General features: G+C 67.8%; 193 protein-coding genes, 4 tRNA genes and 2 pseudogenes (2 of these 199 only partly in view). 71 read left to right on the top strand and 128 right to left on the bottom strand.

What is annotated here, in order from left to right; genetic code table 11:
• The 21 genes from rpoC to trpE all read right to left on the bottom strand — a co-directional run.
• On the bottom strand, positions 1 to 2,611 hold the 5' portion of the coding sequence (rpoC, locus tag ACWV14_RS03725; RefSeq protein WP_422088471.1) for a DNA-directed RNA polymerase subunit beta'. It extends 1,625 nt beyond the left edge of the window; only the first 2,611 of its 4,236 coding nucleotides appear in the window; its start codon is at positions 2,609 to 2,611; its stop codon lies off the left edge, out of view.
• A gap of 21 nt (positions 2,612 to 2,632) precedes the next feature.
• A complete protein-coding gene (gene rpoB, locus ACWV14_RS03720) occupies positions 2,633 to 6,757 on the bottom strand; it encodes a DNA-directed RNA polymerase subunit beta (protein WP_081269560.1) in 4,125 nt (1,374 codons plus the stop codon).
• Positions 6,758 to 7,095: 338 nt separating this feature from the next.
• Positions 7,096 to 7,470, bottom strand: coding sequence for a 50S ribosomal protein L7/L12 (gene rplL / locus ACWV14_RS03715; protein ID WP_093057181.1), 375 nt, complete (start codon positions 7,468 to 7,470; stop codon positions 7,096 to 7,098).
• Positions 7,471 to 7,512: 42 nt separating this feature from the next.
• Positions 7,513 to 8,046 (bottom strand): 50S ribosomal protein L10, encoded by a 534-nt coding sequence (gene rplJ, locus ACWV14_RS03710; RefSeq protein ID WP_081269558.1) that lies wholly within the window; start codon positions 8,044 to 8,046, stop codon positions 7,513 to 7,515.
• 245 nt (positions 8,047 to 8,291) lie between these two features.
• Positions 8,292 to 8,990 (bottom strand): 50S ribosomal protein L1, encoded by a 699-nt coding sequence (gene rplA, locus ACWV14_RS03705; protein ID WP_081269557.1) that lies wholly within the window; start codon positions 8,988 to 8,990, stop codon positions 8,292 to 8,294.
• A complete protein-coding gene (gene rplK / locus ACWV14_RS03700; RefSeq protein ID WP_019658337.1) occupies positions 8,991 to 9,422 on the bottom strand; it encodes a 50S ribosomal protein L11 in 432 nt (143 codons plus the stop codon).
• A 143-nt stretch (positions 9,423 to 9,565) separates the two neighbouring features.
• Positions 9,566 to 10,177, bottom strand: a complete 612-nt coding sequence (nusG, locus tag ACWV14_RS03695) for a transcription termination/antitermination protein NusG (protein ID WP_081269556.1) — start codon at positions 10,175 to 10,177, stop codon at positions 9,566 to 9,568.
• The gene (gene secE, locus ACWV14_RS03690) at positions 10,178 to 10,561 is read right to left on the bottom strand and encodes a preprotein translocase subunit SecE (RefSeq protein ID WP_081269555.1); all 384 of its coding nucleotides are present in this window, start codon (positions 10,559 to 10,561) and stop codon (positions 10,178 to 10,180) included.
• Between the two features lie 101 nt (positions 10,562 to 10,662).
• Positions 10,663 to 10,738, bottom strand: a tRNA-Trp gene (locus ACWV14_RS03685).
• 21 nt (positions 10,739 to 10,759) lie between these two features.
• Positions 10,760 to 11,953: an elongation factor Tu gene (tuf, locus tag ACWV14_RS03680; protein WP_093060175.1), complete on the bottom strand. Its 1,194-nt coding sequence runs from the start codon at positions 11,951 to 11,953 to the stop codon at positions 10,760 to 10,762.
• Between the two features lie 73 nt (positions 11,954 to 12,026).
• Positions 12,027 to 12,101 (bottom strand) — tRNA-Thr (locus tag ACWV14_RS03675).
• 51 nt (positions 12,102 to 12,152) lie between these two features.
• Positions 12,153 to 12,226, bottom strand: a tRNA-Gly gene (locus ACWV14_RS03670).
• Between the two features lie 65 nt (positions 12,227 to 12,291).
• A tRNA-Tyr gene (locus ACWV14_RS03665) sits at positions 12,292 to 12,377 on the bottom strand.
• Between the two features lie 109 nt (positions 12,378 to 12,486).
• On the bottom strand, positions 12,487 to 13,194 hold the full coding sequence (locus tag ACWV14_RS03660) for a uracil-DNA glycosylase (protein ID WP_454902649.1): 708 nt from the start codon (positions 13,192 to 13,194) through the stop codon (positions 12,487 to 12,489).
• Positions 13,191 to 13,991 (bottom strand): indole-3-glycerol phosphate synthase TrpC, encoded by an 801-nt coding sequence (trpC, locus tag ACWV14_RS03655; RefSeq protein ID WP_454902648.1) that lies wholly within the window; start codon positions 13,989 to 13,991, stop codon positions 13,191 to 13,193. Before trpC ends, ACWV14_RS03660 begins: the two co-directional genes overlap by 4 nt.
• Before the next feature lie 31 nt (positions 13,992 to 14,022).
• Entirely contained in the window at positions 14,023 to 15,045 is a 1,023-nt protein-coding gene (gene trpD, locus ACWV14_RS03650; protein ID WP_422088475.1) for an anthranilate phosphoribosyltransferase, read from the bottom strand.
• A 21-nt stretch (positions 15,046 to 15,066) separates the two neighbouring features.
• A complete protein-coding gene (locus ACWV14_RS03645; protein WP_454902647.1) occupies positions 15,067 to 15,726 on the bottom strand; it encodes a LysE family translocator in 660 nt (219 codons plus the stop codon).
• A 16-nt stretch (positions 15,727 to 15,742) separates the two neighbouring features.
• Complete coding sequence (gene ltaE / locus ACWV14_RS03640; protein WP_454902646.1) at positions 15,743 to 16,801, bottom strand: low-specificity L-threonine aldolase; 1,059 nt, start codon at positions 16,799 to 16,801, stop codon at positions 15,743 to 15,745.
• A gap of 121 nt (positions 16,802 to 16,922) precedes the next feature.
• Entirely contained in the window at positions 16,923 to 17,507 is a 585-nt protein-coding gene (locus tag ACWV14_RS03635) for an aminodeoxychorismate/anthranilate synthase component II (RefSeq protein WP_454902645.1), read from the bottom strand.
• A complete protein-coding gene (locus tag ACWV14_RS03630; RefSeq protein WP_454902644.1) occupies positions 17,504 to 17,896 on the bottom strand; it encodes a GxxExxY protein in 393 nt (130 codons plus the stop codon). Before ACWV14_RS03630 ends, ACWV14_RS03635 begins: the two co-directional genes overlap by 4 nt.
• Positions 17,896 to 19,398, bottom strand: coding sequence for an anthranilate synthase component I (trpE, locus tag ACWV14_RS03625; RefSeq protein WP_454902643.1), 1,503 nt, complete (start codon positions 19,396 to 19,398; stop codon positions 17,896 to 17,898). The genes ACWV14_RS03630 and trpE overlap by 1 nt, the downstream gene beginning before the upstream one ends.
• Before the next feature lie 350 nt (positions 19,399 to 19,748).
• Here trpE and ACWV14_RS03620 point away from each other — a divergent pair, with 350 nt between their 5' ends.
• Positions 19,749 to 20,351 carry a chalcone isomerase family protein gene (locus tag ACWV14_RS03620; RefSeq protein ID WP_454902642.1) on the top strand — a complete coding sequence of 201 codons (603 nt, stop codon included), beginning with the start codon at positions 19,749 to 19,751 and terminating at the stop codon, positions 20,349 to 20,351.
• Here ACWV14_RS03620 and ACWV14_RS03615 read toward each other — a convergent pair whose 3' ends face one another.
• Positions 20,352 to 21,053: a phosphoglycolate phosphatase gene (locus ACWV14_RS03615; protein ID WP_454902641.1), complete on the bottom strand. Its 702-nt coding sequence runs from the start codon at positions 21,051 to 21,053 to the stop codon at positions 20,352 to 20,354.
• A 310-nt stretch (positions 21,054 to 21,363) separates the two neighbouring features.
• Positions 21,364 to 21,789, bottom strand: a complete 426-nt coding sequence (locus tag ACWV14_RS03610; protein WP_454902640.1) for a hypothetical protein — start codon at positions 21,787 to 21,789, stop codon at positions 21,364 to 21,366.
• Positions 21,790 to 21,887: 98 nt separating this feature from the next.
• Between ACWV14_RS03610 and ACWV14_RS03605 the strand changes: the two genes are divergently transcribed.
• Both ACWV14_RS03605 and ACWV14_RS03600 read left to right on the top strand, forming a co-directional pair.
• Positions 21,888 to 22,823, top strand: coding sequence for a bestrophin family protein (locus ACWV14_RS03605; protein WP_454902639.1), 936 nt, complete (start codon positions 21,888 to 21,890; stop codon positions 22,821 to 22,823).
• A gap of 133 nt (positions 22,824 to 22,956) precedes the next feature.
• Positions 22,957 to 23,514, top strand: coding sequence for an Rrf2 family transcriptional regulator (locus ACWV14_RS03600; RefSeq protein ID WP_454902638.1), 558 nt, complete (start codon positions 22,957 to 22,959; stop codon positions 23,512 to 23,514).
• Positions 23,515 to 23,542: 28 nt separating this feature from the next.
• Here the strand turns inward: ACWV14_RS03600 and ACWV14_RS03595 are convergent, their stop codons facing one another.
• Positions 23,543 to 24,934 (bottom strand): aminotransferase-like domain-containing protein, encoded by a 1,392-nt coding sequence (locus ACWV14_RS03595; RefSeq protein ID WP_454902637.1) that lies wholly within the window; start codon positions 24,932 to 24,934, stop codon positions 23,543 to 23,545.
• A gap of 354 nt (positions 24,935 to 25,288) precedes the next feature.
• Between ACWV14_RS03595 and ACWV14_RS03590 the strand changes: the two genes are divergently transcribed.
• The 7 genes from ACWV14_RS03590 to ACWV14_RS03560 are packed head-to-tail and all read left to right on the top strand — an operon-like array spanning position 25,289 to position 31,066.
• Positions 25,289 to 25,771 carry an MSMEG_0572/Sll0783 family nitrogen starvation response protein gene (locus ACWV14_RS03590; protein ID WP_081268458.1) on the top strand — a complete coding sequence of 161 codons (483 nt, stop codon included), beginning with the start codon at positions 25,289 to 25,291 and terminating at the stop codon, positions 25,769 to 25,771.
• Positions 25,772 to 25,785: 14 nt separating this feature from the next.
• A complete protein-coding gene (locus ACWV14_RS03585) occupies positions 25,786 to 26,841 on the top strand; it encodes a Nit6803 family nitrilase (protein WP_454902636.1) in 1,056 nt (351 codons plus the stop codon).
• The gene (locus ACWV14_RS03580) at positions 26,804 to 27,886 is read left to right on the top strand and encodes an MSMEG_0568 family radical SAM protein (protein WP_454906000.1); all 1,083 of its coding nucleotides are present in this window, start codon (positions 26,804 to 26,806) and stop codon (positions 27,884 to 27,886) included. The genes ACWV14_RS03585 and ACWV14_RS03580 overlap by 38 nt, the downstream gene beginning before the upstream one ends.
• Before the next feature lie 2 nt (positions 27,887 to 27,888).
• Positions 27,889 to 28,449 carry an MSMEG_0567/Sll0786 family nitrogen starvation N-acetyltransferase gene (locus ACWV14_RS03575; protein WP_454902635.1) on the top strand — a complete coding sequence of 187 codons (561 nt, stop codon included), beginning with the start codon at positions 27,889 to 27,891 and terminating at the stop codon, positions 28,447 to 28,449.
• Entirely contained in the window at positions 28,446 to 29,456 is a 1,011-nt protein-coding gene (locus tag ACWV14_RS03570) for a sll0787 family AIR synthase-like protein (RefSeq protein ID WP_422088489.1), read from the top strand. Before ACWV14_RS03575 ends, ACWV14_RS03570 begins: the two co-directional genes overlap by 4 nt.
• Complete coding sequence (locus ACWV14_RS03565; protein WP_454902634.1) at positions 29,447 to 29,731, top strand: MSMEG_0570 family nitrogen starvation response protein; 285 nt, start codon at positions 29,447 to 29,449, stop codon at positions 29,729 to 29,731. Before ACWV14_RS03570 ends, ACWV14_RS03565 begins: the two co-directional genes overlap by 10 nt.
• A 33-nt stretch (positions 29,732 to 29,764) precedes the next feature.
• Complete coding sequence (locus ACWV14_RS03560; protein ID WP_454902633.1) at positions 29,765 to 31,066, top strand: MSMEG_0569 family flavin-dependent oxidoreductase; 1,302 nt, start codon at positions 29,765 to 29,767, stop codon at positions 31,064 to 31,066.
• Here ACWV14_RS03560 and ACWV14_RS03555 read toward each other — a convergent pair.
• Entirely contained in the window at positions 31,063 to 31,746 is a 684-nt protein-coding gene (locus ACWV14_RS03555) for a LuxR C-terminal-related transcriptional regulator (RefSeq protein WP_454902632.1), read from the bottom strand. The genes ACWV14_RS03560 and ACWV14_RS03555 overlap by 4 nt on opposite strands.
• A 241-nt stretch (positions 31,747 to 31,987) precedes the next feature.
• Here ACWV14_RS03555 and ACWV14_RS03550 point away from each other — a divergent pair, with 241 nt between their 5' ends.
• Complete coding sequence (locus ACWV14_RS03550) at positions 31,988 to 33,331, top strand: DotU family type IV/VI secretion system protein (RefSeq protein WP_454902631.1); 1,344 nt, start codon at positions 31,988 to 31,990, stop codon at positions 33,329 to 33,331.
• Positions 33,328 to 34,455 (top strand): type VI secretion system protein, encoded by a 1,128-nt coding sequence (locus ACWV14_RS03545; RefSeq protein ID WP_454902630.1) that lies wholly within the window; start codon positions 33,328 to 33,330, stop codon positions 34,453 to 34,455. The genes ACWV14_RS03550 and ACWV14_RS03545 overlap by 4 nt, the downstream gene beginning before the upstream one ends.
• A 21-nt stretch (positions 34,456 to 34,476) precedes the next feature.
• Here ACWV14_RS03545 and tssJ read toward each other — a convergent pair whose 3' ends face one another.
• Positions 34,477 to 34,989, bottom strand: coding sequence for a type VI secretion system lipoprotein TssJ (tssJ, locus tag ACWV14_RS03540; protein WP_454902629.1), 513 nt, complete (start codon positions 34,987 to 34,989; stop codon positions 34,477 to 34,479).
• Between the two features lie 71 nt (positions 34,990 to 35,060).
• Here tssJ and tssA point away from each other — a divergent pair, with 71 nt between their 5' ends.
• The 5 genes and pseudogenes from tssA (at position 35,061) to ACWV14_RS03515 (ending at position 39,464) form a co-directional block, all read left to right on the top strand.
• Complete coding sequence (tssA, locus tag ACWV14_RS03535; RefSeq protein WP_454902628.1) at positions 35,061 to 36,101, top strand: type VI secretion system protein TssA; 1,041 nt, start codon at positions 35,061 to 35,063, stop codon at positions 36,099 to 36,101.
• A 58-nt stretch (positions 36,102 to 36,159) separates the two neighbouring features.
• Complete coding sequence (gene tssB, locus ACWV14_RS03530) at positions 36,160 to 36,675, top strand: type VI secretion system contractile sheath small subunit (protein WP_081268468.1); 516 nt, start codon at positions 36,160 to 36,162, stop codon at positions 36,673 to 36,675.
• 38 nt (positions 36,676 to 36,713) lie between these two features.
• Positions 36,714 to 38,207: pseudogene (gene tssC, locus ACWV14_RS03525) on the top strand (type VI secretion system contractile sheath large subunit).
• A gap of 155 nt (positions 38,208 to 38,362) precedes the next feature.
• Entirely contained in the window at positions 38,363 to 38,842 is a 480-nt protein-coding gene (locus tag ACWV14_RS03520) for an Hcp family type VI secretion system effector (protein WP_081268470.1), read from the top strand.
• A gap of 82 nt (positions 38,843 to 38,924) precedes the next feature.
• Positions 38,925 to 39,464 carry a peptidoglycan-binding domain-containing protein gene (locus tag ACWV14_RS03515; protein WP_454902627.1) on the top strand — a complete coding sequence of 180 codons (540 nt, stop codon included), beginning with the start codon at positions 38,925 to 38,927 and terminating at the stop codon, positions 39,462 to 39,464.
• Positions 39,465 to 39,558: 94 nt separating this feature from the next.
• Here the strand turns inward: ACWV14_RS03515 and ACWV14_RS03510 are convergent, their stop codons facing one another.
• The 32 genes from ACWV14_RS03510 to phnD all read right to left on the bottom strand — a co-directional run bounded on the left by ACWV14_RS03510 (position 39,559) and on the right by phnD (position 84,011).
• Entirely contained in the window at positions 39,559 to 40,353 is a 795-nt protein-coding gene (locus ACWV14_RS03510; RefSeq protein ID WP_454902626.1) for a PP2C family protein-serine/threonine phosphatase, read from the bottom strand.
• Positions 40,354 to 40,408: 55 nt separating this feature from the next.
• Positions 40,409 to 42,037: a type VI secretion system-associated FHA domain protein TagH gene (gene tagH / locus ACWV14_RS03505; RefSeq protein WP_454902625.1), complete on the bottom strand. Its 1,629-nt coding sequence runs from the start codon at positions 42,035 to 42,037 to the stop codon at positions 40,409 to 40,411.
• A gap of 88 nt (positions 42,038 to 42,125) precedes the next feature.
• On the bottom strand, positions 42,126 to 43,385 hold the full coding sequence (locus ACWV14_RS03500; RefSeq protein ID WP_454902624.1) for a TIGR02270 family protein: 1,260 nt from the start codon (positions 43,383 to 43,385) through the stop codon (positions 42,126 to 42,128).
• Between the two features lie 10 nt (positions 43,386 to 43,395).
• A complete protein-coding gene (locus tag ACWV14_RS03495) occupies positions 43,396 to 43,935 on the bottom strand; it encodes a hypothetical protein (RefSeq protein WP_455342633.1) in 540 nt (179 codons plus the stop codon).
• Positions 43,936 to 44,076: 141 nt separating this feature from the next.
• Positions 44,077 to 44,991, bottom strand: coding sequence for a type VI immunity family protein (locus tag ACWV14_RS03490; protein ID WP_454902622.1), 915 nt, complete (start codon positions 44,989 to 44,991; stop codon positions 44,077 to 44,079).
• 11 nt (positions 44,992 to 45,002) lie between these two features.
• A complete protein-coding gene (locus ACWV14_RS03485; RefSeq protein WP_454902621.1) occupies positions 45,003 to 45,914 on the bottom strand; it encodes a DUF4150 domain-containing protein in 912 nt (303 codons plus the stop codon).
• 3 nt (positions 45,915 to 45,917) lie between these two features.
• Entirely contained in the window at positions 45,918 to 46,985 is a 1,068-nt protein-coding gene (locus tag ACWV14_RS03480; RefSeq protein ID WP_454902620.1) for a hypothetical protein, read from the bottom strand.
• Positions 46,986 to 46,987: 2 nt separating this feature from the next.
• A complete protein-coding gene (locus tag ACWV14_RS03475) occupies positions 46,988 to 48,040 on the bottom strand; it encodes a DUF2169 family type VI secretion system accessory protein (RefSeq protein WP_454902619.1) in 1,053 nt (350 codons plus the stop codon).
• Between the two features lie 17 nt (positions 48,041 to 48,057).
• Positions 48,058 to 48,534 carry a DUF6484 domain-containing protein gene (locus ACWV14_RS03470; RefSeq protein ID WP_454902618.1) on the bottom strand — a complete coding sequence of 159 codons (477 nt, stop codon included), beginning with the start codon at positions 48,532 to 48,534 and terminating at the stop codon, positions 48,058 to 48,060.
• Between the two features lie 3 nt (positions 48,535 to 48,537).
• The gene (locus ACWV14_RS03465; RefSeq protein WP_454902617.1) at positions 48,538 to 50,883 is read right to left on the bottom strand and encodes a type VI secretion system Vgr family protein; all 2,346 of its coding nucleotides are present in this window, start codon (positions 50,881 to 50,883) and stop codon (positions 48,538 to 48,540) included.
• A gap of 70 nt (positions 50,884 to 50,953) precedes the next feature.
• Entirely contained in the window at positions 50,954 to 51,349 is a 396-nt protein-coding gene (locus ACWV14_RS03460; protein WP_081268481.1) for a DUF4150 domain-containing protein, read from the bottom strand.
• Between the two features lie 20 nt (positions 51,350 to 51,369).
• Positions 51,370 to 51,984 (bottom strand): DUF3540 domain-containing protein, encoded by a 615-nt coding sequence (locus ACWV14_RS03455; protein ID WP_454902616.1) that lies wholly within the window; start codon positions 51,982 to 51,984, stop codon positions 51,370 to 51,372.
• Positions 51,985 to 52,018: 34 nt separating this feature from the next.
• Positions 52,019 to 53,071 (bottom strand): pentapeptide repeat-containing protein, encoded by a 1,053-nt coding sequence (locus tag ACWV14_RS03450; protein ID WP_454902615.1) that lies wholly within the window; start codon positions 53,069 to 53,071, stop codon positions 52,019 to 52,021.
• Entirely contained in the window at positions 53,068 to 55,665 is a 2,598-nt protein-coding gene (locus ACWV14_RS03445; protein ID WP_454902614.1) for a DUF2169 family type VI secretion system accessory protein, read from the bottom strand. Before ACWV14_RS03445 ends, ACWV14_RS03450 begins: the two co-directional genes overlap by 4 nt.
• Positions 55,666 to 55,677: 12 nt before the next feature.
• Positions 55,678 to 58,485, bottom strand: a complete 2,808-nt coding sequence (locus ACWV14_RS03440; protein ID WP_454902613.1) for a type VI secretion system Vgr family protein — start codon at positions 58,483 to 58,485, stop codon at positions 55,678 to 55,680.
• Positions 58,486 to 58,809: 324 nt separating this feature from the next.
• Positions 58,810 to 61,539, bottom strand: coding sequence for a type VI secretion system ATPase TssH (tssH, locus tag ACWV14_RS03435; RefSeq protein WP_454902612.1), 2,730 nt, complete (start codon positions 61,537 to 61,539; stop codon positions 58,810 to 58,812).
• A gap of 39 nt (positions 61,540 to 61,578) precedes the next feature.
• A complete protein-coding gene (gene tssG / locus ACWV14_RS03430; protein ID WP_454902611.1) occupies positions 61,579 to 62,607 on the bottom strand; it encodes a type VI secretion system baseplate subunit TssG in 1,029 nt (342 codons plus the stop codon).
• Positions 62,604 to 64,496, bottom strand: coding sequence for a type VI secretion system baseplate subunit TssF (gene tssF / locus ACWV14_RS03425; protein WP_454902610.1), 1,893 nt, complete (start codon positions 64,494 to 64,496; stop codon positions 62,604 to 62,606). The genes tssG and tssF overlap by 4 nt, the downstream gene beginning before the upstream one ends.
• Before the next feature lie 7 nt (positions 64,497 to 64,503).
• Positions 64,504 to 65,019 (bottom strand): type VI secretion system baseplate subunit TssE, encoded by a 516-nt coding sequence (gene tssE, locus ACWV14_RS03420; RefSeq protein ID WP_409194760.1) that lies wholly within the window; start codon positions 65,017 to 65,019, stop codon positions 64,504 to 64,506.
• Complete coding sequence (locus ACWV14_RS03415; protein WP_454902609.1) at positions 65,012 to 65,833, bottom strand: type VI secretion system accessory protein TagJ; 822 nt, start codon at positions 65,831 to 65,833, stop codon at positions 65,012 to 65,014. The genes tssE and ACWV14_RS03415 overlap by 8 nt, the downstream gene beginning before the upstream one ends.
• 28 nt (positions 65,834 to 65,861) lie before the next feature.
• Positions 65,862 to 66,419: a type VI secretion system tube protein Hcp gene (locus tag ACWV14_RS03410; protein WP_454902608.1), complete on the bottom strand. Its 558-nt coding sequence runs from the start codon at positions 66,417 to 66,419 to the stop codon at positions 65,862 to 65,864.
• A gap of 36 nt (positions 66,420 to 66,455) precedes the next feature.
• Positions 66,456 to 68,462 (bottom strand): caspase family protein, encoded by a 2,007-nt coding sequence (locus ACWV14_RS03405; protein WP_454902607.1) that lies wholly within the window; start codon positions 68,460 to 68,462, stop codon positions 66,456 to 66,458.
• Positions 68,463 to 68,620: 158 nt separating this feature from the next.
• Entirely contained in the window at positions 68,621 to 69,763 is a 1,143-nt protein-coding gene (locus ACWV14_RS03400; protein WP_454902606.1) for a hypothetical protein, read from the bottom strand.
• 27 nt (positions 69,764 to 69,790) lie between these two features.
• Positions 69,791 to 70,459 (bottom strand): hypothetical protein, encoded by a 669-nt coding sequence (locus tag ACWV14_RS03395; protein WP_454902605.1) that lies wholly within the window; start codon positions 70,457 to 70,459, stop codon positions 69,791 to 69,793.
• A 186-nt stretch (positions 70,460 to 70,645) separates the two neighbouring features.
• Positions 70,646 to 72,238 (bottom strand): murein transglycosylase A, encoded by a 1,593-nt coding sequence (mltA, locus tag ACWV14_RS03390; RefSeq protein ID WP_454902604.1) that lies wholly within the window; start codon positions 72,236 to 72,238, stop codon positions 70,646 to 70,648.
• Positions 72,239 to 72,298: 60 nt separating this feature from the next.
• Positions 72,299 to 74,209, bottom strand: coding sequence for a protein kinase domain-containing protein (locus ACWV14_RS03385; protein ID WP_454902603.1), 1,911 nt, complete (start codon positions 74,207 to 74,209; stop codon positions 72,299 to 72,301).
• A gap of 600 nt (positions 74,210 to 74,809) precedes the next feature.
• On the bottom strand, positions 74,810 to 75,448 hold the full coding sequence (tagF, locus tag ACWV14_RS03380; RefSeq protein WP_454902602.1) for a type VI secretion system-associated protein TagF: 639 nt from the start codon (positions 75,446 to 75,448) through the stop codon (positions 74,810 to 74,812).
• Positions 75,445 to 79,047, bottom strand: a complete 3,603-nt coding sequence (gene tssM / locus ACWV14_RS03375; RefSeq protein WP_454902601.1) for a type VI secretion system membrane subunit TssM — start codon at positions 79,045 to 79,047, stop codon at positions 75,445 to 75,447. Before tssM ends, tagF begins: the two co-directional genes overlap by 4 nt.
• A complete protein-coding gene (locus ACWV14_RS03370) occupies positions 79,044 to 80,393 on the bottom strand; it encodes a DotU family type VI secretion system protein (RefSeq protein ID WP_454902600.1) in 1,350 nt (449 codons plus the stop codon). Before ACWV14_RS03370 ends, tssM begins: the two co-directional genes overlap by 4 nt.
• A 46-nt stretch (positions 80,394 to 80,439) precedes the next feature.
• Positions 80,440 to 81,771: a type VI secretion system baseplate subunit TssK gene (tssK, locus tag ACWV14_RS03365; RefSeq protein WP_454902599.1), complete on the bottom strand. Its 1,332-nt coding sequence runs from the start codon at positions 81,769 to 81,771 to the stop codon at positions 80,440 to 80,442.
• 138 nt (positions 81,772 to 81,909) lie between these two features.
• Positions 81,910 to 82,974, bottom strand: a complete 1,065-nt coding sequence (locus ACWV14_RS03360) for a phosphate/phosphite/phosphonate ABC transporter substrate-binding protein (RefSeq protein ID WP_454902598.1) — start codon at positions 82,972 to 82,974, stop codon at positions 81,910 to 81,912.
• A complete protein-coding gene (gene phnD, locus ACWV14_RS03355; protein ID WP_454902597.1) occupies positions 82,974 to 84,011 on the bottom strand; it encodes a phosphate/phosphite/phosphonate ABC transporter substrate-binding protein in 1,038 nt (345 codons plus the stop codon). Before phnD ends, ACWV14_RS03360 begins: the two co-directional genes overlap by 1 nt.
• A gap of 162 nt (positions 84,012 to 84,173) precedes the next feature.
• Here phnD and ACWV14_RS03350 point away from each other — a divergent pair, with 162 nt between their 5' ends.
• The 3 genes from ACWV14_RS03350 to ACWV14_RS03340 all read left to right on the top strand — a co-directional run bounded on the left by ACWV14_RS03350 (position 84,174) and on the right by ACWV14_RS03340 (position 89,347).
• On the top strand, positions 84,174 to 86,066 hold the full coding sequence (locus tag ACWV14_RS03350; RefSeq protein WP_454902596.1) for an ATP-binding protein: 1,893 nt from the start codon (positions 84,174 to 84,176) through the stop codon (positions 86,064 to 86,066).
• Between the two features lie 180 nt (positions 86,067 to 86,246).
• Positions 86,247 to 87,350 (top strand): ABC transporter substrate binding protein, encoded by a 1,104-nt coding sequence (locus ACWV14_RS03345; RefSeq protein ID WP_454902595.1) that lies wholly within the window; start codon positions 86,247 to 86,249, stop codon positions 87,348 to 87,350.
• Positions 87,347 to 89,347 carry a hybrid sensor histidine kinase/response regulator gene (locus ACWV14_RS03340; protein WP_454902594.1) on the top strand — a complete coding sequence of 667 codons (2,001 nt, stop codon included), beginning with the start codon at positions 87,347 to 87,349 and terminating at the stop codon, positions 89,345 to 89,347. Before ACWV14_RS03345 ends, ACWV14_RS03340 begins: the two co-directional genes overlap by 4 nt.
• A 33-nt stretch (positions 89,348 to 89,380) precedes the next feature.
• Here the strand turns inward: ACWV14_RS03340 and ACWV14_RS03335 are convergent, their stop codons facing one another.
• From ACWV14_RS03335 to ACWV14_RS03315, 5 genes are all read right to left on the bottom strand, one after another.
• Positions 89,381 to 94,798 carry a two-partner secretion domain-containing protein gene (locus ACWV14_RS03335; RefSeq protein ID WP_454902593.1) on the bottom strand — a complete coding sequence of 1,806 codons (5,418 nt, stop codon included), beginning with the start codon at positions 94,796 to 94,798 and terminating at the stop codon, positions 89,381 to 89,383.
• A 2-nt stretch (positions 94,799 to 94,800) separates the two neighbouring features.
• On the bottom strand, positions 94,801 to 96,510 hold the full coding sequence (locus ACWV14_RS03330) for a ShlB/FhaC/HecB family hemolysin secretion/activation protein (protein ID WP_454902592.1): 1,710 nt from the start codon (positions 96,508 to 96,510) through the stop codon (positions 94,801 to 94,803).
• 323 nt (positions 96,511 to 96,833) lie between these two features.
• Positions 96,834 to 98,993, bottom strand: a complete 2,160-nt coding sequence (locus tag ACWV14_RS03325; protein ID WP_454902591.1) for a CHAT domain-containing protein — start codon at positions 98,991 to 98,993, stop codon at positions 96,834 to 96,836.
• Positions 98,994 to 99,146: 153 nt separating this feature from the next.
• Positions 99,147 to 101,342: a catalase HPII gene (gene katE, locus ACWV14_RS03320; protein ID WP_454902590.1), complete on the bottom strand. Its 2,196-nt coding sequence runs from the start codon at positions 101,340 to 101,342 to the stop codon at positions 99,147 to 99,149.
• 35 nt (positions 101,343 to 101,377) lie between these two features.
• A complete protein-coding gene (locus tag ACWV14_RS03315; protein WP_172839840.1) occupies positions 101,378 to 101,527 on the bottom strand; it encodes a hypothetical protein in 150 nt (49 codons plus the stop codon).
• Positions 101,528 to 101,808: 281 nt separating this feature from the next.
• Between ACWV14_RS03315 and ACWV14_RS03310 the strand changes: the two genes are divergently transcribed.
• Positions 101,809 to 102,624, top strand: coding sequence for a transglutaminase-like domain-containing protein (locus ACWV14_RS03310; RefSeq protein WP_422088538.1), 816 nt, complete (start codon positions 101,809 to 101,811; stop codon positions 102,622 to 102,624).
• Positions 102,625 to 102,649: 25 nt separating this feature from the next.
• On the opposite strand, the gene ligD is transcribed toward ACWV14_RS03310, so the two are convergent.
• The 3 genes from ligD to ACWV14_RS03295 form a co-directional block, all read right to left on the bottom strand.
• Positions 102,650 to 105,166 (bottom strand): DNA ligase D, encoded by a 2,517-nt coding sequence (gene ligD / locus ACWV14_RS03305; protein ID WP_454902589.1) that lies wholly within the window; start codon positions 105,164 to 105,166, stop codon positions 102,650 to 102,652.
• 19 nt (positions 105,167 to 105,185) lie between these two features.
• Positions 105,186 to 106,157: a non-homologous end joining protein Ku gene (gene ku, locus ACWV14_RS03300; protein WP_454902588.1), complete on the bottom strand. Its 972-nt coding sequence runs from the start codon at positions 106,155 to 106,157 to the stop codon at positions 105,186 to 105,188.
• A 75-nt stretch (positions 106,158 to 106,232) separates the two neighbouring features.
• Positions 106,233 to 107,234, bottom strand: coding sequence for a succinylglutamate desuccinylase/aspartoacylase family protein (locus ACWV14_RS03295; RefSeq protein WP_454902587.1), 1,002 nt, complete (start codon positions 107,232 to 107,234; stop codon positions 106,233 to 106,235).
• Between the two features lie 161 nt (positions 107,235 to 107,395).
• On the opposite strand from ACWV14_RS03295, the gene ACWV14_RS03290 reads away from it, so the two are divergent.
• Positions 107,396 to 107,656: a hypothetical protein gene (locus ACWV14_RS03290; RefSeq protein ID WP_454902586.1), complete on the top strand. Its 261-nt coding sequence runs from the start codon at positions 107,396 to 107,398 to the stop codon at positions 107,654 to 107,656.
• On the opposite strand, the gene rpe is transcribed toward ACWV14_RS03290, so the two are convergent.
• Entirely contained in the window at positions 107,646 to 108,341 is a 696-nt protein-coding gene (gene rpe / locus ACWV14_RS03285; protein ID WP_422088543.1) for a ribulose-phosphate 3-epimerase, read from the bottom strand. The two genes, ACWV14_RS03290 and rpe, sit on opposite strands and share 11 nt — an antisense overlap.
• A gap of 60 nt (positions 108,342 to 108,401) precedes the next feature.
• Between rpe and apaG the strand changes: the two genes are divergently transcribed.
• The 4 genes from apaG to ACWV14_RS03265 all read left to right on the top strand — a co-directional run bounded on the left by apaG (position 108,402) and on the right by ACWV14_RS03265 (position 113,295).
• Positions 108,402 to 108,797, top strand: a complete 396-nt coding sequence (apaG, locus tag ACWV14_RS03280) for a Co2+/Mg2+ efflux protein ApaG (RefSeq protein WP_081267842.1) — start codon at positions 108,402 to 108,404, stop codon at positions 108,795 to 108,797.
• Between the two features lie 45 nt (positions 108,798 to 108,842).
• Positions 108,843 to 110,816, top strand: a complete 1,974-nt coding sequence (locus ACWV14_RS03275) for a site-specific recombinase (protein WP_454902585.1) — start codon at positions 108,843 to 108,845, stop codon at positions 110,814 to 110,816.
• On the top strand, positions 110,813 to 112,084 hold the full coding sequence (locus ACWV14_RS03270) for a cation:proton antiporter (RefSeq protein ID WP_454902584.1): 1,272 nt from the start codon (positions 110,813 to 110,815) through the stop codon (positions 112,082 to 112,084). Before ACWV14_RS03275 ends, ACWV14_RS03270 begins: the two co-directional genes overlap by 4 nt.
• 86 nt (positions 112,085 to 112,170) lie before the next feature.
• A complete protein-coding gene (locus tag ACWV14_RS03265) occupies positions 112,171 to 113,295 on the top strand; it encodes a YbdK family carboxylate-amine ligase (RefSeq protein ID WP_454905998.1) in 1,125 nt (374 codons plus the stop codon).
• A gap of 27 nt (positions 113,296 to 113,322) precedes the next feature.
• Here the strand turns inward: ACWV14_RS03265 and ACWV14_RS03260 are convergent, their stop codons facing one another.
• Together ACWV14_RS03260 and ACWV14_RS03255 are read right to left on the bottom strand one after the other, a co-directional pair.
• Complete coding sequence (locus ACWV14_RS03260; protein WP_454902583.1) at positions 113,323 to 113,850, bottom strand: hypothetical protein; 528 nt, start codon at positions 113,848 to 113,850, stop codon at positions 113,323 to 113,325.
• Between the two features lie 35 nt (positions 113,851 to 113,885).
• Entirely contained in the window at positions 113,886 to 115,190 is a 1,305-nt protein-coding gene (locus tag ACWV14_RS03255) for an aspartyl protease family protein (RefSeq protein ID WP_454902582.1), read from the bottom strand.
• A gap of 181 nt (positions 115,191 to 115,371) precedes the next feature.
• Between ACWV14_RS03255 and thiL the strand changes: the two genes are divergently transcribed.
• Positions 115,372 to 116,328, top strand: coding sequence for a thiamine-phosphate kinase (thiL, locus tag ACWV14_RS03250; protein ID WP_454905996.1), 957 nt, complete (start codon positions 115,372 to 115,374; stop codon positions 116,326 to 116,328).
• Between the two features lie 19 nt (positions 116,329 to 116,347).
• Here thiL and ACWV14_RS03245 read toward each other — a convergent pair whose 3' ends face one another.
• Positions 116,348 to 117,244: a LysR family transcriptional regulator gene (locus ACWV14_RS03245; protein ID WP_454902581.1), complete on the bottom strand. Its 897-nt coding sequence runs from the start codon at positions 117,242 to 117,244 to the stop codon at positions 116,348 to 116,350.
• A 97-nt stretch (positions 117,245 to 117,341) separates the two neighbouring features.
• Here ACWV14_RS03245 and ACWV14_RS03240 point away from each other — a divergent pair, with 97 nt between their 5' ends.
• Together ACWV14_RS03240 and ACWV14_RS03235 are read left to right on the top strand one after the other, a co-directional pair.
• Positions 117,342 to 118,361: a Bug family tripartite tricarboxylate transporter substrate binding protein gene (locus ACWV14_RS03240; RefSeq protein WP_454902580.1), complete on the top strand. Its 1,020-nt coding sequence runs from the start codon at positions 117,342 to 117,344 to the stop codon at positions 118,359 to 118,361.
• 24 nt (positions 118,362 to 118,385) lie between these two features.
• Positions 118,386 to 120,098, top strand: coding sequence for an FAD-dependent oxidoreductase (locus ACWV14_RS03235; protein WP_454902579.1), 1,713 nt, complete (start codon positions 118,386 to 118,388; stop codon positions 120,096 to 120,098).
• Positions 120,099 to 120,108: 10 nt separating this feature from the next.
• Here the strand turns inward: ACWV14_RS03235 and ACWV14_RS03230 are convergent, their stop codons facing one another.
• Complete coding sequence (locus tag ACWV14_RS03230) at positions 120,109 to 121,560, bottom strand: MFS transporter (RefSeq protein ID WP_454902578.1); 1,452 nt, start codon at positions 121,558 to 121,560, stop codon at positions 120,109 to 120,111.
• Positions 121,505 to 121,762, bottom strand: coding sequence for a hypothetical protein (locus tag ACWV14_RS03225; protein WP_454902577.1), 258 nt, complete (start codon positions 121,760 to 121,762; stop codon positions 121,505 to 121,507). Before ACWV14_RS03225 ends, ACWV14_RS03230 begins: the two co-directional genes overlap by 56 nt.
• On the opposite strand from ACWV14_RS03225, the gene ACWV14_RS03220 reads away from it, so the two are divergent.
• The 4 genes from ACWV14_RS03220 to ACWV14_RS03205 are packed head-to-tail and all read left to right on the top strand — an operon-like array spanning position 121,761 to position 123,688.
• Entirely contained in the window at positions 121,761 to 122,288 is a 528-nt protein-coding gene (locus ACWV14_RS03220; protein WP_422088552.1) for a phosphatidylglycerophosphatase A family protein, read from the top strand. The two genes, ACWV14_RS03225 and ACWV14_RS03220, sit on opposite strands and share 2 nt — an antisense overlap.
• 14 nt (positions 122,289 to 122,302) lie before the next feature.
• Positions 122,303 to 122,848, top strand: coding sequence for a CinA family protein (locus tag ACWV14_RS03215; RefSeq protein ID WP_454902576.1), 546 nt, complete (start codon positions 122,303 to 122,305; stop codon positions 122,846 to 122,848).
• Between the two features lie 28 nt (positions 122,849 to 122,876).
• Positions 122,877 to 123,371, top strand: a complete 495-nt coding sequence (locus ACWV14_RS03210; RefSeq protein ID WP_454902575.1) for a nuclear transport factor 2 family protein — start codon at positions 122,877 to 122,879, stop codon at positions 123,369 to 123,371.
• Positions 123,368 to 123,688 (top strand): GNAT family N-acetyltransferase, encoded by a 321-nt coding sequence (locus ACWV14_RS03205; RefSeq protein ID WP_454902574.1) that lies wholly within the window; start codon positions 123,368 to 123,370, stop codon positions 123,686 to 123,688. Before ACWV14_RS03210 ends, ACWV14_RS03205 begins: the two co-directional genes overlap by 4 nt.
• Before the next feature lie 103 nt (positions 123,689 to 123,791).
• On the opposite strand, the gene ACWV14_RS03200 is transcribed toward ACWV14_RS03205, so the two are convergent.
• Together ACWV14_RS03200 and ACWV14_RS03195 are read right to left on the bottom strand one after the other, a co-directional pair.
• Positions 123,792 to 124,973, bottom strand: coding sequence for an MFS transporter (locus ACWV14_RS03200; RefSeq protein ID WP_454905995.1), 1,182 nt, complete (start codon positions 124,971 to 124,973; stop codon positions 123,792 to 123,794).
• A 167-nt stretch (positions 124,974 to 125,140) separates the two neighbouring features.
• A complete protein-coding gene (locus ACWV14_RS03195) occupies positions 125,141 to 125,923 on the bottom strand; it encodes a UPF0149 family protein (protein WP_454902573.1) in 783 nt (260 codons plus the stop codon).
• A gap of 55 nt (positions 125,924 to 125,978) precedes the next feature.
• Here ACWV14_RS03195 and ACWV14_RS03190 point away from each other — a divergent pair, with 55 nt between their 5' ends.
• Both ACWV14_RS03190 and ACWV14_RS03185 read left to right on the top strand, forming a co-directional pair.
• Entirely contained in the window at positions 125,979 to 127,676 is a 1,698-nt protein-coding gene (locus tag ACWV14_RS03190; RefSeq protein WP_454902572.1) for an FMN-binding glutamate synthase family protein, read from the top strand.
• The gene (locus ACWV14_RS03185; RefSeq protein WP_454902571.1) at positions 127,673 to 128,590 is read left to right on the top strand and encodes a hypothetical protein; all 918 of its coding nucleotides are present in this window, start codon (positions 127,673 to 127,675) and stop codon (positions 128,588 to 128,590) included. Before ACWV14_RS03190 ends, ACWV14_RS03185 begins: the two co-directional genes overlap by 4 nt.
• A gap of 16 nt (positions 128,591 to 128,606) precedes the next feature.
• Here ACWV14_RS03185 and ACWV14_RS03180 read toward each other — a convergent pair whose 3' ends face one another.
• From ACWV14_RS03180 to ACWV14_RS03170, 3 genes are all read right to left on the bottom strand, one after another.
• Complete coding sequence (locus ACWV14_RS03180; protein ID WP_454902570.1) at positions 128,607 to 128,858, bottom strand: hypothetical protein; 252 nt, start codon at positions 128,856 to 128,858, stop codon at positions 128,607 to 128,609.
• Complete coding sequence (locus ACWV14_RS03175; protein ID WP_454905993.1) at positions 128,855 to 129,337, bottom strand: type VI secretion system amidase effector protein Tae4; 483 nt, start codon at positions 129,335 to 129,337, stop codon at positions 128,855 to 128,857. The genes ACWV14_RS03180 and ACWV14_RS03175 overlap by 4 nt, the downstream gene beginning before the upstream one ends.
• A gap of 112 nt (positions 129,338 to 129,449) precedes the next feature.
• The gene (locus ACWV14_RS03170; RefSeq protein ID WP_454902569.1) at positions 129,450 to 129,878 is read right to left on the bottom strand and encodes a PIN domain-containing protein; all 429 of its coding nucleotides are present in this window, start codon (positions 129,876 to 129,878) and stop codon (positions 129,450 to 129,452) included.
• A 118-nt stretch (positions 129,879 to 129,996) separates the two neighbouring features.
• Between ACWV14_RS03170 and ACWV14_RS03165 the strand changes: the two genes are divergently transcribed.
• Positions 129,997 to 130,461 (top strand): surface-adhesin E family protein, encoded by a 465-nt coding sequence (locus tag ACWV14_RS03165; RefSeq protein ID WP_454902568.1) that lies wholly within the window; start codon positions 129,997 to 129,999, stop codon positions 130,459 to 130,461.
• Here the strand turns inward: ACWV14_RS03165 and ACWV14_RS03160 are convergent.
• Complete coding sequence (locus ACWV14_RS03160; protein WP_454902567.1) at positions 130,447 to 131,676, bottom strand: THUMP domain-containing class I SAM-dependent RNA methyltransferase; 1,230 nt, start codon at positions 131,674 to 131,676, stop codon at positions 130,447 to 130,449. The genes ACWV14_RS03165 and ACWV14_RS03160 overlap by 15 nt on opposite strands.
• Before the next feature lie 82 nt (positions 131,677 to 131,758).
• Between ACWV14_RS03160 and ACWV14_RS03155 the strand changes: the two genes are divergently transcribed.
• The 4 genes from ACWV14_RS03155 to ACWV14_RS03140 all read left to right on the top strand — a co-directional run bounded on the left by ACWV14_RS03155 (position 131,759) and on the right by ACWV14_RS03140 (position 135,531).
• Entirely contained in the window at positions 131,759 to 133,558 is a 1,800-nt protein-coding gene (locus ACWV14_RS03155; protein WP_454902566.1) for an ATP-binding response regulator, read from the top strand.
• A 100-nt stretch (positions 133,559 to 133,658) separates the two neighbouring features.
• Complete coding sequence (locus tag ACWV14_RS03150; RefSeq protein ID WP_454902565.1) at positions 133,659 to 134,249, top strand: cytochrome b; 591 nt, start codon at positions 133,659 to 133,661, stop codon at positions 134,247 to 134,249.
• Entirely contained in the window at positions 134,249 to 134,830 is a 582-nt protein-coding gene (locus ACWV14_RS03145) for a YceI family protein (RefSeq protein WP_454902564.1), read from the top strand. The genes ACWV14_RS03150 and ACWV14_RS03145 overlap by 1 nt, the downstream gene beginning before the upstream one ends.
• A gap of 44 nt (positions 134,831 to 134,874) precedes the next feature.
• Positions 134,875 to 135,531 carry a YceI family protein gene (locus ACWV14_RS03140; protein WP_454902563.1) on the top strand — a complete coding sequence of 219 codons (657 nt, stop codon included), beginning with the start codon at positions 134,875 to 134,877 and terminating at the stop codon, positions 135,529 to 135,531.
• Between the two features lie 39 nt (positions 135,532 to 135,570).
• Here ACWV14_RS03140 and ACWV14_RS03135 read toward each other — a convergent pair whose 3' ends face one another.
• Positions 135,571 to 135,828 carry a hypothetical protein gene (locus tag ACWV14_RS03135; RefSeq protein ID WP_454902562.1) on the bottom strand — a complete coding sequence of 86 codons (258 nt, stop codon included), beginning with the start codon at positions 135,826 to 135,828 and terminating at the stop codon, positions 135,571 to 135,573.
• Positions 135,829 to 135,973: 145 nt separating this feature from the next.
• On the opposite strand from ACWV14_RS03135, the gene ACWV14_RS03130 reads away from it, so the two are divergent.
• Positions 135,974 to 136,618 carry a LysE family translocator gene (locus ACWV14_RS03130; protein ID WP_454902561.1) on the top strand — a complete coding sequence of 215 codons (645 nt, stop codon included), beginning with the start codon at positions 135,974 to 135,976 and terminating at the stop codon, positions 136,616 to 136,618.
• A gap of 16 nt (positions 136,619 to 136,634) precedes the next feature.
• Here ACWV14_RS03130 and ACWV14_RS03125 read toward each other — a convergent pair whose 3' ends face one another.
• From ACWV14_RS03125 to argS, 7 genes are all read right to left on the bottom strand, one after another.
• Positions 136,635 to 138,197 carry a phospholipase D family protein gene (locus tag ACWV14_RS03125; protein WP_454902560.1) on the bottom strand — a complete coding sequence of 521 codons (1,563 nt, stop codon included), beginning with the start codon at positions 138,195 to 138,197 and terminating at the stop codon, positions 136,635 to 136,637.
• Positions 138,198 to 138,333: 136 nt separating this feature from the next.
• Positions 138,334 to 139,947 (bottom strand): RNA polymerase factor sigma-54, encoded by a 1,614-nt coding sequence (locus ACWV14_RS03120; RefSeq protein WP_454902559.1) that lies wholly within the window; start codon positions 139,945 to 139,947, stop codon positions 138,334 to 138,336.
• A 103-nt stretch (positions 139,948 to 140,050) separates the two neighbouring features.
• On the bottom strand, positions 140,051 to 140,845 hold the full coding sequence (gene lptB, locus ACWV14_RS03115) for an LPS export ABC transporter ATP-binding protein (RefSeq protein WP_454902558.1): 795 nt from the start codon (positions 140,843 to 140,845) through the stop codon (positions 140,051 to 140,053).
• Positions 140,842 to 141,552: a lipopolysaccharide transport periplasmic protein LptA gene (gene lptA / locus ACWV14_RS03110; protein WP_106935949.1), complete on the bottom strand. Its 711-nt coding sequence runs from the start codon at positions 141,550 to 141,552 to the stop codon at positions 140,842 to 140,844. The genes lptB and lptA overlap by 4 nt, the downstream gene beginning before the upstream one ends.
• 125 nt (positions 141,553 to 141,677) lie before the next feature.
• The gene (locus ACWV14_RS03105) at positions 141,678 to 142,325 is read right to left on the bottom strand and encodes a thiol:disulfide interchange protein DsbA/DsbL (RefSeq protein ID WP_422088572.1); all 648 of its coding nucleotides are present in this window, start codon (positions 142,323 to 142,325) and stop codon (positions 141,678 to 141,680) included.
• A 149-nt stretch (positions 142,326 to 142,474) separates the two neighbouring features.
• Positions 142,475 to 143,236: an SPOR domain-containing protein gene (locus ACWV14_RS03100; RefSeq protein WP_454902557.1), complete on the bottom strand. Its 762-nt coding sequence runs from the start codon at positions 143,234 to 143,236 to the stop codon at positions 142,475 to 142,477.
• Positions 143,237 to 143,247: 11 nt separating this feature from the next.
• Positions 143,248 to 144,933 (bottom strand): arginine--tRNA ligase, encoded by a 1,686-nt coding sequence (argS, locus tag ACWV14_RS03095; protein WP_454902556.1) that lies wholly within the window; start codon positions 144,931 to 144,933, stop codon positions 143,248 to 143,250.
• Positions 144,934 to 145,063: 130 nt separating this feature from the next.
• Here argS and ACWV14_RS03090 point away from each other — a divergent pair, with 130 nt between their 5' ends.
• The gene (locus ACWV14_RS03090) at positions 145,064 to 145,396 is read left to right on the top strand and encodes a hypothetical protein (RefSeq protein WP_454902555.1); all 333 of its coding nucleotides are present in this window, start codon (positions 145,064 to 145,066) and stop codon (positions 145,394 to 145,396) included.
• A gap of 53 nt (positions 145,397 to 145,449) precedes the next feature.
• On the opposite strand, the gene ACWV14_RS03085 is transcribed toward ACWV14_RS03090, so the two are convergent.
• The 5 genes from ACWV14_RS03085 to ACWV14_RS03065 all read right to left on the bottom strand — a co-directional run bounded on the left by ACWV14_RS03085 (position 145,450) and on the right by ACWV14_RS03065 (position 150,039).
• Positions 145,450 to 145,902, bottom strand: coding sequence for a DUF2214 family protein (locus ACWV14_RS03085; RefSeq protein ID WP_454902554.1), 453 nt, complete (start codon positions 145,900 to 145,902; stop codon positions 145,450 to 145,452).
• 61 nt (positions 145,903 to 145,963) lie between these two features.
• A complete protein-coding gene (locus ACWV14_RS03080) occupies positions 145,964 to 146,890 on the bottom strand; it encodes a LysR family transcriptional regulator (RefSeq protein ID WP_454902553.1) in 927 nt (308 codons plus the stop codon).
• Positions 146,891 to 146,932: 42 nt separating this feature from the next.
• Complete coding sequence (locus ACWV14_RS03075; RefSeq protein ID WP_454902552.1) at positions 146,933 to 147,913, bottom strand: Bug family tripartite tricarboxylate transporter substrate binding protein; 981 nt, start codon at positions 147,911 to 147,913, stop codon at positions 146,933 to 146,935.
• A gap of 4 nt (positions 147,914 to 147,917) precedes the next feature.
• Positions 147,918 to 149,108, bottom strand: coding sequence for a CaiB/BaiF CoA transferase family protein (locus ACWV14_RS03070; RefSeq protein ID WP_454902551.1), 1,191 nt, complete (start codon positions 149,106 to 149,108; stop codon positions 147,918 to 147,920).
• Positions 149,101 to 150,039: a hydroxymethylglutaryl-CoA lyase gene (locus tag ACWV14_RS03065; RefSeq protein WP_454902550.1), complete on the bottom strand. Its 939-nt coding sequence runs from the start codon at positions 150,037 to 150,039 to the stop codon at positions 149,101 to 149,103. Before ACWV14_RS03065 ends, ACWV14_RS03070 begins: the two co-directional genes overlap by 8 nt.
• A 126-nt stretch (positions 150,040 to 150,165) precedes the next feature.
• Between ACWV14_RS03065 and ACWV14_RS03060 the strand changes: the two genes are divergently transcribed.
• The gene (locus tag ACWV14_RS03060) at positions 150,166 to 150,906 is read left to right on the top strand and encodes an IclR family transcriptional regulator (protein WP_422088581.1); all 741 of its coding nucleotides are present in this window, start codon (positions 150,166 to 150,168) and stop codon (positions 150,904 to 150,906) included.
• A 45-nt stretch (positions 150,907 to 150,951) separates the two neighbouring features.
• Here ACWV14_RS03060 and ACWV14_RS03055 read toward each other — a convergent pair whose 3' ends face one another.
• Both ACWV14_RS03055 and hisC read right to left on the bottom strand, forming a co-directional pair.
• Positions 150,952 to 151,923 (bottom strand): Bug family tripartite tricarboxylate transporter substrate binding protein, encoded by a 972-nt coding sequence (locus ACWV14_RS03055; protein WP_454902549.1) that lies wholly within the window; start codon positions 151,921 to 151,923, stop codon positions 150,952 to 150,954.
• A 55-nt stretch (positions 151,924 to 151,978) separates the two neighbouring features.
• Complete coding sequence (gene hisC / locus ACWV14_RS03050; protein WP_454902548.1) at positions 151,979 to 152,956, bottom strand: histidinol-phosphate transaminase; 978 nt, start codon at positions 152,954 to 152,956, stop codon at positions 151,979 to 151,981.
• Between the two features lie 205 nt (positions 152,957 to 153,161).
• Here hisC and ACWV14_RS03045 point away from each other — a divergent pair, with 205 nt between their 5' ends.
• Complete coding sequence (locus ACWV14_RS03045) at positions 153,162 to 155,336, top strand: malate synthase G (protein WP_454902547.1); 2,175 nt, start codon at positions 153,162 to 153,164, stop codon at positions 155,334 to 155,336.
• Between the two features lie 36 nt (positions 155,337 to 155,372).
• Here the strand turns inward: ACWV14_RS03045 and ACWV14_RS03040 are convergent.
• Positions 155,373 to 156,571, bottom strand: a protein-coding gene (locus ACWV14_RS03040; protein WP_454902123.1) for an IS3 family transposase whose coding sequence is annotated in 2 segments (ribosomal slippage) — positions 155,373 to 156,304 and positions 156,304 to 156,571 — 1,200 coding nt in all. Because the reading frame shifts where the segments join, the coding sequence is not laid out codon by codon here.
• 226 nt (positions 156,572 to 156,797) lie between these two features.
• Between ACWV14_RS03040 and ACWV14_RS03035 the strand changes: the two genes are divergently transcribed.
• A complete protein-coding gene (locus tag ACWV14_RS03035; RefSeq protein ID WP_454902546.1) occupies positions 156,798 to 158,105 on the top strand; it encodes an MFS transporter in 1,308 nt (435 codons plus the stop codon).
• Here the strand turns inward: ACWV14_RS03035 and ACWV14_RS03030 are convergent.
• Both ACWV14_RS03030 and ACWV14_RS03025 read right to left on the bottom strand, forming a co-directional pair.
• The gene (locus tag ACWV14_RS03030) at positions 158,084 to 158,305 is read right to left on the bottom strand and encodes a hypothetical protein (RefSeq protein WP_454902545.1); all 222 of its coding nucleotides are present in this window, start codon (positions 158,303 to 158,305) and stop codon (positions 158,084 to 158,086) included. The genes ACWV14_RS03035 and ACWV14_RS03030 overlap by 22 nt on opposite strands.
• Positions 158,306 to 158,474: 169 nt before the next feature.
• Positions 158,475 to 158,732, bottom strand: a complete 258-nt coding sequence (locus ACWV14_RS03025) for a hypothetical protein (protein WP_454902544.1) — start codon at positions 158,730 to 158,732, stop codon at positions 158,475 to 158,477.
• Here ACWV14_RS03025 and ACWV14_RS03020 point away from each other — a divergent pair.
• Positions 158,719 to 159,297 carry a fasciclin domain-containing protein gene (locus tag ACWV14_RS03020; protein WP_422088587.1) on the top strand — a complete coding sequence of 193 codons (579 nt, stop codon included), beginning with the start codon at positions 158,719 to 158,721 and terminating at the stop codon, positions 159,295 to 159,297. The two genes, ACWV14_RS03025 and ACWV14_RS03020, sit on opposite strands and share 14 nt — an antisense overlap.
• Before the next feature lie 7 nt (positions 159,298 to 159,304).
• On the opposite strand, the gene ACWV14_RS03015 is transcribed toward ACWV14_RS03020, so the two are convergent.
• The gene (locus tag ACWV14_RS03015) at positions 159,305 to 160,231 is read right to left on the bottom strand and encodes a LysR substrate-binding domain-containing protein (RefSeq protein WP_454902543.1); all 927 of its coding nucleotides are present in this window, start codon (positions 160,229 to 160,231) and stop codon (positions 159,305 to 159,307) included.
• A gap of 82 nt (positions 160,232 to 160,313) precedes the next feature.
• Here ACWV14_RS03015 and ACWV14_RS03010 point away from each other — a divergent pair, with 82 nt between their 5' ends.
• The 5 genes from ACWV14_RS03010 to ACWV14_RS02990 all read left to right on the top strand — a co-directional run bounded on the left by ACWV14_RS03010 (position 160,314) and on the right by ACWV14_RS02990 (position 164,314).
• Complete coding sequence (locus ACWV14_RS03010; RefSeq protein ID WP_454902542.1) at positions 160,314 to 160,646, top strand: DUF2917 domain-containing protein; 333 nt, start codon at positions 160,314 to 160,316, stop codon at positions 160,644 to 160,646.
• Positions 160,647 to 160,782: 136 nt separating this feature from the next.
• Positions 160,783 to 161,961: an acetyl-CoA C-acetyltransferase gene (locus ACWV14_RS03005; protein ID WP_454902540.1), complete on the top strand. Its 1,179-nt coding sequence runs from the start codon at positions 160,783 to 160,785 to the stop codon at positions 161,959 to 161,961.
• A gap of 5 nt (positions 161,962 to 161,966) precedes the next feature.
• Positions 161,967 to 162,770, top strand: a complete 804-nt coding sequence (locus ACWV14_RS03000) for an enoyl-CoA hydratase-related protein (protein WP_454902538.1) — start codon at positions 161,967 to 161,969, stop codon at positions 162,768 to 162,770.
• Between the two features lie 57 nt (positions 162,771 to 162,827).
• On the top strand, positions 162,828 to 164,084 hold the full coding sequence (locus ACWV14_RS02995; protein WP_454902536.1) for a 6-phosphofructokinase: 1,257 nt from the start codon (positions 162,828 to 162,830) through the stop codon (positions 164,082 to 164,084).
• Positions 164,084 to 164,314 (top strand): cysteine-rich CWC family protein, encoded by a 231-nt coding sequence (locus ACWV14_RS02990; RefSeq protein WP_454902534.1) that lies wholly within the window; start codon positions 164,084 to 164,086, stop codon positions 164,312 to 164,314. The genes ACWV14_RS02995 and ACWV14_RS02990 overlap by 1 nt, the downstream gene beginning before the upstream one ends.
• Here the strand turns inward: ACWV14_RS02990 and ACWV14_RS02985 are convergent.
• Positions 164,305 to 165,642, bottom strand: a complete 1,338-nt coding sequence (locus ACWV14_RS02985; RefSeq protein WP_454902532.1) for a zinc-binding metallopeptidase family protein — start codon at positions 165,640 to 165,642, stop codon at positions 164,305 to 164,307. The genes ACWV14_RS02990 and ACWV14_RS02985 overlap by 10 nt on opposite strands.
• A gap of 145 nt (positions 165,643 to 165,787) precedes the next feature.
• On the opposite strand from ACWV14_RS02985, the gene ACWV14_RS02980 reads away from it, so the two are divergent.
• The 4 genes and pseudogenes from ACWV14_RS02980 (at position 165,788) to ACWV14_RS02965 (ending at position 171,651) form a co-directional block, all read left to right on the top strand.
• Entirely contained in the window at positions 165,788 to 167,290 is a 1,503-nt protein-coding gene (locus ACWV14_RS02980) for an MFS transporter (protein ID WP_454902530.1), read from the top strand.
• A 77-nt stretch (positions 167,291 to 167,367) separates the two neighbouring features.
• Positions 167,368 to 168,513: an ABC transporter substrate-binding protein gene (locus ACWV14_RS02975; protein WP_454902528.1), complete on the top strand. Its 1,146-nt coding sequence runs from the start codon at positions 167,368 to 167,370 to the stop codon at positions 168,511 to 168,513.
• A gap of 39 nt (positions 168,514 to 168,552) precedes the next feature.
• On the top strand, positions 168,553 to 169,320 hold the full coding sequence (locus ACWV14_RS02970; protein ID WP_422088596.1) for a class II glutamine amidotransferase: 768 nt from the start codon (positions 168,553 to 168,555) through the stop codon (positions 169,318 to 169,320).
• A 115-nt stretch (positions 169,321 to 169,435) separates the two neighbouring features.
• A pseudogene (locus tag ACWV14_RS02965) lies at positions 169,436 to 171,651 on the top strand (TonB-dependent receptor).
• A gap of 9 nt (positions 171,652 to 171,660) precedes the next feature.
• Here the strand turns inward: ACWV14_RS02965 and gshB are convergent.
• On the bottom strand, positions 171,661 to 172,620 hold the full coding sequence (gene gshB / locus ACWV14_RS02960; protein WP_081270082.1) for a glutathione synthase: 960 nt from the start codon (positions 172,618 to 172,620) through the stop codon (positions 171,661 to 171,663).
• 280 nt (positions 172,621 to 172,900) lie between these two features.
• Between gshB and ACWV14_RS02955 the strand changes: the two genes are divergently transcribed.
• On the top strand, positions 172,901 to 173,332 hold the full coding sequence (locus ACWV14_RS02955) for a nuclear transport factor 2 family protein (RefSeq protein WP_454902525.1): 432 nt from the start codon (positions 172,901 to 172,903) through the stop codon (positions 173,330 to 173,332).
• A 13-nt stretch (positions 173,333 to 173,345) separates the two neighbouring features.
• Positions 173,346 to 174,269 carry a polysaccharide deacetylase family protein gene (locus ACWV14_RS02950; protein WP_454902523.1) on the top strand — a complete coding sequence of 308 codons (924 nt, stop codon included), beginning with the start codon at positions 173,346 to 173,348 and terminating at the stop codon, positions 174,267 to 174,269.
• A 17-nt stretch (positions 174,270 to 174,286) separates the two neighbouring features.
• Here the strand turns inward: ACWV14_RS02950 and ACWV14_RS02945 are convergent, their stop codons facing one another.
• The 6 genes from ACWV14_RS02945 to leuS all read right to left on the bottom strand — a co-directional run bounded on the left by ACWV14_RS02945 (position 174,287) and on the right by leuS (position 183,381).
• A complete protein-coding gene (locus tag ACWV14_RS02945; RefSeq protein ID WP_422088601.1) occupies positions 174,287 to 176,155 on the bottom strand; it encodes a potassium transporter Kup in 1,869 nt (622 codons plus the stop codon).
• Between the two features lie 165 nt (positions 176,156 to 176,320).
• Positions 176,321 to 177,649 (bottom strand): glutamate--cysteine ligase, encoded by a 1,329-nt coding sequence (gene gshA, locus ACWV14_RS02940; protein ID WP_106935969.1) that lies wholly within the window; start codon positions 177,647 to 177,649, stop codon positions 176,321 to 176,323.
• A gap of 123 nt (positions 177,650 to 177,772) precedes the next feature.
• Positions 177,773 to 179,065, bottom strand: coding sequence for a glutamate-5-semialdehyde dehydrogenase (locus tag ACWV14_RS02935; protein WP_454902520.1), 1,293 nt, complete (start codon positions 179,063 to 179,065; stop codon positions 177,773 to 177,775).
• Positions 179,066 to 179,136: 71 nt separating this feature from the next.
• Entirely contained in the window at positions 179,137 to 180,210 is a 1,074-nt protein-coding gene (holA, locus tag ACWV14_RS02930; protein WP_454902518.1) for a DNA polymerase III subunit delta, read from the bottom strand.
• Positions 180,211 to 180,217: 7 nt separating this feature from the next.
• Positions 180,218 to 180,739: an LPS-assembly lipoprotein LptE gene (locus ACWV14_RS02925; RefSeq protein WP_454902516.1), complete on the bottom strand. Its 522-nt coding sequence runs from the start codon at positions 180,737 to 180,739 to the stop codon at positions 180,218 to 180,220.
• Positions 180,740 to 180,750: 11 nt separating this feature from the next.
• The gene (gene leuS, locus ACWV14_RS02920) at positions 180,751 to 183,381 is read right to left on the bottom strand and encodes a leucine--tRNA ligase (protein ID WP_454902514.1); all 2,631 of its coding nucleotides are present in this window, start codon (positions 183,379 to 183,381) and stop codon (positions 180,751 to 180,753) included.
• A gap of 203 nt (positions 183,382 to 183,584) precedes the next feature.
• Between leuS and ACWV14_RS02915 the strand changes: the two genes are divergently transcribed.
• From ACWV14_RS02915 to ACWV14_RS02880, 8 genes are all read left to right on the top strand, one after another.
• Positions 183,585 to 184,550 carry a Bug family tripartite tricarboxylate transporter substrate binding protein gene (locus ACWV14_RS02915; RefSeq protein WP_454902512.1) on the top strand — a complete coding sequence of 322 codons (966 nt, stop codon included), beginning with the start codon at positions 183,585 to 183,587 and terminating at the stop codon, positions 184,548 to 184,550.
• Between the two features lies 1 nt (position 184,551).
• Positions 184,552 to 185,613 carry an NAD/NADP octopine/nopaline dehydrogenase family protein gene (locus ACWV14_RS02910; RefSeq protein ID WP_454902510.1) on the top strand — a complete coding sequence of 354 codons (1,062 nt, stop codon included), beginning with the start codon at positions 184,552 to 184,554 and terminating at the stop codon, positions 185,611 to 185,613.
• A 97-nt stretch (positions 185,614 to 185,710) separates the two neighbouring features.
• Complete coding sequence (locus tag ACWV14_RS02905; protein ID WP_454902508.1) at positions 185,711 to 187,402, top strand: alpha-glucosidase; 1,692 nt, start codon at positions 185,711 to 185,713, stop codon at positions 187,400 to 187,402.
• 5 nt (positions 187,403 to 187,407) lie between these two features.
• Positions 187,408 to 189,582 (top strand): 1,4-alpha-glucan branching protein GlgB, encoded by a 2,175-nt coding sequence (gene glgB, locus ACWV14_RS02900; protein WP_454902506.1) that lies wholly within the window; start codon positions 187,408 to 187,410, stop codon positions 189,580 to 189,582.
• A gap of 598 nt (positions 189,583 to 190,180) precedes the next feature.
• Positions 190,181 to 192,292 carry a glycogen debranching protein GlgX gene (gene glgX / locus ACWV14_RS02895; RefSeq protein ID WP_454902504.1) on the top strand — a complete coding sequence of 704 codons (2,112 nt, stop codon included), beginning with the start codon at positions 190,181 to 190,183 and terminating at the stop codon, positions 192,290 to 192,292.
• A gap of 87 nt (positions 192,293 to 192,379) precedes the next feature.
• Positions 192,380 to 193,696 carry a glucose-1-phosphate adenylyltransferase gene (gene glgC / locus ACWV14_RS02890; RefSeq protein ID WP_454902502.1) on the top strand — a complete coding sequence of 439 codons (1,317 nt, stop codon included), beginning with the start codon at positions 192,380 to 192,382 and terminating at the stop codon, positions 193,694 to 193,696.
• 22 nt (positions 193,697 to 193,718) lie between these two features.
• Complete coding sequence (gene glgA, locus ACWV14_RS02885) at positions 193,719 to 195,197, top strand: glycogen synthase GlgA (protein ID WP_454902500.1); 1,479 nt, start codon at positions 193,719 to 193,721, stop codon at positions 195,195 to 195,197.
• A 342-nt stretch (positions 195,198 to 195,539) separates the two neighbouring features.
• A complete protein-coding gene (locus ACWV14_RS02880; RefSeq protein ID WP_454902498.1) occupies positions 195,540 to 198,023 on the top strand; it encodes a glycogen/starch/alpha-glucan phosphorylase in 2,484 nt (827 codons plus the stop codon).
• A gap of 48 nt (positions 198,024 to 198,071) precedes the next feature.
• On the opposite strand, the gene ACWV14_RS02875 is transcribed toward ACWV14_RS02880, so the two are convergent.
• The 4 genes from ACWV14_RS02875 to ACWV14_RS02860 all read right to left on the bottom strand — a co-directional run bounded on the left by ACWV14_RS02875 (position 198,072) and on the right by ACWV14_RS02860 (position 200,818).
• Positions 198,072 to 198,542 (bottom strand): ExbD/TolR family protein, encoded by a 471-nt coding sequence (locus tag ACWV14_RS02875; protein WP_454902496.1) that lies wholly within the window; start codon positions 198,540 to 198,542, stop codon positions 198,072 to 198,074.
• Between the two features lie 31 nt (positions 198,543 to 198,573).
• On the bottom strand, positions 198,574 to 199,269 hold the full coding sequence (locus ACWV14_RS02870) for a MotA/TolQ/ExbB proton channel family protein (protein WP_454902494.1): 696 nt from the start codon (positions 199,267 to 199,269) through the stop codon (positions 198,574 to 198,576).
• An 18-nt stretch (positions 199,270 to 199,287) separates the two neighbouring features.
• Entirely contained in the window at positions 199,288 to 200,133 is an 846-nt protein-coding gene (gene dapB / locus ACWV14_RS02865) for a 4-hydroxy-tetrahydrodipicolinate reductase (protein WP_454902492.1), read from the bottom strand.
• A gap of 118 nt (positions 200,134 to 200,251) precedes the next feature.
• Entirely contained in the window at positions 200,252 to 200,818 is a 567-nt protein-coding gene (locus tag ACWV14_RS02860; RefSeq protein WP_422088618.1) for an outer membrane protein assembly factor BamE, read from the bottom strand.
• 89 nt (positions 200,819 to 200,907) lie between these two features.
• Here ACWV14_RS02860 and fur point away from each other — a divergent pair, with 89 nt between their 5' ends.
• Entirely contained in the window at positions 200,908 to 201,327 is a 420-nt protein-coding gene (fur, locus tag ACWV14_RS02855; protein WP_019655576.1) for a ferric iron uptake transcriptional regulator, read from the top strand.
• Between the two features lie 61 nt (positions 201,328 to 201,388).
• Here fur and hprK read toward each other — a convergent pair whose 3' ends face one another.
• The 4 genes from hprK to ACWV14_RS02835 all read right to left on the bottom strand — a co-directional run bounded on the left by hprK (position 201,389) and on the right by ACWV14_RS02835 (position 205,882).
• A complete protein-coding gene (gene hprK, locus ACWV14_RS02850) occupies positions 201,389 to 202,348 on the bottom strand; it encodes an HPr(Ser) kinase/phosphatase (RefSeq protein ID WP_237678285.1) in 960 nt (319 codons plus the stop codon).
• 95 nt (positions 202,349 to 202,443) lie between these two features.
• The gene (locus ACWV14_RS02845) at positions 202,444 to 202,911 is read right to left on the bottom strand and encodes a PTS sugar transporter subunit IIA (protein ID WP_081270769.1); all 468 of its coding nucleotides are present in this window, start codon (positions 202,909 to 202,911) and stop codon (positions 202,444 to 202,446) included.
• Positions 202,912 to 203,100: 189 nt separating this feature from the next.
• A complete protein-coding gene (gene hpf, locus ACWV14_RS02840) occupies positions 203,101 to 203,430 on the bottom strand; it encodes a ribosome hibernation-promoting factor, HPF/YfiA family (RefSeq protein ID WP_081270768.1) in 330 nt (109 codons plus the stop codon).
• 331 nt (positions 203,431 to 203,761) lie between these two features.
• Positions 203,762 to 205,882 (bottom strand): ATP-dependent helicase, encoded by a 2,121-nt coding sequence (locus ACWV14_RS02835; protein WP_454902488.1) that lies wholly within the window; start codon positions 205,880 to 205,882, stop codon positions 203,762 to 203,764.
• A 225-nt stretch (positions 205,883 to 206,107) separates the two neighbouring features.
• On the opposite strand from ACWV14_RS02835, the gene corA reads away from it, so the two are divergent.
• A complete protein-coding gene (gene corA, locus ACWV14_RS02830) occupies positions 206,108 to 207,094 on the top strand; it encodes a magnesium/cobalt transporter CorA (protein ID WP_081270766.1) in 987 nt (328 codons plus the stop codon).
• Here the strand turns inward: corA and ACWV14_RS02825 are convergent.
• The 10 genes from ACWV14_RS02825 to ACWV14_RS02780 form a co-directional block, all read right to left on the bottom strand.
• Complete coding sequence (locus tag ACWV14_RS02825) at positions 207,087 to 207,833, bottom strand: 5'-methylthioadenosine/adenosylhomocysteine nucleosidase (protein ID WP_454905992.1); 747 nt, start codon at positions 207,831 to 207,833, stop codon at positions 207,087 to 207,089. The two genes, corA and ACWV14_RS02825, sit on opposite strands and share 8 nt — an antisense overlap.
• 150 nt (positions 207,834 to 207,983) lie before the next feature.
• Positions 207,984 to 209,615 carry an ABC transporter substrate-binding protein gene (locus tag ACWV14_RS02820; protein ID WP_081270764.1) on the bottom strand — a complete coding sequence of 544 codons (1,632 nt, stop codon included), beginning with the start codon at positions 209,613 to 209,615 and terminating at the stop codon, positions 207,984 to 207,986.
• Positions 209,616 to 209,651: 36 nt separating this feature from the next.
• Positions 209,652 to 210,698, bottom strand: coding sequence for a dipeptide ABC transporter ATP-binding protein (locus ACWV14_RS02815; RefSeq protein ID WP_454902486.1), 1,047 nt, complete (start codon positions 210,696 to 210,698; stop codon positions 209,652 to 209,654).
• The gene (locus ACWV14_RS02810; RefSeq protein WP_454902484.1) at positions 210,695 to 211,723 is read right to left on the bottom strand and encodes an ABC transporter ATP-binding protein; all 1,029 of its coding nucleotides are present in this window, start codon (positions 211,721 to 211,723) and stop codon (positions 210,695 to 210,697) included. The genes ACWV14_RS02815 and ACWV14_RS02810 overlap by 4 nt, the downstream gene beginning before the upstream one ends.
• A gap of 134 nt (positions 211,724 to 211,857) precedes the next feature.
• Positions 211,858 to 212,763, bottom strand: coding sequence for an ABC transporter permease subunit (locus ACWV14_RS02805; protein ID WP_454902482.1), 906 nt, complete (start codon positions 212,761 to 212,763; stop codon positions 211,858 to 211,860).
• Between the two features lie 4 nt (positions 212,764 to 212,767).
• Complete coding sequence (locus ACWV14_RS02800; RefSeq protein WP_285411529.1) at positions 212,768 to 213,772, bottom strand: ABC transporter permease subunit; 1,005 nt, start codon at positions 213,770 to 213,772, stop codon at positions 212,768 to 212,770.
• Between the two features lie 51 nt (positions 213,773 to 213,823).
• Positions 213,824 to 215,503 (bottom strand): long-chain-fatty-acid--CoA ligase, encoded by a 1,680-nt coding sequence (locus ACWV14_RS02795; RefSeq protein WP_454902479.1) that lies wholly within the window; start codon positions 215,501 to 215,503, stop codon positions 213,824 to 213,826.
• Between the two features lie 99 nt (positions 215,504 to 215,602).
• Positions 215,603 to 217,102 (bottom strand): NAD(P)(+) transhydrogenase (Re/Si-specific) subunit beta, encoded by a 1,500-nt coding sequence (locus ACWV14_RS02790; RefSeq protein ID WP_422088626.1) that lies wholly within the window; start codon positions 217,100 to 217,102, stop codon positions 215,603 to 215,605.
• Positions 217,099 to 217,431, bottom strand: coding sequence for an NAD(P) transhydrogenase subunit alpha (locus ACWV14_RS02785; RefSeq protein WP_454902478.1), 333 nt, complete (start codon positions 217,429 to 217,431; stop codon positions 217,099 to 217,101). The genes ACWV14_RS02790 and ACWV14_RS02785 overlap by 4 nt, the downstream gene beginning before the upstream one ends.
• Positions 217,432 to 217,458: 27 nt before the next feature.
• On the bottom strand, positions 217,459 to 218,589 hold the full coding sequence (locus ACWV14_RS02780; protein WP_454902476.1) for a Re/Si-specific NAD(P)(+) transhydrogenase subunit alpha: 1,131 nt from the start codon (positions 218,587 to 218,589) through the stop codon (positions 217,459 to 217,461).
• Between the two features lie 442 nt (positions 218,590 to 219,031).
• Between ACWV14_RS02780 and ACWV14_RS02775 the strand changes: the two genes are divergently transcribed.
• The 3 genes from ACWV14_RS02775 (at position 219,032) to ACWV14_RS02765 (ending at position 220,769) form a co-directional block, all read left to right on the top strand.
• Positions 219,032 to 219,748, top strand: a complete 717-nt coding sequence (locus tag ACWV14_RS02775) for a response regulator transcription factor (RefSeq protein ID WP_422088628.1) — start codon at positions 219,032 to 219,034, stop codon at positions 219,746 to 219,748.
• A gap of 72 nt (positions 219,749 to 219,820) precedes the next feature.
• The gene (locus ACWV14_RS02770; RefSeq protein ID WP_454902474.1) at positions 219,821 to 220,255 is read left to right on the top strand and encodes a DUF4019 domain-containing protein; all 435 of its coding nucleotides are present in this window, start codon (positions 219,821 to 219,823) and stop codon (positions 220,253 to 220,255) included.
• A 22-nt stretch (positions 220,256 to 220,277) separates the two neighbouring features.
• On the top strand, positions 220,278 to 220,769 hold the full coding sequence (locus tag ACWV14_RS02765; protein ID WP_454902472.1) for an NUDIX hydrolase: 492 nt from the start codon (positions 220,278 to 220,280) through the stop codon (positions 220,767 to 220,769).
• Position 220,770: 1 nt separating this feature from the next.
• Here the strand turns inward: ACWV14_RS02765 and mnmA are convergent, their stop codons facing one another.
• Entirely contained in the window at positions 220,771 to 221,880 is a 1,110-nt protein-coding gene (gene mnmA, locus ACWV14_RS02760; RefSeq protein WP_454902470.1) for a tRNA 2-thiouridine(34) synthase MnmA, read from the bottom strand.
• A gap of 146 nt (positions 221,881 to 222,026) precedes the next feature.
• Here mnmA and ACWV14_RS02755 point away from each other — a divergent pair, with 146 nt between their 5' ends.
• Positions 222,027 to 223,754 carry a long-chain-fatty-acid--CoA ligase gene (locus ACWV14_RS02755; RefSeq protein ID WP_454902468.1) on the top strand — a complete coding sequence of 576 codons (1,728 nt, stop codon included), beginning with the start codon at positions 222,027 to 222,029 and terminating at the stop codon, positions 223,752 to 223,754.
• Between the two features lie 3 nt (positions 223,755 to 223,757).
• Here ACWV14_RS02755 and ACWV14_RS02750 read toward each other — a convergent pair whose 3' ends face one another.
• The 4 genes in view from ACWV14_RS02750 to ACWV14_RS02735 are tightly spaced (at most 48 nt apart) and all read right to left on the bottom strand, a layout consistent with a single transcriptional unit that may run on beyond the window.
• Positions 223,758 to 224,744, bottom strand: a complete 987-nt coding sequence (locus tag ACWV14_RS02750) for an LLM class flavin-dependent oxidoreductase (protein ID WP_454902466.1) — start codon at positions 224,742 to 224,744, stop codon at positions 223,758 to 223,760.
• A 44-nt stretch (positions 224,745 to 224,788) separates the two neighbouring features.
• Positions 224,789 to 226,465: an FxLYD domain-containing protein gene (locus ACWV14_RS02745; RefSeq protein WP_454902464.1), complete on the bottom strand. Its 1,677-nt coding sequence runs from the start codon at positions 226,463 to 226,465 to the stop codon at positions 224,789 to 224,791.
• Between the two features lie 48 nt (positions 226,466 to 226,513).
• Positions 226,514 to 227,113: a hypothetical protein gene (locus tag ACWV14_RS02740; protein WP_454902462.1), complete on the bottom strand. Its 600-nt coding sequence runs from the start codon at positions 227,111 to 227,113 to the stop codon at positions 226,514 to 226,516.
• A gap of 16 nt (positions 227,114 to 227,129) precedes the next feature.
• A protein-coding gene (locus tag ACWV14_RS02735) for a VanW family protein (RefSeq protein ID WP_454902460.1) crosses the window boundary here: on the bottom strand, positions 227,130 to 228,161 show its 3' portion. 771 nt of this gene lie beyond the right edge of the window; the window shows 1,032 of its 1,803 coding nt (coding positions 772-1,803); its start codon lies beyond the right edge, outside the window; the stop codon is at positions 227,130 to 227,132.

Raw genomic sequence — 228,161 nt, 5'->3', positions numbered from 1 at the left:
GTGCTTCGATGTTGTCTTCGTCGAACATCTCGCCGGCCTTCAGCAGAACCGAGCGGTTTTCCGGGTGCAGCACGTCGTCCGCAGCCGAGCGGCCGAGGATACGGTCGCGCAGCGACTCGATGACTTCACCGCCTTCGACGATGGCGCGCATCAGGTAGCCGCCGTGCGTGCCGCAGTCCTGCTCGGTCACGACCAGGTCTTGCGTCACGTCGACCAGACGACGGGTCAGGTAACCCGAGTTCGCCGTCTTCAGCGCCGTGTCGGCCAGACCCTTACGGGCACCGTGGGTGGAGATGAAGTACTCCAGCACGTTCAGGCCTTCGCGGAAGTTCGCGGTAATGGGCGTCTCGATGATCGAGCCGTCCGGCTTGGCCATCAGGCCCCGCATACCGGCCACCTGGCGAATCTGGGCCGCGGAACCGCGGGCGCCCGAGTCGGCCATCATGTAGATCGAGTTGAAGGACTCCTGCTCGACTTCCTTGCCATGGCGGTCGATGACCTTCTGCTTCGACAGCTTGGCCATCATGACCTTCGACACTTCATCGCCGGCCTTGCCCCAGATGTCCACCACCTTGTTGTAGCGTTCGCCGGAGGTCACGAGACCGGAGACGTACTGCTGCTCGATCTCCTTCACTTCCTTGGCGGAGCGCTCGATGATGCCGTGCTTCTCGGCAGGCACCAGCATGTCGTCGATGGCGATCGAGATACCGGCCTTGGTCGCGAGGCGGAAGCCGTTCTGCAGCAGCTTGTCGGCGAACACCACGGTCTCTTTCAGGCCGCACTTGCGGAACGAGACGTTGATGAGCTTGGAGATTTCCTTCTTCTTCAGCGCCTTGTTGATGTTCGAGAACGGCAGGCCCTTCGGCAGGATCTCGGACAGCAGGGCACGGCCCACGGTGGTGTCCACGAGCGAGGTCGACGGCGTGAATTCGCCGGTTTCCTTGTTCTTGGTGTACTCCGTGATGCGCACTGCCACCTTGGCGGTGAGTTCGACTTCGTTGGCGTCGAGCGCGCGCTGCACTTCGCCGATGTCGGAGAAGATCAGGCCCTCGCCCTTGCCGTTGATGCGGTCGCGGGTCGTGTAGTACAGACCCAGCACCACGTCCTGCGAAGGAACGATCGACGGTTCGCCCGAAGCCGGGAACAGCACGTTGTTGGAGGCCAGCATCAGCGTGCGGGCTTCCATCTGCGCTTCCACCGACAGCGGCACGTGGACGGCCATCTGGTCGCCGTCGAAGTCGGCGTTGAATGCCGCGCAGACGAGCGGGTGCAGCTGGATGGCCTTGCCTTCGATCAGGATCGGCTCGAAGGCCTGGATGCCCAGTCGGTGCAGCGTCGGAGCGCGGTTCAGCATGACCGGGTGCTCCTTGATGACCTCTTCCAGGATGTCCCAGACCACCGGCGTGCCCGATTCGACTTCCTTCTTGGCAGCCTTGATCGTGGTCGCGATGCCCATGGCTTCGAGGCGCGAGAAGATGAAAGGCTTGAACAGCTCAAGCGCCATCAGCTTCGGCAGGCCGCACTGGTGCAGCTTGAGCGTCGGGCCCACCACGATGACCGAACGGCCCGAGTAGTCGACGCGCTTGCCCAGCAGATTCTGGCGGAAGCGGCCGCTCTTGCCCTTGATCATGTCGGCCAGCGACTTCAGCGCGCGCTTGTTGGCGCCCGTCATGGCCTTGCCACGGCGGCCGTTGTCCAGCAGCGAGTCGACAGCCTCTTGCAGCATCCGCTTTTCGTTGCGCGCGATGATTTCCGGAGCCTTCAGCTCCAGCAGGCGGCGCAGGCGCGAATTGCGGTTGATGACGCGGCGGTACAGGTCGTTCAGGTCGGAGGTCGCGAAGCGGCCGCCGTCCAGCGGCACCAGCGGACGCAGGTCCGGCGGCAGCACGGGCAGCACGTCGAGCACCATCCACTCGGGCTTGATACCCGACTTGCGGAAGGCTTCCAGCACCTTCAGGCGCTTGGAGTTCTTCTTGACCTTGACTTCGGAACCGGTCAGGTCGCCGCGCAGGCGTTCGATCTCGCTGTCGAGTTCGATGCCTTCGAGCAGGTCCTTGATGCCTTCGGCGCCCATCTTGGCGATGAATTCGTCGCCGTATTCCTTGCGCTTCGCGTCATAGTCGTCCTCGGACATGATGCCGAACTTCTTCAGCGGGGTCATGCCGGGGTCGGTGATCACGTAGGCTTCGAAGTACAGCACGCGTTCGATGTCGCGCAGCGTCATGTCGAGCACGAGGCCCAGGCGCGACGGCAGCGACTTCAGGAACCAGATGTGGGCGCAGGGCGCGGCCAGGTCGATGTGACCCATGCGCTCGCGACGCACCTTGGTCTGCGTGACTTCAACGCCGCACTTCTCGCAGATCACGCCGCGGTGCTTCAGGCGCTTGTACTTGCCGCACAGGCACTCGTAGTCCTTGATGGGGCCGAAGATCTTGGCGCAGAAGAGACCGTCGCGCTCGGGCTTGAACGTGCGGTAGTTGATCGTCTCTGGCTTCTTCACCTCGCCGAAAGACCACGAACGGATCTTCTCGGGCGAAGCCATGCCGATCTTGATGGCATCGAAATGCTCATCGGGCGTGAATTGCTTGAACAGGTCGAGTAGCGATTTCATAAGACTCTTTCCCTTTTCAAATTAAGAACGCTCGAGCTCGATGTCGAGGCCCAGCGAACGAATTTCCTTGACCAGCACGTTGAACGATTCCGGCATGCCGGCTTCGATCGAGTGCTCGCCCTTGACGATGCTTTCGTACACCTTGGTACGGCCTTGCACGTCGTCGGACTTCACGGTCAGCATTTCCTGCAGGACGTAGGCGGCGCCGTAAGCTTCCAGCGCCCACACTTCCATTTCCCCGAAACGCTGGCCGCCGAACTGCGCCTTGCCGCCCAGCGGTTGCTGCGTGACGAGCGAGTACGGGCCGGTGGAGCGGGCGTGCATCTTGTCGTCGACCAAGTGGTGCAGCTTCAGGAAGTGCATGTAGCCGACGGTGACGGGACGCTCGAACTGGTCGCCGGTGCGGCCGTCGAACAGGTAGGCCTGCGTACGCGTTTCGGTCAGGCCCTTGAGCTTGGCGATGTCGTCCGGGTAGGCGAGCTTCAGCATGCCGCGGATTTCTTCTTCCGAGGCGCCGTCGAACACCGGCGTCGCGAACGTAGCGCCGCTTTGCAGGTTGGCGGCCATCGCGAGCAGTTCGGTGTCGCTCAGCTGGCTGAGGTCTTCCGGACGGCCCGAGCCGTTGTACAGCTGCTCCATGAACTTGCGCAGCTCGGCCACCTTGGCCTCCTGCTGCAGCAGGTCACCGATGCGCTGGCCCACGCCCTTGCCGGCCCAGCCCAGATGCACTTCGAGCACCTGGCCCACGTTCATCCGCGAAGGCACGCCCAGCGGGTTCAGGCAGATGTCGCACGGCGTGCCGTCGGCCATGTGGGGCATGTCTTCGACCGGAACGATCTTCGACACCACACCCTTGTTGCCATGGCGGCCGGCCATCTTGTCGCCGGGTTGCAGGCGGCGCTTGACGGCCAGGTAGACCTTGACCATCTTGAGCACGCCCGCGGGCAGCTCGTCGCCCTGCGTGAGCTTCTTGCGCTTTTCTTCGAACGCGAGGTCGAAGCTGTGGCGCGTCTGCTCCAGCGAGTTCTTGATCGACTCGAGCTGCGTCGCCACTTCGTCTTCCGCCGGGCGGATGTCGAACCAGTGGAACTTCTCGACCGACGACAGGTAGGCCTTGTCGAGCTTGGTGCCCTTGGCCAGCTTGTTCGGACCGCCGTTGGCAACCTTGCCGGTCAGCAGCTTCTCGATACGGTCGAACGCGTCGGCTTCGACGATGCGAAGCTGGTCGTTCAGGTCGAGGCGGAAGCGCTTGAGCTCGTCGTCGATGATCTGCTGGGCGCGCTTGTCGCGCGTGATGCCTTCGCGGGTGAACACCTGCACGTCGATCACGGTGCCTTGCGAGCCCTGATCCACACGCAGCGAGGTGTCCTTCACGTCGGAAGCCTTCTCGCCGAAGATGGCGCGAAGCAGCTTCTCTTCAGGCGTCAGCGTGGTCTCGCCCTTCGGCGTGACCTTGCCCACCAGCGTGTCGCCCGGCTGCACTTCGGCGCCGACATAGATGATGCCGGATTCGTCGAGGCGGTTGAGCTGCTGCTCGGCCAGGTTCGGGATGTCGCGCGTGATTTCTTCGGCACCGAGCTTGGTGTCGCGAGCCATCACCACCAGTTCCTCGATGTGGATCGAGGTGTAGCGGTCTTCAGCGACGACGCGTTCCGAGATCAGGATCGAGTCTTCGAAGTTGTAGCCGTTCCAGGGCATGAACGCGATCAGCATGTTCTGGCCGAGGGCCAGTTCGCCGAGGTCGGTCGATGCACCGTCGGCCACCACGTCGCCCTTGGCGATCTTGTCGCCGCGCTTGACGATGGGGCGCTGGTGGATGTTGGTGTTCTGGTTCGAACGCTGATACTTGATCAGGTTGTAGATGTCCACACCGACTTCACCGGCAGCCGCTTCGGCGTCGTTCACGCGCACCACGACACGGGTCGCATCGACGTAGTCGACGATACCGCCACGGGTGGCCGTGACCACGGTGCCCGAGTCGACCGCGGAGACGCGTTCGATACCGGTACCGACCATCGGCTTTTCGGGGCGCAGCACAGGCACGGCCTGACGCTGCATGTTGGCGCCCATCAACGCGCGGTTCGCGTCGTCGTGCTCCAGGAACGGCACGAGCGAGGCAGCCACCGACACGATCTGCGCGGGCGACACGTCCATGTACTGGATGCGTTCGGCACCGACCAGGATCGATTCGCCGGCTTCACGCGCGGAGACCAGGTCGCCGGTCAGCACGCCGTCCTTGTCCAGGGCCGCGTTGGCCTGGGCGATGACGTACTTGCCTTCCTCGATGGCCGACAGGTAGTCGATCTCGTTGGTGACCTTGCTGTCGACCACGCGACGGTACGGCGTCTCGATGAAGCCGTATTCGTTCAGGCGGGCGTACAGGGCCAGCGAGTTGATCAGGCCGATGTTCGGGCCTTCAGGCGTTTCGATCGGGCACACGCGGCCGTAATGGGTCACGTGCACGTCGCGCACTTCGAAGCCTGCACGTTCGCGCGTCAGACCACCCGGGCCAAGGGCCGACACGCGGCGCTTGTGGGTGATTTCGGACAGCGGGTTCGTCTGGTCCATGAACTGCGACAGCTGCGACGCACCGAAGAACTCCTTCAGCGCGGCCGAGATCGGCTTGCTGTTGATCAGGTCGTGCGGCATCAGCGGCTCTTGTTCCGCTTGACCCAGACGTTCCTTCACGGCCTTCTCGATACGTGCCAGGCCGGTACGGTACTGGTTTTCGGCCAGTTCGCCGACGCAACGCACGCGACGGTTGCCCAGGTGGTCGATGTCGTCGACTTCGCCGTTGCCGTTGCGCAGGTCGACGAGGATCTTGACCACGGCCAGGATGTCTTCGTTGGTCAGCACCATCGGGCCGGTCGATTCGTCGCGGCCGACCTTGGCGTTGAACTTCATGCGGCCGACGCGCGACAGGTCGTACGTGTCCGGGTTGTAGAACAGGCGCTGGAACAGCGCTTGCACGGCGTCTTCCGTCGGCGGCTCGCCGGGGCGCATCATGCGGTAGATGGCCACGCGCGCTGCGAACTCGTCGACGGTTTCGTCGATGCGCAGCGTTTGCGAGATGTACGCGCCCTGGTCCAGTTCGTTCGTGTAGATGACCTGCACGTCCTGCACGCCGGCCGTGCGCAGCTTCTTCAGCAGCGCTTCGGTCAGCTCGTCGTTGGCCTTGGCCAGGATTTCACCGGAGTCGGCATCGACGATGTTGCGGGCGATCACGCGGCCGATCAGGAAGTCTTCCGGCACGCTGATGTGCGTGGTGCCGCCCTGCTCGAGCTCGCGCGTGTGGCGCGCGGTGACGCGCTTGTCCTTGGCGACCACGACCTTGCCCGACTTGTCGGTGATGTCGAAGCGCGCGACTTCGCCGCGCAGGCGCTCGGAGACGAACTCCATCTGCGCGCCGCTGTCCATCAGGCGGAAGTTGTCGTTCACGAAGAAGTTCGCGAGGATCGATTCAGGATTCAGGCCGATGGCCTTCAGCAGGATCGTGACCGGCATCTTGCGGCGACGGTCCACGCGGAAGTACAGCATGTCCTTCGGGTCGAATTCAAAGTCGAGCCACGAACCGCGGTAGGGAATCACGCGGGCCGAGAACAGCAGCTTGCCCGAGCTGTGCGTCTTGCCCTTGTCGTGTTCGAAGAACACGCCCGGCGAACGGTGCAGCTGCGAAACGATCACGCGTTCCGTGCCGTTGATGATGAACGAACCCTTGTCCGTCATGAGCGGCACTTCGCCCATGTAGACCTCTTGTTCCTTCACTTCCTTGACCACCTTCGATTGCGAAGTCGACGACTCGCGGTCATAGATGATGAGCTGGACCTTGGCGCGCACGGCCGAGGCGAAGGTCAGACCACGGGTCTGGCATTCGCGCACGTCGAAAGCGGGTTTCGCGAGGTTGTACTCGAGGAACTTCATCTCGACAAAACCGTTGTGCGAGACGATCGGGAAGGCGGCGTCGAACGCGGCCTGCAGGCCTTCGACGGTACGTTGTTTCGGGGGAATGCCGGCTTGCAGGAACGCGGTGTACGCGTCTTTCTGCATCTGCAGCAGGTAGGGGATTTCTACGACGCTGTCGCGATTGCCGAAACTTTTTCGGATGCGCTTGCGTTCGGTGTAACTGTACGCGGACGATTGGGCCATGAGAGCTCCGGAGCTTGAGATCTTCAGCGACTTGTCAGCAGTGCCGAGGCACCACTGCTTGGCGGCTGGCCACTACCAGCCGTTGGCGGACAGCGATGCGTTGCACATCGCCCGAACCAAGGGGTCTTCTGCAGTCGGGGTCAGAAGACACTCAAAAAACGTCTTGGCTTTTGCTTTTCCGTCGACCTGAAGGTCTCCGGGAAAGCCTCTGGGTGGCTTTTCCGTCGACCCGGAGGTCTCCGGGAAAGCCGGCGCCAAGCCGGCTTTTGGGTGCGCTCTGAAAGCGGCAAAGGCTGGAGGGCCTTTTCAGGCGCCTCCAGCCCTCTAGGGGGTCTGAATTACTTCAGTTCCACCTTGGCGCCGGCTTCTTCCAGCTTCTTCTTGGCAGCGTCAGCGTCAGCCTTCGACAGGCCTTCCTTGACGGCCTTGGGAGCGGCTTCCACCAGGTCCTTGGCTTCCTTGAGGCCCAGGCCAGTGATTTCGCGCACTGCCTTGATGACCGACACCTTGTTCGCGCCGACGTCAGCCAGCACGACATTGAATTCGGTCTTTTCTTCGACCACAGCGGCGGCGGCGCCACCACCAGCGGCCGGAGCCGACATTGCAGCGGCGCTCACGCCGAACTTCTCTTCGATGGCCTTGACCAGGTCGTTGAGTTCCAGGACCGTCATGCTGTCGAGCGCGGTCAGAAATGCGTCTTTATCGAATGCCATTTTTGTTTCCTAACAATTGGGTTGAATATTTCAAACGCAGGCTCAAGCGGCCTGTGCTTCTGCCGGTGCATCGGCGGGTGCAGCTTCGCCACCACCACGCTTCTCGGCCAGCGCCGCGAGCACGCGGGCGGTACGAGAGATGGGGGATTGCATCAAGCCCAGCAGTTGCGCCAGCAGCACTTCCTTCGAAGGGATGTTGGCCAGTTGCTTCACGCCGTCGACGTCCAGGGCCTTGCCACCGAAGGCGCCGCCGCGAATGACCAGCTTGTCGTTGGTCTTCGCGAAATCGGCCACCACCTTGGCGGCGGCCACAGCGTCTTCGGAGAAGCCGTAGATCAGCGGACCGGTCATCTGGTCGCCAACAATCTCAAACGCGCTACCAGCGACAGCACGGCGGGCCAGGGTGTTCTTCAGAACACTCAGGCTCACACCCTTGCTGCGTGCTTCGTTGCGCAGTTTGGTCATGTCGGCCACCGTGATGCCACGGTATTCCGCCATCACGAGCGTTTGAGCTTTTGCGGCGAGGCTGGTCACATCACTGATGACCGCTTCTTTCTCACTGCGATTCAGACTCAAGGTCTACTCCTTTTAATGCGACCTTCGGCCGGGGCCTCGGATCGCGCTTCATGCAGCGACCAACTGTCAGGAACAAAAAACAAATTCCTTGCAGCGGGATCGCCATCTGCGCTGGATACCGGACAGGGAGGTCCGGCGATTAAGTGCAGCACCCTGCACACCAGCGGTCTTGGATGGCCCGCGGCAACCGAAGCCGCCGCGACCCACCACATCCGCCCCACCCTTGCGAGGTGGAGCAAATCTCTTTAGCTCGCCGAGATGGTTTGCGTGTCCACGCGGACACCCAGACCCATCGTCGACGACACGGCCACCTTGCGCAGGTACACGCCCTTGCTGGTCGCCGGCTTGGCCTTGACCAGAGCGTCGATCAGCGCGGCGAGGTTGCCTTGCAGCTTGTCGTTGTCGAACGAGCGGCGGCCGATCGTGCCGTGCACGATGCCGGCCTTGTCGACGCGGAACTGAACCTGGCCGGCCTTGGCGTTCTTCACTGCCGTGGCGACGTCCGGGGTCACGGTGCCGACCTTCGGGTTCGGCATCAGGCCGCGCGGGCCGAGGATCTGACCGAGCGTACCGACGACGCGCATGGCATCGGGAGCAGCGATCACGACGTCGAAAGGCATGTCGCCAGCCTTGACCATGGCAGCCAGGTCGTCCATGCCGACGATGTCGGCGCCGGCGGCCTTGGCTTCTTCAGCCTTGGCGCCTTGGGCGAACACGGCGACGCGCTTGGTCTTGCCGGTGCCGTTGGGCAGCACGACGGCGCCACGCACGACCTGGTCCGACTTCTTCGCATCGATGCCGAGCTGGACAGCCACGTCGATCGATTCGTCGAACTTGGCGGTAGCAGCGTCCTTGACGATGGTGATCGCGTCAGCCAGCGGGTACAGCTTGTTGCTGTCGACCTTGCCTTCGAGCGACTTTTGCTTCTTGGTGATCTTGGACATTTACACGCCCTCCACATTCACGCCCATCGAGCGGGCGGTACCGGCGATGGTGCGAACTGCTGCGTCCATGTCGGCCGCGGTCAGGTCCTTCATCTTGGTCTTTGCGATCTCTTCGAGCTGGGCGCGCGTGATCTTGCCGACCTTGTCGGTGTGCGGACGTGCGGAACCCTTGTCGAGCTTGATGGCCTTCTTGATCAGGACGCCGGCCGGCGGCGACTTGATGATGAAGGTGAAGCTCTTGTCGGCGAAAGCGGTGATGACCACCGGCAGCGCCAGACCCGGCTCGTAGCTCTGCGTTTGCGCGTTGAACGCCTTGCAGAATTCCATGATGTTCAGACCACGCTGACCGAGTGCGGGACCGATCGGCGGGGACGGGTTGGCCTTACCAGCTGGGACTTGCAGCTTGATGAAGCCGACGATTTTTTTCGCCATGCTTTGCTCCTTGCGGGTGATATCGCCTTGGCTTGCGACCAAGGCTCCCCGGGGTTAAACGACTCTTCGGGATCAAGGCCGCGCGCCGAGTCGGACAGCGCGCAGCCGGAAACAATGACACCGGCGCAAAGGCCGGTGGGTCGTCAGGTCTTTTCGACCTGGCTGAATTCGAGTTCCACAGGAGTCGCACGGCCGAAAATCATGACCGACACGCTGACCTTGCTCTTCTCGTAGTTGACTTCTTCAACCGTGCCGTTGAAGTCGGTGAACGGGCCTTCCTTGACGCGCACGAATTCGCCGACGGTGAATTCGACCTTGTGTCGCGGCTTTTCGGTGCCCTGCTGCATCTGGCTGACGATGTCCTCGACCTCTTTCTGCGAGATCGGGGCCGGACGGTTCTTGGCACCGCCCACGAAACCCGTCACCTTGTTGGTGTGCTTCACCAGGTGCCAGCTTTCGTCGTCCATGATCATTTCGACCAGCACGTAGCCAGGGAAGAAGCGGCGCTCGGTGGTGCGCTTCTGGCCGTTCTTGATTTCAACCACTTCTTCGGTCGGAACCAGGATGCGGCCGAACTTGTCCTGCATGCCGGCGCGGTTGATGCGCTCGGTGATGTTGCGCTCGACAGCCTTTTCCATGCCCGAATAGGCATGCACCACGTACCAACGCAGATCGGGGTTGGCGGCGGGAGCCAGCACGGAGGTGTTTTCTTCCTCCGGCGTGCTCGGCGTGGTTTCAACTGCGTCGTCGGTCATTTATTTTCTCCAGCCCAGAATGAGGTCGAAAAACACCCATTCGAGCGTCTTGTCGGTGAGCCAGAGGAAGACGGACATGATCGCCACGAAGGCGAACACATAGGCCGTCATCTGCATCGCTTCCTTGCGGGTCGGCCAGACGACCTTCTTGACCTCGCGCCACGAGTCGCGGCCGAAAGCCCACAACTGACGGCCACTCTCGGAGCTGCCGAAGGCAGCCACGGCCGCAGCCAGACCGACCAGCAGCGCAGCCCATTGCACCACCGAGCCTTGGCGCGACAGCAGGTAGAACGCCACGATGGCGCCCACTGCCAGCACGACAGCCACGGCCAGTTTGGCCTTGTCGGCGCCGGTGCTCACGGTTTCGATTTGAGAAGTGGCCATGGTTGGCTGATTTCCTGTGGCCTTTCGGCCTTCAATTCAATGCGTCTCTTGAGACGCCGAAGCCCATCGGGTCACGATGGGCTTTAGGGGTGCCACCTAAGTGGCAGGGGCAGTAGGAATCGAACCTACAACCTTCGGTTTTGGAGACCGACGCTCTGCCAATTGAGCTATACCCCTCCGGTACTCTTTGCGCCCGACTTAGATGTCGAGGATCTTGGCAACGACGCCCGAACCCACGGTGCGGCCGCCTTCACGGATGGCGAAGCGCAGGCCTTCTTCCATCGCGATCGGGTTGATCAGCTTCACGGTGATGCTGACGTTGTCGCCGGGCATGACCATTTCCTTGTCCTTGGGCAGCTCGATCGCGCCGGTCACGTCCGTCGTGCGGAAGTAGAACTGCGGACGGTAGTTGTTGAAGAACGGCGTGTGACGGCCGCCTTCGTCCTTCGACAGGACATACACCTCGGCGGTGAAGTGCGTGTGCGGCTTGATCGAGCCGGGCTTGCACAGCACTTGGCCGCGCTCGACTTCTTCGCGCTTCGTGCCGCGCAGCAGCACGCCCACGTTGTCGCCGGCCTGGCCTTGGTCCAGCAGCTTGCGGAACATTTCCACGCCGGTGCAGGTGGTCTTGACCGTCGGGCGGATGCCCACGATTTCGATTTCTTCACCGACCTTGATCACGCCGCGCTCGACGGCGCCGGTCACCACGGTGCCGCGACCCGAGATCGAGAACACGTCTTCCACGGGCATCAGGAACGTGCCGTCCACGGCGCGCTCGGGCGTCGGGATGTACGTGTCCAGGGCTTCTGCCAGCTTCATGATGGCGCCTTCGCCCAGTTCGCCCTTGTCGCCTTCCAGGGCGAGCTTGGCCGAGCCATGGATGATGGGGGTGTCGTCGCCGGGGAATTCGTACTTGTCGAGGAGTTCGCGAACTTCCATTTCGACCAGCTCGAGCAGTTCCTTGTCGTCGACCATGTCGCACTTGTTCAGGAACACGATGATGTAGCCCACGCCCACCTGGCGAGCCAGCAGGATGTGTTCACGGGTCTGGGGCATCGGGCCGTCGGCGGCCGAGCACACCAGAATCGCGCCGTCCATCTGGGCAGCGCCGGTGATCATGTTCTTCACGTAGTCGGCGTGGCCGGGGCAGTCGACGTGTGCGTAGTGGCGGTTGGCCGTTTCGTACTCGACGTGCGCGGTGTTGATCGTGATGCCACGGGCCTTTTCTTCGGGCGCAGCGTCGATCTGGTCGTAGGCCTTGGCTTCGCCGCCGAACTTGGCCGACAGCACCGTTGCGATCGCAGCCGTCAGCGTGGTCTTGCCGTGGTCGACGTGACCGATCGTGCCCACGTTGACGTGAGGCTTGGTGCGGGTGAATTTACCTTTTGCCATTTTTCGACTCCGAAAAAAACGTTTTCAACGTATGCAGATGGGTTGCAAAGCTGCCGTTGCAACCCCCAAAAACTGGTGCCCTTTGCGGGAATCGGACCCGCGACCTCTCCCTTACCAAGGGAGTGCTCTACCACTGAGCCAAAAGGGCTTTTGTAACAAAGTTACGAATTCACATCGCCTCAACAACGAACCGAATCTCTGGAGCGGGAGACGGGAATCGAACCCGCGTCATCAGCTTGGAAGGCTGGGGTTCTACCATTGAACTACTCCCGCATCGGGGGCACTTCAAGGCACCCAAAGCGCTAGATCCAATCGCTCTTAGAAACCAAATTCATCGCTGGTGGAGAGGGCTGGATTCGAACCAGCGTACTCGTAAGAGGGCAGATTTACAGTCTGCTGCCATTAACCACTCGGCCACCTCTCCGGCGAACCTCGAAATATAGCACGATTTTGTGACTACTCGGAAACCCATGCATCAACGAAGATGCTGGAAAACCGCTCGAGGCGTTAGCCCACGATTATCGCCTAAGTTTTCACCCCGCCGACTGCTGCGCTTCGCGCCAGGCACGGGCTTCACCAAAATGACCGCAGCCGATGAACGGCACAGGCGGCCTCAGGGCCGAAAGTGGCGACGGATGATTCGACATCAGCACCTTATGTCGCCCAACGTCGATCAACGCCCGCTTACTTTGTGCGTGCGAACCCCAGAGCATAAAAACAACAGGTTTTTCGCCGCCTGAAACATGACGGATGACGGCATCTGTCAGCACCTCCCAGCCCTTGCCTGCATGACTGGCGGGCTGGGCCTCCTCGACCGTCAGGCAAGTGTTGAGCAGCAACACGCCGTGCGTCGCCCACTTCACCAGGCTGCCGCCCGGATTGGGGAATGCAGGCGGCGGCGTGCCGAGGTCACGCTGCAGTTCCTTGAAGATGTTGCGCAGCGACGGCGGCAGCGCCACCCCAGGCGCCACCGAGAATGCCAGCCCTTCGGCCTGCCCGCGCCCGTGGTACGGGTCCTGGCCGAGGATGACGACGCGCACGTCTTCCGGCGGCGTGAGCTCCAGCGCCCGCAGCGGCTGCGGCGGGAAAATCACCGCGCCGGCATCGAGCCGCTCGCGCAGAAAGCCTTGCAATTTCTGCCCCACAGCACCGGCAAAGAAATCATCGACCAGCGGCTGCCAGCCCGGTGCTACGGGCCAGTCGGCGGGATCGCTGCTCGACAGCTGATCGGGCCGGCTCATTTGAACAACGCAGCGAGGGCCTCGCCGGGTTCCTTGGCGCGCATGAAGGCCTCGCCGACCAGGAAGGCGTTGACGCCTGCAGCGCGCAACGTGGCCACGTCCTCGCGCGTACCGATGCCCGACTCCGTCACCGGCAGGCGGTCATTCGGCAGCCTGGGCAGCAGGTCGATGGTCGCCTGGATCGACACTTCGAAGTTGCGCAGATTGCGGTTGTTGACGCCGATCAGCGCCGTCTTGAGCTTCAGCGCGCGGTCGAGTTCTGCCGCGTCGTGCACCTCCACCAGCACCGCCATGTCCAGCCCGCGCGCGATGGCTTCGTAGTCCTTCATCTGCGCGTCGTCGAGGCAAGCGGCGATCAACAGGATCGCATCGGCGCCCATCGCGCGCGATTCGTAGACCTGGTAGTCGTCGATGATGAAGTCCTTGCGCAGCACCGGCAGGTCACACGAGGCACGCGCCTGCTTGAGATAGTCGACGCCGCCCTGGAAAAACTGCTTGTCGGTCAATACCGAAAGACAAGCCGCGCTGACCGTGCCATCGCCCTCCGCATAGCTCTGCGCGATGTCGGCCGGAATGAAGTCCTCGCGCAGCACGCCTTTGCTCGGGCTGGCCTTCTTGACTTCGGCAATCACCGCAGCGTGGCCCGCGGCGATCTTGGCGCGCAAGGCGGCTTCGAAGTCGCGCGTGAGCATGCGGCTCTGCGCATCGGAACGTACGGCTTCGAGCGACGCGCGCTTGCGGGCCGCGGCGACCTCCTGGTGCTTGACGGCAACGATCTTGTCGAGGATGTCGGACATAGGGTTTCTGATGCTCCCGGTTTCTCTGTGTTCAGACGGTGGCGGATGCCTTGACCAGCTCCGCGAGCTTGGCCTTGGCGGCACCCGACGCGATGGCGGTGCGCGAACGCTCGACGCCCGCAGCCACTGAATCGACCACGTTGGCCGCATAGAGCGCGGCGCCGGCATTCAGCAGCACGATGTCGAGCGCAGGGCCAGCCTGATTGTCGAGCACCCCAAGCAGCATGGCTTTCGATTGCTCCGGCGTTTCCACGCGCAGCGCGCGGTTGCTCGACATCGCGAAGCCGAAGTCCTCGGGGTGCAGCTCGTACTCGCGGATCTCGCCGTCCTTCAGTTCGCCCACCATGGTGGCCGCGCCGAGCGAGATCTCATCCATGCCGTCGCGGCCGTAGACCACCATTGCATGCTCGGTGCCCAGGCGCTGCAGCGCGCGCACCTGGATGCCCACGAGGTCGGGGTGGAACACGCCCATCAGGATGTTCGGCGCGCCGGCCGGATTGGTCAGCGGCCCGAGGATGTTGAAGATCGTCTTGATGCCGAGTTCCTTGCGCACCGGCGCGACGTTCTTCATCGCGGGATGGTGATTCGGCGCGAACATGAAGCCGATGCCGCACTCCTCGATGGAGCGCGCGATCTGCTCGGGCCTCAGGTTGATGTTCACGCCCAGCGACTCCAGCACGTCGGCGCTGCCCGACTTGCTCGACACGCTGCGCCCGCCGTGCTTGCTCACCTTGGCGCCCGCGGCGGCCGCCACGAACATCGAGCAGGTCGAGATGTTGAAGGTGTGCGAGCCGTCGCCACCGGTGCCGACGATGTCGACCAGGTTCGCCCGGTTGATCACCGGCACCTTGGTCGATACCTCGCGCATCACCTGCGCGGCGGCGGTGATCTCGCCGATGGTTTCCTTCTTCACGCGCAGGCCGGTGATCAGCGCGGCCATCATCACCGGCGAGCACTCGCCGCTCATGATGAGGCGCACGATGTGCAGCATCTCGTCGTGGAAGACTTCGCGGTGTTCGATGGTGCGCTGCAGCGCTTCCTGGGGGGTGATCATGGAAAGTCTCCTCGGGGTGAATCAGCGGCCGACGCGAACGGCGGGCGCATCGGTGAATGCAAGCTTGAGGCCGAAGCCGATGAACAGCACGCCGGCGGCGCGGTCGAGCCAGTGCATGCCCTTCTGCACGGCGCTGCGGCGCGCCATCCAGCCCGCGGCGACGGCCCAGCCGACGTTCACGGGAATGGCGTTGACGTTGAACAGCACGCCCAGCAGCACGAAGTAGAGCGCCGTATTGCCGGCACCGGGCGCGATGAATTGCGGCACGAAAGCCAGGAAGAACAGCGCGACCTTGGGGTTGAGCACGTTGGTCCAGAAGCCGCCCAGAAAGATCGCCTTCAGGCTGCGCTCACCGGCAGCCGCGGCCTCGGCCTGCAGGTCGGCCGGCGGCTTGGCGCGCGACAGCAACATGCGCACTCCAAGGTACAGCAGGTACGCTGCGCCGATGTACTTGAGCACGGTGAAGGCGGTGGCCGACGTCGCCATCAGCGTGCCGACGCCCACGGCGGCGGCAAAGATGTGGACGAAGCAGCCCGCCGTGATGCCGAGCCCCGCCACGATGCCGGCGCGCACGCCTGTACGCAGCGAATTGGTCACGACGTACAGCACGTCGGGCCCCGGTGTCAGGTTGAGCAGCCAGCCGGCGGCGATGAAGGCGAGCAGATGAGGAAGATCAGGCATCTTGCTCCCCTGGGGCTCAGGCGTTGAAGAATCCGCGGATCGCTGTGACCGCGCGGTCGACGCCGGCGGCATCGACATCGAGGTGTGTCACGAAGCGCAGCCGGTAGAGCCCCGTCGCAAGAATGCCTTGCTGGTTGAGGCTCGCGAGCAGTTCAGCGGAACGCGCCTGCGCGGCACCGGTGAGATCGACGAACACGATGTTGGTGTGCGGCGCCTCGACCTTCAGCCCCTCGATGCCTTCGAGCCCCTGTGCGAGCCGCTGCGCCAGTGCATGGTCGTCGGCCAGGCGGTCGATGTGGTGGTCGAGCGCGTGCGATGCCGCCGCCGCCAGCAAGCCGGCCTGCCGCATGCCGCCGCCGGCCATCTTGCGAATGCGGTGCGCCCGCGCGATGAACTCGCGCGAACCCACCAGCGCCGAGCCGATGGGTGCGCCCAGGCCCTTGCTGAAGCACACCGACACGCTGTCGAAGCACTGCGCGATGCGGCGGGCTTCCGCGCGGATGTCGCTGCGCTCGTTCAACGCAGCCTGCGCGGTCGCCGCATTGAAGAGACGCGCGCCGTCCAGGTGCCGCTGCAGCCCCTTGCTCTTCGCCAGGTCGGTCGCAGCCTGCACGTACTCGAAGGGCAGCAGCTTGCCGCCCAACGTGTTCTCCAGCGCCAGCAGCCGCGTGCGCGCGAAGTGCGCATCGTCGGGCTTGATGGCGGCCTCGATCTGCGCGAGCGGCAGCGTGCCGTCGGGCGCATGGTCGAGCGGCTGCGGCTGCACGCTGCCGAACACCGCCGCGCCGCCGCCTTCCCAGCGGTAGCAATGCGCCTGCTGGCCGACGATGTATTCGTCGCCCCGGCCGCAGTGCGAAAGGATCGCGCACAGGTTGCTCTGCGTGCCGGTGGGCACGAACAGCGCGGCCTCGAAGCCGAGCAAGGCGGCGATCTTTTCCTGCAGCGCATTCACGCTCGGATCGGTGCCGAAGACGTCGTCGCCCAGCGGCGCCGCCATCATGGCCTCGCGCATCGCGGGCGTGGGTTGGGTGACGGTGTCGCTGCGCAGGTCGACGAGGGAATCAGAGGTGGACATGTCTTTGAGACCTTAGTGGGAATACCGCGGAACCGGCTCTGCCGGGCCGCCGGTATTGCCCCCGGCGAGTGGGTTGGCGAAGCGACACGAAGTGCGCGAAGCCTGGGGGAGAGCCATGCTGCTAGTCCAGGAAGTTCTTGAGCATGGCGTGGCCGTGCTCGGTGAGGATCGATTCGGGATGGAACTGCACGCCTTCGATGCGCACGTCGTGCGCGAATCCGGTGTGCCGCACCCCCATGATCTCGCCGTCGTCGGTCCAGGCGGTGACAGCCAGTGCCTTGGGACAACTCTCGCGCTCGATGGACAGCGAGTGATAGCGGTTGACGGTGAACTTCTGCGGCAGCCCCGCGAACACGCCTTCCTGCGTGGTCGTGATCTCGCTGGTCTTGCCGTGCATCAGCTGCTGCGCGCGCACGATCTTGCCGCCGAAGGCCGCGCCGATGGCCTGGTGGCCCAGGCACACGCCAAGAATGGGCAGCTTGCCCGCGAAGGCCTCGATGGCCGCCACCGACACGCCCGCCTCCGCCGGCGAACAAGGTCCGGGCGACACCACCAGCCGCGTCACGCCCGAAGCGATCAGCTCGCCGATCTGCCCCACCGTGATCTCGTCGTTGCGGTGCACCTGCACGTCCGCACCCAGCTCGCCGAAGTACTGGACGATGTTGTAGGTGAAGCTGTCGTAGTTGTCGATCATCAGCAGTTTCATGGCTTGCTCACAATCCGGTGGACGCCCTTGACGACGGGGAACACGTTGAAGTTGATCAGGAGGCCCAGCTTGAGGCCAGACAGCCGCAGCGCGGCCAGCACCTGTGCGCGATGCAGGTCGGCAAGCACATCGACCGCCTTGAGCTCGACGATGACCGACTGCTCGATCACGAAGCCCGCGCGGTACACCTCGCCCAGCGACCGGCCCTTGTAGCTGGCCGACAGCGCCACGTCGCGGGTGAAGCCGATCTCGCGCTCGGCCAGCTCTATGGCCAGCGCCGCGGCATAGGCCGCTTCGTCGAGCCCCGTGCCGAGCACGCGCTGCACCTCGACGGCGGCGCCGATGATCTCGTGCGAGAAGTCGTTCTGAATATCGGGTGCGTTGCTCATCATTCCAGGCCTTCCTCGACCAGTTCGGCGGCACGCAGGAGTGCGCGCGCCTTGGCTTCTGTTTCCTTCCACTCGAGCTCCGGCACCGAGTCGGCCACCACGCCGGCCGCGGCCTGCACGTGCAGCATCTGGTCCTTCACGATGCCGGTGCGAATGGCAATGGCCACGTCCATGTCGCCCGCATAGCTGATGTAGCCGCAGGCGCCGCCATAGAGGCCGCGCTTGGTGGGCTCCAGCTGGTCGATCAGTTCCATCGCATGCACCTTGGGGGCGCCGGTCAGCGTGCCGGCCGGGAACGTGGCCTTCAGCACGTCGATGGCGGTCATGCCGTCCTTCAGCGTGCCTTCGACGTTGCTCACGATGTGCATCACGTGGCTGTAGCGTTCCACCGCGAAGGCCTCGGTCACCTTCACGGTGCCGGTCTTGGCGATGCGGCCGATGTCGTTGCGCGCAAGGTCGATCAGCATCACGTGCTCGGCGCGCTCCTTCGGGTCGTTGATGAGTTCCACCTCGGCGGCCTTGTCGAGCTCGATCGAGGCGCCGCGCGGACGCGTGCCGGCCAGCGGGCGGATGGTGATCTTCTGCTCGCCGTCGCCCGTGTTCTCCTGGCGCACCAGGATCTCGGGCGACGCGCCCACCACGTGGAAGTCGCCGAGGTTGTAGTAGTACATGTAGGGCGACGGGTTCAGCGAACGCAGCGCGCGGTACAGCGACAGCGGCGACTCGGTGTAGCGCTTGCTGATGCGCTGGCCCACCTGCACCTGCATGAAGTCGCCGGCGGCGATCATTTCCTTGGCGCGCTCCACGGCCGCAAGGTAGTCGGCCTTGGCAAAGCTGCGCTCGGGCGGATGCGGCTGCGTGGGCTTCACGATGGGCGCGCTCACCGAGTACTTGAGCTTTTCCTTCAGTTCGCGCAGGCGGCGCTTGCCCACGGCATAGGCCTCGGGCTGCTTCGGATCGGCATAGACGATGAGGTAGAGCTTGCCCGACAGGTTGTCGATGACGGCCAGCTCTTCGCACTGCAGCAGCAGGATGTCGGGGCAGCCCAGCGTGTCAGGCGGGCAGCTTTTTTCGAGCTTGCGCTCGATGTGGCGCACGGTGTCGTAGCCGAAGTAGCCCGCGAGGCCGCCGCAGAAGCGGGGAAGGCCCGGGCGCAGCGCCACCTTGAAGCGCTTCTGGTATTCAGCGACGAAGTCGAGCGGATTGCCCTTGACGGTTTCCACCACCTGCCCGTCGGTCACCACCTCGGTGACGGCCTCGGCGCCGAAGCCGCTGGCGCGCAGCAAAGTCCTTGCGGGCAGTCCGATGAAGCTGTAGCGCCCGAAGCGCTCGCCGCCCACCACGGATTCGAGCAGGAAGCTGTGCTTGCCGCCGCCCTGCGAATGGGCGAGCTTGAGATAGAGGGAAAGAGGCGTCTCGAGGTCGGCGAAGGCCTCGGCCATCAGCGGAATACGGTTGTAGCCCTGGGCGCTGAGGCTCTTGAATTCAAGTTCGGTAATCACGGGTTCGTTCTCCAATTGCCAGCCGGCGCTCCTTTGGCCGGGGGCAAGGTCATTCACGGGTGGTCCGGCGTCGTCGAGTATGTGTCGATCCGGAACCGCGGGCGCACGGCGTGCGCCGTGCAATCAAACAGTCAGCGAAGTATGGCTACGCCAGGGCCAGGCTCCCCGGCTGCCTTCACCTGTTTGATTGATGTGATGAACGAACATGGAAAGCCGAGTTTAGCCCACGAAAACGCCGGTTCGCACGACAACAGCCGTTCCAGGGCGGCTTCAGGGTTCCCCCCGAGGCTGGCCGTAAAACAAAAAGATACATTCGCACGACCGTTCGCAAAATAACAAGGAGACCTTCCGTGCCAGCTTTTTCGCTCCCGACCGCGTTCTCCCGGCTCGCCCTGGCGGCCTGCCTTGCCACTGCCGCGCTCGGCGCCGCGGCGGCCCAGGTCGACGTGGCCGGCGTCAAGCTCGAAGACCGCATGGACCTGCATGGCAGTCCGCTGCAGCTCAACGGCGCGGGCATTCGCTACAAGGCCATCTTCAAGGTCTACACGGCGGGGCTGTATGTGGGCAAGAAAGTGTCGACGCCTGAAGAGGCGCTGGCCGCGCCGGGCCCCAAGCGCGTGGCCATCACCATGCTGCGCGACATCGACGCCAACGAACTCGGCAAGCTCTTCACCAAGGGCGTGGAAGAGAACTCGCCCAAGAGCGAGATGGTCAACCTCATTCCGGGCCTGTTGCGCATGGGCCAGATGTTCGCGGACCAGAAGCAGCTGAAGACCGGCGACACCTTCAACATCGACTGGGTGCCCGGCACAGGCACCGTGATCACCGTGCGCGGGGTGCCGCAGCCCGACCCGGTGAAGGAGCCGGCCTTCTTCAACGCCCTCCTGCGCATCTGGCTGGGGCCGAATCCGGCCGACTGGAAGCTGAAGGACGCGCTGCTCGGCAAGCAGTAGTCAGGCGGCCGCGAGTTCGGCCAGCGAATCCACGAAGCCATCGGCATCCACCGCCCGCACCGGCTCGCCGTGGTTGTAGCCATAGGTCACGAGCACCACGGGGCAGCCGGCGGCGCGCGCGGCACGCGCGTCATTGCTCGAGTCGCCCACCATCAGCGTGCGCGCGGGCGCCGTGCCCAGCGCCTCGCAGGTCTTCAGCAGCGGCAGCGGATCGGGCTTCTTGCGCTCGAAGGCGTCGCCGCCGAACACCAGTTCGAAGAATCCGTCGAGCCCCTTCTCGGCCAGCAGCGGCTTCGCGAACGACGTCGGCTTGTTCGTGAGGCAGGCCAGCCTCAGTCCCTGGGCGCGCAATGCCTTCAGGCCGTCGATCACGCCCGCGTACACGGCCGAGTGCTGGCCGTTCACCGCCAGGTAGTGATGCTGATAGCGCTCCCAGGCGCGGTCGAACAACGCGCGCGCCTTTGCTTCGGCGGCATCGCCTTCGGTGGGCGCCATCACATGCACGAGCGCGGAATGGATCAGGTGCTCCGACCCCTTGCCCACCATGCGCTCGATCGCAGCAGGCGCGACCGCGGGCAAGGAAAGATCGGCCAGCATGCGGTTCAGCGATGCGGCGAAGTCGCCGAGCGTGTCGACCATGGTGCCGTCGAGGTCGACGATGGCGGCGTCGAAGCGGTTGGGGTGGAAGCTGATGGAGTTCAAGACAAACCGATGGAGTTGCGGATGGAGAGGGATGGCGTTCAAAACATATCAGAGCCACCTCTCCGGGAAAACCCTGGGGACAGTTCAGGCACAAGGCCCCGCTTATCCACAGCGGGCGCATCCGGCCTCGAGTTGTTCCTGTTCCCGGGCAGCCGGAAAACACGGGAGCACACAGTGACACCGGCATGGCAAGTCGTTGTCAGCCATGGAAAAAAGCGCGCTGTCCACAGCGAGTGTCTACCCTTATCTATTACTACTAATTGAATAAGAAGAATAGATAAGAAAAAGCGCGCGAGCCGCGCCGCCGCTCTCAGTCGCCGCTTTCCCGCGCGGCGAGCCTTGCCACCTCGCGATCGAAAACCTCGTACTGGCCGTCGCAGAAAAGTTCGCAAAGGCGATCGACCTCCGCGCGGCTGCACTCGTCCACGACCGCCGCGTCCTGCTCCGGCTTCGCCTTGCCGAAGAAGCCTTTGCGCATCTGAATCGACACCGACTGCAGCTGGTAGCTGCGGTTGCGTTCGTCGCCCAGCGCCGAGATCCAGAGCTCCCGCTGATCGAGCCCGTTCTGCAGCACCATCGTCGGCAGCGGGCCGTCCTGCTGATCGTCCCATTGCGCGAGCTGCTCGGTCCACGGGAAGGCGTCGATGGCGGCCATGAAGGCGATCAGGTTCGTCTCTCCCTGCGGGTCAGTCTGCTTGTAGTCGTAGCCAACTCTCTGGATTGCGTAGATCAACATGGTGTGTGGATCGGCGAATGCCTCGGGGGTGTTGATGAGAGCGCCATTCTGTGGTCCGGGGGTGCCTGGCGCCAGCACGCGGGGATAATGGCCGACCGATGATCGTCCGACCCCGCCCTCATTGGCTGCGCATGCTCTTCGTGTGGCGCGGCTCGGTTCTGCCGGACATCGTGCCGCAGCTGTTGTGGACCACCGCCTTCGCGGTGCTGGTGACGGTGCTGCACGGGCGGCTTTTTCAATGGAAGGTGCCTCTCAACTTCGTGCCCTTCTCGCTCATCGGCCTCACGCTGGCGATCTTCCTGGGCTTCAGGAACAGCACGAGCTATTCGCGCTACTGGGAAGCCCGCACGCTGTGGGGCACCTTGCTCAATGAAACGCGCTCGCTGGTGCGCCAGGCGCTGACACTGGGCGACTCTGACGCCCACTCCGACTCCACCGCGCACGCCGGCGTGGCGGCCACGCGCCTCATCGCCTTCGTGCATGCGCTGCGCCATCAGCTGAGAGGCACCGATCCCTCCACCGACCTCGCACGACTGCTGCCGCCCGAAGACTGCGAGCGCCTGCGCACAGCGCGCTTCAAGCCGGCCATGCTGCTGCTCATGGTCGGCGAATGGCTGCGCGACCAGCGCAAGAGCGGCCGGCTCGACCCGATGCTCGCGCAGGCCATGGAAATTCCGCTGGGGCGGCTGACGGAGGCACTGGGCGGCTGCGAGCGCATCGCCAGCACGCCGATCCCCTTCACCTATTCCGTCATCATCCACCGCACCATCTATCTCTACTGCGTGCTCCTGCCCTTCGGCCTGGTCGATGCCATCGGCGCGATGACGCCGGTGGTGGTCGCGTTCGTCGCATACACCTTCTTCGCACTCGAGGCACTGGGCGCGGAAATCGAGGAACCCTTCGGCACCCAGCCCAACGACCTGGCCCTGGACGCCATGTCCCGCATGATCGAAGCCACCCTGCGCGAAATGATGGGCGAGCCCCGATCGCCGGAAACCACTGACGCACGAACCGTTGGTTACATCCAAACCTGAAGAAGCTTAAGAAGCATTCCGGAAACTTTTCGGGGCTTTCGGACACCTACGTTCCGGCGCTGTCTTCCGCGAACGCGCAAGACAGCCATTCATTCAATGTCTGTATTCCAGACACATCCATGAGGAACACTCCATGCGTCTGACGACGAAGGGCGGCTTCGCCGTGACGGCCATGATCGATGTCGCGCTGCGCGAGCAGGCCGGCCCCGTGGCCCTGGCGTCCATCGCCAAGCGCCAACACATTGCCCGCTCGTCGCTGGAGGCACTCTTCAGCAAACTGCGCCAGCATGGGCTGGTGAAGGCGACCCGAGGCCCGGGCGGCGGCTATACGCTGATGCGCAAGGCGTCGGAGATCACCGTTGCGGACATCCTGTTCTCGGTCGACGGCCAAGCCACACCGGAGGTCGAGGCCGCACCGCCGCGCGACAAAGCCGGCACGAGCGCCGCAGCCGGCGATTCCGGCTGCTACTCGACCGACGCGCTCTGGGCATCCGCCAACCACCATGTGATGGAGTTCCTCGACTCCGTCACGCTGCAGAGCCTGGTCGACGACCAGCTGGCCAAGGGCGTACGCGTCGAAGAGGAAGCCCCCCGCAAGAAAGAGCCGCAGCCGCGCCCCGTGCCCAGCCTGCGGCATGTGAACGCACCCAACTCCGTGTTCGCATGGAGCGGCGTGTTCGCCAAGCGCTGAAACCGCCCTCGCCTGCGCCAGCGGGCGGTCAGCGCAGCGTGGCATGCGGATGCAGCGGATGCGCCAGCGTGTCCGCAATGAGCCGCAGCGCCTGATCGCACTGCTCGCGCGACATCGGCCCGCCCAGGCAGATGCGCACCGCATCGGGCGGATCGCCGTCGGTGGAAAAGGCCGCGCTCGCCACCACGCCCACGTTCTGCGTGCGCAGGTAGGACGCAAACTCCACCGGACTCCAGCCCGGCGTGAGCGGCAGCCACGCATGAAACCCCTCCGGATGCGCCTGCAGGCCGCTTGCGCCCAGGTAGCGCGTGGCGAGCACCTGCCGCGCCATCGACTCGGCGCGCACCGCCTGCAGCATTTCTTCGGCGGTGCCGTCTTCCACCCACAGCGTCGTCAGCGCATTGGTGATGGGTGAGGCCATCACCGTGGTCGCGCGCATTGCGCCGGCCAGCCGCTGCGACTGCACCACCGTCGGCGAGCACACATACGCGCTGCGCAGCCCCGCGCCGAAGCATTTCGAAAATCCGCTCACGTAGTAGGTGAGCCCCGGTGCCAGCGTGGCGAGCGACGCGGGCACCTGGCGCGGCAGCATGCCGTAGGCGTCGTCCTCGATGATCGGCACCGCGTAGCGCAACGCCACGTCCGCCAGCGCCTCGCGCCGGGCGCGCGACACCGTGGCCGAGGTCGGATTCAGCAGCGTGGGGTTGCAGTACAGCGCCTTGGGCTTGAGCGTCTTGCAGGCGTGCTCGAAGGCGTCAGCGATGGGGCCGTCGTCGTCCATCTGCAGCGCATGCAGCTGCACGCCCAGCTGCGCCGCGATGGCCTTCACGCCGGGGTACGTGAGCGACTCCACGCACACCAGTTCGCCCGGCCGTGCGAGCTGCGAGAACAGCGCTGTCAGCACGCCGTGGATGCCCGGGCACACCAGGATGCGGTCGACGCTTGCATCGGGCACGAAGGGCCGCAGCCAGTGCATGGCGGCGGCGCGGTCGTGCGGGGTGCCGCCGAAGTCCTGGTAGCGCAGCAGGTCGTGGAAGTCGGCCTGCGCGAAGGCCCGGCTCGCGCTGTCGTGCAGCCGCGCCATCAGGTGCTCGTCGTCGGGCTCGGGCGGCATGTTCATCGTCATCTCGGCGCCGCTGCCGCCGCGCAGCCGCAGGCTCGGGCTGCCCGAGCGGATGAAGGTGCCCGTGCCCGCGCGCGAATCGATCAGCCCGCGCTTGCGCGCCTCGGCATAGCCGCGCGCCACGGTCGTGTAGTTCAGCTCCAGGTCGTTAGCCAGTTCTCGCAGCGTGGGAAGCCGGTCGCGCACGCCGAGTCGCCCGGTCTTGATGTCGTCGGCGATCAGCTCGGCCAGCTGCAGGTAGGCCGGGCGGGCGCTGTTGCGCAGTTGCCTGCGCCAGTGGGCGGTGATGGTGGTCATCGGGGGGCTCCGGCGAAGTTGATCGCATTCATTGATTGCATCCGGCCACCGATCAACACGCAGGATTCGCGCCCGCCCCAGAGGGCCCGGATGCTTCGATCAGGTGCGATCAACCCCATTGATCGGGTGCATTGATCGCACGGCGCATGCGTCTTGCCGGTGCGCGGCGAGCCGCCCGGCCCGGCCGCCGGCCGGCCCTTGCACTTGTCCAAAAAAATTTTTGCGGCTTGCGGCCCGCGCCGCTGCGCGTTGATCGCGACTTGATTGCACACAGCCGCGCGAACGCTGGCACATCGCCTGCGAAGAGGAAGGCACGCAAGACCTGCGTGTCCAACCACCCAACCGGAGTCCCACATGCCCAAAGTCACCCGCCCCCGCAACGAAAAAGGCGAGTACCTCGTCGACTACGAAGAGAAGGTGTTCGAAGACGTCAAGGCCGAGCCCGGCGAGAAGGCACTCGTCACCTTCCACACCGTGGCCTTCGAAGGCTCCATCGGCTTCGTCAACCTGCTGCAGGCCACGCGGCTGCGGCGCAAGGGCTACGAGACCTCGGTCCTGCTGTACGGCCCCGGCGTGACGCTGGGCGTGCAGCGCGGCTTTCCCACGCTGGGCGACGAGGCCTTCCCGGGCCACCAGAACTTCAACAAGCAGATCGTCAAGTTCATGGAAGAAGGCGGCAAGGTCTACGCCTGCCGCTTCGCGCTGCAGGCGCTGTACGGCCACGGCGAAGGCGCGCTGATCGAAGGCATCACGCCGATCAACCCGCTCGACGTGCTCGACCTCGTGCTGCTGCACAAGAAGGCCGGCGCCGTCATCCTCGACACCTGGACACTGTGAGCGAAGGCGCGGCGATGGCATCCACACCCACCACCGTTCGGGCGGCGGCGATCCAGATCGCACCCGACTTCGAGCGGCCCGACGGCACGCTGGAGCGCGTGTGCAGCGCCATCGACGCGGCCGCTGCCAAGGGCGCGCAGCTCGCGGTCTTTCCCGAGACCTTCGTGCCCTACTACCCCTACTTCAGCTTCGTGCTGCCGCCGGTGCTGCAGGGCGCGCCGCACCTGCGGCTGGCGGAGCGCGCGGTGGTCGTGCCCGGCCCGGTCACGCAGGCCGTGGCGGAAAGGGCCCGCGCACGGAACATGGTGGTCGTGCTCGGCGTGAACGAGCGCGACAACGGCAGCCTCTATAACACGCAGCTGGTGTTCGACGCCGACGGCACGCTGGTGCTCAAGCGCCGCAAGATCACGCCGACCTATCACGAGCGCATGGTCTGGGGCATGGGCGACGGCGCCGGCCTGAAGGTGGTCGACACCGCCGTGGGCCGCGTCGGCGCGCTCGCCTGCTGGGAGCACTACAACCCGCTCGCGCGCTACGCGCTGATGGCGCAGCACGAGCAGATCCACTGCGCGCAATTTCCCGGCTCGCTGGTCGGCCCGATCTTCGCGGAGCAGATGGAAGTGACCATCCGCCACCACGCGCTGGAGTCGGGCTGCTTCGTGGTCAACGCCACCGGCTGGCTCACCGACGAGCAGATCCGCTCGGTCACGCCCGATGCGCAACTGCAGAAGGCGCTGCGCGGCGGCTGCCACACGGCCATCGTTTCGCCCGAGGGCAAGCACTTGGCGCCGCCGCTCACCGAGGGCGAAGGCATGGTGGTGGCCGACCTCGACATGGCGCTGATCGCCAAGCGCAAGCGAATGATGGACTCGGTCGGCCACTACGCGCGGCCCGAGCTGCTGTCGCTCGCCATCAACGACCGCCCGGCGCAGACCACCGTGCCCATGCACCTCACGCAACCTTTCGCCCAACGGAGCCCCGACCATGACCACAAGACCCATGACGACGCAGCAGCAGGACAGCCGGCAACTGATGACCGAGCTCCAGTCCTTCGGGTTGCGGCTGGTTGATCCGTCGGCCGGCGTCTCGAGCCGCCGAGGCGGCGCTGGCCCTTCGGACCACAAGGCCGTGACGGTCGACGGCCACACGATCATGGTGCCGGTGCACACGTCCACCGCCTGGCACTCGCCCTTCACCGCCGAGGCGCCGGACGCGAGCGGCATGAGCCGCGTGATGCGCGGCAGCATTCCCATCGCGAGCATCAGCTTTCCGAAGCAGCCGCGCTTCTACGCCATGCAGACCTTCGACGGCGTGCCCTACTCGCACATCGCCACGCTGCACGGCAGCGACGTGCTGGCCACCACCGTGCTGCAGACCTGCATCCGCTACGAGAGCCGCAAGAAGAGCTGCAAGTTCTGCGCGATCGGCCAGTCGCTCGCGGCCGGCCGCACCGTCGCGCGCAAGACGCCCGAGCAGCTCGCCGAAGTGGCGCGCGCCGCCGTGCTGCTCGACGGCGTGAAGCACATGGTGATGACCACCGGCACGCCCAACGCCACCGACCGCGGCGCCGCGGTGCTGTGCGAGAGCGCCTTCGCCATCAAGGCCGCAGTCAACATCCCCATCCAGGGCCAGTGCGAGCCGCCCGACGACGACCAGTGGTTCCACCGCATGAAGGCCGCCGGCATCGACACGCTGGGCATGCACCTCGAAGTGGTCACGCCCGAGGTGCGCGAACGCATCATGCCGGGCAAGGCAAGCGTGCCCGTCTCGCGCTACATGAGCGCGTTCGAGGCAGCCGTGGGCGTGTTCGGGCGCGGGCAGGTCAGCACGTACATCCTGGCCGGGCTGGGCGACACGCGAGAAGCCATCCTCGACACCTGCGACCAGCTGCTGGCGCGCGGCGTGTATCCCTTCGTCGTGCCCTTCGTGCCGATCAGCGGCACGCCGCTGGAAGACCATCCGGCTCCCACGCCGGAGTTCATGAAGTCGCTGCTCGCGCCGCTGGGCGAACGCGTGGTGGCGGCGGGCCTGCGCTCGGCCGACATCAAGGCCGGCTGCGGCAAGTGCGGCGCGTGCTCGTCGCTGTCGATATACGAAAAAGAAAGCGAAAGCTGACCATGCTGTGCATCGACGACCTCTGCGAGATGGCGGACCACTACGCGCCCGTCGAATACCTGGTGCGCGAAGCCGCCCAGCAATGGGAGCGCGACGAAGCCATGGCGCTGCGCCGCGCGGTGTTCTGCATCGAGCAAGGCATCTTCGTGCGCGACGACCGCGACGCCATCGACGACCACGCGCGCCTGCTGGTGGCCATGTCATGCAACGGCGGCATGCCCGAGCAGGTGGTGGGCACGGTGCGCATCCATCGCGGTGAGGCCGAAGGCGAATGGTGGGGCTCGCGGCTGGCCGTGCACCCCGCCTTCCGCAGCCAGGGGCACCTTGGCGCCACGCTGATCCGGCTGGCCGTGTCGCGTGCCCACGCACTGGGCTGCGAGACCTTTTTCGCGCAGGTGCAGATGCAGAACGTGCCGCTGTTCAACAAGCTCGGCTGGACGACGCTGGAGGAAACCAGCGTGCATGGCCGTCCGCATGCGCGCATGCAGGCCGACCTTGCGTGGTATCCGCCTTGCCACGATCCCGTCAGCGGCTTCGTCACCCGCGCCAAGGTGGCGGCATGACGCAGCACGTCCACGACATCGCCGAGGCCCTGCGCGCCACGCGCGGATTCGCCCACAAGCGCGACATCAGCGACGTGGTGTCTGCCCTCGGCCGTTCGCTGCCCGGCGGCCATGCCGCGCTCGCGCAGGCCGTGCCCATCGGCGACGACTGCGCGGCCATTCCGGACGGCCACGGCGGCTACCTGCTGTTCGCCATCGAAGGGCTGGTCGAAGACTTCATCGTGCGCATGCCGTGGTTTGCCGGCTACTGCGGCGTGATGGTCAACGTGAGCGACATCTACGCCATGGGCGGGCGCCCCACCGCCGTGGTCGATGCGTTGTGGAGCACTGGCATGAGCCCCGCCGACGACGTTCTGCGCGGCATGGCGGAAGCCGCCGTGCGCTACGGCGTGCCCATCGTCGGCGGCCACAGCAACAACCGCAGCGAGCGGCCGCAACTGGCGGTTGCCATCCTCGGGCATGCGCGCCGGCTGCTCACCAGCTTCGACGCGAAGCCTGGGCATCTGCTGGTGATGGCGGCCGACCTGCGCGGTGCCTACGAAGAGCCTTTTCCGTACTGGAACGCATCGACCCGCGCGCCCGCCGCGCGGCTGCGCGCCGACCTCGAGCTGCTGCCGGCGATTGCCGAAGACGGCCTGTGCGGCGCCGCCAAGGACATCAGCATGGCCGGCGCCGTAGGCACGGCCATGATGCTGCTCGAATGCTCGGGCGTGGGCGCGCGCATTGACCTTGATGCGCTGCCACGGCCCGACGGCGTGCCGCTGCTGCGCTGGCTCTCGTCGTTCCCGAGCTACGGCTTCGTGCTCAGCGTGGCGCCCGCGCAGGTGGCTTCGGTGATGGCGCGCTTTGCCGCGCGCGACATCGCCTGCGGCGTGATCGGCGAGGTCGATGCCACGCGGCAGGTGCGCCTGCGCGCCGGAGGCGAAGAGGCGCTGCTGTGGGACTTCGGCAGCGACGCGTTCATCCAGCCGCCCAGCCTGCAAGCGGAGGCCGCCGCATGCCCGTGACCCACTTCCGCGTGCGCTGGCCCGACGCCAGCGAGACGCGCTGCTACTCGCCCTCCAGCGTGGTACGGGAGCATCTCGCGCCCGGCGAGCGCTATGCCCTCGCCGACTTCATGCAACGCACCCGCGATGCCCTGGGCCAGGCCTCCGAGCGCGTGCGCGCGAAGTACGGCTTTGCATGCTCGCAGGCGATGGACCAGCTCGCGCAGATCGAACTGACAGCCGCACGCTTCGCGGCCACCGCCGCCCCCCATGTCACCGTCGTCGCCATCGACTGACGCGTTCCCCACATCCAGAGAAAGAAGAACCCCATGTCACATCCCTACGGCGGACGCAGCCACTACAGCGTCGTCATCGTCGGCGGCGGCCAGGCCGGCCTGTCGCTGAGCCACTGCCTGCAGCAGCGCGGCATCGACCATCTCGTGATCGAGAAGCGCAGCCTGGTGCACACCTGGCGCACGCAGCGCTGGGACTCGTTCTGCCTCGTCACGCCCAACTGGCAGTGCCAGTTGCCGGGCTGGGGCTACACCGGCGGCGATCCGCACGGCTTCATGGTCAAGGACCAGATCAACGAATGGCTCGCGGGCTTCGTCGAGCACGTGAAGGCGCCGGCCATCGAGGGCGTGACTGTCGAACGCGTATCGCGCGACGGCGAGCGCGGGCGCTTCAGCGTGCAGACCGACGCCGGCCTCTACACCGCCGACCAGGTGGTGGTGGCCTCGGGCGGCTACCACCGCCCCATCGTGCCGCGCCTGGCCGAGAAGCTGCCTGCGGGCGTGGCGCAGTTCCACTCGGCGCAGTACCGCAACCCGGCGCAGTTGCCCGAGGGCGCGGTGCTGGTGGTGGGCTGCGGCCAGTCGGGCGCGCAAATCGCCGAAGACCTGCACCTGGCCGGCCGCAAGGTGCACCTGGCCACCGGCAACGCACCGCGCTGCGCGCGCTTCTATCGCGGCCGGGAGGTGGTCGACTGGCTCGCCGACATGAAGTACTACGACATGCCCGTCACCGAGCATCCGCTGCGCGAAGGCGTGCGCGACAACACCAACCACTACGTGACCGGCCGCGACGGCGGGCGCGACATCGACCTGCGGCGCTTCGCGCTCGAAGGCATGGAGCTATACGGCCTGCTGAGCGGCTTCGACGACGGCAGCTTCGAATTGCAGCCCAACCTGCGCGACAACCTCGACCAGGCCGACGGCACCTACAACCGCATCAACGCATCGATCGACAAGCACATCGCCGCGCAGGGCATCGAGGCGCCGCCACCTTCGGTCTACACGCCGGTATGGGAGCCGCAGGAAGAACGCACGCGGCTCGACCTTGCCGCAGCGGGCATCACCAGCGTGGTGTGGTGCATCGGCTTCTCGCCGGATTTCGCATGGGTCGATGCACCGGTGTTCAACGGGCGCGGCGCGCCGGTGCACCTGCGCGGGGTAACGAACGAGCCGGGGCTGTACTTTCTGGGGCTGCCCTGGCTGCACACCTGGGGGTCGGGTCGCTTCTCGGGTGTGGCGCGCGATGCCGAGTTTCTGGCCCAAGCCATTGCGCAGAGAAAAGAGGGACTGCGCGGCAGCGCCGATACCGCACCGCCCCCTGAGTTGCGCGCAGCCTAGGCCTGCTGCGCTTCGGTCAGTGCCTGCGCCGCCACCACCGCCTCGGTGCGGTTGCGCACGTTCAGCGCGCGGAAGATGGCGGCCAGGTGGATCTTCACCGTGCCTTCGCTGATGCCCAGGCTGCGCCCGATCAGCTTGTTGGGCTTGCCCTGCGACAGCAGTTGCAGCACCTCGACCTGCCGCTCGGTCAGCACGTTGCGAAGGTGTTCCAGCGTCTGGCTGCCGGCGCCGCCGCGCGACGGCGTCTCGACCGCCTGCGGTGCCACGCCCGCCACGATGCCGGGCGGCAGCGCGGTGAGCATCATCGGCGGCACGTACACGCCGCCGGCCAGCACCAGCCGCACCGCCGAGAGCATCACCTCGGGTGAATAGGCCTTGGGAATGAAACCGAGCACGCCGCGCTCCAGCGCGCTGCGCATGATGGCCGGGTCTTCGTAGCCCGACAGCACCATGACGGGCAAGGCCGGATGGCGCTGGCGGATTTCGTCGATGTGCGCCTGCCCGTCGGCGCCGGGCATGTTGAGGTCGATCAGGGCCAGGTCGAGGTCGTCGGAAGCACCCGCAAGCAGCTCGTCGACGCTCATCGCCAGAACGAACTCGATGCCGGGCTCCAGCTCCGACAACTTGGCTTTGACCGCCTCGATGACGAGCCGGTGGTCGTCGGCGATCAGGATTTTCATGTCTTTTTTCCCGTGCCCCAGCACGCGTTGAACTACCGGGTGCAGAAGATACCGGTGATTTCCCCTCACAGCAAGGCCACGGCCCCACCAACGGCATAGGCCCCAAGCGGTATGGCGCCCCCGCCGGCCCCTTTGAAACAATGAAAGCCTACTCGAAGGAACCGGGGACATAGGCATGTGCCATCGCTGCAGACGCCGGTACAAGGCATCCTTCGCAATGCACGCCTGAGCAGGCACCTCCATGGCTCGCCTGCTCGACTGCTTCTCCGGCTTCATCGCATACGGCCTCGCCCTCGATGCATCGGTCGCCGCCGGGCGCCCGATGCCCGCGCTCGCGGCGGTGCAGCGCAAGGCCATGCAGCTGCTCGACACCGCTCGCGCCGAAGCCGCGGCTGCGGGCAAGCCCGCGCCGCAAGTCGAGTCGGCAGTATTCGCGATGGTGGCGTGGATCGACGAGATCCTCGCGCGCCACCCGGAAGCAACGGCGGGCGCGAGTGCCGGCAACGGCCCCTCGCCGCTGCAGGCGCAGCTCTTCAACTCGAACAACGCGCACAGCGAGTTCTTCCACCACCTGTCGGCCCTGGGCGCGCAGGACAACGACGTGCGCGAGGTCTACTGGCACGCGCTGGTGCTGGGCTTCAAGGGCCAGTACTACTTCGAGGACGGCGACCAGGGCGAACTCGGGAAACTCAAGGACCTGCACGGCCGCCAGCTGCAGCTGCGCCCGCTCGCGGCCGACAGCCTGGCGCACGACCGCATCACGCCGCAGCCGTACAGCGTGCCCGACCCGCGCGGCCCCAACGACACGCACCGGCGCGACCGCGCGCTGCTGCGCGCCGGCGCGGCGCTCGCGCTGCTGCTGCCGCTGCTTTACCTGCTGTGGCTGTGGTCCACCGGGCCGCCCACTGCCGGCTCCGGGCTGAGCCAGCGCATCGAGCAGCACCTGCAGACTTTCGCCTGTGCCGACCTCACGGCCACCGTGGACACGGAGGGCCGCACGCGCGTTTCCGGCTTCGTCTCGCTGCCCGGCGACCTGTCGCGGGTGGAGCGCGAAGTGATCATGGTGCCCGGCGTGAAATCGCCGAGCTTCGACGTCGGCCTGCGCGTGTGGCCGCACTGCGAGGTGTTCGCCATCATCAAGCCCTACCAGGCGCGCAACCGCGAGCGGGCCTACGGGCTCGACATCGACTCGCCCTCCGCGCTCGAAGGCAAGCTGCGCGAAGGCGACCCGGTGCGCGTGCAGGTGGTGGCGCCGCGCCATGACAGCTACATCTGGGTCGACTACTACACGGCCGACGGCGCGGTCATGCACCTCAACGCCGGGCAGGCGCCCACCAGGCTGCAAGCGGGCGAAACACTGACGCTGGGACGCGAGATCCCTTCGAGCTGGCTCGTGAGCCCGCCCCTCGGCAGCGTGCTGATCACCGTGCTCTCGGCGCCGACGCCGTTCACCGAAACCGCCGACCGGCCGCCCTTCGAACTCGCGTCCGACTACCTGCTGCGGCTGCGAGAGACCGTTGCGGCCGGCAAGAACAGCGACCGGCTGATCGCCGACTTCGTGTTCCTGGAGACCGTGTCGCGATGACCGCCATGCTCCCGAACGACCATCGCTTCTGGCTGCTGCTGGTGCTGTGCCTCGCAGGTTTCGCGCTGCTGTACAGCGTGGTGCGCGATGCCGGACGCGGAGCACGGCGCCGCGCGCTGCAGCGGCGCATCGAGGCGCTCGGCGCCCCCGCCTCGGAAGCCGGCGACACGGAGCTGGCCGCCGCCGCACTCAGGGAAGGCATGGCACAGGCACAGCAGGCCGTGAAGCGCAGCCGCCCGCGCGCGCCTGTTCCATGGTTCCTGTTCTTCGGCGATGCCGCCGCCAACCTGCCCGGCCTGCTTTCGGCGGCGCATGGCGAACGCCTGTCCGCGCACGAGGCACGCGAAGCCAAGGCCGACGCCTGGTGGCACTGGTGGCTGACCGGCGCCACCGTGTCCATCGAGATTCCCTCCTGCACGGTCGGCGAGGCCGCCGACACGCCAGCGCAGCGCGGCCTGTGGCTCCAGTCGCTGCTGGCACTGGCCGAGCGGCGCCATCGCCTGCCGCTCAACGGCATGGTCGCGTGCGTGTCCGCGCGCGACCTGCTGCATGCGGACGAGAGCGAGCTCGCGGCCCTGGCCGCGCGCATGCGCCGGCTGCTCGACGAGACCGGCGACACCCTGCGCCTGCAGATTCCCACGTATCTCGTCGTCACCGGGCTCGAACAGCTCGCGGGCTATGCGGTGCTGCGCGGCGCATTGCCTCCCGAGGTGCTTTCGCAGGCCGTGGGCCATCGGCTGACCGACGCCTCTGCCGTCATCGCCACGCCGCCGCGCGAACGGCTCGATGCGGTGTTCGATCCGCTCGCACGGCACCTGCATGCGCTGCGGATGAGCCTGCTGCACCGGCAGGCCAGCGCCGCGGACCGGCTCGCGGTGCATGAATTCGTGGAGGCGGTACGCGCGCTGCAGCCCGGGCTGCGCACCTTCGCACAGGTGCTGCTCGAGAACCACGGCAAGGGCACGCGCGCGCCGCGCTGGCGCGGCCTCTACCTGACGGCTGCGGCATCGCCTTCGCACGGTGTGGGAGCAGCCTTCGTGGATGACCTGTTCGGCCGCTTCCTGCCGGCCGATCAGCCACTGGTGCGGCCGGGCCGCCCGTCGCCCGCAGGCGCCACGGCCTGAGCAGGCAGGCCGCCGATGGCGCTACTTCGCGTCGATGCGCATCTGCCGCGCACCGAGCAGCACGTCGAGCGACTGCGCCTTGCCGGTGGTGACGGGGCGCACCTCGCGCCAGCGCGCGCGGTCGAGATCGCGGAACGCCGCCATCACGCCGATGGCCTTGGCGTCGGGTGGCAGGTTGAAGTCGAGCTTCTTGCTTTCGCCGGGCCGCAGCAGCACTTCTTCGCGCTGCACGAGTTCGGCGCCGAGCGTGGCCTGGTCTTTCTCGAACAGCGAGAAGAAGTCTGCGCCCTCGAACGCGCCGGGCGACTTCAGCGCATACACCCGCACCGTGAGCGGCGAGGCACGTCCGCGCGCATCGGGGTTGGCGTCGGGGCCCGCCGTGAGCGAGACCGCGACGGTCGTCACCACCGGCTTGCTCGCGCATCCCATGAGCGAAAGACCCGCTGCAGCAAGGCCAAGAACGGCGATGCGACGCCGCGGCAACGCAGCGGAGAAGCTCTCATAGGACGAATGGTGTGTACCCAGCGTGCGCATGCTATTCCCTTCGTTGCATTGACCGGTCAAGACGCATCTTTGATTATCACCAGCCAACTTCAACAGGCAATATGCTGAACAACCAACTTGCCGCCGCACTGCTCACGCCCATCGGCGAAGCATCGCCGTGCGGCGACGACCTGGAGTACGACGCGGACTTCACCGCGCTCGTCTCGGCCGCGCAAGGCAAGCCGGAGCAGCAGTTCGGCGACACGGTGATTCCCGCGGTCGAGCCCGAGTGGCGCGAAGTCGCCGAGCAGTCCGACGCCATTCTTCGCCGCAGCAAGGACGTGCGCGCCGCGGTGCTGCTGCTGCGCGCCGCCACGCGCTTGCAGGGCGTTGTTGGTTTCGCCGCGGGGCTGCGCCTGCTGACCGACCTGCTCGACAGTTTCTGGGACGGCATACATCCAAAGCTCGATGCTGACGACGACAACGATCCGACGATGCGCCTGAACGCGCTCGCGCCGCTGACCGACGAAGGCATGGGCCTGCGCGACCTGTACGACGCGCAGGTCGGCATGGCGCGCGGCGTCGGGCCGATCCGCGTGCGCGACATCGCCATTGCGCACAACACGCTCACCGCCGTCGGAGGCGAGGCCGCGTATTCCATGGCGCAGGTGCAGGGCGGGCTCGAAGCCATACAGGCCGAGCGGCCCGAGGCCATACAGGCTGCCGTAGAAGTGCCCGCGCTGATCGAGCGCCTGCACAGGCTCATCGTCGATCGCACCGGGCGTGCCGACGCGGTCGACTTCGACGCGCTGCGCGGCATCGGCCGCGTGCTGCGCAAGGCCTGCACTGCCGCCAGCGGCGCACCGGCAGATGCCGCGGAAGCGGCAACCGGCGAAGGCGATGCGGGCGCGCAGGACGGGAACGCCACGAGCACACGTCCCGCTGCCCCACGCGGCGAGATACAGAACCGCCAGGACGCGGTGCAGATGCTCGACCGGGTGATCCGCTACCTCGAGCAGGCCGAGCCCGGCAACCCCGCGCCACTCTTGATCGAGCGCGCCAAGAAGCTCATCGGCGTGAGCTTCCTCGAGATCATGGCCAACCTCGCGCCCAACGCGATGGACACCATCGAGACGGTCACGGGCCGACGCCCTTCCGAATGAGCAAACGCCATCTCGCACCAGACACCCGTCCCATCCCCACCCGCAAGGAGCATCTTCCATGGCCAAGAGCAGTCAGAAATTCATCGCCCGCAACCGGGCGCCCCGGGTCCAGATCGAATACGACGTGGAGCTGTACGGAGCCGAGAAGAAGGTACAGCTGCCCTTCGTGATGGGCGTGCTGGCCGACCTGTCGGGCAAGCCCGCCGACCCGCTCGCGCCGGTGGCCGACCGCAAGTTCCTGGAGATCGACGTCGACAACTTCGACTCGCGCATGAAGGCGATGAAGCCGCGCGCCGCGTTCGCGGTGGAGAACTCGCTCACCGGCGAAGGCGACCTGAAGGTGGAGCTGACCTTCGAGAACATGGAAGATTTTTCGCCCGCCGCCGTGGCCCGCAAGGTGGGCGCGCTGAACAAGCTGCTCGAGGCGCGCACCCAGCTGTCGAACCTCGTCACCTACATGGACGGCAAGGGTGGCGCCGAAGACCTGCTGGCCAAGGTGCTCGAAGACCCGGCCCTGCTGCAGACGCTGGCCGCGAGCAAGAAGCCCGAAGACGGCAGCACGCCCGCCGCCTGACGACGACCCCCATCCGAGCAAACGAGGAGTAAACAACCATGGCCGAAGCACTCGAACAGAGCGCGCTGAAAGATGTCGCGTAAGCGGGCAGCGACTTTTCGTCGCTGCTGCAGAAGGAATTCAAGCCGCGCAGCGACGAAGCCAAGAGCGCCGTCGAGGCCGCCGTGCTCACGCTGGCGCAACAGGCGCTGAGCAACAGCACCGTCATCGGCAAGGACGTGACCAAGTCGATCCAGGCCATGATCGCCGCGATCGACGCAAAGCTCACCGACCAGGTGAACAAGATCATCCACCACCCCGACTACCAGAAGCTCGAGAGTGCGTGGCGCGGCCTGCACTACATGGTGAACAACACCGAGACCGACGAGAACCTGAAGATCCGCGTGATGGACATCTCCAAGACGGATCTGGCCAAGAGCCTGAAGAAGTTCAAGGGCGCGGCCTGGGACCAGAGCCCGATGTTCAAGAAGATCTACGAGCAGGAGTACGGCCAGTTCGGCGGCGAGCCCTTCGGCGCGCTGGTGGGCGACTATCACTTCGACCAGAGCCCGCCCGATGTGGAACTGCTCGGCGAGATGGCCAAGATCGCCGCTTCGGCGCACGCGCCGTTCATCACCGGCGCAAGCCCCAACCTGATGCAGATGGAGTCGTGGCAGGAGCTCGCCAACCCGCGCGACCTGACCAAGATCTTCCTCACGCCCGAGTACGCAGGCTGGCGCAGCCTGCGCGAGTCGGACGACTCCAAGTACATCGGCATGTGCATGCCGCGCTTCCTGGCTCGCACGCCCTACGGCGCCAACACCAACCCGGTGGAAGAGTTCGACTTCGAGGAAGACACCGCCGGTGCCGACCACAACAAGTACGCCTGGGCCAATGCGGCCTACGCGATGGCGACCAACATCAACCGTTCATACAAGCTCTACGGCTGGGGTTCGCGCATCCGCGGCATCGAGTCGGGCGGCGCGGTGGAGAACCTGCCGCTGCACACCTTCCCGAGCGACGACGGCGGCGTGGACCAGAAGTGCCCCACCGAAATCGCCATCAGCGACCGGCGCGAGGCCGAACTCTCGAAGGCCGGCCTGCTGTCGATGATCCACCGCAAGAACTCCGACTTCGCGGCCTTCATCGGCGCCCAGTCGCTCAACAAGCCGGCCGAGTACGACGACCCCGATGCCACGGCCAACGCCAACCTGGCGGCGCGCCTGCCCTACCTCTTTGCCTGCAACCGTTTTGCGCACTACCTCAAGTGCATCGTGCGCGACAAGATCGGCAGCTTCAAGGAGCGCGAGGACATGCAGCGCTGGCTCAACAAATGGATCATGAACTACGTGGACGGCGATCCGGCCAACTCCTCGGAAATCACCAAGTCGCAAAAGCCCCTGGCTGCCGCCGAGGTGGTCGTCGAGGAAGTGGAAGGCAACCCGGGCTACTACACGTCCAAGTTCTTCCTGCGCCCGCACTACCAGCTCGAAGGCCTCACGGTTTCGCTGCGCCTGGTGTCGAAGCTGCCTTCCGCCAAGGGCGGAGCATGAAAAACAGCCCGAACTTTTCTTGAAATTCCGGCTTCCGTTTCGTTCTATCAACAGCTGCCGCGCATCGGCCTTCACTACAGGCCGCCGGCAGCCCAGGTAACCGTCTGGATCATCATCAACCGCCCGAACGCAATCGGGTTCCAAGGAGTAGGAACATGTCTTCTGACTTTCACATCAAGCTCGACGGCGTAAAGGGCGAGTCTTCCCACAAGGATCACAAGGACGAGATCGAGATTTCGTCGTGGTCCTGGAACGTGAGCAACTCGTCGGGCGCGGGCTCGGGCGGCGGTTCGGGCAAGGGCAAGGCCACGCCCGGCGAGTTCCACTTCACGCACACCTACGACAAAGCCTCTCCGGTGCTGGCCAAGAACTGCGTGAGCGGCAAGCACTTCAAGGACATGGTGCTGACCTGCCGCAAGGCCGGCGAAGGCCAGCAGGAGTACCTGAAGGTCACCATGAAGGAGGTCTTCATCTCCGGCGTGAGCCCCGGCGGCGCGCAGGGCGGCGACGTGCATGAGCAGGTGCTCTGCTCGTTCAAGGACATCGAGTTCGCCTACAAGGCGCAGGACGACAAGGGTGCGGCTGGCGGCGAAGTGAAGTTCGGCTGGAACGTGCCGACCACCGAAACCCGCTGACGGGCGACGGCCACGCCAAAGTGCGGCATCGGGCGCGCAAGTGCCCGGGCCGGTCCCGACGTGTCCTCACCGGAGCAATGCCATGGCATTCAGCACCACATTCATCGGCTCGAGCGGCAATCCGCGCACGGCCTACAACATCGACTGGTCCGTCGGCCTGATCGGCTCCAACACGCGCGAAGACGTGATGCTGGTGCAGGCGCTGTTCAGGATCTTCTACTACGAACTGCTCGGCTTCAACGACGGTTTCGATCCGCCTCCCGGAGAGAACGAAGTGATCGTCGTGGACGGCCAGAAAGGGCCGATCACGCAGAAGCACATCGTGCACTTCCAGGAACAGGCGATCGCGCGCGGACAGAACCTGAAGCCGGACGGCATCTTCGATCCGTACCGGGCGCCGGGCGCGAGCAGCACGATCAGCAAGACGCGCTACGCGCTCGACCTGCTCAACAACGGCTGCGCCAACCTCTGCGACGCGCAGGGTATCGACAACTACAGCAACTTGCCGAACCGGCAGGACATGCCGCTGTTGCTGCGCAGCGCGCTGAAGCGGGTCAAGAAGACGGCCAACAAGTACACCTACGTCGCGCCGGTGGTCGTTCCGGCCACGGGTGGCGCCTGACCGGCTGCCAGCCTGCTGTTGCGGCGACGGCCAAGGCCTGAAGCACCCGCCCATCGGACGAGCGCTTCAGGCCTTTTGTTTTCCGGGGGAAGAGTCAGGCATCGGTCGACGCGGCACTCTCGGGCATCAGCCGGGTCACGTCGTCCTCGTCGTCCTCGATCACCCACAGCGTCAGCGCCGTGTAGTTGTCGTAGCCCGGCTTGGCGTTGGCCTTGACTTGCGCATCGATCAGCTCGGTCCATTGGGTGGGCGTGCGCGACGCGTGCAGCGTGTCGATCAGGCACTCGTCGCCCAGCGGCTCCCACACACCGTCGCTGCACAGCAGCAGCACGTCGCCGGGCAAGAGGCGCATGCGGTCCGACACCGCGATGTCGGGCGCCTCCTCGACCGAGCCCAGGGCCGACAGCAGCATGTTGCGTTGCGGATGCAGCCGCGCACCCTCTTCGTCGAGCATGCCGCCGGCCACCATCTGCTGCACCAGGCTGTGGTCGGTGGTGCGCGCCACGATGGCGCCGCCGCGGAACAGGTAGGCCCGGCTGTCGCCGCTGTGCACCCAGGCGAGCGCATGGTCTTCCAGGTCGATGGCCGCGAACACGATGGTCGAGCGCATGCCCGCGAGCTTGCCGCCCTCGGCCTGGCGCGCCACCACGTCGAGGTTGGCCTGCTCCACCAGCCGGCGCAGCGTGGCTTCGTCCAGCCCCGGTGCGGCCGAGAAGCCGCCCAGCATGCTGCCGCGAGCGGTGGCCGCCGCCACGTCGCCGCCGCCATGGCCGCCAGCGCCGTCGGCCACCAGGCAGGCGACATGGCGCTCGTCGTGCCAGTGGCCATGCACGTCCTCGTTGTAGGTGCGGCCGCCTTGCCGGGAGAGCGTGACGATTTCGATTTCCAAGCGGGGTGCCTCGCGAATGCTGCGGTTGTCGTTGTTGCTGCCGTGTTTTTCTTCTTCAGGCGTCCGACTTCAGGCGCGCCATCTGCTCTTCGTAGGCCTGCAGGAAGGCCTTGCCGAAGAGGCTGTGGAAGTCGTCCTCGGCCTCGCTCGCGATGCCGCCGTAGAGCGACACGAACTGATCCCATAGCCTGGCCTTGCGGTTGGCGCTGAAGAGCGCGTCGAGCGCGGTCTTGGCGCTGATCTTCTTCTCCAGCTCCGCCGGCTCGAAGCGCGCGATGACATGGGCCAGCGCCGCGCGCATGCCCACCATCACGCCGAACTGATGCGCGCGCAGGTCGTCGAAGGCGTCGCGCATCGCGGCCTCGGGCGGCATGAAGCCGCGCACGCCGGGCCCCAGCAGGTGCGCGAGCGCGACCTCGACCGTGGGCGAGAACTTCAGCGGATTGTTGGCCTGCGCCGCGATCATCGTGACCTCGGCGCGCACCTCTCGCTTGAACTCCTGGCGCGTGAGCAGCAGCTGCAGCGTGCCTTCGGTGGCGCTGCGCAGCATCGAGCCGATGCGCTCCATGAGGCCGGGCGTGAGCATGTCGGGCGGCTGGTGCGTGCTGGCAAGGCCGCGCAGGAAGGCGGAGAGCAATTCGTCGTCGCTGGCCGCGCGCCTGGGCGCAGGTGGCGCGGCCGGGACGGGCGCCACAGGAGGCGCGGGCGGCTCGAAGGGCTTGCCTGAACTCTCGGGGCCGCTGATGCGTATGGGCTGGCCGGTCATGTCGTCGAAGTTCGCGACCGGCTGCACGGGCGCCGGGCTGCTGATCGCCTTCGGCGGCGTGAAGCCGAACTGGTCGATCGGCAGGTGGTCCGCGCGCGCTGCCGGCGTGGCGGGCGCGGCGCGCTGCAGCGCGGCCAGCGGATCGGCATCCGATGCGGTGTTGGGCTGCAGCAGAGGATCGGCCAGCGGCGACAGCGCGAGCGGATCGCCGCCGATGCCGCCGCCACCGCCGTGCATGCCGCCGAAGAGTTCGTCGATGCCCGAGGCCTTGCCGTGCGCGGGCGGTGCGCCGAGGTCGGAGAAGTCGTCGAGCGCGCCAAGGCCGGCCACCGGTGCCGATGAAGACGTGGATCCGAGCAGGTTCGCGAAAGGATCGATCTGCGCGGCCTGCGCGTTGCGCGAGCCGCTTTCCATCGGATCGGGGAACAGCAGCGATTCAGGCGGTGCCGCTGCAGGGGTCGGGGCGGGCGCTGCGGCTGGCGCGGCCGGCGGCGCGAGGCCCGCGAGCAAGTCGGCGAAGGGGTCGTCGCTCGTCGGCGCAGAAGGCGCGGCCGCAGAGCCCCCCAGCACGGTGTTCGGGATGGCCAGCGACGGCGGCGCGGCGGCGGCCGTCACGCGCACCGTGAGCTCGAAGCTGCCCACCACCAGCCGTGCGCCATCGGTCAGCGCGGCTTCCTTGCCCGAGCCCAGCGACACGCCGTTGCACTGCATCGGGTTGCTGCCCCTGTCGATGACGAAGTACTGCCCGTCGCGGCACAGCACTTGCGCATGCACGCGCGAGACGGTGCGATCGGGGTCGTCGAGCACCAGCGTGTTGGTGTCGGCCCGGCCGATGGTGCCGCCATTGGGGCCGAAGTCCGCGGCAATGGCCTGCCCCGCCGGAGCGCCTTGCCGGGTGATGACAGCGATATGGATCATGAATCGGCCCCCGAAGGCTCTGTGCCTGAATGCGCCCGAACAAACTCGCAAGGAGTATTCATTCCGTGGGGCATGTTGGCAATCTCGCCTAAAGAGGTATGCCGTCGCCGAGCCAGCGCTGCTGCCGCCACGCCGGCGCGCTGGTTGCGAACAGCGGCGCGCCCGCGTCGAGCAGCGCAAGGTGCAGCGCCGCTGCCACGCGCTGGCGCTGGAAGCCCTCACGCAGTACACCCGTACAGCTGTCGGGCGAGACCGGCTGCCCCATGAAGAGCCGCACGCCGGGGGCGAAGCGTGCGCCGTTCTGCTGCCACCATGCGCGGATCTTGTCGATGTCGGGCCAGGGCAAGGCGATGTCCTCGGGCAGCTCCACGTTGTCGTCATCGGGGTCGTCGGTCGGCCCGTCCTCGAAGCCGTCGGGCGGCGGAACCTCCATCTGCGCGAGGTTGAAATCAACGCCCGTGATGGTCACGAAGGCCTCGGCCGCGATGCGCGCCGTGGCCGGCTGCGCCATCTGCTCGATGAGCCAGGGCACGTAGCGCGCGTCGCCGATGAAGCCCGAGCCGATGATGCGCAGGCGCTGCGCCTCGGGCAGTGCCGCGCTGTCGAGCAGCAGCGCGTGGCCCGGTGCCGGCTCCATCGCCTGCAGCGCGAGCTGGAACGCGCGCGGCTGGCGCGGCCCGCTCTTCAGCGCAAAGGCCGAGAGCACGTCCAGCGCCTGCGCCCGGTCACCGAGCAGCACCGCCGCCCACGCGGCCCAGAAGCGCAGTTCGGGCTTGGCCTCTCCGAGCAGCGACCGGGCCTGCGGCAGCAGGTCGGCACGGCCCAGCTCGCCGGCTGCACGCAGCGCGCGGATGCGCACGCTGTCTGGCGCACCTGCGAGCAGCTGCCCAAGCAATGCGCCCGGATCGCGTCGATGCAGCGCGCAGGCCGCCACACCGAGCTTCTGCCGCAATGGCGAGGCGTCTTCGAGCAAGGCCTTGACGCGGCCGCCCAGATACTTCGGCTCGACCCAGCCCAGCGCGGAGATCAGGCCGGGCACGACCTCGGGCAGATCCTTGGCGCGCTCGACCAGATCGTCGAAGCGGCCATCGACCGCCTCGATGGCGAGCACGGCGGCGACGAAGAAGTCTTCGGGGCCTTCGTTGTCGGTGAGCGACAGGGCATGCTGCCAGCCTTCATCGCCGGCTACGCGCAAGCCGTCGATGTGGGCGGCGAGGCGTTCGTCGAGGTCGGCGAATTGCTGGGGCGAGTAATTGGGGGCGTGGACTGCGCTGGCGCGTTGGAGCCAGAGGAAGGAGGCTTCGTCGGCGTGCTCGGCGACAACGGAAGACAGCGTGTCGGAGTCCACGGGCAAGCTCCTATTCGAAGTGCAGCCGCATGATGGGCAGTGTCTGGTGCCAGGCGCAGCACAGATTGACGATCAGATCCCATGCTTCTGCGTCCGCGTTGTCCCAGATCCATTCGTAGTAGTGGATGGTGCGCGGATCGTTGAACATGGCTTGCGCACCGCTGACTTCCACCGCATCCTCAGGGTCGGATCGATACGCAAGCGTCAACGCGTCCCACAACGCAAGGGTTTCGAGCAGGCCCTGCCCGACCTCAGGCTGCACCGGCTGTGCGAATTCGATCTCGACCAGCAAGGCATGGTTACCACCCAGGTTCTCCGGGAACTCAACGGCGAACGGCGGTTCCTCCGGAGCGGCCGGACGCACGCCTCTCTCGCTCAGCAAGTCAAGCTCGCGCTGTCCCAGCATGGCACGCGCCGCGTGGAAAAGGACTTCGTGCTGACGGCAATCCGCCAGCATGCCACCCAGCACATCCAAGGCCGCAACAGGGAGATCCACGACTTGCAGCCGCGCCTGCAACGACATACCGGCGACGCGAAGCTCGGCCGGCACAGAAGGAAGCCGCCTCCCGGGAAGAAGAACCCCGCATCGACCGCATCGAGAAAGACGCGAACGCGCCGCTCCACGAGCCCGACCGATCCTTCCGGGCCGTGCTCCAGCATGGCCTGGAGCAGAACCGGGCCGCTGTAGCGCTCAGACGAAGAAGCGTCGAAGCCAGTCATGCGCCGCCTCCTCGGACATGCCTTTGATGAATATCTGGTCCAGCGCCTCGTCGGGCGCCACCACATGCGCGACAAGCTTGCCCACGGCGCCATAGATCGGCACGGTCTCTTGCCGATTCACGTCACCGATCTGCGGCGCATCGCCGGCGCGCAAGATCACGCCGGCCTTGCCGAGCGCAAGCGCGGACACCCCCAAGGGGGCACTTCGCTCAAGGGCTGCCAGACCGCCAAGCGCCGCCGCCGCATCGGCCCCGAGGAAGGTCAACCAATTGACGGCCGCGACACCATGCAGCGCTCCATTCGACATGCGCAAGGCGTCGCCGTAGCCGAGGCCTGGATACCGCAGCATCAGCGGTATCGACCATTGGAGGACTTTCCGATCCACCAATGAATCCGCGTCCTCCCAGAGCAAAGAGTAGCCGGCATATCCACTGTGAAGCGGGAGTTCGGCAAGCGCCTCCTGGGCCAGCGCGATCACCTGCTCGGGACGGTCGCCCCACTCGACGGGCAGCGACATGCGCAGCACAAAGCGCGACGGATCCAAGGGTCCGGCCAACGACATCCTTATCGCGGGCGACTGAATCTGGCCGGCTTTCTTGCCCGAATGCGCTCTGTGGCTCAGTATTTTGGTTGCGAGCATGTCCGGGTCCGAAAACCAGTGATTCGGTCCCTCAGTCGCCTTGGCATCCTGAACGCGGAAGCGCTTCATGTCGCCAGTGCGATAGAAACGCTGCTGATTGCCAAAGGCGTCCATGTACGCGCGCAGAAATCGCGCAAGGCCCGCTCCAATGTTCTCAGGCAAGCCGTAGGCAAATGCGACGATTTCGACGCAGGGCGTCGCCAAGCTCTCGCCATCGTCCATCAGGGTGAACAGGGACTCATCCATAAATTTTCCTTTCAGGTACACAGGCAGTCGGCGTCTTTGGCGTCCTTTGCCCCTTTTTTCCTGACCTTCATCTCCGTCAGCTTCTTGTCCGTCTCCGGGTGTGTTTTTCGCAGAATGTCTTGATTGTCCGTAGGCGAGTCATTGGGAAACTTCACCTCGACGATATGTTTCACATCGGCGAGTGTCAGCGCCTTTTTCCCAACGGCTACCCCTGCCTCGAGCAGGATGATGTCCCACCTGGCTTTTCCAAGACTACTGCTGACATCCTTGCCATATCTGCCGATGAGTTTCCCAACATTCGACTGCGAGACCTCCGTGAGCAGGCCTGGTCTGCCACCGCGCACACCGGCGACCTTGGGATCGATGATGTCGCGCATGCGGCGCTGGTATTGGTCAGTGGAAGCCTTCCCTGGCGGTAGTTTGGCGTCAGCCGCTTCCTTGTCTTTCAAGGCCTGGCACGCGGCTTCGCAAAGCTCTTGCGCCAGGGCAGCATCCCCCAAAGCATCGATCAGCGGCTGCTGCGCAACCCCGCCCAGATTCGCCGCGTTCTCGGAGTTGTGGAACATCTTGTCCGTGAGCCGGGCCGTGTTCTTGCCGTCCATTTTCACGTCGAAGGAGTAGAGGATCCAGGTCGCCTCCTTCATGAAGGTGCTGGACTTCACGCCCCCCGCCACACCTGCGTTGTCACCGTTGGAAATGGCGAACTTCGAACCCTTGTTCGCGGCCATCGCCTTGTCGCCTTTGACAGTGCTGGTGCCGCTCGACAGCGTGATCGAGTTGGCGATGTTCGGATAGGGGACCGGCACTGGACCCCCGGGGCTGGGCGTCTTGCACACGTCGGGAATGGTCGCGGTGCTGATGCCGATGCTGAACTTGTGGACCAGCGTGAGACTGGTGCCGTTGACCCTGATGGTGAGCGGCATGACTCAGCCCCCCATCGGTTCAGCGCAGCGCACCAGCAACGCCCCGCGTTCGCCCGACTCGGAACTGCCCCATACCATCGACAGTGGCCCTTTGGCGTAGCGCTTGCGATTGGCGATGACAGCCAGCGCCATGTGCAGCGGCGAACCCGCCGCACCCACGTCACCCCAGCAATCGGCTGGCGCGATGAAATCCGACGCCGCGCGAAATTGTTCTCCGTTGCGCAGCGCGGCAAAGCCGAACTCGTCGGCTCGGTAGGGCTCTCCGTTGAGATCGCAGAACACGTTGTGCACTTGCTCGCCAGGCGCAAGGGGCCGCAGCGCGGCGCGGAAGGCCTGGGTCAAGCCCTCGCCAATGCACACCGTGTCCGTCTTGATGAGCCTGGGCTCGATGCCGATGCCAACCGACACCAGTTCACCCAGCGGCACGATGCCGCTCAGCTGCGCCAAGCGGGGCGTGCCAAGCAGCACCGCGCCAGCGGCCTCACCGGGGATGAAGCCCCAGGCATTGTTGAGCGGGCCGCCGCCGTGGAGTTGATCGCAGGCTTCGACCCATTCGAGCGTCTCGGGTGCGAGGTACGAGTCGGTGCCCGCCACCACACATGCATCGAAGGCATCACGCGCGCAACCAGCCTCGGCGGCAGCCACCGCCATGTGGCCTGCTGCATGGCCGACTTCGAAGCGCGCGATGCGGGCGAATCGATCCCCCATGCGCTCCCGTATTGCCTGCAATACATCATCGGCCAAGCCATCAGGCTGCCCGGGGCGCGGCGGCGGCAGCGCCAGTGCAAGGCCGATGCGCGGCGACACGTTTCCGCCAAGCTGCGTCAACGGTGCCAACGCCTCCTCGATGGCCGGCAGCAGCAGAGCGCCCAGGCGCGCGGCACCGTCGAGGCCAACGTCGAGCCAGGGCGCTCGCGCGATACGCATCGCCTCGCCGGCCGTGTCGACCATGTACGGGTGCTCGGAAAAGCCACACACACCGGCGCGCGCGGCTGCGGCGCTAGCCCACACATTGCGTCCTATCGGCGTGCTGGCGCCGAGCCCCAGGATCTGCAATGCGTTGCCGGCCATGCTCAGGCCTCCACCGCCTGCTCGGGCACAGCCTCGCCCAGTCGCAGTAGCCTTTTCTCGAAGATGCGCGTCTTCAGCAGCTTATGAACCTTGGGATGGCAAGGCAGCGCGCTGTGCCAGACCAACGAAACGCGCATCACTGCCGGCTCGAGAATCACCGTGTGCAACTGCGGTCGCTCATGCAGCACCTGCATGCCGTCGGAGAAGAAGGTTTCGAAGCCCAGCAGTACACGAGGCAGCGCGAAGCGGATCTGCGGCTGCGGCGCCAGATGCACCAGCACCACCGGCTCTCCACCCACAAGAAACTGCGGCGCCTGCTGGTCCCCCGGCGCGCACTGGTAATGCCGGTCATCGAAATCCACCGGCAGCAACGGCAACCTGTCGCGCTGCCAAGCTTCGTCGTACGTCCCCGCAAACCCCGCGCGCGGCTGCCAGTGATTGCACAGCGGCCCGAAGCCCGCAGGCTTGGGCCTGTCGCTCCACGCCCGCACGCATTGATCCGGATACTCGATATTCGGCAGCCGCATGCCTTCCGCATGCGCCGCCTCCATCACGAAGCCCGTGCCCACCGGATTGCGCACGTCGAACTGCGGCAACGGCGCGTCACGCGTCCACGGATCGACGCCGCCGTATGCGCGCTCCCACACCAGCGGCATGGTGCTGAAAGGCTCGGGCTCCGATGGCGCGCCGCCGAGCCACACGCGGTCGCCGGTCACGCGCAGGCGCTTGGCGATCGGGCCGACGCGCAGGCCCACGTCGAGTTGCGTCACGGGCACGCCGCCGGGCGCATGCGCATTGCCGATCAACAGCACGTCGGTCGTCTGCTTGGTGCGCACCAGGTCCAGCTCGTAGAGCAGGCTGGGCCGGGGCGCGGCCTCGTCGACGAAGACGGGCGCCTGCGCGACAGGTGCTTGCTCGGGAGCAACGCTCGTCTCGCCATCGGGCGAAATATCGAAGCTGCACTTCACCGCCACGAGCCAGATCTCCGCTCCGTCGCGGTCGCGCACCCAGGTGCGTTCGGCGGCATAGGGTGTGCGGTTTTCGAGCTGCCACATGGCGTGTTTCTCGTTCGTCAGTTGATGCCCACGTAGGCACCCTTGACGCGGTTCGCACCGCGCGAGCGCGTGAGCACGTAGTTGCCGTTGATCAGCACTTTTCCCGCGCGCGTGAGCACGATGCTGGCGTCACCGCAGCGCAGCTCGATGCGCTCGCGCCCATGCAGCACGACGCGCTCGCCATCCACGCGCGCTTCGAGCACAGGCGGTGACTCTGTGCGCGGCGGCTGCACGCGCCCGACGATGACCGGGTGCCGCACCTCTCCCTGCTCGAAGGCCACGACGATGGCCGCACCGGCATCGCCGGGCGCCAGGCCTACCGTCGAGAGCGCCTGCACCGGCGCCATGCCTTCGCCCAGCGTGACCAGGAAGCGCCCCTCGGCATCGAAGCCGGCAAAGGCGGCCACCGCCACGCCCTGGCCCGACAGCTTCGACCAGGCCGCCACGCTGTGCAGCACGCTGCGCGCGCTCCGGAGATCGGTGTGGTCTTCCACGGCTCAGTCCTCCCCCAGGTTGGAGCCCTTGATCTTGATCGAGCCGCCGGCCTTGAACGACGCAGTGCCGTCGGCCTTGATGGTGATCTTGGCGCCCTTGATGGTGATGCCGCTGGCGTTCATGACGATCTTGCTGCCGCCCGCCTTGAGCATGATGGTGGGCGCCTCGACCATGCAGATCGCGCCCGCCTTGATCTTGATCGGTCCCTTCGATGTCTCGGCGATCACCGCCGCCGAGAGCTTGTGCGGGCCGCCCACGGAGATCGACTGCAGCGCGCCCACGCTGACCTTCTGAACGCCGCCCACGCTCACCATCTGCGCACCGCCCACCGACACGGTCTGCACGCCGCCCACGTTGATGGCCTCGCCCGCGCCCACGCTGTGCATGCGGCCCGCGCCAACGGTGTGCGCCTCGGCCACCGAGATGGTGGTGGTCTGCATGCCATTGACGGTGTGGCTGCGCCCGCCGGTCACGGTCACGGTCTCGCCGCCGTTCACGGTCTCGGTGCGGTGGCCGGTGATGGTGATGGTCTCGGTGCCGCCCACGGTCTCGCCGCGGTTAGAGCCTATGGAGATGGTCTGGTTGACGCCCACGTGCTGCGTCTGGTTGTTGCCCACGCTCTCCGAGTCGTCCACGTCGATGGTGTCGGTGCGGCTGTTGTGCACGGTGGTCGTCTGGTTGTGCTCTACCGTGGTGTTCATGTCGTACTGGCCGTGGATGGTCACCTTCTCCTTGCCGGCGGTGTCGTCCATCGACAGTTCGTTGTAGCCCTTGCCCTTGTGCGTGTTCGACTTGATGCCGCTCACCACGGCGCCGGCCGGCAGGCCGAACGGCGCCATCGATTCGCCGTTGTAGAAGCGCCCGACGATGATGGGCTGGTCGGGGTCGCCGTCCAGAAAATCGACGATCACTTCCTGGCCGATGCGCGGAATGCTGATCGCGCCCCAGCTCTTGCCGGCCCAGGGATGCGACACGCGCACCCAGCATGAGCTGTTCTCGTCGTTCTTGCCGTAGCGGTCCCAGTGGAACTGCACCTTCACGCGGCCGTGCTCCTCGGTCCAGATCTGCTCGCCGCTGCGGCCGGTGACGATGGCGCTCTGCGGGCCGGGCATGGTGACGCGCGGCGTCAGGCGCGGCGGGCGCCAGGGCGTGTTCAGCGGAATCACCGTGAGCAGGAAGCTGCTGCTCGCGCGCTGGCCGGTGCTCAGCGCCGGCGTCTCTGCGATCAGGTCGCCCACCAGTTCGCCCAGCCCGGTGTTGACGGGGTCGTCGGCCAGCGCGTCGTGCAGCACGACGTCGATCGAGCGCCGGCTTTCGGGAAAGTTCGCGCCCTCGTAGCCGGGGTGGCTAGCGACGAAGGTGCAGGCCGCGATCAGGTAGTCGCCGTCGCGCTTGCCGTCGGGGTCGCCCTTGAACGCGAAGCTGCGCCCGGCCGTCACGTCGGGCCAGCCGGTCAGAGCCCAGTGGCGCTGCCGCCGGCCGATGAGTTCGTCGAGCCGCAGCTGCGCGAGGTTGTCGGTGTCGTCGCCCGACTGATAGCCGCCCGGGAACTCGAACACTTCGAGGTCCGACAGTTCGTGCGTGTCGGGGTCGCCCTTGTCGGCGCGCAGCTGCTTGCTGATGACCTTGAAGTCCCGGTCGCGCGACGCGAACTTGCCCGATTCGAACTGGCGCGAGCTGATCCAGCGCGTGATCTCGTTGAAGCGCCCTTCCGATGCGCCGCGCTCGACGTGGCTCAGCGTGTCGGCAACGGGCAGCTTCTCGTGCGCCAGCGTGCTGGTGTCCGACAGGTACAGGGTGCCCGGCGCGTCGTGCGCGTCGAACCAGTAGTAGATGCCCTCTTCTTCCAGAAGGCGCGAAAGGAACTGGTAGTCGCTCTCCCGGTATTGCACGCAGTACACGTGGGGCTCATGGGGGCCGACCACGCCGCCCGCCTTGAGCTTCTTGAGGCTACCGACTGGGCTGTCGTCGAGCACCGCATCGATCACGCCCAACACCGGCTTGTTCTGCAGGATGCGCGCGTTGACGCGCTTGCTCAGCAGCCAGAACCACGAGCGCAGGCTGATGCGGTATTCGAGGAAGCGCCCGCTCTGTGCCACGCGCGTGAAGCGCACGGCATGCCCCTGGCAGTGCCGCTTGTGGGTGCCGCCGTCGGCATCGGCGAACTCGATCACGACGTCGAAGGAGCGGCCAAGTATGTCCGCGGCATCGATGCTTTCGTTGTCGGTCAGCACGGTGAGTTCGTAGGCCGACGGGCGCGCCAGCACTTCGTGGCCCACGATGCGCCAGAACATGAGCTTGTCGACTACGGGCGAATCGCCCTGGATGCTGAACTTGTGATCGGCCATGCTTTGCGCCCCTTTTCTTTCGTTCCCCCTCCCGAACCGCACCGCCACGCCGCCCACGCGGCCGCGGAGCCTACGGCGCCAGCAACAGCACCAGCGGCTGGCTCGGCACCGTGCGCACACCGGGGCAATTGGTGCTGTTCTGCAGCGACGTGCTGGTGAGCCGCGACGCGGGCATGCCCATCCACAGCACCGTGAAGGCGCCGGTGAGATGGCGGCTCGGCCCCATCACCGTGCCCGAGGCCACGCCCAGCATCACGCCCGCGTTGTCGCCGTTGGTCATGGGAATGGTGGTGCCCAGGTTGTGCGCCGGCCCGCCCATGATGAGGATCGTGGGACAGTTCGGAATCGCCATCGGTCCCATCGCGATGTTCGGATACGGCACCGGAATGGGCGACGGCGCGGCGGGCGTGATGCAGACATCGGGAAAGCCCATGTCGGTGCCCATCAGCTGGCAGTTGGCGAACATTTTTTCTCTCCCTTGGCGCTTCAACCGAAGTGGATCTGCGCGCCGCGCGCCTTGATGAGCTCGCGGCCGTTGACCAGCGTGTGCTCGCCTTCGAGCCGCAGCAACTGCTTCGCCTCGCACTCCAGGTGAGTGGCCGCAACGCGGTCGATGCCGTCGGTGGTGCGCAGGTAGTGTTTGCTGAAGTGCTGCACGCGGTCCATCACCGACGACAGCACCGAGCCGACCAGCTTGATGCCGGTGCCCACCACCGTGAGCTGGCGGCCGACGACGTCGGCGGTGTCGGTGGCGAGGCGGGTGCGCCGGGTGGCCACGTCGAGCTCTTCGGCCGCGAGTTCGAGCCGGCCGCCCTCCACGGCAATGCGCATGTTGTTGCCTTCGCAGCTGACGACGTTGGCGGTGCCTTCCTCGCGCTGCAGCACGGCCATGACCCAGACTTCGTCGGGCGCGATGCGCAGGCAGGCAACGCTGTCGCCGGCGGCAGGCTCGAGCAGGCAGCTCGCCGCGCGCCGCGTGCGAAGCCGCAGGCCGCCGCTGTCGACGACGAGCGCCCCGACCTCGTCGAGGCCGAGCACGCCGACGCACCACTGGCCGGTGATGGCCTGGGCGGGCGCCGGTTTCAGGTTGCTTGTCTTCATGGGGTGTTCCTCCGTTGCTTGCTTCGATATGGGGTCATGCGACCAGCGGCTGCCAGCGCTCGGATTTCTCGAGCTCCGGGTCGCTCTCGATGGCGCGCGCGCGGTCGGTCATCTGCGCGTCCTGCGTGTTGGCGCCATGCAGCACGGTGCGCATCAGCGTGGCGTGGCGCAGGTCGGCAGTGCTCAGGTCCGCATGGCGGAGATCGGCATAGGTGAGTTCGGCGCCCGTGAAGTTGGCGCCGCGCAGCTTCGCGCCTGCGAAGTGCGTCTGGTACAGGTCGCAGCCCGAGAAGTTGGCCTGCGGCAGCGCGGCCCCGGTGAACAGCGCCTGCCTCAGCTTCGCGCCGGAGAAGTCGCACCCGGTGCCGCTGGCCTCGCAGAAGATGGACGAGGGCGCCACCGCCTTCGCGAACTTCGCGCCGTCGAGCCGCGTGCCCTGGAAGTTGCACTGCCGCAGCACGATGCCGCTGAAGTCCGCGCCGCCCAGGTCGGTGGACGAGAACTGGCAGCCCTCCAGCTCCAACCCCGCGAACGACATGCCCTTCAGCGAGGTCTTGAAGAACACGTTGCGCAGCATGCGCGCACCGGTCCATGTGAGGTGAGACAGGTCGCACTCGTTCACCGTGGTGTAGTGCCAGCTGGTGTCGTCGGCGCACACGTCCAGCAGCACCGACTGGCTGAACACCGCCGAGTCGAGTTGCGCGCCGCGCAGCACCGCATGGTCGAGCCGGCACTTCGCAACGGTGGCCATGGTGAGCACGGTGCCGGCCAGTTGCGCATGCGTCAGGTCGCATTCGGTGAACACCGCGCCATGCAGGTTGGCCTCGCGAAGGTCGACGTGGTCGAGCAGGCAGCGGTTGAACACGGCCTTGCGAAGGTTCGCGCCCGAGACGAGCGCGCCGCGCAGGTCGCACTGGTCGAACACGGTCTCGCGCAGGTCTGCTGCGCGTAGGTCGGCTTCGGCAAGGTTGACCTTGGAGAACACGCCGCCGCCCAAAGGCAGTTTCGCGAACTGGCCCTTGCGCAGGTCGAGGCCTTCCAGCGCCTCCCCGACGCCCACTGCAATGGCGAGCAGTTGGGGTGTCATGCCGCAGCCTGCTGTTCAGGAGTGAGCCGGGGCCAGGTGCGCGCGCGCTGGAGCAGTGCGCCGTCGAAGCTGGTCGAGCCGTCGAGCCGCACGCGGCTCAGGTCGGCACCGAAGAGGTTGCTGCGCCGCAGGTCGGCGCCGCGCAGGTCGGCCGACTGGAACACCGCGTCGCTGAAGTTCACGCCCGACAGCAGCGCTCCGGAGCACACGGTCTTGCGCATCAGCGCGCCCTTGGCGCTGGCCAGCCGCAGGTCGGCCCCGTCGAGCTGCACGTCGCAGAGGTTGGCGCCGTCGAGCACGGCACGCACCAGCTTCGCGCCGCGCAGGTCGGAGGCGCCGAAGTTGAAGTTGCGCAGGTCGGCCAGGCCCATCTCGGCATCGGCAAAGCTGGTGCCCTTCACGGCCACGGCACCGGCGCACTTCGCGCCCATGAGCCGGGCGGCGTCGAGCTTGCAGGTGACGAAGGTGGCGGCTGCGAGCGTGGCGTCGTGCATGTCCACGCCCGTGAGGTCGCATTCGATGAAGTTGCAGGCCGACAGGTCGGCCTCGGGCCAGCGCATGCCCTTGAGGTCGAGCTTGTGGAAGACCTGGCCCGCGAGCAGCGCGCCGGTCCAGTCCGCCTCGCCCCAGGTGGTGTCGAGCAGCCGGGCTTTCGTGAAGTTGGCGCGCCGCATCTGCGTGCCCCCGAAGGCGCAATGCGTGAGCATGGCCTGCGAGAAATCGCAGCCGTCGAACACGCCGCGCGCGAGCCGCGCCTTGCCGAGGTTGGCCTCGCGAAAGCTGGCGCCGATGGCAATCACGCCTTCGAGGTTCGCATGCGCGAGCACCGCCCCCGAAAAAATGGCGCCCGAGAGGTTGGCATTGCTGAAGTTGGCGCTCTCCAGCCATGCGCCTTCGAAGTTCACCTCGCGCAGGTCGAGGCCGGAAAAGTCGGCGCCCGTGAAATCGGCGCGCGGAAACAGCTTGATGCCGGCCGCGATGGCGCGCGTCATCTCCGCGCGCAATGCCGCTGCCGCATCGGCCGGCATCGCAAATGCCGGTGGCTGTACGTGCGCGGACTGCAGGTAGCCCTTGCGCTGCACTTCCTCGAGTTCGCAGAGCCTGGGGAACATCGGCGTCAGGTCGACCTTGCGAGTGCTGCCCGCCGCCTGCGCCTGCATCTCGGCCAGGTGCGTCTCGGCGCTGTAGAGCGGCGGCCCACGGTGCTGCACCTTGGCGAGGTCGATGCGGTGCTGCTGCGCCGCTTCCAGCGCCTTCTCGAGCACGGTCACGACGTCTTCGACGGCGGCCCAGCCTTGCGCGTCGGCCTCTTTCATCTTCTTCTCGAGGTACGGAGGCAGTTCGTCGCCCACGGGCACCTTCTCGCGCGGCGGCATCCTGATGCCGAGCGCGTCGGGGTCCTTGCCCATTTCCACGGCCTTGTCGCGCGCGAACTCGACGTCCATCTCCGCCCGGCGGTACTGCGCCTCGCCCTGCAGGCCGTCCATGCCGAATGGTGCCTTGGCGGCTTCCACATCGGGGTCGAGCGTGCCGATGCCTTCGGGCAGCAGGTCGCTGTCGACGATGGCGTAGACGGGGCCCATCTTCGGGTCTGCGCGCCTGGCGGCGGCTTCGAGGTAGTGCGCGTCGCTGCGCGGCTCGCCGGTGCGCTCTACCGCGCCCATCAGGCTGGCCACGTCTGAGCCGTCGTCGGTACCGACTTCGGCCAGCCCCTGGAAGATCGCGATGCAGCGCTCCGCGTGCGGGAAGAACCACACGGTGGTCAGCCGCAGCGGCACCTCGCGCACCTTGGGCTCGCTGCTGCCGGCCATCCTGTAGCCGACGAACACGCGCGCGCGCAGGCCCGGCAGGCGGCCTTCGATGCGCGGCTTTTGCGGGTGCATGTTGTCGAAGGCGAAAGGCTCGTCGCCGGCGAGCGGCGCGGCCATCCACTGGTCGGGAGGCGCGAGGTTGAAGTAGCGCCAGTCGGTGTCGGGCGCAAAGCCCGGCGCATGCAGCTTCAGGTAGTCGGCGTCGTAGGTGCCGCGGTATTGCGCGCGCTGCGGATGCATCAGGTCGAGCGCACCGAAGCCGGCCGGCGCAATGGCCTGGTCGGGCCGCAGAAGGCGGTCTTGCGGCAGCTCGATGTTCGGCAGCCACAGGACGCCGTCGCGTGCCTGCCGGCCCCGGCCTTGCGGGTTCTGCGCGAAATCGGCGCCGCCGTATGCGGCGGCCCAGTCGAGCGGCAGCGACTCGAATGGCCGCGGCGCGCTGGCGCGCGTGCCCTCCCAGTGCCGCTCGCCGAAGACGAGCAGCGTCTTCTCGCATGCGCCGAAGCGCGCTCGCACCGCGCAGGCATCGGGCCGGCCGGGCGGCGCGAAGGCCTTGCCGTGCACCAGGAACTCGGGCGTGAGCTTGGCAACGCCTTCGTCGATCAGCGGCTGCGCCATTTCCTTGGCAAGAAAAGACCACATCGACTGCTCGGCCCACAGCGTGCCGCGCTCGCCCTGCGCGAACGGCAGGTGCAGGTACGCGCTGACGCTGAGTCCGAACCGCTTGCGGAACTCGATGGGCCGCGTCGAGAGGCCGAGCGCTTGAGGCTTGAGGACTTGCATTCGGCGCCCCGGCTAGTCGTCTTCGGGCTCGCGCTCCGCGGGCGGGCGGGCCGAGCCGTCGGGCTCGACCGCGTTGTTGACCTTGCCCAGGTCGGCGGTGCCGCTGGGGTCGCTGGAAAAGACCTCCGCGATCGGCAGCCCCAGCCCCATGATCGGCACCAGCCCGAGGATGGCGTCGACGCGCCGGTTGCTGGCCTTGCCCGCCAGCGACCGCAGCCGGTCTTCGAGGCTGTGCAGGCCTTCGGCATGCGCGTCGTCGGCGGCCTTGCCCAGGGCCTCGGCCGCATCGGCGTATTGCTTGAGCGTGGCGCCGATGTCGACGTAGGCCGAGGCCGCGCCCGCCACTGCGGCCAGTCCGCCGGCCACCGCTGCTGCCCCGGCGCCAGCGCCGCCAGCGCCCGGCGTGAAGGTGTGCAGCGCCGATTGCTTGACATCCATCGCCACCGCCGCGATGTCGGGCGCCGCGCAGTTGGTCAGCTTCACGCCCGCCGTGTTCTCGATGTTCACGCCCAGCACGTTGGCCATGGCCAGCGCCAGCGCGTTCTCGATGCTCATGCCGATGAAGGTCGAGCGGGTCACGCCCATGTTGGCTTCGCTGTTGGTGCCGATGTAGCCGCTCGAATTGGAGCCCAGCACCGTGGTGTTGGAGCCGATGGAGGTGGCGTTGATGTCGCCCACCGCCATCATCTCGATCTTGGTGTTGCTCACCAACTTGATCTTGTCGGCCATCAACCCCAGCGGGCCGCTGGGCACGGTGATGTACTTGGAACTCGCGCCCGTCACCAGCCAGTCGATGTGGCCGGCCTCGAAGCTCATCTTCGCGGCCTTGTAGGTCAGGTTCCCGCTGACGGTGATGGTCTGGTTGCCGGTCACGTTGCGGGTTTCTCCGGCGCGCGAGGTGTCGGTGCGCGCGCCGGTCACGTCGCTCAGGCTGGTGCCCGTGACCATGGTCTTGTCGTCGGCGTCGACGAAGGTGGTGCGGTTGCCCACCACCTGGTTGTTCTGGCTGCCCTTGACGGTGTTCTTCTGGTCGACCACCACCATGTTGGTGTCGTTGCGCGTGACGGTGCTCTTGCGGTCGCGGTCGACCAGGCTGGTCTGGTCGCGCTTGACGGTGACGGTCTGGTCGCGGTCGATGGTGGTCGAGTCGTCGCGCTCCACGCTGCGGCTCATGTCGAGCTCGGCATGGATGTTGATGTTCTCCTCGCCCTTCTTGTCCTCGAACATGATCTCGTTGTAGTTCGCGGGACCGCCGCCGGGCGTGGAGCGGGTCTTGAAGCCGCTCTGCGTGGGCGACTTGTACGGAATGGGCTGCTCGTCGTTGTAGACGCGCCCGACGATGACCGGCCGGTCGGGGTCGCCGTTGAGAAAGTCGACGATCACCTCCTGCCCGATGCGCGGAATGAAGTAGCCGCCCCAGCCCTTGCCGCCCCAGGGCTGCGACACGCGCACCCAGCAGGTCGACTTCTCGTTGCTCTCGTCGTAGCGGTCCCAGTGGAAGTGCACCTTCACGCGGCCGTGGTCGTCCACGTGCAGTTCGTCGCCCTTGGGACCGACCACGATGGCGGTCTGCGGGCCCGGCATGACCGGGCGCGGCGTGAGGCGCGGCGCGCGGAACGGCCGCTCGGCAGGCATCACGGTGAGCAGGAAGGCGCTGGCGCCGGTCTGTCCGGCCACCATTGCGGGCGTGGCGGCGATCAGGTCTTCGAGCACCTGCAGCGTGTCGGCGTTGACGGCGTCGTCGCGCAGCACCTCGGCCAGCGCCGCCTGCACCGGCCGCGCGGCCGACCCCGCGCTCACGCCCTCGTAGCCGCGATGGCTGGCGACGAAGGTGCAGGCGGCTATGATGTAGTCGCCGTTGCGGGTGCCGTCGGGGTCGCCCTCGAACTTGAAGCTGCGGCCGGCGGCGGCGTCGGGCCACGGCGTCAGCGCCCAGTGGCGATCGCGGCGCGCATTGAGTTCGTCGCCGCGCAGCTTGGCGCGGCTTTCCCCGTCGTCGCCGGTGAAGTAGCCGCCGGGAAACTCGAACATTTCGAGCGTGGCCAGTTCGTGTTCGTCCGACGCATCGATGTCAGCGCCGAGCTTTTTCTTGATGGCCTTGAAGTCGCTGTCGCGCGACGCATGCTTGCCGGTGTCGAACTGCCGCCCGCTCACCCAGCGCGACACTTCGTTGAAGCGCGCCTCGGCCGCGTCGGTGGCCATGTGGTGCAGTGTGTCGTTGGCGGGCAGCTTCTCGTGGGCGATGTCGCTGGCGTCCGACAGGTGCATGGTGCCGGGGGCATCGTGCGCATCGAACCAGTAGTACACGCCCTCGTCCTCCAGCAGGCGCGAGAGAAAGCCGTAGTCGCTTTCCTGGTGCTGCACGCAGTAGCGGCGGGGGTTGTGCGTGCCGATGACGTTGTCGGCCCTGGTTTTCTTGAAGCGCTTGATGGGGCTGTCCTCGAACACGGCATCGAGCACTTCGAGCACTTTCTTTTCCTGCAGGATGCGCGAGTTCCTGCGCTTGGTGAGCAGCCAGAACCAGGAGCGCAGCGCGATGCGGTATTCATAGTGGCGTCCCACGTGGCCCGTGCGCACGAAGCGCACCGCATGGCCCTGGCAGTGGCGCTCGTGGGTGCCGCCGTCCGCGTCCTTGAATTCGATGACCACGTCGAATGCGCGCCCGAGGATGTCCTTGGCGTCGATGGCCTTGTTCTTCGACAGCACCGTGAGTTCGTAGGCCGATGGGCGCGCCAGTGCTTCGTGGCCGACGATGCGCCAGAACATCAGGTCGTCCTTGGCGGGGGAATCGGTCTCTATGCGGAACTCGTTGTCGGCCATCTTTTTCTCTTTTGGTCTTTTTAAAGCGCTTGTTTGGGTGCGCGTGCACAGGACACCGGGTACTCCCCTCCGCGAATGTCCCCCGCCCTTCGGGCTCCTCCTTTATTTCGCTGCGGGGAGCACCCGGTGCCCTGTGCACGATGGACGCAGCGCTTGTGCGAGCCAATCAACAAGTGCTCCGAACGATCACGACGGCGGGGTGCCTTGCGCAGCGAAATAAAGGAGGAGCCCGAAGGGCGGGGGACATTCGCGGAGCAAGGTACCCCGTCGGCGTGATCGCGCCCCGAACAACCAGCCCCCAATACTGAAAAGCAGATAGTCATTTCAGTCAAAGGCATAGGTGAAGTCCGCGTCCTTCACATCCAGCGCAACCCGACGGATCTCGCCACCCGAAGCCAGGCGCTGCAGGTACTCCACGGAGATCGTCGGCAAAACGGTATTGGTGAGGATCGCGTCGATCACCCGCCCGCCCGACTCCGGGTCCTGGCAACGCGCCACCACCTGGTCGACCACCGCGTCGCTGTAGTCGAAGGGCACGCCGTGGTTGGCTTCCACGCGCTTCTTGATGCGGCCCAGCTGCAGCCGCACGATCTTCTTCATCATGTCCGGCGACAGCGGGTAGTAGGGAATGGTGACGATGCGGCCCAGCAGCGCAGGCGGAAACACCTTCATCAGCGGCGCCTTCAGCGCATCTGCCAGCGCGTTGGAGTCCGGCAGCAACTCAGGGTCGCGGCACATGCTCATCACCAGTTCGCTGCCGGCGTTGGTGGTCAGCAGGATGATGGTGTTCTTGAAATCGATCATGCGGCCCTCGCCGTCTTCCATCCAGCCCTTGTCGAACACCTGGAAGAAGATCTCGTGAACGTCGGGGTGGGCCTTCTCCACCTCGTCGAGCAGCACCACGCTGTAGGGCCGGCGGCGCACCGCCTCGGTCAGGATGCCGCCCTCGCCGTAGCCCACATAGCCCGGAGGCGCACCCTTGAGCGTGGAGACGGTGTGCGCCTCCTGGAACTCGCTCATGTTGATGGTGATGATGTTCTGCTCGCCGCCGTACAGCGCCTCGGCCAGCGCCAGCGCGGTCTCGGTCTTGCCGACGCCGGAGGTGCCGCAGAGCATGAACACGCCGATGGGCTTCTGCGGGTTGTCCAGCCGCGCGCGCGAAGTCTGGATGCGGCGCGCGATCATTTCCAGCCCGTGCTTCTGGCCGATGACGCGCTGGTTGAGCGTGTCGGCGAGCTTGAGCACCGCCTCGACTTCGTTCTTGACCATGCGGCCGACGGGAATGCCGGTCCAGTCGGCAACGACCGAGGCCACGGCCTGTTCATCGACCGAAGGCAGGATGAGCGGCGACTCGCCCTGAACTGCTTGAATCCTGCCTTGCAGTTCGTGCAGCTCCGCGAGCAGCGCCGCCCGGTCTTCACTCCCTCCCCCGCTGGGGGCGGGCTGGGGTGGGGGCACGTCGGCCTTTGCATCGCCCCCGGCACTCGGACCATCCACCGGCTTGCTCCCCGCACGCAGCTTCGCACGCAGCTCCAGCAGCCGATCGACCAGCCCCTTCTCTTCCTTCCAGCGCGCGTTCAGCGCGTCGAGCTGCACTTTCGACTCGGCCAGCAGCGCGGCAACCTGCGCCGCCCGCTTCGTCACATCGATGCCGATGGCCTCTTCACGGCCGATGATCTCCTGCTCGACCGTCAGCCCCTCGATGCGGCGCATGCAGTCTTCCACCTCGGGCGGCGTCGCGTGCTGCGACACGGCCACGCGCGCGCAAGCGGTGTCGAGCAGGCTCACGGCCTTGTCGGGCAACTGGCGCGCGGGAATGTAGCGGTGGCTCAGCTTCACTGCGGCCTCGATGGCTTCGTCGAGCAGCTGCACGCGGTGATGCTTCTCCAGCACGCTGGCCACGCCGCGCAACATGAGGATGGCCTTGGTCTCGTCGGGCTCGGGCACCTGCACCACCTGGAAGCGCCGCGTGAGTGCCGGGTCTTTCTCGATGTACTTCTTGTACTCCGCCCAGGTGGTGGCGCCGATGGTGCGCAGGTTGCCGCGCGCCAGTGCGGGCTTGAGCAGGTTGGCCGCATCGCCGGTGCCGGCCGCGCCGCCGGCGCCCACCAGCGTGTGGATCTCGTCGATGAACAGGATGATGGGCGTGGGCGAACTCTGCACCTCGTCGATCACCTGGCGCAGCCGCTGTTCGAACTCGCCCTTCATGCTCGCGCCGGCCTGCAGCAGCCCGATGTCGAGCGTGAGCAGCTTCACGTCTTTCAACTGCGGCGGCACGTCGCCGCGCGCCAGGCGCTGCGCGAAGCCTTCGACCACCGCCGTCTTGCCCACACCGGCCTCGCCGGTGAGCAGCGGGTTGTTCTGGCGGCGGCGCATGAGGATGTCGACGATCTGGCGGATCTCTTCGTCGCGGCCCGTCACCGGGTCCATCTCGCCTTTCTTCGCCTTCTCGGTGAGGTCGACCGCGAACTTCTTCAGCGCATCGCCCTTGCCCATGGCGGCCGGCGCCATTGCGCCCGAGTCTTCGCCCGGCGCGCCGCTGCCCATGCCGGTGCCGTCCTGCGCGCGCATCTGCGATTCGGGCGATGCATCGCAGATCTTCGCGAAGTTGTCGGCCAGGTCCTCGACCTTCACTTTCTCGAACTGCTTCGACAGGCCGAACAGCGGGTTGCGCAGGCTCTGCGTCTTGAGCATGCCGACCAGGATGTAGCCGGTGCGCACCTGCGCCTCGCCGAACTGCAACGTGGCATAGGTCCACGCGCGCTCGATGGCGTTTTCGATGTGCGGCGAGAAGTCGCTGATGGCGGTGGCGCCGCGCGGCAGGCGGTCGAGCGCGGCGGTCATGTCCTTGGCGATGACCGACACGTCGAGCCCGTAGTGCTGGATCACGCGGTGCAGGTCGGAGTCCTGCGCCTGCAGCAGCTGCGCGAACCAGTGCTCCAGCTCCACGTAGGGGTTGCCGCGCATCTTGCAGAACACGGTGGCGCCCTCGATGGCCTTGTAGGCCAGCGAATTGAGCTTGCCGAAAAGTGCGGTGCGGCTGATTTCACTCATGAGGAACTCCGTATCTCTTCTGAACGAATGAAGATGGGTTTATTGAAAGACGCGCTGGCTGCTGCCGATGCGCACGTCCGCCGCATCCTTTGACCGGGCGGAATGCCCGAGCCAAGACACCCAGCCGAGGCGCGGGCCGTTGCCCTTCGCGTCGCCCAGGCGCGTGGCGGGCACCTGCTGCTTCTCGAGCACCAGTGCGGCGTCCCACTCGAGCTCGTCGCCGAGCAGCTGCTGCATCCAGCGCTGCAGCACCGGCCGCGCATCGCCGGTCGGCAGGAACATGCGGTACTGCGCCAGCGTGAGCGGGCCCACGTGCAGCCGCACGCGGTGCTGCCGGTCCCACGCGCGGGTGCCCAGCATCGCGCCCATGCCCATCGAGCGCGAGCTCTCGCCCTGCCCCAGCCGCGTGAGTTCTCCGGCCGGCAGGCTCATCCAGTGGCCGACCCAGCGCTCCAGTTTCACCGGCACGCCGAAGTAGCTGCAAAGCACCGACTCCACGCTCTCCACGTTGTGCACGCGCCGCGCGAGCCAGCCCGAAAAATGCAGCCGCGCGTCGTCATGAATCTCGTCGCGCCCCACGCGCCCCGGCGTGCCGATGCCGACCAGCGCGCCCACCTGCAGCCGGAAGCGGTCTTCGCCCGGACGGTCCAGTGCCACGGCCGGCCGCGACTGCGCCCACGCGCGATAGAAGTGCAGCGAGAAGCGGTGCGAAAAACTGTCGAGGAACGCCAGCCACGTCGGGTCGCCGTGGTTCAGGCTGCGCTCGCGGATGAAGTCGCTCAGGTGCACCGGCAGCGGGCCGTTGGGCCCGATGTAGCCGAAGAACTGCTGGCGCAGTCGCGGCGGCGAATGCGCGGTCGCGGGCTCGAAACGGCTGAAGCTCGCGGGGGCGAACGACAGCGACGGCTCCTGCCCCACGCGCACCGGCTCCGCGCCGGGCAGCAATGCACGGCCCCAGCGCGGCGTGGTCTTCGCGACCGACTCCAGCCTTCGCATCACGGCGAAGTAGTCGAAGGCCCACGGCTCGGCCGACCACTCGCGCAGCGCGGCATCGACGCGCGTGCTCACAGGATCTGTCGCGTCCCGCACAGCGGCCTCCAGCGCATGGTCTCGCCCTTGCCCGCTATGCGCAGCACGGTCTCGACGAAGTGATTGACCTCCACATGGCGCGCCAGAAAGCGCGCGAGCACGGCGCCGAACAGGAACACGCTGTGGCCGTGGAAGGCGTCCTTGTCGACCTCGAGCGTCACCTCCAGCCCGCGGCCGAAGGCGATCGGTCCCTTCAGCGGCAGGCGCCGTGCAACGGGCTTGCTCTTGACCGACAGCAGGCCGCGCACCTGGCCCTGGCGCATTTCGTCGGCATGCACCGCATAGAGCATCAGCGTTTCGCGCAGCGCGGCGGCGCCCTGCTGGGGCGTGCTGTCGGACAGCGACAGATAGTTGATCGCAAGGTGGTCGACCACGCGCCAGCCCAGCCCCTGGCTCACCACCGGCGACACCGGCCGCGAGGGTCCGCGCACCATGCGCACGCGCTGCACGGGAAAGGAATCGACGCAGTCGAAGTCGTTGTCGCGGCCCAGCGGCATCAGCAGGGGCAGGTCGCGGTTGGTGCACAGCGCCGTCACCGCGAGCTGCCGCAGCGCGGCCGAGTACGGCGCCTGCTGCGGATCGACGATCTGCATGTAGACCTCGGAGCCGATGTGGCTGCTGCGGTTGCCTTCGGTGCGCTGCCGCACCGACAGCATGCGCGGCTCGCGCGTGGTCGTGAAGTAGGCGGGGTGGCTGAGCCGGCTGCCGTGGAAGGCCGAGTAGAACGGGCGGAACGGCTGCTCGGCCGCCGCTGCTTCGGCGCCGGGCGAGCCGTGGCCGATGACTTCGGTGACGGTGTGCACCTCGAAGTCCTGCGGCCGCGTGCGGTCGGGCACCAGGTGAAACTGGCTCACGCCTTCGGTGAGGGCCACGCGATCCAGCCGCTTGGTGAACAGGTTGATGGCCGGCACGCAGTGCAGCTGCACGTTGTCGGCGCTCACCAGCTTCTCGAGCGCCGCATCGCCGCGCGAGAACAGCAGCACGATCTCCACGTCGGCCACCGGCATCGCGGCCAGCACGTCCTTCAAGCCGCCGATGCGTGCGAACTGGAAACGCTGTGGAAACGCGAAGTACTCCTGCAGCAGCCGAAAGCCCGAGAAGCCGGTGGCCGTGGCGGGCAGCAGTGCTTCGTCTTCCTCGAAACCGACCGCGCCGATGGCGCTGGCCGGCAGGCTCTGCGCCGTGCCCTGCAATGCACCGGATGGCGACAGCGGGCGCACCAGCACGCCCACCGGCTGGCCCAGCGCGCATTCGTGCAGTTGCCAGGCCACGTCTTCCGCGCCGCTGAAATGCAGCACCAGTTCGTCGAGCGCGATCTGATCGAAGTTGAGCCCCGCCGTTGCATGCAGCGCGATGCGCAGGCCGCCGCGAATGGCGCGCGACTGCGGATGCGTGTTGAGAGGCAGGTCGGGCGCATAGGTGAAGTACTGCGCGCGCTGCACCTCGATCGGCCACACGCGCAGCGCGCTCGCGGTGCGGAACTCGCAGTGCGTGTTCTGCCCCACCGCCTGCCGCGCACGCAGTCCGCTGCCGCGCGGCAATGTGGGGCCGTTGGCAAGGTTCGCATCGTCGGGGTCGGGCACGAAAGACACGACCACCATCGCCGGCGTAGGCGCAAGAAAGTGCGGATAGACGATGTCGAGCAGATGGCCGGTGAAACGCGGGTACTCGGCATCGAGCTTCAGCCCCACGCGCGCCGACAGGAATGCGGTGGCCTCGATGAGCCGCTCCACGTACGGATCGGCCACTTCCTGGCCCTCGATGCCAAGTCGATGCGCAATCTTTGGAAATGCCCGCGCGAACTCGGAAGCGCTTTCGCGGAAGTAGCGCAGCTCCTGTTCGTACAGGCTCAGCAGCCGAGGGTCCATGCGGGACTCACCTTGGGTTTTGCGCCATGTCCACTATCTCGATGCGTCCTTCTTCCAGGTCAACGCGGCTTCGCATCAGGAACTCCAGCGGTACGGGCTGTGCCCACAACATGCCGCGTATCTGCAGGCCGATGCTGTTGTGGGAGTCCAGTGCCGGGCCTTCCATGACGAGTTCCACTTCGAGTGTGCGGGACAAAATGCGCGGCTCGAACTGCAGGATTGCGTTCTTCAAAGCCTGTTCCATGCTGACACGCTGCACCGACGAGGTGAACTGGCCAGACAGCATAGGCAATCCGTAGTTGATGACCGAGCGCGCCGCGTTCGGGTACTGCCTGTCGTCCATCGAGAGGCCGTAGCCGGTGGCGTTGAACAGCCAGCCCAGGTCGCGCAGCACGGCCTGGCGCAGCGCCTGCTTGGTGAGGGTGCGCTTCTCGTCGCTCTCCTTCTTCTCGTCGGGCGCATGGTCGACGAGGCGGTCGAGCAGCGAGGGCTGCAGCCGCTCCTGCGCGGTGAGCTCAGCCATCGACGTCGCCTTGCCCGGCTGCCGGCGTGAAGAGAATTTCGCGCACGTCCATCAGCGCATGCTCGCTGCCGTCGCTGCTGCTCAGCACGCGCTGGCCGTGGCCGGCCCACACCTCGGGCCGCAGCTCGCGCCATTCGGTCTTGCGCGCGAGAAGCAACTCGCCGTCCTCGGTCTTCTCGGTGCCTTCGTAGCGCGTGGGAATCAGCGCGAGCGTTTCGCCGCCGTTCTCGAACTGCAGGTGCGCGGGCATCCACACGCAGTCGCGCAGGTCTTCGGGCGGCTCGATCTTGATGTGCGCAAGGCGCGCATACGGAACCCAGTAGTACTTGCCGTTGACGAAAGCCTCGAGCACCGGGCCCAGTCGCATGTCGGCGTCGGCCAGCCATTCGAAGGGCGCGCCGTCGATGGTGCCGCCGATGGCGGGCGCGCCGTCGAAGGCGCGCTGGCGCAGGTCCTCGGCCAGATCGCTTTCGCCGCGGCCCTGCCGCAGCAGCGACTCGATGAGCAGCGCCAGCCATTCGTCGGGCTGGCCGAAGATCATCGGCGTGCGCTTGCCCGCGAACACGTTGGCGCGCAGGCCCTCGCAGCGCACGGCGTCGCCGTAGACCTGCTTCATGGGCACGGCCAGCGCGTCGAGTTCGGCGGCCACGGTGAGCTGGTTCAGCGCCCGCTCCCACTGGCCCAGCACGCACAGCAGCTGCGCCATGAACACGCGGTGCTTGCTGTCGGCGGGCCTGGCGCGCACATCGTCGCTCAGGGCCTTGAGGGCGGCCGCGGGGTCTGCGGCCTTGATGAGTTCGGCGGCGGTCGTCATGTATGCGGCTCCTGTGGCGTGTCTGCGCTCAGGCGCGCGTGAACTGGCATTCGCGCACCGCGCCGCGCGCGCCGGTGGTCTTCTGTGGCGCCGACTTGACCTTGGCCGTGCGGTAGCTGATGGAGATCAGCTCCGAGGGCACGCCCCACTGCCCGCCGGAGTTCAGCACGAGGCGGCAGATGCGCGCGTTCTCCAGCGCCAGTTCGAAGGTGGCTTGCGCCTCGGTCGAGCGCTGGTCGCCGCCGGACTTGAAGACGCTGATGACGACCTTCAGGTCTTTCTCCTGCGCGCGCAGCAGGCTGGCGATGGTGGCGGTGGCCGCGTCGCTGCGGCGCGCGACGATCAGGTTGTTGGGCACCACCTGGTTCTGCGCCGAAGACTCGGGCACCTGCACCGACCAGTAGTAGCCGCCGATGCTCAGTCGCGCCTTGCCGTCGTCGAAGGCGCGCTCGAGTTCGCCTTCGACCGGCGCGCCCTTGTTCTCGATCATCATGACCAGGTCGGTGCCGGTCGAGCCTGTGCCGATCAGTTCGTAGAACCGCCGGGCGTCTTCAGGGCTCCAGGAGCCGTCTTCTACAAATGCCATGTCACCTCCGGGTGCTTTGAAAAATTCGAACCGGCGTCACGGCCGGGCTCCGTCGGCGGGCGCGCCGCCGTTCCTGCGCAGCAAGGCGGCGAACACCTGCCGCTCGCGTTCGCCGCTGCCGGCCGGCGGCTGGCCGCCGCGCACGCGCACTTCCGACAGCTCGGCCTGCGCCGACGCCACGCCGAACAGGCGCGGCGCGCTGTAGGGCGCGGCGGGCACGGCCATGACGAGCAGGCGCGCGTCGCCCGGCGCATCGAGCCAGGGCAGGTCGAAGCGGCGGGCCGAAGGCTGCTCCGGCGTGCCGCGCTTGAAGCGGTTGGTCTCGCCCGACGTGTCTGGATAGACCGGCTGCAGGTTGCCGCGGCCGTCGATGCCCGCGACGACCAGATCGATCGAACGGCCGCTGGTGTTGCGCACGGTCAGCCGCAGGCGCTCACCCGTGCGCAGCGCGGGCAGCGCACCCGGGGCCTCGTCAACGGAAGCGCTGCGCAGCAGCCGCTCGCCGCTCCAGACTTCGAGCGCGGCGTCGAAGCCGTCGAGCCGGCCGTCCTTGCCGTAGTCCTGCAGCCGGGCAAGCCACTTGAGCTGCGCCAGCGACTGCAGGCGGCGGCGCAGCGCGGCGGTGTCGGGCAGCACGACGGTGGAGAGCGTGGCGCCGAACAGCGGTGCCAGCAGTTCGATGCGCTGGCCGGAGGGGCCGAGATCGGTCCAGCGCACGTCGGCGGGCGATGCGTCGTCGGCCGGGCGGATCGCGGCGGGGTAGTCCAGGCTCAGGCCGGCGGGCAAGGGCTTGTCGGCGCGCACGCGCAGGGCGGTCGCGGCCGGTTCGCCGACCGGCGTGATGCTCCAGAAGGCCGCGCCCGACACATCCTTCAGCGCAGCGGGCACGGCAAGCCCCGCGCCGCCGGGCGCGACCTGCGCAAGCGTTGCGGGCGCGCCGCGCACGGTGCCGTCCTCCAGCGTCGCGAGCACACGCACCTCCTGCTGCGGCACGAGGCCGTCGAGCAGGCCGGCCTTCACGGCCAGGCTGTCGCCGGTGCGCTGTGCGCGCCACACGGGCCGCGTGGATGCGGGCGCGCCACTGTTGGCGAACAGCGGCGCATCGAGGTTGCCTTCGGCTACCGGCGACGGCAGCTCGCGCGTGGGAAAGCGCTGCGCGAGCTCGTCGATGACGGGCGGATAGAGCGCGAGCACGCCGTCGAACAGTTCGCGCCAGGTGGCGGGCTTGCGCGACAGCGCCTCCACCACGGCCCAGGTCAGCAGGCCCTGCGGCCGGGCGTCGCGTGAATCGCGCGCGTTGCGAGCCTTGCGGGGCAGGCGCAGCTCCGGCGTGATCTGGTGGCTTTCGGAAGCGAATAAGGCGACATAGCGGGCGCGCGGCACGGCCTCGGCCGGAGCGGGTGCGGCCATGCCGGAGCGCACGGGCGCATTGCCGCCCCCCACAAGCTGCGTCGCTCGCAGGCCGCGCCAGCGCACCTCGTCGTCGGCCGGGCCTTCCGCTGTGGCAGGTGCATCGGCAGCGCCGCGCGTCATGGAATTGGCGGCGCAGGTATCGAACACCGAGGCAATGAAGACGTTCTTCGCGAGGAAGGCCTGGATCCAGACGTCGAATTCGGCATCGCGCAGGTCGCCGGTCAGCGTGCTGTCGCTGCCGAGCATGCCGCGCACGTCGCGCGCGAGGAAATTCTCGGACAGGCCGTCGGGCTCCTGGTAGCGCTTGGCCACGTCGCGCAGGCGGGTGCCGTGGCCGGAGAAATACAGCAACACAAAGTCGCCGCTCTTCGACTGCGCGAGCAGCCGCGCGAGCGCGTCTTGGATGGCCTGCGAGTCGGGCAAGGCAGCGCCGCTCACGCCGTCTGCCAGCACGGTGATGTCGGTCGTGCCGAAGCCCTGCCTGAGCAATGCATCGCGCATGAGCATCACGTCGTTGCGCGGCGCCTGCAGCCACAGGGCCTGCGGCTGGTTGACGAGTTCGGAGACGCCGACGAGCAAGGCGCGCTGCGTGGCGAAGGCGAGGCTGCCGCAGGCGAGCAGCCACAGCACGAGCAGTGCCTGCAGCCAGCGAAGTTGTCTTGCCCCTTCCCCCTCTGGGGGAAGCCTGGGATGGGGGCGGGCGGAGCGCCCATTGGATACGCCGCTTGCCCCCACCCCCGCCCTCCCCCAGCGGGGGAGGGAGAAAGACCAATGCGGGCGGCGCGGTGTCATGGCGGCTCCTGCGCCGGTCCGGCCGACTCGACCAGCGGCGACGCCGCCAGCACAGCCAGCGCATCCACCGGCTCCGGCACGCGCAGCCGCCACGCGCCGTTGCCGCCCGGCCCGCCCACCACGTCGGCCGAGATCGACTGCAGCAGCCGGTCGGCCTCGTCCATGCGCACGCCTTCTTTCCAGCACACCAGGAGGTCGGCGCGCGCCAGCGCGGGCGCCGTGGGCACCGCGCGGAAGCGCACGTCGTCTTCCTCCGCCGCGTCGCGCCCGCCGAGCAACCCGACGTTCTGGATCACCACGCACAGCGCGAGCACCGCGAAGGCCGGGCGCACCCAGCCTTCGGCGCCGAACCAGCGGCGGATGCTGCCCCACCAGCCGCCTTCGGGCCGCTCCTGCGGCCGTGCGCGCGGTGCCTCCGCTTCAGGCTGCACCAGCGCGCGGGCCAGCTGCAGCCCCGCGTTGCGGTACAGCGCCTGGTAGTCCGCGCGCGGGTCCCGCGGTCCGAGCGGCGTGCCCGACAGCACCGGGAACGCGCCACCGGCCACGCTGCGCAGCGCGATGCGCCCCGGCTCCGGCGCGATGGTCAGCGCCACATGCGCGGCCCATTCGTCGTGCACCGCGCGGATCGCCGCGAGCCGCGTGGCCGACACCTCGCCGAGCACGCGCGCGCACAGGCGCGGGCTGGGCTCCAGCGTGAGCACATTCCAGGCCTGGATCACGCCGAACATCGGCTCGAAAGGCTCGTCCTCGGGCTCCAGCAGCACGTCGAATGCACTGGCCCAGTCGGCCTCGCCCGCGGCCATCCAGCCTTGCCAGAGTTCGCCGTGGATGCAGCGGTCGAGCAGCACGCCGAGCAGCCGCCCCTCATGCACCACGCTCACGAGCCGGCCCGGCGCCCAGCGCGCCGGAAATGCGCGCAGCGCCACCGCCTCGCGGCGCCGTGCCAGTTCGGCCAGCGGCAGCAGCAGGCTGGACATGGCGGGCATGCGCACGGGCCTGCCACCCGTTGCGGGTGTCGCACCCGGCATGGCCACGACCGCGAGGCCGGGCTCTTCATCCGCGCCGTCCTCGGGCACGGCCGAGCCGGTTTCGAGCGCGTTGCGGATCACGCTGAGCGGGGGCCAGAGTTCGGTGGGCATGGCGTCTGTTCCTGAATGGCTATGTCTTCAGGCGTAAGACGCTTCAGCACCGAGGATTTTGAAAACCTGCAGGATCGCGTCCATGTTGCCGGGCTCGATGGCGATGCCCAGCGTCTGCTGCAGCCAGCCGCCGAGCCGGGTCTTCGCATAGTCGGCGGTCATGCCCTCGCGCTTGTGCACCAGGCCCAGCCGGCCCGCGCGGTAGTGGTACGACGCGATGGCATGGCGCGAGGCGATGCCCGACAGCCCGCCGTCGGCCTCCTTGCCGAAGCCCTCGCACAGCAGGATGCGCTCGGGCTCCGGCAAGTCTGCGATGAATGCACGCGCGGCCAGCTGCACGGCCTTCATGCTCAGGCCGTGCTCGGCAAGGCAGCCTTCGAGGTCTTCGCCCGCGCCCACTTCATCTTCCAGCTGCGCCTCGGTGATCTGCTCGCCGATGGACAGCTTGCGGCGGAACGCGCTGGCGCGCGTGCAGTCGATCAGGTAGCGGCGGAAGTACGCGCACAGCGCAAACGCGGTCGAGGGCGCGCTGTGGCTCGCGCGCTCTTCCGAATCGCCGGGGTCGGCATCGAGCCGCAGCACCTTGACGTAGATGAACTGCGCCACCAGCTCCTGCCGCCCCTCGCCCAGCACCTGCAGCTCGGGCGGGTTGCATGCGGCAAGCGCCGCGCCCACGATGCGGTACATGGCGCCCATGTCGTTCGCGGACAGCGTCTGCCTGCGCCGCCAGAGGCGGACAAGTTCACTGCTTTCCGAAGACGACAGGGTTTCCTGCATAAGCTCAGCGGCCGCCGCCGGGCCGCCCCAAGGCAGGCCGCGCCTCCCCCCCGGGGGGTGGAGTTACACGAGCGCAGCGAGTGAAAAGCCAGGGGGCAGACATGACTAGTCGTCGACGCAGCTGCCTTCGGAAGGCACCAGGCATTGGGGCAGGTTCGCGCCCACCGGCCCGCCGCGCGTGCGAATGGCCGACGACGTGGCCGCCTGCGCCACGGCCAGGCCGCGCGGCAGCAGGATCCACAGCTGGCCGCGCTCCTTCATGCGACGCGCGTTGGTCGCGGCCTGCTGGCCGTTGCCGAAGAAGTAGTCGGCGCGCACCGCGCCGCGAATGGCGCCACCCGTGTCCTGCGCGATGGTCAGGCGCTGCATCGGCGCGCCGCTGCCCGGCGTGCGGGTCGAGACGAACACCGGATAGCCCAGCGGCGTGCTGCGCGGATCGACCGCGATGGAACGCCCCGCCGACAGCGGCACGCCGAACGCGCCCACCGGCCCGCCGACCGGCGAGGTGGCTTCCTTGAAGAAAACATAGCTCGGGTCCTTGATGCCCGAGCCCGCGACCGCGCCGGCCGCGCGCCGCCCCGGCACCACCACCGCGCCGCTGGCGACCGGCCGCGCGAGCGTGAAGCCGCGTGTGCGGATGGTGCTGTTGTCGACCGCGCCCACATCGTCGTCGTCGCCGTCGTCCAGTTGCAGCTCGATGGACGAGCCGCGCACCTTCACCGGGCTGCGCGGCTTGCCGTTGGCGGCCTGTGCCAGCGTCGGGCGGAAGGGCTGGCCGTTCTGCTCGGCGTAGGCCACGCGGATCAGCTCGCCGCTGGGCAGCTTGATGCGGCCCGAGCCCTGGATCTGCATTTCGTACAGCGCGCTGGCGCTGCTCACGAAAGCCAGCACCTTGGCGTTGGGCGCGCCCTTGGTCTCGATCTCCTCGCGCGTGTAGTACGGCAGCAGCTGCTTGCCCTCGATGCGCAGCCGCACCTTGCGGTCGATGGTGTCGCGCGAGACGGCCGACAGGTCGAGCGCATAGAGGCCCGGCGCGCCCATGTCGCGCGTGCTCAGGCCGGTCTGCACCACCACGTTGCGCCCGTCCACCCGCGCGGCCACCGTGCCGTTGCCGGCCGGCAGCTTGCGCGCGTCGGCGAACAGCATGTCCTCGGGCTGGCCGTAGACCGGGTAGATGAAGGGCGCGCCGTACTGCCGGCTGCCCGCGATCTCGGGCTCGAAGTAGCCGGTGACCACGCCGTCCGGGCGGCGGTCGTCGTCGCGGATCTGGTAGGCCGAGAACTCGCCCTCGAAGAAGCCCCGGATCGCGTTGTTGTTCCTGCCGTCGACCTTGAGCGCGCGCGCGCACACCTCCTTCCATTCGGCGCCGCGCCCGGTCAGCACCTTGCAGCTGCCGAGGAAGGCGGGCCAGCTTTCGGAGAAGTCGTCGCGCGACCAGCCCGGCACCGAGTCGAAGCCGACCGATGTGTAGGTGGCGAGCTGGGTCGAGAAGGTGCGCGCCTGGCCGGCCACGCTGGCGCCGGTGGGCGGCGGCGGGCGCGAGGCGGCGGTGGCGTCGGGCGTTGCAACCGCGGTGTCGGTCTGTGCCGGTGGCGGCGCGGCGCAGCCGGCCAGCGAAGCTACTGCAGCGGCGACGCTCCAGCGAAGAAGCGTGGCGGTGAGGCGGGGGGTCGGGCGTGGCGGCAGTGAGGGGTGCATGGAGGTCTCCTGGTCCGGAAAAGGGAGCCCTCGCGCAGAGGGCCGGCGCTCTGCAGACGATTACTTCTCGACGATTTTGAAATTCGCGACGCCATAGACGTCGTTGCACGGCGCGCTGCCGGGCGCGCACACCGGCTTGCCCAGCAGCGGCGAAGGACCGGTGCCGCGCGTGGCTTCGAGCGCGGCCAGCACCGGCAGCGGGAACACCGGGAACACGCCGTCGTTCTGCACGCCGGCGGCACTGAAGTCGCGCTCGTGCTCGCTCACCAGCACCGCGAACTGGTCGGTGCCGGGCGGGCCGCCCGCGTCCATCGGCCACGAGGCGCGCGGCAGCGAGAGCGAGCCGCCGGCGGTGATCTTGTTGTACTTGTCGAGCAGGTTCGGGAACAGCAGGAACATCTCGCCGCCGCTGGACAGCAGGAACACGTAGACGAAGCCCTCGCGCTTGCTGCGGACCTCGAACGCGAGCCGGTCCTTGCCGACGGTGACCTCGGGCTTCTTGGGCGCGGCGGTCACGTCGAAGCCCGGTGCCGCGCCGGCGGCAAGCGACTGCAGCGATTCGAGCGGCGTGCGCGGAGCCGGCGCGGGCGCGGGAGGCGGCGGCGCAGGCGGCGGCGGTGCCTCGGCGACCTTGGTGTCGGGCGGCGGCGCGGGTGTGGGCGCGACGGCGGCCTGCCTGCTGTTCGTGTCGGCTTCAGTGCCGCCACCCGTGCGGCCCTGCAGGAACCACCAGCCGCCACCGGCCACCGCCGCGAGGGCGACGGCCGAGGCGATCGCAGTGATGGTCTTCCGGCCGGCGGGCGCAGAGGGCGCAGGAGACGGCGTCTTCGCGTTGCCCGGCCTGCCTGCGGATTTCGCGTTGCCCACGATGACAGTCGCCGCGTCTGCAGCAGCATTGCCGCCGCCACCTTGAACGCGCGGCGGCTGCGTGCGCGGCACGGGCGCGACGGTATTGCCCGCATCGAGATCGAGCGCAGCGCGCAGTTCCGCCATCGACTGCGGCCGCTGCTCGGGCCGCACGCCCAGGCCCGCGTCGATGGCCTCCAGCAGCCGCAGGCTGTAGCGCTGCCGCAGGATGTCGTTGCCCGCGAGCGGCACGTAACTGTCCGACAGCAGGCGCGCCACCGAAGGCGGCGGCGCGCGTCCGCACACCGCCACATGCATCACCGCCGCGAGCGCATAGACGTCGGTCCACGCGCCCTGCGACATGTCGGGCATCTCCGCGTACTGCTCGATGGGCGCATAGCCCGGCTTGAGGATGACGGTGATCGCCTGCGTCTTGTCGGTGATCACGCGGCGCGCGGCGCCGAAGTCGAGCACCACCGGCCGGCCGGAGCCTTCGAGCAGGATGATGTTGTCGGGCGCGATGTCGCGGTGATAGCAATTGGCGCTGTGCATCACCGCCAGCGCCTGCGTGACGCCGTCCATGATACGGATCAGCCATGCCTCGTCTACGCCTGCGGGGATGGCTACCAAAGCTTCTCTCAGCGTGTCGCCCCTGTAGAAAGGCATGACCATGTAGGTCGTGCCTTTTTCTTGCCAGAAGCGGTAGACCTTCAGGAGCGACGGGTGGTCGAACTGGGCGAGCAGGCGGGCTTCGTTGATGAAGCTGCGCATGCCGAGGTCGAAGGTTTCCCTGTGTCTTTCGGACAAGGGGACCACGGTGCCGTCCTGCTGTCTTGTGGACAGTGACGTGGGGAGGTATTCCTTGATTGCTACTACGCGTTCGAGGGTGTGGTCCCAGGCTTCGTAGACTACGCCGAAGCCGCCCTGGCCTATGACTCTGGTGACTTCGAATTCGGCCAGGCGGCTGCCTACTGGGAGGAGGCCGGCGTCGGTGCTTCCCGTGGCGGGGCTGGTGACTGGCTGAGCTGCTGCACCAGCTGTGATGACTGTGGCTGCCGAGTCTGCGGTCGTTGTTGACCTTGGAACTACTCGGGTGCGGTCGTCTTCGTTTGGGGAGTCGGTCATTGACTGGCTCCTTTGTTGAAGGTTTGCTTTTCGGGGCCGGGTCTCGCCCCGGCGGGCGAGCTACTTTCTTTTGCTTCGCCAAAAGAAAGTAGCCAAAGAAAAGGCGACCCCACTGTCTGCGACCCCTTCGCTGCGCTACGGGGCAACCTGCGGTGCTCGCGTTTCGCGGGGTCCGCAGAACTCGCTTCGCTCAAACAGCTGCGGCCCTGATCCGCGAAACGCTCCGCTCCTCGGCGCAGCCAGAGGGGAAGTGGAGACAACACGGGCCTTTGCTTCGCTCGGCCCACGCCGCACAGCCGCTGCGCGGCTGTGCTGTTCGCGCCGAGCGAAGCGATGGCGCGTTCGGTTTCCAAATCTCTTCTGGCTGCGCCGAGGAGCGCAGACGTAGGCGGGATCAGGGCCGCAGCTGTTTGAGCGAAGCGAGTTCTGCGGACCCCCGCCGTAGTCGAGCACCGCAGGTTGCCCGTAGCGAAGCGAAGGGACGCAGACAGCAGGGTCGCCTTTCTTTTGCCTACTTTTCTTTGGCGAAGCAAAGAAAAGTAGGTCGCCCGCCGGGGAGAGACCCGGCCCCGAAAAGCAAAACAAGAAGAGGCCCTCATCTCACCCCTCCTGCGCAAAGCCAAGAAAAAGCGCATCGAACTGCTCATCGACAGGCAATCCGCTGCAGGGCATGCGAACCCCGGACTCAAGACCAGGATCGCCAAGCCAAAGAGACTCGCTCCCAGCAGGCAAAGTCAGCAACTCGACAGCGCCCTGCCGAACATCCTGTTCAGCGGCATCGGCAAACACCCGCTGCAGCACAGCATCGAACCGCAGCGCATCCAGATCCCCTTCAAGCCCTTCAAGCGCAGCCTGAGTAGCCCGAATCCACCACTGCAGCGCGGCAACCAACGCCTCGCCGCGGAGATCCGTCCCGGCGGATCCATCCAGCTCCACAGCCAGCGTGAAAGGAAAGTACCGCCCCACCCCATCCACGGAAGGCATCAACACCCCGATCCACCCACGCTCGCCAGCGACCCCAGGCCCCAGTGCAAAGCACCAGATCGGCGCCTCCAGATACCGCTCCATCCAATCGGCATGCCGGTCCTTCAGTCGCGCCAGCCCACGCTGCAGCCACTGGTCCCACACGGAACGAAACGCTTCGGGCAAACGACGATGCGCAAAGTCCCCCATCCCCGGCAACTTGCCGAACCACCCTGGCAGGTCCGCCGAGGCAAAGATGGAAGAAGCTGCGCTCACAGCCCCTCCGGACAAGAAAACTCCCGCAGCTCGCGCAACCGGATCGGATGCTGCACGCTGTTGGTGGTCACCTCGAATCGCGTCTTGCGAGCGCCGATCTGGAAGGTGATGAAAAATTTCTCCGGCGCATCGCCCGCTTCGAGCTGCCCGTCGTCGAGCGCACGGAACAGCGCCCAAGGCCCGTCCACAGCCGCACCAGAGCTGCCCGTGGTCGAAGGCGGGCTCACCTGGATGCGCACCTGGTTGCTGCCCTTCGGCCCCGGCCACTGCACCGCCATAGGCACCACGGGACCATGCGCGTACTTCACGAGCTGGCCGTCCACGTCGAGGATGAACTGGGTGATGCCTGCGTCCATCTCCACCGGCTTGAAGTCCAGCCGCATCGACGGGCCTCGGCCGCCGCCGCGGAAGAAGATGTCCTTGATGCGCGCCGCGCGTTCGAACTGCGCGAGCGCCTGCGTGGTGATCGCGCCGCGCTCGGCCACGGGCTTGTAGCGCCAGGGCCGGGTGCTGGTGTCGACCAGCGCGGCCAGGCGCTTCTGGAAGAAGTCGTCCATCAGGCCGCCGGGGCCGAACATCTGGCCGAAGTCTTCGGGCAGCACGTCGCGCTTGCTGTTGCCCACGAACGGGTAGCGGCCTGCGATGGCGCGCGCACAGAACTCGGCCACGGGGCGCAGGTCCTGGCTCAGGTTGCCGCGCTCGGCCACCTGGGCCTGCGCGGCGCCGGACTGGCTCAGGTTCTCGACCATCGAGCGCACGGGCTCTGGCAGCCGGCCCGCGTCTGACTTGAGCTTGCCCGCCACGTCACCCGGCGGCGGCGAGGTGCGGCCCTTCACTGCCGTGTCGACCGCGTTGAGGTAAACGTACACCTCGTTGAAGAGCTTGAGCGCATCGTCGATGGGCGCCGGCTGGTTGGGGCCGCCGGCGGTGACGAGGCGGCGCAGCGGCTCGAAGCGGTCGTCCACGATGCTCTCGATGCGCTTGCCCGGTGCCACCTGGCGGCCGGGGTCGCTGCCGAACAGGTCTTCCAGGCCCTTGCGCGTGTTGCGCACTGTCTCGGTCGCCTTGCTGACCACGTCCTTGTTGGCGTCGGCAGCCGGTATCAGCGTGGTCTGCTTGACCACCGCGCGCAGGAAGTTCGCGAGCGGGGAATCGACGCCCGAGAGAATGCGCGCGGTCTCGATGTTCTTCTCCAGGCCGGTGGCGCGAATCAGGCGCACGTCGGCGAGCAACGCCTCCCACTGCTTGACGTATTCCTCCAGGTAGAGGCGGCGCACGCGGTCGGTCAGCGCGCCGAGCGCGGCCACGTCGCGCAGGCGGTCGGCGGCGTTGCGGTCTTGCCCCAGCACCCACGGGTCTTCGTTGGCGAGCAGGCCGGTGAGCACGGTCACTTCGTTCTGGAAGCGCTTGTGATAGCCGTCGTAGGTGAACATGCCCGGCACGCCCTCGGTCAGCGGCTTGCCGCTGATGCGCTCGAACACCAGCGGACCCGAGGGACCGGTGGCGGTGGCCACGCTGAAGGCCGGGATGTCCTTGGTGGCGCGCTGGCGCTTCAAGCGGCTGAACACGCGCTGCTCCAGCGGGTAGCTCGCGAGCACGGCGCGCACGCTGCGCACCAGGTTCTCGTCCATCTTCAGCGGCGAGCGCGGCGGGCCTTGCGCGATGAGCACGTCGAGCTGGTCTTCGAGCGCCTTGCGCTGGTCTTCGGGAATGCCGCGATCGAGGTTGCGCGACCAGTCGAGCGTGATCCAGGCCTTCAGCGCCTCGGGGTCGAAGTGCTCGGGCTGGTAGAGCATCAGGTAGCTCTTGAGCGCTTCGTAGGTGTACTCGAGGTTGTCTTTCTGCGCTGTGCGCAGCTGGTCTTCGATGCGCTTGGCGATCTGCGGCAGGAAGGCGTCGTTGAGCGCGCGCTGGTGCGTGAGCATGGCGGCTGCGTCGAGCTTGTCGCCCTGGTAGAGGCCCAGCGTCATCGACAGCGGCTCGTTGCCGTCGTGGTTGTCGGGCGTCTTCCAGATGTCGCGCAGGCTCTGCAGCACGGGCGCGACTTCCACCAGGTTCTGCACCCGCGCGGGCAGCGCCGCCAGGTTCTGCCGGGCGGGCTCGACGCGGGCCTCGACCGACTTCAGGTAGTTCATGTTCTGCAGCGTGCTGTAGCCCCAGGCCGCGAGCAGGCCGACGGTGACCAGCGTCATCGCCGTCACGCCGATCACGCGCAGCGTGTGGCGGCGGCGCTCCAGCTTCACGTCGGCACCGGCCAGGCGCTGCTCGGGGAACACCACCTCGCGCAGCAGCGAGGTGAGGAAGTAGCTGCGCCCGCTGCTTTTCTGTGGCGCGAGCATCGCGCGCTCGATGCCGAAGCTGCGCGCCAGGCTGCCCATCACGCGGTCGATCGGGCTGCCTTCCTGCGTGCCGCTGGTGAAGTACACGCCGCGCACCCACGGCGGCTGCGCGAAGCGCGAACCGGTGAACACCTGCTCCAGCAGGTCGGACAGCAGCGGGCCGACGGAGCCGAACTGCGCCGGGAAACCGAAGATCGCCGCGCGGCGCGTGCTGTCGGTCTCGCGCTGCATGCGCGCGATGAGGCCGTCGTTCACGCGGTTGTGCAGCAGCGCGAATTCGCGGTTGAAGGCCGTGGAGAGCCCCTTCTCTTCGACCTGCACGTTCTCGTCCGCCGGCAGCGTGAAGCCGAAGACCTGCGCGCGCTGCTCCTTGCCGAGGTCGTCGAAGTAGTCGGTGAAGCCGTAGAGCAGGTCGCTCTTGGTGACGAGCACGTACACCGGCAGCCGGGTGGTGAGCTTGCTGTCGAGTTCGAGCAGCCGCGCGCGGATCGACGCCGCGAGCTGGCTGCGCGCCTCCGGCCCCTGGCTCAGCAGGTCGGCCACGCTCACGGTCAGGAACACGCCGTTCAGCGGCCGGCGCGGGCGCGCTTTCTTCAGCAGGCCCAGGAAGCCTTCCCATGCGCTCTTGTCTTCCGACTGGTGGCTGTCCTGCGTGGTGTAGCGCCCGGCGGTGTCGATGAGCACCGCCTCGTCGGTGAACCACCAGTCGCAGTTGCGCGTGCCGCCCACGCCGCGAATGGCGCCGGGGCCGAACTTCTCGGCGAGAGGAAAGCTCAGGCCGGAGTTGACCAGCGCCGTGGTCTTGCCCGCACCGGGCGCGCCGATGAACACGTACCACGGCAGGTCGTACAGGTAGCTGCCGCCAGAGATCGACATCCAGTCGCGCCAGCCCGGCTTCTTGCCGGCCGCATGCAGGCGCATCTGCTTGAGCGTGGCAACGGCTTCGCTGAAGCGGGTATCGAGGATCTTCTGCTCGCCGTTGACGGGCGCGTCGGTCTTGGCGGCGGGCGCCTTCATGAGGCCGTCTGTCAGGTGCTGGCTCGCACGGCGCGCACGCCAGCGGCGGTACAGCGCGCGCAGCACCACGACGAGCACGATGACGCCGATGACGATGGCGCGCGTCATTTCGCTTTCGAGCGGCGCGAGCGAACCGATCTTCACCAGCGGACCGATCCACCAGACCAGCAGCGCGACGACGATCAGCGCGAGCAGTGTCAGCAGCAGCGGACTGAACAGGAAGCCGAAGATTTTCTTGATCATTTCGTCGCTCCTGGAACGGGAGCAGCCGATGTGGCGGCAGCGAGCCGGTCGGGTTCGGTCAGCAGCACGATGTCGACGCGGCGGTTCTTCGCGCGGTTGGCGGGCGTGTCGTTGGCGGCCACGGGCTCGGCATCGGCCTTGCCGTCCGAGCGCATGCGCGCGGGATCGACCAGCGTGCTCAACGCGCCCTTCACCGCGTCGGCACGCGCGGCCGACAGGTGCCAGTTGGACGGATAGCGCAGCGAGCGAATCGGCTGGTTGTCGGAGTGGCCGGTGATCAGCACCTCGCCCTTCACCTCGGCCAGCGCCTGCCCGATGCGGCGCAGCACCGGCAGCGACTGCGCCATCGGCTCGGCGCTGCCGGAGCCGAAGAAGGAATCGCCGCGCAGGCGCACCACGCTGCGGTCGGCCTCGTCGGTCACGGTGACCAGGCCCTGCTTGATCTCCGGCTCCAGGAAGCGTGCCAGGCGCGGCGTCTTAGCCGGCAAGGCCGGCGGTGCGATCTGGATGTTGGGCGCGCGCAGGCTCGACACCGCGGCATAGGTGGTGTCGGAGCGGTAGTTGAGCGTGAGCCGCAGGCCGAACCACGCAAGTGCCAGCAGCAGCGCGAAGCCGGCCGCGAACACCCACAGCGGCAGCGATTCGCGCAGCCGCACCGTGCCCGCGCCCTGCCCGCGCCAGTGCGGAGAAAGCTCGGGCTCGACGGCCGGGCGGTCCTTCGCGATCAGGTCGGCCAGGCGCTGGCGCACCGAATCGAGCTGCGCGCGGCCGTTGTCGACAACACGGTAGCGGCCCTCGAAGCCGAGCGCGAGCACGCTGTAGATCAGCTCCAGAAGCTGGCGGTGCGTGGGCACGTCCTGCGCGAGCTTGGCGAGCAGCTGGAACACCTTCTCGCCGCCCCAGGTCTCGTTGTGGAACTGCACCAGCAGGCTCTGCTTGTTCCAGCCGGCCTGCACGCCCCAGGGCGTGTTGGCCACCGCCTCGTCGAGCGCGGTGCACAGCACGTAGCGCGCGGCAAGCACCGATTCGTTGCTCACGCCGGCGCGGCGCGCATTGGCGTCGAACTGGTTTACCGCGTCGGCGGTGGAGGCGCGCAGGGCCGGCACGTTGGGCGGCTGCGCGAGGTTGCGCAGCTTGCCAATCAGCACCAGCAGCTTGCCGGCGGCCGACACAAGCGGGTTGAGCAGCCCCAGTTCGCCGACCTCGGCCGCGGGCGTCGGATCGGCGCCGCCGAAGAACGGCGCCGGCGCAGGCGCAGGCGGCGCACCGCCCGGCGTGCGCGGCTTGGGCTTGATGACCGTGCGTTCGGATTCGAAAGCGGCAAAAGGATCGGGAGGTGTGCTCATGATGGCTCCACGCTGACGGTGCCAATAAGTGCGCGAAGACTGGGGGTCATGCTCGTATCGCCCAGAAGGCAAGGTCGAGGCCGGGGAAATCGCCCGCGATGTGCATCGCGATGCCGCCCGACTGCTCGAGCTGGCGCCACAGGTCGCTGTTGCGTGTTTCGAGCTCGAAGTAGTTGGCACCCGTGTGGAACGGAATCTGGCGCGGCGCGACCGGCATCGGCGTGAGCGTGACGCCCGGCAGCGCCAGGTTCACGAGGTCGCGGATGCGCTCCACCGGGCCGATCTTGACCTGCGTGGGAAAGCGCGCGCGCAGCGCCTCGCTGGGCATGTTCGCGTTCACCGCGAGCACGAAGGTCGCCTTGCGCTGCAGTTCCACGTCCGTCACCATCGCCACGCGCACGCCGTGCTTGCGGTCGTGCAGTTCGATGCGGATCGCCGACTGCTCCAGCACCATCGACAGGCTGCGGCGCAGGTCGTCCATGACCGGGCGGAAGCTCGTCGCGAGGTCGTCGTGGATGTACGGCCCGAAGCGCGCCACGCGGCGCGAATCGCGAAAGCTCGCCAGGTCGCCGGCCAGCCCGAGCGCATGCTCGAAGAAATGTTGCGGATGCAGCATCGCGCTTCTGGCCAGGTGCGCGAACACCGCCTCGTTGCGGTTGACGGCCTGCAGCAGCATGAAGTCGGCGATCTCGGCCACGCCGCCGGTGCCGCCCTGCGTCATGCGGCCGGCGAGCGCCTCGCCGCGCTGGCGCAAGAGGCCCAGCAGTTCGTCGAGCCAGGCGCGGATCACCGCATGGCCGGCCACGTCGAGCAGCGGCGGCAGCATCGCGCGTTCGAGCAGCACCTGGTTGTCGACGCGGCGCTCCAGCACGCGGGCGATGCCGAGCGTGGTCCAGGCGTCGGTGGCTTCGCCGGCGCGCATCAGCCGTGTGTGGAGCTGGCCCAGCTGCAGCATGGCGGTGCGCTCGCCGGCGGTGTTGGAGTCGGGCACCTCCGACTCGAGCACGCGGTGGCGCACCAGCTCCTCGTAGTCTTCCGCGTCGGCCTCGCGCGCGCCGGCGCGGCGCAGCGGCAGCGCGAGCACCACGGCCTCGTCGCGCATGCCGGCGGGTATGTCGATGGGCTCGGGCAGCGGGTCGACCGCCGGCATGTCGAACACGGTGCCGTCGCCGAACACGCCCACAGCCCGCACCAGCGCGAGCTTGCCGAGCGTGAGCGCGGCGGCATCGATCTCGAGCTCGGCAAAGCCCCAGGCGTAGGGCGTGGTCGCGCGCAGCAGCACATGCCGCGCATGGTCGGCATGGCGCTCGCTTTGCTGCAGGTGCTGAGGCTGCAGCAGCATCCCCTCGCTCCACACCACTTTTGTTCGCCAGCTCATCCACGCTCCGTCAACGGCAAGGGTGCCGGAAAAGAAGCACGGAGTTTCAGGCGCGGGACGCGGCGGGCAAATCCGCCTTAAGGCCTAGGCGCGGGGGTTTGGTGGTACGGCGAAGGGACTAGGGCCCGGCGCGGGGCTTCAGCGATTCGGCGCGCGCAATGCCTCGACCTGCTCCGCATAGGTCTTCTCGATGCGCTGCAGCCGCTGTTCGCGCGCGGCCTCGTTGACCCACGACGCGGCCATGGCGCGCTGCTTGCCCAACTGGTACTCCAGCCGGGCTTCGGGCAGCAACGCGCTGTCGTCGGCCTCGACGTAGCCGTAGCCCGCGCGCAGGTTCTTCAGCACCTCGCGCTCGGCATCGCCGCGCGGGCCCTTGGCCTTGCCGTAGCCGGTCAGGAAGTTCTGCAGCCGCGCCTGGAACTCGGGCGGGTAGCTGCGCCGCACCACCATCGGCGCGCCAGGCGGCGGCTCGGACTCCCACACCACCTGCAGCCGCTCGGCCTCCACCGGGAACTGCTGCCTGAAGCGCTCGAAGTCGGTGGTGTTGTTGGTGGCCACGTCGGCGTCGCCGTTGGCCACGGCGAGCGCGGTGGCCTGGTGGGTGCCGACGAACTCGCTGAGGAAGCGGGTTTCCATCTGGATGTTGTTAGGCAGGAAGAACTGGCTCTGCGGCACGATGAAGCCGGTCACCGAGCGGCTGTCGCCGCGCGCGAGCCGCCAGCGCTGTGGCTCGGCGAGCAGCCCGGCCAGCGTGTTGAGAGGCCCGGCCTTGCGCATCAGCAACACCGCCCGGTGCTGCGGAATCCCGGGCTGCTTGGCGATCTGCGCCACCACCTTCATGCGCCGCTGCATCACGGCGTCGAGCGCCATCTTGGCCGACAGGAAGGCCATGTCGATCTCGTCGCGGCCGATGGCGCGGTCGAGCTCCTCGTAAGACGGCACCGAGTACGAGCTGACCGGAACGCCGAGCGAGCGGCTCATGTCGGCCATCAGCGGCGTCCACAGCGCCCGCGACTCGACCGTGCCGCCCAGCGGCAGCACGCCGAAGCGCACCGCGCGCACCACCCCGGGCACGCCCCTGGCGGGCGCCGGCGGCGCCGCATTGGCGCCCTGCGCGGTGGCCGTGGCGGGCGCGGCCAGCATCGCGGCCGACGCGACGAACAGCAGCGTCGCGGCAAGCATTCGGGCGGCTTGGCGGGCCATCAGGGCGTCACGTCCTTGAGCACGCCGACCTGCTCGGCGTAGTTGCTGTCGATGCGCTGCAGGCGGGCTTCGCGCGCGGCGTCGTTCACCCATTGCGCGGTCATGGCGTTCTGCCGGGCCAGTTGCCAGGCCAGCTTGGCGGCAGGCTCCAGCGAGCTGTTGTCGGCCGGCAGGAAGCCGGCCAGGTCGTGCAGCGACTTGAGCACCAGCCGCTCGGCGTCGCCGCGCGGGCCCTTGGCGCGGCCGTAGCTGGTCAGGAAGACCTGCACGCGCTTGCGCAGCTCGGGCGGGTATTCGCGCCGCACCACGATCTGCGCATGCGGAATGAGGTCCGACTGCCACAGCACCTGCAGCCGGTCGGCCTCGGCCGGAAAGCGCTGCTTGAAGCGTTCGAAGTCGGCCGTGTTGTTGGTGGCCACGTCGGCCTCGCTGTTGGCCACGGCCAGCGCCGTGGCCTGGTGGGTGCCGACGGTCTCGCTGAGGAAGCGCGTCTCCATCGCGATGTGGTTCGGCAGGAAGAGCTGCAGCTGCGGCACGATGAAGCCCGATACCGACTGCTTCTCGCCGCGCGCCAGCCGCCAGCGCTCGGGCTGGGCCAGCAGGTCTTTCAGCGAATTGAAGGGCGGCACCTTGCGCGCCAGCAGCAGCGCGCGGTAACCGGGCAGGCCGTCGTGCCGCACCACCTGCGCCACCACCTTCATGCGGCGCTGGGTGACGGCGTCCAGCGCCATCTTGCCGGACAGGAAGGCCATGTCGACCTCGTCGCGCTGGATGGCCTGCTCCAGCGCCTCGTACGAATTGACGGACAGCACGCTCACCGGCCGGTCGATGGCGCGGCTGAGTTCGGCCAGCAGCGGGTCCCAGTCGCTGCGCGACTCGAAGGCGCCGCCCAGCGGCAGGATGCCGAAGCGCACCGGCGGCTCGCGCGCGGTGCCCTGGGCAGAGGCGAGCAACGGCGAGAGGCCGACGAGCAAGCCCATCGCCGCCGCGCGCAGGGCAACTGGAAACAGGGCAGTAAGGCGCAATGAAACCAGCATTTTTTGACCGGATGGCATGGGTTCGCCGACGGGCGGCGGGTCTGACATGGGCTGTGCGGACGCCATTAAATAGCAATTGCGAGCAACTTTCGTGATGTTTTTCCTGCTTCCCTGTTCGCTCCGGCGCCCCTAAGCTCGGACCTCCATGCGTCCGAAGCCCTCATGAACTGGAACTTCCGCGTCCTGCGCGGCTTGGCCCGCCTCACTTTCGCGCAGCAGCTGATCCTGCTGGCGCTGGTGCCGGCGGCCCTGGCCACGCTGGCGGCCATCGCGGTACTGACGCGCCAGCACCTGGGCAACCTCACCGAGCTGATGCGGGCCAACGCGCAGACGGTGGCGCTGCAGGTGGCCACGGTGGCGCAGGCCCCGCTGGCGCGCATGGACCGCCGGGCGCTGCAGCGCACCGCGCAGTCGGGCACCTACCAGCCGCACGTGCAGCAGGTGCAGATCTGGACCGAGGACGGCGAGATCGTCGCCAACTCCGAGACCTCCGACCGCGCACGCGGCCAGGGCCTGCAGGTGGTGGTGCCGATCGTGGGCGACGACGGCCGCCACCACGGCAAGGTGATGGTCGAGATCAGCCTGGGCGCGGTGGAAAGCGCGCGGCGCTCGGTCTGGCTCAACGTGGTGCTGGTGCTGGCCTTCAGCCTGGTGGGCGTGGGCCTGGCGGGCTGGTGGGCGGCGCGCCGCATCAGCGAGCCGATACGTGCGCTGGGCAAGGCGGTCGACCGGCTGGGCGCTGGCGAGGACGCGAGCGTGGTGGTGGAGGGCACGTCGGAGGTGCGCCACCTGCAGCACGGCTTCAACCAGGCCGCGCGCGCGCTGGCCGAGAGCCACCGGCTGCTGCAGAGCCGCATCAACGAGGCCACAGCCGAGCTGGCGCGCAAGAACCAGCAGCTGGAGGTGGCGAGCCAGGCCAAGACCCGGCTGCTGGCCGCCGCCAGCCATGACCTGCGCCAGCCGCTGCACGCGCTCACGCTGTTCTCCGACGGACTGGCCAACGGCGAGACCGACCCGGTGAAGCTGCAGCGCATCGGCCACATCCGCGAATGCGTGGATTCGCTCGACCGGCTGTTCTCCGAACTGCTGAACCTGTCGCAGCTCGACGCCGGCGTGCTGCAGCCGCAATGGGCCGACTTTCCGCTGGACCGGCTGTTCGACGAGATCAGCCGCAACTTCCGCCCGGTGGCCGAGCAGCAGGGCCTGCGGCTGGTGGTGCGCAAGACCGACGTGTGGGTGCGCTGCGACTACGTGATGCTCTCGCGCATCCTGAACAACCTGGTGTCGAACTCGCTGCGCCACACCATCGAGGGCGGCGTGCTGATCGGCGCGCGGCGGCGCGGCAAGGGCGTGCGCATCGACGTGGTCGACACCGGCGTGGGCATCGCGCTGCAGCACCAGGCGCGGGTGTTCGAGGAGTTCTACCAGGTAGAGCCCACCGGCCGGCAGGCGGCGCGCGGCGCGCGCGGCATGGGGCTTGGCCTGGCCACGGTGCAGCGGCTGGCCGACCTGCTGAACACCCGCGTCGAACTCAGCTCGAAGCTGCACAAGGGCACCTGCGTGCGGGTGCAGGTGCGCTCGGCGCCGGCCGCGCTGCCGGTGCCGGCTTTGTCGGCCGCCCTGGCCGGCATCGAGGAGGAAGAAAGCCTGGCCAACGTGCGCATCCTGGTGATCGACGATGAGCGCACCATCCTCGAAGGCCTGGCCGTGGTGCTCGCCAACTGGGGCGCCGAGGTGCTGCCCGCGCAGACCCGCGCCGAGGCGCTGGCCATGGCCGACGGCTGGGCGCAGCCGCCCGACGTGGTCATCAGCGACCTGCTGCTGCAGGGCGGCGACAACGGACTCGACGTGATCGCGGCGCTGGAGCGGCACCCGCGCGGCATCGGCCCCGGCACCGCGCGGCTGCTGGTGACGGGCGAGACCAAGCCCGACCGGCTGCGCGAGGTGGCCAACGCGGGCATCACGGTGCTTTACAAGCCGGTGTCGCCGCGCGTGCTGCGCCAGGCCATCCAGGCGCAGCGCGCCGCCGCCGCGGCGCTGCTGGCGGACGTCTGACGACTCACCCGGGGTAGGTGCGCGGGTTAGTCCGTCGGACATAGGCCGAGCGGCTGCCGCACAGTGATATTCGTCACACGGGCAGGCCGCCGCGGGCCCTGACATAAGCCCTCCGCCTTATCGCAAGAAGCAGGGGCGGTCCTTACATTGGATCATCGCCCCTTGCTGCGGAAGCAGTCCATGTTCGTTGCCGTTTCCCACATCTTTGCGCTGTTCCGCGGACGTCCAGGACGCCCCGCGAAGCCGCGCGCGGGCATGCGGCGCGCCGTGCTGGCGCTCATGGCAGCGTCGGCCGCGTCAGCCACGGGCCTGGCGGCGGCCTCCAGCCTCACCGTGCTGATGGGCGACGACATTCCGGCGTCCTCGGAGTTCGTGCAGCAGCTGCGCGCCGACCAGGAACCCGGCAGCCGCTTCGACCTGGTGCGGCTGCCGGCCGGCGGGGCCGCGCCATCTTCTGAACCACAGGTGGCGCTGGACACCGGCACCGACCCCGATCGCGCCGCCAACGCGGGCGTGCGCACCCGCGGCCTGCGCGGCGCACCGGCCGACGCCCCGCTGACCATGGCCGTCGGCCCCGCCGCCGCACGCGCCGCCGTCGAGCGGCCCGGCCAGGAGCCGCTGGTGCTCGCGATGCTGAGCCGGCTCGACTACGAGACGCTCAAGGCCGCGAGCCCGGCGGCCCTGCGGCGCGGCGACCGCCGCGTGGGCGTGCTGCTGCGCGACCCGGCCATGACCGACCAGCTCGCGCTGATGAGCGCGGTGCTGCCGCAGAAGCACCGCGTGGGCGTGGTGGCCACGCCCGAGTCGGAGCCGCTGGTGCGCGAGCTGCAGCGCGCCGCGCAGGTGGCCAACCCGGCCTGGGACGTGCGCATCGAATACGCGCCCGACGCCCGCTCGCTGGCCGCCGCGCTGCGCATCGTGGTGCCGCAGAGCGATGCGCTGATGGTGCTGCCCGACCTGATAGGCGACAACCAGGCGGCCACGCTCTCGGTGCTGCGCGCGGGTGCCGGCGCGGGTCTTCCGGTGTTCGGCACCAGCGAAGGGCTGGTGCGCTCGGGCGGCCTGGCCGCGGCGGTGTCGACGCCCTCGCAGCTCGCCCACCAGGCAAGGTTGCTCGGCCAGAAGGTGGCGGCGGCGAATGCGAACGGAAGCAACAACAACGGCCCGCTGGTGGAAGCGGCGACGCCCGCCAGCGTGCGCATCAACGCCACCGTGGCACGCGGACTCGGCCTGCGCCTGCCGGAGGAACGAGAACTGACCGAGCGACTCGCGGCGCCGCGATGAGCACCGCCGCGCGGCCCTCCAAAGGCACGCTGCCGACCGTGGCGGCGGTCGACGCCGTGCCTTCCGGAGCGGCACCGGAGGCGGCCCCTGCACCATCGCCGCCGCCGACCCACACGCTCATCGTGCGCGGCAACCTGCAGAACGACCTGTTCCGCCTCGGCGTGGTGCCGTGCGCGGCGGTGGCGCTGGCGCTCACCGGCTGGTTCACGCACAGCCGGCTGCAGACGCTGGAGGCCGCCTTCGACGCCGAGGGCCAGGCGGTCGCGCGGCAAGTGGCGGCCATGTCCGACCTGAGCCTGTATGCGGGCGACCTGCCCGCGCTGCAGAACGTGGCCAATGCCGCGTTGCGCGGCGGGCAGGTGACGCGGGTGGAAATCAGCAACAGCGCGGGCGTGTTCGTCACGGCCGGGCCCAAGACCACCTCGCTCGCGCGGCTGCGCATGTTCACCTCGCCGGTCACGCTGCGCGAGGCCTCGCGCGCCAGCGCCTTCGCGCCCGCGGGCTCCACCGCGGCGGGCGACACGCCCATCGGCCTGGTGCAGACCTTCCGCGACACCACGGCCTACACGCGCGAGCGCAGCCGCTCGCTCATTGCCGGCATCGGCATCGCGATGGTGGCGCTGATCGCGGCCTGGGCCTCGGTGCGCCACATGGCGCGCACGGTGGCGCGGCCGCTGCGGCGCGTGTCGCGCACCGTCGCCGCGCTGGAGACCGGGCAGTTCGACGTGCGCTGCGGCGTGGTCGAGGGCGGCACGCGCGGCACGCACGAGCTGGCTGTGCTGGCGCACGACATCGACCGGCTCGCCGAGCGGCTGCAGCACAACCGCCAGGTCAGCGAGGAGCGCGTGCGCGAGGCCACCGCCGTGGCGCTGCAGCGCATGGCCGAGGCCGAGCAGGCGGCGCTGTCGCGCGCACGTTTCCTGGCCGCCGCCAGCCACGACCTGCGCCAGCCGCTGCATGCCATGGGCCTGTTCATCGACGGCCTGCTGCCGGGAGCCACGCCGGCGCAGCGCCCGGCCGTGCTGCGGCTGCAGGAGAGCACCGAGTTCATGGGCGTGCTGCTCGACGACCTGCTCGAGATCTCGCGGCTCGACGCGCAGGTGCTCACGCCGGCGATCGCCAAGGTGTCGCTGGACGCGCTGTTCGACCAGATCGATGCGCAGCATGCCGCCGCCGCTGCAGAGGCGCGCGTGCGCCTGCGCTGGAGCGACCGGGGCCTGGCGGTGCGCACCGACGCGGCGATGCTGCGGCGCATCGTCGGCAACCTGGTGAGCAACGCGCTGCGCCATGCGCCCGAAGGCGGCACCGTGCTGGTGGCCGCGCGGCGCTGCGCGGCGGGCGTGCGCATCGAGGTGCGCGACAACGGCGTGGGCATCGCGCCCATCCACCAGGGCCGCATCTTCGAGGAGTTCTACCAGGTGGCCAACACCGAGCGCGACCGCCGGCGCGGCTTCGGGCTGGGGCTGGCGATCTGCGCGCGCATCGCCACGCTGCTGGGCACGCGCATCACCGTGCGCTCGGCTCTGCAGGCCGGCAGCACCTTCGCCTTCACCCTGCCCGCCGCGCGCGCCGCCGACGCGGTGCCGCCCGAGCCGCCGCAGTTCGCCCCCACGCCGCTGGCCGGCCTGCGCTGCCTGGTGGTGGACGACGACCCCGCCATCCTCGACGGCACCCGCACGCTGCTGGCGCAATGGGGCTGCCAGGTCGAATGCGTGACCACCGGCGCCGAGGCCATCGCGCGGCTGGCCGGCGGCGACGTGCGCTACGACGCGGTGCTGTGCGACCTGCAACTGGCGGGCGACGACGACGGCGTGGACGTGCTCGACGCCGCCAAGCGCCTGCAGCCCGATGCGCTCGCGGTGCTGGTGTCTGGAGCGACCGGGCCCGAGGTGCTGCAACGGCTGCGCCAGGGCGGCGTGATGCTGCTGACCAAGCCGGTGGCACCCGCCAAGCTGCGCGCACTGCTCACCACGCGGCGGCAGGTGCACGCGAGCTGAGCGAACGACCAGGGCAGCCGCTGAGCGGCTGCGTCAGAAGTCCGCGCAGCCGTTGCGCTTTTCGGTGTTGACGCAGCTCGAGAGGTTGGGCCGCGAGCGCACGCGCGACCATTCGCGCGCCAGCACGTCGCCGGCCTGCGCCGCGCGGTCGCCGTCGAGCGGGCCGGTCGCGTAGCAGATCGGCGGCGGGCCCATGTTGCGGTCGTACAGCCAGGTGCTGGGCAGGTCGCGCAGCGCATCGGGCAGCGGCAGGCTGGCCGGCGCGCTGACGAGCAGGTTGCCCGGCACCACATTGACCGCGTAGCCCTCGGCCGAGGTGAATGCGCCGTTGATCGCGTACAGGCCCGGCAGGCTGCCCGGCAGCGCCGGCGAACTCACGAAACCGAAGAAGCCACGCCCGGTGTCGCCCAGGATCAGCCCGCCGATGCCGTAGCTGAACAGCGGGTTCGGAAAGCCGAAAGGCCGGCTCGCATTGCCGATGACCACCGTGGCCACCGGCTGCTGCGTGTAGATGAAGTGGTTGGCCCCTGCGGGAATGCTCACGGCGCACAGGCCCGAGTAGGCGCAGTGGTACAGGTTGGGATAGATGCCCGAGCCCTGCAGGCCGCCGCGCGTCTCGCCCACCCAGGTGTCGGCCCACACGCGCCACGGCGCGCCGGTGATGGTGTAGCCGCCGAGGTTCTGCAGGCGCGCGCCCGCCACCAGGTCGGTGCCGCTGGTGCTGCTCACGTTGGTGCCCAGCAGCAGGTCGCCGCTGAGGGTGCGCACGAACACTGTGTCGGCGGCCATCGAGGTGGCCGACGCCACCTGCGGCGCATTGCCCGCGGCATCGAAGCCGGTGACCGACACCGACCCCAGCTGCACGGTGTCGACATCGACATAGCGGAAGGCCCCGGCCGCGCCGCCGCCGACGGTGGCCGCGCTGACGTTGTTCGATGCCTGGTCGAGCAGCACGCTGCCGCCGGTGGAGCGCGCCATCAGCGTGCCGGCGGTGATCGGCGCGGCGGCGGTCTGCGTGATGTTGCCGCGCGAGAGCAGCCCGATCTTCGGTGCCGTTAGCGCGCCGCCGAGGTTGATGTTGCCGCCGCCCTCGTTCTGCAGCGTGAGCGCCGAAGACAGCGCCAGCGGGCCGACGACATCGATGTCCGCCGCATGCGCGTTGCTGCCCACCACGATGGTCGGCGCGTCGAGCCGGCTGAACTCGTCGGCCGACACCGCGAAGCCGGTGGCCGCCGTGCCGCCCAGCGTCACCTTATTGGCCGTGCGGTCGACCGCGTTGCCGCTGGCCGCGTCCACGCCGCCGGGGCGCAGGTCGAGCACCCGGCCCGCATGCACGTTGCCGCCGATGACGACGGCGTCGCTCGTGCCGTCGTTGCTCGCGCGCAGCACCACGTCGCGGTTGCCGCTCACCTGCGCGCCCTTGCCGATGTTCACGCCCGTGCCGTTGGCCTGCGACTCGCCCGCGATGTCGATGTTGCCCACGCCCAGCGTCGTCACCAGCGTGTTGCCCGCGAGCAGCACGCCGCCCGACGGCGCATCCTGCGGGCCGGGCGTGACGAGGCCGCGGATGCCGATGTTGCCGTCCACGCTGCGCAGCGTGGCGCCGTTGATCTCCACGCTCTGCACCGCCAGCTGCGACTGGCTGTAGTTGTAGCTCGCGCCCACGCCCAGGATGTCGATGTCGCCGCTGGTCGTGAGGATCTGGCTGGGCGCCGTGCCGCCCTGGATGCGCACGCCGTCGCCGTGCTGGCCCACGCCCGAGATCGACACGTCGCCCGTGCTGCTCTGGATGCTGATGCCCGTGAGGTCGACCGTGGCCTGCGTGTTGAAGATGGAAGGCGGCAGCGTGCGCCTGCCGCTGATCCGCACCGAGCCGCCGGGGCCGGCGTCGCCCAGCGCGGTGGTGCGCGTGTCGATGCTGGTGCCGTTCATCGTGACGGCCGGGTTGCTGCTCGCGCCGGCATCCGCGTTCATCGTCACGTTGCCGCCGTTGGTGTTGATGACGCCGTTGTAGTTGATGGCGCCGCCCTGCCCGCCCACGCCCGCGTTGAACACCACGTTGAGCGCGCCCGAGTTCGACTGAATGCTCGTGCCGCCGCCGGTGCTGATGCTGTGCGCCGCATCGAGCTCGAAGGTCAGCGGCGCGGCGCCCTTGCTGCGCACGATGGCCGCGCCGGCCGCGAAGGTGATGTTGCCGTCCGTCGGGATGCCGCCGGTGCCGGTGGTGATGGTCACGCTGGTGCCGCCGTCCAGCGCGGCGTTGATGTCGCCGTCCTGCACGGTCGAGTTCGCCAGCGGATCGAAGGGATTGCCGGTGAGGCTGCCCGAGGCGGTGCCGTGCGCGATGTTGACGTTGTACGGATCGATCACCCAGGTGCCGGCCGTGCCCATGGGCGCGGAGGCGTCGACGCGCAGGCCCAGCAGCTCGAAGTGCTGCGCGGAGGTTTCGATGGTGCCCCCGTTGCCGCCCGCGCTGCCGCCGCGCGCCGACAGGCTGCCATAGCCGCGCAGCGTGTCGCCCGCGACCACCCGCACCGTGCCGCCGTTGCCGGTGGCCGAGCCCGCATCCGCGCGCAGGCTGGCCGGCGCGTCGATGGCAATCGCGTTGCTGCCCCGGATGTCGATGGTGCCGGCCTGGCCCGCGCCGCCCGCGTCGATGGTGGTCAGGTCGCTGTAGACATCGCTCACCAGCACGTTGCGCCCGGTGATGCTGACCGTGCCGCCGGCACCGGTGGCGCTGGAGGTGTCGATGAACGCGTTGGTGGCGTTCGATGGAGCTTCGGAACGGCTGAACGTGCGCGCCAACACCACGTCGCCGCCGCGGCCGTCGATCGACACGGTGCCGCCCTCGGCGCGCACGGTCTCGCCGGCCTCCATGGAAATGGTGACCGCCGAGGGCGCCTGCCCCTGCGTCACGCCTGCGTTGCTCGCACTGAAGCCCTGGCCGCCCGCGGTGCCCGCGATCGACACGTCGCGCCCCTTGCCGGCCGTGATGCTGCCGCCGTTGATGTCCACGCCGTCGCCCGCGCCGTAGCCGACGCCGGTGCCGTTGTTGGCGGCCTGTGCCGAGGTCAGGAAGGCGTCGTTCGCGGTCAGGCCCTGCAGGTTGGCGCCGGTGCCGTCGATGCCCACGCGCCCGCCGGCGTCGATGACCGCGCCGCGCAGCGTCACGCCGGCCGTGACGGCCACCGTCACGTCGGGCGCCGACAGGCTGCCGCTGGGCGCTACCGTGCTGCCGTACACGGCGCCCGGATCGTCGGTGGTCCAGCTGCGCGAGCTGCCGATCACGCTGACGTCGCCGGTGCCGGTGCGCAGTTGCGTCAACTGCCCGTCGTTGCCGGCCAGCAGCACGCCGTTGGCACCGATGCCGCCCTGGCCGTCGACGGCGATACCGCCGCCGCCCGTGGTCAGGCTGCTGCCGCGCAGGTCCACGCCGTCGGAGCTGACGTAGTAGCCGGCCGCGCCGTTGGCCTGCTGGCTCACGCCCTGCCCGCGCAGCACGATGGCACCGCTGCCGCCGCAGGCGACGGTGCCGGTGGCGCAGGTGGAGAGCGAGCTGCCGGTGAGGGTGATGCCGGCCACGCCGCTGCTGGAGCCGCCGTCGTCGACGGACACGCCGCCCACCGCGCGGCCGGTGTCGGCGTTGCCCTGGCCGTAGAAGCGGATGCTGCCGCCGTTGGTGGCGATGCTCGCGTTGTCCATGCGGATGGCGCCGCCGATCTCGTTGGCATCGGCGTTGGCGTCGAAGTTCACGCCGAGCGCACCGGCTTTCGACATGATCGATGCACCGCTGTTCATGGCGATGCCGTTGACCGAATCCACCGTGAGGCGTGCATCGCGGCCTTCGGACTTCACCACCTGCACGCCGTCCTGGAACACCACGTCGGAGTTGCCTTCGGTGAGCGCCGTGCGCAGGTTGACGTCGGTCGAACGGCCCAGCGTGGTGCCGATGGTGGCCGCGCTGACGTGCGTGCCGTTGGCCGCTTCGCCATAGCCGTTCGGGTTGTAGGCGGCCACCTTGCTGTCCACACTCAGCGTGCCGCGCGACAGCACGTTCCAGCTGCCGTTGGCGCCCGTGGCGCCGCCCGCCGCATCGATGCGCGCGGCTGGCGTCACTTCGAGCTGGCCGCCCGAGGTGCCGATGGTGCCGCCGTTGCCGCTGCCCGCACCGCGCGCGGAGAGGCTGCCCGAGATGTGCGTGAAGCCGCCGTCGATGTCGATAGTGCCGCCGGCGCCGTTCGCGCCCGTCGCATCGGCGGAGATGCTGGCGTCCGGCGCCATGCTCACCGCGCTGGCGCCCTGCACCGTTACCGTGCCGCCAGCGCCGCTGCCGTTCGCGTTCACACTGCCGCCGGCCAGCCGGATGTAGTCGCCGCGCAGCGTGACCGAGCCGCCGGTGGTGCCGGAGGCGCCCGCCTCGCTCAGGCCGTTGCCCGCATCGATGGTGCCGCCGACACGCATCTCGTTGTTGCTGCCGGCCGCCTGGCCGGCGTCGAGCACGATCTCGCCGTTGCGCGTGGACAGCGAACGCGCCTGGATCACGCCCGTCTGGCTCACCACCAGCTGGCGCGCATCGACGTTCGCAGCCGCCATCAGCACCACGCGCCCGCCGTCGGCCGTGACCTTGCCGCTGTTCGCAAGCTGCGCCACCGCCGTCGGGTCGGCAGCCTGCAGGTCGGCGAGCTTGAACTTGGTCTGCCCGTCGGCCGGGATGTTGAAGGTGGTGAGGCCGTCGCCATCGAAGTCGAGGTTCAGCGTCACCTTGCTGGCCGACACCAGGCCCACCGAGCCGCGCGCGACGTTGATCTCGCCCTCGTTGCGCACCACGCCGCCGAGCAGCGCCACCGTGCCGTTGGGCGAGGTGGTGGTGATCGACGCGCCGCCCTCCACCTTCACCTGGGCCATGCTGCCCTCGGGGCCGAAGAAGAGAAGCTGCTCGTTCCTGCCGATGGCCTTGTCCTCGGAACCGGCGGGCATGAAGTTGCTGTTGGCGATGTCGAGCGTCGAGGCCACCAGCCCGCCCACGCTCACCGACGAGCCCTTGCCGAACACGATGCCGCTCGGGTTGATGAGGAACACGCTGCCGCCCGGCAGGTTCGGATTGCTCGCGAGCGTGGTGCGCAGCGTGCCGTCGATGCGCGACGCCTGGATGCTCATGCCGTCGCCCACCACGCGGTTCAGCAGCACGGCCGAGGTGCTCGGCTGCGAGATGCTGACCACGCCGTTCGCCCCGATCGAAAAGCTCTGCCAGTTGACGATGCCGCGCTGCAGCGGCTGCACGATGTTCATCACGCCGGTGCCCTGCGTCATCGTGACGCCTCCGGCAATGGGCGTGAAGCCCATGGGCAGCACCTGGGCCATGGCCGGTGCGGCGCCCGCGCACACGAGTGACAGCGCGAGCGGACGCAGCTGCAGCCGCCGTTGTTGTGAAAACCTGTTGCGTTGCTTCATGGTCAGAACGCCTTGATGAGCTGCACGTAGAGGCGCGGGTTGCGGCCACCGCCGTCGGTCAGCGCGGGTGGCGTGCCGGCGCGCCAGGCCAGCGTCGCGTTGATCGAGAAATTGCCAGGGCGCGACCAGCTCAGGCCCACGCCGTAGCCGCGCAGGCTGTGGCTGTTGATGCCGTCGTAGGGCGTCGGGTTGCGCACGATCTTTCCGCGCGCGGCGTCGTAGAAGACGAAGGGCGTGAGTTCTTCATTGAGCGACCAGCGCCACTCCACCGTGCCGATCAGGCCCTGGTCCACCAGCAGTTCGCCGGACGGGTAGGCGCGCACCGCGCGCGCGCCGCCGAGCGCGAGTTTTTCCGAGGCGTCGAGGTTCTTGCTGGCCCACTGGCCGCCCAGCGACAGGTACAGCGAATGGCGCGGCACGATGGCCTGCAGGCGCGAGAACTGGAAGCTCAGCTTGGTGAAGCCGCCTTCGGTGTTGTGGCCGGTGATGCTGCGGTCGAAGTCGCGGCTCTCGGCATCGCGGATCGACAGGTTGCCGTGATACAGCGTGCCCGAGCTGGCCCAGTAACCGCCGCCCAGCAGTTCGTCGCGCCGCTCCCAGGTCCAGCCCAGGCTCAGGCCGTTGACGCGCTTCTTCGAGGTGAAGTCGGCCGCGCGAAGCTCGTCGGTCAGGTCTTTCACGTCCACGCCCAGGCGCAGGAACAGGTTCTGCTGGCGCTGCCGGATGAGCGGATAGCTCAGCGAGAAGTCGAGCACGTTGGCGCGGCCCCGTGCGTCGAGATCGGTGAACTGTCCGCCCAGCTCGTAGCTCACGCGCGACAGGCCCACGCCCGCGCGCAGCCCGCTGGTGCCGATGGGCGCTTCGTAGGCGATGCGGCCGAACTGCAGCGCGTTGCTGTCGGACACCATCACGCGCATGTCGAGGTTGTCGCCGATGCCGAAGGGGCTGAGCCAGCGGGCCGTGCCGCCCACGCGGTAGCGGCCCGATTCCCTGGTGCCGTGGTTGTCGCCCTCGGCGGTGAAGGCCCAGCGCGGCGCGGGTGCCACCTCGACGGACAGGTCGGTGGTGCCGGCCTGCGTGCCTTCCTGCAGGCCGGAGGAAACCTTGATGCCCGGTTGGTCGGACAGCAGCAGCATCGCGCGTTCGTAGGCCGGCGCGCTGACGGCTTCGCCGGGCTGCAGGGGCGCGAGAAAGCCGCGCACACGCGCCTCGGCGATGGGCGCGTCGGGCGCGACGACGACGTCGACCTTGCCGAGGCGGCCTTCGATGACGCTGATCTCGACGATGCCGTCGCGCACCGTCTGCACGGGCACCACGGCCTGTGCGAGGAAGTAGCCGCGTTCCTTGTAGCGTGCGGTGATGGCCTTGGCGAGTTCTTCGAGGTCGGAGAGCGTGACGTCGCGGCCGATGTAGGGCGAGGTGATGGCTTGCAGCTCTTCGTTGCTCAACGCCTTGACGCCGTTGAGGCGCAGGTCGTTGAGCCTGAACGATGCGCCGGCGGGTTTCGGCGGTGCGGGCAGGCTTTGCGGTGCGACCGTGCCTGGTGCTTGTGCCAGGGGCCGATCGCAAGTGCCGCAGGGGTCTTGTGTAGAGAGCAGCGTGTCGGGTTCGGCCTCTGCTGCGTGCGTGCGTTGGGCTGCCAGCAGCAGCGCCGCGCTCACCAGCGTCGTGACTGCGAAAGCCGTGGGGGTCAGGCGTTGGCGGGCTTGCATCTCAGTGCTCTGTCCTGCGTTGTGCTGCTGTTGTTTCGGGGCGTGTGCACAGGCCACCGGGTACTCCCCTCCGCGAATGTCCCCCGGGGCTTCGCCCCTCCTCCTTTATTTCGCTGCGGGGAGCACCCGGCGCCCTGCGCACAAGGCGCGCTGCGGGCTTGCGGCCGATCAACAAGTGCTCTGAACGCTCACGACGGCGGGGTGCCTTGCGCAGCGAAATAAAGGAGGAGCCCGAAGGGCGGGGGACATTCGCGGAGCAAGGCACCCCGCCGGCGTGATCGCGCCCCGAACAAAGGACGTCAAACAAGAGCCAGGACTTCATGTCACCCCCCCACCGTAAGACGCCAGTTGCCGATCAAATTGAACGGCGCCCAGAAGAAGGGATGGGACATCTTGGGGTCCTTCAACACGGCAAGCTGCCCCGCCTGCATCGCCTTCTGGATGTCGCGGCCCTTGGCCAGCTCGCCATAGAGCGTGCTCATGAGCACCGCCGTGGCGTCGTCGGACACCGGCCACAGCGACGCGATCAGGCTCGAACTGCCGGCCGACAGAAACGAGCGCGTGAAGCCCAGCACCTCGTCGCCCTGCGCGATGCGCCCCAGCCCCGACTCGCAGGCCGACAGCGTGACCAGCGCGGTGCCGTCCATCGGCAAGCCGAGGATCTCGTGCGCCTCCAGGAAATTCTGCTTGCCGCCCTCGTTCGCCAGCAGGATGCGCGAATACAGCGGGTCGACCGCGTCGGCCTCTGCATGCGCAGCCACGTGCATCAGCGGCGAGCGCGAGGCCACGTCGCGGAACTGCGTCTTGGTGGCGGCGGCGCCCATGTACACCGTGTTGCGCGGGAACAGCTGCGCGAGCTGCTTCACCTCGGTCTCGGCGCCGGGCAGGTCGTACTTGTCCTCGATGCGCGGATTGCCGAAGGCGGTGAGCGATGCGTTCACGCGCGGCGTGCGCTGCGCGAGCTGCACCGCGATGCTGATCGACGGCGCCACGGCCACCGGGTGCGTCTCGATGACGTAGCGGCCGTCCAGCCGCAGCGCCTGGAACGGCAGGTAGTGCAACGGCCCGTGCGGCACCACGATCAGCCGTTGTCCGGGTGCCAGGCCCAGCGGCCCGAGCAGCGCGGCGCCGAGCTTGTCGGCATTCGTGATGGCGGTGCGGCGGCCGCGCACGATGGAATTGCGAAAGGTCTCGACCAGCTCGTTGAGTTCGTCGCGCTTCACCGCCACGTTTTTCTCGGTGATGCTGTTCGCGCTCACCACCCAAACCACCAGCCGGTCGGGCAGCGAATGGAACTGCACCACGCGCTCGTCGGGCGCCAGCGTGGCTTGCAGCGCCGGCAGGTCGATGGTGTTGGCGGCCTGCTCGTTGATCTTCGCGCGGCCGCGCACCGCGTCGAGCAGCGCGCGCGAGCGGCTATGTTCGCTCACCTCGAAGGCCTGGCGCGCATCGCCCGCGTCGCTGTAGACGGCCACGCCGCGCTCGAACACCGTCTGCAGGTCCGAGAACAGGCCCATCTTGAATTCTTCGCTGCGGAACTTCGCGCGCACCTTGTCGACGTCGCCGAGCGCGCGGCCCACGGCCTCGGCCGCGGCCTGCTTCTGGCCCAGCGCGAGCTCGCTGCGCGCCACGCCGTCCCACGCCCAGAGGCGGTAGTACTCGGTGTCGGCACCGACCTGGCGCGCGGTGAGTGCGCGGTAGGCATCGCGCGCCTCGGCCGGCTTGTTCTCGGCCAGCAGCAGGCGTGCGCGGGTGCGGTCGAGCTGCGCGGTGAGCGGCGCATCCTTCGGCGGCGCCATGGTGCCGATCACCTCGCGCGCCCGCGCGGTGTCGCCCGATTCGATCAGCGCATTGACCAGCGAGGCCTGCACCAGCGGCGCATAGCGCGACGAGCTGTTGGCCAGCGCCTCGTCATAGCTGAGCACCGCGCCGGAAAAATCGCCGCGGCGCGTGCGCACGTCGCCGATCACCTTCTGCACCGGGCCGACCACCAGCTTGGGGTCGCGCGCCTGGTGGCGCAGCGCCTCGCGCGCGAATTCCTCTGCCTTCTCGAGCTGGCCCGAATAGCTGTAGACGATGGCCAGGTCGCGATTGGCCATGGCCATGAGGTTGGGGTCGTTGGTGGCGTTGGCCAGGTGCAGCGCCTTGCTGGCGGCACGCACGCTCTGGCGAAACTCGCCGGCCTCGGCCAATGCCACGGCCTGGCTGCAGTACTGGTAGCCAGAGAGCTTGACGCTGTCCTGCCCGTAGAGCACCGCGCCTTCGCTGGTCAGGGCCAGCAGGGTGTCGGTGTCGTCGAGGCGGGCCTGCTCCATGCGGTCGGCGGCGGCCTCGGCGTTGGTCGGAGCCTGGGCGCGTTGCTGCTGCGCCCATGCCGGGGAACCGAAGCCGGAGGCAATGACGCCTGCAAGACCCAACGCCACCGCAAGGCCCGCACGGCGGCATGCGGGACGCTCCCATCCCCTACTGGAAAACCAAGCCATTGGACCCCCGCGTCGGGCCATGAACCCGCTGAAAGCGGGCGACCGGCGCCTCGGAAGTGGGCGCCGTTCAGGCCTCGGGGCGGAGTCTAGGAGCGGCTACCTGCCGCGCCTATTCGCAATACGGTCTAGCGCAAACGAACTAGAACCAGTCGCTCAGGCAGGTACCGCATCGACGTTCGCCCGGTCCCAGTGCCGGTGCCTGGCGATGGCCGCGATGAAGTCGTTCGCCACCTGCGCCGCGGCAGTGGTGTCGCCCATGTTGGTGACAGGCGTTGCAGCCACCACCACGCCGGCGGGCGCGTCGGCCGGCGGCATGTCCGCCGCTATGCCTAGCGTGGACAGCAGCCGCACGCCCTCGCCCACGGTGCAGATCGCCTTGCAGTGCTTGTAGGCCTCGAGCACGAAGTGCACCGCATCGCCGATGCCGCTCATGGCCGCGGCGCTCTCGCTGCCCGCGGGCACCAGCACGGCGTCGAACATGACCGACGGCGTGTTGGCGAAGGTCATGTCGACATCGATCTGCCGCTTCGACGCGCTTGCCACGGTGCCCAGCCTCGGGCCCACCGTCTTGCATTGCGCGCCGGCCTGTTCGAGCGCGTCGCGGATCGGCTTGAGCGAAGCCGAGTCGACGCCGTCGGCCACCAGGATCGCGATCTTGCGCGTGCGGATGGAGCCGTCGCCGGTGTCGGCCATGCTGAGCGCGCGCGACTCCTCGATCGGCAGCGTCATGCGGTGTTCGCGAAAGCCCGCGCGGCCTGCCGCCGCCTTGGCGTCGGGCTCGCCGATGCCCAGCGGCTCGGCCACGCGGCGCGCGAGCTTCTCGTCCACGTGCGCAAGGTTGTCGACCACGCGCTGGCGGATGGCCGGCACCTCCAGCTTCGACAGTTCGAAGCGGAAGGCCGCGATGATGTGTTCCTTCTCGGCCGCGCTCTGGCTGTTGAAGAACAGGCGCGCCTGCGTGAAGTGATCGTCGAAGGACGCGCTGCGGCGGCGCACCTTCGGCGGATCGATTTCTTCAGGGAACGACTGGAAGCCGTGGCTGCCGCCGTCCACGCGAAACTCGGCGCCGCTGCCCAGCGTGTTGGGCTCGTAGGCCACCTGGCCGCGCGCGATGGTCTGGCGGTGCATGCCGTCGCGCTGCATGTTGTGGAACGGGCACACGGCCTTGTTGATCGGCAGTTCGTGGAAGTTGGCACCGCCCAGGCGCGAGATCTGCGTGTCGGTGTACGAGAACAGGCGCCCCTGCAGCAGCGGGTCGTTGCTGAAGTCGATGCCCGGCACCACGTGGCCCGGGTGGAAGGCCACCTGCTCGGTCTCCGCGAAGAAGTTGTCGGGGTTGCGGTTGAGCACCAGCCGGCCGATCTTCTGCACGGGCACCATCTCTTCGGGAATGAGCTTGGTGGGGTCGAGCAGGTCGAAGCCCAGCGAGTGTTCCTTGTCCTGCGGAATCATCTGCACGCCGAGTTCCCATTCGGGGAAGTCGCCGTTCTCGATGGCTTCCCACAGGTCGCGGCGGTGGAAGTCGGCGTCCTTGCCGGCAATCTTCTGCGCCTCGTCCCACACCAGGCCATGAATGCCGAGCTTGGGCTTCCAGTGGAACTTCACGAAGTGGCTCTCGCCGCGGCTGTTGATGAAGCGGAAGGTATGGACGCCGAAGCCCTCCATCATGCGCAGGCTGCGCGGAATGGCGCGGTCGCTCATGGCCCACATCAGCATGTGGGTGCTCTCGGGCATGAGCGAGGCGAAGTCCCAGAAGGTGTCGTGCGCGCTCGCGGCCTGCGGCATCTCGTGGTGCGGCTCGGGCTTGACGGCGTGGATGAGGTCGGGGAACTTCATCGCGTCCTGGATGAAGAACACCGGAATGTTGTTGCCCACGAGGTCGTAGTTGCCTTCGCGGGTGTAGAACTTGACGGCAAAGCCGCGCACGTCGCGCACCGTATCGGCGGATCCGCGCGAGCCGGCCACGGTCGAGAAGCGCACGAAAACGGGCGTCTTCTGGTCGGGGTCCTGCAGAAAGTCGGCGCAGGTGAACTGCGACATCGACTTGTAGACCTGGAAATAGCCATGCGCGGCGGAACCGCGCGCATGCACCACGCGCTCCGGAATGCGCTCGTGGTCGAAGTGGGTGATCTTCTCGCGCAGGATGAAATCTTCGAGCAGCGTGGGCCCGCGCACACCCGCCTTGAGCGAGTTGTGGTTGTCGGGAATCTGCAGGCCCTGGTTGGTGGTCAGGGTCGGCGGATGCTCGACGGTGAAGCCTTCGAGCTGCTGCTGCTTGGCGCTGCTGCCGTCGCTCGCCTTGGCGGCGCTTGCGCGGCGGCCTGCCGCGGCCTTGTTCTGTGGCGTCATCGGGGATTTGCTGGAGTCTTTCATGGGAAGGGCGCTCAGCCCATTTCGTTGTTGTCCAGGAACATGTCGAGCACGTTCACCAGAGCGATCAGGCATATGCATCCGGCCACCGCGGCGACGGCCCACACAAGGATTTCGTCCCCCCACGCACCGGTGAGCGAGTCGAACAGCGTTGAAAACTCCATGATTCCCTCCGAGGAACAAGTACAGCCGTACACACAATGCAGGCTGCTCGCAAGGTTATGTTTGGTGAGCGAAGTAACCCGTAGTGGCCCCCCGCCCCCCTCTGTGGGAGAACAAGCGCGCAGGCGGTAGGAGCGCGCCGACAGCGCATGGCGGCGGCCTACGCCGGGTCGCGCGTCCTGGATGCGTGGCTGTGCAACCTGCGTCGCATAGCATGTGCAAGAGGTGGCACTCATCGTGCTTGTCACCAGTGCCCGGGCCACTCCAGGGAAGAAAGAACTCCATGCAGATCAGGATCGGTTTCGACATCGAGCTCGGCGTCACTGCCCCCACGGCATTGATCTACATGCTGCAGGTGCATCCGTCGCGCGCCGGCGACTTGCAGGACGGCGAGCACATCACCATCAGCCCGCCACTGGTGACGGACCACTACACCGACAGCTTCGGCAACCAGTGCGCGCGGGTGCATGTGCCCTTCGGCGTGAGCAGGGTGCGGCTGCGCAACCATGCGACGGTGTACGACACCGGCTGGCCGGATGCCGTCGACTTTGGTGCGGTGGAGCACGCAACGGCCGACCTGCCCGTGGAGACGCTGCCCTTTGTGCTGCCCAGCCGCTACTGCGAGGTCGACAGCGAACTGCTGGCATTCGCATGGGCCAACTTCTCGAGCGTGACGCCCGGCTGGGCGCGCGTGCAGGCGATCTGCGACTTCGTGCACCGGCACCTGCGCTTCGACTACCAGAACGCGCGCGCCACCCGCACCGCGCTGGAGGGCTACCGCGAACGCACGGGCGTGTGCCGCGACTTCGCACACCTGGCGATCACGCTGTGCCGATGCATGAACATTCCCGCGCGCTACGTGACGGGCTACCTCGGCGACATCGGCATTCCGCCGGTTCGCTACCCGATGGACTTCAGCGCCTGGTTCGAGGTGTACCTGGGCAACCGCTGGCACACCTTCGATGCGCGGCACAACACGCCGCGCATCGGGCGCGTGGTGATCGCACGCGGTCGCGACGCGGCGGACGTGCCCATCACGATGGTGTTCGGTGCGAACACGCTGGAGCGCTTCGATGTGACGACGGAAGAAGTGCTGTAGCGCGCTAGTCTTCCTTCGCTGGGCGCTACTTGCCGCTGTAGCCCAGCAGCTTCATCGCAGCCGCCAGCCCCTTGCGGCTGCGCTCCATCGCAGCCCACGGCTTGTTGCCCGTCGCGAAGCGTTCGGCCGCGTTGCCGACCTTCCATTGGTCGGCGGCCGTGAGCGCGGGCAACTCGTCCCACGCCACCGGCACCGACACTCCGAGCCCCGGCCGCGAGCGCGCCGACCACGCGCTCACCGTGGTGGCGCCGAAGCCGTTGCGCAGGTAGTCGACAAACACCTTGCCCACCCGGTTGCGCGGCCCGCTCTTGGCCACGAAGCGCGACGGAATGGTCTCGGCCAGGTGCGCCACCACCGCCTGCGAGAAGCCCTTGACCATGTCCCAGTCGTACTGCCGGCGCAGGGGCACCACCACGTGCAGCCCCTTGCCACCGCTGGTCTTCAGGAACGAAGGCAGCCCCAGTTCGTCGAGCAAGGTGCGCACCAGAATGGCCGCCTCCTGGATCTGCGGCCAGGCGACGCCTTCGCCGGGGTCGAGGTCGAAGGTCATGCGGTCGGGCTTGCCGATGGCGCGCGAGGTGGCGTTCCAGGTGTGCAGCTCGATCACGTTCATCTGCGCCGCGCCTAGCAGCCCGGTCTTGGTGTCGATCTGCAGCAGCGGCTCGTGGCCGGGATCGAGCGCGGGATCGAGCAGGCGCACGCCGGGGATCTCGCTGTTCTGCAGATGCTTCTGGAAGAACAGCTCGCCGCCCACGCCCTCGGGCGCGCGCACCAGCGACACCGGCCGTCCGCGCAGGTGCGGCAGCATGAGCGTGGCCACGCTGTCGTAGTAGGCCGCGAGCTGGCCCTTGGTGATGCCGCTGTGCTTGTCGATCACGCGGTCGGCGTGGGTAATCTTCTGGGCCATGGGGGTGCTCTTTCTTTCCTCCGGCTGCTCACGGCGGATATCGCGCGCGGGCTTGTCGGCGCGCAGGCCCTGGAACACGGCGTGCCGCACACGGTCTTCGCGCGTCCACTCGCCGAACGAGACCTCGGCCACGAGCGTGGGCTTGACCCACTGTGCCTTGACGCCGCGCGGCTGGGGCGAGAACGGGCAGTCGTCGGTCGCCAGCTTGTCGAGCCTGGCCTTGATGTCGGCCAGGCGCCTCGCGTCGAAGCCGGTGCCGACGTTTCCGCAGTAGCGCAGCCGGCCGGTGGCCTCGTCGTGCACGCCCAGCAGGAGGGCGCCGAAGCCGGCACGCGTGCCCTTGGGTGCGGTGTAGCCACCGATCACGAACTCCTGGCGCTGCTGGTTCTTGAGCTTGATCCAGTCGGGCGAACGGCGCGACACGTAAGGCGAGCCCTTGCGCTTGCCGACGATGCCCTCGAAGCCGATGCGCGCGGACGACGCGAGCAGATCGTCCGGCGCGGCGTCGAAGGCCTCGCTCAGGCGCAGCGGCGCGGGTGGTTTCTTGCCGAGCAGCTTTGCGAGCCGCGCGCGGCGTTCCTCGACCGGCATGTCGCGCAGGTCTTCGCCGTCGAGAAAGGGCGCGTCGAACAGCCAATAGACGATGGCCGATGTCGTGCCGCTGTCGAAGGCGTTCTGCAGCGCCTGGAAGTCGGGCGCGCCGTTCTTTCCTTCCACGGTGATCTCGCCGTCGAGCCATGCCGCGCCGGTGGGCAGCTTCGCGAGCGCCTCGGCGAGCGCGGGCAGCTTCGCGGTCCAGTCGTGGCCGTTGCGGGTGAAGCAGCGGACCTTGCCCTTGTCGATACGCGCGAGCAGGCGGTAGCCGTCGAATTTCAGCTCGTAGAGCCAGTCGCCGGGCGATGCGGGTGGCGACGCCGCGAGGGTGGCGAGCTGGGGCTGCAAGCTGGCGGGAAGCGCTGCCTTCTTCACCGCCTTCTTCACCGCCTTCTTCGCTGTCTTTGCGCTTGCCTTTGCAGGCGCCTTGGCCAGTGTCTTCTTCGCTGGCTGCACCACCTCGTCCACGCCGCGCCCGCTCAGCACGCTCGCCGGCTGCGCTTCGAGCACGTCGTAGTCGGCGAGCGGACGCGCCTCGGCGTCGCGCTCCTTGATGAGCAGCCAGGGCTCGTGCGACTCATCGCCCTTGCCGTGCATGCGCACCAGCGTCCAGTGGCCGTGCAGCTTCTCGCCGCGCAGCTCGAACTTGAGCTTGCCGGCCGCGAGCGACTTGCGCGCGTCGCCCTCGGGCAGCCAGTCGCCACGGTCCCAGACGATGACGCTGCCCGCGCCGTACTGCTTCGGCGGGATGGTGCCTTCGAAGCCGGCATAGGAAATCGGATGGTCTTCGACGTGCACCGCCATGCGCTTCACGGTCGGGTCAAGGCACGGCCCCTTCGGCACGGCCCAGCTCTTGAGCGTGCCGTCGAGCTCGAGCCTGAAGTCGTAGTGCAGATGGCTCGCGTGGTGCTTCTGGATCACGAAAGACAGCACGCCCTTGCCCGCCTGACCGCCGGCCTTGGGCTCGGGCGTGCGCGAGAAGTCGCGCTTGCCGTGATAGCGCGCCAGAGCCTTGCGCGCTGTCGATGCGGTCGTGCCCATGGCCGCCGTGCTCCGTCGATCAGGCCGCGCGGCGGTGGCGCACCGGCGCCTTGCGCGCGGCCTTGGCGGCCGGCTTGCGCTTCTTCGCGGCGGCCTTGGGCGGCGGTGCTTCTTCTTCCTCGTCGTCCTCTTCGTCGGCTGCCGCCTTGGCCGTCTTTGCGCCCTTGCCGCGCAGGCTGCGCTGCAGCAGTTCGGTCAGGTCGATGATCTTCGCGCCGCGCCCCTCGGTGGACTGCGATTCCTCGGGCTCCGGCTTCGTCACGGTCTCGGTCTGGCCGGCCTTCACCTTCTTGTCGACCAGCCGCAGGATCTCGTCCTTGAACTCGTCCTTGAACTCGCCGGGGTCCCAGTCGGTGCTCATGTCGTCGACCAGTTCCTTGGCCATCTTCAGTTCGCGCTCGCTCAGGCCCGCCTTCTTCACGTCTTCGGAAGGCAGCGGCAGGTCGGCCCAGGGTCGGATGTCGGCGCCCCAGCGCAGCAGGTTCAGCACGAGGCCGGGACCCGAGGGCACCAGCACGGCAAGGTGCTGCTTGGTCTGGATGACGACGCGCGCCACGCCCACGCGGCCGCTGCGCTGAAGGGTCTCGCGCAACAGCGCGTAGACCTTGGCGCCGCGGTTGATGGGCGCCACGTAGTAGGGCCGCTCGAGGTAGACGAAGGGAATGCCGTCGGCCGGCACGAAGGTCTCTATCTCGATGGTCTGCGTGGTCTTGGGGTAGGCGTCGGCAATTTCCTTGTCGCTGAGCACGACGTACTCGCCGTCCTCGTACTCGATGCCCTTGACGATCTGCTCGCGCGCGATTTCCTTGCCGGTCTTCTTGTTGATGCGCTTGTAGCCGACCGGGTCCATGGTGCGCTTGTCGAGCCAGTCGAAATCGATGCCGTGGTCGGTGGTGGCCGAATACAGCGCGACCGGAATGTGGACGAGGCCGAAGCTGATGGCGCCCTTCCACAGGACGCGCGGCGCGGGGGCTTTTTTAGAGACGGGCATGGGCACACTCCTTCAGGCTTGGAATGTGCGCCGCCCGGGTGCGCGGGCGGTGTAGGAGCGCGGCCCCAGCCGCCGTCAGGCCGCGCCGGCCAGGGGGCCCAGCTGGCGCTCGCTGGGGCGTGCGAAGTAGAACCACTCGGTGCCGGGCAGCGCGAGCGCGTTGGGGAAGACGATGAAGCCGTCTTCGGGCGCGCTGAGCAGCGTGCCGTCGTGGCGCATGCCGATGGGTTCGCCGCGCGCCACTTCGTCGAAGGTGGCCCAGTCGCGCACGAAGCTGTCGTCCTCGTGCAGGCGGTCGGTCACGCTGGCCAGCCGCAGCAGCCTGGGCGGCTTCGCCGGGCCGGCCGACAGACCCGGCGGCAGCGCGGCCATGCCCAGCAGCGCGAGCGTGCGGCGGATGGCGCGCCAGGCCACCTCGGGCGCCTGCGGGTCCAGGTGCTGGCCGCATTCGAGCGTGACGCCGTAGCCGCCGCGGCTGCGGATGTATTCGTTGGTGCCGCGGCCGAAGTCGAGCGCGGCCTCGTCGGCCGGGGTGCCGCCCGCGCGCTGCGCGAGGCCGGCGGCGTAGATGTCGAGCCAGCCTTCCACCACGATGGGCGTGCCGATGTGCAGCGCGAGCTGGCCTTCCTCGAAGGAGCGGGCAAAGGGCTCCAGCGAGCCGGTGTTGTCGCGCGGGCCGATCATGGCGAAGGCCTCGCCCTCGCTCTGGAAGGAGTGCAGGTCGAGCAGCACTTCGTGGCGCGCGATCAGCGGGGCCAGCACGTTGGTCACGCGGGCTTCGTAGTCGGCCGGCGCCTCGGTGGGGCGGAACAGGCGGTTGAGGTTGCGCTCGCCTTCGCGCTGCAGGCGCCGGCGCGCGAGCGGATTGGCGACCGGCACCAGGGTGAGTTCGCCGCGCTGCAGCCGCAGCGTGCCGTCCTCGAATTCGGCCAGGATGCGCTCGATGCCCAGCGTGCCGGAGACTTCGTCGCCATGCACGCCGCCCAGCACGAGCAGGCGGGGCCCGGGATTCAGCGAGGCGAAGGAATGGATGCGCAGGCTGTCGGTGGCTGCGCCGTCGAATGGATCGGAGGACATCCGGGGATTATTGCGGAGCCCCTTCCCTGTGCGCAAAGGCGCTATTCATTCCATAGCACCACGGCCTCCCATGTCCGCCTACAGGGGCTGCCTTGCGTGTCCTACCGGAGCGGCGGCGGCCACGGCCCAGGCTCGGACTTCATCGAAGTGAAGGAGCCCACATGAACAAGAACAGCAAGGCCCAGCCGGCCGCGCCCAAGAAGAGCGCGGACGGCGGCAAGACCAAGGTGGCGCAAGAAGGCGAATCGTCGCCGCGACTGCCGCATGAGCGCGACCAGTCGTCCGACAGCCAGCAGACGCCGGACGGCCGCCCGACCGAAGTGGGCCGCCAGGCCCATGAAGACGTGGAGCGTGGCCTCGTCGATACCGACCAGGGCCTGGAGGCCAACCGCGTCTACAAGGACGGGAAGCTCAAGCGCTGACCACGCCGGCCAGCTGCTTGCGCATGTCGCCGATGACGGCGCCGTAGTCCTTGGCGTTGAAGATCGCGCTTCCCGCCACGAAGGTGTCGGCGCCGGCGGAGGCCACGCGCGCGATGTTGTCCACCTTGATGCCGCCGTCCACCTCGAGTCGGATGTCGCGGCCGCTCTGCTCGATGCGCTTGCGCGCCATCTCGATCTTGCGCAGGGCCGAGTCGATGAAGCTCTGGCCGCCGAAGCCGGGGTTCACGCTCATGATGAGGATCAGGTCGATGTCGTCGATGGCCCAGTCGAGCGCTTCCAGGCCCAGGCCCGGGTTGAACACCAGCCCGGCCTTGCAGCCCGCCGCCTTGATGGCCTGGATGCTGCGGTGCACGTGCGGCGACGCGTCGGGGTGGAAGCTGATGTAGTCTGCGCCCGCTTGCGCGAAGGAGGCGGCCAGCGCGTCGACCGGCTGGATCATGAGGTGCACGTCGATCGGCACCGGGGTGCCGTCGGCGGTCTTGGCGTAGGGCTTGAGCGCCTGGCAGATCATCGGGCCGAAGGTCAGGTTCGGCACGTAGTGGTTGTCCATCACGTCGAAATGGATCCAGTCGGCGCCGGCCGCGATCACGTCGGTCAGTTCTTTGCCGAGGTGCGCGAAGTCGGCGGACAGGATGGAGGGCGCGATGCGGAACGGGGTGCTCATAACCCCTGATTCTCGCAGCCGCCGGAAGTCCGACCAAAGGCCTCCGTTACCATGCGCCCCATGTCACTCAGCCCCTTCAGCGTACAGGTCGAACCGCGCTTCCTGGCCGACCAGTCGTCCGCCAAGGACAACATCTACACCTTTTCCTATACGGTGACGGTCACGAACACGGGTTCTGTGGCCGCCCAGCTGATCGCGCGCCATTGGCTGATCAACGATGCCTCGGGCCATGCGCAGGAGGTCAAGGGCCTCGGCGTGATCGGCCAGCAGCCGCTGCTGGCACCCGGCGAATCTTTCCGTTACACCAGCGGCTGCCGCCTGCAGGCACCCAGCGGCACGATGCACGGCAGCTTTTTCGTGGTGACCGAGGAAGGCGAGCGTTTCGACGTTCCCATTCCCATGTTCGTGCTGGAAGCCGACATCGGCGGTGCACCCGTCTCCCGTGTCCTGCACTGAGCACGGCGCCACCCTCTTCTCCTTTTTCTCTCCCCGCCCCCCGACATGGCTGCCGCATCGCGCGACTTGCAGGGGCTGCTTGCCGGCCTCGACCCGACGGCCGATGTGGCGCAGCGCCACATCTGGCTCATCAACATCTTCGACTGGCTGCGCGGTGACCGCGCCTCGCCGCAGGCGGCCATGGGCCGCGTCCAGCTGCTGCTCGACGCCATCGAGGCGCGGCCGGAGCTGCGCGAGCGGCTGCGCGCCTGGTGGCGCGCATTCACGCAGTCGGTCGACCTGACCACGCTGCTGGCCGACTACGGCTTCGCGCCGCGCACCGCCTTCGCCAGCGAGCTGGGCGAACGGCTGCGCCGCAAGATCCTGCCCGGCACGCCAGAGACCACCGACGCGTCGGACCTGTTCCGCATGGTGCTGCCCGGCGTGTTCGACGCCGGCTGGATCTCACTGCTCGACGAGACGCAGCTCGCGCGCATCGGCGCGCTGCTGGCCGACGCGGCCATCGACGACGACGGCGCGCCGCGCTGGCGCCACACGGTGATGGACGCCGTGACCTACTGCGCCAGCCAGGTGGTGGCCACCGGCTTTTCGCCCGAACTGCGGCTGCGCATGAGTCCCGAGCTCGTCGCGGCCCGCCCGTTCCACGCGTTGATGGCCGACCTCGACGGACTGCGCGAGCAGATGTTCGCGCAGCCGCGCGACGACGCCGCGCTGCAGGCGGCCTTCGTGGTCTTTCGCGACCGGCTCGACGCCTGCCGCGCCGTGACCTCTTCGGTGTACACGCACCTGGAGGACAACGGCATCTCGGTGGGCCTGGTGTTCCGGCTGCGCCAGTTGCGCGAGCGCGTGCTGCGCATCCGCGAGCTGCTCGACTGCCTGATGTCGCCCAGCCCCGCGCCCAGCGTGGCGCGGCTGATCGGCCGGCTGGTGCTGGCGGGCGGCGAGCGCAACAGCATCCGCGCGCTGATCGCGTCCAACTCGTCGATGCTGGCCGCCAAGGTGACCGAGCGCAGCGCCGAGACCGGCGAGCACTACATCACCCGCGACCGCGCCAGCTACGCGCAGATGGTGAAGAAGGCCGCGGGCGGCGGCGCGCTCACTTCCATCACGGTGCTGCTGAAGTTCGGCATCTATGCGCTGGGCCTCTCGGCCTTCTGGAGCGGCCTGGCTGCGGGCCTGATGTATGCGGCGAGCTTCGTCGCCATCCAGCTGCTGCACCTGACGCTGGCCACCAAGCAGCCCGCGATGACCGCGCCGGCGCTGGCGGCGCGGGTGCGCGACATCAAGTCGGACGAGGCGGTCGACAGCTTCGTCGACGAGGTGGCCAACCTGGTGCGCTCCCAGGTGGCGGCGGTGCTGGGCAACGTGCTGGTGGTGGTGCCGGCGATGGCGGCGGTGGCGCTGCTGATCCAGCTGGCGACGGGCCGGCCGCTGCTCGACGCGGCGCATGCGGCGGCCACGCTGAATTCGCTGTCGCTGGCCGGCCCGACCGCGCTTTATGCGGCATTCACCGGCATCCTGCTGTTTTCGGCAAGCATCATCGCCGGATGGACAGAAAACGCCTTTGTCCTGCACAGACTGGACTCCGCCATGCGTTACAACCCTCGCATCGGCGCTTTTCTGGGTGCCGCACGGGCTCGCCGCTGGGCCGACTTCATGCGCACGCACATCTCAGGCTTCGCCTCCAACATTTCGCTGGGACTCATGCTCGGACTGCTGCCCGCGTTCGCGGGTTTCTTCGGGCTCGGGCTGGATGTGCGCCACGTGACACTGTCGGCCGGGCAGATTGCCGCGGCCGCGGCGTCCACCGGGCTGTCGGTGCTGCAGCAACCCGCGCTGTGGTGGGCGGTGGCGGCCATTCCCGTGATCGGCGCGCTCAATGTGAGCGTGAGTTTCTACTTCGCTTTCCGGCTGGCGCTGCGCGCGCACAGCGTGAGCCTGAATGACCGCGCGCGCATCCGCAGCGCGATCTGGGCGCGCTGGCGCAGCCGGCCGGTGAGCTTCTTCCTACCTGCATGAATCTGACGAGCTTCTTCAACGACCTGCTGGGCTTCTGGTCCGAATGGGTACGCCCCTCGGCCGGCCTGCCCACCGTGCTGTGGTCGCTGCTGCTGGCTGCGGCCGCGGCTTCCGGACATCTGGTGCAGCGCTACCTGGGCCTGCCCAAGGTGATCGGCTACTCGCTGGTGGGGGCAGTGGTCGGCTTTGCCGGCTTCGAGGGCGCGATCTGGCCGCTGCGCGGGATCAGCCTCTTTTTGCTGGAGCTGGGCGCGGCCGTGGTGCTGTTCGAGGCCGGCGGCCGGCTGCCGCTGCGCTGGTTCCGGCACAACCCGATGGTGCTGGTGCAGAGCCTGCTCGAAGCCACGCTCACCTACTTCGGCGTGTACTGGGTATTGACGCTGCTGGGCCTGCCCGAGCCGGTGGCCAACCCGATCGCGCTGATGGCCATCGTGGCCTCGCCGGCGGTGCTCAGCCGCGTGATCATCGACACCCGCGCCGCCGGCCCGGTGACCGAACGCGCCATGACGCTGGCCACGCTCAACACCTTCTACGCGCTGGCGCTGGGCTATGCGCAGGCCGGGCTGATCGAGCGCGCGCCGCAAACGGTGCTGCAGCAGCTCTATCCGGTGGCCGTGGTGCTGGGCCTGTCGTTCGTGGTGGGCGGCATCATGGCGCTGGCGCTGCGCTCGGCGCTGCGGGTGATGAGCCCGACCAGCGAGAACACGTCGATCCTGCTGCTGGCGATCATCGCGGCAGGCGCCGCGCTCACCGCGCACATCGGCGGCTCGGCGCCGCTGGCCGCGCTGATCGGCGGCGTGCTGCTCAAGACGCTCAATCCCAAGCCCTGGGCCTGGCAGCGCCAGCTCGGCACGGCGGCATCGCTGCTGACCATGCTGATGTTCGTGCTGGTGTCGATCGTGGCCGCGCAGGCCGACTGGACCCTGCCGGTGGCCAGCGTGGTGCTGGCCGTGATCGGCGTGCGCCTGCTGACCAAGATCGCCGGCGTGGCCATCGCCAACCCCGGCAGCGGCGCAAGCTGGAAGCAGGCCTTCTGGGTCGGCTGCGCGATGTCGCCGCTGTCGTCGATCGCGCTGCTCATCGCCTCCAATTTCGCCACCGCCTCGCCCCTGCTGGGCACCATGATCACGCAGGTGGCCCTGCCTTCGATCCTGCTGATGGAAGTGGTGGGCGCGGTGCTCGCCACCGTGGCCATCCATGCGGTCGGGGAGAGTTCGGTGCCCTGGGCGCCCCAGGCCTTCAGCACCACCGAGGACACGCAGCGATGAGCATCGGCAACAACGCAGCCACCCCCATCGATCCGGACAGCGACGACGTGCGCTCCGCCCCGCTGCCCTCGGACCCCGAGAGCCGCATGGTCAAGCTGGAGCCCTTCAACAAGTCGGAGGCGCTGTCGCTCGGCGTGGAGCTGGAGCTGCAGCTCGTGAACACGCACGACTACGACCTCGCGCCGTACGCCGAAGACATGCTGCGGCTGATGGCGCAGACGCCGCTGCCCGGCAGCGTGGTGCCCGAGATGACCTCGAGCATGATCGAGATCTCGACCGACATCTGCCATTCGGCGCAAGACGTGATCACGCAGCTTTCGCCGATTCGCGAGGCGCTGATCCGCAATGCCGACAAGCTCAACATCGCGGTGGTGGGCGGCGGCACGCACGCCTTCCAGCAGTGGCACGAGCGGCGCATCTACGACAAGCCGCGCTTTCGCGAGCTGTCGGAGCTGTACGGCTACCTGAGCAAGCAGTTCACCATCTTCGGCCAGCACGTGCATATCGGCTGCCCCGACGCCGACGCGGCGTTGCTGATGCTGCACCGCATGTCGCGCTACATCCCGCACTTCATCGCGCTGTCGGCGTCTTCGCCCTTCGTGCAGGGGCAGGACACGCAGTTCGACTCGGCGCGGCTGAACTCGGTGTTCGCGTTTCCGCTGTCGGGCCGTGCGCCCTTCACGCTGAGCTGGAAGGAGTTCGAGGCGTATTTCGAGCGCATGACCCGCACCGGCGTCGTGCGCAGCATGAAAGACTTCTACTGGGACATCCGCCCCAAGCCCGAGTTCGGCACCATCGAGATCCGCGTGTTCGACACGCCGCTCACGGTGGAGCGCGCCGCCGCGCTCGCGGGCTACGTGCAGTCATTGGCCGCGTGGTTCCTGCAGGAGCAGCCCTTCGAGCCGACGGAAGACGACTACCTCGTCTACACCTACAACCGCTTCCAGGCCTGCCGCTTCGGCCTGGACGCGGTGTACGTCGACCCCGCCAGCGGCCAGCACATGCCGCTGCGAGACCACATCCTGATGACGATGACGCAGCTTGAGTGGCACAGCGAGGCGCTCAACGCCACGCAGGCACTGGGCGAACTGCGCACCAGCGTGGAAGCCAACCGCAACGACGCGCGGTGGCTGCGCGAGAAGCAGGGGAAAGAGCGGCTGCTGGCGGAGGTGGTGCGGCAGGCGGCGCTGAGGTTCCGGGGCGAGGCCTGAGCCGACTGGTTCCGGCTGCGGGTGCGGTCAGCCGGCGTCGACCGGTGCCGTGTGCATCTTCTCTTCCGATGGAAGAAGCCATACGGAGAAGGCGTGCGCCTTGACGATCAGCAGCACACCCAGCGCCAGCTGCGCAAGGCCGATCCATCCGTCGATGTGGCGCACTGCATCCAGCGACCAAAGCGTCTGGCCGCTGGCAATCCACAAGGCGCAGACCGAGAGATACCCCGCCACAGGCGCTACCGCCTTGAATGCGATCACCAGCAGGCCGAGTACCACGCATGCCACCACCATGGCCTGCCGCGCGGGGAGCTTCAGCACGTCGTCGAACTTCGTTCGCGGAACCAGCCGATGTGCGATGCTCATCGGAAACAGCCAGCACAGCACGCCGACCAGGAGATAGAGACCTCCGATGAAGTACGGCGTCCACACGGCGTCCGGGTTGTTGCTGCCGGCCTTGAGGGCCATCGCGATGGCGAAGGCCTGGACGGCGCTGACCGCCATCCAGATGGCGAAGAGCCGTGATGCGAGACCGACGATTTGTTGAGGCGTCATTGGGTTGCGCTTGCGCGTTGTCGTGATTGCGAGGTTCAGCGGGCGCGCGGCGGGTCGCGCGGCGAAAGCAAAAGGAAGTCGACGCCCTGCACCCGGTTCGACTGCATGTCGAACTTCGAGAGGCTGGCCTGGCCCAGCAACGAAATACAGTCCGCGCAAACCACGGCCGGCACGTTCGTCAGCTCGAAGGGCCCGACCTTCATCGTGTCGAGCACGATGGCCTTCGCCACCACCTTGCGGCCATCGGCCGTGGTCATCTTGACTGCGGAGTCCAGGACCCGGTACTTGGCCTGTGAATCACGCAGCAGCGATTCGCCCAGGCTCGTGAGACTCGCGCCCGTGTCGACCATGAAAGGCCGGGGCTTCCCCGCGCCGATCGCGACCGGCGCAAAGAAATGCCCCGCATAAAGCGGCAGTCGGATCGACATGCGCTCCGCGTCCTGCTGGGCGGTCTGGGCGATGGCGGTCTCGACGGAAATTCGCTGCGCGACGAACTGAGGCTGCTGGCCGCGGGCCTCGAGCTGGCTGTCGTAGCCCTGCAGGAGCGACAGCGCTTCGTAGGGCCGCTGCGACCGAACCAGCAAGCCGGCCAACCGTCCGCGCACGTCCACCAGTGTCGGCACCACGGACAGCGCCTTGTATGACCATTCGATGGCCTGCGGCAGTTGCCCGAGCTTTTCATGGCTGTCCGCAAGATAGGCGAAGAGGTCGTATGCACCCGCGCCGAGTTCGAGCGAACGCTTGAACTGCACAACGGCCTCCTCGTGCTTTCCGCGCTGGTTCAGGACGATGCCCAGGCGGGCCGCGGCCAGCGAGTCATCCGGCCGCAGGCGGACGACATCGCGCCAGTTGATCTCCTGGCAGTTCAGGTCCCGCAGCCGGGCACAGCGCTCGGCCTGCGCCCTGAAGTCCTCGGCGGACATCCGGTCCTTGTTGAGCCAGTGCTGCGCGTAGCCGCGCTCCGTGAGATTGGTCGCGGCCGACGCGACGAGCAGCACGATGCAACTGCCGATGAAAGTCTTGACGCCCTTTCGCTGGTTCGGCCCATCCCCCCAAAGGGAGGCGATGCCGACAGCCAGCATCGGCAGCAGCAGGGCCCCGAAGGCCGCGCCCACCACGTACGGCCAAGCCGCGTTTTCGGCCAGATGAAAGACCAGGGAAGCGGCGACGAGTGCCGCGCCCAGCACGACTGCGGTCACCCACAGCATGCGGCCTGCGCGCTCCTCGCCGCGGCGCTCGCGCCGCACGAAACCGACTTCTTCCACCGCCGATCCCTCGCTGCGCCTGCTCGTCAGGTCCTCCAGCAGCACCGGATCACGGCGTCCTTCGAATGCGTCCATTGGCGCCCCCGCGCCTCTGGCGCTTGATGTTGCTCCTGCTCTCGGGGGCGATTACAGCATACATATTGTTTCATTTGGACCGGCTCCGCGCCGGATGGCTTCCCACAGCACCACGCCGATGCCGCCCGCCATCGGAGTCCACAACGAGGACCACCGCCTGCGCACCCCTTATGCTCGCCTCATGGGTGAATTCGACCTGATCACACGCTACTTCAAGCGCCCCGCCACGCGCTCTCCGCTGGGCGTGGGCGACGACTGCGCCTTGCTCGCGCCCGCGGCGGGCATGCAGCTCGCGGTGTCCTCCGACATGCTGGTCGAAGGCCGGCACTTTCTCTCCACCGTCGATCCGGCACGGCTCGGCCACAAGGCGCTGGCGGTGAACCTCAGCGACCTGGCCGCCTGCGGCGCGAAGCCGCTGGCCTTCACGCTGGCGCTGGCGCTGCCCGGCGTCGACGAACCCTGGCTCGAAGGCTTCTCGCGCGGCCTGTTCGCGCTGGCCGACGCGCACGGCTGCGAGCTGGTGGGCGGCGACACAACGCGCGGCCCGCTCAACATCTGCATCACGGTGTTCGGCGAAGTGCCGGCCGGCGCGGCGCTGCTGCGCTCCGGCGCGCGCGCGGGCGACGACATCTGGGTCAGCGGCACGCTGGGCGACGCGCGCCTGGCACTCGAAGTGTTCCGCGGCACGGTGTCGCTGTCGGCCGAGGCTTTCGAATCGGCGCGCGCGCGCATGGAGCAGCCCACGCCGCGCGTGGCGCTGGGGCAGGCGCTGCGCGGCATCGCGTCTTCGGCGGTGGACGTGAGCGACGGGCTGATCGGCGACCTGGGCCACATCCTCGCGTCGAGCAAGGTGGGCGCCACGCTGGACGCCGATGCGGCCACCGGGCTGATCGCCGCCGAGGTGCCGGGCCTGGGCACCGCCATCCTGCGCACCTGCGCGCTCTCGGGCGGCGACGACTACGAACTGGTCTTCACCGCGCCGCCTTCAGCGCGCGCGGCGGTCGAGCAGGCCGGCCTCGACAGCGCGACGCCCGTGACGCGCATCGGCCGCATCGAGCCCGAAGCGGGCCTGCGCATCGTCGACGCGGCCGGCGCGCCGGTGCCGCAGCGCTTCGGCTCCTTCGATCATTTCGTCTAGCGCCTGCTTCGAACAATAGCTACAGCGAGCGCTTCAATGCCTCGATGAAGGCGCGCGCCGCAGCCGAGAGCGAGTGGCCGCGCTTGGTAACGATGGAAATGTCGCGGGACACACGCGGCGCGCTGAGCATCTTGATGACCAGCGACGGATCGGACTGCGCGCGCGCGAAGGCCGAGGGCATGATCGACGCGCCCATGCCCGCAGCAGTCATCCAGATCGCGGTCGACAGGAACGACACCTCGTTCACCACGTCGAGCGTCACGCCCGCTTCGGCCGCGGTGCCCTCGATCAGCGGGCGTACGCCGTAGCCCGACCGCACCGTGATGACGGGGTGCCGGCCCAGGTCGTTCCAGCGCACCACGCGGGCCTTGGCCAGCGGATGGTCGTTGCGGCACACCAGTGCCAGGTGGTCGCGCATCAGGCGCTGCACTTCGACCTCGGCGCCGGGGCGCTCTGGCGTACCAATACCGAAGTCCACATGCTCGCCGATGATGCGCGAGATGAACTGGTCGGGCGCGCAGTCGTTCACCAGCACGCGCACGCCCGGATGCTGCTCGGCGAACGCGCGGATCGCGTCGGGCAGCAGGAAGCCGGCGAGCGTGGGCGTGATGGCCAGCGTGACGCGGCCGCGCTCCAGCGTGGCCAGCTCGCGGAAGTCGGCCGAGAGCGAATCGACGTCGCGCAGGATGCGCTCGACGGTGACCATCATCTGCTCGGCCGCGGCGGTCGGCTTGAGCGAACGGGTGGTGCGATCGAACAGGCGGGTGTCCAGCCCGTCCTCGAGTTGGCGGATCAGCATGCTCACCGCCGACTGAGTCACGAACAGCCGCTGCGCCGCCGTGCTGAGCTTGCGCAGCTGGTAAACCGCGAGAAATGCGCGCAGCTGGCGGATCGTAGGACTGAAGTTCGCATTCATCAGCAAAGATGATATTTGATTCGAAATTTCTTGATTTACGAATGAATCCTGCCATCGTTCAATTCGTGACGACCACCATCGCACCCAAGGAATCTCGATGCCAGCATCCATCACCCGCGGGTCCGGAGCGCTTCGTCGGCAGTTGATGCTGACCGCCGCCTGCTCCCTGCTGGGCGGTGCGGCCCTCGCGCAGGCGCAGGCGCCGTCTGCCACCGGTGACTTTCCCAACAAGCCGATCCGCATGGTCGTGACCTTTCCGCCAGGCGGCAGCGCCGACGCGGTGATACGCATGCTGGTGCCGCGCCTGAACGAGAAGCTGGGCCAGCCGGTGGTGGTCGACAACCGCCCCGGCGCGGGCGGCAACGTCGGCCTGTCGCTGGTGGCCAAGGCGCCGGCCGACGGCTACACGCTGGGCCTGGGCGCGGCCGGCGCGCTGGCCGCCAACGTGAGCCTCTATCCGCAGATGCCCTTCGACCCGGTCAAGGACTTCAAGCCGGTGGCCATGGTCGCGGCCACGCCTTTCGTGATCGTGGGACACCCTTCCACACCGGCGCGCACGCTGCGCGAGCTGATCGCGCTGGCCAGGGCCAAGCCGGGCACGCTGTCGATCGGGCACGGCGGCAACGGCACGGCCATGCACCTGTCGGCCGCGCTGTTCGCGCAGATGGCCGACGTGAAGCTGGTCGAGGTGCCCTACCGCGGCTCGGGCCCGGCGGCGCTCGATGCCATCGCGGGGCAGATTCCGCTCGCGCTGGTCGACCTGCCGGCTTCGCTGCAGCAGATCAAGGCGGGCAAGCTGGTCGCCTTCGCGGTGACCAGCGCGCAGCGCGTGCCGATGCTGCCCGACGTACCCACGGTGGCCGAGGCCGGGCTGCCCGGCTACGACTCGACCGGCTGGTTCGGCGTGGTGGCGCCGGCCGGCACGCCCGCGCCCATCGTGACGCGGCTCAACGCCGAGATCAACGCCGCCCTGGGCGACGAGCAGATCAAGGCCTCGATTCGCAACCTGGGCGCCGAGCCCGCGCCGGCCTCGAGCGAGGCCTTCGAGGCGTACATCCAATCCGAGACGAAGAAGTGGGCCAAGGTGATCCAGGCCGCCCACATACGGCTCGACTGACACGCTCTTCTTTTTGCCGTGAACATGACAGACAACACCGCAGCCGCACTGACAGCCGACGTGATGATCGTCGGCGCGGGCCCCGTGGGGCTCACGCTGGCCATGGACCTCGCCTCGCGCGGCGTCTCCGTGATCATCTGCGAGACCCGCCGCTTCGCCGAGCCGCCGAACGTGAAGTGCAACCACGTGGCCTCGCGCACGATGGAGCAGTTCCGCCGCCTGGGCGTGGCGCAGAAGCTGCGCGATGCAGGGTTGCCGGCCGACTACCCCAACGACGTGGTGTTCCGCACCACCGTGACGGGCACCGAGCTCACGCGCATTGCGATCCCGTGCCGGCGCGACCGCTACACCGACACCGCGGGCCCCGACGGCTGGTGGCCCACGCCCGAGCCGCCTCACCGCATCAACCAGATCTACCTGGAGCCCATCCTGCTGAAGCACACGGCGGCGCTGCCGGGCGTGCAACTGCTGAACCGCACGCAGTTCGCGGGCTTCACGCAGGACGACGACGGCGTGACGGCGATCGCCACCGACATGGACAGCGGCGTCACCCGCACCATCCGCTGCCGCTACATGGTGGGCTGCGACGGCGGTGCTTCCGGCGTGCGCAAGCAGATCGGCGCCAGGCTCGAGGGCACGGCCGTGATCCAGCGCGTGCAGTCGACCTTCATCCGCGCGCCGCAACTGCGCGCCATGCTGCCCGGCAAGCCGGCGTGGTCTTACTACGCGATGAACCCGCGCCGCTGCGGCACGATGTTCGCCATAGACGGCCGCGAGACCTGGCTGGTGCACAACCACCTGAACGCCGAGGAACCCGAGTTCGATTCGGTCGACCGCGATGCGTCGCTGCGCGCCATCCTCGGCGTGGGGCCCGACTTCGAGTACGAGATCATCAGCAAGGAAGACTGGGTCGGCCGCCGCCTGGTGGCCAACCGCTTCCGCGAAGGCCGAGTGTTCCTGGCCGGCGACGCGGCCCACCTGTGGGTGCCGTATGCGGGCTACGGCATGAACGCCGGCATTGCCGACGCGCTGAACCTCTCGTGGCTGCTGGGCGCGGTGCTGCAGGGCTGGGGCGACGAGGCCATGCTCGACGCCTACGAGGCCGAGCGCCTGCCGATCACCGAGCAGGTGTCGCGCTTCGCGATGGACCACGCGCAGAAGATGATCCGCGCGCGCCGCGCGGTGCCGCCGAACATCGAGGAACCGGGCCCCGCGGGCGACGCGCTGCGCGCCGAGATCGGGAACGAGGCCTACGAGCTGAACGTGCAGCAGTTCTGCTGTGCCGGGCTGAACTTCGGCTACTTCTACAGCGGCTCGCCGATCATCGTCGCGGACGGCGAGCACACGGCGCCGGACTATTCGATGGGCGCGTTCACACCCTCCACCGTGCCGGGCTGCCGCGCGCCGCACTTCTGGCTGGCAGACGGCCGCTCGCTGTACGACGCCTTCGGGCCGGGCTACACGATGCTGCGCTTCGACCGCAGCGTCGATGTGCGTCCGCTGGAGCGTGCCGCGGCCGCCTACAGCATGCCGCTCACCGTGCTGGACATCGAGACCGAAGAAGTGCCCAGCGTCTACACCCACCGCCTGGTGCTGTGCCGCGCCGACCAGCATGTGGCCTGGCGCGGCGCGCACCTGCCGGCCGAGGTGTACGACCTGGTGGGCACGCTGCGCGGCGAGGGGCGCCGGATACTCTCGCGCCGGCGGGCCCTGGCCTGGGAAGGCGTGGTCGCCTGAACCAGCTTCTTTACCAGCCGCGCCTGGCGGCCACCGCGCGCCAGGCCAGCCACACGGCCAGCGCCGGAGCGAGGGCGAAGCTCGCGAACAGCCAGACCGCCGCCGAGCGCGCGCCTTCCACGCCGCCGGGCGTGGTGAGCCCCGCCGCATTCGCCACCAGGCCCGCCACCGCCGCGCCCACGGCCATGCCGTAGAGCTGCACCGTGGTGATCGAGGCAGAGGCCAGGCCTTCCTCGCCCTTGGGCGCCAGCGACATCACGCGCGTCAGCAAGTGCGGCCAGCCGATGCCCACGCCGAGCCCCACGGCCGCCAGCGCGACCGCGACCACCAGCGTCTCCAGGCTTGCGCCGAACATGCCCGGCGACGGCAGCAGCCATGCCAGCGCCACCAGCCCCAGCGTGCAGATCACCGGCCCGGCGCGCAGCATGCGGTCGGCCCCCGAGCCGCTGCGGCCGGAAGACAGCAGCGAGCCCGCGCTCCAGCCGCCGGCCATCGCCGCCGTGAGGTAGCCCGCCGCAAGCGGCGTGTGGCCGTGCAGCAGCTGCAGGAAATAAGGCACGAAGATTTCGGTGGTGGTGCCGATCAGCAGCAGCGCCACGCTTGCATAGATGGCACCGAGCGGCGCGCGCATGGAGTAGGCGCCGCTCGGCAGCACCCGCACCGCGGCGCTGCGGTCGATGCGCGTGGCGACAAAGCCGATGGCCAGGCCCAGTGCCACGCCGACGGCCTGCCAGAGCAGGTCGGACAGCAATCCGCTGGCCGCGATCACCAGAACCGAGGCGGCGAGCAGCCCGATCTGCGGCGCCGGCACGCGCGGCATGGTGGCGGGCCGCGTGTGCGTCACGCCGGCCGAGGGGCGTAGTTGCACCAGCACCAGCACGGCCTGCGCGGCCGCTACCGGCAGCAGGAACCAGAAGGCCCAGCGCCAGTGCCCGGCCTGCGCGAACAGCCCGCCCACGGCCGGCCCGCAGAGCGTGGCGACGCCCCACATGCCCGACACCAGCGCCACCGCGCGCGGCCACAGCCGCTGCTCGAACACCAGCTGGATCAGCCCGTAGCTCAGCGCCGCGAGCAACCCGCCGCCGAGCCCCTGCACCGTGCGGCCCGCGAGCATCCACGGCATGGCCGGCGCCAGTGCGCAGCCGATGGAGCCGGCGCTGAACACCGCCAGCGCCGCCAGGCATGCACCGCGCGGGCCGAGTACCGCCAGCAGCCGCACCGACAGCGTGGCGCCCAGGATCGAGCCGACCACGAAGAGCGTGGTGCTCCAGGCGTACCAGTCGAGCCCGCCGATCTCGCGCACCACCGATGGCAGCACGGTGGTCACGATGTGGACGTTGATGGCATGCAGCGCGACACCGCCGGTCAGCGCGAGCGCGCGCCAGCCGTTGCGGCCGCTGAAGAGTTCACCCCATCCGGCAGTGGGTTGCGCGGGCCGCAGGGCGGCGGAAGAAGAAGACATGACAAGGATGCGAAGGACTGGAAGAAGCCTGGATGGTAGGCCGCACACCCCAATTAAACAAGCTATTGCTTTGATAAATAAAATAGCCGGTGCACAGGCCCTCGAACAGGCCGCGGCGCAGATGCGCGACACTCCTGCCCCTGATGCAAGCCGCTTCTTCTTCCTCCTCATCTTCCTTCAACGCCTCCCCGTCCGGCGCCATGCCCCTGCCCTCCATGCGCCGCGCCACGCTGCGCTTCATGCTCTCCCACCCCGCGCACTTCATCGCGCTGGGCTTCGGCTCGGGCCTGCCGCGCTTCGCGCCCGGCACCGTGGGCACGCTGTGGGCATGGGTGGCCTTCGCGGTGATGCAGTTGTGGTTCACGCCCGCGACCATCGGCTGGATCATCCTGGCGTCGCTGCCGGTGGGCTGGTGGGCCTGCACCGTGACCGCGCGGGACATGAACGTGGCCGACCCCGGCGCCGTGGTGTGGGACGAGGTGGTCGCCTTCTGGATCGTGCTCTGGCTGGTGACGCCGGCCGGGCTGCTGGCGCAGGCCGTGGCCTTCGCGCTGTTCCGCTATTTCGACGCCGCCAAGCCCGGCCCGGTGGCCTGGGCCGATGCGCTGTTCAAGCAGCGCGATGCGGCACAGGTGCGCTGGTGGCGCGCGGGCTTCGGCATCATCCTCGACGACCTGGTGGCGGCCTTTTGCACGCTGCTGGTCATTGCGCTGTGGCGCGCCTGGTAAGCATGGTGAAAGCGATGGACTCTTCTTCGACCACGACGACAACTACAACGGCTGCGACGACAACGCTCGCGGACTTCGACACGCCCGCGCTGGTCGTGGCCGCGGCCGGCCTGCTGCAGAAAAAGGGCTGGATGCTGGCCACCGCCGAGAGCTGCACGGGCGGGCTGATCGGCGCGGCCTGCACCGAGCTTGCAGGCTCCAGCGCATGGTTCGAGCGCGGCTTCATCACGTATTCGAACGAAGCCAAGACCGAGATCCTGGGCGTGGACGCGGCGCTGATCGCCGCCAACGGCGCGGTCAGCGAGCCGGTGGCGCGTGCCATGGCCGTGGGCGCCATCGCCCACTCGGTACCGTCGCGCGTGGCGCTGGCCGTGACCGGCGTGGCGGGCCCGACCGGCGGCACGCCCGACAAGCCGGTGGGCACGGTGTGGTTCGGCTGGTCGGTCGACGGCCAGGTGCGCACCGAGCGACGCCGCTTCGATGGCGACCGCGCCACGGTGCGCGCGGCCACGGTGCATTACGCGCTGCAAACGCTGGTCGAGCTGCTCTCGGCCCGATAAGACGCGACCGGACACACCAGGAGACCCCATGACCGCAGTGACCAACGCCCAGACCATCGAGCGCTTCTACAGCGCATTCGCCAAGCTCGACGCGCCAACCATGGAGGCCTGCTACGCGCCCGATGCCGAATTCGACGACGAGGCCTTCTCGCTGCGCGGGCGGCGCCAGGTGGGCGGCATGTGGCGCATGCTGGCAAGCGCCACGCAGGCCAAGGGCGCCGACGTGTGGCGCCTGACCTGGCGCGACGTGCAGGCCGACGAGCGCACCGGCAGCGCCCACTGGGACGCGCACTACCGCTTCAGCGCCACCGGCCGCATCGTCGACAACAGCGTCGACGCGCGCTTCACCTTCACGCCCGAAGGCCTGATCGCCACGCACCACGACAGCTTTCCGTTCTGGACCTGGTCGCGCCAGGCGCTCGGCGCGCCGGGCCTCCTGCTGGGCTGGACGCCGATGCTGCGCAAGAAGGTGCGCGCCACCGCAGCCGCCAATCTCGCAACCTACCTCGCACGCCAACCATGACCGACAACACCATCGCCCTCGTCTTCTCGAACAACGAAGTGCAGCACCGCTACGAGGCCGCGCTCGACGGCAAGCTCGCGGCCTATGCCGAATACAACCTGCTGACCGACGCGATCATGTTCACCCACACCGAAGTGCTGCCCGAGCACGAAGGCAAGGGCGTGGGCTCCGGCATCGCGAGGCATGTGCTCGACGAGGCCCGCGCCAAGGGGCTGCACGTGATTCCGGTGTGCCAGTTCATCGCGGGCTACATCCGCAAGCACCGCGAGTACGCCGACCTGGTGCGGGCCGACATACAGCGCGCCTTCAAAATCTGAACCGGGCTCGCCCCCAGGCTGCGCGCACTTCGTGTCGCTTCGCCACCCCCTGCCGGGGGCAACACCTGCGGCCCGGCAAAGCCGGTTCCGCGGTGTTCACTGATCAGGCCGAGGATGTTCTGGGCGCAGGCAGCCACGCGAAGGCCGCGATGCCCAGCACCAGCAGCACGGCGATGGTCGCCAGCACGGCTGTCAGCGGGTCTCCGCCGTGCGCAGAGGCCACCGAGGCGGCGACGCCGGTGCACCATTGCATGAGCGCCACGCCGAGGAACATCGCCATCGTGAACACGGCCATCGCGCGGCCGGTGAGCGCGGCGGGGTAGGCACCGCGCACGTCGGCGTACTGCCAGACGATGAAGCCCGAGAGCACGCCGATCAGCACCATGCCCGCGATGTCGAGCCAGGCCGAGTGCAGCACCGCGATGAGCGCGAAGAGCCCCGCATAGCCGAGCCCGCAGATCACGATCCAGCGGCGGCGCCCGGCGCCGTCGCGGTCGAGGCGCCCGAACAGCGGAGCGCCGAACAGCGAGATCACCGACACCGCCAGAGCGACGTTGCCGCTCTCCACCAGCGAATAACCATGGCGCCCCATCATGAGCGGGCCGAGCCACAGCCCGCGCAGCGAAATGAAGGCCGCATACGTGACCGCGCCCAGCACCACGATGCCCAGCGTGTGCGGCATCGCGAACAGCGCGCCGAACTGGCGGATGGCCTCGGGGATCGATTCCTTCACCTGCGGCACGGCCGCGGCCGGCTCGTGCACCCAGTACCAGATGGCGAGCCAGGCCAGCGCGGCCGCCACGGCCAGCACCAGGAACCCCGCGCGCCATGAATAAGCCTGCACCAGCCAAGCCAGCGGCGTGCCGGTGGCCAGCATGCCCAGAGCGCCGATGGCCAGCACCATGCCCGACACGGTGGCGAAGCGCGCGGCCGGAAAGTGCCGCGCGATGAACACGGTGCACACGAGGAAAGCCGGCGCGCAGCCCACGCCGATCAGCGCCTGCCCTGCCACCAGCACCAGATAGCTCGGCGCCACCGCCGACAGCAACGCGCCCGCGATGGCGATGGGAAAAGCCACCAGCACCGTGCGCCGCACGCCGTGAAGGTCGATGCCGATACCCATGAAGAGCTGCATCGCGCCGAACGCAAAATGAAAAGCCCCCGAGAAAATCCCGAGGGCCTGGGCCGACAGCCTGAAGTCGGTTTGCAGCGGACTCGCCATGATGGCGCCGACCGTGCGGAACGCCTGGCTCAGCGCGACCCCGGCGCACAAGGCCAAGACCATGACCCATGCCGCGCGGGGCGTCAGGGGTTCTGCGGCTGAGCGCTGTGCCAGGAGGGAGCTCATTTCAGGAATACCGCGGAACCGGCTCTGCCGGGCCGCAGGTATTGCCCCCTGCAAGGGGGTTGGCGCAGCGACACGAAGTGCGCGAAGCCTGGGGGTGAGCCCAGTTACTCACCGTGGCATTTCTTGTATTTCTTGCCGCTGCCGCAAGGGCAGGGGTCATTGCGGCCAGGCGTGGCCTCCTTGCGGATCGTCTCGGCCTTCGGGCCCAGGCTCTTCCAGAGCTGGCGCAGGTCGTACACGGCCCAGATCGCGGCGCCGAAATCGTCCAGGCGCTGCTGGCTCACGCTGGGCGGGCCGTCTTCGCTGTACATCGAGACCGTGGGCTTGGCGTTGTCGTCTTCGGTCAGCGCGACGATGTTGTCGAGCGCGTCGTTCAGCATTTGCGCGGCGTCCTTGTCGCGTGGTGCGGCCCAGTCTTCGGGCCAGTTCTCCACCGCGTACATGAAGCCCAGCGCCCAGACCTGGGCGAACGAGGGAATGGCTTCGCCGGCGACTTCGGCGCGCTCTTCCTCGGGCAGCGAGGCGATGGCGCCGCGGGTGTCGAGCACCTCGGGCTGCCAGCTGCGTTCGTCGTCGAGCGTCTCGACGGGAGCGTCGAGGCCCTCCTCGATCTCGATCCAGCGGCGCTTCCAGTTCCAGACGAACTCCATGTGCTTGGCCGACGAGAAGCTGTCGCCCAGCAGCACGGGCCAGTACTCGGAAGGCATGATGGGGCGGCGGGTGCAGATCAGCGCGGCCATGAAGCCCTCGCAGAATTCCCACTGGGGAATTTCCTCGTCGTGTTCGCGCATGGCGTCGAGCGCCTGGTCGAGCGCGTCGAAATCGTCGGGGCCGAGGGGTGCGGGAGTGGCCGAAGCGGCCGGTGTGGAGTCGGGAATGGTCGTCATGGCAAGGTGGGGACAGCCCTCTATGATGCAGCAGGCTCCGGTCGACACTACTTCTATGCCCACGATTATTCCGTTTCCGGCGCGCTACAGCGCCTTCGCCCTGTGCGTGGCCGGCCTGGTGGCGTGCCTGGCATTCGTGCTGGTTTCGCCGCATCTGTGGCTCGCCTGGGTCGGGGTGGTCGTCTTTGCGGTACTTTCCGGTACCGGCGTACACGACCTGCGGCAGACGCGCCACGCCATCCTGCGCAACTACCCGGTCATCGGCCACCTGCGCTTCCTGCTGGAGTTCATCCGGCCCGAAATGCGGCAGTACTTCATCGAGAGCGACTCGGAAGCCGCGCCCTTCTCGCGCGCCCAGCGCTCGCTGGTGTACCAGCGCGCCAAGGGCGACCCAGACAACCGCCCCTTCGGCACCCAGCTCGACGTGACCGCCGCGGGCTACGAGTGGATCAACCACTCGATGCAGCCCACCAAGCTCGCCAACCACGATTTCCGCATCGTCATCGGCGGCACGCCGCAGCCGGCCGGCACCACCCCGGCGCAGGTCTGCACGCAGCCCTACAGCGCCAGCGTGTTCAACATTTCCGCCATGAGCTTCGGCGCGCTGTCGGCCAACGCCATCCTCGCGCTCAACCAGGGCGCCAAGATGGGCGGCTTTGCGCACGACACTGGCGAAGGCTCCATTTCGCAGCACCACCGCGTGCATGGCGGCGACCTGATCTGGGAAATCGGCTCGGGCTACTTCGGCTGCCGCAACGACGACGGCACATTCAGCGAAGAACGCTTCACCGCCAACGCGCGCGACCCGCAGGTGAAGATGATCGAGATCAAGCTGAGCCAGGGCGCCAAGCCCGGGCACGGCGGCGTGCTGCCGGCGCCCAAGGTCACGCCGGAGATCGCGGCGGCGCGCGGCGTGCCGGTGGGGGTGGACTGCATTTCGCCCGCCTCGCACAGCGCGTTTTCCACGCCGACCGAGATGATGCATTTCGTCGCCAGGCTGCGCGAACTGTCGGGCGGCAAGCCGACCGGCTTCAAGTTCTGCCTGGGCCATCCGTGGGAGTGGTTCGGCATCGTCAAGGCGATGCAGGCCACCGGCATCACGCCCGACTTCATCGTGGTCGACGGCGCCGAGGGCGGCACCGGCGCGGCGCCGGTCGAGTTCAGCGACCACGTGGGCGCGCCGCTGCAGGAAGGCCTGCTGCTGGTGCACAACACGCTGGTGGGCGTCAACCTGCGGCACCGCATCAAGATCGGCTGCGCCGCCAAGGTGATCACCGCCTTCGACGTGGCCCGCATGATGGCGCTGGGCGCCGACTGGTGCAACGCGGCGCGCGGCTTCATGATGGCGCTGGGCTGCATCCAGGCGCAGAGCTGCCACACCGGCCATTGCCCCACCGGCGTGACCACGCAGGATCCGCTGCGCCAGCAGGCGCTGGTGGTGCCCACCAAGGCCGACCGCGTGCGCAACTTCCACCGCAGCACGCTGCATGCGCTGCAGGAACTGGTGCAGGCCGCGGGCCTCGACCATCCGCAGCAGATTACCGCGCACCACATCGTGCGCCGCATTTCCGACACCGAGGTGCGCCTGTTGAGCAACCTGGTGATGCAGGTGCAGCCGGGCGCCCTGCTCGGCCCGCTCGATGCGCAGCACAATGTTTTCCGTACCTACTGGCCGCTGGCCAGTGCAGAGAGTTTCCAGCCCGTGACGCAGGGCCCGCAAGGGCTGGTGACGGGCTTCGCAATGGCCGCATGAATCCACTGAAACGAGGCGCGAACGCGCGCCTGCAATCGCGCAAGGGCGCAGCTTCGGCGCCCGCGCCCCTCGACGCGCTTGCGCGCACACCGGCTCCCGGCGACTACGCGGAGTTCCTGCGCGTCACCCTGCCCCGGCAGGAAAAGAACGTGGCCAGCCATCGCTTCGGCAGCGAACGCGTGTGGCTCAAGAAGGCCGGCCCACGGCACGGCAAGTGGGGCTACCGCGTGATGGCAGCAGTTGCGCGCATGGCGCGGCTGGACATCATCAAGCCGGTGCCCAACCCGGGCGGCGAAGCGGCCATCGCGACCGAGGCCCGGCGCCTGAAGACGCTAGCGGCTGCGGGCCTGCGCGTGCCGACCGTGCTGGCGCAGCAGGCGGACGGCCTGCTGATCTCCGACCTCGGCGAAAGCGGCCGTGCAACCGTGGTGCTCCAGGAGCGGCTCGACCAGGCCGCAGCCGCCGGCCCCGCCGCGCTGCTGGCGGTATGGCGCGAGGGCCTGGCCGCCATTGCCGCCGTGCACGTGCGCGGCCAGCACCTGAGCCAGGCCTTCGACCGCAACCTCGTGCAATGCCCCGACGGCGTGATCGGCTACATCGACTTCGAGGACGACCCGGCCGAAGTCATGACGCTGGCGGAATGCCAGGCGCGCGACTGGCTCAGCTACCTGCACTCCACCGCCATGATGCTGGAGGCCGCCGCACCGCAGGCCGCGGGCCAGCACTGGCACGCGGCGCTGGCCGGGGTGAACGAAGAAGTGCGCGAGCGCATCGCGAACGCGGCACGACGCATGAAGTGGGCGCAGAAGCTGCCGGCCAGCCGACGCTGGGGGCGGGATACGCAGCGGGTGCGGGCGGTGGCGCGGTTGCTGGGGCGGTGGCATCTGGCGGCTCCGGCTGCGCTGCAGAACTAGCAGCAAAGGCCGCTGGCTACGAGGGCTGTTTGAGGTCGGGCCGCTTGTGCCGCCATTTGCGAAATATCCAATCCCCGAGCAAACCGCCCGCCAGCAAAGCAACAAGCTGAACGGCGAGCGCGACCATATAGGCTTGACCCAGATCGTGATCGCTCTTGGCGAAATTGAGTTCGTACCAATGGCCCACGGGGCCAATGAGCTTGTAGAAAACAAAGCCGAGAGCGATCGCTCCGACAACGATGGAGAGGATGCGAGCGACAAATCTCATGGCACGTACCAGAACCAAATGGCGGAGCCTTTTCGGTAGTCGGTCATGAAACCCTCCCATGACATGTTCAGTTGTATGCGGAACCATGACGACAGCGGTGTCAGTCGTGACCCATTCCAGAGGTCTATGTGGTCACCTTGCCGCCCCTCGCCCCAGTAGTTCTGGATGAACACGATCCCGGTGCGCTTCGCGATTTTGTCGAAGCCTTCCTTGCCCGTGTATTTCTCTGTACGGGACATGAGGCCAGACTTGCCGGAGTCCAGCCAGTTCGCCAGCTCCTGAGCCCTGATCGGGTATTTGGGCTTGTCCTTCTGCCAGGAGTAGACACCGTGGAAGCTCTCCATGCTCAGGCTGGAGCGGATGAAGGCGGCTCCCACGTTGATGGCGCATTGATCCTTGTAGACGTCTTTGTCTAGCAAGGCGTCGTCCCCCTTGATCGTCGGGTGGTTCGACCAGAGGGTCGCAAAAGAAGGCTGCATGATTTCCAAGCATGGCAAAGTCTGTTGCCGAAAATCTACCGCAGCCCTCGAAAATTTCGACGACCAGAAGGTTGTCAATTGATACCCGGCATCGAAACAGCAACAGCAGCCCCTAGGCCGCGTACGCCGCCCGCACCGCCACGCCACGCAACGCCAGCCGCTTCTTCATCGACAGCACCGCCTTGTCCTTGCTCAGCAGCAGGGCGCCGTGCGCGACGGCCAGGTCGATGAACACCTGGTCGTCGGGGTCGCTGCACACGCAGGGCGCGCGCGGCGGAATGCTCTCCACCATGCACACGCGCGCGTCGAAATCGGCCAGCACCGCCGGCGCCTGCAGTTTCCGCTGCGCCATGCGCCTAGCGATCAGCGGGTAGCCCAGAACGCGTTCTAGCTCCACACGCATGGGGGCCGTCGCCAGCCAGCGCAGCCCGCCCGCAGCCAGCCGCTCGGTCAAAGGGGCCCAGGCGGGGTCTTCGAAGACGAGCAGGTCGAGCGCGATGTTGGTGTCGATGACGACGGGGCCGGGTTCTGTCAACGTCATGGAATGTTCAGGGAATATGGCCGATGTTGCACCATGCGGGATCGGTGTCAGGCCCGCGTCGGCTCGGTACGCGAGAATTCCCCCGGCACACGCCTTCCCCTCGACCACGCCCTTTTTCATGAAACGAATACCGCTGCTTTGCTTTGCCCTGCTCTCCTCGGCGGGCGTACGGGCCGAGTGGCTGACCCTCACGGGCACGCCCGGGGACGCCGCCAGCAGCTATGTGCAGGTCGATCCAACCGCCATCGAGGTGGACGGCTCGCATCGCATCGTGGCGCTGCGCATGAACATGCAGACTGACCGCCTCAACCGCGACGGCGTCAGGTTCCGCTCGTTCCAGGCCCGCGCCATGGTCGACTGCGACGCCCGCAGCGCCCGCTATGTGAGCGCGAGCTACTTCGCACAGCCCAATTTCGTGGGCGATCCGGTCCTGGTGAAGCAGTTCGAGGAAGGCGACGTGCGCCCTGTGACCTTGCCCGGGGCGCCGCCCGAGCTGGCCGCGCGCACTGTCAATGCAGCCTGCGCCGTGCGACCGAAGCAGGCGCCCAGGCCCGAGGGCGCCGGCGAATCACTTCCGCGCTGAGCCGGCGACCATGTCGAAGCGGAACAGCCGGCATTCGATGGGGCCGTTCCACATCGGCACGCGGCGCGATTCCTTCAGGCGCATCTGCTTGGGCAGCTTCAGGTCTGGCGTGAGCACCCAGGCGGTCCAGCCGGCGTAGTTTTTCTTCCAGTGGGCCGCGAGCTGGGGAAAGAACTCCCCGCCGTCGCCCTGCTCGGTCTGCGCCGATTCGCGGGCGCCGAAGCGGCCGGTGCCGGCCACGCCGCCCACCTCGATGCGCTCGCCGTACGGCGGATTGAGCATGATGACGCCGGCCTCGACCGGCGGCATGCGCTGCAGCGCATCGCCGCCGCGGAACTCGACGGCCTGCGCAACGCCCGCGCGTTCGGCGTTGCGCTCGGCAAAGTCGACCATGCGGTGCGACACGTCCGAGCCGAAGATTGCGACGCCGTGGTCCCGCGCGCCGGCCTCGGCCTCTTTCTTGATGGCGGTCCAGACATGCGCCTGGAACGGCAGCAGCTTCTCGAAGCCGAAGCGCCGCAGCGACCCGGCCGCGATGCCGCGCGCAATCTGCGCCGCCTCGATGGCGATGGTGCCGCTGCCGCAGCAGGGGTCGTACAGCGGCTGGGCCGACACTTCGCCGGTTTCGGGGTTCCACCAGCCGCTGGCGGCCAGCATGGCGGCGGCCAGGGTTTCCTTCAGCGGGGCATCGCCCTTGTCCTGGCGCCAGCCGCGCTTGAACAGCGGCTCGCCCGAGGTGTCGATGTAGAGCGTGCAGGTGTCGGTGGTCAGGTGGGCGAACACGCGGCAGTCGGGCCACTGGGTCTCGATGCTCGGACGCACGCCGTTGGCCTTGGCGCGGAAGCGGTCGGCAATGGCGTCCTTGATGCGCAGGGTGGCGAAGTTCAGGCTCTGCAGCGGGCTGTGCTGCGCCGTGGTCTCGATCTTGAAGGTCTGCTTCGGGGTGAACCAGATCTCCCAGGCCACGCCGTTGGCGATGGCGTAGAGATCGTTTTCATTGCGGTAGGGCGCATGGGCCAGTTCGACCAGCACGCGCTGCGCGAGCCTGCTGTGCAGGTTGAGCTTGAGGGCGTCGCGCCAGTCGGCGCGCACTCGCACGCCGCCGCGCAGCGTGAGCAGGTCTTGCCCGACGCGGCCGGTCAGGGCGTGCACCTCTTGGGCGAGGAATTCCTCGACGCCGGCGGCGCAAGGCAGGAAAAAGGAGAGATCGTTCACTGAAAGTTGGCCATCGGGAAGCCCGACTAGGGGACTCCATTGTCGCCTTGTCACAGCCCTTCTCTATATAGTCGATTCGCCGATGAACCCCATCCTCGTTCCACCGACAGCATCCGCCGCCCCGGCCGCCGCCGGAAGCGACCGCTTCGCCATCGAATGCGAGGTGCTCCGGCTCTCGGTGCGGCCCATCGGCCCGGTGCTGCTGGTGCAGTACCTGCTCAACTGCGGCGTGGCGGCACTGTTCGCCTGGCAGTACTCGCTGTCGCGCGCGCTGGTGTGGATCGGCCTGATCACCATGGTGACGGCGCTGCGCGGCTTCTTCCCGCAGCGCCTGCCGGAGCCTTTCACCCCTCTCACGCTGCGCGCGGCGCAGCGCCTGCACACGCTTCGCACCGGCATCTGGGAGCTGGCTCACGGCCTGGCCGGTGTTCTTCTGTTCAACCCCGCGCGCGCCGACCAGCAGCTGCTGCTGGGCCTGATCCTCATGGGCATGACGCTGTCATCGGCCTTCTCGGTGTCGTTCTACACGCCAGCCACGCAACTGGCGATCACGCTGCTGCTGGCGCCGGTGATCGTGACGGGCCTTTGGATGGGCTCGCCGGAAATGATGGCCGTGGCCGTCATCGGCATCGGCCTGACCGCGATGATGTGGAAGCTGGTGGCCGAGCGCTCTCGCCAGCTCGAGGAAAACATCGGGCTGCGGCTCAACGAACGCACCCTGCGCGAACAGGCACTGGCAGGGCTGCGCGCCTCCGAACAGGCGCAGGCCGAGCGGCTGCGCTTCTTCTCGGCGGCCAACCACGACCTGCGCCAGCCGGTGATGGCCATCGGCCTGCAGGCCGAGGTGCTGCGCCAGCAGCTGGAAAGCGGCGCCGACATGCCGGCGGTGCAGCACACCGTGGCCTCGCTGGCACGCGCGCAGCAGGCGCTCGAGGGGCTGACCAACCAGCTGCTCGAAATCGGCCGCATCGAGGCCGCGGTCGATCCGCTGCGGCCCGAGGCGGTGGCGCTGGCCCCGCTGCTGCAGGAACTGGCGCGGCAGGCGGGCAACGGCCGCGTGGGCGTGCGCTGCCCGGCCGGCGCGGCTGCCTGGACCGACACGGTGTCGCTGCGCCGCGTGCTGGCCAACCTGGTGGACAACGCGGTCAAGTTCACGCCGCGCGGACGCGTGCTGCTGGCGGTGCGGGCGCGCCGGCGCGAGGCCGGCCCCGCCTGGCGCATCGAGGTGCGCGACAGCGGCATCGGCATCCCGGCGGACGCGCAGGAGCGGGTATTCAACGACTTCGAGCAGATCGGCAACGTGGAGCGCAACCTGCAGCGCGGCCACGGGCTGGGCCTGGCGATCGTGCGGCGGCTGGCGGCGCAACTCGGCATCGAGGTGGCGTTGCGCTCGGCACCGGGCCGGGGCTCGGTGTTCAGCTTCGAACTGCCGGCGGCGCCGGACGGCGCGGCGGTGACGCGCACCCTGCCCTCGCCGCAGGCCGGCAACGGCGCGGCGGCACACAACACGCTGCCGCCCGGACTGGCCGTGCTGGTGGTGGAAGACAACGCGGTGGTGGCCGACAGCCTGCTGGCGCTGCTGCGGCAATGGGGCGTGGCGCCGCGCGTCTACGCCAGCGCGGCCGAGGCGCTGGCGCTGGCCGACCTGCGCGCGCTCGACGCGGCGCTGTGCGACATCCGCCTGCCCGGCACGCTCGACGGCATCGCGCTGGCCGAACGGTTGCAGCGGCAGAAGCCGTCGCTCACCATCGCGCTGATCTCTGCCGACATCAACGAGGCCACCCAGCGCCTGGCGCTGCAGCGCGGCTGGCATGCGCTGCGCAAGCCGGTGCAGCCTGACGAACTGCACGGGGTGCTGCTGAAGGCGCAGCCACGGGGCTGAAGGCGCCCGGCCTTGCCCTGCGTGGCCGCTGGCACGGGCCGTGCAACAGCGTCACGGCTTCCGATATATGCTCCGCGCACAGGCCGCCGGCCCTGCCCCGATGTCCACCGACACTCCTCTTTCCTCCCTCCCCGCCGATCAGCTAAACCTGCGCTACGGCGGCGTCGCCATCGCCTTGCACTGGCTGCTCGCGGCACTGATCGCAGGCTCGCTCGGCGTCGGCCTCTACATGACGGGGCTGCCGTTCTCCCCCCTGCGCCTGAAGCTCTACAGCTGGCACAAGTGGGCCGGCGTCACCATCCTGCTGCTGTCGGCGCTGCGGCTGGCCTGGCGGCTCGGGCACCGGCCGCCGGCCCTGCCGGTGGCGCTGTCGCGCTGGCAGCTCGCGGCCTACCGCACAGGCCATGCGCTGATGTACCTGCTGTTCTTCGCGGTGCCGCTCTCGGGCTGGGCCTACAGTTCGGCGATGGGCGTGCCGATCGTGTGGTTCGGCGCGCTGCCGCTGCCCGACTTCATGCCAGTCGACCAGCCCTTTGCCGAGGCGGTGCTGCAGCCGCTGCACAAGGGCTGCGCCTTCACGCTGGCGGGCGTCACGCTGCTGCACGTGGCCGCGGCGCTCAAGCACCACTGGATCGACCGCGACGGTCTGTTGAAACGCATGTGGCCCGCGCCACGCAAGGAATCCGCCTGATGAAGCGCCGTTACCTTTTCGTTCCCCTCGCCTTCCTGGCGCTTGCGCCGGGCATGGCCGCCTTCGCCGAGCCGCCGGCCGCGAAGCTGGTCGCCGACAAGAGCCAGATCGTGTTCGTCAGCAAGCAGATGGGCGTGCCGGTGGAAGGCACGTTCAAGAAGTTCGACGCCCAGGTCGCTTTCGACCCGAAGAAGCCCGAGGGCGGCAGCGTGGCGCTGCACATCGACACGGCCAGCGCCGGCTTCGGCATTCCGGTGAGCGACGCCGAACTGCCCAAGGCGCCATGGTTCGACGCGGCGCACTTTCCGCAGGCCACCTTCCAGTCGAGCGCGATCAAGGCGCTGGGCGACGGCAAGTTCGAGATGACGGGCAAGCTCACCATCAAGGGCACGGCGAAAACGGTGACGGTGCCGGTCGGCATCGCCGCCGCCGGCGGCAACCAGGCGGTGGCGACCGGAAGCTTTACGATCCAGCGGCTCGACTACAAGGTCGGCGACGGCGAATGGACCGACACCTCGATGGTCGCCAACGAGGTGCAGGTGCGCTTCAAGCTCACCATCGCGGGCCTCGGGCCGCTGTGAAGAACCACCAGGCCGCGCTGCTGCTCACTCACCCCCACTCTTTCATGACACATCCAGCCACCGCCGTGAAGACGAAGCTCATCCTTGCCGCGCTGCTGTCGGCCGCGGCCTTCTCCGGCACCGCCACGGCCCAGGAATACACGGCGCCCCCCGTGGCCGTGAAGCCCGCGGGCGGGCCGAAGAAGAACGCGAACTACGTGGTCGACCCGACGCACACCTTCGTGATGTACGAGATGGGCCACTACGGCACCACCACCAACCGGGGACGCTTCAGCACCAAGGACGGCTCGGTGCAGATCGACGGCACCGGCACCAGCGGCAAGGTCGACATCACGATGGACATCAGCTCCATCAACACCGGCGTCGACCTGCTCAACCGCCATGTGCAGAGCAAGGATTTCTTCAACGTGGCGGAATTCCCGACCGGCCGCTTCGTGGCCGACCGGATCGACATCAGCGGAGACAAGGTGGTCGACGTGCCGGGCACGCTCACCCTGATGGGGCAGACGAAGCCGGTAACGCTGAAGGCGGTGCGCTTCAACTGCTACCTGAGCCCGCTGATCAACCGCCAGGTGTGCGGCGGCGACTTCGAGACCACGGTGGAACGCAGCGACTGGGGAATTACCTGGGGACTGAACTTCGGCTTCGAGAACAAGGTGAAGCTGCTGGTGCAGGTGGAAGCGGTCAACGTCCAGCCCTAGGCGCTTCCGGCGCCGTGGCTGGCGGCCCTGCCGGCCTGCCTACCTGACGATGGTCTTGCGGGGGCGGCTCGCGGCCAGCGGTTCCTCGCTATCGTCTTTCGGGGATTTCAGCCAGTTGCGGGCGGCCATCAGGGCACGCGGAAGGTTCAGCAGGACCAGCATCCAGGCGCCCATCGCCACGGCCATCACCGCACCGAACAACAGTTGTTCGGCCAGCGGCGCATCACTCCAGTAGAAGAAGCTCAGCAAAAACGACAGGATCAATGCCCAAATGACCAGAAGGTAGAGATTTTTCATTTTTGTGCGCCGCGGAAGTCGGCACACAAAATGTAAACGAAAACAAAATTTAAGTACTACTTATAGTTTACTTTTCAGTCGTTGATCAGCGTGACTTTCTGCACGTTATTCACCCATTTCAAAATTTCCCCAGGAGACAGCCCCGATGGACAACACCCTTTCCTTGCTGGGCATCGCCGGCGCGATGGCAGTGGGCGCGATGAGCCCTGGCCCCAGTTTCGTCATGGTGGCGCGCACGGCCGTGGCCTCGCGCGGCGACGGGCTCGCGGCGGCGTTGGGCATGGGTGCGGGCGGACTGGTCTTCGCCATCGCCGCGATGGCCGGCCTGCAGGCAGCGTTCCTGGCGGTGCCGGGGCTCTACCTGGCGATAAAAGGCTTTGGCGGCGCCTACCTCGTCTACCTGGGTTGGCGCATCTGGCGCGGCGCGCGCCAGCCACTGGCTGTTACACCGGAAGTGGGTAACTCCCCCGGCCGGCCGGGGCGCGGCGGCCGCACCTTTCTGCTGGGCCTTGCCACCCAGGTCAGCAACCCGAAGACGGCGGTGGTCTACGCCAGCATCTTCGCCGCCTTCCTGCCGCGCGAGGTGCCGCTGGTACTGGCGCTGGCGGTGCCGGCAGTGATCTTCTGCATCGAGACCGGCTGGTACACCATCGTGGCACTGGCGCTTTCCTCGGCGGCGCCGCGCTCTGCCTACCTGCGCTACAAGGCCTGGATCGACCGCGCGGCCGGCGGCGTGATGGGGCTGCTGGGCGTGCGGCTGGTCTGGTCGGCCATTCGCGGCGGCCACTGACTGAATACCGCGGCGCTTACAGCAGGCTCTCGGGCGTCAGCGGCGCCAGCAGTTCGAGCATCGTGCGGTCCCAGAAGCCCGAATCGGGCTCCTCGTGCAGCACCGTGATCTTGCCGGCGTCGTCGCTGACCCATTCGATGCGGCTGTCGTTGCTGCCTTCGGCAAAGCGCAGCCGGTAGGCGCCCTGCTGCTTGAGCACGTCGAGCAGCTTGAGCATCTGCTGCGCCATCTCGGGGCTGTGGATGATCAGCCCGATCTCGGTGTTCTGCGACTCCGAGCGCGGATCGAAATTCATCGAGCCCACGAACAGCGTGCGCCGGTCGATCACCGCCGACTTGGCATGCAGGCGCCCGACCGTGGTGCCGAAGAGCCCCAGCCGCACGCTGCGCCGGGTGCGCGTGGAACTCAGCTCGTACAGGTCGGCGCCGAGCTTGAGCATGTCGGGCCGGTAGCGGCGGTAGGCGGTATGCACCAGCGGTTCGTCGGTGGCGGCCAGCGAATTGGTGACCACGCTGATCTTCACGCCGCGCCCGCGGATCTCGCGCATCACCTCGAGCCCCGTGGCGCCCGGAATCAGGTAGGGCGAGACGATGGTCACCTCGGCGCGCGCGCGGCGCATCTGCTCGACCACGTTGTAGCGCACGCTGTCGACGTCCAGCAGCGGCACGCCGCCGTACGACGCGGTCTTGCCGATCACCCGGTCGGGCGAGTCGGCATAGGCCTCGGCCAGGGTCCAGATCAAGCCCAGCCTGCCGGCGTTCAGGTCGTCCGCAATCGGGCTGTAGCCGAGCAGGTCGTTGGGCGCGGGTTGCGGCGGCGGCGGGGTGGTGTCGGCGCCGGTAGCGGCATCGAAGCGGCGCTGCAGCTCCTCGCGCGAAAGGCTGCTCGCCACCACCGACTGCACGGGGCGCACGTAGGTGCTGTTCCAGTACTGGTCGAACAGGCTGCCGAGCCGGGGGATCAGCGCGCCGGTCACGAAGGTGTCGAGATCGAGGAAGTTCTCGCCCGCCGTGCGCGTGAAGTACTGGTTGCCGATGTTGCGCCCGCCCGCCACCGCCATCGCGCCGTCGGCGATGAACAGCTTGTTGTGCATGCGGCGGTTCACGCGGCTGAAGTCGAACAGCGACGCCGCGAAGCGCCTGACCAGGCTGCCGCGCCCGGCCGGGAACGGGTTGAAGAGGCGCAGCTCGACATTCGGCGTGGCGGCAAAGCCGAGCAGCAGCTCGTCTTCGCCGGAGGTGTAGAGGTCGTCCATCAGCACCCGCACGCGCACGCCGCGCAAGGCGGCATCGCGCAGGGTGCGCAGCAGGTAGCGGCCGGTCTCGTCGTTCTCGATCTGGTAGTACTGCAAGTCCAGCGTGCGCTGGGCGCGGCGCGCGAGCTCGATGCGGGTGTCGAAGGCAAAGTCGCCGCCGGGCATGAGACGGAAGCCGCTCAGGTCGGGGTCGGGCTGGGCGGCCATCGCGAGCTTGCCGAGCGCGGTGTCGGCCGACACGGCCATGGCCTTGGTGGGCGGGCGCGGTGCCTCGTCGGGCAAGGTGGCGCAGCCGGTGACGAACAGCACGGCCAGAGCGAGCACCAAGGCCAGACCCGCTCGCCATTCATGGCCACGCGGCGAACACCGCGGAACCGGCTCTGCCGGGCCGCTGGTGTTGCCCCCTGCAAGGGGGTTGGCGAAGCGACACGAAGTGCGCATAGCCTGGGGGTGTGCCGAGCTACAGCGCCTTGCGCAGGTTGGCCGGCGCGATGCGCAGGGCCTCGCGGTACTTGGCCACGGTGCGGCGCGCGCACTCGATGCCCTGCTCCTTGAGCATCTCGGAGATCTGGCTGTCCGACAGCGGCTTCTTGATGCTCTCCGAGCTCACGAACTGCTTGATCAGCGCACGCACCGCGGTGCTCGATGCATTGCCGCCGGTCTCGGTGCCCAGCGCCGAACCGAAGAAATACTTCAGCTCGACCGTGCCGAACGGCGTGGCCATGTACTTGGCGGTGGTCACGCGCGAGATGGTGGATTCGTGCAGGCCCAACTCGTCGGCAATTTCGCGCAGCACCAGCGGGCGCATGGCCAGCTCGCCGTGCACGAAGTAGCTCTTCTGGCGCTCGACGATGGCGTTGCTCACGCGCAGGATGGTGTCGAAGCGCTGCTGGATGTTCTTGATGAACCAGCGCGCCTCCTGCAGCCGCTGCGACAGCGCCTGGCTGCCCTCGCCCTTGTGCGACTTGAGCGCGCCGGCGTAGATGTCGTGCACGCGCAGGCGCGGCATGACCTCGGGATTCAGCATGACGCGGAACTTGACGTTGGTGCCGCGGCCGGTCTTGGTGACGATCACGTCGGGAATGACGATGTTGCGCTCGACATCGACAAAACGGCGCCCCGGCTTGGGCTCCAGCCGCGCGATGACCTGCAGCGCCGAGCGCACCAGCTCCTCGCTGCTGCGAGTGAGCGTGGCCAGGCGCTTGAAATCGCGCCGCGCGAGCAGCTCCATCGGCTGCTTGCAGATGGCGATGGCGGTCTTGTAGACCTGTGCCTGTTCTTCGTCTTCGTCGTCCTCGGCGGCCAACGCGCGCAGCTGGATGCTCAGGCATTCGCCGAGGTCGCGCGCGCCCACGCCCACCGGCTCCAGGCTCTGCAGCAGGCCGAGCGCCACCTGGAAGTGATGCACCAGGTCGTCGAACTGGTCGTTGTCGTCGCCGGCCAGGCCCGAGGCCAGCGCCGGCAGGGAGTCTTCGAGATAGCCGTCGTCGTTGAGCGACTCGATCAGGAAGCGCAGCGCGGCGCTGTCGTTCTCGCTCAGGCGCAGGCTCAGTGCCTGGCGGTGCAGGAACGACTGCAGCGACTCCTGGCTGCGCGCAAGCTCGGTGGCATCGGCGCGCTCGTCGTCACCCAGGTTGTTCTGGCGCGCGGGGGCGTCGCTGCCCCACTCGCTGTCGTCGGGCGCCATGTCGACGGTGCCGTCGCCTTCCCAGTCGGGCTCGCGCTCGGCGATCTCGGCGGCGGGGCCGTCGGAATCGGCCGTGGTGGTGGTGCCGGTCTCGGTCGAGGCGGCGGAAGTGCTGGCCGGCGGCGGGGTGAAGTCGCTCTCGCCGTCGCCGCCCTCGCCACTTTCGCCGCCGTCATCGCGCGCGACGGGGGCGTCGGCCGTGTCGAGCCCGAATTCCTCGCGCGCCGCTTCTTCCGCGGTGCGCTCGAGGAAGGGGTTCTCGTCGAGCATCTGCTCCACTTCCTGGCTCAGTTCGAGCGTGGAAAGTTGGAGCAGCCTGATCGACTGCTGCAGCTGTGGCGTCAACGCCAGGTGCTGCGAGACGCGAAGGGACAGCCCTTGCTTCATGAGATTGCTGCTCCCCCCAAGGCTGCGCGCTGCGCGCGGCGGCCCCCGCGAAGGATCCCCACGCGGATGGTGGCCACGCTCGCCTTTGACCCGCGCAACACGATCACATCCGGAAGTGTTCGCCCAGGTACACCCTGCGTACCTCGGCGTTGTCGACGATCTCCGAGGGCGTGCCTTGTGCCAGCACATGCCCGTCGCTGATGATGAACGCGTGATCGCAGATGCCCAGCGTTTCGCGCACGTTGTGGTCGGTGATGAGCACGCCGATGCCGCGCTCCTTCAGGAAGCTGATGATCCGCTGGATTTCGATCACGGCGATCGGGTCGATGCCGGCGAAGGGCTCGTCCAGCAGGATGAAGCGCGGCTGGGTGGCCAGGGCGCGTGCGATCTCGACGCGGCGGCGTTCGCCGCCCGACAGCGCCAGCGCGGGCGAATCGCGCAGATGGTCGACGCGCAGGTCGGCCAGCAGTTCGGACAGGCGCTCTTCCATGTGCTGCTTGGACAGCGGCACGAGCTTGCCGCTCGCGTCGGGCTCATGCTGCAGTTCGAGCACGGCGCGCACGTTTTCCTCGACCGTGAGCTTGCGGAAGATCGAGGCTTCCTGCGGCAGGTAGCTCAGGCCCATGCGCGCGCGGCGGTGGATGGGCATGTGGGCGATGGGCTCGCCGTCGATGGTGATGTCGCCCGCATCGGCGCGCACCAGCCCGACGATCATGTAGAACGAGGTGGTCTTGCCGGCGCCGTTGGGGCCGAGCAGCCCGACGACTTCACCCTTCTGCACGTCGAGCGAGACGTCCTTCACGACCGTGCGGCTGCCATAGCTCTTCTTCAGGCCGCGCGCCACCAGGCGGCTGCCCGGTGCGCCGTTGGCTTCCTGGGTTCCAGCGGTTTCGATCACTTGCGGGTTTCTCCATCGCCACCGAGCGTGGTGGTCGAGCGCAGGCCCGTGCCGGGTGCCGGCGTGGACGCTGCCGGCGCGGCGGGCTTGGCTCCGGCGGGAGCGCCGGGCGCGGGCGCCGTGGCGGCCTTGGGTGTCAGGATGGTCTTGACGCGGCCGCTCGGGGACGACGCGTTGACCGCGGTGTTCGGCGGCACGGTGGAACCGTTGACCGTGTAGGTGTCGTTGCTCTGGTCGTAGACGATCAGGGCGCCGGTGCTCACGTCGTTCGGCGTCGAACCGAGCAGGCGGCGCATTTCTGCGTTGCGGATGAACTTGACGTTGTCGGCGCGGCTGTCGTACTCGATGACTTCGGATTCGCCCTCGATCCACTCGTCAGGTGCGTTGCGCTTCTGCTTGTAGTAGGCCCGCTTGCCGGGCGCCGCCGTGACCACGCCGTACTGGTAGCCCTCGGCGTCCTGGCGGACATCGAGCCGCGCGCCGCGGATGATGATCGTGCCTTTTGTTACCAGCACGTTGCCCGTGAACACGCTGGTCTGCTTGAGGTCGTCGTAGCGCATGGCATCCGACTCGATGTTCATCGGCTTGCTGCGGTCGGCGGTCTCGGCCAGGGCGCCCGAGGCAAGGCCGGCCAGCAGCAACGCGGCGGCAGCCAGGCGGCCGACGCGACGCAGGAAGGGAGTGGTGGAGTAAGAATGCAATGTCATAGAGGCACGAAACTTGCTCGGCATTGTATGCGGCTGATTGCGTCAACCCGCACGCACAGATGAAAAAGCCCGCCGAAGCGGGCCGGTGAGGGGCGCAGCGGCACGAAGTGCGCGGAGCCTGGGCATCAGCCCTTTTTCGCTTCACCCACGAGGTAGTTCACGACCTGCAGCACCTTGGTCATGCTGCCGGCGGTTTCGCCGTCCACGTACCAGCGGCCGGCGACAGCCATGGCCGGCACGCCAGCCACCTTGTAGGCATCGGTCATCTGCGAAGCCCGCTTGGCCTTGCTGGCCACGCCGAACGAGGTGAAGAGTTCCTTGAACTTGGCGCCGTCGAGGCCGTTGGCGGTGGCCCAGGCAATGATGTTGGCGTCGCCGTTCACGTTCTGGCGCTGCGCGTGGATCGCATTGAATACCTTCGGCTGGTATTCGTCGACCTTGCCCATGGCTTCGAGCGTGTAGTACAGGCGCTGCTTGGCTTCGACGTCGTTGCCCACGAAAGGCACCGGGATGCGGCGGAAGGCCACTTCCTTGGGGGCCGACTTGACCCAGGCTTCGAGCGACGGTTCGAAGTCGTTGCAATGGGGGCAGTTGTACGAGAAGAACTCGACCACTTCGACCTTGCCGGCCGGCGCGTCGACGGGCACGCGCTTGTCGAGCACCAGGTACTCGGTGCCTGCCTTGGGCGCACGCGCCTGGGCATGGGCCGGGTTGGCGGCCAGGGACAGCAGCCCGAGCGAAGTGGCGGCCAGCGAAAAGTCACGACGTTTCATTGAAAGGATTCTCCAGTTGGTACGGCAGACTGAGCCGGCACGCGGCGGGGAGTTCCCCCGCCCGCGGCGCGCCCAAGGCGATGAATGGTGGCGGCAAATACCGCGCGGCGAAGCTTAAGGGCTATTCGTGGCAATCGATTGCCGCGGCTTCAGCGTTGCACCCGCACGAGTGCCGAGTCGAGGCCGCCGCCGTCCAGGCGCTCCTTGAGCCGGTCGGCGTCTTCCTTCTTGTTGAAGGGGCCGGCGCGTACGCGGTAGACGGTGCGGCCCGCCTGCTCGCGCTCGGTGACCTTGGCCTCGACGCCCATCAGCGACAGCTTGGCGCGCTGCGCCTCGGCGTCGTCGGTGGTGCGGAAGGCGCCGGCCTGCACGAAGTACATGAACGGGTCGGCGCCCGAGCTGCTGCTGGCGGCGCTGCTGTTGCCGCTGGGCGCGGCCGACGCGGTGGTCGTGCTGCCGGAGCCGCCGCCCGAGCGGGCGCGCGCCAGGTCGCCCAGCGGGTCGTTCGACGGAGGCAGCGCATTGGCCTCGGCCGGCACGGGCGCGGTGCGCGGCTTGGCCGTGGGCGCCACCACCACGGGCACCGGCGGCGCGGTCGTGGGTGGTGCGGTGGCGGGTGCGACCGCGGTGGTCGCCGGCTCGCCGGTGACGGGGTTGACCGGACCGCTCGCGGCCGGCGCCGGCTTGGGGGCGCCAGCCTTGCCGGCCAGCGGCGCGTTCGGATCCCAGTCGCGGTTCTTGCGGGCTTCGGCTTCGTCCTGTTCGGCGCCGCCGCGCTGCGTCTTGGTCACGAAAGGAATCGGCACCTTGGTCACGTAGACCGCAATGCCCAGCGCGACGCCAAGGCCGAGCACCAGCCCGATGATCAGGCCGATGACGATGTTGCCGCGTTGTCTGGTTGTCTTCTTCATGGTGAGGTGGTTCACATCTTGCTCGGCGCACTGACGCCAAGAATCGCGAGGCCATTGTGCAGCACCTGCGCGGTCGCGGCGACCAGCGCCAGGCGGGCCAGCTTGACCTTCTCGTCGTCCACCAGGATGCGTTCGGCGTCGTAGTAGCTGTGATAGCTGGCGGCCAGCTCGCGCAGGTAGAAGGTGACGTCGTGCGGGGCGAAATCGCGCGCGGCCGCGGTGAGCATGGCCGGGTACTTGGCCAGCAGCAGCATCAGCGCCTGGGCCGCCGGGCTTTCCAGCGGCGACAGGTCGACGCCCGCGAGCGTGGCGCGGTCGCCGCCCCAGCCCGCGAGCACCGAGCAGATGCGCGCATGCGCGTACTGCACGTAGTACACCGGGTTGTCGTTGTTCTTGGTGACCGCGAGGTCGACGTCGAAGGTGTACTCGGTGTCCGGCTTGCGGCTCAGCAGGAAGAAGCGCACGGCGTCGGTGCTGGTCCATTCGATCAGGTCGCGCAGCGTGACGTAGCTGCCGGCGCGCTTGCTGATCTTGACCTCCTCGCCGCCCTTGACCACGCGCACCATGGTGTGCAGCACGTAGTCGGGATAGCCCTCGGGGATGCCCTCGCCCGCAGCCTGCAGGCCGGCGCGCACCCGGGCGATGGTGCCGTGGTGGTCGGTGCCCTGGATGTTGACGACCTTGTGGAAGCCGCGCTCCCACTTGGCGATGTGGTACGCCACGTCGGGCACGAAGTACGTGTACGTGCCGTCCTGCTTCTTCATCACGCGGTCTTTGTCGTCGCCGTAGTCGGTCGACTTCAGCCACAGCGCGCCGTCCTGCTCGTAGGTCTTGCCGGCGGCCACGAGCTTCTGCACGGCGGCCTCGACGCGGCCGCTGGTGTACAGGCTCGACTCCAGGTAGTACTGGTCGAAATGCACGCGGAAGGCCTGCAGGTCCAGGTCCTGTTCGCGGCGCAGGTAGGCCACGGCGAACTCGCGGATGGCGTCGATGTCCTCGATGTTGCCGGTGGCGGTGACTTCGCGGTCTTCAGACTTGACGGTCTTCTTCGCCTTGAAGTCTTCGGCGATGTCGGCGATGTAGTCGCCGTTGTAGGCCGGTGCCTTTTCGCCGCTGGGCCATTCGGCGTCGCCGGGCTTGAAGCCGCGCGCGCGCAGCTGGGTGCTGTTGGCCAGCGTCTGGATCTGCACGCCGGCGTCGTTGTAGTAGTACTCGCGCCACACGCTTTCGCCCTGCGAGGCGCGCAGGTTGCAGATGGCGTCGCCCAGCGCGGCCTGGCGGCCGTGGCCGACGTGCAGCGGGCCGGTCGGGTTGGCCGAGACGAACTCGACCAGCACCTTCTCGCCGGTGGCGGGCTGCTGGCCGAAGCTTTCGCCGGCCGACAGCACCTCGCGCACGATCTGCTGCTTGGCCGCCGTCTTCAGGCGGATGTTGAGGAAGCCGGGGCCGGCGATCTCGATGGCCTCGACCCATTGGCCGAAAGCGGGGGTTGCGAGCAAGGCGGCGCTGAGCTGTTCGGCCAGCTCGCGCGGCTTGCGCGCTAGCGGTTTGGCGAGCTGCATGGCTGCCGTGCTGGCGAAATCGCCATGGGCGGCCACCTTGGGCGACTCGAACGCGGCTTTGGAGCCAGCGCCGGGCGAGAGGGATTCGAGCGTGTTCGCGAGCGCCGCGAGCAGCTCCTGTTTGACCAATAGCATCTGCGAATTTTACCGGGGGCAAACCCGAGCGCTGTTGACAATGGTCATCCAATCGTGAACCTGGGCCGTTACGATGGTCGGCCCCGGGGCGGGGCAACTGTCACAACCAACCTTGCAAGGACATATCACCATGAAGAAGTTCCTTTCCCTGGTAGCCCTGGGCGCCTGTCTCTCCTTCGGCGCCTACGCGCAAGACAAGGCCGCCGCACCGGCAGCCGCTCCCGCCGCAGCAGCCGCACCGGCCGCCGGCGCCAGCTGCGATGCCAAGGCTGTCGACAAGAACGGCAAGGCCCTGGCCGGCGCCGCCAAGGCCAGCTTCGTCAAGAAGTGCGAAAAGGACACCAAGGCCGCCGCCGCTCCTGCCTGCGCGACCAAGGCTGTCGACAAAAACGGCAAGGCCCTGGCCGGCGCCGCCAAGAACAGCTTCATGAAGAAGTGCGAAGCGGACGCAGCCAAGGGCTGATGCACCGCCAACGCTGAAGAAGCCCGCCTCGCGCGGGCTTTTTTCGTCCCGGCTTATTTGCCGAAGCCGCGCGCCAGGAACACCGCCACCAGCGGGATCAGCGCGATCAGGTGCGCCTGGACCATCACCAGCTTGCGCGTCTTCCTGATGTCGGCCTCGTCCGGCAGCTTGCCGGTGGCGCGCAGCGTCTTGCGCCAGCGGAAGTAGGTGAGCGTCGGGAAGATCGAAACCACGCCGACGATGATGAAGAGCCCCAGCTTCACGTGCAACAGCGGGTTGGTCCAGTACCAGGCCGTGCCCTTCATGCCCCACCAGGTGCGTGCGATGCCGGTGGCGAGCACCGCGACGGCCGCGATGCCGTAGACCATGTCGACCTTGGCCAACCGCTCCACCACGGCCGCGTTGAGCCACTGCACCCGGCACAGCGCCGCTTCGCTGGAGATGAACACCACCATCGTCAGGATGGCCAGCAAGTGCACATAGGCGAGGATGGCTTCGAGCGTCATCGAGGGCTTTCTTCTCTGTGGGGTTGCAAATGCAAACAGATTGTGCCGCCGCTGAACCGCACTACGCCCTGCCGCCCCAGAATTCCGGGTTCCCGTATTGCTCCTTGAGGAAATCAAGCCACAGCCGCACCCGCAGCGGCAGGTGCTTGGCACCCGCGAACACGGCGTAAATGCCGTTGGGCGGCGCGGCGAATTCGTCGAGCAGCGGCACGAGCAGGCCGGCGTCGATCTCGGCCTCGACTTCCCAGGTGCTGCGCCAGGCGATGCCATGCCCGGCCAGGCACCAGTCGTGCAGCACCTGGCCGTCGGAGCAATCGAGCGGGCCGCTGGGCCGCAGGTGGATGAGTTCCTGCACGCCGGCCTCGGTGGTAATGCGAAAGGCCCAGCCGCGCGTCTGCGAAGCGTCGCTCGACAACGTGAGGCAGGCAAAGCGCGAAAGCTCGCCCGGATGCTTCGGCTTGCCGTGCCGGCGCACGAAGTCTGGCGTGGCGACGCAGCGGCGGCGGTTGTCGGCGAGCCGCACGCTCACCAGCGACGAATCCGGCAGGTCGCCCACGCGCACCGCGCAGTCGAAGCTCTCTCCGGTGACGTCGACTACCCGGTCGCTGAGGTTCAGCGAAATCGTCACCTCAGGGTGCAGCGCATGAAAGCGCGGCACCAGCGGCGCGACATGCCGGCGGCCGAAGCCGGCCGGCGCCGTCACTCGCAGGTGGCCGCTCGCCTTGATGCCGCCGGCACTCACGCTGGCCTCGGCGTTGGCGAATTCGGTAAGCAGGCGCTGGCAGTCTTCGAGAAAGGCGCTGCCCTCGTGCGTGAGGGTGATGCGGCGCGTGGTGCGCACCAGCAGCTTGACGCCCAGCCGCTCTTCGAGCGCGTCGAGCCGACGGCCCATGATGGCCGGGGCCACGCCCTCGGCCTTGGCCGCGGCGGTGAGGCCGCCCCGGGTCGCGACGGAAACGAAGGATTCGAGCTGCTTGAGGCGGTCCATGGCGGGCGGAACTATATCCCCCGCCGTACGAAGGACGCGGCCTTATTCGGGCCGCACGCCCGCCTCGCGCACCGCCGCGCCCCAGCGCGCATGCTCGGCCTTGATGTACTGCGCCGCCTGTTCCGGGCTGCCGCCGCCGGGCGTGCTGCCTTCGGCCAGCAGTTGCGAAATGGTCACCGGCCTGGCCAGCGCCTTGGCGATGGCAGCGTTGAGCTTCTTCACGATGTCTACTGGCGTACCGGCGGGCACGACGATGGCTTTCCAGTCCACCGCCTCGAAGCCCTGGTAGCTCTCGCCCACCGTCGGCACGTCGGGCATCACCGGCAGGCGCTTGGCCGAGGTGACGGCCAGCGCGCGCAGCTTGCCGCCCTTCACCATCGAGAGCGCGCCCTGCGGCGTGGCGAACATGTAGTCGGTCTGCCCGCCGAGCAGGTCGGTGATGGCGGGTGCGGCGCCCTTGTAAGGCACGTTGAGCACCTTGAAGCCCGCGCGCTTGGCGAGCACCTCGCCGGTCATGTGGCCCAGCGTGCCGGTGCCCGCGAGCGCCTGCTTGATCTCGCCGGGCTTGGCCTTGGCGGCCGCGACCAGTTCGGCCAGCGACTTGTACGGCGCCTCGGTGCGCACCACCAGCACCACCGGCTGCGATGCCACCACGGCCACCGGCACCAGGTCCTTCAGCGCGTCGTAGGGCATCTTGGGAAACAGCGTCGGGTTGATCGCGAGGTTCGCGGTCTGGCCCAGGCCGATGGTGTAGCCGTCGGGCTTGGCCTTGGCCACCACGTCCATGCCGATGTTGCCGTTGCCGCCCGCGCGGTTGTCGACGATGAAGGTCCACTTGGTGTCGTCCATGACCTTCTGCGCGATCAGCCGCGCCACGATGTCGGTGGCGCCGCCGGGCGTGTAGGGCACGACGAGGCGCGCCGGCTTGTCGGGCCAGGCCGTGTCGGCCAGGGCGGGTGCGGCGCTCAGGCATGCCGCGGCCGCGGCGCAGGCGAGCAGTGCGCGCCGTGTGATCGATTGCATGGGGTCAGTCTCCGAGGGTGATGTTGTGTGTTGCGAGCGCGGCGATCTGTTCGTCGCTGTAGCCCACTTCTTTGAGGAGCTCGCGGCTGTGTTCGCCGATGTGCGGCGGCTGCAGCCGGATGCCGGGGCGTTCGCCGTCCAGCGTGAACGGCATCAGCGGCACCTTGGCCGTGCTGCCGTCGTTCATGCGCACCGGCGCGAGGCCGCCGGTGGCGTTGAGGTGCGGGTCGTCGAACAGGTCTTGCGGCTTGGTGATGGGCGCGAAGGGCAACTCGTTGCGCTCGAACACCGCTGCAAGCTCGGCGGCGCTGCGGTCCGCCAGGTGCGAGCGCAGGATCGGCATCATCCAGTCGCGCGCCAGCACGCGGTCGTTGTTGGTCTTCAGGCGCGGATCGGCCAGCATGTCTTCCAGGCCGAAGGCCTTGCAGAAGATGGCCCACTGCTTGTCGCTCACAGCCGCCAGGAAGATCTGCTCGCCGTCTTTCACGGTGAACACGTCGTACACCGCCCAGGCCGAGATGCGGCTGGGCATCGGGTCGGCCGCCTTGCCGGTGGCGGCGAACTGCATCATGTGCTGCGCCACCAGGAACACGTTGTTCTCGAACAGCGCCGACTGCACCTCGCAGCCCTTGCCGGTGAGCTCGCGCTGGCGCAGCGCGGCCATCGCGCCGATGGCGCCGAACATGCCGCCCATGATGTCGTTCACGCTGGTGCCGGCGCGCAGCGGGTCGCCGGCGCGGCCGGTCATGTAGGCCAGGCCACCCATCATCTGCACCACCTCGTCGAGCGCGGTGCGGTGGTCGTACGGGCCGGGCAGGAAGCCCTTGTGGCTCACGTAGATGAGGCGCGGGTTGAGCTTGGCCAACGTGTCGTAGTCGAGCCCCAGCTTCTTCATGGTGCCGGGCTTGAAGTTCTCGCTGACGATGTCGGCGGTGGCGATCAGGCGCAGCGCGGCCTCCACGCCCTCGGGCTTCTTAAGGTCGAGCGCGATGCTCTTCTTGTTGCGGTTGAAGGTCGGGAAGAAGCCCGAGCCCGAGCCGAGCAGGCGGCGCGTGTTGTCGCCCTCGATGGGCTCGACCTTGATGACCTCGGCGCCGAGGTCGGCCAGCAGCAGGCCGCAGGTCGGGCCCATGACCATGTGGGTGAATTCGACGACGCGAACGCCGGCATAAGGAAGAGGATTGGCTTCAGACATGTTGTGCGATGTGTTCCTGGACGAAGCCCTTGGGCAATCCGGCTTCGGGCGTCATGCCGTAGACCGGCTCGCCCGGCAGGCCCGCCATGAGCGGCGCGCGCGCCGCGATGAGTTTCTGGATGTCGATGCCGGTGCGCACGCCCATGGCCTCGAACATGAAGACGAGGTCTTCGGTGACGGCATTGCCCGAGGCGCCCGGCGCATAAGGGCAGCCGCCGAGGCCGCCGAGCGATGCATCGAAGGTGCGCACGCCCTCGTCCCATGCCGCCAGGCAGTTGGCGATGCCCAGGCCGCGCGTGTTGTGCATGTGGGCGGCGCCAGCGTGCGCGCCGATCTCCGCGCGCAGGCGCCTGAACAGCCGGCGCACCTGCGCGGGGTTGGCATAGCCGACGGTGTCGGACAGGCCCGATTCGTCCGCGCCGGCCTCTATGCACTGCGCGGCCAGGCGAATCACCTCGTCTTCGGGCACCAGGCCCTGCAGGGTGCAGCCGAAGGCGGTGGAGATGCCGGCCTCCAGCTTCACGCGCGGCGCGATGGCGTTGCGCAGCTCGGAGATGGCGCGCACTTCTTCCAACATTTCCGTCGGCGTCTTGCGCACGTTGGCCAACGAATGCGCCACGCTGGCGGACACCGGCATGGTGAGCTTGTGCACGCCGGCCTCCAGCGCGGCCTGCGCGCCCTTGCGGTTGGGCACCAGCGCCATCACCACCAGGCCGGGCAGCGTGACGGCATGGCGCACCACCTCGGCGGCGTCGGCCATCTGCGGCAGCAGCTTCGCGGGCACGAAGGAAGCGACCTCGATCTCGCGCACGCCGGCGGCATGGAGCGCGTCGATCCAGCGCAGCTTGTCGGCGGTGGGCATGGTGGCCTTGACCGACTGCAGGCCATCGCGCGGGCCGACCTCGCTGATGAGAACGTCGGGGGGTGTCATGGAATCCGTCTCCTGTGCTGGAATTGCTTGACTGTTCTGTCTTGCAGAACTACATTCCGTTAAACAGAATTAGACCGTCGATCCATCCGACTGTCAAGCCAACCGTCCCTGTCCCCCCCACTGCCCATGCCCCGCAAAGCCCAGACCGAATCGGTGTCCGACCTCAATGCCGCCCCCGGCGGTGCCGCCGCGGTCGACCGCGCGCTGAGCCTGCTCTCGGCATTCCGCCCGGGCGACGAGGCGCTGTCGCTTGCGCAGTTCGCCGAACGCACGCAGCTCTACAAGAGCACCGTGCTGCGGCTGCTGGCCTCGCTCGAACACGCGCGGCTGATCCGCCGCCAGGACGACGGCCGCTATGCACTGGGCATGGAGATCGCGCGGCTGCACGGGCTGTATGCGGCGTCGCTGTCCGTCGACCGCATCGTGCTGCCGGTGCTGCGCGCGCTTGCGGCGACCACAGGCGAAAGCGCGGCGTACCACGTGCGGCAGGCGCAGGGCGGCAGCTGGGTGCGGCTGTGCCAGTTCCGGGTCGATTCATCGCACGTGGTGCGAGACCACGTGCGCGTCGGCGACCTGCTGCCCAACGACCGGGGCTCGGGCGCGCGGGTGCTCATCGCCTTCGGCCCGGAGCGCGACCTGCCGCGCGACGCCGAAGAACGCAAGCTGTACGAGGACATTCGCGCGCAGGGCTTCTGCGCGCTGGTGGGCGACCGCACGGCCGAGCTGGCGGGCATCTCGGCGCCGGTGTTCCATGCGGACGGCAGCCTGGCGGCGGCCGTAACGCTGACGATGCCCACGCACCGGTACGACGAGCGCTACATCGAGCCGGTGCGCGCCGCGGCGAAGGAGCTCAGCGGCCAGGTCTGACTGTCCTGCTCCTTCCCTTGCGGGGGAGGGAGAAATGCGGGAGCCTCAGGCCTCCGCCTTGAAGCCCGAGTTCTTGATCGGCATTTCCCAGCGCTTCAAATGCGCCGCCTGGATGGCCGCCAACTCGGCCGGCCCCGCATGCGCAGGCACGAGCCCCAGCGAATAGATCTTTTCCTGCACATCGGGCATGCGCAGCGCATCGGCCACCGCCTTGTCGATGCGCGCCACCAGTTCGGGCGACATCCCCGGCGGGCCATAGAGCCCGAAGAACGCATCGGCCGTCACGTTGATGCCCGCCTCCTTCAGCGTAGGCACGTCGGGCAGCGCGCGGCTGCGCTGCTCGCCCGTCACCGCGAGGATGCGCACCTTGCCCGCGCGATGGTGTTCGATGGTTTCCGAGGCGGTGTCGACCATCAGCGGCACCTGCCCGCCGATCAGGTCCTGCGCCGCCGGCGCGCCGCCGCGGTAGGCCACGTGCGTCATCGGCACGCCGACCGCCTGGGCGATGAGTTGCCCGGCAAAGTGCGGCACGGTGCCCGCGCCCGAGGTGGCATAGTTGGCCTTGGCGGGGTTGGCCTTCATCCAGGCCAGCACCGTCTTCAGGTCGCCGGGGGGCGCGCCGGGCCCCGCCGTCACCGCGAAGTCGAAGGTGCTGCCGAGCGCGATCGGGGTGAAGTCTTTCGCCGGGTCGTAGCCGAGGTTCGGGTAGAGCCAAGGGTGAATCACCATCGCGCCGCTCGGCGAGAACACCAGCGTGTAGCCGTCCGGCGCCGCACGCTTGAGTTCGCCCAGCGCGAGCCGGCCGGCCGCGCCGGGCTTGTTGTCGATGATGACGTTCTGCCCCAGCGACACCCGCATCTTGTCGGCCAGCACCCGGGCCACCACGTCCACCGACCCGCCCGGCGGAAAGCCGACCAGGATCCGCACCGTGCGGTCCTGCTGCGCGAACACCAGCGGCGCGACGGCCGTGGCGGCAAGGGCGGCAGCGGCTTGCGCTGCGAACTGGCGGCGTTTCATGGTCTTGTCTCCTCGGGTGGGTGGTGAAAGAAGCGAAAAGTGGCCCCGCCCGGCGTCAGCGCAGCGCGGCAAGCACTGCGCGGTTCTGCTCGGGCAGTCCGATGCTGATGCGCAGCCATTGCGGCAGGCCGTAGGGGCCGAGCAGCGAGACCTCGATGCCGGCGGCCAGCAGGCGCGCATGCACCGCCTGCGCGTCACCGACCTGCACCATCAGGAAGTTGCCGGAAGAAGGAACGCAGGCCAGCCCCAGTTCCCTGAAGCCGGCGGCGAGCTGGTCGCGCCCGGCGGTGTTGAGCTCGTAAGTGCGCGCCAGGAAGTCCGCGTCGCCCAGCGCGGCCACCGCGGCGGCCTGCGCCGGCGTCGTCACGTTGAAGCGCGGGCGGTGTGCGTTCATGCGCGCCGTGAGCGCCGGCTGCGACACGCCGTAGCCGATGCGCAGCCCGGCCAGGCCGAAGGCCTTGGAGAAGGTGCGCGCCACGATCAGGTTCGGCAGGCGGCGCACCCACTCGATGCTGTCGTAGCGCTGCGCGGGCGAGAGGTATTCGGTGTAGGCCTCGTCCAGCAGCACCGTCACGTGCGCGGGTACCGACTGCAAGAAAGCCAGCAGCGGCGCGGCATCGATGAAGGTGCCGGTGGGGTTGTTGGGGTTGGCCACGAACACCAGTTTCGTGTCGTCGCCGATGGCGGCGCGCATCGCGTCGAGGTCATGGCCGAACTCGCGCGACGGCACGACAGTTGCGTGCGCATGGGCATGCGCCGTGGCCGCCGCATAGACGATGAAGCCGTACTGCGAATAGACGACGCCCTCCCCCGGCTTCAGGCTCACCTGCGCCGCCAGCTCGAGGATCTCGCTCGACCCGCTGCCCAGCGTGAGCCAGTCGGCGGGAACGTCGAGCCGGGCGGCCAGGGCGTTTTTCAGGGCCGTGCCGTTGCTGTCGGGGTAGTTGCCGGCGCCCTCGAGCGCGGAGGCGGCGGCCCGACGGGCCGATTCGGGCATGCCCAGGGGGTTTTCGTTGGAGGCTAGGAGAATCATGGAACAGGTCGGGATTTATTTAAGAAGTTAAATATATCCGCCGGCCCCCGCACTCTTATCAGTGCCTACCCTTTGCGCCCTGTACCTCTCTTGCTCGATTACCTCTATTTTTGTCACGGATAAATCCCGCTTGCGGCTCTTACTCATCAGCAAGGTATCGAATAAAGTTGATCCCAGGATTGCATCTTTCTCAAGGAGAACCCCCATGACCGCCCGCACCACCGCCCACGGACTCCAGGTCGCGACCGAGCTCCACCGCTTCATCGAGGACAAGGTCCTGCCCGCCAGCGGCGTGGCCAGCGACGTCTTCTGGAAGGGCTTCGACGCCATCGTCAGCGACCTCGCGCCGAAGAACATCGCCCTGCTCGCCGAACGCGACCGCCTGCAGAGCGAGCTCGACGCCTGGCACAAGAAGAACCCCGGCCCGATCGCCGACATGCCGGCGTACCGCGCCTTCCTCGAGAAGATCGGCTACCTGCTGCCGCAGCCCAAGGGCGCGAAGGCCACGACCGCGAACGTCGACTCCGAACTCGCGCTGCAGGCCGGCCCGCAGCTGGTGGTGCCCATCCTCAACGCACGCTACGCACTGAACGCCGCCAACGCACGCTGGGGCTCGCTGTACGACGCGCTCTACGGCACCGACGCCATTCCCGAAACCGGCGGCGCGGAAAAGGGCTCCGGCTACAACCCGGTGCGCGGCGCCAAGGTCATCGAATTCGCGCGCAACGTGCTCGACCAGGCCGCGCCTCTGGCCAACGGCTCGCACAAGCAGGCCACGGGCTACAGCGTGAAGGACGGCAAGCTGGTCGTCGCGCTGCAGAGCAGCAGCACCGGCCTGGCCGACGCATCGCAGTTCATCGGCTACCAGGGCGACGCCGCCTCGCCGTCGTCGGTGCTGCTCAAGCACAACGGCATCCACCTCGACATCCGCATCGACCGCAGCACGCCCATCGGCAAGAGCGACGCGGCCGGCGTGAGCGACCTGGTGCTCGAAGCCGCGCTCTCGACCATCCTCGACCTCGAAGACTCGGTGGCCGTGGTCGACGCCGCCGACAAGGTGGTCGCGTATTCGAACTGGCTCGGCATCGTCGAAGGCACGCTGACCGAAGAAGTCGCCAAGGGCGGCAAGACCTTCACGCGCGGCCTGAACCCCGACCGCGAATACACCGGCGCCGACGGCAAGCCCGTGAAGCTGCACGGCCGCTCGCTCATGTTCCTGCGCAACGTGGGCCACCTGATGACCAACCCGGCCGTGCTTTATGCGGACGGCAAGGAGATTCCGGAAGGCATCCTGGACGCCGTGGTCACCACCACCATCGCCACCATCGACCTGAAGCGCAAGGGCAACTCGCGCACCGGCAGCATCTACATCGTCAAGCCGAAGATGCACGGCCCGGCCGAAGTGGCCTTTGCCAGCGAGCTGTTCGGCCGCGTCGAGCAGCTGCTCGGCCTGCCCGCCAACACCGTGAAGCTGGGCATCATGGACGAAGAGCGCCGCACCAGCGTCAACCTGAAGGCCTGCATCGCCGAGGCCGCGGCGCGCGTGGCCTTCATCAACACCGGCTTCCTCGACCGCACCGGCGACGAGATGCACACCGCCATGCAGGGCGGCCCGATGATCCGCAAGGGCGACATGAAGTCCAGCGCGTGGATCGGCGCCTACGAAAAGAACAACGTGCTGGTCGGCCTGTCGTGCGGCCTGCGCGGCAAGGCGCAGATCGGCAAGGGCATGTGGGCCATGCCCGACCTGATGGCCGCGATGCTCGAACAGAAGATCGCGCACCCCAAGGCCGGCGCCAACACCGCCTGGGTGCCCTCGCCCACCGCCGCCACGCTGCATGCGCTGCACTACCACCAGGTCAGCGTGACCGCGGTGCAGCAGGAGCTGGAAAAGATCGACGCCGACGCCGAGCGCGACAACATCCTCAACGCGCTGCTGCAGGTGCCGATCGCGGCCGACGCCAAGTGGACCGCCGAAGAGCGCCAGCAGGAAATCGACAACAACGTGCAGGGCATCCTCGGCTACGTGGTGCGCTGGATCGACCAGGGCGTGGGCTGCTCGAAGGTGCCCGACATCCACAACGTCGGCCTGATGGAAGACCGCGCCACGCTGCGCATCTCCAGCCAGCACATCGCCAACTGGCTGCTGCACGGCGTGGTCACCAAGGCGCAGGTCGACGAGACCTTCCAGCGCATGGCCAAGGTGGTGGACGAGCAGAACGCGGGCGACCCGCTGTACCAGCCGATGGCCGGCAACTTCGCGACCTCCTCGGCCTACAAGGCGGCGCAGGACCTGGTGTTCAAGGGCATCGAGCAGCCCAGCGGCTACACCGAGCCGCTGCTGCATGCATGGCGCCTGAAGGTCAAGGGCGAGGCCTGACCTTGCCCCTGTTTCGTGTAGCTCTTAACCCACGATTCACGCGGCCTTTTTACGCTGTGCCTCGTACCAGCGCTGCTCGTACTGCATCGGGCTGAGGTAGTCCAGCGATGAATGCAGCCTGCGGTGATTGTAGAAGGCCATCCAGTCCATCACCGCCTGCCTGGCCTGCTCACGGGTAGCGAATTTGTGCCCATGCACGCTGGCTGTTTTCAGCCGGCCCCAGAAGCTCTCGGTCGGTGCGTTATCCCAGCAGTTGCCTTTGCGGCTCATCGATGAACGCATGCCCCAGCCCTTCAAGGCATCTTGGAACTCATGGCTGCAATACTGGCTGCCCCGGTCGCTGTGGAATATCACCCCAGGAGGCGGCCTGCGGCGCCACCACGCCATGGCCAGCGCGTCCTTGACCAGGCTGGCCTGCATGTGCGGCTGCAGGCTCCAACCCACCACCTGACGGTTGAACAGGTCGATGACCGCAGCCAGGTAAAGCCAGCCCTCGTCGGTTTGGATGTAGGTGATATCGCCACTCCAGAGCTGGTTGGGCGCCTCGGGGTTGAAGCGCCGCTGTACCAAGTCGGGCGCCACCGGCAGGCTGTGGCGGCTATCGGTGGTCACCACGAACTTGCGTTTGGTCTTGGCCCTGATGCCGTGCTGCTGCATGAGTTTGCGCACCCGGTCTTTGCCCACTCGGATGCCCCGGGCCAGCAGTTCCTTGTGCATGCGTGGCCAACCGTATTCCCCCTTCACCTCGGCGTGGATGGCGCGCATGTACGCCAGCAGGGCTTCGTCGCTGTGACGCCTGGCAGGTCTACCGTGGCCAGAATCACGCCGGCGCAGCCAGTTGAAGTACCCGCTGGCGCTGACCTCCAGCACCCCGCAGGACACATTCACCGGGTACAGCTTTCTCATTTGGTGAATCCAGGCGTACCTCGCAGCGTGTCCTGCGCGAAGTACGCCGCGGCTTTTTTTGCGATGTCGCGCTCCATGCGAAGGCGAGCATTCTCTGCACGCAACCGGGCTATCTCCATCTGCTCGGGCGAGACTTGGATGCTCTTGTCACCACCGCCCGCACCGTCCAATTCTCCCTTGGCTGACAGCCGCACCCAGTTGCCCAGGCTCGCTTTGGGGATGCCCAGTACCTTGGCCACCACCGCAATCGCCTGACCCGAGCGGACCTGCCGAACAGCCTCCTGCTTGAACTCTCGCGTGTACTGCGCACGCACCTGCTTGTCACTCATCTCTGAACTCCTTGTCGGTATTTTCAACAAGGGTTAAGAACTCCACTTTTCAGGGGCAACCTCAGCCTGAGTCTTCGCACCAGTGACTGAACGACGATGAAAGCCGGGCTCCTGCAGCCCGGCTTTTTCTTTTGTCGCGAGGCGCGGGCGTCGCCGTGGCGACGGCCGAGCGCCAGCGATCCATTAGCATTCGGGCCGCCTCATCCTTCACGGCCTTTCTCTCCTCATGAATCCGAACGCGGCGCCCAAGCCCGCGGAGCGCTCACGCCTCTCCCGCCTCACCCGCCTTTCCCACTGGTCAACCTCCACGACGGCGATGCTGGTCGCCCTTGCCACGGCCTTCGCCCTGAGCCAGGCCTTCCGCACCGTGGGCGCGATGATGGCCACGCCGCTCTCCCAGAACTTCGGGCTGACGCCGCAGCAGCTCGGCATGTGGGCCGGCACCTTCCATTTCACGTTCGGCGTGATGCAGCTCGGCATGGGCGTGTCGATCGACATGTTCGGCGTGCGCCGCACGGTGCTCAGCGCCTTTCCGCTGGCCGTTGCAGGCGCGGTGCTGTGCGCGATGGCGCCGAGCTTCCATGCGCTGCTGCTGGGGCAGGCGCTGATCGGCGTGGGCTGCGCGCCCGCGTTCCTGGCGTGCACGGTGTTCATCGCGCGGCATTTCGATGCGGCGCGCTTCACCGCCATGTCGGGGCTGGTGATGAGCATGGCCGGCATGGGCATCCTGTTCACCGGCACACCGCTGGCGTTGTTGATCGAAGCCGCATCCTGGCGTGCCGGCTACGCGGCGCTGGCCGGGTTCGCGGTGCTCTCGTGGCTGGTCATCTTCTGGCGCGTGCGCGAACCCGCGCGCGCGGCGGTGGATGGCGGCGGGCAGCAGGCGCCGGCCGAGCGGCAGTCGCTGCGCAAGGCGGTGCGCGAACTGCTGCCGCTGTTCGCCATGCCCCACACGCTGGGGCTGCTGTGTTTTGCCTGCGTTTCCTACGCGGCGTTCATCACGCTGCGCGGCCTGTGGCTCGGCCCGGTGCTGCACGATCGGCACGGCCTGTCGCTGGTGGCGAGCGGCAACGTGGCGCTGGTGATGACCGTGGCCGGCATGGTCAGCCCCGCGCTGTTCGGCCGCATGGACCCGGGCGGCGCTCGGCGCGGCCGCTGGATGATGGGCTGCGCCGTCGCCGGCGCGCTGATGTTCGGTGCCATGGCGCTGACGCATTCGGCGGTCGTCGACATCGGCCTGCCGATCATCTACGGCCTGCTCTCGGGCTACAGCGTGCTGCAGTACGCGTACACCAAGAACGCCTATCCGGCGGAGATGACCGGCCGTGCGATGGCGCTGCTGAACATGGCGATGTTCCTCGGCGTGTCGCTGATGCAGTGGACCACCGGCGTGGCCGCGTCGTGGGCGGTGGCGCACGGCGCGGAGCCGTTCCGCGCGGTGTTCCTCACGGTGGCCGGCATGCTGGCTTTGGGAACGCTCGCGTTCCTGGTGCTGCCGCGCTCGCATGGCGGTCAGTCCTCCGTGAAGCGATAGTCGGCCTTCTGCAGGGCCACCTTCTGCGCGCGCCGCTCCGCGCGATGCGTGCGCAGGTGGCGCCCGGCCTTCTGGTTGGATTCGCCGCGCGCCATTGCGGCCACCACGGGGTTGCGAGGTGCCGGCGCCGGCACCGGCACCGAAAAGTAGAACCGGCCCAGGCGCTTGTCGTCGTCACGGGCCTTTCGTTGAGCACTCATGTGCGCACACTCCGAAAAACAGGAAAGCCCCGGCGAATGGCTGCGCGGGGCCTTTGTCGATGGGCCTCGGCGGGTGCATGGATGCACGTCCGGCCGGGGCGGTCGGTGTGCGGATCAGGTGTTCAGGAAAAGCTTCATTGAATGGTGTGGTCGCCCGGGAGGTTGGTCGTCACCGGGCGCGGTGAGAAAAGAAACTGTTGCCGAAAAACGAAGGGCGGATTCTGGCGAGCGCCTGCACGAACCGCAAGGCCCGCATGCGCGGCTGTGGCGCAAAGCCGACGCGGCACAAATCTGCAACCGGATGCGAATCCAAACGCGAAGCGCCCCCGTATTCGATCCAAGCGCATCGCGCCTCCGAGCTGTTGGCGGTTTCCACAGACACCTTCAAGAACCATTCTTTCCAGGAGCCTTCAATGAAAAAACTCATGATTGCAGTCGGCGTTTCGGTCCTGCTCGGCGCTTGCGCGGGCGGCATGGGCATGAGCGGCAGTGGCAGCAGCGGCATGTCGTCGAACCCGATGGTCGGCGGCGCCGCGATGTACCCGACGAAGGACATCGTCGACAACGCCGTCAACTCGAAGGACCACACGACGCTGGTCGCCGCAGTCAAGGCCGCAGGCCTGGTCGACACGCTGAAGAGCCCCGGACCGTTCACCGTGTTCGCGCCCACCAACGAGGCTTTCGCCGCACTGCCGGCCGGCACCGTCGACACGCTGCTCAAGCCCGAGAACAAGCCCACGCTGACCAAGGTGCTGACGTACCACGTGGTGCCCGGCCGCATGGACGGCCCGGCGCTGATGAGCGCGATCAACGCGGGCGGTGGCAAGGCCGTGCTGAAGACCGCCAGCGGCGGCACGCTGACCGCGACGATGAACGGCGGCAACGTGTGGGTGACCGATGCCAAGGGCGGCACCGCGATGGTCACCATCGCCAACGTGTACCAGTCGAACGGCGTGATCCACGTGATCAACAAGGTGCTGCTGCCGGGTTGATCCTTCTTCAGGTCCGCTGCGCCGCTTCCGCTTCGTCGCGCAGCCATTGAGCGAAGTCCTGCGCGTCGCGGTTGCCCGCGGCGCGCTTCGACATCTCGACGAAGTAGGCGCGGCGCGACACGGCGCCTTCGCCCAGCGATGCCACCAGGCGGCCGTCTCTCACGAGTTCGCGCAGCAGCGGCATCCTTCCGATCACCACGCCCTGCCCCGCCACGGCCGCCGCCACCGCGTCGGCATAGTGGGTGAAGCGCAGCGTGCTCTTCATGCGCAGGTCGGCCAGGCTCATCACGCGCAGCCAGGGTTCCCAGTCGGTCGTCGCCGTCTCGCTGGGGTCGGCGTAGTCGACCGTGAGCAGCGTGAGGCCCGACAGGTCCGACGGCGCATGCAGTGCCTCGGCGAGCTTCGGCGCGCACAGCGGCACCACCGACTCCTCGAACAGCGCCGGCCCCACGCCACGGCTGATCGGCGCGAAGCGCACGGCAATGTCGATGCGGCTGCTTTCCAGGTCGAGCAAATCGAGCGTGGCCGACACGCGCACGTCGACCTGCGGATGGGTGCCGGTGAAGCGCGCCAGCTTCGGAATGAGCCAGAGCGACGCGAAACCCGGCGTGGTGGTGATCGCCACCTGGCGCGGCGCCGAGTTGGCACGCACGCGCGCGGTGGCGTCGCGCAGGCGCTCCAGGCTGTCGGTGACGGCGCGCTGCATGACGCCGCCGGCCTCGGTGAGCGACAGCGCACGGTGGCGGCGCTCGAACAGCAGCACGCCCAGGCTGGCCTCCAGCTGCTGGATCTGCCGGCTCACCGCCGATTGCGTCAGGTGCAGTTCGCCGGCCGCGAGCGTGAAGCTCAGGCGCCGCGCCGCGGCCTCGAAGGTACGCAGCAGCTCGAGTGGCGGCAGCTCGCCGGCCGAGGCTTTCACATTCTCTGGATGCATGCAACGAGTTCCGAATGACCGCGTGTAAATACGTGGCCGGCTCACTATATTCATTCGTATCTCGAATGCAATGGAGCTTGCCATGAGCACTTCTTCAAAGAAATCCGGCGCCACCTCGCGCTTCCACGTCAGCCTGCCGACCCGTTCCATCTTCGCCGTGCCCGATGGCGCCGGCGTGGGCATCGAATGCCGCAGCGGCTCGGTCTGGGTCACGGTGGACCGCGACACGCGCGACATCGTGCTCGCGCCCGGCGACCGCTTCGAGAGCGCCGAGCACCGGCGCGTGCTGGTGTCGGCGCTGGAGTCCTCGTGCATCACCGTGTCGGATGCGCAGCCGGCCGCGATTCCCCTCGCGAAGCGCACCGGTGCGCGGTCGCCTTGGCGACTCCTGCCCCACGGGTTGTCCCCGGCTTGACCGGGCACCAGGGGCGTCGAACCATCGATGCCCATGAGCCCCGATGCGTCCCCTATTGCCGCCGCTGTCTGACGGGCGGCTTTTTTGCTTTGGGGCATCCGGCTTTTCACAGGCTTCCTGAACGAAGGACATGAACATGGCAGAGGCATACATCGTTGCCGCAGCGCGCACGGCCGGCGGCCGGCGCGGCGGCAAACTGGCGGGCTGGCACCCGGCGGATCTGGCGGCGCAGGTGATAAACGCGCTGGTGGCGCGCAGCGGCATTGATCCGGCGGCGGTGGAGGACGTGATCCTCGGCTGCGTGAGCCAGGTCGGCGAGCAGGCCACCAACATCGCGCGCAACGCGGTGCTGGCGTCGAAGCTGCCCGAATCGGTGCCGGGCACATCGGTCGACCGGCAATGCGGCTCGTCGCAGCAGGCGCTGCACTTCGCGGCGCAGGCCGTGATGTCGGGCAGCATGGACGCGGTGATCGCGGGCGGCGTCGAGAGCATGACGCGCGTGCCGATGTTCACGCCCAACGCCCTGCCCGCGAAGGCAGGGCTGGGCACCTACATGAGCCCCGCGATGAAGGCGCGCTACCCCGGCGTGGAGTTCAGCCAGTTCACCGGCGCGGAAATGATCGCCAGGAACTACGGCATCGAGAAGAGCGCGCTCGACCGCTACGCGCTGGAGAGCCATCACCGGGCGATCGCCGCGACCCGCGTGGGCGCGTTCGACGACGAGATCGTGCCGGTAGACGTGCTGCTGGCCGACGGCACCCGCAGCGGCGAGGCGCACACGGTGGACGAAGGCATCCGCTTCGATGCAACGCTCGAAGGCATCGCGGGCGTGAAGCTGATCGCCGAGGGCGGGCGCTGCACCGCCGCCACCGCGAGCCAGATCTGCGACGGCGCGAGCGGCGTGCTGGTAGTGAACGAACGCGGCCTGAAGGCGCTGGGCGTGAAGCCGCTGGCGCGCATCCACCACATGAGCGTGATGGGGCACGACCCGGTCATCATGCTGGAAGCCCCGCTGCCCGCGACGCAGCGCGCACTGAAGAAGGCCGGCATGAAGATCGGCGACATCGACCTGTACGAGGTGAACGAAGCCTTCGCGCCCGTGCCCATCGCCTGGCTGCACGCGCTCGACGCCGACCCGGCGCGGCTCAACGTGAACGGCGGCGCCATTGCGCTGGGCCATCCGCTGGGCGCCTCGGGCACCAAGCTCATGACCACGCTGATCCACGCGCTGGCAAAGCGCGGCAAGCGCTACGGCCTGCAGACCATGTGCGAAGGCGGCGGCATGGCCAACGTGACCATCGTGGAAAGGCTTTGACGGCAATGAGCGACCAGGCTTTCATCCTCTGCGAGCTGAACGACGGCATCGCCACGCTCACGCTGAACCTGCCGGCCAAGCTGAACCCGATCGCGCGCGAGCTGCAGGTCGAGCTGCGCGACGCGCTGGAGCGCATACGCGACGACCGCACGGTGCGCGCAGTGATCCTCACCGGTGCCGGCAAGGCCTTCTGCGTGGGCGCCGACCTGAGCGCGATGGCGCCAGGCGAAGCCGGCAAGTCGCTCGGCACGCAGACCGCCGAGTGGATGCAGGAACTCAGCAATCCGCTGATCGAAACCCTGCGCACCTTGCCGGTGCCGGTGGTGGCCGCGGTGAACGGAGCGGCGGCCGGCGCGGGCGTGGGCCTGGCGCTGGTGGCCGACGTGACCATCGCGGCGCGCAGCGCCTACTTCTACCTGCCCTTCCTGCCCAAGCTCGGCATCGTGCCCGACCTCGGCTGCACCTGGGCCATTCCGCGCCGAGCCGGCCGGGCGCGCGCCATGGGCATGGCGCTGCTCGACGAGCGCGTGGACGCGGAGCGTGCGGTGCAGTGGGGCCTGATCTGGTCCTGCGTGGACGACGGGCAGCTGATGAAAGAAGCCGCGGGCATCGCGCAGCGCCTCGCCCGGCTGCCGGCGCATGCGGTGGTCGAGGCGCGCGAAGCCTTCGACGCCTCGGAGCGCCACTCGCTGAAGGAACAGTTGCACTACGAGAGCGAACGCCAGCGCGAGCTGATCGACCGCCCCAGCTTCCGCGAAGGCGTGAGCGCCTTCCTGCAGAAGCGGCCGCCGGTCTTCGAGAGCCGCTGACATTCCGACACCGGCGCCCGCTGGCGCCGGCCCGGGGGCTGCGTGACAATGCCGCGCATGCCCATCCCCAATGCCTTCTACGCCCAATCAGGCGGCGTCACCTCGGTCATCAACGCGTCGGCCTGCGGCGTGATCGAGACGGCGCGCCGGCACCCGGACCGCATCGGCAAGCTCTACGCGGGGCGCAACGGCATCATCGGCGCGCTGACCGAGGAGCTGATCGACACCGGCGCTGAGCCGGCCGAGGCCATCGCCGCACTGCGCACCACGCCTTCCGGCGCCTTCGGCTCGTGCCGCTACAAGCTCAAGTCGCTCGAGAAGAACCGGCGCGAATACGAGCGGCTGATCGAGGTGTTCAAGGCGCACGGCATCGGCTACTTCTTCTACAACGGCGGCGGCGATTCGGCCGACACCTGCTTCAAGGTAAGCCAGCTGTCGCAGTCGATGGGCTATGCGCTGCAGGCCATCCACGTGCCCAAGACCATCGACAACGATCTGCCGCTGACCGACTGCTGCCCTGGCTTCGGCTCGGTCGCGAAGTACGTGGCGGTGTCGACCATCGAAGCCTCGTTCGACGTGCGCTCGATGGCGGCGACATCGACCAAGGTGTTCGTGCTCGAGGTGATGGGGCGGCACGCCGGATGGATCGCCGCGGCCGGCGGGCTCGCCGCGGACCAGGGCATTCCGGTGGTGGTGCTGTTTCCGGAAATCGAATTCGACAAGGTGCGCTTCCTGGCGCGTGTCGAAGAACTGGTGAAGCAGCACGGCTACTGCTCGGTGGTGGTGTCCGAGGGCTGCCACCATCCCGACGGCACCTTCCTCGCGGAGCAGGGCACGCGCGATGCCTTCGGCCACGCGCAGCTCGGCGGCGCGGCACCGGTGGTGGCGCAGATGGTCAAGGACGCGCTGGGCCACAAATTCCACTGGGCCGTGGCCGACTACCTGCAGCGCGCGGCACGCCACATCGCCTCGGCAACCGACGTGAAGCAGGCCTACGAGCTGGGCCAGCGCGCGGTGGAGCTTGCGCTGGAAGGCCGCAACGCGGTGATGCCGACCATCGAGCGCACCTCCGACGTGCCGTACACGTACCGCATCGGCAGCGCGCCGCTGGAGTCGGTTGCGAATGTCGAGAAGCCGATGCCGCGCGATTTCATCTCGGACGACGGCTACGGCATCACCGAAAAGTGCCGCCGCTACCTGCTGCCGCTGATCGAGGGCGAGGACTACCCCGCCTACAGCGGCGGCCTGCCGGTGTACACCACGCTGCGCAACCTGGCCGTGCCGAAGAAGCTGCCGGCCTTCGAGATCGCATGATGGAAACCGGCACGGCGGTCATCGACGCCACGCGCTGCCCGCTGTGCGGCGAGCCGAACCGCTGCGCGATGGAAATCGAACGCGAGACCGGCCAGGCGCAGCCGCCCTGCTGGTGCATGCAGGTCGACTTCAGCAATGCGCCGCTGACCAACCTGCCGGAAGAGATGCGCGGGCTGGCGTGCATCTGCATGCGCTGCGCGACGGGAGCCGCGCCACGGCGTCAGGACTGACCGGCGTCCTGGGACTGCGACTGGCTCTGCGTCTGTGATTGCGCCTGGGACTGCGCGGCCTCCGGCGCGGCCACCTCACCCGACACGACCATCGACGGCGCATCGCCCGGCCGCTGCTGGGTGATCACCCGGTGGATGAACTGCAGCTTGCCCACGGCCGTGCGCGGCAGCACGAAAGGGTAGTAGTCGGGCTGGCCCATGCTGCGCGACAGCTCGTTGAGCACGTTGGTGAGCAGCACCCAGCCGTTGATGAAGTCGAGGAACTGGCCGGCATCGGGGTGGTCCGGCTGCCACAGGTCGTCGAGGGTGAAGAGGTCGCTCGTGAGTTCGACGTTGGCCGCATCGACGCCGAAGCTCATCGCGGTGTCCGCCGTGTCGGCCATGTGCAGGTAGTGCGCCCAGGTCTCGGCCCAGTCTTCCCACGGATGCGTGCTGGCGTAGCTGCTGACGTAGCGGTCGGTCCAGTCCGGCGGCGGGCCCTGCTCGTAGTGGGTCTGCAGCGCGGCCGCGTAGTCGGCGCGTTCGTCGCCGAAGAGCGCGCGGAAGTCGTCGATCCACGGCGTGGGCTGCACCAGCAGGTCCCAGTAGTAGTGCCCGATCTCGTGGCGGAAATGGCCGAGCAGGGTGCGGTAGGGCTCGCGCATCTCGGCGCGGATGCGTTCGCGCACGGCGTCCTCGGCCTCCTCGGCGTTGAGGGTGATCACGCCGTCCTGGTGGCCGGTCATGACGTGCGGGCCGCCGGGCACGTTGCCGAGGAAGTCGAAGGTCAGGCCGTGCACCGGGTCGGCATGGCGGCTCACCACCGGCAGGCCGAGCGCGAGCAGCTGCGAGATGAGCCGGCGCTTGGCGGTCTCGAGCTTACGCCAGAGCTCGCCGTTGCTCTCCACCGACAGGTCGGGAATGGTGCGGGTGACGCTGCATGCCAGGCAATAGCCGGGCGCCAGGCCGTGCGGGTCGGCGGGCGGCTGCTCGCTATCGCGCGCGGCCGGCACCATCCAGCTGCAGGCGGCGGGCGTCATGAGGTTGGCGCAGCGGCGGTAGGTAGGGCCGTGCGGGTCGCCGAACACGGTGAAGGTGTCGGGCTGCGCGCCGTCGCCTTGCGCCGGTGCGAGCGGCATGACGCCGAGGCGGTCGATCACGTAGCCCAGCGGCGTGTGGCAGGCCAGGCATTCGCTGTTGCGCAGGAACACGGGACGGCCGCACTGGCAGCGGTAGGCCCGGCTGACGGTGGGCGCGGCGAGTTCGGTGGCGAGCGTGGGCGCGCCTTCGGGCTCGGCGGCGGCCGGGGCGCTGGCTTGCGGATCTTGGGCTTCGGGCAGGGAATCCATGTGGTTGTCTTGATCTTCTGGAAGACGTCTTCATGAAGACGCGGAGGGGACAGCCGGGCCATTGTGCGACCCGCGGGCATGGGCCTCATCGTGCAAACACCGATATGCTTGTAGGACGACGGACCCCGAGACATTCCGCCGCCCCATGACCTCCCCACAGACATCCGAAGCCGCGAGCACGCCGGCCCCGCCCTCCATCGGCACGATGCGCCAGCGCTATGGCGAGCACTACCGCTGGTACCTGCTGCTGTCGGTCATGGTGGGGACGATGGCGTCGATCATGTCCTCGACCATCGTCAACGTGGCCATTCCGGGCATGAGCCATCACTTCTCGCTCGGGCAGGAGCGCGCGCAGTGGGTGAGTTCGGGCTTCATGGTGGCGATGACGGTCTCGATGCTCACCACGCCGTGGCTGCTGTCGCGCTACGGCTACCGGCGCACCTATGTGGGCACCATGCTGTTGCTGCTGGTGGGCGGCATCGTGGGCGGGCTGGCCAACGACTTCTCCCTGGTGCTGTTCGCGCGCGTGGCCGAAGGGCTGGCCGCGGGCGTGGTGCAGCCGATTCCGGCCATCATCATCCTGCGCGCCTTCGAGCCGCACGAGCAGGGGCGCGCGAGCGGCATCTTCGGCATGGGCGTGGTGCTGGCGCCGGCCATCGGGCCGAGCATCGGCGGTGTGCTGGTCGACCTGTTCGGCTGGCGCTCGATCTTCTTCATGGTGGTGCCCTTCTGCCTGGCGTCGCTCTGGCTGGCCTACAAGTTCGTGCCGACCACCGCGCCCGGCGGCGTGGCGGCCGTGCGCGGCGGCGGGCTCGACGGACGCGGGCTGGCACTTGGCACCATCGGCACGCTGTGCCTGCTGAACGGGCTGGTGGCGCTGCGCGGCGATTCGCCGTTGCAGGCCGGGCTGCTGCTGGCCGGCGCGCTGATGGCGTTCGGCGCCTTCGTGTGGTGGCAGCGGCGGCTCGCGGCATCGGGCGGCACGCCGCTGATGAACCTGGCGCTGTTCCAGTACCGGCAGTTCGCGATGGGCAGCGTGGTGGCGTTCATCTACGGCACGGCGTTGTTCGGCTCGACCTACCTGCTGCCGGTGTACATGCAGGTGGGGCTGCACCTGTCGGCCTCGCACGTGGGCACCATCCTGCTGCCGGCGGGCATCGTGCTGGCGCTGACCATCGCCGGCGTGGGCCGGCTGGCCGACAGGCATCCGACCTGGGTGCTGGTGACCATCGGGCTGGCGCTGCTGGCCGCGTCGTTCGCGCTGATGATGGTGCTGCGGCTGGACAGCGCGCTGTGGCTGCTGGTGGCGTTCGCAATCATCGGGCGCATCGGGCTGGGGTTCATCCTGCCCTCGCTCAACCTGGGCTCGATGCGGCCGCTGGCCAAGCCGCTGATTCCGCAGGGCGCCAGCGCCATCAACTTCGTGCGCATGCTGGGCGGCGCGGCCGGCGTGAGCCTGTGCGCCATCGTGCTCGAGTGGCGGCTGGCGGCGCACGGCGATTCGCTCGCCAACCCGATGAGCAGCCCGGCGCGGCTGGCGGCCTTCGACGAGGTGTTCGCGATGCTGGCGGGGCTGTGCGCGCTGGCGGTCTGCGCGGCCTGGCAGCTGCGACAGGGGCCGGCGGAAACGGCGCGCAAGACGGGGTAAACCCCGGCGGCGGAAGACGGGGCTTTCGCATTCAATTGTTATCAGTTGTATCAAGCTCGCCAGCGAGCCCCATTCCCATGCATCGCAGAAATTTCATTGCCGCTTCGGCGGCGGCCGTCGCCGTGCCCGCGCTCGGCCTCGTGTCTTCCGCCCATGCCGCCGAAAGCGGCGCGGCGGACACCGAAATCGTGCTCGGCCTCACCGGCATCCTGAGCGGGCCGCTCGGGGCTCCGATCAAGGTCGTGGTGGCCGGCGCGGGGCTGGCTTTCGATGCGGTGAACGCGCAGGGCGGCCTGTTTGGCCGCAAGATCCGGCTGGTGTCGCTCGACGACGAGCTGGTGCCCGAGAAGGCGGTGGCCAACTACGAGAAGCTGCTCGGCGAGCACCGCGCCTTCGCCTTCTTCGGCTGCGTGGGATCGGGCACCACCGCGGCGGCGGCCAAGGTGCTGAACCAGAGCGGCGCGCCAATGGTCGGCGGCTACGCGGTGTCCGACTCGGCGCGCGAGAAGGTGGCGGGCTCCGGCTACTTCGTGCGCGCCACCTTCGCGCGCGAGGCGCAGGCGCTGGTGCAGCACCTGACGACCATCGGCGTCTCGCGGATCGCGGTGGCCTACCTCGACAACCCGGGCGGCGCCGAAGTGGCAAAGCTGGTCGAGGCCGCGCTCGCCACGCTGCAGCTCAAGCCCGTGGCCGCCGTGCCGGTGAAGGGCGACGGCTCGGCCAACGAGGCCTCGGGCAAGGCGCTGGCGGACAGCAAGGCGCAGGCGGTCATCATGTACCTGGGCGGCGGCATCGGCGGCGAGGTGATGAAGGCCGCCTGGGCCGCGGGCGGGCGCCAGATGTTCTACGGCATGTCGATCGTGCCGGGCGACGTCACGGCGCGGCTGGTGGGCGACAAGACAAGCGGCCTGGCCATCTCGCAGATCGTTCCCTACCCATGGAGCGAAGTGGACGCCGGCGCAAGGGAGTATCGGCAGCTGGCCGAACGCGCCAAGGTCGACGTGGGCTACCTGAGCTACGAAGGCTATGTGAACGCGCTGGTGATGATCGAGGCGCTGCGCCGCACCGGGCGCGACCTGACGCGCGCCAAGCTGCATGCCACGCTCAAGGCCATGAAGCTGCGGGTGAACAACATGGAGATCGATTTCACCGGCGCCAGCAACACCGGCTCGCGCTTCATCGAGATGGTGCGGGTGACGAAGGAAGGCAAGTTCCTGCGCTAGCAGCCGCCCGGCCGCGCGAATCGCGGTCTAATTGCGGGCATGTGTCAATTGCTAGGGATGAACTGCAACACGCCGACCGACGTGACCTTCAGCTTCACGGGGTTCGCGCAGCGCGGTGGCCGCACCGATCACCATGCCGACGGCTGGGGCATCGCGTTCTTCGAGGACCGCGGGCTGCGCCATTTCGTGGATCACCAGCCGGCGTGCGAGTCGCCGGTGGCAGAGCTGATCCGGCGCTATCCCATCCAGAGCCGCAACGTCATCGCGCACATCCGCAAGGCGACGCAGGGCGAGGTCAACCTGCAGAACTGCCACCCGTTCGTGCGCGAGCTGTGGGGGCGCTATTGGGTGTTTGCCCACAACGGCGACCTGAAGGAATTCCGCCCGCGCCTGCACGGCAACTTCCATCCGGTGGGTAATACCGACAGCGAGCATGCCTTCTGCTGGATCATGCAGGAGCTGGCCAAGTCGCACGCGGGCGTGCCGAGCATCGAGGAACTGACGCTCACGTTGCGCGAACTGGCGCCGCAACTGGCGAGCCACGGCACCTTCAACTTCATGCTGTCCAACGGACAGGCGCTGTGGGCCCACGCGTCGACCAACCTCTGGTACGTGGAGCGCCGGCATCCCTTCGTCACCGCGCAGCTCTCCGACGAAGACCTGGCGATCGACTTCGCGCAGCACACCACGCCCAGCGACCGCGTGGCGGTGGTGGTGACGGCACCGCTCACGACCAACGAAACCTGGACGCAGTTCGCGCCCGGCGAGCTTCATGTTTTCGTGGATGGACGGCTTTCGGGGTACTGAGCCGACGTTGCAACCTTTCTACTGACACATTTTCGCAACAGTGCAATAAAGTATCAGCGGTCGGGCGAAAGTGCGAGAACAATAACTGTTCTCATTTGCATCTTTCGAACCGTCCATGCCCGCATCTCATTTCCATCTTCGGCCTGTCGTGGCCGCAACGCTGCTCGCGCTCCATGCCGTGGCGGCACTGGCCCAGAACAACACGGCCGAACCGGCCGCCGCAGCGGCGTCGAGCGGCACGCTGGCCACGGTGAACGTGGAAGCCAGCGCCGACGCATCGGCCGAAGGCCTGGCCAAGCCCTACGCCGGCGGCAGGTGGCACGCGGCGGGCGCATCGGCATCCTGGGCACCCAGGACATGATGAGCACGCCCTTCTCCAGCACCAACTACACCAACGAGCTGATCCAGGACCAGCAGGCCAAAAGCGTGGCCGACGTGCTGCTGAACGACCCGTCGGTGCGCCAGGCACGCGGCTTCGGCAACTTCCAGGAGCTGTACGTGGTGCGCGGCTTCCCCGTGTACTCGGACGACGTGTCGTACAACGGCCTCTACGGCATGCTGCCGCGCCAGTACATCGCCTCTGAATTCTTCGAGCGCGTGGAAGTGTTTCGCGGCGCCAACACCTTCCTGAACGGCGCGGCTCCCGGCGGCAGCGGCATCGGCGGCGCGATCAACCTGCTGCCCAAGCGCGCGCCCAACGAAGCGCTCACCCGTGTCGGCTTCGGCGTGCAAAGCGGCGGCCAGGGCTTCGTCAACCTCGACCTGGCGCGCCGCTTCGGTCCCGACGACAGCCTGGGCGTGCGCGTGAACGCGGTGCGCCGCGAAGGCGGTACCGGCGTGAACAAGGAAAGCCAGCAGCTCAGCGCCTTCGGCGTCGGCCTCGACTGGCACAACCGCAACGTGCGCCTGTCGGCCGACTTCGGCTACCAGGACTACGACCTGAAAGACGGCCGCCCGAGCCTGACGCCCTCGTCCACGCTGCCGATCCCCCGCGCGCCCGACGCCCGCACCAACTTCGCCCAGCCCTGGACCTATTCGAAGGAAAAGGACAAGTTCGCCACCTTCCGCGGCGAATTCGACATCACCGACAACATCACGGCCTGGGCCGCCGGCGGCGTGCGCCGCAGCAGCGAAGACAACGTGCTGTCGAACCCGACGCTCACCGACGCCTTCGGCAACACCAGCAACACGCGCTTCAGCAACACCCGCGAAGACCGCATCGGCACCGGCGAAATCGGCGTGCGCGGCAACTTCACCACCGGCCCTGTGAAGCACACGCTGGTGGCCTCGGCCGCCAAGTACAGCAACGACCGCGACAACGCCTACGCCATCTCGGCGCAGAGCGTGCGCAACAACATCTACACGCCGTATGCGTCGCCCTACCCGGTAGCCAACGGTGCTTTCGTTGGCAACACGCTCGACAACCCGCGGCTGACCGACCGCATCGACACCTCGAGCCTGGCCGTCGCGGACACCATGGCCTTCATGGACGACCGCCTGCTCGTCACGCTCGGCGCGCGCCGCCAGACCATCAAGCAGACCAGCTACGCCTACAACACGCTCACGCAGACCAGCTACTACGACAAGAGCAAGACCACCCCGGTGGCCGGCGTCGTGTTCAAGATCACGCCGATGGTTTCGGCCTACGCCAACTACATCGAAGGCCTGGTCAAGGGCAACGTGGCGGGCACCACGGTGAACAACCGCCCGGTCACCAATGCCGGCGAGATCTTCGCGCCGTACCAGGCCAAGCAGAAGGAAATCGGCGTCAAGTACGACGGCGGCACGCTCGGCGCCAGCGCCGCGTTCTTCACCACCGACCAGCCGACTTACTACTACTCCGGCCAGACCTACGGCCTGTACGGCAAGCAGCGCAACCAGGGCCTGGAGTTCTCGGTGTTCGGCCAACCGGCCAAGGGCCTGCGCCTGCTCGGCGGCCTGACGCTGCTCGACGCCAAGCAGAAGAACACGCAAGGCGGCGCCACCGACGGTCTCACGGCCATCGGCGTGGCCAAGCAGCAAGCCAACCTGGGCGCCGAATGGGACGTGCCGGGCCTGCGCAACCTGTCGCTGAACGCCCGCATGCTCTACACCTCGAAGCAATACGCCAACGCCGCCAACACCCAGTCGGTGCCGTCGTGGACGCGCTTCGACATCGGCGCGCGCTACCTGGTCGACCTGGGCAACGGCCGTGCGCTCACGCTGCGTGCGCGCATCGACAACCTGTTCAACAAGTCGTACTGGGCCTCGGTGGGCGGCACGCAGGGCAGCAACTACCTGGTGCTGGGCGCCCCGCGCACCTTCTCGCTGAGCGGCACCATCGACTTCTGACGGCCGAAGTCAGCGGCCCTGCGGCTGCAGGGTCGCTTCCAGCGCATCGATGAACATCGCCGGCACGTCGAAGCCGGTCTGCTCGGTGATTTCCTGGAAGCAGGTCGGGCTGGTCACGTTGATCTCGGTGACCGAATCGCCGATCACGTCGAGCCCGATCAGCAGCAGCCCGCGCGGCGCGAGCACGCGGCCGATGGTTTCCGCGATCTCGCGGTTGCGCGCCGTCAGCGGCTGCGCCACGCCCTTGCCGCCGGCCGCGAGGTTGCCGCGCACCTCGGTGCCTTGCGGAATGCGCGCCAGCACGAAAGGCGCCGGCTCGCCCGCGATGATCAGGATGCGTTTGTCGCCCTGGACGACCTCGGGCACGAAGCGCTGCACCATGATGGTCTCGGCGCCGTCCTTGTTGAGCGTCTCGACGATGGAGCCGAGGTTCAGCGCATCCTGCTTCACGCGGAAGATGCCCATGCCGCCCATCCCGTCGAGCGGCTTCAGGATGATGTCGCCGTGCTCCGCATGGAAGTCGCGCACCGCCTGCGCGCTGCGCGTGACCAGCGTGGGCGTGACGAACTGCGGAAACTCCATGATCGCGAGCTTCTCGGGGTGGTCGCGCAGCGCGCGCGGTGAGTTGACCACCCGGCCGCCTTCGCGCTCGGCCTGCTCCAGCAGGTGCGTCGCGTAGATGTACTCGGCGTCGAAGGGCGGGTCCTTGCGCATCAGCACCGCGTCGAAGTCCTTCAGCGCCTTCGACTCGGTGATGTCGACGCGGTACCAGTCCTTCGCGTCGCCGGTCAGCGTGATCTGCTGCACCGTGGCGGTGACGAAGCCGCCCGACTTCCACTGGATGTCCTGCGGCAGGCAGGCCGCGATGCGGTGGCCGCGGCGCTGGGCCTCGCGCATCATCGAGAAGGTGGTGTCCTTGTAGATCTTGAAATGATCGAGCGGGTCGGCGACGAAGAGGATGTTTTTCATCAGGCGTTCTTTCTTGCGGTGCCACGAACGGCGGCTGCCGCCGGGGTATCGGGGCGCGATGTTGCCGGAAGGGGCGATGTCCTTGCCGGCAGGGGCCTTTTCCTCATGCGTCCGGCCGGGCTCGAGGCATCGCATCGGGCGATTGTGCCGGGAGGCCGGCAGAGCCAGATTGTCAACAATCTTGGCGCCACAATGTCAACCATCAGGCACGGGAATTGCACGAACCCTGTCGCGATATCCCGCCGTGCACCGCCATGGCCCAGCAAGATTGGAGAACCCCGTGGAAGCATCCGTTTCGCAGCAGAGCAATCCCGCGCTCGACCCCGCCGCCGTGGTGGACGAGTTCCTTCGCCTAGTGATGATTCCCGACCCGCAGTCGGCCTCCCGCTTCACCGCGTCCGACATCCGGATCCGCTTCACCGGCAACCGGCCGATGCAGGCACCCGGCGACACCTCGGCCTTCAATGCGAAGCGCTATGCCTGGGTCAAGAAGAAGATCGAGCGCACCGAGACGGTGTCCGGTGGCTCGCCCGAGGAAACGGTGGTCTACAGCCTCGGCACGCTCTACGGCGCATGGCCCGACGGCACGGCCTTCGAAGGCAATCGATACGTCGACCGCTACGTGGTGCGCCACGGCCTGATCGTGCAGATGGACGTGTGGAACGACAGCGCCGAATGGCTGCTGGTGCGCGCCGGCCTCGCCGTGCTGTGACGAGGCCGCCGGCATGACGACGCGCTGGCCCGACCGGCTCCCCACGCACGACCGCTTCGATTACCGGCCGATCACGCGGCGGCCCGACTACGTGTGGCCGAACGGCGCGCGGCTGGCGGTGTACATCGGCTTCAACGTCGAGCACTTCGCCTTCGGCGACGGGCTGGGCGCATGCATCGGCCCGGCCTCGCCGCAACCCGACGTGCTCAACCACGGCTGGCGCGAGTACGGCAACCGCGTCGGCGCGTGGCGCTGCCTCGATCTGTTCGACGCGCTCGCGCTGCCCACCGGCGCGCTCGTCAACACCGCGCTGTACGACCATTGCCCCGAACTGGTCCAGGCGCTGGTGGCGCGCGGCGACGAATTGATCGGCCACGGCCACAGCAACGCCGAACGCCAGGGGGTGCTCGACGAGGTGCACGAGCGCGCGCTGCTGCAGCGCTGCCGCGAGCGCATGCTGCGCGAGAGCGGGCAGGCGCCCGCCGGGTGGCTCTCGCCATGGATTTCGGAAAGCGCCGTCACGCCCGACCTGCTGGCCGAGACCGGCTACGGCTACACGCTCAACTGGTGCCACGACGACCAGCCGCTGCGCATGCGCACGCGCGGCGGCGGCTCGCTGTGGTCGGTGCCGTATCCCCAGGAGCTCAACGACATCCCGATGATCGTCGGCCGCCTGATGGACGCGAAGGACTTCAGCGCGATGGTGATCGACAACTTCGAGGAAATGCTCGGCCAGTCGCGCACGCAGCCGCTGGTGATGGGCGTGGCGCTGCATCCGTACATCGTGGGCCAGCCCTACCGGCTGCGGCACCTGCGCACCGCGCTCGCGCACCTGGCGCATGCGCGCGACCGGGGCGACATCTGGTTCACCACGCCGGGCGCGATCGCCTCGCACGTGGAACAGATTGCGAAGGAACGGCCGGGGGAGTTCGACTGAGGCGCTCTGCCCCAGCCTCAGATCTCGATCTTCGACCCCAGCTCCACCACCGCGTTGTTCGGCAGCCCCAGGAACGCCGCCGCCCCGCTCGCGTTGTGGTGCATCTGCGCGAACAGCTTCTCGCGCCACGGCGCCATGCCGCTTCCGAGCGTGGGAATCACCACGTCGCGCGACAGGAAGTAGCTGGTCGTCATGGCCTCCAGCTGGCAGCCGCGCATGCGTGCGTGCTCAAGCGCGCGCGGCAGGTCGATGTCGTTCTTGAAGCCGTAGTGCACGATGATCTGCCAGCAGTGATGGCCCAGCGGCTCGATCTCTATGCGCTTGTCCATGGGGATCCAGGGCACCTCGTGGTTGCGCACGGTGACGAACATGTTCTGCTCGTGCAGCACCTTGTTGTGCTTGAGGTTGTGCAGCAGCGCATTGGGCACCACGCCCGGCTCGGCCGTGAGGAACACCGCCGTGCCGTCCACGCGCACCGGCGGGCTCACGAACACCGAGTCGAGGAACGACTTCAGGTCGATGGCGTCGGCATGCTGGGCCTCGCCCATCAGGCGTCGGCCTTCCTTCCAGGTGATCATCAGCGTGAACACGAAGCCGCCGATCATCAGCGGGAACCAGCCGCCCTCGAACAGCTTGAGCAGGTTCGAGGCGAAGAACATGAAGTCGACGAAGAAGAACACCGCCGTCGAGCCGATGCACAGCAGCAGCGGCAGCTTCCATGCATAGCGGATCACGAAGAAGGTCAGCACCGTGGTGATGAGCATGTCGGTGGTCACGGCAATACCGTAGGCCGCGGCCAGGCTGCTCGACGAGCGGAACATGACCACCGCCAGCACGATGGCCACGAACAGGCCCCAGTTGACCAGCGGAATGTAGATCTGCCCGGCCGTGCGCACACTGGTGTGCTCGATGTTCAGGCGCGGCAGGTAGCCCAGCTGGATGACCTGGCGCGTGACGCTGAACGCGCCCGTGATGAGCGCCTGCGACGCGATCACCGTGGCCAGCGTGGCCAGCAGCACCAGCGGAATGAGCGCCCATTCGGGCGCCATCATGAAGAACGGGTTCTTCACCGCCTCGGGGTTCTCCAGCAGCAGCGCGCCCTGACCGAAGTAGTTGAGCGTGAGCGCCGGCATCACGACCGAGAACCACGCGATGCGGATCGGGCTCTTGCCGAAGTGGCCCAGGTCGGCATACAGCGCCTCGGCCCCGGTCACGCACAGCACGGTGGCGCCCAGAAGGATGAAGCTGGTGCCGGGGTTGTCCCAGATGAACTTGAGCGCGTAGAACGGGTTCAGCGCCTTGAGGATTTCAGGGTGGTGCACGATCTGCGACACGCCGAGCACCGCGATCGACAGGAACCACACCAGCGTGACCGGCCCGAAGAACTTGCCGATGCCCGCCGTGCCGCGCTTCTGCACCACGAAAAGGCAGAACAGCACGACCAGCGTCAGCGGAATGACGTAATGCGTGAAATGCGGCGACACCACTTCCAGGCCCTCGACCGCCGACAGCACCGAGATGGCCGGCGTGATGACCCCGTCGCCATAGAACAGCGATGTGCCGAAGATGCCGACCACCAGCAGCAGGTGGCGCAGCCTGGGCTTGTCCGCCACCGCGCGCGAAGCCAGCGCGAGCATCGCGACCAGCCCGCCCTCGCCTTCGTTGTCGGCACGCAGCACCAGCACCACGTACTTGATGGAGACGATGACGGTGAGCGTCCAGAAGAACATCGACAGGATGCCGTAGACGTTCTCGACCGTGAACGGCACATGGCCGTGGCCGAAGACTTCCTTGACGGCATACAGGACGCTGGTGCCGATGTCGCCGTAGACGACACCGATGGCGCCGACGATCAGGCCGGCGGAGATGGTTTTGGGGGCTGACACGAAGTCGATGGGAAAAGGGCTGGCTGCTTCAATCGACGTGTCAGACACGCGGGGGAGCGATGGCGGCGGATTCCGCGCCATGCATCCCCTCCGCCCTTTGGGTTCCGTTGATGTGGGGCCGCTATTTTGCCGCTGCCCGCCGCCGCCGCAAGCCGGCCCCCGCAATCATTCGTAGATTTCGGCGTCCGGGTTGGTGGCTTCCATCTCGTAGCTGGCGGCCACCATTGCGAGCCGGCCGACCACGCCATACATGTAGAAGCGGTTCGGCGCGCTGGCGCCGGGCTTGGCGCCCGGCTGCGGCAGGTGCGCGCTTTCGGAGAAGGCCAGCGGCACGAAGCTCGCGCCCGGCAGCTTGAGGTTCTCGTCGGGCGCCTGCTCGGCATGCACGCGGTAGAAGCCGCCGACCACGTAGCGGTCCATCATGTAGACGACCGGTTCGGCCACGCCGTTGTGCACGCGCTCGTTGGTGAGCACGCCTTCCTGGACGATCAGCTCGGTGGGTTCGCGCAGCTCGCGCAACTCGCGCGCTTCCCGGCTGTTGGCGGCCTTGGCGGCCGACGCGCCGCGCGGCTTGCCGATCAGCGCCTCGACGTCTTTCACGTCGCGCACCGTCACCACGCCCGGGCTGCCGCTGTCGCTGTGGCCACCCTTGACGACCACGAACGGCTTCTCGTTGATGCCGTATTCCTTGTACTTGCGGCGCACCTTGGTCAGCACCGCATCCACATGGCTGGTCAGCACGTCGATGCCGCGGCCCTCGGCCACGTCGACGCCTTCGGCGCGCGCATAGATCGGGTTGATGAGCCAGGGGTCGATGCCCAGCAGCTTGCCGAAGCGCTTGGACAGCTCTTCATAGCTGTGCAGGTGGTTGCTCTTGCGACGCACCGACCAGCCCGCATGCAGCGGCGGCAACAGGTACTGCTCGTGCAGATCCTCGAGGATGCCGGGCGTTCCCGCTGAAAGCTCGTTGTTGAGCAGAATTGTGCAGGGATCGAAGTTCTTCAGCCCCAGCCGGCGCTTGGTGCGCACCACTGGCTCCAGCGTGACGACGTCGCCGCCGGGCAGTTCGATCTTCTTGGGCGACTTGATGGCCGGGTCTATCGACCCGACGCGCACGTTGAGTCCCGCCATGTGGAAGATGCGCACCAGTTGCGCGACGTTGGCGAGATAAAAGGTGTTCTTGGAGTGATTTTCCGGAATGACGAGCAGGTTGCGCGCCTCCGGGCAGATCTTCTCGATGGCTGCCTGCGCCGCCTGCACGGCCAGCGGCAGCATTTCCTTGGTGAGGTTGTTCCAGCCGCCGGGGAACAGGTTGGTGTCGACCGGCGCGAGCTTGAAGCCGGCGTTGCGGATGTCCACGGCGCTGTAGAACGGCGGCGTGTGTTCCATCCATTCGAGCCTGAACCAGCGCTCGATGGCGGGCATCGAGTCGAGTACCCGCTGCTCCAGTTCGTTGATCGGGCCGGTCAGGGCGGTGACGAGATGCGGAACCATGCGGCGGCCTTGTTGGTTTTGTGCTTAAAGGTAGAGCGGAATTGTAGGATTTGGGGATGGCCGCCCCAATGACAAGACTGGAGAAAGCGGACTTGGTTCAGCCGATCCGCTCTCCACAGCTTCTCAACTCCGGACTTCGCCCTGCCCGAGCACGACGTACTTGAGCGAGGTCAGTCCTTCGATGCCGACCGGTCCGCGGGCGTGGAACTTGTCGGTGCTGATGCCGATTTCGGCACCCAGCCCGAACTCGAACCCGTCCGCGAAGCGGGTGCTCGCATTGACCATGACGCTGGCCGAATCGACCTCGCGCAGGAAGCGCTGCGCATGCACATGGTCGCGCGTGACGATGGCGTCGGTGTGATGGCTCGAATAGCGGTTGATGTGGGCGATGGCCTCGTCCACGCCGGCCACCACCTTGATGCTGATCACGGCGGCAAGGTATTCCTCGGACCAGTCGGACTCGACGGCATCGACCACCTTGGCCTGCGGATCGATGGCGCCATCGGCGCGCAGGATGCGGGCGGCTTCGGGGTCGCAACGCATTTCCACACCCTTGGCCGCGAAGATGGCGGCGATCTCGGGCAGGAAGTCTTCGGCGACCGTGGCCGACACCAGCAGGCCTTCGGCGGCGTTGCAGGGGCTGTACTTCTGGGTCTTGGCGTTGTCGACGATGCGCAGCGCCATGTCGAACTCGGCCGTGTCGTCCACGTACACATGGCAGTTGCCGTCCAGATGCTTGATGACCGGCACCTTGGCGTCGCGGCTGATGCGCTCGATCAGGCCCTTGCCGCCGCGCGGAATGATCACGTCCACGAACTCCGGCATGGCGATCAGCTGGCCGACGGCTTCGCGGTCGGTGGTCTGCACCAGCTGCACCGCCTCGACCGGCAGGCCGGCTTCGGCCAGGGCCTCGGACACCAGCAGCGCCAGCGCCTTGTTCGATTCGATGGCTTCCGAACCGCCGCGCAGGATGGCGGCATTGCCGCTCTTGATGGCCAGGCTCGCGGCTTCGATGGTCACGTTGGGCCGGCTCTCGTAGATCATGCCGAAGACGCCGATCGGCACGCGCATCTGGCCCACGCGGATGCCGCTGGGCTGCTGCTTCATGCCGATGATTTCGCCGATCACGTCGGACATGCCGGCGAGCTGCTCGCAGCCCTGGGCGACGGTCTCGATGACCTTGGGCGTGAGCTTGAGGCGGTCTACCATCGGTGCCGAGAGGCCGGCGGCCGTGGCGCGCTCCAGGTCTTTCCGGTTGGCTGTAGCCAGCACCGGGCCGGCTTCGCGCAGGCGCCGGGCCAGCACCTTTAGTGCTATGTTTTTGGTAGCTGCATCCGCACGGGCCATGAGGAATGCAGCGGCTTTGGCTTGCAGACCAAGGGTCTGCATGTGCTCGCTGACGTTGAACGCGTTCATGCCTCTATTTTCCCATGCCGATCCGTGGCCAGGCTGCGGCGGGCCTTTTGATGGCTGGAGCCATCCTCGGATCAGGCGCGTCTTGGGACGGCCGCCGCGCTGCTGCACGCGCGGCACAGCATCAGCGCCAGCCGTTGCAGCGCCTGCCAGCCGCTGGCGGGCCAGTCGGGCTGCTTCAGGCCCTTCACGATGCCGTCGACCACGTGCGCGGCGCGCAGCAGGCGGGTCAGCATGCGGTCGTCCAGCCGGGGCAGCACGCGCTCGAAGGCACGCTCGCGCGGGCCCCAGATGCGGTTCTCGCGCAACGCCATCGGCAGCGGACGGCCCGAGGCCATGGCGTCCTTCACGCGCTTGAGCGCGCGGATGTCCTCGGCGATCGTGTAGTGCACCAGCACCTCGGCCTCGCCCTCGGCCTGCAGGCCGTCGAGCATGCGCGCCACGCGCTGCGGGTTGCCGGCCAGCACGGCTTCGGACAGCTTGAACACGTCGTAGCGCGCCACGTTGTTGACTGCACCTTCGACCTGCTCCCAACTGAGCTCGCCCGCGGGATGCAGCAGCGCGAGCTTCTGGATTTCCTGGTGCGCCGCGAGCAGGTTGCCCTCGACCCGGTCGGCAAAGAACTGCAGCGTGCGCTGGCCTTCGTCGCCGGGCATCACGCGCTGGCCCTGCTGGCCCAGGCGCTGCGCGATCCATTGCGGCAGCGCGCTGCGCTCGATCGGGTCGACCTGGATGCTCGCGCCGTTGTTCTCCAGCGCCGAGAACCAGGCACCGGTGCGCGTGGCCTTGTCCAGCCGCGGCAGCATCACCAGCGTGAGCGTGCTGTCGTTGCCGGGTGCCGACTCGGCCAGTTGCTGTAGCGCCGTGCTGCCGTCCTTGCCCGGCTTGCCCGACGGAATACGGATCTCCACGATCTGCTTGTCGGCGAACAGCGAGAGCGAGCCGCCGGCCGCGAGCACCGCGCTCCAGTCGAAGTGCGCGCCGGCCACGGTGTACGAACTGCGCTCGGTATAGCCCTGCGCGCGCGCGGCGGCGCGGATGGCGTCGGCCGCTTCCTGCGCGAGCAGCGGCTCGTCGCCGTGGATCGTGTAGAGCGGCTTCAGGCCCTTCTGCAGATGAGCCCCGAGCGAGGCGCTGGCGAGTTGCATCGACGGATTACAGCGACTTGACCGCTGCGATACGGCGCATCAGCTGCTGCGCGATGTCCGACTGCATGTCGCGGAACAGCAGGTCGGCTTCGCCTTCCTTGGCCAGCGCGTTGGTCTCGTTGAAGCTCAGGTCGCGCGTCTGCGAGACATCGGCGGCCGGAATCAGGTCCTTGCCGCCAGGGGTCCGCAGCCGGAAGCGGACGCGCAGCTGCAACTGCAGCTCGCGCACCAAGCCCGCCGAGTTGGTCGAGATCACGATGCGGTTGCGGTCCTCGCCCAGGATCTCCAGGATCACGTCGGCCTTGGTGGCGTCTTCCGGCGGCAGCACGGTCACCGAGCCGGTGGCCCGCAGTTCACGCCGGATCTGGTTGATCATGGCCGTGTTGCCCGACACCGACAGTGTCTTGAACGCAAAGACCGGTGCCTTGCGCAGCTCGAAGCCGCACCCGGCCAGGCCGAGCGAGGCGCCGGCCGCCGCCAGTCCGAGGAGAAGGCCGCGGCGCGGCAGCGAGACATTGCGATTGTTCATGCTTGAGTCGTTCAAAGAACCACGTTGACCAGACGGCCGGGAACCACGATCACGCGCTTGGGTGGCGCGCCTTCGGCGAAGTTGACGAAGTCGTCGCAGGCCAGTGCGAGTTTTTCGATCTCGTCCTTCGAGGCGCCGGCCGGCACGCTGAGCTTGCCGCGCAGCTTGCCGTTGACCTGCAGCATGAGCTCGATCTCGTCCTGCACCAGCGCGCCGACGTCGACCGTGGGCCAGGGTGCGTCGAGCAGCCCGCCCAGGTCCTTGTCGTAGCCGAGTTCGTTCCACAGCTGCTGCGCGATGTGCGGCGTGGCAGGGTACAGGCAGCGCAGCAGGATGCCGAAGCCCTCGCGCACCGCGGCGGCGTCGCCCGCGCTGCCGTCGGGCTTGAAGCCTTCCAGCGCGTTGAGCAGCTTCATCGCGCCCGACACGACCGTGTTGTATTGCATGCGCTGGTAGTCGTAGTCGATCTGGCGCAGCACGGTATGCACTTCGCGGCGAAGCGCCTGGGCGCCCTTGCCGAAGGTCTGGCCGGCCAGCGCGACGGGAGCGATGTCGGCCTGCGCCGCGCCGAAGTTCCACACCCGGCGCAGGAAGCGGTAGCTGCCTTCGACGGCCGCGTCGTTCCACTCGAGGGTGGCTTCGGGCGGCGCGGTGAACATGGTGTACAGGCGAGCCGTGTCGGCGCCGTACTTCTCGATCAGGTCCTGCGGGTCGACGCCGTTGCGTTCGGTCTTGCCCATCTTGCCGACGCCGCCGTATTCCAGCTTCGTGCCGTCGGCCAGCGTACCGCCGGTGATGCGGCCCTGCGCGTCGACCACTGGCGTGACTTCCGAGGGGGGGAAGTAGTTCTTGCCGCCCTTCTCGCCACGGTTGTAGTAGATGTGGTTGAGCACCATGCCCTGCGTCAGCAGCTTGCTGAAGGGCTCGTCGGCCTTCAGCAGGCCGAGGTCGCGCATCACCTTGGTCCAGAAGCGCGCGTACAGCAGGTGAAGAATGGCGTGCTCGATGCCGCCGATGTACTGGTCCATCGGCATCCAGTAGTCGGCGCCGCCGGCCACCATGGCTTCGTCGTTCTTCGGGTCGCAGTAGCGCATGAAGTACCACGACGAGTCGACGAAGGTGTCCATGGTGTCGGTCTCGCGCCGCGCGGGCTTGCCGCAGACGGGGCAGACCACGCCGGCATGGAAGCCTTCGTGCTTGTGCAGCGGGTTGCCCGAGCCGTCCGGCACGCAGTCGGTCGGCAGCACCACGGGCAGGTCCTTCTCGGGGACCGGCACCGCGCCGTGTTCTTCGCAATGGATGATCGGGATCGGCGTGCCCCAGTAGCGCTGGCGGCTCACGCCCCAGTCGCGCAGGCGCCAGGTGGTCTGCAGCTCGCCCAGGCCCTTCTGGCCCAGCGCATGCGCCACGGCGGCCACGGCCTCCTTGTAGCTCATGCCGCTGAAGTTGTCGGAGTTGATGGTCACGCCGCGCTGCTTGTCGGCGTACCAGTCCTGCCACTTGTGATAGTCGAAGTGCGGCTCGTCGTCGACCAGAACGACCTGGATGATCTCGATGCCGTACTTGTTGGCGAAGGCGAAGTCGCGCTCGTCGTGCGCGGGCACGCCCATCACGGCGCCGTCGCCGTAGCCGATGAGCACGTAGTTGCCGACCCACACCGGCACCTGCTCGTCGGTGATCGGGTGCGTCACCGTGAGGCCGGTGGGCACGCCCTTCTTCTCTTGCGTGGCGAGCTCGGCCTCGGTGGTGCCGCCGCTCTTGCATTCCTCGATGAAGGCCGCGACCTTGGGGTCGAGCGTGGCGGCATGCGCGGCCAGCGGGTGCTCGGGCGCCACGGCGCAGAAGGTCACGCCCATGATGGTGTCGGCGCGCGTGGTGAACACGTACATGCGGCCGTCCTGGATCGGCTTGCCGTCCGCACCCTTGATGTCATGGGTGAAGGCGAAGCGCAGGCCTTCGCTCTTGCCGATCCAGTTTTCCTGCATCAGCTTGACGCGCTCGGGCCAGCCCGGCAGCTTGTGCTGGGTGTGATCGAGCAGTTCCTCGGCGTAGTCGCTGATCTTCAGGTAGTAGCCCGGGATCTCGCGGCGCTCGACAGTGGCGCCGGTGCGCCAGCCCTTGCCGTCGATCACCTGCTCGTTGGCCAGCACGGTCTGGTCGACCGGGTCCCAGTTCACGACCTGGGTCTTGCGGTAGGCAATGCCCTTTTCGAGCATCTTCAGGAACAGCCACTGGTTCCACTTGTAGTAGCTCGGGTCGCAGGTGGCGATCTCTCGGCTCCAGTCGATGGCCAGGCCCATTGCCTGGAGCTGGCCCTTCATGTAGGCGATGTTCTCGTAGGTCCACTTGGCCGGCGGCACGCCGTTCTTCAGCGCCGCGTTCTCGGCCGGCAGGCCGAAGGCGTCCCAGCCCATGGGCATCAGCACGTTGTAGCCGCTCATGCGCAGGTAGCGCGTGAGCATGTCGTTGATCGTGTAGTTGCGCACGTGGCCCATGTGCAGCTTGCCGCTGGGATACGGCAGCATCGAGCAGGCGTAGTACTTCTTGCGGCTCGCGTCCTCGGTGACGCGGTAGGCATCGGCGGCGCTCCATTGCGCCTGGGCAGCGGACTCGACGTCGCTGGGTTTGTAGCTGGGATTCATGGCGGTTCGGCAAGAGCCCGGCGCAAGGCGGCCGGGAACGCGGGATTATCGCGCCGGACTAGACTCGCCCCCAGGCTTCGCGCACTTCGTGTCGCTTCTCCTTCCCCCTGCCGGGGGCAATGCCAGCGGCCCGGCAAAGCCGGTTCCGCGGCATTTCGCGAAATAACGAAGCCCAAACAGTGCGCCACGGGATGGAATTCGCCATGAAATTGTTTTTGAAACATCTTGTCCTGTGCTTCGCCGTAGTCGCCGCCACGCCGCTGTGGGCACAGCACAACGACAAGCCCCTGCGCATCGTCGTCCCCTTCGCCACCGGCGGCGCGCAAGACGTGATCGCGCGCTACCTGGGCGCCAAGCTGACCGACAGGCTGGGCCAGCCGGTCATCATCGACAACAAGGCCGGCGCCGGCGGCATCGTGGCAGCCGACGCCGTGGCCAAGGCGACCGACGGCGCCACGGTGCTGCTGGCCACGGGCGGCGCGGTCACGATCGCTCCGCACCTGCAGGCCAGGCTGCCCTACGACCCGGTGCACGAGCTGGTGCCGGTGGCCCTGGTGGCCGACACGCCCATGACGCTTTCGGTGCGCACCGAAAGCCCCTACAAGACCGTGGCCGATGTGCTGCGCGACGCCAAGGCCAGGCCGGGCCAGGTGACCTACGCCTCGACCGGCAACGGCACCGTCTCGCACCTGACCGGGGCGCTGCTGGCCCAGGCCAGCGGCGTGAACCTGCTGCACGTGCCCTACCGGGGCGCGGCGCCCGCCATGACCGACCTGCTGGGCGGGCAGGTGGCGACCATCGTGACCAGCGTGGCCTCGATCGAGCCCATGGTCGCCAGCGGCAAGGCGCGCGTGCTGGGCACCTTCTCGCGCGCTTCCCTCCCCAGCATGGGCTCGGCGCCCACCATCGGCGAGGCCACCGGCCTGCCGGGCATGGAAGTGCCGGTCTGGGTCGGCGTGATGGCCCCGGCACGCATGCCGGCGGCAAGCATCGAGAAGCTGTCGGCAGCGCTGATGGAGGTGTGCAACCTGCCGGAGACGAAGCAGCGCTTCGCCCAACTGGGCGCGGTCAACACCTGCGGCGGCCCGGCCGCGCTGGGCAAGGTCGTGACGGAAGACAGCCAGCGCTGGGCGAAGGTCATCAAACAAGGCGGGATCAAGGTTGAATAGATTGGCACACCGCGTCGGCATTGCCGGCACCGGGGCGATCGCGCTGGCCAGCGCGGCTTGGCTGCGGCGGGCGGGGCACGGCGTGACCGTGTGGTCGCCGGGCGGCCGGGGCGCCGAGGCCCTGCGGACGCAGGCGCTGGAAGCCGGCGGCATCCAGTCGTTTTCGGTGACGGTCGAGGTGGCCGACGACGCAGCCGGCCTTTGCGCGGCATCGGACGTGCTGCTGCTCGCCCTGCCGGTCAACGGCCACAAGCGGGTGATGGACGCGCTGCTGCCCTTCCTGCGCGACGGCCAGACGGTGATCGTCAGCTCGATGGCCTCGCTGTCGTCGCTCTATCTCCATGAAGCAGCCAGGCAAGCCGGACGGCAGGTCACCGTCGCCAGCTTCGGCACGACCGTGCTGACCGCGCGCCGGGAGTCGGGCGCGCAGGTCAAGGTCATGACGCGGCGCAAGGCGGTCGGCGTGTCCACCCTGCCCGGCGCGAAGGCGGACGAGGCCGTCGCGCTGTGCACCGAGCTCTTCGGCGACGGCTTCTTCCCGCAGGAAAGCGCCCTCGCCAGCGCCCTGGCCAACGTCAACCCGCAGTCGCATGGCCCGCTCGCGGTGTTCAACTGGACCCGCATCGAGCGCGCCGAGAACTGGCCGCAGTACCACTGCATGACACCCGGCGTGTCGCGCGCGATCGAGGCGCTCGACCAGGAGCGCCGCGCCGTGGCACGGGCCTTCGGCATCGAGCTCGGCCCCATCGAGGCGCACTTCGCGCGCTCCTTCGGCACCACGTCGGAAAAGCTGGCGGACATCGCCGCCGAGCTGCACGCCAAGCGCGGCGGGCCACCCGGCCCGGTGCAGGTCGACACCCGCTACGTGACCGAGGACATGCCCTACGGCCTGGCCTTCATCGAGGCGCTCGGCGCCATCGCCGGCGTGCCCACGCCCGCGACCCGCACCATCGTGGACGCGGCCTCGCTGGTCAACGGCATCGACTTCCGCCTCGAGAACGACTTGCTCGAGCCGCTGGGCCTGGCGAACGAAACCGTCGCCGGGCTGCTCGCGCGGCTGTGATGGCGGCGGCCGGAGGCCGCGCACCAACGCCCGCGCGGGGCGTATCACTGGCCCGAATCTCGCATGCCACAATGGTTTTCCGACCACAGGGACCGGCATGGGCACCAGCGACAAGAGCAGCGACAAAGGCGGCAGCGAATGGTGGCGCGGCACGGTGATCTACCAGATCTACCCGCGCAGCTTCAGCGACAGCAACGGCGACGGCATCGGCGACCTGCCCGGCATCACGGCCCGGCTCGACCACGTGGCGGCGCTAGGCGTCGATGCGGTCTGGGTATCGCCCTTCTTCCGTTCGCCGATGAAGGACTTCGGCTACGACGTGTCCGACTACCGCGCGGTCGATCCGCTGTTCGGCACGCTGGCCGACTTCGACGCCATGCTCGCGCGCATGCATGCGCTGGGCCTGAAGCTCATCATCGACCAGGTGCTCTCGCACACCTCCGACCAGCACGCCTGGTTCGCCGAAAGCCGCAGCTCCCGCGACAACCCCAAGGCCGACTGGTACGTATGGGCCGACCCCAAACCCGACGGCACGCCGCCCACCAACTGGCTGTCGGTGTTCGGCGGCTCGGCCTGGCAATGGGATGCGCGGCGGCGGCAGTACTACCTGCACAGCTTTCTTGCCGAACAGCCCGACCTGAACTTCCATTGCGCCGAGGTGCAGGAGGCCTTGCTCGGCGAAGTGCGCTTCTGGTGCGAGCGCGGCGTCGACGGCTTCCGCTTCGACGCCTGCAACCACCAGTTCCACGACGCGCTGCTGCGCGACAACCCGCCGGCCTCGCTCGCGTCGATCGACGAGGTCAGCACGGTGCGCGCCGACAACCCGTATGCGATGCAGCAGCACCTGTACGACAAGAGCCAGCACGAGAACCTGGCGTTTCTCGAAAACCTGCGCCGGCTGCTCGACGGCTACGGCGCGGTGGCGCTGGGCGAGGTCGGCGACGAGAACGCGCCGCCCGTCATGGCGCAATACACCGAGAGCGGCAAGCGCCTGCACCTGGCCTACAGCTTCAGCCTGCTCACGGCCGACCACAGCCCCAGGCACCTGCGCCACCAGGTGGAAGCACTCGATGGCGCGCTGGCCCCCACCGGCGGCTGGGGCTGCTGGGCCGTGTCGAACCACGACGTGCCGCGTGTCGCCACCCGCTGGAGCGGCGGCGCTCCAGCCGACACGCGCCGTGACCGCCTCTGGCTGATGCTGCTGCTCACGCTGCGCGGCAGCGCCAGCATCTACCAGGGCGAGGAACTCGGCCTGCCCGAGGCCGAGGTGCCGTTCGAACTGCTGCAAGACCCTTACGGCCGGGCGTTCTGGCCCGAATTCAAGGGCCGCGACGGCTGCCGCACGCCGATACCCTGGACCTCTGACGCGCCCCACGGCGGCTTCACCACCGGCACGCCGTGGCTGCCGGTGTACGGGCCGCACCTGCCGCTGGCCGTTGCGCGGCAGGCCGACGACCCGGGCTCGATGCTCGCCTTCAGCCGCGCCCTGCTGCGCTGGCGCCGCACGCAGCCGCTGCTGCGCACCGGCGGCATCGCCTTCATCGACGCGCCCGAGCCCCTGCTGCATTTCGAGCGCACCGACGGGAACCAATCGCTCCACGCGATCTTCAACCTGGGGGGCGCGCCGGTGTCGATGCCCTTGCCCGATGGATTGCAGTCAATGCAGCCTCTCGTCGGACAACCGCTCGCGCCGACCGCCGCCGTGCAGAGCATCGATGAAAAGCGCATGCTGGTGCTGGCGCCCTATGGCGTCTTCATCGGCATGCCCGCCGAAGAAGGAATGAGCTGACCGCCATGCCCCTGAAGCCGTTGTCCGAATCCGAAGTCCGCGCGCTCATGCGCGCCGAACACGGCGATCCGTTCGCCGTGCTGGGGCCGCACGAGACCGCCGAGGGCCTGGAGGTGCGCGCGCTTCTGCCCGGCGCGCAGCGCGTGGCGGTGGTGCATTCGCGCACCGGCTGGCCGCTGTCGATTCTTTCGCGGCACGGGGAGTCGGACCTTTTCAGCGGACTGGTGCCGGCGGCCGAGGCCCGCATGGGCTATTCGTTCCAGATCGACTGGGACGCCCACACCTCTCGGCTCGAGGACCCCTACCGCTTTCCGTTCGTGCTTGGCGATACCGACGTCTGGCTGCTGGCCGAGGGCACGCACCTGCGGCCGTGGGAGCGGCTGGGTGCGCATCTGCGCGAGATGAACGGCGTCAAGGGCGTGGCCTTCGCGGTCTGGGCGCCGAATGCGCGGCGCGTGTCGGTGGTCGGCAACTTCAACAACTGGGACGGCCGGCGCCACATGATGCGGCTGCGCCGCGAGTGCGGCGTGTGGGAGATCTTCGCGCCGCACGTGACGGTGGGCGATGCCTACGAGTTCGAGATTCTTTCGGCGCACGGCGAAGTGCTGCGCAAGGCCGACCCTTTCGCGTTCTCGGCACAGCTGCGGCCAGACACCGCCTGCGTGGTGCAGCCGCTGCCGGCCGCAGTCAAGATGCCCGAAGGCCGTGCCGAGGCCAATGGCCGCCATGCGCCGATCAGCATTTATGAAGTGCACCTGGGCTCGTGGCGCCGCAAGAACAACGGCCACGAGTGGCTCGACTACCGCGAGCTGGCCGACACGCTGGTGCCCTATGCGCGCGACATGGGCTTCACGCACATCGAGCTGCTGCCGATCAGCGAGCATCCGTTCGACGGCTCCTGGGGCTACCAGCCGATCGGCCTGTACGCACCGACCTCGCGCTTCGGCACGCCGGGCGACTTCCGGCATTTCGTCGAGGCCGCGCATGCGGCGGGGCTGGGCGTGATCCTCGACTGGGTGCCCGCGCACTTCCCGACCGACGCGCACGGCCTCGGCAGCTTCGACGGCACCGCGCTTTATGAGTACGCCGACCCGCGCGAGGGCTTCCACAACGACTGGCAGACGCTGATCTTCAACTACGCGCGCACCGAGGTGCGCAACTACCTCGTCGGCAATGCCCTCTACTGGCTGGAGCGCTACGGCGTGGACGGCCTGCGCGTGGACGCGGTGGCCTCGATGCTCTACCGCGACTACAGCCGCAAGGCGGGCGAGTGGATACCCAACACCTTCGGCGGACGCGAGAACCTCGAGGCCATCGACTTCCTGCGGCGCATGAACCGCGTGGTGGGCGTCGAACGGCCCGGCGCGGTGACGCTGGCAGAGGAGTCGACCAGCTTCCCCGGAGTGACCCGCCCGCCGGAAGACGGCGGCCTGGGCTTCCACTACAAGTGGAACATGGGGTGGATGAACGACACCCTGGCGTATGCGGGCACCGACCCGGTCTACCGCAAGCACCACCACCAGAAGATCACCTTCGGGCTGATGTATGCGCACAGCGAGAACTTCGTGCTGCCGCTGTCGCACGACGAGGTGGTGCACGGCAAGGGTTCGCTGATCGGGCGCATGCCGGGGGACGAGTGGCAGAAGTTTGCCGGGCTGCGCAACCTGTATGGCTACCTCTGGGCGTATCCCGGCAAGAAGCTGTTGTTCATGGGGGGCGAGTTCGCGCAGTACGCCGAATGGAATGCGGACCGCAGCCTGGACTGGCATCTGCTGGAGCACGCGGCGCATCAAGGCGTGCGGCGGCTGGTGCGCGACCTGAACAACGTGTACCGGCATTTTCCGGCGCTGCACGAGCTCGATCATGACGGCGACGGGTTCGAGTGGATCGTGCATGACGATGCGGATCAGTCGGTGTTTGCTTTTGTTCGGAGGGCTCGTGACGGGGCGTTCGTCATTGCTGTCTGCAACTTCACGCCTGTGCCTCGGGTTGGGTATCGGTTGGGGGTTCCGTTTGCTGGCTCTTATCGGGAGATCATCAATACGGATGGGGCTGTGTATGGGGGGAGTGGGGTGGGCAATGGGGTTGTCGAAAGCTCTGCCGTCGAGTGGCATGGGAAGGCGGACTCTGTTTGTGTCAGCTTGCCGCCTCTGGGTACTGTGATGTGGGTGTTGGTTTGATGTTTTTGGGCTTTGTTTTTTTCCCGGGGCCGGGTCTCGCCCCGGCAGGCGACCTACTTTTCTTTGCTTCGCCAAAGAAACGTAGGCAAAAGAAAGGCGACCCCACTGTCTGCGACCCCTGCGCTTCGCTACGGGGCAACCTGCGGTGCTCGCGTTTCGCGGGGTCTCGCAGAACTCGCTTCGCTCAAACAGCTGCGAGCCCTTATCCGCGAAACGCTCCGCTCCTCGGCGCAGCCAGAGGGGAGGTCGACACGACACGTGCCATCGCTTCGCTCGGCACGAACGGCACAGCCGCGCAGCGGCTGTGCCGCGTGGGGGCCGAGCGAAGCGATGGCACGTTTGGTTCCCCAATCCCTTCTGGCTGCGCCGAGGAGCGCAGACGTAGGCGGGATCAGGGCCGCAGCTGTTTGAGCGAAGCGAGTTCTGCGGACCCCCGCCGTAGTCGAGCACCGCAGGTTGCCCGTAGCGAAGCGGAGGGACGCAGACAGCAGGGTCGCCTTTTCTTTGCTTACTTTCTTTTGGCGAAGCAAAAGAAAGTGAGTCGCCCGCCGGGGCGAGACCCGGCCCCGAAAAACAAGCCCCCTGCACGGCAAAAACCATGCTGAGCCCAGGCCACCCCTTCCCCCTGGGCGCAACCCCCACAAAGCAAGGCGTCAACTTCGCATTGGCAGCCCCAGCAGCAGAAGCCGTAGACCTCTGCATCTTCGACACCACAGGCAAGAACGAACAACAGCGCCTGAGGCTGCCGCAACAGACAGACGGCATCTGGCACGGCCATCTCCCCAGCGGCAAGGCCGGCCTCGTCTACGGCTACCGGGTCCACGGCCCCTGGTCCCCCCAAGAGGGCAAGCGCTTCAACCCCGCCAAGCTCCTGCTCGACCCCTACGCCCGAGAAATCCTCGGCACCTACGACGGCAGCGACATCTTCCTCGGCCACGACCCCGCCAACCCAGACCAGAGGGACACGCGAGACAACTCCGCAGCAGCCCTCAAAGCCCGGGTAGCAGCAGCAACACCGAGCAGCGAACGCCTGGCCGGCCACGCCCGTATCCCGGCATCCGACCGCGTCCTCTACGAACTGCACGTCAAAGGCCAGACAAGACTCCACCCAGCCGTGCCTGCCCCCCTTCGAGGCAGCTATGCGGGACTGGCCGAACCCGCCGTGCTCGACCACCTCCAGCGCCTGGGCGTCACCACCCTGAGCCTCATGCCCGTGCAGCACCGCGCCGACGAACAGCGCCTGCTGCACATGGGCCTGAGCAACTACTGGGGCTACAGCACCATCGGCTGGTTCGCGCCCGAAGCCCGCTACTGGAGCGGCCGCCCCGGCACCACGCCCGCCGGCGAGTTCCGGGCGATGGCCGATGCGATCCACGCGCGCGGCATGGAACTGGTGATCGACGTCGTCTACAACCACAGCGCCGAGACCGACGAATTCGGCCCCACCCTCTCGCTGCGCGGCATCGACAACGCCCTGTACTACCGCCTGCGCCCCGACGACCGCGCGCTCTACGAGAACTGGGCCGGCACCGGCAACTGCCTCGACCTGGCCGAGCCGCGCGTGCTGCAGCTGGTAATGGACAGCCTGCGCTTCTGGGCCTGCGAGATGGGTGTCGACGGCTTCCGCTTCGACCTGGCGCCGGTGCTCGGCCGCAATGCAAGCAACAACGACTTCGACCCGCGCGCGCCCTTCTTCGCGGCCATCGCCCAAGACCCGGTGCTGTCGCGCACGCTGCTCATCGCCGAGCCCTGGGACCTGGGCCCGGGCGGCTATCGCCTGGGCGAATTTCCACCCGGCTGGCTCGAATGGAACGACCGCTATCGCGACACCCAGCGCGGCTTCTGGCTGCGGCAGGACCACGAGGGCGACGGAAAGGCCGGCCTGGGCGACTTCGCGCACCGCTTCACCGCGTCGAGCACGCAGTTCGCGCACGATGGCCGCGCGCCGACCGCCAGCGTCAACTTCATCACCGCGCACGACGGCTTCACGCTGCGCGACCTCGTCAGCTACAACGAGCGCCACAACCTCGCGAACGGGGAAGGCAACCGCGACGGCCACGGCCACAACCTGAGCAACAACTGCGGCGTCGAGGGCCCGAGCGACGACCCCGGCGTGCTGGCCCTGCGCGAGCGGCTGCGGCGCGCGCTGCTGGCCACGCTGATGCTCTCCCAAGGCACGCCGATGCTGCTGGCCGGCGACGAGCTGGGCCACACCCAGCAAGGCAACAACAACGCCTACTGCCAGGACAACGAGACCACCTGGCTCGCCTGGATCGGCGCCGCGTCCGATCCGGCGAGCGACGCGGCCCGCATGAGCGCCTTCGTGGCGCGGCTGGCGGCGCTGCGGCGCGAAGCCCCGACGCTGCGCAGCGCGCGCTGGTGGCCGGCCGAGCCGCCCGAAGGCACGCCGCCCGGCATCCGCTGGCTGCGCCCCGACGGCGAACCGATGACACCCGCCGACTGGCAGACAGGCACGGCCCTTGCAATCCTCTTTGCCGGGAGCGATGCATCGGATGAAGCAAGCGGAAAGCAAAGCGCATGGCTGGTGATGGTGAACGCGGGGCCGGACACCGTGCAGTTCAGGCTGCCAGGGGGCGGCTGGCGCCTGTGCCTGTCCACCGACCCCGGTCAGGACCCGGGGAACCTGGCGCAGCCGCTCGACGGCACGGCGCAGGTGCCTTTCTCGAGCCTCGGAATTGCAAGAACGTAGAAGCCAGCCGCAGGGCGCGGTGCTAGTCTCGATGCAGAACTCTGACGGCGGATGAATTCCAACAATCGAACGAACGGAGACTTCAGGATGGACAACCTCGCACCCCAAGCGCCACAGCAACCGCAGCAAGAGCTGCAGGCCCACCAGCTGGTCCGCCGCACCATCGCCCTGGTGCTGGCCGGCGGACGCGGCTCCCGCCTGAAGCAGCTGACCGATCGCCGCGCCAAGCCGGCGGTGTACTTCGGCGGCAAGTTCCGCATCATCGATTTCGCGCTGTCCAACTGCCTGAACTCCGGCATCCGGCGCATGGCGGTGGTCACCCAGTACAAGTCGCATTCGCTCATGCGCCATCTGCAGCGCGGCTGGAGCTTCCTGCGGGCCGAGCTCAACGAGATGGTCGACGTGCTGCCCGCGCAGCAGCGCGTGGGCGACGAGCACTGGTACCGCGGCACGGCCGACGCGGTGTTCCAGAACCTCGACATCATCCAGACCCGCTCCACGCCGCACGACTATGTCGTGGTGCTGGCCGGCGACCACATCTACAAGATGGACTACTCGATCATGGTCAAGGACCACGCCGAGCGCGGCCTGGGCTGCACAGTCGGCTGCATCGAGGTGCCGCGCATGGAGGCCACCGCCTTCGGCGTGATGCACGTGGACGGCGACCGCAAGGTCACGGCCTTCCTGGAAAAACCCGCCGACCCGCCGGCCATGCCCGGCAAGCCGGACGTGGCACTGGCCAGCATGGGCATCTACGTGTTCGATTCCAGCTACCTCTATCGCTTGCTGGAGGAAGACAGCAAGGACCCGAACTCCGACCACGACTTCGGCAAGGACATCATCCCGCGCGCCGTGGCAGAGGGCCGCGCGCTGGCGCATCCGTTCGGCATGTCGTGCGTGACCCGCGCCATGCGCGGTGGCGACAGCCCGACCTACTGGCGTGACGTGGGCACGATCGATGCCTTCTGGGCAGCCAACCTCGATCTGGCCTCGATCACCCCGGAGCTCGACATCTATGACACCAATTGGCCCATCTGGACCTACCAGCGCCAGCTGCCGCCAGCCAAGTTCGTGTTCGGGCGTGACGGCAAGCCCGGCCTCACGACCAACACCATCGTCTCCGGCGGCTGCATCGTGTCGGGGTCGTCGGTGAGCGACTCGGTGCTGTTCTCGGGCGTGCGCATCCACTCGTTCTGCACGATCTCGCAGGCGGTGCTGCTGCCCGACGTTGAAGTGGGACGCGGCTGCCGCCTGAGCAAGGTGGTCATCGACCGCGCCTGCGTGATCCCCGACGACATGGTGATCGGCGAGGACGCCGAGGCCGACGCCGCGCGCTTCGAGCGCACCGAGAGCGGCGTGGTGCTGGTCACGCGCGAAATGCTCAAGCGGCTTGCGCCCGCCTGATACCCACCTTCCAGCCTCCACGATGCGAATCCTGCAAGTCAGCGCCGAACTCTTCCCCCTGCTCAAGACCGGCGGCCTGGCCGACATCGCCGGCGCCCTGCCGCTGGCGCTCATGGCCGAGGGACAGGATACGCGCGTGCTGCTGCCGGGCTTTCCGGCCATCACCCAGGGCGTGCGCGAACTCGCGCCCGTGGCCGGGTTCGACGCCCCCTGGGGCGAGCGCTTCGCGCTGCGGCTCGGGCGGGTGGCGGTCGACGGCACGCCGGGCATCCCGGCCTACGTGATCGATGCGCCCGCGCTCTACGACCGGCCCGGCAACCCGTACGAGGACAACTCGCGCCAGCCCTACGGCGACAACCACCGGCGCTTCGCGCTGCTGGGCTGGGCGGCGGCGCGGCTCGCGCAGGGGCTGGATCCGTCCTGGCAGCCCGAGGTGGTGCATGCGCACGACTGGCACGCCGCGCTGGCGCCGGCCTACCTGCACTTCGCGCGCGAGGCCGGCCAGATGGGCGCATCGCGCGTTGGCAGCGTGTTCACGGTGCACAACCTGGCCTACCAGGGCCTCTTCGCGCCGTGGAACTTCGCGGACCTCGGGTTGCCCGGCCCCGCGTTCCAGATGAACGGCATCGAGTACCACGGCCAGGTCTCGTTCATGAAGGGTGGCCTGTGCTACGCCGACCGGCTCACCACGGTGAGCCCGACTTACGCGCTCGAGATCCAGACGCCTGAGCAGGGCTGCGGGCTCGACGGCCTGCTGCGCCAGCGCAGCGGCGTGCTGAGCGGCATCCTCAACGCGGTCGACGACCAGGTCTGGAACCCGGCGACCGATCCTGCGCTGGTGCAGGGCTATCACACGCCCGAAGGCCGCCACATGGCCGGCAAGGCGCGCTGCAAGTCGGTTCTGCAGCACCAGCTGGGGCTGGCCGAGCGGCCGGACGCGCCGCTTTTCATCCTGGTGAGCCGCCTCACAGAGCAAAAGGGCCTGCGGCTGGTGCTCGACGGACTGGACGCGCTGCTCGCACAGGGCGGCCAGCTTGCGCTGCTGGGCAGCGGCGAGGGCTGGCTCGAAGATGCCTTCAGGCAGCGCGCGGCGGCCGCGCCGCAATCGGTCAGCGTGACCATCGGCTACGACGAAACGCTCGCGCACCAGCTCTTCGGCGCGGGCGACGTGACGCTGGTGCCCTCGCTCTTCGAGCCCTGCGGCCTCACGCAGATGTACGGCCTGAAGTACGGCAGCCTGCCGCTGGTGCGCCGCGTCGGCGGCCTGGCCGACACGGTGGTCGACAGCACGCTCGAGGACCTGGCCAGCGGCGAGGCCACCGGCTTCGTGTTCGATCGCTTCGAGGTGGCCGACTACGAACGCGCCGTGCGCCGCGCCTTCGCGCTCTACCAGCGCGCACCGGACTGGCGGCGCGTGCGCGGCAACGCGATGCGGCGGCCGGCCGACTGGGCTACCGCGGCTGCGCAGTACATCGATGTTTACCGGCAGGCGCTGGGATGAACTTCTGTTTTTCTTTTTGCCGTGTCACGTGCTGTTCGGGGGGCGCTCACGCCGACGGGGTACCTTGCTCCGCGAATGTCCCCCGGCCTGCGGCCTCCTCCTTTATTTCGCTGCGCAAGGTACCCCGCCGTCGTGAGCGTTCAGAGCACTTGTTGATCAGCCAGCACAAGCGCCGCGTCCACCGTGCGCAGGGCGCCGGGTGCTCCTCGCAGCGAAATAAAGGAGGAGCCCGAAGGGCGGGGGACATTCGCGGAGGGGAGCACCCGGTGCCCTGTGCACACACCCCGAACGCCTCCTGACAGCAAATCAGACACACCAACACCCACCCAAAGAGCGCCAACCATGACGATCAAAGACTTCGCCTACGACCACCCCGACCGCGACGTCGCGGCCTTCAAGCGCGCGGTGGCCAACAAGCTGATCTACGCCGTCGGCAAGGACCCTGTCGCGGCCAGCCAGGACGACTGGCTCAACGCCACCTCGCAGGCAGTGCGCGATCAGCTCGTCGAGCGCTGGATGATGACCACGCGCGCCAACTACGCGCAGGACCTCAAGCGCGTCTATTACCTGTCGATGGAATTCCTCATCGGGCGCACCTTCACCAACGCGCTGCTGGCCGTGGATTTGTACGACACCGTGCGCGAGGCGCTGGCCGACTTCGGCGTCGACATGGACGCGCTGGCCGAGCGCGAGCCCGACGCGGCCCTGGGCAACGGCGGCCTGGGCCGGCTCGCAGCCTGCTTTCTCGATTCGATGGCCACGCTCGGCGTGCCGGGCATGGGCTACGGCATCCGCTACGAATACGGCATGTTCCGCCAGCGCATCGTCGACGGCCAGCAGGTCGAGACGCCCGACTACTGGCTCACGCGCGGCAACCCCTGGGAATTCCAGCGGCCGGAGGTGAACTACCGGGTGCGCTTCGGCGGCCACGTGCAAAAGCGCGAGGGCGCCAACGTGCCGCCCGGCGCGGTCGACTGGGTCGACACGCACGACGTGCTGGCCGTGGCCTACGACACCATCATCCCGGGCTACGGCACGCAAGCCACCAACACGCTGCGGCTGTGGTCGGCGCGCGCCACCGAGGAAATCGACCTCTCGGCCTTCAACCGCGGCAACTACATGGGCGCGGTCGAAAGCAAGAACCAGTCGGAGAACGTGTCGCGCGTGCTCTACCCCGACGACTCCACGCCCTCGGGGCGCGAGCTGCGGCTGCACCAGGAGTACTTCTTCTGCAGCGCCAGCATGCAAGACCTGCTGCGCCGCTACCTGCGCAACCACACGACCTTCGACCAGCTCTCGGAAAAGGTCAGCATCCACCTGAACGACACCCACCCGGTGCTCGCCGTGCCCGAACTCATGCGGCTGCTGCTGGACGAGCACGGCATGCCGTGGGACGAAGCCTGGGCGCACACGCAGAAGGTGTTCAGCTACACCAACCACACGCTGATGCACGAGGCGCTGGAGACCTGGCCGGTCGAGATGCTGGGCCGCATCCTGCCGCGGCACCTGCAGATCATCTACGACATCAACGCAAAGTTCCTGGCCACCGTCGCGCAGAAGCTGGGCAACGACGTCGAGCTGATGCGCAGGCTCTCGCTGGTGGACGAGACCGGCGAGCGGCGCGTGCGCATGGCCTACGTGGCGGTGCTGGCGAGCCACTCGGTCAACGGGGTGTCGGGGCTGCACTCGGAGCTGATGAAGCAGTCGATCTTCTCGGACTTCGCGAAGCTCTTTCCCGAGCGCTTCAACAACAAGACCAATGGCGTCACGCCGCGCCGCTGGCTGGCGCAGGCCAACCCGCCGCTGGCGGCGCTGCTCGACCAGCGCATCGGCAAGGGCTGGCGGCGCGACCTGTCGCAACTGGAGGCGCTCAAGCCGATGGCCGCGCAGCCCGCCTTCGTGCGCGCCTTCCGCCATGCCAAGCGCGAGAACAAGCTGCGGCTGGCCAACTGGGTCGAGCAGCACCTGAAGATCGACATCGACACCGACGCGATGTTCGACGTGCAGGTCAAGCGCATCCACGAATACAAGCGCCAGCTGCTCAACGTGCTGCACGTGGTGGCGCGCTACCACCGCATCCTCGACGCGCAGGCCACGGGTGTGCCGGTCGACATGGTGCCGCGCGTGGTGGTGTTCGCGGGCAAGGCCGCTTCGGCCTATGTGATGGCCAAGCTGGTGATCCGGCTCATCAACGACGTGGCCAGCACCATCAATGCCGACCCGCGCGTGGGCAAGCTGCTGAAAGTGGCGTTCCTGCCGAACTACAGCGTGAGCCTGGCCGAGATCATCATGCCGGCGGCCGACCTGTCGGAGCAGATCTCGACGGCGGGCACCGAGGCCTCTGGCACCGGCAACATGAAGTTCGCGCTCAACGGCGCGCTGACCATCGGCACGCTGGACGGCGCCAACGTGGAAATGCGCGAGAACGTGGGGCCGGAGAACATCTTCATCTTCGGCAACACCACGCCCGAGGTGGCGGACATCCGCGCACGCGGCTACCAGCCGCGCGACATCTACGAAGGCAACGCCGAGCTCAAGCGCGTGCTCGACGCGATCCGCGACGGTGCTTTCTCCCCAGGCGAGCCGGCGCGCTACCAGGGCATCTACGACGCGCTGGTGAACTGGGGCGATCACTACCTGCTGCTGGCGGACTATGCGAGCTACGTGGCGAAGCAGGCCGAGGTGGATGCGCTGTATCGCGATTCGGATGCGTGGACGCGGATGGCTGTTCTGAACGTGGCGGGGATGGGCGCGTTTTCATCGGACCGCACGATTGCGCAGTACGCGCATGAGATCTGGCATACCAAGCCGGTAGTGCTGGGCTGAGCGTTCCGGCATTCCTCCCTCCCCTCACTGGGGAAGGAGCAAGACAAGTCAGCGCGGCTTTTGCTGCGCCGGCTCGGCCTCGGTCACGAACCCAATGCGGCTCAACCCGGCCTTGTTCGCGATACCCATCAGCGCCACCACCTTGCCGTAGGGCACGGTCTGGTCGGCGCGCAACTGCACCTCGGTGTCCTTGCTGTCGGCGGCGGCCTTCTCGAAGCGGTCGGCCAGTTCCTCGTCGGTCACGGCCCGGTCGTTGAAGAAGACCTTGCCGGAGGCGTCGACCGACACGCTCACGAACTTGGGCGTGTCGTTGGGCTGGCCCGCGTCGGTCTGCGGGAGGTCGAGCTTGATCGAGCTGGCCATCAGCGGCGCGGTGATGATGAAGATCACCAGCAGCACCAGCATCACGTCGACCAGCGGCGTCACGTTGATGTCGGACAGCGGCCGCTGCGCGCCGCCGCCCATTGCGCGTCCGCCGCCTGCGGCACCGCTGCCCAGTGAAGTACGACCGAAGGCCATGGTGGTGCCTCGTGCGTTGGTTGCCGGCGGGTCAGACCGGCATCGGCCGCGCGGGTGGCGGCGCGGCGGGCTTCGGCGGCTCGCCGAAACTGCCCAGCAGGTCGTGGGCGAAGCCTTCGAGTTCGGCCTCGATGCGGCCGATGACACGGCCGAACACGTTGTAGGCCAGCACTGCCGGAATGGCCACGGCCAGGCCGAACGCCGTCATCACCAGCGCTTCGCCGACCGGCCCCGCGACCTTGTCGATGGTGAAGCCGCCGGTCTGGCCCGCGATGCCCGACAGCGCGCGGTAGATGCCCCAGACCGTGCCAAGCAGTCCCACGAAAGGCGCGGTGGCGCCCACGGTGGCGAGCAGGATCTGGCCGGCCTGCAGGCGCCGCAGCGCGCCGTGCAGCGCATTGCGCAGGACGCGGGTCAGGCGCTGGTTGCGGTCGACCGCGGCGCCCAGCGTGCCCTCAGGCGCACCGGCGGCCACGCCGCGGATGGCCGACACCGCCGGCAGCACCAGCGTCGCGCGGTCGAAGGCCCGGAGTTTCTGCTCGGCGTCGGCCAGCGTGGCGGATTGCCAGAAGGCGGCGATGCTGCGCAGCACGTCGCGCGTGCCGCCGCGCAGCAGCCAGGCCTTCCAGAGAATGATGACCCAGCTCGCGATCGACATCGCCAGCAGCAGCGCAGCCACCGAACGGCTGACGCCGTCGCCATGGGTCAGCAGTTCGAGCACGCTCATCGGCGGTCCTTTGGATTTTTAGCGCAGGCCCAGCACGTCGTACATGTCGAACAGGCCGGCGCGCTGTTCGGCCAGGAAGCGCACCGCGCGCAGGCTGCCCTGGGCATAGGTGACGCGGCTCGACGACTTGTGGGTGATCTCGATGCGTTCGCCGGTACCCGCGAACAGCACGGTGTGGTCGCCCACGATGTCGCCGCCGCGGATGGCCGAGAAGCCGATGGTGGAAGGGTCGCGCTCGCCAGTGATGCCTTCGCGGGCGTAAACGGCGCAGTCCTTGAGGTCGCGGCCCAGCGCGTCGGCAATGACTTCGCCCATCTTGAGCGCGGTGCCCGAGGGCGCGTCGACCTTGTGGCGGTGGTGCGCCTCGATGATCTCGATGTCGTAGCCGGTCGACATGGCCTTGGCCGCCATCTCGAGCAGCTTGAGGGTGACGTTGACGCCCACGCTCATGTTGGGCGCCATCATGATGGCGATGTCCTTGGCGATCTCGGCGATCTCGACCTTCTGCGCGTCGCTGAAGCCGGTGGTGCCGATGACGGCCTGCACGCCCAGTTCGCGGCACACAGCGAGGTGCGCGAGCGTGCCTTCGGGGCGGGTGAAGTCGATGAGCACCTGCGCATCCTTCAGGCCCGCGCGCAGGTCGGACACGATGGACACGCCGCTGTCGAAGCCCAGGAAGCCGCCGGCATCGGCGCCGAGCGCCGGGCTGCCAGCGATGTCGAGCGCGCCGGCCAGGCGCAGGTCGGGCGCGTTGCGCACGGCCTCGATCAGCATGTGGCCCATGCGGCCCGATGCCCCGGCGATGGCGACACGGCGCGGCGCGGAGGCGGAACTTGAGGAAGAAGTGGAAATGGATTCGGTCACGCGGATTCAGTCTTCGAAATGGCCAATGGCATGCATGGACTCGGGACGGACGCCGCCTGACTCGGCGGGCGCCGCCCGCTGTTTTCTTCTGTCGCTTCGGCTCGCTGCCGCAGCACGCTCAGCGCGTGGCTTCGAGCGGAGGATAGGCAGCCGGCAGCGGCGGCAGGCTGGCCGACGGCGACGAGGTGGCGCTGTCGGCCTTCTTCTCGTCCTTGGAGGGGGCGAATTTCTTGAGGTCGTCCTCGGATGCCTCGAGCGTGGGCACCTTGCCGGACTTCTTGCGGGTGTCCAGCGTGGCGACGAAGTCTTCCTCGCTGGGCATCTCGTCGCCTTCGAAGCGGTCCATCAGTTCGCCGTTGAAGAACACGGTCAGGTGGCGTTCCTGCGGTTCCACGCCCTGGCGGCGGATAGTGAAGACGTAATCCCAGCGGTTGTTGTGGAAAACGTCGCTCAGCAGCGAGGTGCCGAGGATTTCACGCACCTGCTGGCGCGACATGCCGGGCTTGAGCGCCGCGACCTGTTCCTTCGAGACGAAATTGCCCTGCACCACTTCGACTTTGTAGGGAGTGACGGCCGTCAGGGCGTCACGCGTGCGCTCGCTGAAACCGCTGCAGGCACCGAGGCCGAGCGTCGCGGCGATGGCGGCGACCAGCAGCCAGGGACGGCGTTGGAGAATGGCAGGCATGGGAGGAAGGGGGGGTAGCGATATGATCGGCCATTGTAGCGGCTGCCCTTTTCAGGGCCTTTGCCGCAGCCCAGGGCGCAGGAATCAACATGGCCAACATCGACGAACTCAAGAATACCGGCCTCAAGGCCACATTGCCACGGCTGAAGATCCTCGAGATCTTCCAGACCGGCAGCCAGCGGCACATGACCGCGGAAGACGTGTTTCGCGTGCTTCTGAACGAACACTCCGACATCGGCCTGGCCACCGTCTATCGCGTGCTGACCCAGTTCGAACAGGCCGGCATCCTCGAGCGCAGCCACTTCGAGAGCGGCAAGGCCGTCTACGAACTGAACGAAGGCACGCACCACGACCACCTGATCTGCACCTCGTGCGGCAAGGTCGAGGAGTTCTACGACGCGGAGATCGAACGCCGCCAGCAGATGATCGCAAAGGACAAGGGCTGGATCCTGCAGGACCACGCCATGTCGCTCTACGGTCTTTGCGGAGATTGCGCCAAGAAGCGCTGAACCCGCACCTGTTCCTGCAACAGGACGCAAAAGAAAAGGGGCGCATGCCCCTTTTTTGCTTTCAGTCGCTGTCGCGGGCGTTTTCCATCGCCTTGTGGTGGCGTGCCACGAAATCGGCATAGGTGTCGATGCCGCGCAGCTGCAGGATGGAGTTGCGCACTGCCGCTTCCACCAGCACGGCGATGTTCCGCCCCGCCACCACCTGGATGATGACCTTGCGCACCGGGATGCCCAGCACGTCCTGCGTGAGCGGCGCCGAGGGCATGCGCTCGTAGTCGCGCTCGAAGCTGTCGCGCCGCACCAGGTGCACGATGAGCTTGAGCCGCATCTTCCGGCGCACCGCCGTCTCGCCGAAGATCGCGCGGATGTCCAGCAGGCCGATGCCGCGCACCTCCAGCAGGTTCAGCAGCAGATCGGGGCAGCGCCCCTCGATGGTGTTCTGGTTGATGCGGTAGAGGTCGACCGCGTCGTCGGCCACGAGGCCGTTGCCGCGCGAGATCAGCTCCAGGCCCAACTCGCTCTTGCCCAGGCCCGACTCGCCCGTGATCATCACGCCCATGCCCAAGATGTCCATGAACACGCCGTGCATCGAGGTGCGCTCGGCGAAGTGCTTGGACAGGTAGGCACGCAGCAGGTCGATCACGAAGGCCGACGATTCGCGCGTGGCAAAGAGCGGCAGCTGCGCGCGCTCGCAGATCGACAGCAGCTCGTCGGGAGCGGCCTGGCCGTCGGCCAGCACCAGCATTGGCGGCTCCAGCGTGACGATGCGGGCAATGCGGCGGGCGCAGTCTTCCTGGCTGCCGCGCGTCAGGTAGGCCACTTCGCGTGCACCCAGGATCTGTACGCGGTACGGATGGATGTAGTTGAGGTAGCCGACCAGGTCGGCCGCCGACTGCGCACGGCTGATGACTTCGGGGTCGAACTGGCGCTCTGACGCCCCGAGCCCGGCGAGCCATTCCCAGCGGAGCGACCCGCGGAACTCCTCGAACATGGCATCGGCGCTGATGACGGTCGGCTTCATGCGTTCAGGAGCCGGCGCGGCAGCGCCAGCATTGCGTTGGAGTGACGTAGGAAGCCGCGCAGCTTATCAGCAGCCGCGCGTGCCGACGCATGCGCTCAGGCGATTTGAGTGGAGTGCCAGCCGGCAATGAGGCCGTGCAGGGCGGCGGCGTCGGTGCTGGACTTGATCTGCTCGCGCAGGCTGGAGTCGCTCAGCAGCTCGGCGATTTCAGAGAGGATTTCAAGATGCTTCTGCGTGGCCGCTTCGGGCACCAGCAGGAAGATCAGGAGAGCGACGGGCTGTTCGTCGGGGGCATCGAAGCCGATCGGGTTGGCCAGCTGGAACACGGCGGCCATCGGCGCCTTGAGGCCCTTGATGCGGCCATGGGGAATGGCGACGCCGTGGCCCAGACCGGTGGAGCCGAGGCGCTCGCGCGCAAACAGGCTGTCGGTGATCAGGGCGCGTCCCAGGCCGTGAAGGCTTTCGAACAGCAGACCTGCTTCTTCGAAAGCACGTTTCTTGCTAGTAGCGTCAACGCTCACAAGCACTTGAGCGGGCGGCAGGATGGACGCGAGGCGATTCATGGTGGGTGCAGAGCGGGGGCGATTATGCACCCGCTTGGTAAAAACCCCCAGTCCCCCTATTTACTTTCTGTCTACACGTTGCCCGGAGGCCTCGCCCGCCCTCTGAACGGCGGCAATGCCCCAGCGCAATAGTCGGAAAACAAAAAGCCGCCCGAAGGCGGCCTGTGGGTGGAGCCGGAGGGCTCTGGTTTACATCAGGCGCTTGGGCGCCGCGTGATGGTGGTCTTGCAGGCGGTCCTTGTGGCGGACCACCTGGCGGTCGAGCTTGTCGACCAGTTCATCGACCGCAGCGTAGAGATCAGCGTGGCTCGACTCCGCGAACATGTCATTGCCCTTGACGTGAATGTTGCACTCCGCCCTTTGGCGGCGTTCCTTTTCCTTCTGCTTTTCCACCGTGAGGATCACCTTGACATCGACTACCTGGTCGAAATGTCGCGTGATCCGGTCCAGCTTGCTCGTGACGTAGGTGCGCAAGGCAGGTGTGACGTCGAGGTGATGACCGCTGATCGTCAAATTCATGAATGACCTCCTGGAATTGACGGTTGGGGAAATGACCGCACTCCGGAATGGAGCTTGGCCGGCGAAACAGGTGTGTGGGGAAGGGAGAGAGAAGAAGAGACTGGGTAAGAGAAGGAGAAAGCTGGAAGGGTCGATTCACTATGCCCAAGCTGTCACGGTATTGCAATACCAGAGTTGTCCCAAGCTGCGGCCGCATCGCGTGTTTCCCGCGGCACGCTAGCGAATCAATAGCAGCACCCGCGCGCAGGACAGGCGCCGCGGCGTTTCGTTCAAAAGTGTTTCAACAGGAAAGACCCCGAGACCCTGCCGCCGAGAGGGCCGGCGAACAAGCTCAGCGCCAGGCGGCGCGCATGCGGTTGCGCAGGTCGATCACGGCGGTGGGCGGCGGCACGGCCGGCGGGCGCTCCGGCGGAGGCGGCCAGGTCTGCTGCTCGAAGCCCGCGAGGTCGGCATCGGCAATGAAGCGCGTGCGATTGGCATACAGATGCCGGTCGCCGCGCGCCGACTGCTGCGTGACGTAGAAGCGCTGCGGCACCAGCAGGTGCAGGTGGTCGCGTGCGCGGGTCATCGCCACGTAGAGCAGGCGGCGTTCTTCTTCCAGCTCGTGCGCGCTCTGCGCCACGTCGGCCGGCAGGCAGCCGTCGACCACGTTGATCACATGCACCGAGTTCCACTCCTGCCCCTTGGCCGAATGGATGGTCGAGAGGATCAGGTAGTCCTCGTCGAGCAGCGGCGGCCCCGGTCGGTCGCTGGTGGCCTCGGGCGGATCGAGCGTCAGTTCGGTCAGGAAGCGTTCGCGCGAACCGTAGCCGGCGGCCAGCCGCGAAAGCTGCTCGACGTCGGCGCGCCGCACGCCCGAGGTGTCTTCGTACAGCCGCTCCAGGTGCGGCTGATACCAGGCCATCGCCACCTCCACGTCGGCCGGCCATGCGAGCGCAGGAGAGCGCAGCGCCTCGTAGGCCTTGGCGAAATCGGCCCATTGCTCGCGCGCCGCGGAGGGCGGCGCGAAGTCGCGCACGGCGGCCACCGGGTCGGCGGCCTGGTCCATCGCGTCGAGCAGCCGCGTGCCGGTGACGGGCCCGATGCCCGGGATCAGCTGCGTCACGCGAAAGCCCGCCATGCGGCCGCGCGGGTTCTGCGCGAAACGCAGCACTGCGAGCAGGTCCTTCACATGCGAGGCCTCGAGAAACTTGAGCCCGCCGAACTTCACGAACGGGATGTTGCGCCGCGTCAGCTCGAGTTCGAGCGCCGCGCTGTGCGACGAGGTGCGAAACAGCACCGCCTGCGACTTCAGCGCCAGCCCGCCCTCGCGGTGCGCCAGCACCTTGTCGGCCACCCAGCGCGCCTGCTCCGCCTCGTCGGGCACGAGCACCAGCAGCGGCTTGCCGGCCGATGGCTTGTCGGTCCACAGCGTCTTGGCGTGCCGCTCGGCTGCTTGCGCGATGACGCGGTTCGAGGCGTCGAGGATCGGCTGCGTCGAGCGGTAGTTGCGCTCCAGCGTGACCACGCGCGCGTCCTGCGTGAACTGCGACGGGAAGTCGAGGATGTTGCGCACCGTGGCGCCCCTGAACGAGTAGATCGACTGCGCGTCGTCCCCCACCACCGTCACGCCGCGCCCGTCGGGCTTGAGCGCCAGCAGGATCGAGGCCTGCAGCAGGTTGGTGTCCTGGTATTCGTCGACCAGCACATGGTCGAAGCGCGCGCCGACGTGCGCGGCGAGCGCGGGCTCGGCGACCATGCCGGCCCAGTAGAGCAGCAGGTCGTCGTAGTCGAGCACGTTCTGCTGCTGCTTGGCCTCGACATAGGCGCCGAACAGCTTCTTCAGCTCGGCCTCCCATTCGCCGCACCAAGGGAACGACTCCCGCAGCACCTCGGCCAGCGGTGCCCGCGTGTTCACGCAGCGCGAATAGATCGACAGGCAGGTGCCCTTGCGCGGGAAGCGGTTGACGGTGGAAGACAGGCCCAGTTCGTGGCGCGCCAGCCCCATCAGGTCTTCGGCATCGCCACGGTCATGGATGGTGAAGTTCTCGTCCAGCCCGATCTGCGCGGCGTACTCGCGCAGCAGCCGCGCGCCTATGCCATGGAAGGTGCCCGCCCACGGCAGCGAAGGCGGTGCCTCCGACTTCAGCCCCAGCACCTTCGTCAGCACCTGGCCGGCGCGCCGGCCCATTTCCTGCGCGGCGCGGCGCGAGAAGGTCAGCAGCAGCAGGCGCTGCGGATCGACGCCGCCGGCTATCAGGTGCGCCACGCGATGCGCCAGCGTGCTGGTCTTGCCCGACCCGGCACCGGCAATGACGAGCAGCGGCCGCTCGTCGCGCTCGGCAATGGCCGCTCCCACCCCGTGCTCGACCGCCGCGCGCTGCGCGTCGTTGAGCGTGGCCAGCGCGGCGGCCAGGCGCTCGGCCTGGGTCTTCGGGGCGGTGGAAAGAACGGGGAGCGCAGCGGTCTGCATGGGCACGACTTTACTGTATGCCCGTCCAGTCCAGCCACCTTGCTGCCATGTGGCCGGTGACATAATCGCGCCTCGCTGCAACCGGAGACTCTTCCCATGGAAACCGCCCCGTCTCGGCAGCTTTCAACTCCCTTTCACTGACGCGTTTTCTTCACGCACGTCGGGCCCGGGAATTGAAAGCGCCCCTCCCTCGCCCATCGTCCAGTCACCCCCGGGAGTGAGCCAATGCTCAACATCTTTACGCTCGCCAACGGCCGCCTCGTCCAGGAAGAGATCGAGGCGCTCGAAGAGCTTTCCAAGTTCCAGCCGATCTGGGTCGACCTCGAATCGCCCACGCTCGAAGAAAAGCGCTGGATCAAGCAGTACTACGGCCTGTCCATCCCCGAAGACGCGATGGACGAGGACATCGAGGAATCCGCCCGCTTCTACGAGGAAGACAACGGCGAGCTGCACATCCGCTCCGACTTCCTGATCGACGACGACGAGAACCCGCGCACCGTGCGCGTCGCTTTCATCCTGAACCAGCACAACACCGACCTGCGCAGCCGCGGCGTGCTGTTCTCGATCCACGACGAGGACGTGCCGGTGTTCCGCCTGCTGCGCATGCGCGCGCGCCGCGCACCGGGGCTGATCGAGGACGCCAAGGAAGTCATGCTCAAGCTGTTCGACGCCGACGCCGAGTACTCGGCCGACACGCTCGAGAACATCTACGACGAACTCGAAGTGGCCGGCAAGAAAGTGCTGTCGGGCAACGTGAGCGACGAGCTGGCCGGCGAGGTGCTCGGCGCCATCGCGCGGCAGGAAGACTTGAACGGCCGCATCCGCCGCAACGTGATGGACACGCGCCGCGCGGTCAGCTTCATGATGCGCAGCAAGATGCTCAACGCCGAGCAGTTCGAAGAGGCGCGCCAGATCCTGCGCGACATCGAGTCGCTGGACAACCACACGGCCTTCCTGTTCGACAAGATCAACTTCCTGATGGATGCGACCGTCGGTTTCATCAACATCAACCAGAACAAGACCATCAAGATCTTCTCGGTGGCCAGCGTGGCGCTGCTGCCTCCCACGCTGATCGCCAGCATCTACGGCATGAACTTCAAGTTCATGCCGGAGCTCGACTGGGCCATGGGCTATCCGTATGCCATCGTGCTGATGGCTGCCAGCGCGCTGGTGCCGATGTGGTACTTCCGCCGGCGCGGCTGGCTCAAGTAGCCGCGTCTTCCGTGGGCAGCGTGGCCAGCCACGCGCCCACCAGCGCGAGGCTGTAGCGGCTCGCCACCTCCACCACGAAGCGAGCGAAGTAGCCATGCGCGGCATCGTCGGCGCGGTCAGAAATCGTGCGCATCGCGGCAAACGGCACGCCGTAGTCGTGACACACCTGCGCCATCGCAGCGCCTTCCATCTCGACCGCGAGCGCATCGGGCAGCTCGCGCTGCAAGGCCTCGCTCTCCGCGGTGGTCGAGACGAAGCGGTCGCCGCTCACCAGCAGGCCGCGATGCACGCTCGGCTGCCGGAGGCTGAATTCATCCACGGCCTGCTGGCCGACCAAGGCCACGGGGTCGCGCAGCACGTCGGCCGCCACGGCCGCCAGCGCGTTGCCGATGGCAGCATCGGCCGCGAAGCGCGCCATGCCCATCAGCGGCACCTCATGCTTCGGGAAAAGCGGCGAGGCGTCCATGTCGTGCTGCAGCAGTTCGGTGGCCACGACCACGTCGCCCACCTTCACGCCCGGCGCCAATCCCCCCGCCACGCCGGTGAACACGATGGCCCGCACGCCGAAGCGCTCCAGCAGCACCGTGGCCGTCACCGCCGCCGCGACCTTGCCGATGCGCGACAGCACCGCGACCACCGGCTGGCCCTGCAAATGGCCCACCCAGAAGTCGCGCCCCGCCACGCGCACACGCTGCTCGTCGGGCATCTGCGCAAGCAGGGCATTCAGTTCCTCGTGCATGGCAGCGACGATGGCGACAGGCGCGCGCGGCAAAAAACTCAAGACATTTCTCTTTCCAGAAACACCGCGGAACCGGCTCTGCCGGGCCGCAGGTGTTGCCCCCAGCAGGGGGGAAGGCGAAGCGACACGAAGTGCGCGCAGCCTGGGGGGTTACTTGATATCCACGCCGTAGAAAGTGTGGCGGCCGAAGGGGCTCAGCTTGAAGTCGACTACTTCCTTGCGCACCGGCTTCAGCTGCACCGCGTGGGCGATGGTGAACCACGGCGCCTGCTCCTTGAAGATGACCTGGGCCTTCTTGTAGAGCGCGTCGCGGTCGGCCTGCTTGGTCGCGCTCTTGGCCTTCACCACGAGGTCTTCGTAAGGCTGGTAGCAGAACTTCGAGATGTTGCTGCCGCTGGCCGACTTGGCCGATGCGCAGCCCAGCAGCGTGTAGAGGAAGTTGTCCGGGTCGCCGTTGTCGCCGGTCCAGCCCAGCATGCCCATCTGGTGCTCGCCGGCCTGCAGGCGCTTGCGGTACTCGCCCCACTCGAAGCTCTTGATCTCTGCCTTGACGTTGATCTTGGCCAGGTCGGCCTGCATCAGCTCGGCGATGCGCTTGGCGTTCGGGTTGTACGGGCGCTGCACCGGCATGGCCCACAGGTCGGTCGAGAAACCGTCGGGGTAGCCGGCCTGCGCCAGCAGCTTCTTCGCTGCTTCGGGGTCGTACGGGTCGTCCTTCACCGCGTCGTTGTAGGACCACATGGTCGGCGGGATCGGGTTCTTCGCGGCCACGCCGGTCGTGAGGTACACCCCGTCGATGATGGCCTTCTTGTTGATCGCCATGTTGATGGCCTTGCGCACGCGCACGTCGTCGAAAGGCTTCTTCGTCGTGTTGTACGAGAGGTAGCCCACGTTCAGGCCGGGCTGCTCCAGCACCTGCACGTTCGGGTCCTTGCGGATCGCGTCGAGGTCGGCCGGGTTCGGGTACGGCATGACGTGGCACTCGCCCTTCTGCAGCTTGGCCCAGCGCACCGAGGCATCGGGCGTGATGGCAAACACGAGGTCGTCGATCTTTGCCTTGCCGCCCCAGTACTGCGGGAAGGCCTTGAAGCGGATGATCGCGTCCTTCTGGTACTGCACCAGGTAGAAGGGGCCGGTGCCGATCGGGTCCTGGTCGACCTTCTCGGGCGTGCCGGCCTTCAGCATGGCAATGGCGTATTCCTTCGACTGGATGCCCGCGTACTGCATCGCCAGGTTCGCGAGGAACGGCGCCTCGGGCTGGTTGAGCACGATCTTCACCGTGTAGTCGTCGATGCGGTCGACCGTCTTCAGCAGCTTGGGCATGCCCATGTCGTTGAAGTACGAGTGGTTCTGGCTCGTGACCTTGAAGAAGGGATCGCTCTCCTTCCATTGCCGCTCGAGCATGAAGATGAAGTCGTCGGCGTTGAAGTCGCGCGTGGGCTTGAAGCTCTTGCTCGTGTTGTGCCACTTCACGCCCTTGCGCAGGTGGAAGGTGTAGACCGTGCCGTCGGCGGAGATGTCCCACTTCTCGGCCAGGCCCGGCACGACCTTGGTGCCGCCGCGCTCGAACTCGACGATGGTGTTGTAGACCTGCGTGGTCACGTCGAACGAGGTGCCGGTGGTGTTCATGCCCGGATAGAAATTCTCCGGGCTGCCTTCCGAGCAATACACCAGCGTCTTGGCTGACACCGCGCCGCAGGCCAGGGTAAGGGCCGCAATCGCTGTCGGTGCCAGGAGCGCCAGGCTTCGTGAGCGGCGCGAAACGGTGGGCTGGGTCTTCATTTGGACTCCTTGGGACACGGTTGAAAAAGCAGGTTGCTAGGGATTCGTCGCCATCGCGATGGCGCCCGACGGAACATCGGCGCGCACGAGCGGCGCGCCTTCGAGAAACTTCTCCGAGAAATGGCATGCCACCAGCCGCTCGTCGAGCATGCGCGGCAGCGGGCGCTCTTCGCGGCAGCGCTGGGCCACATGCGGGCAGCGCGTGCTGAACACGCAACCCGTGGGCGGATTCAGCGGCGAAGGCAGTTCGCCCTTGAGCACGATGCGCTGGCTGCTGAGCCCCGGCGTGGAAGCCAGCAACGCCTGCGTATAGGGATGCAACGGCCGCGCGAAGATGCGTGACTTGGGCCCCTGCTCCACAGCATGGCCGAGGTACATCACGAGCACGTCGTGCGCGATGTGCCGCACCACGCCAAGGTCGTGCGAGATGAAGAGATACGCCAGCCCCAGTTCGGCCTGCAGGTCGGCCAGCAGGTTCAGCACCTGCGCCTGGATCGACACGTCGAGCGCCGACACAGGCTCGTCGGCCACCAGCAGGCGCGGGTTCAGCATCAACGCGCGCGCAATGGCGATGCGCTGGCGCTGGCCGCCGGAGAACATGTGCGGATAGCGGTTGGCGTACTCGGGCCGCAGGCCCACGCGCGCCAGCATCTCGCGCGCCTTGGCTGCGCGCTCCTGCTTGCCCATGGTGGTGTTGATGGCCAGCGGGTCTTCGAGCACCGCCGAAATCTTCTTGCGCGGATTGAGCGAGCCGTACGGGTTCTGGAACACCAGTTGAACGGCCTGCCGCAGCTCGCGCTTGCGCTCCGGCGGCGGGTTCACCGCATCGGCGCCGACCAGCATGAGCTGGCCCGCCGTCGGCTTCTCGATCAGCGCGACCATGCGCGCGAGCGTCGACTTGCCGCAGCCCGATTCGCCGACCACGGCCAGCGTGCGGCCGCGCTCGATGCGGAAAGAGATGTCGCCCACCGCGCGCAGATGCGACGGCGCACGGAACATGCCACGGCGGATGTCGTAGGTACGCTGCAGGTGGGTCGCCTCGACGACCACTTCGGTCGATGTACCGGCCGATGCTTCGCTCATAGCAGCACCTCGTCGGCCGCTCGCCGCTTGGGCGGATCGCTTTCGATGGCCGCCTTGCGCCCCGGCTCGCCGAGCGGAAAGTGGCATCGCACTTCCGCGCCCTGCCATTCGCGCAGCGCCGGGCGCACGTGGCAGGCGCGCTCGGTGACATAGCCGCAACGCGGCGCGAACAGGCAGCCCGCCGGCCGGTCGTGCACGCCCGGCACCATGCCGCTGATGGTGGCGAGCCGGCCCTCGGGCGCGACGCGCTCGGGCAATGCCGCGAGCAGTGCCTCGGTGTAGGGGTGCTGCGGCGATGCGAAGAGCCGGTCGACGCGCTGGTGCTCCATCACCTGGCCCGCGTACATCACCGCGATGCGCTGCGCCATCTCGCTCACCACGCCCATGTTGTGCGTGATGAGCACCAGCGCCATGCCGCGCTCCTTCTGCAGGTCGCGCAGCAGGTCGAGGATCTGCGCCTGGATGGTGACGTCGAGCGCGGTGGTCGGCTCGTCGGCGATCAGCAGGCGCGGATTGCAGGCGATGGCCATCGCGATCATCACGCGCTGGTTCATGCCGCCCGAGAGTTGGTGCGGATAGCTGCCCAGGCGCGACGACGCGGCGGGAATGCCGACCTGTTCGAGCAGCTCTGTCGCACGGCGCTTCGCATCGCGCTTGTCGAGCTTAAGGTGCAGCCGCAATGTCTCCATCAGCTGGAAGCCGATGGTGAAGCACGGGTTGAGGCTGGTGGTCGGCTCCTGGAAGATCATCGCGACCTCCTTGCCGACCAGCGAGCGCCGCGCCTTGTCGGAAATGCCCAGCAGTTCCTTGCCGGCAAAGCGCATGTGTTCCGCGCGAACGCGGCCCGGGAAGCCCACCAGGCCCATCAGCGCCATCATCGTGACGCTCTTGCCCGAGCCCGATTCGCCGACGATGCCGAGCACCTCGCCTTCTTCGAGCGTGAGGCTCACGCCATCGACTGCGTGCAGCACGCCGCCTTGCGTGGGGAACTCGACGTGAAGATCCTTGATATCAAGCAAAGGCATATCAGTGGCTCCGTCCCGAAAGGCCTTTTCCAGGAACACCGCGGAACCGGCTTTGCCGGGCCGCTCGTGTTGCCCCCTGCAAGAAGGGGGTAGGAGGCCACACGGAGTGGGCAAGCCTGGGGGTGTGCTTCATGCTAGCGTTTGAGCTTGGGGTCGAGCGCATCGCGCAAGCCGTCACCCAGCAGGTTGAAGGCCAGCACGGCCATGAGGATCGCAAGACCCGGAAAGGTGACGACCCACCACGCGCGCAGCACGAACTCGCGCGCATCGGCCAGCATGGTTCCCCACTCGGGCGACGGTGGCTGCGCGCCGAGGCCCAGGAAGCCGAGCGCCGCCGCGTCGAGGATGGCCGTGGAGATGCCGAGCGAGGCCTGCACGATCAGCGGCGCGGCACAGTTGGGCAGCACCTCGCGGAACATCAGGCGCAGCGTGCCGGCGCCGCTCACGCGCGCGGCGGTCACGTAGTCGCGCGAAACCTCGGCAATGACCGCTGCGCGCGTGATGCGCACATAGTGCGGCAGCACCACGATGGCCACCGCCAGCATCGCGTTGACCAGCCCCGGTCCGAGGATGGCGACGATCACGATGGCCAGCAGCAGGCTCGGCAGCGTGAGCACGATGTCCATCAGCCGCATGATCGCGATCTCGAGCACGCCGCGGAAGAAGCCCGCGATCAGCCCGAGCACCACGCCCGCGACCACCGAAATCGCCACCACCGCGACACCGATCGACAGCGACAGCCGTGCGCCGTACATGAGCCGCGAAAGAATGTCGCGCCCGATGGCGTCGGTGCCCAGCAGGTAGCTCATGGAGCCGCCCTGCTGCCATGCCGGCGGCAGCAGGAACACGGCACTGTTGGTTTCGTTCGGCGCATGCGGCGCGATCCATGGCGCGAACAGCGCGACCAGCAACAGCAGCACGATGGTGACAAGCCCGATGACCGCGCCGCGGTTGGCCGAGAAGGCCGTCCAGAACTCGCGCCAGGGGCCGGGAGGGGCGGTGCTTTTCGCACCGGTGGAAATGGTTTGTGTCGAGGCCATGAGCTCAGCGCCGGATGCGCGGGTTGATGACGCCATAGGCCACGTCGACAAGAAGATTCACCAGCATCACGATGCCGCCGAGCAGCAGCATGCCGCCTTGCAGCACCGGGTAGTCGCGCCGGCCGATGGCCTCGATGAGCCACTTGCCGACGCCCGGCCACGAGAAGATGGTCTCGGTGAGGATCGCGCCGGTGAACAGCACGCCCACCTGAAGGCCGATCACCGTCACCACCGGAATGAGCGCATTGCGCAGCGCGTGCAACCCGACCACGCGAAAGCGCGAGAGGCCCTTGGCGCGCGCGGTGCGGATGTAGTCCTCGCCGAGCACCTCGAGCATGGCCGAGCGCGTCATGCGCGCGATCACTGCGAGCGGCACGGTGCCGAGCACGACGGCCGGCAATATCAGGTGATGCAGGGCCGACCAGAATGCGCCGGTGTCGCCGGCGCGCAGCGAGTCGATCAGCAGGAAGCCGGTCTCGGGCTCGATGTAGTACTGCACTGCAATGCGCCCCGACACCGGCGTCCAGCCGAGCTGCACCGAAAAGAACAGGATCAGCAGCAGCCCCCACCAGAAGATCGGCATCGAGTAGCCGGTCAGCGACGTGGCCATCACGCCGTGGTCGAAGATGGAGTTGCGCCGCACCGCCGCCAGGATGCCGGCCGGCAGGCCCAGCAGCAGCGCAAAAAGAATCGCGCAGACCGCGAGCTCGACGGTGGCCGGGAAGAGCGCCAGGAACTCGCTCATCACCGTGTCCTGCGTGATGAGCGACTTGCCCAGGTCGCCGTGCAGCACGCGGCCGATGTAGATGCCGTACTGCACGATCACCGGCTTGTCGAAGCCGTAGGCGGTGCGCAGCTCGGCGTGGCGCGCGGGGTCGATGCCACGCTCGCCGGCCATCGTCTCGATGGGGTCGCCGGGTACGAGCCGGATGAGAAAGAAGGCGAGCAGCGTCATGCCGATGAAGGTCGGCACCAGCAAGCTCACGCGGGTCAGAATGAATCGAAACATCGACCCGCGAATATGCAAGATCGATGCCGTGGCCCTACCCGGGCCGAACCCTTACTTTTTGGCGTCGCGCAACTCGCGGCGCAGGATCTTGCCGACCGGCGTCTTCGGCATGTCGGTACGAAACTCTACGATTCGCGGCTGCTTGTAACCCGTAAGGTTTGCCCGGCAATATTCGCGCACCTGCGCCTCGGTGAGCGACGGGTCTTTCTTCACGATCACGAGCTTCACGGCCTCGCCGGTCTTCTCGTCGGGCACGCCGACCGCGGCGCATTCGAGCACGCCCGGAATCAGTGCCACCACATCTTCCACCTCGTTCGGATACACGTTGAAGCCCGACACCAGGATCATGTCCTTCTTGCGGTCGACTACCTTGAAGTAGCCGCGCTCGTCGACCACGCCGATGTCGCCGCTCTTGAAGTAGCCGTCGGGCGTCATGACCTTGGCGGTCTCGTCGGGACGCTGCCAGTAGCCGGCCATCACCTGCGGGCCCTTGATCGCGATTTCGCCGCGCTCGCCCATGGGCACTTCGTTGCCTTCGTCATCGAGCAGCTTGAGCCAGGTGCTCGGCAGCGGCAGGCCGATGGTGCCGGTGTAGGCGGTGCTGTTGGTCGGGTTGCAGGTGGTCGACGGCGAGGTCTCCGACAGGCCGTAGCCTTCGCAGATGGGGCAGCCGGTCTTCTCGAGCCAGAGCTTGGCCACCGCAGCCTGCACGGCCATGCCGCCACCCACCGAGATCTTCAGGTTCTTCCAGTTGACGGTGTTGAAGTCGGGGTGGTTCGCCAGGCCGTTGAACAGCGTGTTGACGGCCGGGAAGCTGTGGATCGTGTGCTTCGAAAGTTCCTTCAGCACGGCAGGGATGTCGCGCGGATTCGGGATCAGGATCAGCTTGCCGCCCGTGCGCATGCTCAGCATCATGCCGACCGTGAACGCGAAGATGTGATACAGCGGCAGCGCGCACACGCCCGTGGGCTGCTCGTTGGCCGGCACCTTGGCCATGGCCGGCTCGTTCCAGGCTTCGGACTGCAGCACGTTGGCGATCACGTTGCGATGCAGCAGCACCGCGCCCTTCGACACGCCGGTGGTGCCGCCGGTGTACTGCAGCACGGCCACGTCGTCAGGGCCGATGGCCGCCGGCTTGAGCGAGCCGCTCGCGCCCTTGTCGAGCGCGTCGTTGAAGCGCACCGCACCGGGCAGGCTGAAGTGGGGCACCAGCTTCTTGACGTTGCGCACCACGTAGTTGACCAGCGCGCCCTTCAGGAAGCCGAGGCGGTCGCCCATGGAGGCCAGCACGACGTGCTTGATCGGCGTGGACGCGATGCACTGCTGCAGCGTGGTGCCGAAGTTCTCCATGATGACGATGGCCTTCGCGCCAGAGTCCTTGAGCTGGTGCTCGAGTTCGCGCGGCGTGTAGAGCGGGTTCACGTTGACCAGGATCAGGCCGGCGCGCAGGATGGCCGCGACCGCGATCGGGTACTGCGGACAGTTGGGCATCATCGCGGCAACGCGGTCGCCCTTCACCAGGCCCAGTCCCTGCAGGTAGGCCGCAAAGGCCTTGCTCTGCCTGTCGGTCTCGCCGTAGCTGATGTCCTTGCCCATGAAGCTGTAGGCCGTGCGGTCGGCGTACTTCGAGAAGCTCTCTTCCATGAGCGCAACCAGCGAAGGGTAGTGCGATGCATCGATATCTGCGGGCACACCCTGCGGGTAGCTGCTGAGCCAGGGACGATCGGTCATTGGATTTGTCTCCTCCGGGGTCGGACTGTTGAAAACGAAAACGGCGCACTAAGTGGCGCCGAGAGGAAGCGCGCCGCTCGGCGCGGCACGGACCCGGGCCTATTCGATGGCCTTGCCCATATCTTCCACTACTTTTTTAGCATCCCCAAAGACCATCATGGTCTTGTCCATGTAGAACAGCTCGTTGTCCAGGCCCGCATAACCGGCGGCCATGGAGCGCTTGTTCACGATGACGGTCTTGGCCTTGTAGGCCTCAAGGATGGGCATGCCGTAGATCGGACTGCCCTTGGTGTGCGCGGCCGGGTTCACCACGTCGTTGGCGCCCAGGATGATCGCCACGTCGGCCTGGCCGAACTCGCCGTTGATGTCCTCCATCTCGAACACCTGGTCGTAGGGCACCTCGGCCTCGGCCAGCAGCACGTTCATGTGGCCGGGCATGCGGCCCGCCACCGGGTGGATGGCGTACTTCACGGTGATGCCCTTGTCGGTGAGCTTCTGCGCAAGTTCCTTCACCGCATGCTGCGCGCGTGCCACCGCAAGGCCGTAGCCGGGCACGATCACCACCGTTTCGGCGTTGCCCAGCACGAAGGCCGCGTCGTCGGCGCTGCCGGTCTTCACCGGGCGCTGCTCCTTGGCCGCACCGCCGGTCGTGGCCGCCTCGCCGCCGAAGCCGCCCAGGATCACGTTGAAGAACGAGCGGTTCATGGCCTTGCACATGATGTAGCTCAGGATCGCACCCGAGGAGCCCACCAGCGAGCCCGCCACGATCAGCATCGCGTTGTTCAGGCTGAAGCCGATGCCCGCGGCCGCCCAGCCCGAGTAGCTGTTGAGCATCGACACCACCACCGGCATGTCCGCCCCGCCGATCGGGATGATGATGAGCACGCCCATCACGAAGGCCAGCGCCAGCATCGCGAAGAACGCGCCCCAGCTCTCGGTGGCCACGAACAGCAGGCCCAGCGCGACGGTCAAGAGGCCCAGCACCAGGTTGAGCATGTGCTGGCCCTTGAACTGCACCGGCGCGCCCTGGAACAGGCGGAACTTGTACTTGCCCGACAGCTTGCCGAAGGCGATGACCGAGCCGCTGAAGGTGATGGCGCCGATGGCCGCGCCCAGGAACAGCTCCAGGCGGTTGCCGTAGGGAATGGCGTAGCGCACGAAGCCGTCGAGGATGACGGCGCCGTCGGGCGTCTGCGCGCCGATGAGCGCGGCCACGGGCGCGGCCGTGATGCCGAAGGCCCAGGGCTCGGCCACCGCGGCCACGCCTATGAACACCGCCGCCAGGCCGATCATGCTGTGCATGAAGGCCACCAGCTCGGGCATCTTGGTCATCTCGACCTTGTTGGCCATGAAGGCGCCCAGGCCGCCGCCGACCACCACTGCCGCCAGCACCCAGCCGATGCCGGTGGCGAAGTTCACACCGAGCGAACGCGTCAGCCCGTGGATCAGCGCGATGGTCGTCAGCACGGCGATCGCCATGCCGGTCATGCCGAAGATGTTGCCGCGGATCGAGGTGGTGGGATGGCTCAGGCCCTTCAAGGCCTGGATGAAGCAGACGCTGGCCACCAGGTACAGCAGCGTGACGAGGTTCATGCTCACTTGACGGCTCCCTCTTCAGCCTTGGGGGCGGCTGTCTTCTTCTCTTTCTTCTTGAACATCTCCAGCATGCGCCGCGTGACCAGGAAGCCGCCGAAGACGTTCACCGCGGCCAGCGCCACGGCCAGCACGCCCATGGTCTTGCCCAGCGGCGTGGTGGTGAGTGCGGCCGCCAGCATGGCGCCCACGATCACGATGGCCGAGATCGCGTTGGTCACCGCCATCAGCGGCGTGTGCAGCGCGGGGGTGACGGTCCACACCACGTGGTAGCCCACGTAGATGGCCAGCACGAAGATGATCAGGTTGATGACGGTATGGGATACGGGATCCATTTGCTCTTCTCCTCGCGTGTTCGCTGGCTACTTGCGGGTGACCTGGCCGTCCTGCGTCATGCGGCAGGCGGCGACGATGTCGTCCTCGAGGTCGATCTTCAGCGCGCCCTCCTTGGTGACGATGAGCTTGAGGAAGTCGAGCACGTTGCGCGCATAGAGCGCCGAGGCATCGGCCGCCACGAGCGCGGCGAGGTTGGTCTCGCCCACGATGGTCACGCCGTGCTTGACCACCGTCTTGTCGGCTTCGGAGAGGGGGCAGTTGCCGCCGATGCCATCGGCACCTTTGCCGGCGGCGATGTCGACGATCACCGAGCCCGGCTTCATGGCCTTGACCATGTCCTCGGTGATGAGCGTCGGTGCGGCGCGCCCGGGGATGAGGGCGGTGCTGATGACGATGTCGGCCAGCGCCACGCGCTTGGCCACCTCGACCTGCTGGCGCGCCAGCCAGCTCGCGGGCATCGGCTTGGCATAGCCGCCGACGCCGACGGCGGCTTCCTTTTCTTCATCGGTGTCGTAGGACACCTCGATGAACTTGCCGCCCAGCGATTCGATCTGCTCCTTCACGCTCGGACGCACGTCGGACGCCTCGATGACGGCGCCCAGGCGCTTGGCCGTCGCAATGGCCTGCAGGCCGGCAACACCGACGCCCAGGATCACGACGCGCGCGGCCTTCACAGTGCCGGCGGCCGTCATGAGCATGGGGAAGAAGCGCTGGTATTTGTCGGCCGCGATCATCACGGCCTTGTAGCCGGCGATGTTGGCCTGCGAAGAGAGCACGTCCATGCTCTGGGCGCGCGTGGTGCGCGGCGCGGCTTCCAGAGCGAAGGCGGTGACGCCGGCTGCGGCCAGGCGCTGCAGGCCGGCGGCATCGAAGGGGTTGAGCATGCCGATGACGACGGCGCCGGACTTCAGCAGCGCGGTTTCCGAGTCGGTGGGCGTGCGCACCTTGAGCACCACGTCGGCACCGAAGGCGCCGGCCTGGTCGGTGATCTCTGCCCCCGCGGCCTGGTACGCCGCATCGGTCACGCTGGCTGCAACGCCAGCCCCCGACTGCACGCGCACCGTGTGCCCTGAGGCCGACAGTTTCTTCACCGTCTCGGGTGTCACGGCCACTCGGGTTTCGCCAGCCACGGTCTCGGCAGGCACGCCTATCAGCATAGAGTTCTCCTCAGAGCAAGGGGGGCACACGGAATGCGGGCAGAGCTTACAGCAAGATTACAGGCCGCCGTTGTCGCGCAAATTCACTTCCCGCTTTCTTTTGGAAGGCCTGTGCCTGCTGGCATAACAGCTATTCAATTGATAGCAAATTCGGGTATTCGATAGCCTGCCACCGGGCACTCGGATTGACCTGGACACCACAGCAAGCCTCCGGCAAACGCCTTGAATTAACAAGTTGGCTAACAAGTCAATAGAACCGTTGATTTAATAATTCAATATCTGTGCTTAAAAGTAGCTAAATGATATTAGATTGATTTAGAAAAATCAGAATAGCGTGCATTAGTTGCATCTCGCTTTTTCTTGCGTCAGTTCCGGGTGGATAGACTTTGGCTCCTATCGCCAGCTCATGGAGGCTGGCGAAGGGAGGAAAAAGAGGGAAGGAATGCGTATTGCTGTACTCGACGACGGCCCGGACCAACGCAGGCTGATCAATCAAACCATGGTGGCGCTCGGCCATGAGTGCCATACGTTCACCGCAGGAAGGGTGCTGCTGCAGTCGCTGCGCCGGCAGACCTTCGATCTGCTCATACTCGACTGGAACCTGCCCGACATGGCGGGCCCCGACGTGGTGAAGACCATCCGGCTCGATCTGAAGAGCCGGCTTCCCATCCTCTTCGTGACCGACCGTCGCGACGAGGACGACATGGTCGAAGGGCTCAACGCCGGCGCCGACGACTTCATGGCCAGGCCCATCAGGGCAGGCGAGCTCGAAGCCCGCGTCAATGCGCTGTTTCGCCGCTCCTACCCCTCCCGCCACGAGGCCGAACTGGTGTTCGGGCCCTATCACTTCTACCCGCCTTCACGGGTACTGAAAGTGCACGGCAAGGAGGTCGAACTGAAGAACCGCGAGTACGAACTGGCGCTGTTCCTGTTCCAGAACCTCGGGCGGCTGCTGTCGCGCGAGCACCTGCACGAAGCCGTGTGGGGGCTGGGCATCGAGGCGCTGTCGCGCTCGCTCGACACTCATGTCTCGCGGCTGCGCACCAAGCTCGACCTGCGTCCTTCCAATGGCTTCCTGCTGCTGGCGATCTACGGCCTGGGCTACCGGCTCGAGACGATCGACGAGAACACCACGTTCAAGGTCGGCAACATGCGCTGAAAAGCCCCCGGGAATCTCTGCCACGCTAAAGTCTCCAACGGTCTTTGGACGTATCGAAACGAGACGAGACGAATGAAACCCATGATCAGGCTGCTGCTCGCCGCCATGCTGCTCTGGAGCTGGATCGGGCCGGCCACCGCGCAGGAGGTCGAGGCCGGCGACATGGTGCGAGGCGGGATGCAGGCGATCCAGATGATCGACCAAGGCAAGGCTGGCGAACTATGGGACGGAGCCACGGCCGCCACCCGCAAGCGCGTGCCGCGCGCCGACTTCATCAACCAGGTCGCCAGCAGCCGGGCGCCACTCGGCGCGCCGCGCATGCGCACATGGGTTTCGGTCAACCGCCAGGTCGTGACCGACCCCGACGACGACACCGCAGGCCAATACGTCAGCATCGAATACGAAACCCGCTTCGCCAACCGGCCCGACAGCACGCTGCGCGAACTCGTGAGCTTTCACCTCGACCACGACCGCATGTGGCGCTTCAGCGGCTACGTGCTGCGCTAAAACAGAGCAAGGACAGGAAAAGATGGCTGCCGCCACGCGCTGGAAACCCAATGTCACCGTGGCTGCGGTGATCGAACGCGACGGACGCTTCCTGCTCGTCGAAGAACAGGCCGGGGACGGCCTGAGGCTCAACACGCCCGCCGGCCACCTCGACCCCGGCGAATCGCCGGCCGAGGGCTGCGTGCGCGAGACGCTCGAGGAAACCGCCCACCACTTCACGCCCACGGCGCTGGTCGGCGTCTACATGGCGCGCTCCCGACCGCTGGCCGAGCGCGGCGAAGACGTGACCTACATGCGCTTCTGCTTCACCGGCACGCTGGGCGCCTTCGAAGAAGGCCGCGCGTTGGACGACGGCATCGTGCGCACCCTCTGGATGACGCCGGACGAGATCCGCGCCAGCGTGGCGCGGCATCGCAGCCCACTGCTGCTGCAGTGCGTGGAGGACTACCTCGCCGGCAAGCGCTACCCGCTCGAACTCGTGCAGGTCGACGAATCGGTGCGCTCGGCTCCCTGAATCAGACGATGACGCCGCCGCCCAGGCAGCGTTCCCCGTCGTACAGCACCGCAGACTGGCCCGGCGTCACGGCCCACTGCGCCTCGCCGAAGCGCAGGCTGAACGCCGCCGCGTTGCCGCCATCGCCCGCCCCCATCTCGCAGGCCGCGTCGGCCTGCCGGTAGCGCGCCTTCGAGCCGTAGCTCCCGGCGGCGGGCACCTCGCCCGACACCCAACTCGCATCATCAGCCCTCAGCTCCGACGACAGCAGCCACGGATGGTCATGCCCCTGCACCACCCAGAGCGTGTTCTTCTCGACGTCCTTGCGCGCCACGAACCAGGGCGAATGGTCGCCCGAGCCCCTCTGCGCGCCCTTTTCCTTCACGCCGCCGATGCCCAGCCCCTGCCGCTGCCCCAGCGTGTAGAAGCTCAGCCCCTGGTGCTCGCCCAGCTTGCGGCCGCGGTCGTCCTTGATCGGGCCCGGCTCCTTGGAGATGTAGCGGTTGAGGAAATCGCGGAACGGCCGCTCGCCGATGAAGCAGATGCCGGTCGAGTCCTTTTTCTTCGCATTGGGCAGGCCGATTTCCTCCGCGATGCGGCGCACCTCGGTCTTGTGCAGCTCGCCCACCGGGAACAGCGTCTTCGACAGCTGCGCCTGGTTCAGGCGGTGCAGGAAATAGCTCTGGTCCTTCGACGGATCGAGCCCCTTCAGCAGCTCGTGCTTACCGGTGGCCTCGTTCAGGCGAACGCGCGCGTAGTGCCCGGTGGCGATCTTCTCGGCGCCCAGCCGCATGGCATGGTCGAGAAACGCTTTGAACTTGATCTCGGCGTTGCACAGCACGTCGGGGTTCGGCGTGCGGCCGGCCTTGTATTCGCGCAGGAACTCGGCGAACACGCGGTCCTTGTAGTCTGCCGCGAAGTTGACGTGTTCGATCTCGATGCCCAAAACGTCGGCCACGCTGGCCGCGTCCACGAAATCGATGTTCGACGAGCAGTATTCGCTGTCGTCGTCGTCTTCCCAGTTCTTCATGAAGATGCCGACCACCTCGTGCCCCTGCTGCTTGAGCAGGTGCGCCGTCACCGCGGAGTCCACTCCGCCGCTCAGTCCCACCACGATCCGTTGCTTTGCCATAAGCCCGCCATTGTCCCAGCCTCGCGTTAGGGGCTCCCGGCGTGTGGGAAATCGGGAAAACCCGTGTCGCCGCCTTGTCAGCTGCCGCCCCACGATGCGAAAGGCCGGCGCTAAAGTGCCGCAAAAGCACAGCGGAGACAAGACGCATGGCCACCCCCTCCCCCGCCGCCCAGCCCGGCAACGACACCCCCTGGACGCGCAACTACCCGCCCGGCATGCGCTGGGACGCCGAGTTGCCCGTCAAGCCGGTGCAGCAGATGCTCGACGAAGCAGTCGCGCGCTGGCCCGCGCATTCGGCCGTGGAGTTCATGGGCCAGGCCATCACCTACCGCGAGTTGGGTGCGGCGGTCGAACGCGCCGCCAAGGGTTTGCAGGACCTGGGCGTGAAGCCCGGCGTGCACGTAGGCCTGTACCTGCCGAACACGCCCCACTACCCCATCGCCTTCTTCGCGGTGCTGAAGGCCGGCGGCACGGTGGTGAACTACTCGCCGCTCGACGCCGAGCGCGTGCTGGCCCACAAGATCGAGGACAGCCGCACAGACATCCTGATCACGCTGGACCTCGTCAACCTGTACCCGCAGATGGCGCGCCTGCTCGACAGCTCGCGCCTGCGCAAGCTCGTGGTCGGCAGCCTCGGCGACTACGGCGCTGCGGGCGACAAGGTGCAGGCCCAGTTGCAGGGAGCCGGCCAGATCGCGCCCGTGCCCACCGACGACCGCCACCTGCGCTTCACCGACCTGCTCAAGAGCGAAGGCACGCACCAGACCTATCCGCTCGGCGATCTCGCGGAAGAGATCGTCGTGCTGCAGTACACCGGCGGCACCACCGGCCTGCCCAAGGGCGCGATGCTCACGCACGCCAACCTCACTTCGGCCTCGGCGCAGTATTACGAGTCGACCAAGGGCGATCCGCCGATCCTCGACGAGGGCAGCGAGCGCTTCCTGGTCGTGCTGCCGCTGTTCCACATATTCGCGCTGAGCGCCGCCATGCTGCTCGGCGTGCGCCTGGGCGCCGCGCTGGTGCTGCACACCCGCTTCGACGTCGACGCGGTGATGAACGAGCTCGCGGCCAGCAGGATCAGCGTGTTCCCCGGCGTGCCGACGATGTACACCGCCATCCTCTCGCACCCCAAGGCGAAGGAAATGGACCTGCGCTCGCTCAAGTTCTGCGGCTCCGGCGGCGCGCCGCTGCCGGTGGAGGTGGAGCAGCGCTTCTTCGAACTCACCGGCTGCCACCTGAACGAAGGCTGGGGCATGACCGAGACCTCGCCCGTGGGCACCTTCACGCCCGCGCGCGGCGTGCGCAAGGCGGGCTCGTGCGGCATGCCGCTGCCGCAGGTACGCATCAAGCTCGTGAGCCTGGACGATCCTTCGAAGGACGTCACCGCGTTCGGCGAAGCGGGCGAGCTCTGCATCAAGGGCCCGAACGTGATGAAGGGCTACTGGAACAACCCCAAGGCCACCGCCGAGTCGATGACGTCCGACGGCTACTTCCGCAGCGGTGACGTCGCGAAGATGGACGCCGACGGCTATTTCTACATCGTCGACCGCACCAAGGACATGCTGCTGTGCGGCGGCTACAACGTCTATCCGCGCGTGCTGGAAGAAGCGGTGTACGAGCACCCCGCCGTGGCCGAGGTGTGCGTGATCGGCATACCCGACGAATACCGCGGCCAGTCGCCCAAGGCCTTCGTGAAGCTGAAGGAAGGCGCGGGCGAGTTGACGCTCGATGCGCTCAAGGCCTTCCTGAAGGACCGCCTCGGCAAGCACGAGATGATCGGCGCGCTCGAAATTCGCGCGGAGCTGCCCAAGACCGCAGTGGGCAAGCTCTCGAAGAAGGACCTCGTGGACGAGGAAGCCCGCAAGCGGGCGTGACGCTTACTTCTGCCCGAACGCACCGGCGAGCAGCTCATAGGAGCGCAGCCGGGCAGCGTGATCGAACACCTGCGAGGTGATCATGAGTTCGTCGGCGCCGGTGCGCGCGACGAATTCTTCGACGCCTTTCTTCACCGTCTCGACCGAGCCGACGGCAGAGCACGACAGCACGGAGTCGAGCAAGGCGTTCTCGGCCGGGCCGACCTTCTGGCGGTAGTTTTCCACCGGCGGCGGCAGGCGACCGGGCCGGCCGCTGCGCAGGTTCACGAAGGCCTGCTGCCACGAGGTGGCGCGGAACTCGGCCTCCTCGTCGGTGTCGGCCGCGAACACGTTGAAGCCCAGCATCACGTAAGGCTTCTGCAGCTGCGCCGATGGCTTGAAGGTCTCGCGGTAGATCTGGATGGCCTGCATGATCTGCTGCGGCGCGAAGTGCGAAGCAAAGGCATAGGGCAGCCCCAGGTGCGCCGCGAGCTGCGCGCCGAAGGTGCTGGAGCCGAGGATCCACACCGGCACCTCGAGCCCCGCGCCGGGCACGGCGCGCACCGCCTGCTGCGGGTTCTTCGACATGAAGTCCATCAGCTCGATCACGTCCTGCGGAAACTGGTCGGAGTCCGATTCGAGGTTGCGCCGCAATGCCCGCGCGGTGCGCTGGTCGGAGCCGGGCGCGCGGCCCAGGCCCAGGTCGACGCGCCCCGGGTACAGCGATTCGAGCGTGCCGAACTGCTCGGCGATCACCAGCGGCGAATGGTTCGGCAGCATCACGCCGCCGGCACCGATGCGGATGGTGGACGTGCCCGCGCCCACGTATGACAGCAACACCGCCGTGGCCGCGCTCGCGATGCCCGGCATGCCGTGGTGCTCGGCCAGCCAGTAGCGCGTGTAGCCGAGCTTCTCGCCATGCTGCGCCAGCGAGAGCGAGTTGCGGAACGACTGCGCGGCGTCGCTGCCCTCGGTGATCGGGGAAAGGTCGAGGATCGATAACGGAATCATGGCGCGATCATGGCGCGAACCGCCCAACGCCGTCGCGGGAGGGGCTATTCGGTTTGGTATAGCGTGGTCACGCTCGCGAAGTCCCGGCCGTTCTGCTCCACGTTCACCTGGAACGGCACACTCTCCCCCGGCGCGATGGCCGGCAGGTTTTCCACCAGCTTGAAGCCAGTGAGCTGCCCGCCGCGGTCGCGCAGGCTCACCCACAGCCGCACCTTGCCGACGATGCCGTTGCCCGGGTTCTTCACGCTGCCCGTCACCTCCACGCTCTTGTAGGTGAAGCGCTGGCTGAAGTTGAGCAGCACGCTGCCGGTCTGGGCCTTGGTGCCCGTCACCCGCACTTCCAGCGGCTTGCGCGGGCCCGGCATGGCGGCGCGGCGCATCGGCTTCCACTCGATGCGGGTCTCGGTCAGCTTCTCCATGTCTTCCGGCTCGAGGAAGATCGGAAAACGCTCGCCTGGGTAGAGGTAGGCCAGCCCCGAGATGTTGGTCGTGCCGCGCGCCTTGCTGCCGCTGAAACGCGAGATCACACCGCCCGGCGCAAGCACGATCGCGTCGGCGCTGCGGTTCACCAGCTCGGTCAGGAACAGCCGCTGCTGGATGTTGTTGCGCCCGTCGATCAGCGGCAGCAGCTCCAGCTGCTTCGCGTCGAAGCGCTCGCTGTCGCCGGCCAGCAGGTCGTCGGTGCCCAGCCGCAGTTCGGGGTTGAAGTTCTCCGGGCCGCCGGTGGCGCGGATCACGCGGTCGGCGCTCAGCACCGGCGTGCGCGCGCCCGATGCCTCGACGACGCTGTAGCCGATTCGGTAGTCCCACGCCGCAATGGCCGCCGCGCGGCCGAAGCGCGCGATGCTGACGTCCACCGAGGTCTGCGCGCCCGGCTGGATTTCGTTGGCCTGCCCGTAGCCGTGGCCGATGCCGATGACCTGGCCGGCGTCGTCGTAGAGCGTGGCCAGCACCTCGATGCCGCCGACCATCACACCGTCGGTGCGCGCATTGGCGATGCGGCCCACCAGCCGCACGCGCTCGCCCTGCTGCACAAGCCGCACGCGCGAGAAGGTCATGCGCGGCCCCTCGGTGGCACTGTAGGGCTCGGCCAGTTTCTGCACGCGCAGCTCCTGCCGCGTGATGTTCTTGCCGCTGGGCATGTCGATGAGCGCAGGCGCGCTTTCGCCGGGCTGCAGCACCGACACCGGCAGCATCTCGCTGCGCTCGTCGAGCCGCGAGTCGCCGTCGTAGTAGATGGCGCGCACGCCGGCACGCGACAGCGGCTTGCCGGTCTCGTTGCGCGCCACCACCAGCAGCTTGGGCAGGGCCGAGCTGCCGGTGCCCACCAGCACCTGGCGCGGCTCGCCGAGCTTCAGGCCGTCGGGCGGAATGGTGCGGTCGACCGCGGCCACCGCGGCGGGGCGCGCATCGGGCGACGGCTTGCCGGAGCCGATGAACAGCCCCACGATGCGCCCCACCAGCACCACGCCGAGCACCGCGATCACGCCGATGCCGATCTTGCGCAGCAGCAGCTTCTGCTTGAGCGCCTCCTCGGCCGCGAGCCGCCGGCCGGCCTCGTTCTTCACCTGGTCGAGCACGCGCTCCAGCCGGTCGGACACGTTGTCCTCGACCAGCGTGACCGAGCCGCAGTGCTCGCAGGTGTATTCGTTGAGGCCCGTACGCTTGAGCACGCTGCTGCCGCATTCGCCGCACTTGAGCGTCTGGAGGTCGATGGTCATGAAGTGCTTCCGTGTTCTTTTTCTTGATTGCCTGCTTGCGCAGTGCCGCTACCAGTCGAACGCGGCGGCCAGGCCTTCTGCCGCCGCGGCACCGCCGAGCAGCGGCGACAGCCGTTCGACCAGCCGCGCGCGATACAGCGGATTGACGGAATCGTCGTCCAGAAAGATGTCGTCGCCCGCTTCCTCCCAGACCTGGCCCATGGTGCCAAGGCACGCCGCCATCTCGAGGATGTCGGCAAAGATCGGTTCGTCGTCCTGCCACGCGCCCGCGCCGTGGAAGGCGAACTGTATCGCGCCGGTGCGCAGGTCGAAGATGAACGGGTCCGCGCCCTGGTCGGCCACCACCAGCCAGTGATCTGGCCAGTTGGCCAGGCGCTCGCCGGTGATGCCGTGCCAGCGGTAGCCGGCCTGCAGCTGCCACAGGCGCGCGAGCGGCGGGATGCTGAAGTCGTTGCCGGCAGTCGGAATCGAGAGGCCCGCATGGCCCACGCGGTCGTTGATCCATTCGCCGAGCGGACCGACCTGTGCGTAGAAAGCCTCGATGGCGGGCGGCAGCGCGATGTCGCCGCGCCAGTGCTCCGCCGCGGATTGCGGCGCCAGCGTGCCATGGGGAGCCAGGGCCGCTCGGGCCTGTTCGATCGATGCCAAGTGTGTTGTTCTCCGTTCAGGGATTGCAGGCAGCCCGCAAGGCGGCGCGCAGCGATTCCACGTCGCCCGGCGCGACCTCATGCACGCCGGGCAGGGCCGAGAGGCCGCAGGCGGTCGAGGCCAGCACCGGCACGCCGGCCGCCACCGCCCGCAGGACCGCGCGCGGCGCATGCTCGATGTGCGCCGGCAGCACGACCACGCTTGCGCCCGCCAGCGCATCGCCCTGCCAGTTCATGTGCTCGACCTGCGCAATGCCTTGCCAGAGCTGCACGTCGCTCGATGGCGCGCCGAGCACGCGCAGGCGGCACGGCCAGCCTTGCAGCGCGGTGGCAAGTTCGCGCGCGCCCTTGCGGGCCAATGCGCTTGCCGCGAACACGACGAGGGGCGGGTCGGCTCGCCTACTGGCGACGGCCTTGGCCTCGGGCAGCACCCAGTCGAGCCGCACCACCGCGGCCCGCGGCGCGAGCCGCTCGATCTGCGCCGCGGCCTCGCAATGCGGCGTGACCACGGCCACCGCCCGCGCAAGGGCCTGCGCCTCGGCGCGCGCCAGCGCGGGGTCGGCGCGGAAGTCGCGCAGCGTTTCATCGCCGGGCCAATGGTTCGCGGCAGCATCGAGCCTGCGCTCGATCTCGGCCATCGGCAATGCACCGGCCAGAACGGTGACGCGGCGTCCGTCGAGCGCGCCGATACGTTGCAGATGCGGCAGCAGCGATTGCTCGACCACCAGTTGCGTGTGCGCCGGCTTCAGCCGCGCGGCGAATGCCAGCGCGAGCCACCGCTGCCCGTCGATCAGGCTCGCCTGCCGCCGCCCCGCGTGCCGCGCCCAGAGCCGCTGCCACAGCGCCCGCCGCAGGCTCACGGCCCACAGCGTTTGCGCGGCCTGCGTACCTTCAGCGACGGCTTCGCGGTGCCAGCCGGTCGCGGGCCGGCGCCAGAACGCGAGCCGCAGCGGCACGGGCTGCATGCGCTCGGCCTGCGGATGCGCGGCGTGCAGGTAGCGCGCGAACTCGGGCGTCCAGCCGTCCACCAGCACGGCGGTGCGCCCTTG

The sequence above is a fragment of the Variovorax durovernensis genome (assembly GCF_977011995.1).
Note: the sequence above shows the minus strand (reverse complement) of the source record. Positions and strands in the feature narration are given on the sequence as shown.

Coding starts and splice junctions, on each gene's coding strand:
- rpoB (WP_081269560.1), bottom strand. CDS start 6,757: ATGGCCCAATCGTCCGCGTACAGTTACACCGAACGCAAGCGCATCCGA.
- rplL (WP_093057181.1), bottom strand. CDS start 7,470: ATGGCATTCGATAAAGACGCATTTCTGACCGCGCTCGACAGCATGACG.
- rplA (WP_081269557.1), bottom strand. CDS start 8,990: ATGTCCAAGATCACCAAGAAGCAAAAGTCGCTCGAAGGCAAGGTCGAC.
- rplK (WP_019658337.1), bottom strand. CDS start 9,422: ATGGCGAAAAAAATCGTCGGCTTCATCAAGCTGCAAGTCCCAGCTGGT.
- nusG (WP_081269556.1), bottom strand. CDS start 10,177: ATGACCGACGACGCAGTTGAAACCACGCCGAGCACGCCGGAGGAAGAA.
- secE (WP_081269555.1), bottom strand. CDS start 10,561: ATGGCCACTTCTCAAATCGAAACCGTGAGCACCGGCGCCGACAAGGCC.
- tuf (WP_093060175.1), bottom strand. CDS start 11,953: ATGGCAAAAGGTAAATTCACCCGCACCAAGCCTCACGTCAACGTGGGC.
- ACWV14_RS03660 (WP_454902649.1), bottom strand. CDS start 13,194: ATGAGCCGGCCCGATCAGCTGTCGAGCAGCGATCCCGCCGACTGGCCC.
- trpC (WP_454902648.1), bottom strand. CDS start 13,991: ATGTCCGACATCCTCGACAAGATCGTTGCCGTCAAGCACCAGGAGGTC.
- trpD (WP_422088475.1), bottom strand. CDS start 15,045: ATGATCACCCCCCAGGAAGCGCTGCAGCGCACCATCGAACACCGCGAA.
- ACWV14_RS03645 (WP_454902647.1), bottom strand. CDS start 15,726: ATGCCTGATCTTCCTCATCTGCTCGCCTTCATCGCCGCCGGCTGGCTG.
- ltaE (WP_454902646.1), bottom strand. CDS start 16,801: ATGTCCACCTCTGATTCCCTCGTCGACCTGCGCAGCGACACCGTCACC.
- ACWV14_RS03635 (WP_454902645.1), bottom strand. CDS start 17,507: ATGAAACTGCTGATGATCGACAACTACGACAGCTTCACCTACAACATC.
- ACWV14_RS03630 (WP_454902644.1), bottom strand. CDS start 17,896: ATGAGCAACGCACCCGATATTCAGAACGACTTCTCGCACGAGATCATC.
- ACWV14_RS03610 (WP_454902640.1), bottom strand. CDS start 21,789: ATGTTGATCTACGCAATCCAGAGAGTTGGCTACGACTACAAGCAGACT.
- ACWV14_RS03605 (WP_454902639.1), top strand. CDS start 21,888: ATGATCGTCCGACCCCGCCCTCATTGGCTGCGCATGCTCTTCGTGTGG.
- ACWV14_RS03600 (WP_454902638.1), top strand. CDS start 22,957: ATGCGTCTGACGACGAAGGGCGGCTTCGCCGTGACGGCCATGATCGAT.
- ACWV14_RS03595 (WP_454902637.1), bottom strand. CDS start 24,934: ATGACCACCATCACCGCCCACTGGCGCAGGCAACTGCGCAACAGCGCC.
- ACWV14_RS03590 (WP_081268458.1), top strand. CDS start 25,289: ATGCCCAAAGTCACCCGCCCCCGCAACGAAAAAGGCGAGTACCTCGTC.
- ACWV14_RS03585 (WP_454902636.1), top strand. CDS start 25,786: ATGGCATCCACACCCACCACCGTTCGGGCGGCGGCGATCCAGATCGCA.
- ACWV14_RS03580 (WP_454906000.1), top strand. CDS start 26,804: ATGACCGAGCTCCAGTCCTTCGGGTTGCGGCTGGTTGATCCGTCGGCC.
- ACWV14_RS03575 (WP_454902635.1), top strand. CDS start 27,889: ATGCTGTGCATCGACGACCTCTGCGAGATGGCGGACCACTACGCGCCC.
- ACWV14_RS03570 (WP_422088489.1), top strand. CDS start 28,446: ATGACGCAGCACGTCCACGACATCGCCGAGGCCCTGCGCGCCACGCGC.
- ACWV14_RS03565 (WP_454902634.1), top strand. CDS start 29,447: ATGCCCGTGACCCACTTCCGCGTGCGCTGGCCCGACGCCAGCGAGACG.
- ACWV14_RS03560 (WP_454902633.1), top strand. CDS start 29,765: ATGTCACATCCCTACGGCGGACGCAGCCACTACAGCGTCGTCATCGTC.
- ACWV14_RS03555 (WP_454902632.1), bottom strand. CDS start 31,746: ATGAAAATCCTGATCGCCGACGACCACCGGCTCGTCATCGAGGCGGTC.
- ACWV14_RS03550 (WP_454902631.1), top strand. CDS start 31,988: ATGGCTCGCCTGCTCGACTGCTTCTCCGGCTTCATCGCATACGGCCTC.
- ACWV14_RS03545 (WP_454902630.1), top strand. CDS start 33,328: ATGACCGCCATGCTCCCGAACGACCATCGCTTCTGGCTGCTGCTGGTG.
- tssJ (WP_454902629.1), bottom strand. CDS start 34,989: ATGCGCACGCTGGGTACACACCATTCGTCCTATGAGAGCTTCTCCGCT.
- tssA (WP_454902628.1), top strand. CDS start 35,061: ATGCTGAACAACCAACTTGCCGCCGCACTGCTCACGCCCATCGGCGAA.
- tssB (WP_081268468.1), top strand. CDS start 36,160: ATGGCCAAGAGCAGTCAGAAATTCATCGCCCGCAACCGGGCGCCCCGG.
- ACWV14_RS03520 (WP_081268470.1), top strand. CDS start 38,363: ATGTCTTCTGACTTTCACATCAAGCTCGACGGCGTAAAGGGCGAGTCT.
- ACWV14_RS03515 (WP_454902627.1), top strand. CDS start 38,925: ATGGCATTCAGCACCACATTCATCGGCTCGAGCGGCAATCCGCGCACG.
- tagH (WP_454902625.1), bottom strand. CDS start 42,037: ATGATCCATATCGCTGTCATCACCCGGCAAGGCGCTCCGGCGGGGCAG.
- ACWV14_RS03490 (WP_454902622.1), bottom strand. CDS start 44,991: ATGGATGAGTCCCTGTTCACCCTGATGGACGATGGCGAGAGCTTGGCG.
- ACWV14_RS03485 (WP_454902621.1), bottom strand. CDS start 45,914: ATGCCGCTCACCATCAGGGTCAACGGCACCAGTCTCACGCTGGTCCAC.
- ACWV14_RS03480 (WP_454902620.1), bottom strand. CDS start 46,985: ATGGCCGGCAACGCATTGCAGATCCTGGGGCTCGGCGCCAGCACGCCG.
- ACWV14_RS03475 (WP_454902619.1), bottom strand. CDS start 48,040: ATGTGGCAGCTCGAAAACCGCACACCCTATGCCGCCGAACGCACCTGG.
- ACWV14_RS03465 (WP_454902617.1), bottom strand. CDS start 50,883: ATGGCCGATCACAAGTTCAGCATCCAGGGCGATTCGCCCGTAGTCGAC.
- ACWV14_RS03460 (WP_081268481.1), bottom strand. CDS start 51,349: ATGTTCGCCAACTGCCAGCTGATGGGCACCGACATGGGCTTTCCCGAT.
- ACWV14_RS03455 (WP_454902616.1), bottom strand. CDS start 51,984: ATGAAGACAAGCAACCTGAAACCGGCGCCCGCCCAGGCCATCACCGGC.
- ACWV14_RS03450 (WP_454902615.1), bottom strand. CDS start 53,071: ATGACACCCCAACTGCTCGCCATTGCAGTGGGCGTCGGGGAGGCGCTG.
- ACWV14_RS03445 (WP_454902614.1), bottom strand. CDS start 55,665: ATGCAAGTCCTCAAGCCTCAAGCGCTCGGCCTCTCGACGCGGCCCATC.
- ACWV14_RS03440 (WP_454902613.1), bottom strand. CDS start 58,485: ATGGCCGACAACGAGTTCCGCATAGAGACCGATTCCCCCGCCAAGGAC.
- tssH (WP_454902612.1), bottom strand. CDS start 61,539: ATGAGTGAAATCAGCCGCACCGCACTTTTCGGCAAGCTCAATTCGCTG.
- tssF (WP_454902610.1), bottom strand. CDS start 64,496: ATGGACCCTCGGCTGCTGAGCCTGTACGAACAGGAGCTGCGCTACTTC.
- tssE (WP_409194760.1), bottom strand. CDS start 65,019: ATGGCTGAGCTCACCGCGCAGGAGCGGCTGCAGCCCTCGCTGCTCGAC.
- ACWV14_RS03415 (WP_454902609.1), bottom strand. CDS start 65,833: ATGACGACCGCCGCCGAACTCATCAAGGCCGCAGACCCCGCGGCCGCC.
- ACWV14_RS03410 (WP_454902608.1), bottom strand. CDS start 66,419: ATGGCATTTGTAGAAGACGGCTCCTGGAGCCCTGAAGACGCCCGGCGG.
- ACWV14_RS03400 (WP_454902606.1), bottom strand. CDS start 69,763: ATGCCCACCGAACTCTGGCCCCCGCTCAGCGTGATCCGCAACGCGCTC.
- ACWV14_RS03395 (WP_454902605.1), bottom strand. CDS start 70,459: ATGGGCGCCATGTACCGCATCGTGGGCGCGGCGCTTGCCGCATGCAAC.
- mltA (WP_454902604.1), bottom strand. CDS start 72,238: ATGCACCCCTCACTGCCGCCACGCCCGACCCCCCGCCTCACCGCCACG.
- ACWV14_RS03385 (WP_454902603.1), bottom strand. CDS start 74,209: ATGACCGACTCCCCAAACGAAGACGACCGCACCCGAGTAGTTCCAAGG.
- tssM (WP_454902601.1), bottom strand. CDS start 79,047: ATGATCAAGAAAATCTTCGGCTTCCTGTTCAGTCCGCTGCTGCTGACA.
- ACWV14_RS03370 (WP_454902600.1), bottom strand. CDS start 80,393: ATGAGCACACCTCCCGATCCTTTTGCCGCTTTCGAATCCGAACGCACG.
- tssK (WP_454902599.1), bottom strand. CDS start 81,771: ATGAGCTGGCGAACAAAAGTGGTGTGGAGCGAGGGGATGCTGCTGCAG.
- ACWV14_RS03360 (WP_454902598.1), bottom strand. CDS start 82,974: ATGGCCCGCCAAGCCGCCCGAATGCTTGCCGCGACGCTGCTGTTCGTC.
- phnD (WP_454902597.1), bottom strand. CDS start 84,011: ATGCTGGTTTCATTGCGCCTTACTGCCCTGTTTCCAGTTGCCCTGCGC.
- ACWV14_RS03350 (WP_454902596.1), top strand. CDS start 84,174: ATGAACTGGAACTTCCGCGTCCTGCGCGGCTTGGCCCGCCTCACTTTC.
- ACWV14_RS03345 (WP_454902595.1), top strand. CDS start 86,247: ATGTTCGTTGCCGTTTCCCACATCTTTGCGCTGTTCCGCGGACGTCCA.
- ACWV14_RS03340 (WP_454902594.1), top strand. CDS start 87,347: ATGAGCACCGCCGCGCGGCCCTCCAAAGGCACGCTGCCGACCGTGGCG.
- ACWV14_RS03335 (WP_454902593.1), bottom strand. CDS start 94,798: ATGAAGCAACGCAACAGGTTTTCACAACAACGGCGGCTGCAGCTGCGT.
- ACWV14_RS03330 (WP_454902592.1), bottom strand. CDS start 96,510: ATGCAAGCCCGCCAACGCCTGACCCCCACGGCTTTCGCAGTCACGACG.
- ACWV14_RS03325 (WP_454902591.1), bottom strand. CDS start 98,993: ATGGCTTGGTTTTCCAGTAGGGGATGGGAGCGTCCCGCATGCCGCCGT.
- katE (WP_454902590.1), bottom strand. CDS start 101,342: ATGACGCCACAGAACAAGGCCGCGGCAGGCCGCCGCGCAAGCGCCGCC.
- ACWV14_RS03315 (WP_172839840.1), bottom strand. CDS start 101,527: ATGGAGTTTTCAACGCTGTTCGACTCGCTCACCGGTGCGTGGGGGGAC.
- ACWV14_RS03310 (WP_422088538.1), top strand. CDS start 101,809: ATGCAGATCAGGATCGGTTTCGACATCGAGCTCGGCGTCACTGCCCCC.
- ligD (WP_454902589.1), bottom strand. CDS start 105,166: ATGGGCACGACCGCATCGACAGCGCGCAAGGCTCTGGCGCGCTATCAC.
- ku (WP_454902588.1), bottom strand. CDS start 106,157: ATGCCCGTCTCTAAAAAAGCCCCCGCGCCGCGCGTCCTGTGGAAGGGC.
- ACWV14_RS03295 (WP_454902587.1), bottom strand. CDS start 107,234: ATGTCCTCCGATCCATTCGACGGCGCAGCCACCGACAGCCTGCGCATC.
- ACWV14_RS03290 (WP_454902586.1), top strand. CDS start 107,396: ATGAACAAGAACAGCAAGGCCCAGCCGGCCGCGCCCAAGAAGAGCGCG.
- rpe (WP_422088543.1), bottom strand. CDS start 108,341: ATGAGCACCCCGTTCCGCATCGCGCCCTCCATCCTGTCCGCCGACTTC.
- apaG (WP_081267842.1), top strand. CDS start 108,402: ATGTCACTCAGCCCCTTCAGCGTACAGGTCGAACCGCGCTTCCTGGCC.
- ACWV14_RS03275 (WP_454902585.1), top strand. CDS start 108,843: ATGGCTGCCGCATCGCGCGACTTGCAGGGGCTGCTTGCCGGCCTCGAC.
- ACWV14_RS03270 (WP_454902584.1), top strand. CDS start 110,813: ATGAATCTGACGAGCTTCTTCAACGACCTGCTGGGCTTCTGGTCCGAA.
- ACWV14_RS03265 (WP_454905998.1), top strand. CDS start 112,171: ATGGTCAAGCTGGAGCCCTTCAACAAGTCGGAGGCGCTGTCGCTCGGC.
- ACWV14_RS03260 (WP_454902583.1), bottom strand. CDS start 113,850: ATGACGCCTCAACAAATCGTCGGTCTCGCATCACGGCTCTTCGCCATC.
- ACWV14_RS03255 (WP_454902582.1), bottom strand. CDS start 115,190: ATGGACGCATTCGAAGGACGCCGTGATCCGGTGCTGCTGGAGGACCTG.
- thiL (WP_454905996.1), top strand. CDS start 115,372: ATGGGTGAATTCGACCTGATCACACGCTACTTCAAGCGCCCCGCCACG.
- ACWV14_RS03245 (WP_454902581.1), bottom strand. CDS start 117,244: ATGAATGCGAACTTCAGTCCTACGATCCGCCAGCTGCGCGCATTTCTC.
- ACWV14_RS03240 (WP_454902580.1), top strand. CDS start 117,342: ATGCCAGCATCCATCACCCGCGGGTCCGGAGCGCTTCGTCGGCAGTTG.
- ACWV14_RS03235 (WP_454902579.1), top strand. CDS start 118,386: ATGACAGACAACACCGCAGCCGCACTGACAGCCGACGTGATGATCGTC.
- ACWV14_RS03230 (WP_454902578.1), bottom strand. CDS start 121,560: ATGTCTTCTTCTTCCGCCGCCCTGCGGCCCGCGCAACCCACTGCCGGA.
- ACWV14_RS03220 (WP_422088552.1), top strand. CDS start 121,761: ATGCCCCTGCCCTCCATGCGCCGCGCCACGCTGCGCTTCATGCTCTCC.
- ACWV14_RS03225 (WP_454902577.1), bottom strand. CDS start 121,762: ATGGCGCCGGACGGGGAGGCGTTGAAGGAAGATGAGGAGGAAGAAGAA.
- ACWV14_RS03215 (WP_454902576.1), top strand. CDS start 122,303: ATGGACTCTTCTTCGACCACGACGACAACTACAACGGCTGCGACGACA.
- ACWV14_RS03210 (WP_454902575.1), top strand. CDS start 122,877: ATGACCGCAGTGACCAACGCCCAGACCATCGAGCGCTTCTACAGCGCA.
- ACWV14_RS03205 (WP_454902574.1), top strand. CDS start 123,368: ATGACCGACAACACCATCGCCCTCGTCTTCTCGAACAACGAAGTGCAG.
- ACWV14_RS03200 (WP_454905995.1), bottom strand. CDS start 124,973: ATGGTCTTGGCCTTGTGCGCCGGGGTCGCGCTGAGCCAGGCGTTCCGC.
- ACWV14_RS03195 (WP_454902573.1), bottom strand. CDS start 125,923: ATGACGACCATTCCCGACTCCACACCGGCCGCTTCGGCCACTCCCGCA.
- ACWV14_RS03190 (WP_454902572.1), top strand. CDS start 125,979: ATGCCCACGATTATTCCGTTTCCGGCGCGCTACAGCGCCTTCGCCCTG.
- ACWV14_RS03185 (WP_454902571.1), top strand. CDS start 127,673: ATGAATCCACTGAAACGAGGCGCGAACGCGCGCCTGCAATCGCGCAAG.
- ACWV14_RS03180 (WP_454902570.1), bottom strand. CDS start 128,858: ATGAGATTTGTCGCTCGCATCCTCTCCATCGTTGTCGGAGCGATCGCT.
- ACWV14_RS03175 (WP_454905993.1), bottom strand. CDS start 129,337: ATGCAGCCTTCTTTTGCGACCCTCTGGTCGAACCACCCGACGATCAAG.
- ACWV14_RS03170 (WP_454902569.1), bottom strand. CDS start 129,878: ATGACGTTGACAGAACCCGGCCCCGTCGTCATCGACACCAACATCGCG.
- ACWV14_RS03165 (WP_454902568.1), top strand. CDS start 129,997: ATGAAACGAATACCGCTGCTTTGCTTTGCCCTGCTCTCCTCGGCGGGC.
- ACWV14_RS03155 (WP_454902566.1), top strand. CDS start 131,759: ATGAACCCCATCCTCGTTCCACCGACAGCATCCGCCGCCCCGGCCGCC.
- ACWV14_RS03150 (WP_454902565.1), top strand. CDS start 133,659: ATGTCCACCGACACTCCTCTTTCCTCCCTCCCCGCCGATCAGCTAAAC.
- ACWV14_RS03145 (WP_454902564.1), top strand. CDS start 134,249: ATGAAGCGCCGTTACCTTTTCGTTCCCCTCGCCTTCCTGGCGCTTGCG.
- ACWV14_RS03140 (WP_454902563.1), top strand. CDS start 134,875: ATGACACATCCAGCCACCGCCGTGAAGACGAAGCTCATCCTTGCCGCG.
- ACWV14_RS03135 (WP_454902562.1), bottom strand. CDS start 135,828: ATGAAAAATCTCTACCTTCTGGTCATTTGGGCATTGATCCTGTCGTTT.
- ACWV14_RS03130 (WP_454902561.1), top strand. CDS start 135,974: ATGGACAACACCCTTTCCTTGCTGGGCATCGCCGGCGCGATGGCAGTG.
- ACWV14_RS03120 (WP_454902559.1), bottom strand. CDS start 139,947: ATGAAGCAAGGGCTGTCCCTTCGCGTCTCGCAGCACCTGGCGTTGACG.
- lptA (WP_106935949.1), bottom strand. CDS start 141,552: ATGACATTGCATTCTTACTCCACCACTCCCTTCCTGCGTCGCGTCGGC.
- ACWV14_RS03105 (WP_422088572.1), bottom strand. CDS start 142,325: ATGAAACGTCGTGACTTTTCGCTGGCCGCCACTTCGCTCGGGCTGCTG.
- ACWV14_RS03100 (WP_454902557.1), bottom strand. CDS start 143,236: ATGAAGAAGACAACCAGACAACGCGGCAACATCGTCATCGGCCTGATC.
- argS (WP_454902556.1), bottom strand. CDS start 144,933: ATGCTATTGGTCAAACAGGAGCTGCTCGCGGCGCTCGCGAACACGCTC.
- ACWV14_RS03090 (WP_454902555.1), top strand. CDS start 145,064: ATGAAGAAGTTCCTTTCCCTGGTAGCCCTGGGCGCCTGTCTCTCCTTC.
- ACWV14_RS03085 (WP_454902554.1), bottom strand. CDS start 145,902: ATGACGCTCGAAGCCATCCTCGCCTATGTGCACTTGCTGGCCATCCTG.
- ACWV14_RS03080 (WP_454902553.1), bottom strand. CDS start 146,890: ATGGACCGCCTCAAGCAGCTCGAATCCTTCGTTTCCGTCGCGACCCGG.
- ACWV14_RS03075 (WP_454902552.1), bottom strand. CDS start 147,913: ATGCAATCGATCACACGGCGCGCACTGCTCGCCTGCGCCGCGGCCGCG.
- ACWV14_RS03070 (WP_454902551.1), bottom strand. CDS start 149,108: ATGTCTGAAGCCAATCCTCTTCCTTATGCCGGCGTTCGCGTCGTCGAA.
- ACWV14_RS03065 (WP_454902550.1), bottom strand. CDS start 150,039: ATGACACCCCCCGACGTTCTCATCAGCGAGGTCGGCCCGCGCGATGGC.
- ACWV14_RS03060 (WP_422088581.1), top strand. CDS start 150,166: ATGCCCCGCAAAGCCCAGACCGAATCGGTGTCCGACCTCAATGCCGCC.
- ACWV14_RS03055 (WP_454902549.1), bottom strand. CDS start 151,923: ATGAAACGCCGCCAGTTCGCAGCGCAAGCCGCTGCCGCCCTTGCCGCC.
- hisC (WP_454902548.1), bottom strand. CDS start 152,956: ATGATTCTCCTAGCCTCCAACGAAAACCCCCTGGGCATGCCCGAATCG.
- ACWV14_RS03045 (WP_454902547.1), top strand. CDS start 153,162: ATGACCGCCCGCACCACCGCCCACGGACTCCAGGTCGCGACCGAGCTC.
- ACWV14_RS03035 (WP_454902546.1), top strand. CDS start 156,798: ATGAATCCGAACGCGGCGCCCAAGCCCGCGGAGCGCTCACGCCTCTCC.
- ACWV14_RS03030 (WP_454902545.1), bottom strand. CDS start 158,305: ATGAGTGCTCAACGAAAGGCCCGTGACGACGACAAGCGCCTGGGCCGG.
- ACWV14_RS03020 (WP_422088587.1), top strand. CDS start 158,719: ATGAAAAAACTCATGATTGCAGTCGGCGTTTCGGTCCTGCTCGGCGCT.
- ACWV14_RS03025 (WP_454902544.1), bottom strand. CDS start 158,732: ATGAGTTTTTTCATTGAAGGCTCCTGGAAAGAATGGTTCTTGAAGGTG.
- ACWV14_RS03015 (WP_454902543.1), bottom strand. CDS start 160,231: ATGCATCCAGAGAATGTGAAAGCCTCGGCCGGCGAGCTGCCGCCACTC.
- ACWV14_RS03010 (WP_454902542.1), top strand. CDS start 160,314: ATGAGCACTTCTTCAAAGAAATCCGGCGCCACCTCGCGCTTCCACGTC.
- ACWV14_RS03005 (WP_454902540.1), top strand. CDS start 160,783: ATGGCAGAGGCATACATCGTTGCCGCAGCGCGCACGGCCGGCGGCCGG.
- ACWV14_RS03000 (WP_454902538.1), top strand. CDS start 161,967: ATGAGCGACCAGGCTTTCATCCTCTGCGAGCTGAACGACGGCATCGCC.
- ACWV14_RS02995 (WP_454902536.1), top strand. CDS start 162,828: ATGCCCATCCCCAATGCCTTCTACGCCCAATCAGGCGGCGTCACCTCG.
- ACWV14_RS02990 (WP_454902534.1), top strand. CDS start 164,084: ATGGAAACCGGCACGGCGGTCATCGACGCCACGCGCTGCCCGCTGTGC.
- ACWV14_RS02985 (WP_454902532.1), bottom strand. CDS start 165,642: ATGGATTCCCTGCCCGAAGCCCAAGATCCGCAAGCCAGCGCCCCGGCC.
- ACWV14_RS02980 (WP_454902530.1), top strand. CDS start 165,788: ATGACCTCCCCACAGACATCCGAAGCCGCGAGCACGCCGGCCCCGCCC.
- ACWV14_RS02975 (WP_454902528.1), top strand. CDS start 167,368: ATGCATCGCAGAAATTTCATTGCCGCTTCGGCGGCGGCCGTCGCCGTG.
- ACWV14_RS02970 (WP_422088596.1), top strand. CDS start 168,553: ATGTGTCAATTGCTAGGGATGAACTGCAACACGCCGACCGACGTGACC.
- gshB (WP_081270082.1), bottom strand. CDS start 172,620: ATGAAAAACATCCTCTTCGTCGCCGACCCGCTCGATCATTTCAAGATC.
- ACWV14_RS02950 (WP_454902523.1), top strand. CDS start 173,346: ATGACGACGCGCTGGCCCGACCGGCTCCCCACGCACGACCGCTTCGAT.
- gshA (WP_106935969.1), bottom strand. CDS start 177,649: ATGGTTCCGCATCTCGTCACCGCCCTGACCGGCCCGATCAACGAACTG.
- ACWV14_RS02935 (WP_454902520.1), bottom strand. CDS start 179,065: ATGAACGCGTTCAACGTCAGCGAGCACATGCAGACCCTTGGTCTGCAA.
- holA (WP_454902518.1), bottom strand. CDS start 180,210: ATGCAACTCGCCAGCGCCTCGCTCGGGGCTCATCTGCAGAAGGGCCTG.
- ACWV14_RS02925 (WP_454902516.1), bottom strand. CDS start 180,739: ATGAACAATCGCAATGTCTCGCTGCCGCGCCGCGGCCTTCTCCTCGGA.
- leuS (WP_454902514.1), bottom strand. CDS start 183,381: ATGAATCCCAGCTACAAACCCAGCGACGTCGAGTCCGCTGCCCAGGCG.
- ACWV14_RS02915 (WP_454902512.1), top strand. CDS start 183,585: ATGAAATTGTTTTTGAAACATCTTGTCCTGTGCTTCGCCGTAGTCGCC.
- ACWV14_RS02905 (WP_454902508.1), top strand. CDS start 185,711: ATGGGCACCAGCGACAAGAGCAGCGACAAAGGCGGCAGCGAATGGTGG.
- glgB (WP_454902506.1), top strand. CDS start 187,408: ATGCCCCTGAAGCCGTTGTCCGAATCCGAAGTCCGCGCGCTCATGCGC.
- glgX (WP_454902504.1), top strand. CDS start 190,181: ATGCTGAGCCCAGGCCACCCCTTCCCCCTGGGCGCAACCCCCACAAAG.
- glgC (WP_454902502.1), top strand. CDS start 192,380: ATGGACAACCTCGCACCCCAAGCGCCACAGCAACCGCAGCAAGAGCTG.
- glgA (WP_454902500.1), top strand. CDS start 193,719: ATGCGAATCCTGCAAGTCAGCGCCGAACTCTTCCCCCTGCTCAAGACC.
- ACWV14_RS02880 (WP_454902498.1), top strand. CDS start 195,540: ATGACGATCAAAGACTTCGCCTACGACCACCCCGACCGCGACGTCGCG.
- ACWV14_RS02875 (WP_454902496.1), bottom strand. CDS start 198,542: ATGGCCTTCGGTCGTACTTCACTGGGCAGCGGTGCCGCAGGCGGCGGA.
- ACWV14_RS02870 (WP_454902494.1), bottom strand. CDS start 199,269: ATGAGCGTGCTCGAACTGCTGACCCATGGCGACGGCGTCAGCCGTTCG.
- ACWV14_RS02860 (WP_422088618.1), bottom strand. CDS start 200,818: ATGCCTGCCATTCTCCAACGCCGTCCCTGGCTGCTGGTCGCCGCCATC.
- fur (WP_019655576.1), top strand. CDS start 200,908: ATGGCCAACATCGACGAACTCAAGAATACCGGCCTCAAGGCCACATTG.
- hprK (WP_237678285.1), bottom strand. CDS start 202,348: ATGAAGCCGACCGTCATCAGCGCCGATGCCATGTTCGAGGAGTTCCGC.
- ACWV14_RS02845 (WP_081270769.1), bottom strand. CDS start 202,911: ATGAATCGCCTCGCGTCCATCCTGCCGCCCGCTCAAGTGCTTGTGAGC.
- hpf (WP_081270768.1), bottom strand. CDS start 203,430: ATGAATTTGACGATCAGCGGTCATCACCTCGACGTCACACCTGCCTTG.
- ACWV14_RS02835 (WP_454902488.1), bottom strand. CDS start 205,882: ATGCAGACCGCTGCGCTCCCCGTTCTTTCCACCGCCCCGAAGACCCAG.
- corA (WP_081270766.1), top strand. CDS start 206,108: ATGCTCAACATCTTTACGCTCGCCAACGGCCGCCTCGTCCAGGAAGAG.
- ACWV14_RS02825 (WP_454905992.1), bottom strand. CDS start 207,833: ATGCACGAGGAACTGAATGCCCTGCTTGCGCAGATGCCCGACGAGCAG.
- ACWV14_RS02820 (WP_081270764.1), bottom strand. CDS start 209,615: ATGAAGACCCAGCCCACCGTTTCGCGCCGCTCACGAAGCCTGGCGCTC.
- ACWV14_RS02815 (WP_454902486.1), bottom strand. CDS start 210,698: ATGAGCGAAGCATCGGCCGGTACATCGACCGAAGTGGTCGTCGAGGCG.
- ACWV14_RS02810 (WP_454902484.1), bottom strand. CDS start 211,723: ATGCCTTTGCTTGATATCAAGGATCTTCACGTCGAGTTCCCCACGCAA.
- ACWV14_RS02805 (WP_454902482.1), bottom strand. CDS start 212,763: ATGGCCTCGACACAAACCATTTCCACCGGTGCGAAAAGCACCGCCCCT.
- ACWV14_RS02800 (WP_285411529.1), bottom strand. CDS start 213,772: ATGTTTCGATTCATTCTGACCCGCGTGAGCTTGCTGGTGCCGACCTTC.
- ACWV14_RS02795 (WP_454902479.1), bottom strand. CDS start 215,503: ATGACCGATCGTCCCTGGCTCAGCAGCTACCCGCAGGGTGTGCCCGCA.
- ACWV14_RS02785 (WP_454902478.1), bottom strand. CDS start 217,431: ATGGATCCCGTATCCCATACCGTCATCAACCTGATCATCTTCGTGCTG.
- ACWV14_RS02780 (WP_454902476.1), bottom strand. CDS start 218,589: ATGCTGATAGGCGTGCCTGCCGAGACCGTGGCTGGCGAAACCCGAGTG.
- ACWV14_RS02775 (WP_422088628.1), top strand. CDS start 219,032: ATGCGTATTGCTGTACTCGACGACGGCCCGGACCAACGCAGGCTGATC.
- ACWV14_RS02770 (WP_454902474.1), top strand. CDS start 219,821: ATGAAACCCATGATCAGGCTGCTGCTCGCCGCCATGCTGCTCTGGAGC.
- ACWV14_RS02765 (WP_454902472.1), top strand. CDS start 220,278: ATGGCTGCCGCCACGCGCTGGAAACCCAATGTCACCGTGGCTGCGGTG.
- mnmA (WP_454902470.1), bottom strand. CDS start 221,880: ATGGCAAAGCAACGGATCGTGGTGGGACTGAGCGGCGGAGTGGACTCC.
- ACWV14_RS02755 (WP_454902468.1), top strand. CDS start 222,027: ATGGCCACCCCCTCCCCCGCCGCCCAGCCCGGCAACGACACCCCCTGG.
- ACWV14_RS02750 (WP_454902466.1), bottom strand. CDS start 224,744: ATGATTCCGTTATCGATCCTCGACCTTTCCCCGATCACCGAGGGCAGC.
- ACWV14_RS02745 (WP_454902464.1), bottom strand. CDS start 226,465: ATGACCATCGACCTCCAGACGCTCAAGTGCGGCGAATGCGGCAGCAGC.